The sequence below is a fragment of the Pseudoalteromonas luteoviolacea genome (assembly GCF_000814765.1).
Lineage (GTDB): Bacteria > Pseudomonadota > Gammaproteobacteria > Enterobacterales > Alteromonadaceae > Pseudoalteromonas > Pseudoalteromonas luteoviolacea_H.
Genome location: NZ_JWIC01000006.1, coordinates 113112 through 343797 on the forward strand (window position 1 = coordinate 113112; position 230686 = coordinate 343797).

Genomic DNA, 230686 nt, shown 5'->3' on the forward strand with positions numbered 1-230686 from the left:
AATTCGATCAAACCGTTGCTATAAAACTGCTCTATCCGGCATTAAATATGACAAAAGAAGCCATTGCCATATCGTCAGAGGCACAAAGTTTAGCCAAGCTCAATCATGGCAGTATTGCAAGAGTATTTACCATTGGTCAGCACCATAATTACTGTTACATGATTATGGACTTTATAAACGGCGAGTCATTAGACACTTTTTTTGCTGATAACGCGATTTCTTTAGATGACGCACTGGCGCTGTTTTTTAAGATATTGAACGCATTAGCGCATGCACATAAGCAAGGTGTCGTGCATGCAGATATTAAGCCGAGTAATATATTGGTTGATGCGGATAAACGCCCCGTACTGGTAGATTTTGGTATATCCAAGCATCTTGTCGATATGCCGGCTCTTGCAACGCCAGAGGTATTGGGGTTCACTCCAAGCTTTTCTAGCCCGGAGCAAATAAGCGGAGAGGCGCTGGGCGTGTCGAGTGATGTTTACTCTGTTGCGAAGATGTTTAACGCTTTGATGTTAGCAAGGTTTTCAGACGCAGAGTTAAGAGTTCGGCTGTTAAGCTTGGTATTGGAACAAGCATATTTAGAGGATGTGAAGGTAAGAACGCCGGATATTGATTCTTTGCAAAAAATGTTGAGAGCAGTGATGCACTTTCAAATACCAAAAGAAATTAATATATCTTTTTGGGATAAACTTAAGTGCACAGCTTTAAGGTACAAATATCGGCTTGTTAGCTTTTTGCTTGCTCTTCCAGTTTTATTTACAGTCTTAAATATTTTGTCCACTAAAAATGCTGAGCTGGTGCAACAAAAAAATGAGAATGACAAAGCAATAGACTACTTAGAGCGGTTATTTGACGCGCATGAAAATAATGGAGAGTTTTTTGATATATTGAATAATCCAAAAGCATCTAGCAATTTAGGCACTTTGCCTGAAGGTGAAGGTCATGTTCATCCAAAGCTATTTTCCGTGCATGTGTTTACCAATCATGGGGGGAAGATAGGCGAACCAATTGCGCTGAAAGTGGTCGGTGAGGGCAACCATGTATCAGACCTATCTTTTACGGTGACAGGACCTGGTTATGTTAGTGACGAAGGGGATTATCGTCATACATTCACTCAAGTAGGTATTCATACGGTCACAATAGAAGCACAAAAACATGGTCTGGGGTATGACAAATTGGTACTCAGGTTTGTGATCAGAGACGGGCATAGCTTACCAATTCAGTTTAAAGATGTGCCGCCAGCGCATCCTCACTATAGCAACATCCACTATCTCGCAATGCGCGGTGTGGTTATTGGCCGCCCTGATCAAGGTGGCGATGGACGGGTATTTCAGCCTCAGCAGATAGCTAAGCAAGCTGAGGCGCTATCGATATTATTTTTATCTGCCCATGAAAAAGGGGTTATTACGCTAGCCAAGACAAGTCGTTATTTCCGTAACTTGAGAGTCGTCAATGGCAAGGGAGGGGTTGAAGATTTTACTTGGGCGAATGCGTATTTAGAATATGGAAATAAAGCGGGGTTTATGCCATATCCAGAGCGGTTTGCCCCTAAAAAGCCCGTATCAAAAGAATGGTTTGCTATGATTGTGAGTGAGCTTTTGGCGCTCTATGATCCTGATGGGGTAGACAGCTTTTCACACCTTAATTTTAGTGATAGTGCAGAGTTTAACAGCATCCAAAGTGTAAGGTACGGGCAATTATGTGCTTTTTATCAGTTGTGTGATTTGAGTGGAAGTCAGTTTCAACCTAAAAGAGCGATGACAAGAGGTGAAGTTGCCAATGTAGGCGCTAAAATTTTACAAATGACAGTACGTTCCAACACGCCTATCAATTAACTTAAACCCCTGCTTATCAAGAACTTTTATGATTTCTTTGCGTTCAATTCTGTTGGCTCATTAAGTGCGAGCTACTTATCTGCACATTTCTTAAAAAAATTGAGAAAAAAAACGCGAAATTGCGTGCCTACTCTTCAAAAGAAAATTTACTTAGATTTACTCCTGCCACTGGATAGTGGAAAACATTCATAAATTAAAACGTCAATGGCCACAGCCATGTATATAAGGATTGATAAAATGAAAGTGTTGAACAGTCTGGTTATGATCGTCACTCTAGGAGCATCACTTGTTGCGGCAGCGCAGGATTATTCTTTTGCGGTATTAAAATCGGGTGTAAAGCAAGATTTGGAACAGTTAATTGATAACCCAAATAACTTTGTACGAGAAAGTGATCATGTTTTTGGGGGAAGTATGTTGTATCTCAAACATACATCAAGCACAGCGAATATTTTCAAGCAGTATGGTGTCGCAAATAACCATCAGCATGACAGCCGCTATATCAGTTCAGTCGCCGATTTAATCTCGGTTGGAGAGAGCTTTGATAGTTATTTTCAGTGTGTGCAATTTGTGCGTGCGTTGTCAAATGCAGGCCACACAAGTAAGTGGAAGTGGAGTGGTGCCAAATTGAATTCGAGCATGTACCTGAAGTGGCGAATTATCGCAAAATTTAAGTCAGATGGTACTTATTGGCAGCCTGGAGACAGTGGTGCACCAGGTCATGTCGCAATTGCACTGGGCTCAAACGCTAACGGTGTGTATGTTATCGACCAAAACTGGGAAGGAAATGGTTATTCAACATACGGAAAAGTGGCTGTACATTTAATTCCTTGGAGTGAAGCGAGCAAGTATTCCTTACTTACTATCCCTAAAGGTTAACTAGATTAAGTTTAAATCTCATTTTAGAGTGAGTGCTAGCAGCCCTATAGGGCTGCTTCTGGGTCGATATAGAAGAAATACATATCAACATATTATTACTTCGGTTGATATTTTGAATCCATGTTTAAATACATCGATAAGGCAGTCGTAACCATTGATATTCATCTAATCAATGTCAGAAGATAAGTTTATATTTTACAAAAGTTTGCATTTAAAGCTATGTGAAAATTGGTACACTGCGTATGCACAGTAACGGGTTGCTGAACCATCTATAAAAACGAATTAGAAAGCAGGTCGGCGATCACATCGATTTTTACATCAACAAAAGGAAGAGGTTTGAGCATTAAACCAAAACTGCTCATCGTTGAAGATGAGCCGAGCATTTTAAGAGGCTTGACGGACTTATTTGTATTTCATGGCTATGACGTAGACAGTGCGGTAGACGGAAAAGAAGGCTTAGATAAAGGACTTTGCGGTGATTATACCTGTATTTTGCTCGATGTTATGCTGCCTTCAATGAATGGCTTTGATATTTGCAATGCACTTCGAGCTCACTCTCGTACCCAACCAATTATGATGCTCACAGCAAAAAATGCAGAAGAAGACATCATTAATGCGCTGACCCTCGGTGCCGACGATTATGTATCCAAACCTTTTTCAACCTCAGAGCTGGTTTTGCGAGTCGGTGCGTTGGTTAGGCGCTCAGGCTGGACAGAAAAAGGTGATGTTATCTCGCTCAGTGAGCAAGTTTCCGTGTGCTTGCAGTCATTGACTGGAAGCTCTTATCAAAAAGAGATGAAGTATACCCGCAGAGAAGCGGAGATTTTGGCTTATTTGAACCGAAAAGGCGGTTTAGTGGCACGAGATGAATTGCTAAAAGATGTTTGGGGATACAAAGAAACCAAAGATATCGATACGCGCACGGTGGATATTCATATCGCTAAAATTCGTAAAAAAATAGAACTAGACCCAAAAACACCCAAGCATTTAATCACCCATAGAGGTGAAGGCTATCAGCTCTACACACTATAAGAATTACAAATGACTTTTATAAAAAATAAGCGCTTACTTAACTATTCTGAGCGTTTAAGACAATTAAGGATCTCGGCGGTTTTACTCTTATTATTGCTACTAATCCCTCTCTCTTTATTGTTTTGTGTCAGTTATCAGCAATCTGAAAAAAACCGCCTGTCTGAGTATCAAAAAGAAGCCAGTAATTTGGTTAGGATAGTAAATAGAAAGCTATTTCGGATGACCAGTGTTAGCAATCAAATTCCGGTAGATGCATTTAATTATTATCGCTATGTTCATAACCCTGTAACTAAGCAAACGCAAAAAGTCGTTTCACCACTAGCACAACTTGATGGTGCACGGAATATAGCTGGGCTTGTGGGGTATTTTCAGATTGATCATACAGGCCGTTTTAATTCTCCTATTTGGCCAAATGAAATTACAGTTGATGCGTTGTCTGATACATCTAACGAAATACGCACTTTGGAGGCGATCACGCGCCGCGAAATGGCGGTCTCGGTACATCACATAGTATTTCAATCGGAGTCGCTTAAGAGCATGCTGACATCCGGATTAGACCTTAACAGAAGCCAGTTTGATGTGAATTTTGACCTGCCTGAATATTTAATTTTTTATCGCGTCGCGGCTGTTTTGGAGCAGCCCGTCTTGCAAGGTTATGTGGTTAAACGTGACCCGTATTTGCACCCGCAAGTGATAGATATCCTAGAGAATAGACGATTTAATTTGCCCATTGCAGTTACATTGAAAGCTGTGGATGAGAGGGTACCCAGTGCATATTTTATATATTCACCTTCAGAGGGAGCACCCACAGTGATGCAACCTGAGGAACTAGGGAATAAGTATAGGCAACAAAAACTCTTCGAGGCTCAACTGCACTGGCCATACAAAAATTATGCGATATCAGTGAGCTCAGAGCCAATGCCATTAGCTGAAGCAACCATATTTAGTTTAATCTTTAATGGCATTTTATTAATTGCCATCGTATCGGCTTGTTATGGGTTTTATCGTTTTAGTGTTAAGCAGCTTGCCCTGTCAGAAGAGAAGGTTAATTTTATCTCATCGGTAAGTCATGAACTGAAAACACCGCTTACCTCCATTAAAATGTACTCAGAGATGCTTAAATCTGGCATGGTTACTTCGCCAGAACATCAAGGTGAATATTATGACTTTATTTGTGATGAAAGTGACAGATTAGCAAGGCTCATTGACAATATTTTGCAATTGTCTGCATTTGAACGCCAACAGCAAAGGGTGGCGCCAGACTATACTCCATTGTCGGTATTGCAAAACATCATTCATTCAAAAGTTTCGTCATTGACTGATAAATATGGTTTTAAACAGGTTCATAGTATGGCTCTTGCAGAGCCTGAGTCTGTTTTGGCATTTATTGAGCCTGACGCGTTTACGCAAGTGGTAATAAATATAACGGACAACGCCATAAAGTTTTTTGAATCTGCAAATATAAATGATCCTGCAAGAAAGAAAATTGACTTTATTTTTCAACCGCATCCAATAAACCAGAACAGGGTTCAATTAGAGATCCGAGATTACGGGAATGGTATAAGCAAAGAGCAAGAGGACAAAATATTTGAGCTCTTTTATCGAGGGAGCAGTGAACTCACACGAAATACCAAAGGGACGGGGATTGGTTTAGCACTTGTTCGAGAACTGGTTTTGTCGCAGCAAGGTGAGGTTCAAGTGCAAAGAAGGGACCCCGGTTTGGCTTTATTGGTGTCCTTTAGATTAAAACGCCGTGATGAGTAAAGCAAAAGCAATTGATAAGTTTTTCAGCTTCATATTCCATGTATTTAGTTAAGGATGTAAATGTTTTAGGCGAATTTTTAATTCCACCAAAGGTAAAGTCGCTGTAACAAACTGTAATAGTTTTCTTTTATACCTCGACTCACAATAAAGACATTGTATTAGCTTGAACAAAAGGAAGCATCGCAATGTTTTTAACTCAATGCCAAAAAAAGAAAATTGAGTCATTTGTTGATAAGGGCAATGTACTTTATCCAAATGACGACTTTAATAATCTAAAAAGTCAGTACAATCGATCACGTAGGGTATTTAATCGAAAATTTGATTTTGTACCAAGCGCGGTAGTTCAGGTGACCAGTACTGAGGAGGTTTCTGAGCTCATTGCGTATTTACAGAAAGAGGGGATCGATCTTACTGTTAAATCTGGTGGCCACGATCACGAAGGTGAATGTGTAGCCACCGGGAAAGTACTAATCGATTTTGAATGCATGAGCCAAGTCGACGTCAGTAAGAACAAATCATTAGTTAGAATCCAGCCTGGCGCAAAATTCGTTAGCATTAAAGAAGAGCTCGATAAACATAACCTTGGGATCCCGCATGGCACGTGTATGACGGTGGCGATTGCTGGTTACACTATGGGTGGTGGTTGGGGTCCTTGGACACGAAGATATGGCATGGGGTGTGAGCGACTCATTGGCGCCACCATTGTACTTGGTGATGGCTCCATTGAGTATCTTGGCCAAAGCGCAACTCATCACAATAAAGACCAATCTGCGCATAATAGCCAACTTTTAAGTGCCCTACGAGGCGGTGGTGGACTAAGTTATGGCATTGTCACTGAGTTTTTCTTTGAACCATTTGAGCTGCCAGAAATTGCACAAAGTTTTGTGATTAAAAGAGACACGTTACCTGCTCTGGAAAATATTAAAGCCACAACCATTATTGCCGCTTGGGAGCATCTAATTGCAAACGATAAAAATCACAACTTAATTGGTACTAACTTAAAAGTTGATGCCAAAGCGGTGGCTTGCGCATCTGAAATCAGTCAAGATGCTGTACTAGATTGGCAAATGAATGGACACTTTGGTGGCACCATTGAAGAGCGCGATGCGTTATTGGCTGCATGGGCAAAAATTGTTGGACTGACGGGAGGGCAATCTTCGCAATTGACTGCATCGAACTCTCTGTCGGAACTGTATAACAAGGTCAATGCAGATGCGCAAGTGCACTCAAGTGCCAGCAATGCAGGCGGTTATGCTCTGAACTTTGATAGCTGGGATCGCAGTACGGGTATAGAGCTTGAAACAGATGGACCTGCACCACATAAAATTACTTCAAGAATGCCAACATCGGGTTGGGATGAGCAAGGGCGAGAAGCGCTGGTTAAATCTCTACAGTCGACTTTGCTTTTTGACCAAAATAGTAAATCAACCGTGTCTGCGTATATTACGCTTGGCGCAATAAGTGGGCCGTATTACACAAATAAACTGAAAGCGCCGCTGAACGAAAGGGTGCCTTGCGCATTTCCTTACCAAGACCGACCTTTTACCATTCAATATCAAGCATGGTGGGACCAACCTGACAAGAATAAACCAGTGAGCAAAGAGCAAGAGATTGCCACGCGTTTTTATGAGAATAGAGCACAAGACTGGATTGAGTCGTGTCGCAGCTATGATATTCCACATACGTATGGGTCGTTCATCAGCTTTAAAGATGCCTCTGTTGAAACGAAAGACTACTTTGTCGATAAGTACGAAGAGTTGATCAACACTAAATTAGAATGTAGTAGAGACGATAAGTGTCTACTTAGAAGCCGTAAGACGATTATTTAAGGCCGTTTTATTTCCGGTTGAATTACAATCACGTCATCCATGCTTTGCGGTTGGCGTGATTAAAAAAGCAATGTTAACAAAGCCCGCTATAATACCTGCCATATTTAATTATTTATTAATCTAATCAGAAGCTTGTACTTTAATGCTTCGCGATATAAATTCGCAGCCTCATCGCTTATTTTATTTACTGAGAGAGACCGAAAAATGGAAAAACTGTTTTCATATGGCACATTGCAGTTAGAACATGTTCAAATTGAAACGTTTGGTCGCAAGCTAAAAGGCGCAAAAGACCAGCTTGTTGGCTATGTGCTATCCGAGGTTAAAATTACCGATGCTGAGGTGATTAAAACCAGTGGTAAAGATATCCACCCGATTTTGAAATACACAGGTAGCGCGTCAGATATTGTTGAGGGCACAGTGTTTGAAATCACAACAGAGGAGCTGATGCAGGCAGATGAGTACGAGGTAGATGAATACGTTAGGATAGCAGGGCAGTTTCAATCAGGTCAGCAAGCTTGGGCTTATGTGTGTGCGGCAACAGAATCTGCCAGAAGCTGATGCTGTTAAGTGTGTATCTCTTAAACCATTGAGCAGTATAAGTAGGTCGGTATTTTGCTATCTAGCGGCTTTATAGTCGCTATTCACTTTTGTAAGGGCGAACAAGGTATTGTTGGTCGATATACTGATAATAATAAAGTAATTAATACCAAAAATGCGGTAACGGATGCTCAATAGTGATTCTTCAATTCATCACTTTGCAATGTGAGTGATGATTGTGTGTAGGTATTACCTTCTTCTTTGAATAAATACATAATCAAGCCTTCCTCTAAGTAAAGTGAACCCATACTCCAAATGATAAAAGCTTTTGATTCACCTCCTAAATATTTAAAGCCGTAGGGTTTACCCCATGGATCGAGTGGTACATCTTTGAGCAAAGCTGGAGAGGTTTGAGAAAGTTCAAAGAAGTTTTGCAGTTGACTTATTTCTTTATTCAAGAGCTTATCATAGGCGACAACGGCGGTTCGAAGTAATAAGATATCTAACTCAACTTTTTCGATTAGTGGGTTAGATGTACAACGAATGAGGTTCACCATTGATGCGAATAAGCCTGCGCTGAATAATGACACGCCTAAGGCGTATATAAAGTACTTTTTCATTCTTTATTATCTGTTCATTAGTACGATATTGTTTTACTAAACAAAACCTTACCTGATATGAATGAACCCACACTTAATTACACCGTATTTGTCTTGGGCGGCTGTGAGATCTATAACTCTGATTTTATAGCTTACGCATATTGAGCGCGCCACTTGCTTGGGGTCGTGCCTAATTGCTTTTTAAACGCCATGTAAAAAGAGCTTTTATTATTAAAGCCGCTATCAAGGGCGATTTGAGTGATATTTTCCTTTTCGGTACTTTTTTTGAGTAGCTCACAAGCGAAGTTGATACGGTGCTCATTGAGCAATGTATAAAAGCTTATATTCATATGCTCATTTAACAGTTCTGAGGTTTGATGTTGAGTCAGTCCAAGCTGGTCTGCAAGCTGCGCAAGTGTCAATCGGTTGTCTAAAAATACTTGCTCTTTTTCTAGTAGCTGTTTGAGTTCATCAATGCAGCTTTGCGCAACCGAGGAGCTGAGCTGTAGTTGCTTTTCTGATATTGGCGTAATGACGGGTTCAGCTAGGTAAGTTTGCTGAATGCGATAAACAGCGGTGAAAGAACACGCCATTAAATAAATACAAACGCTGATGTTTAAAATCAGCCATAGAGGATAAGTCAGTGGTGAATTACTTAAAAATGCGATGGCAACACCCCCATTGAGCGCAATTACAAATATGACCCAGTACAGCAATAATTTACTGCTTTTTAGTGTGGTCATTTTGGCTGCTTTGTGGCTATGCCATATCGCTGTTACGTAGCTGAACATTAAACCAAAATAGATAACATACATAAGTGCAGTTTGAGTATGAAAGTCGGCGAGTTTGACAATGAGAAAAGCAAAAAAAGGCGTGCAATGTAGCAATATCGTATTGAGTTTGGGTATTGCGTCATATCGATAAAATAAATAAGTAAGGCCACAAAATAACATGATGCAGTTATTGGCTATCTGAGAAAGCAAAGGTGCATGAATATTAAACTTAATTTGAAGATAACTGGTAAATGGGATCAGCAACAAAACGCAATTTGCTAGAGTCAAAAATGGTAAACGGGTATGAAAGCTGCGCTCGTATCTCTGCATTTTGCCAGCACAAAACAAGGTTAATAAACACGAAACGAGATAAAACTCTTGTTGTAGTTCAAGCCACATAATCGATTTATCCTTAGTGAGCGTGACAATACACAATTTGAACTGTCAGTTTAGCTAAATTTACAAGTGTAATTATTTGATACATATGCTTATTAATTCAAAAAACTCCTCTTTTATCAAGGTGGAATCTTTTTTTTTGCAGCGCTTTAAAACTAAAAAGGTGATAAATACAACGACTAGGAGTCATCATGAAATCTATTCAAGCAGGTTTAGTTTTATTAGGTTCAGGGTTTTTCAGCTTTAATGCGAGCGCGGAGCCTTTAACAGCAGCACAAGTAGAGCAGGTCAAACAGAATGTGCTTACGTATATGAGTACTTGGAATATTCTGGAAGAGGGGGAGCGAGTGAGTAACTTGGAGCGCGCGACTAACCCAGGTTTTCGTTACCAAGACCCAACAACTGCCGGGTTTTTGGTTAACGATGCGCAAAGCGTCAGTAATTGGATCGGTGGATTTCAGGGGCAAATGCGTGACTTTGGACTTTGGCCTTTTGATGCCACTTTGGTGTCAAATGTTGAAATACATGGCAGTGTTGAAAGTACAAATATAAGATTTAATTGGCATATTTCAGCATTTGATGGTGCTGTCACCATAGCCGAAGGGGTTGATTATGGGACAGCATCAAACTTAAAGTTGGACTCTATCACTGGCTTTTTTGGCACGCTTTCACCACTTTGTCGCTCACCGCAATGGCAAGCTGGCAACACCTATGTGAGAGATAATCAAGTGACATTCAAGGGCGCAATTTATAAGGCGAGTTGGTGGACGCAAGACTCGCCAGAACAAGATGCGCAAGCTTGGGTTAAATTAACAGACTGCAGTGTGACACCGTAACGAATAGTTAGCAATCAACCAGAGTGGTTCGAAATGGACCCTCTTTTTTACCTTTCAGAAAATATTGAAACTTTATTTCTTGCCGCTAATATAAATAGGGTCTTGACTAAGAAATAAAGGATTATTTTATGCAGAATAAGCACTATCTTATCGATCGTTCCCTTCACTGGTTTGCCGCTTTTTTGATCCTATTTATTTTAATGAATATGGGCACGCAAATTCACAATATCGATTACCGTATAAAAGGTCAGGCACTACACCGTCAAGATGCGATTGAAACGCATGCAGTCATGGCGCTGGGGGTCTTTGGTTTAATTTTGGCACGGCTTGGCTGGGAAAAGTTGTTCGCAAACAGGCTTCCCCGTCAACCCATGCGCAATACATTCCATTTGGGATTAGTAAAAGGCGTACATGCATGTTTTTATTTAATATTATCAGGGTTGGTGATCACAGGGTTGGGTATGGCGATAAACGCCGAAGTGGTTATTCAATTATTTGGTATGCAACTTTCTGATGCGATTAGCAGTGACGGACGCTTTTATGCCAAGATGTTAGACATTCATTTAATGCTCATTGACACTCTGTGGTGGCTGATTGGTCTACACTTTTTGGGTGTGTTGTATGCTCGTAAGTAACTAGCTAAAGTGCAGGGACAATGATTGTCCCTGCAAGATATTTTTACTTGATGGTTTCTTTTAAGGCTGCAAGTAATAAGGCCACGTTTTGTTCATTGGCTGTGCTGCCCATTAAACCTATGCGCCATGTTTTCCCTGCAAGCTGGCCAAGTCCTGCACCGATCTCTAGGTTGTATTTACTTAATAAAGTTGATCTGACTTGCGTATCATCAACCCCATCCGGCACTAATACAGAATTGAGCTGAGGTAGGCGATGTGTTTCATCAACTAAAAACTCAATGCCGAGCTTTTCAAGGCCATGACGAAGCTGTTCATGTAACCTTTGGTGACGTAGCCATGTGTTTTCTAGCCCTTCTTGCTTGAGCATAAGTAAGGATTCATGTAGCGCATACAATGAGTTAATCGGGGCAGTATGATGGTAACTGCGTTTGCCTTCACCAGACCAATAATCCATCACCAAGGATTGATCTAAAAACCAACTTTGCACCTTGCTTTGACGAGATTTAAGTACGTCAACTGCTTTTTCACTGAAGCTGACAGGAGAGATCCCCGGTACGCATGATAGGCACTTTTGAGAGCCAGAGTAGATTGCATCAATACCCCACTCATCAACTCTAAGCTCGCTGCCGCCAAGAGAAGTGACAGCATCTACGATGCTTAGCGCGTTATATTGCTGTGCAATTTGGCATAAGCTTTTTGCATCACTGCGGGCACCGGTTGAGGTTTCTGCGTGCACAAACGCCAAAGCTTTTGCATCAGGGTTCGTTTTGAAGGCATCACTTACCTTGTCAATCGAGACTGGATGACCCCATTTATCTTCGACAACAATGGCTTGGGCACCTGCGCGTTCTATGTTTTCTTTTAAACGACCACCGAATACACCATTAATACACACAATGACTTTATCACCGGGCTCGATGAGATTCACAATACAGGCTTCCATTCCCGCAGAGCCTGGCGCAGATAGGGCAATAGTAAAGGCATTTTGTGTGTTAAATGCATATTGCAGGAGCTGTTTTATCTCGTCCATTAAGCCGATGAATTGCGGGTCTAAATGACCAATAGTTGGCCTAGATAGGGCGCCTAAAACTCTCGGAGATACATTAGAGGGACCTGGACCCATTAATATACGTGGTGTTGGGTTAAAAGACTCAAACATAAAAATTCCTGTTGTTAGCGTGTTAGTCGATTTAAACGATGAAGCGTTAAAAAAAGCGCTTGGATTTTATCGAAGTTTTATTGTGTGTTTATTGATACATATTATCCAGTGTTTAAAGAAAGTTTTATTTAATGATGGTTTCTGTTGAGCATGTCGTCTTTTGCCATTTGACGTACGTTAAATTCAAAAGACTGGCCAGTGCAACCAAGAATAAGCAGCCGCTCAAAACTGGAAACAATAAAAAGTCGATGTGTGTATTGCCAGCCATGATGATGACAAGCGGGGTAGCGCCTGCTGGCGGATGAACCACCTTGAATAGCTGCATTAAGGCAATTGCTAACCCAACACCAATGGCCATGAAGAGAAGGCTTGAGCCAAATAAAAATAACATAAACAAGCCGATGGCAGCTGAAAGGCAATGCCCGCCGATGACATTTTTTGGCCTTGATAACGGGGAGTGAGGAACCGCAAAGAGCAATACACATGTGGCGCCATATGGGGCCATTAAGAGCGGGTGATGCACCAACGAAGAGAGCATACCTAATCCCCAAATTCCCAAAAAACCACCAACAAAACCTTTTGTGATATCAGTTAATCTACTCATTTTATCTCTTTATATTAGCGCTGTAATTTTCAATGGTGTACAAGTCTGTACACTCCTTGTCAAAAAGAGTACAGACTTGTACACTTCCAGACAAGTAATTTTTTGGCAAAAAAAACATGGATATACAGCAGCATATTTTGGATGTGGCAGAAGACTTATTTAACCAGCATGGGTTTAACGTGGTTGGTGTTGATCTGATAAGAGATAAAGCCAAAGTGTCCAAAACCACCTTGTATCGTCGCTTTGGCGATAAGCTGGGATTAGTGGAGGCAGTGTTGCATAGGCGGCATGCGCGTTTTGAGCAAATGCTTGATGAGGTTATCAGTGCGCATGACTGTCCGAAGGATAAAATCTCAGCCATTCTAGATTGGCATTTTGATTGGTTTGAGTCGCCGCAGTTTAAGGGGTGCATGTTTATGCATGCCCAATCAGAATTTAAGTGCACAAAGCAAAAACCAAGTGAAATTGCCGTCGGTCATAAAGCGTGGCTGTTGTCTTTATTTATTCGTGCTCTGGGTGAAAATCAAGTTAATGCACAAGAACATGCCGAGATGCTACTGACTTTTTTTGAAGGCATGATAGTCCGCGCTGAGTTCGGTTGTATTTTGCATGATAAAGCGTTTTACAGATCGGCCTGTTTGAACTTACTACCATAGAAATAAATACATGTTTAGATAAATTGCTTTCTAAGCCAGTCAACAAAGATGTGTTGTTGTTGACTGTAGCGTACTTCTTGCGAGGACAAATAATATCCTAAATTTGAGGAAACAGGTTGGTGAGCTGAACAAGTTAATACGCCGTTTTGCTCAAGCATGCTAACTAAGCTGTGCGAGGCAAACACAAAGCCAGCGCCAGCAATGGCTTCTTGAATGCAATAGAGTTCTTGGTCATAAGTGATAAGCTCATACTGTTTATCGTTCATCTGGTTATGCCTTAACCATGCTGGCCAGGGGGCTTCAGGAAGTGATGGGTTTTTCCACTTGGGCATAAAAACAGGACTTTTATTTATGCCGTCAACGTTTGGATTGACATATAAATTAAATTGCTCAATCGAGAGGATTTGACGCTTTTCAACATGACTAATATCACCAAACCGAATGGTAATAGCCTGATTATCATGAATCAGATGTTCGCCGGTGATCACCGATATATCAATATCTGGGTTTAATTTCGCAAAGTCTCTTAAGGCTGGTATCAGCATTTGGGCTGCAAAGGATGAGGTGGTGTGTACCACAACACACTTGCTTTGCTCTACTAGCTGATGAAGCGCCCGCTCTATGGTGCTAAACCCAGAGCCAGTGGCTTTTGCCAAATCAGCCCCAGCTGTTGTCAGTGTGACTTCTCGTGTTTTTCTAATGAATAGTTCGATGCCCAAACGCGTTTCAAGGTTTTTAATATGATGAGACACGTTAGTTGCTGTGAGGTTTAGCTCGTCGGCTGCGAGTTTAAAACTGCTGTGACGTGCTGCTGCGTCAAAGACCTTAAGTGCCTGCATTGATACGTTGGTCATCGGTTACTCCAAAAACGAAAGTCATTTTAATTATACATGAATAAAACTTATTTATGACTGGGTTCTTTTCATTTGTCGTAACATGCCAAAAACAGCAAAATTGCAGCCATTGAACAGCAACAATAGGTATGCAACTCCATGTACTCAATACTCCATATAGACTCAAGTATCAGAAAGCGTATTAATGATAACCCGAGCCATGATTCAATCTCTAAACGTTTAGCCCACAGTTTTATTGAAAATTTAAAAGAAAGCTCATCCATAAAAGCATATCAGTACCGAGATGTGGGGATGAATCCACCGCCTTTTACTGATCAGGATTGGTTAGGTGCTGTATTTACACCACAGCAGAGCCGCAGTGAGCAACAACGTCAGAAGCTGGCAATATCAGATCAATTAATTCAAGAAGTGAAAGTGGCTGATATCATCGTGATATCTACCCCTATGTATAATTATGGGATGCCTGCGCAATTAAAAGCTTGGTTTGATCAAATTGTGAGGATCCATGAAACATTTAGCTTTGACTTACAACGAGGTGATTTTCCATTAGAGCCGATTTTGAGCGGGAAAACCTTGGTCCTTATCACTTCAAGTGGAGAGTTTGGCTTTGAAAAAGGGGGGGTAAGAGAGACGATGAATCATTTAGCGCCGCATATTAAAACCTTGTCCAAGTATTTAGGGTGTGAGCAAGTATTTGAGATTGCCTCTGAGTATCAAGAATTCGCGGACTTACGTCACCAAACCTCACTGGAAACAGCGCTTGTTGAAACTCGCACGCTAGCACGTAAGCTTGCTTGATTAATTTGTAACAGCAAAAAGCGATTTTTGCTGTTTATTCTCGTTCTGACTGTCTTTATGATTGGTGCATATTCATTAATTTGCCAAAAGGAGTATGGTTTGGCTGATCACTCTCAACACCCTTCAGTTACACAGATATGTAAACGTTATTTTTATGAACAAGGTTTACCTGAGCAGAAGCTTGAAAGTTGGCACTTTTGTGATAATGAGCACGATGCAAATACGTGTTTAGCTTTAGTGCTCGCCGGAGAGAAAAAAGCAACTTCACCATCTTTATGGTGGTATGAGGCAAATAATGAATCACTGCCTCAAGAAGGCGATCTAAATGTAGTAACAAACTTTTTAGGAGAGGCACGCTGTATTATAAAAACCACCAAAGTGACCATTACGCCGTTTAATCAAATTAGCGAAGCCTATGCGCATACAGAAGGTGAAGGAGATAAATCGCTTGCATATTGGAAGCGTGTTCACTGGGCTTATTATCATCGAGAGTTGGCTGATACTGATTTTGAACCTGAGCGAGATATGCCCATTGTGTGTGAGGAATTTGAAGTGGTTTTTGTTCAGGAGGCATCATGATCGAAGCGGTGATTTTTGACATGGATGGAACGTTAATTGATTCAGAGCCAATGTGGAAAGAAGCAGAAAAGCAAGTGTTTAGCAGTTTAGGCGTTGATATTAAAGAGGAATTGGCTGCTAAGACTGCATCGATGACGACAATTGCTGCTGCTGAGTTTTGGTACCGGACATCTCCTTGGGTTGGAGAGTCTATTTCACAAGTGGCGGATAACGTCGTTAATAAAGTATCTGAGCTCATTGTGCGACGAGGTGAAGCACTGCCTGGGGTACTTGATGCGTTGGCATTTTTAAGTGAAAAACAGATAAAGATTGGATTGGCAACTAACGCACCAAGTGTGCTGATCCCAGTCGTATTAAACAAACTAAACATTGCACATTATTTTTCAGTTTGTTGTTCATCAGAGTATGAAAAATCAGGCAAGCCCAGCCCTGATGTGTATTTAAATACAGCAGCTAAGCTTAACGTTGCGCCGCAAAATTGCCTCGCAGTGGAGGATTCCGCAACCGGACTTTGTGCTGCGGAAGCTGCAAATATGTGTACGCTAGTTGTGCCGCACATCGACGAGTACCATAGTGAAAAGTTTAACCACGCTGATTATAAACTGGAGAGCTTAAAAGCGCTTAAATCACTACATCTATTTGCAGAAAATCATTGTTAATTGCATAAAATGCGTTCAAATGCAGTTAAATAGGGTGTCTTACTTTGCAATTATTGCAAGCTATTACTAGCATCAAACTGTGGTGTAACGAAAATTATTTCGCTAAGGAAGACAATGAAGATTTTGATCGTAGATGATACTTACTTTATGAGAGAGCTAATTAGCGAAAGCTTGCAAGAGCGTGGTTTTAAAGAGTTGACCCAAGCGTCAAATGGCGAAGAGGCACTTCTGGCATTGTCGGATAAGAATTACGATTTAATTGTGACAGATTGGAACATGCCAAAAATTAATGGGGTAGAGCTGATCAAACGGATGAAGCAAAACCCCTCATGTCGAGATACAAAAGTGATTATGTTGACTGGAGATACGACGCCAGAAAAAATTCTCGAAATGAAAGCGCTGGGTGTCAATGGCTACATCTCAAAACCGTTTACGCCAGAACTGCTTACCGATTTGGTGCTCAAACTCGCTTAGTGATGTTCCCTCTACCCATCCATTCGATTCTACTTAGCCTATAAATCTACCTCAACTACTTGAAAAAATGCTAAAAGGCATAGACTATAAGTGCAGTTTATTAACTAACCTGAAATGGAAATTGAAATGACTAAAGTTTTGCATACAGAATCAGCGCCTGCGGCAATCGGCCCATATGTTCAAGGGGTTGACTTAGGAAACATGGTAATGACTTCTGGTCAGATACCAGTAAACCCAGCGACAGGTGAAGTACCTGAAGCCATTGCTGATCAAGCAAGACAATCACTTGAGAATGTTAAAGCTGTGGTTGAGTCTTCGGGCTTGAGTGTTGCAGATATTGTAAAGCTTACTGTATTCGTTAAAGACTTAAACGACTTTGGTACAGTTAACGAGGTGTATGGTAATTTCTTCGATGAGCATCAAGTTGCTAACTACCCAGCGCGTTCTTGTGTTGAGGTTGCACGCTTGCCAAAAGATGTAAACATCGAAATTGAAGCGATTGCAGTACGCAAATAGTGCTGATGCAATGGTTAAGAGGGGCTTAGGTTCCTCTTTAAGCTATAGAACTTTCTTAATTCATATACGAATAAAAAATCAGCAGCACAAATCATGCTTAAACTCATACCCTCTCTTGCAGAACATATTGATGCCTTCATCGAGATGGAGCAGTACAATGATACCGCGCAATTCATTCTCCCCTATACAAAAGCTCAACATCAAACTGAAATGCACAAGCAGGATGTCATTTACTTATCAATATTATCGCATAAGGTTTTATCCGGATTTATCATCTTAGCGCGACAAGCCAACAGAGAAGTTGAATTCAGGCGAATTGTGGTCGATAGCAAGTTTCGTGGAATTGGACAGCAAGCGATTGTACAAATGGAGCAGTACTGTATGACGCAGTTTGATACTCAAAGGATCTGGCTGGATGTGTTTGAGTCAAACCAGCGTGGGTTACATATCTATAATAAATTGGGTTATAAACAATTTAAAACCGCGCCTCATCAAGGGCAGTCTCTAATTTTGATGGAAAAGTACCTGTAGATAAAAACAGTTTTGACAAAAAATATAGGTACAGATATGCTGATAAAATGCACAAAATAATTAATCAGAATATTCGACACATTATCATCATTCCATAGGAATGGTGGGATTTGATCTGCACAGATTTTATCAAACCCGCCCAATACGGCGGGTTTTTTTATGCGGTATTGGGAGACAAATGATTAAGGAAAATAAATGAAAAAAGTCGCCGTATTTGGCAAGCCTGGTAGTGGCAAGTCGACCTTTAGTCAGTATTTAGCAAAGCAGGTAGGCTTACCTCTGCACCAATTAGATATCATGGTGTTTAATCAAGATGGCAGCCAACTCTCACAAACGCAGTTTGATGAGAGCCATGACAAAATTCTACGGCAGCCAAGCTGGATTTTAGAAGGGCTGGGTCCGTTGGGATCTTTCAAGCAGCGTCTAGCTCACGCTGATACACTTATTTATATCGACTTACCCTATTGGATCAGCTACTGGCTTGTGACAAAGCGCGCAATTAAGGGGTTATTTAAAACCCCAGAAGGGTGGCCAAAAGGGTGTTCGATAATACAAGGCACACGTCAGTCATATCATTACCTAAAACTATCTCGACAGTTTTGGAATGATGAGTTTGAACAGAACTTAAAACACATCGCCAGTGGTAAACAACTCTATATCGTGCGCTCATTGAATGAGCTTAGGTCGTTACAGCGTCAGTTAGTCAGCTAGCTTTTAAATAGATGAGCAATAGCCATTGCTCATCTTTATCACTCATCTTGCTCAAATGTGGCTTGCAATAAGGATTCTGTTTGAATCGCAATGTCTTTCATCTTGATGGCATATTGTTCTAGTGCTTTTTGCTCTGGTGTTTGAGCAACAAACTTTGAAACTGGGATGGGGTAACCTGCTTGATCCATCGCGATAAAGCTAATGATGCAGTGGTTGGTTTCAACCATGTGTTGTTTTTGCGGATCGCCACATCGAACCTGAATAAAAATTTGCATACTGGTTTTGCCGGTATGCGCTATTTTTGCAGACACCTCAACAATCTGACCCACTAAAATAGGTCTGTGAAAACGAACGCCAGCCACAGATACGGTTACACAGTATGCACCGCTCCAGCCAGCAGCACAGGCGTAACCAGCTTGATCTATCCACTTCATAACAACACCACCGTGTACTTTCCCACCAAAGTTGACATCGGTTGGTTCAGCTAAAAATCTGAAAATCACTTCTGATTGATTGGCCATGTGTACCTCATCATTTTTTGAGTATGAGGTAAGTATAGAAAAAAAGGGGCATTTCGCCCCTTGCAATTTAGGATATGTAAATAATTGGTTGGCTTTACATATTTGGGTAGTTGGGACCGCCTGCGCCTTCAGGGGTTACCCAAGTAATATTTTGGCTGGGATCTTTGATATCGCAGGTCTTACAGTGAATACAGTTTTGTGCATTGATGACAAACTGTTTCTCACCTTCTTCATTTTCATTCACTTCGTATACACCAGCAGGACAGTAGCGCTGTGCAGGCTCTGCGTACTGCTCAAGGTTCACTGAAATTGGGATCGAGCTATCTGCTAACTGCAAGTGACATGGCTGCACTTCTTCATGGTTCGTATTAGATAAAAACACTGAAGAGAGCTTGTCAAAGCTGAGTTTGCCATCTGGTTTTGGATAAGCGATTTCTGTTGCATCTTTTGCAAGCCTTAGAGATTCATAATCCTTGCTGATGTCTTTGATGGTAAACGGTAGAGCACCAGAGAAAAAGTTCTGATCAATCATGTTATACGCGCCGCCTAAGTATCGACCTAGCTTGTGCATGGCAGGGCCAAAATTACGAGATTGATATAACTCTTCGTGAAGCCAGCTGGCTTTAAACTTATCATCGAAGCTATGTAAATCTGCTTTCGCATCTTCTTGAGAGAGTGCTTCGATAATGGTGTCTGCACCAATGATCCCTGATTTCATAGCAGTGTGATTACCCTTGATCTTGGCAAAGTTCAAAGTTCCCGCATCACAACCGATCAATAAACCACCTGGGAAGTGCATTTTTGGTAAAGCATGTAAGCCACCTTTGGCAATGGCTCTAGCACCGTATGAAATACGCTCGCCGCCTTCAAGTGTTTGCTTAAAGACAGGGTGGTGTTTCATGCGTTGAAATTCATCAAAGGGGCTAAGATATGGGTTTTTGTAGTTTAGGTCGATAATGAGACCCACCACAACTTGGTTGTTTTCGGCATGATACATGAACGAGCCACCATGGGTCTCGCTATCAAGAGGCCAGCCCGTTCCATGCACGACAGTCCCTTCTTTGTGTTTTTCAGGGTCTATTTGCCAAATTTCTTTAAAGCCAATACCATAGTGCTGAGGTGTGGTATCTTTATCTAGCTCAAACTCTTTGATTAGCTGCTTACCAAGATGTCCTCGGCAACCTTCTGCAAATACTGTGTATTTGGCTCTAAGCTCCATACCTGGCATATATGTGTCTTTTGGTTGGCCATCTCTATCTAAGCCCATGTCACCTGTGACAATGCCTTTTACTTCTTTGTCTTCGATGATTAAAGAGTGGGCACTAAACCCTGGGAAGATCTCAACGCCAAGCTCTTCAGCTTGTTCCGCTAACCAACGACAGACATTACCCATTGAAACAATGTAGTTGCCGTCGTTTTTAAATGTTTTTGGCACCACCATGTGCGGCAGGTTGGTTGCGTTTTGCTCATCTTTGAATAGGTAGATTTCGTCTTCAGTGACTTTAGTGGTGACTGGTGCCCCTTTTTGTGCCCAATCAGGGATGAGTTCATCCAGTGCTTTGGTTTCGAATACCGCACCGGACAAAATATGCGCACCCACTTCAGAGCCTTTTTCTACCACACAGATCATGAGTTCTTGTTCTTTTTGCTGTGCTTGTTGAGCCAGTCGAATAGCGCATGATAGACCCGCAGGGCCCGCCCCTACTATGACGACATCAAATTCCATGGTTTCACGTTCGACCATTTTTACCTCGTATACATTGACGGTAGATTAACTTAAACTCGAGTTAAGTTTTTTTTACGTTAAGCTAAGGTTATTTTAGGTTGACGTTTACGTCAACAGGAAGTACGCTGGTTTCATCAAATTGTTTCATTGACGTACGCGTCAGCTATACAAATAACCAGATGATGGAGTAACCATGAAAGTACTTGTACCAATCAAACGCGTGATTGACTACAACGTCAAAGCGAGAGTCAAGGCAGATAACAGCGATGTTGATCTTACAAATGTAAAGATGGCCATGAACCCGTTTTGCGAAATCGCAGTAGAAGAAGCGATTAGATTAAAAGAAGCAGGTAGTGCAACTGAAGTAATTGCCGTATCTATCGGTGATAAAGCTTGCCAAGAGCAACTTCGTACTGCACTGGCACTTGGTGCTGACAAGGCAATCCACATCGAAACAGATGCAACACTAGAATCTCTTCATGTTGCTAAATTACTGGCTAAATTAGTAGAGCAAGAAAACCCTGAATTGGTCATTCTTGGTAAGCAGTCAATTGATGCAGATAACAACCAAACAGGACAAATGCTAGGTGCATTGACTAAACGTGGTCAAGGTACGTTTGCATCTAAACTAGTTATTGAAGGCTCAAATGCTGTGGTAACTCGTGAAGTTGACGGTGGCCTACAAACTGTCTCACTAGCGTTACCTGCGATTGTCACCACTGACCTTCGCTTAAACGAGCCTCGTTATGCAACACTGCCTAACATCATGAAAGCAAAGCGTAAGCCGCTAGATGTTATTGCAGCAGACTCATTGGGTGTAGATTTAACACCTCGTGTTGAGCTTGTAAGAGTCGATGAGCCTGCTAAGCGTGAAGCAGGTGTCATTGTAGAGAGCGTTGAAGAGCTAGTAACAAAACTTAAGACAGAAGCAAAGGTGATCTCATGAGCGTATTAGTTATTGCAGAACATGAAAATGGCGTATTGAAGCCAGAAACCGCCAAGGTGATCACAGCGGCTGTTAAGATTGGTGGTGATGTTGATGTATTAGTCGCTGGCAGCAATGTGGCTGCTGCGGCTGACTCTGTTGCTGGTATTGCTGGCGTCACGTCAGTGAAATTAGTAGATGATGCTAATTTTGAGCACCAATTAGCAGAGAACACCGCTGATTTAGTGGTTGAGTTGGCAGGTGGTTACAGCCATATCCTAGCGAGTGCTTCTACAACGGGTAAAAACATTTTGCCTCGTGTTGCAGCGCTACTGGATAAATCACAAATTTCTGAGATTATCGACGTAGTAGATGCAGATACCTTTAAGCGCCCAATTTATGCAGGTAACGCCATTGCGACGGTTAAATCACTTGAGTCACAAAAAGTTATCACAGTTCGTGCAAGTGCATTTGATGCTGCGGGCGAGCAGGGCCCTGTGTCTGTAGAGTCACTATCAAATGGCGCAGCGAACAGCCTAAGTCGTTTTGTTGGTGTTGAGCAAACTGAATCAGAGCGCCCAGAATTAACCGCTGCACCTGTGATTATCTCAGGTGGTCGCGGTATGCAAAATGGCGATAACTTTGCACTATTAAACGGTGTTGCAGATAAGCTAGGTGCAGCAATTGGTGCATCACGTGCTGCAGTTGATGCGGGCTTTGTACCAAATGATATGCAAGTCGGTCAGACAGGTAAGATTGTCGCGCCAGATCTGTATATTGCGGTGGGCATTAGCGGTGCCATTCAGCACCTTGCCGGTATGAAAGACTCAAAAGTCATTGTGGCCATCAACAAAGATCCAGAAGCACCGATTTTCCAAGTTGCTGACTATGGTCTAGTCGCTGACTTATTTGACGTATTACCTGAGCTAGAACAAGCTCTGTAACCTATTCTGGTTGTTGAAGCCGTGTGCATTATGCCGCGGCTTTTTTCATTTATTATGGTGAGTTATCAGGCTTAATTGTTATGCGCTAGCATGAAAGCCGAACTGATATACTTCAAGTTTGTTGATCATAGCTTCATAATTTCTGACCACATCTTGTGTTGCTGCGCCCTGACTTTGAACGGCGGATAAGTTTTCTTTTAATTGACCTATCACATCGAATTTTTCAGCTTTTGCTTGTGCAAGCGTGGTCCCGCCGAGTTCACCATCATGTTCAATTAAATTATATCGTCCAGTTAAAAATGCAACCTCGCCAAGGCTTAATATGCCTTGTTGATAAAGCGCCTCAGCGGCATTTGATTGCTCTTCTAATGTCATATTAGAAAAATCAAATTGCCTACTGCGTATATTATTATGAGTATCTGTTTGTGCACTATGGACTCTTGATTCAGTCACGGTTTGGCGGTTTTTTAAAGCTTGATGTCCAATTGGGGCTTGGGGAGAATTGGCTGTTATGTTGCTGATCATCTTTTATCCTTAAAATGTGATTGGGTGTATGAAATATAAGCAATAAACATTCCATGAGGCATTCATTGTGAATAGGCAATACTCGGGTACTGTCTAAGTATTTCGAAGCTCTGACGGTGTGACACCAAACCAACGTTTAAACGCGCGGCGAAAATTAGGTAAATCGTTAAATGCGAGTGCTTTTGCTACCTGTGCATTTGAGTAACCTTGTTGTTGAATACAAAACGCTGCCTGCTGACTAAGTACTCTGTCTTTTAAGCTACTGAATTGACTGTTATGTTGACGGAGTTTTCTTTTCATTGTGGCTTCGCTGACCATAAAGTGATCGGCAAGGTCTTCCAAACAGGCTTTAGGGTATTGAATCAAAAATGTTTCCGCATAGGATAGAAAACCCATTGATAAGCTGGGCTGCAAGCTTGTCAATTTACTCTGTAGAGCTGCCACAGCATCTCGCTGAGGAGTTTGCAGCGTTTTTTTGTCGATGATCATGGCACATGCACGATGTCCAAAAGATAACTTGCCGGTACGCAAAACGTGATAGTGCTCAATATAGGTTGGCATGGCGTAGGGCAGTTGAAATTGCACTTTCAGCTCGCTGAATCGCCAATTAATAAACCCACTAACAAGGCTGAGCCAAACTTCGAGCAAAAATTGATAGGTGCCGATGGAGGGCTCACTCACAGCTGGGTTGATGAGTAGGTGAATCGCTTGTCGTTCCCTAAACATCCGAACGCTAAAGTAGGGAAATAGGTCATTTTCTAGTTGTTTGCAGGCAATCAGCAAGGCTTTGAAATCAAAGCAATGAAACAAATACGAAGCATATTTTGCACACAGGCTATGTAACAGGTGCTGACCCAATACAAAGCTAATATCTTGGCTCAATTCATGTTTTGTAATATTTGTTATGATCTGCTCTAGTTCTTCATTACTAGAAAGGTGGCTTTGCGCTTTGAAATCCTTGTAAAATAGCTTGGTGCCTTTGAGCGCTTTATCTGGGTGGATACCGCGTTGCTTTGCGAGCTCAACCAGTGGCTCAAGCAGTTGATGGCTATTAAATCTAAGGTCACCGGTTTCAAAGTAAGGCATTAGCATGCCTGCTTATTGTATGTGAGTTGAGTCATCAGTTGTTCAAAGATTTGCTCACTTTGCATCGGAAGTGACACTTCAATACAAGCAAAATGCAAGGTAGTTGGGTTTAACTTTACGAGGTTTTTATCGTACTGATGATGCATTTTTGCAGCTGCACAGACCCTATTTGTGATATCTATGGCTGTACTGAGTTTAGTTGCGGGATATAAGACGACGAATTTATCTCCAGCGTAACGGCAGGTAAGATCACAGCCTCGAATATTTAAGGTTATCAATTGACCTGTGTCACGGAGCAGTAATTCACCTTTGGTGATGCCGTGTTCAAAGCAAAATCTGTTATAGGCTTTCAAGTCCAAAATGGCAACGCAGAACCGAGTACCATTATCGATGAGCTGTGAAATCTCTATATCTATTTGTTTTTCCATATAACGCGCACTGTAAAGACCAGTAACATAATCAGTAAAAGTGTGTTCTCTAAATTGTCGCTCTTTTCTTAATAACGTTAAGTTCAGATAAGCTTGCTCTTGATACCACCAATACATGGCAATGGTCATGACAATCATCCCTAATAGAGCGGGAAAGGCTTCGAGTGAACTGAGAGTTGGGTGTATATGGTTGAAAGAAAAGAACTCATCAAGGCAGTCTAAAAGTAATGAAATCAACATCAAAGTAAGCCCAAAGGCGAGTGCTGTGGTGACGCGTCCTCGTGGTCGGCTTAATAGGGTAGCAATGAGCCAAACGAGAGACATTACTGCAAGGCCTCCTTCGCCAATTGCATCAAGTACTTCTAACTGAGCGTAAGGTTTTAGTTCGCCAAATTGGATAGCGAATATGAGCGTGACTGCGACCGATAGAATCAGTAGTGTCCATAAATTAAGGTGCTTAATTGATGTAATTAATTGAGCCATAAATTGATGCCGAGCAAAAAGTTTATTGTTGTTATGTTATTGCTGTGAGTTTTCTTGAACAGGGTCAATTTAGCTCATTACTTTGACATTTTTTTTAATGTTATAGGCTTCAAAAATGAAAAGGGGGCTGAGTTGCTTATTATCAGCCAATTTTAGGGGGTGAAATTAGCTCAAAAGCATAGATTAAGGAGCTAAAAGCTAGTTAAATCAGCACCTTCAGCTATGAAGAGAAATAAATAATTCATATTGTACAGATATTGTTGCCGCGACTTTTAGGGTAATCACACAACACAATCTGTAAGAGATAAATATGAAACAATCACGACCGTTACCTTTTTCAAAGCCCTACCAAGCCATTGCGCTGATATTAGGTGTGTGTGCAACTGGTGCACATGCAAATACGTTGCAGGGGCAAGTAGGGGATATACAAAACAAAGCCTTTTTTGAAGGCGCGCATGTCAAAATTGTTGAACTAAATAAACACATCAGTACAAGTCGAGATGGGCGTTTTGTGTTCACTAAACTGCCAGCGGGGGAATACACGCTTGAAATCACCTACATGGGTGCTCAACCGTCCGTTCAAACAATAACAATCAATGACGAACAATTGACGCAAGTGGCTGTGAAGCTAAAACCTGTACAAGAGGGCTTAGACAATATCATTGTGGTTGGCCAGCGCGCTGGACAAGCTGGCGCATTTAATCGACAAAAAAATGCAGATGGAATCATGTCAGTGGTGAGTGCTGACAGCATTGGTCAACTTCCTGATCAAAATGCCGCAGAAGCGCTACAGCGCCTGCCTGGTATGTATATTCAGCGCGACCAAGGTGAAGGGCGTTTTGTTGGGATCCGCGGTATAGATCCAGGGTTGAATAATGTGTCGATTAATGGCGCTAATGTGCCTTCGCCAGAAGCTGGGGTACGAAGTGTCGCGATGGATGTGATCCCCAGTGAAATCATTCAAAGCTTAGAAGTAAGTAAAACTGTGACACCAGATATGGACGCCAGCGCGATTGGTGGCAGTATCAATGTCAAAAGCCTCAGTGCTTTTGACAGACAAGGTCAAAGTTATAGCTTGACTGCACAGGGCTCATATAACGAATTAGTCAGTGAATCCAGTCCTAAATTGTCAGCGAGTTTTAGCGATATTTTTGCGCTTTCCAGTGACACTCAGTTAGGTATTGCGACAGCCGTTTCATGGTTCGAACGCAAGTTTGGTTCCCATAATATGGAAACAGATGGGGGGTGGATGGCATTAGAGCAAGAAGAGGCCTCAACGGGAGAAGATGTTGCGTTTTATGGCGCCGAAGAAATAGAGCAACGTCACTATCAAGTGACTCGCGAGAGGCTGGGCGCAGCGCTTAATTTAGACCTTCACCATAATACATTCAATAAGTACTATTTGCGGACTTTATACAGTGAGTTTTCGGACGATGAGTATCGTTTACGTAACGAATATAAGTACGATAAAGGTAAGTACGTAGCCGCCGAGTCGAATTCAAATTCGGCGTATTTCACAGACACTGAAATGGACAGAGACACCAAAGATAGATATGAAGAGCAAAGTATTTTGTCATTGGTGGCGGGTGGTGAGCACATATTGCAAAGCTGGTTTGTGGAATACAACCTTGGCTATTCAAAATCGGATGAAATTGAGCCAGACCGATTAGATGTGGACTTTGCGGGAGAAGGTTTTGCATTGGGTTACGGCAGTCTAGGTGAAACGCCAACACTCGCTTACTCAGAAGATGCGCATGACTTAAGTAACTTTGCATTAGATGAAATTGTCAGTGAGCATAACCTGAGCGAAGATGAAGCGGTTAGTTTTAAGCTAGACGTGAGTAAAGATTTAATCGTAAAGGGGCATAATGCGCAGCTAAAAGCCGGTGTTAAATTCAGCGACCGTGAAAAACGCAACCTGGTGAATACGCGCGTCTATGATGATGGTTTTGATGACGTTACGGCAATGCAGTTTGCAGCAGGCAGTCCAGAGTTTGAGCTAGGTCAGTTTGGACCCGGATTATCGCGAAGTGGCATAAGAAGCTTCTTTGCACAGAATCAAGCGCACTTTACGCTTAATCAATTAGAAACCGACATTGAAAGTAAAGGTAAATCTTATACATCTGAAGAGCGTGTAGCGGCTGCCTATGTGATGGCGAGTATCGACATTAATGATTTAAATGTTATTGCTGGGCTGCGCTACGAAGATACAGACTATGAGACATCAGGTAGCCGTGTTGAGCTGCTTAAAAATGAGATAGAAGACAGTGAACAAGTTGCAATTACCCCATGGAATGTCAGCAAAAGCTACGACCACTTATTACCAAACCTGACTCTCAGGTATGCCTATTCGGATGAATTGATCACGCGTTTTGCCTACACACATACGATTGCAAGACCAAGCTTTGGTGATGCCGCTGCTTTTCAGTTATTGGAGAGCGAAACATCCAGTGATGACGACGGTATTCAAGTGGAGCGCAAAGGTGAAGTGGGCAACCCCAATTTAAATCCTTATGAATCGAGCAACCTTGATTTCTCAATTGAATATTACCCCGGCAAGATTGGCATGATGTCTGCGGGGCTGTTCCACAAAAATATCGATAATTTTATTGCTAAGCAGCAGGTACAAGATAATGGCAAGTGGGATGGCTTTGAAGAAGTTATTCAATCGGTAAATGGTGGCGAAGCTCAATTAAGTGGCATTGAGCTGGCGTATACGAAAAACTTTGATAATGGCCTGATGATTTCAGCTAATGGCACTTTTATTGATGCGGATGAGGGTCTGCCAAATCAGTCTGACACAGTGGCAAACCTGATGATTGGGTATGAAAATGACGAGATCAGTGCCCGCCTCAGTTCTAGCTACAAAAGTAAGTCGTACATTATGACTGAAAATGATGCGCGAGTGTATCAAGGCGCCCATAACCAAATAGACCTCAGTGTGAAGTATTTCATAGATGAGCAAACCCAGGTTTACTTTAATGCAGTCAACCTGAACGATGAGCCGTACTACGTGTATCACGGCGAGCAGCGTTATAACTATCAATATGAAAGTTATGGCCGCACCTATCAATTGGGTATCACCTTAAGTTCTTTCTAATTTTCTAAAAACAACAATGGCGCTGCTTGGGTAACCTTGCAGCGAAAATGTATGAAGTTATCTACCTCTTGCTTCGCAGTATCTGCGTTATTACTCAGTGGCTCATTTAATGTGGCTGCTCAAGATTCAATTTCGTTTTTGGCTTTTGGTGACGGGGGATATCACCCAGATTATCCAAAAACTAAGCATATTAAAAAGCCTAAAAACAAACAGCAATTTATAGAAGCCGAACGCGCCGACTGGTTAGAGGATCACAGGCCAATAGAGGAATTTAATCATGCGCCAATTTACGTTTATCCTGGCACAGAAATCGCGACAGAAGATACCGGTGCTGCGGCTGTGGGTAAAGCAATGGCGGCATTATGCGAGCGCAAAGCTTGCGAGTTTGGCATTCAGCTTGGGGATAACATCTACCCAGATGGTGCGGATGCGAATGATGGAAAAGATGACCAAAAGCGCATGAATGATTTAATATTAGGCCCCTTAAAGCCGCTATTTAAGAATAATAAAGAGCTGGTGGTTTACTCTGCGCTTGGCAATCATGATTGGAAAACATCGCGAAAGGGCGTAAAGCTACAAACGCAGTGGATGGCTAATCAACCTAACTTTCATATGGATAAACGCGGATACTATAGCTACAAAATGGGTGAGACAGGCAATGATGTAGAGTTTTTTGTGCTCGATACAAATATGCTGTTATCAGGGCAACATTATTATGAAATTCCACTGGCTAAAGATGGCAGTGAGCAAGGCCTTGCAACGGCACTGGCACACGGACATGCAGAAGTAGAGGACATAGAAATACATGAGTCGCCGGTCAATGGTGAAGACCATAAGCAACTTGCTTGGCTTGCAAAGGGACTCAAAACATCAACCGCAAAATGGAAGATTGTGTATGGACATCACATCTTGTGGTCTATTGGTGGAACTAAATATGATGAGGGCCATGTACTTAGAAGACTGATTTTACCTGAGTTATGTCAGTATGCTGATGCCTACATTGCAGGACATGAGCATGATCTTGAATTACTGACGGATGATTGCTCTCGTGTTATGCCGGGTAACAACAAGCCAAAACTTCCACTCATTATCAGTGGAGCAGCCTCAAAAATGCGTGGGACGCACACGCCATTTTCGCAGCAACAAGAAAAACGTTATCCAGAGTATGACTTAATTTGGGCCAAGAGCTTTATTTGGGGCTTTGCTCATATTGAACTCGATAATCGCAGTGATAGTTTAAATGTCAGCTTTTACACGACGCCACATGATAAGTCTGGCCAAGTGATCCCAGAAGCGAGCTTTTCGTTTAAACACCGCAGTAAGTAGCTTGTACTCTGTATTTTCTTGAAAGTTACTACTGTGAGTGTTCCACTGCAGTAGTGACAAACACATGGTGTTGCATGATTAGCCTGCATTTTAGATGTTTCTAATGGAAAGTGTCATCTTATTGTTGGGAAGTTTTTTGCACAATTGGATTGAAAAGTACCTGAATGTGATACGTGGGTATAAATGCAGTTGTAATTATTATGTAAACTTTCCGCGTGACAACAATCAAAAAAGGAATAAGGAAATGAAACTAACAAGTATAACATTGGCTGTGATTGCAACTTTGGGCGTGACGCTAGCGGACAATGCGCAAGCTGAAGCGGAAATAAACTCACCTGTGCGTGTCGCGATTGATCATTTAGGTGTGCCTTGGGTACATAAAGATGACTCAGCTGGGCTGTGGCGTGAAAAGCCATTGCCACATGGTCAAAAAGCCATAGCAACAGCGGGAGGCTATTTTCACTATCATTTTGGTACCGGACCTGATGATAAAGGGTATGCATATTATGAAGGCGCGACTTTTGCGGTAGGTGAACATGGCAACGCATATCGATACCAAAATTATGATTGGCAATCTGTCGTCGGTTGCTGGGGCGCGCAGGATGTAAGCTCATTTACAGTTGACCATGCATACTGCGTGAATGGCGATGGCACTTTGAAGAAGTTCAATGATGTCAGTGATAGTTTCGAAGGTTACTATGCCATTAGCAACGAAAAAATTAAAAAAATTGATGTTGCGCTAGGTGGTGTTATTTGGGCTATCACTGAAAGTGACAAATTGTTTAAGTTCGATGGTGTAAAGTGGGCGCAACAGAAAGTTGCCTGTGGCGATTTGTGCTCGCTTGTTGATATCGCAGTTGGTGGCGGCCAAGTGTTTGTAGTAGCCAGTGTTTATGGCAGCAACGATGGACCGCAGAGCGTATACACACTGAATAATGGCAACCTGGTTAAATTTGGCTCATTTTACAATATCGATGTCGATAGAGAAGGCGTCATATGGGCTATCTCAAACTATACACGCACACTATTTTTGAAACGCCCAGGCATGAGTGAGTTTGTTGAAGATGTCCAAATGAGCTATAAGGTGTCGACTAATATTGGTAGCTAACTGCCAATGTAAATGAAGAGGGGGTATAGGCCGCCTCTTCTGACTTAAAATAAATAACTTTTATTATTTATATGTAAAACTCTGCGCTTGTTAACCATTCATTCTATCTTCAGCCGCTTAGCAATATCTTACCGTTCTAGATTTACATCATTTTTCACATTTCATGGCTCATTTTAAGCTAATCAATATATGTGGAATGTCATAGATATATAAAATAAAACTAGGAAGTAACTCATGCTTAATAATTGGTATAAATCGACCTTATTCATTTCATCTTTTTGCTTTTGTTTCGGTAGTGCGCAGGCTGCAAACGAGACACCTGAACCTAATTTAAAATATGAATTTGCGCTTCAAGTTGGCACAGAGGCTTTGCATGAAGTCAAAATGACACTCAAAGATGAGCAGCCTGCGGATATTACCTACTACGACGAAAAGAATAGGCCAATTTATAGAGTTGTAATAAATGTAGATTATGAACAATCTATCAAACGGGGAAAAGAGAGCACCATTAAGCATTCTATTCAAAAGTATGAAAATAACGATTGGGTAGAGTTGTTTTCTCCAGAAATGACTTACTTGGTTGGATTACCAGGTAAATTAGAAATATATAATGAAGAGATGGTCAGAATGTCATTAAGTGGTGAGCTTGCTATCGCCGATAGTACACACCTTTGATGAGGAGTTGCTAAGCTTTATGAAAAATAGAGCTTAGTCATATCATTGATAAAAGAACAACATAAAAAGACAGAATAATATATTTTTCATTTTCCGTGTTTCAATATAGAACAGCATATAAGCTCGGGTGATGTTACCTTTGCAATTTAGCATGCCTATACGAAGGTAATTATTTATATTTCTACCTATTAAAAATTATAGATATCAGTATGTTGAGTTATTTTATAAATATATTTGTAACATATGCGCTTATCTTCTAGAATCTGAGCGGTTTTCTAACTGGGTAAAGCGTTCAAATAATTGCATGTTTGCCATCTTGCAAGGTTTTGGACAAAGGAGAGTAATGAAAAAAGCCATTTTTACTTTGGCCATTGGTGATAATCCAATGTACAAAGCTGCACTACATAGTTTTAAACTTTACGCACAAAAGGTGGGTGCAGATTTAATCGTATCGGATCAGTTGCACTATAAAATTGATATTGTTAACCCTAAGTTTAATGCCTCTCCTGCTTGGACCGAAAAGCTAAGAATTGGAGCGCTATTGAAAGAATATGACAGGGTACTTTATGTCGATTCTGACATTATCATTCAACCCGATGCGCAAGATATATTTGAATCACACCAAGACTTGGATACAACTTATTGGCTTAATGAAGGTTTATTAAAAGATCGCAGAGGTGATATTTCGCTTATTTGTGATTTGTTGGGCTCAGTAGAGTGGCCCTCAGAAAAGGGGATGTCTACTTATTATAATGCTGGAGTAATACTGACTTCTAAAGAAGCTGGGTTATTCTCAAAGACAAATCTAGAGGATTTGCAGCATCTATGTAATGAGATATCTTTTTATGAGCAAAGTTATTTTAATTACTGTTTGCATAAATATGGTTTTAAACATCAAGGAATTGATAAAACATTTAATCATATGGACATGTTCGGCAGTGAACGCTATCTAGAAGCCGACTTTATTCACTATGCCGGTAAAGGGTATGCAAAGACCAGTCGACGTCGAGATGTGCAATTCCTAAAGGACTTCTCTGTTATTTATGATGGAATATTACCTGCTGATGAAATCAAAAAGCTCAAAGATGAAGCATGGCAGGCCTATCTGAAGGTGATTTATAAGAAGTATCCTCTACCTAATATGTTGATAAAGTGCTTTGCAGAGCGTTTTATACCGCGCTAAAAAGGGAAGGTTAACAAGGAGGGGGAGTAAGAAAGTGCAGTAAAGTTTACTGCACTGAAACATTACAGACTAAGAAGTCTTTTTCTGACGGCTAACTAAACAATATGAACCGTCTTTTGTGCTGGTCATATAGCCAACAAAGTTTTCATCTCTTTTGTGAGAAAAAACATGTGTCTCGTCGTTTAATTTACCTTTAAATTGCCACTTTTTGAATACTTCCTCACGCACCACAATGCATGGGTTTTTAACAGCAAAGCTTTCTTTATAAGCCACTTCACAGTGTCCGCCACTGTGAGACATAGAAAAAGTGATATGGCTTTGTCTGTCTTTATATTCAAGTACACCCGTTACCAACAAAGTCTCAAGTTCATTTTTGTTAGTTTGGTTTGATACCAATAAACGATGCTTTTTTGAACCTATAATGTCACTGGCCATAGTCTTTAATTCGGTATGACAGTGTTCAACATTATATTTTTCAATGATCGTTTCAATCGAGTTTTTAGCAACGACCTGTGTACTCGCCATTAATAGGCCAGCTATGAATAATTGAGTTTTCATAGCATAAGCTCCTTAATTTGAGCTGCAAGTTCATTAGGCGTTGTTGTATGGCTCATAGCGGTAATTAAATCACCTTCTTTGTTTATGATGTAAAATCTTGATGCATGCGCCACAGAGTACTCCATGAACGACTCTTCAAGGTTTTCGTCATCATAATAAACGCCATATAATCCACCAACTTCTTTAGTTTGCGCAGCGCTGCCAGTCAAACCGGTAATACGCTCGTGAAAGTAGTCGGTATATTCCTTTAAATCTTCTACTGTATCACGCGCAGGGTCTACTGTTACAAGTAAGCCCTGCACCTGATCAAATCCCTGCTTCTCTAGTCGCATAAATGCATTTGTCATTACTGCGAGAGAGTTAGGGCATACCTCTGCACAAGACAGATAGCCGAAGTACATGACAACGACCTGGCCTTTATAATCAGAGAGCGAAACAGGTCCGGCATAGCTTTGCAGCGTAAAATCACCACCCAATTCATCGAATGATTTTCTTGTTTCGTTAAAGTCTTTTGTGGTTGTTGATAAATAAAACCAAATGAGTCCAATGATACCAAGAAAAGACGTAATCCAATGTAAGTGAGCGGCTTTAAACTGCTTCATAACTCTACCTTGCTGTTACATAAGTGGTTGGGTCAATGTGAGCAAAATCAACAGACATCAGGACACTCATAGAAGTAATGGCAACCAGCGATAAGATAAATACGCGCTTTGCCCAAGTATGATTGTCCATACGGTGGAAGTCGAAAATTGTGCTCAATAGCCAGATCAAACCAATGATAAACGTAAGTGTCGCGAAAATAGCACCGACATAGTTTAACGTGAATAGCGAAAGTGCAAGTACAGTAAAGGCAACAATAAAGCCAATCATGTGTTTTCTAGCAACTTCAACACCACTGACGATTGGTAAAACTGGAATATTTGCGTCTTTGTAATCTTTGAATCGGTAAATAGCAATCGCATAAGAATGCGGGATCTGCCAAATACAAAAAATTGCTAAGATAACAGCTGCGCCAATATCAAATTGACCGTTAACAGCACAGTACCCCATAACAGGAGGACATGCGCCAGAAATACTGCCTACAAACGTACCGTAGATCGATTTTCTTTTATAATAAAGCGTGTAAAGGCCAACGTACACGACGAAGCCAAGCACACCAAAATAAAAGCTCATCATGGATGCATACAGTGCCAATGAGGCAAAACCTATGCAACCCAAGAGGGTTGCATAAGCCAAAGCTTTGTTAACCGAAATCGACTCTAAAAGTGGCTTTCGGTACTTTGTGCGTGACATCAACTGGTCGATGTCACGGTCAATCACATTATTAAAAACGCAACCAGAGGCGATGATACAAACTGTACCCACTATCATTGCTGTAAATGTAACGAAATCAATATTACCTTTGGCTGCGAGCACATAGCCCGCAACCGCAGTGATTAAGTTACCAAAGATAATGCCTGGTTTTGTAATTAACAGGTAACTTCTTAACATTTTAATGTCCCATGAGCATGTTGTGATTTAGGTGCTCCATAATCCAAATGGAGCCAATCACAACTATGGCCACTGTCAACACAATAAACGCGGCTGAAGTAGTGTTCCATATTTGCTCAGAAGATGAGTTCATGTGTAAGAAAAATACAAGTTGTACAAATAGCTGTGCAATAGCTGTAACTAGGATGATCCCAAGCGTGATAGCAGGAGATGCCATATCGTACATTACAACTAAAAACGGAATAGCAGTTAGTACTAGAGATAGAAGTAAACCTATCGTGTACTCTTTAACGCTACCGTGAGATGCACCGCCAGTGCCATGTTCATTATTAGTGTGGCCCATTACATCACTCCTACTAAGTACACAACGCTAAATACACAGATCCAGATGATGTCTAGGAAGTGCCAGAATAAGCTTAGGCAAGATAGTCTTACCAAGTTATCTTCACTAAATCCGTCACGCTTGAAGTGAACGAATAGAACAAGCATCCAGATGATACCACCGAATACGTGCAAACCGTGTGTTGCTACTAGTGCATAGAATGCAGACCAGTAACCACTTGTTTGCGGCGTAGCACCAAGTGTACTGAAGTGCCAGAACTCATACATTTCTAAGCCAAGGAAACCAAGGCCTAGAAGTAATGTGATGACCAACCAAGTGATCATGCCTTTCATCTTGCGCTGGTTGGCTTGAAGCATTGCCATACCAAACGTAAAACTACTGAATAGTAGGAACGCAGTACCAACTGCAACTAGATTAAGGTCAAATAACTCTTTTGGTGTTGGGCCGCCTGCGAAGCCGCCACTTAGTACTGCATATGTTGCAAACAAAGTTGCGAACAAAATACAGTCACTCATGATATATATCCAGAATCCGAATATAGTATCACCACCGGTATCATGATGCTCATGATCATCGTGATGATCGTGAGCGTCGTTTGCGATTACGTGATCGTTTGACATGATTTAAAACTTTCCTCTACTTGCCTTTATTAGCTGCGTGTTCTGCAACAGCTGCCAAGTGCTTTGACTCGATTTCTTCAACTTGATCTACTGGTACGTAGTAGTCTTTGTTGCGATCAAATGAGTACGCAATCCAAGAAGCTACGATACCGATGAAGCTAGCGATAACCATCCACCAGATGTGCCATACGAAACCGAAACCTAAAGATAGTGAGAATGCACTGATCACAAATCCAGCCCATGTATTTGAAGGCATGTGGATCTTTGAGTACTTCTCAGGCTTTTGGTAAGCAATGCCATGCTCTTTCTTGTAATGATGCTCATCACGGTCATGGATTTTAGGCAGCTTAGCAAAGTTGTAGAATGGAGGCGGTGACGAAGTAGCCCACTCAAGAGTACGACCATCCCACGGATCACCAGTTACGTCCATATTTTGCTTACGGTCTCTGAAGCTCACGTAGCCCATGTAGAACTGAACAGCGATACCAGCAGCAACGATGAATGCACCAACCATTGCAACGATCAGTAGTGGCGTCCACTCAGGGTTGTCATAGTAGTTAAGACGACGAGTCATACCGTTGAAACCAAGGATGTATAGCGGCATGAATGCAACGAAGAAACCGATTGTCCATAGTGCACAAGAAAGCTTGTTAAGTTTCTCGTTCAGCATCCAACCAGTTGCTTTTGGCCACCAGTAAGTAAGACCTGCGAAGTAACCAAATACTGCACCACCAATGATTACATTGTGGAAGTGTGCAATTAGGAACAAGCTGTTGTGTAGTACGAAGTCAGCAGCAGGTACTGCCAGCATTACACCTGTCATACCACCGATTGTGAATGTGAATAGGAAACTACATGTCCACCACATAGAAGCTGTGAACTCAACACGGCCTTTGTACATAGTGAATAGCCAGTTGAAGATCTTAACACCGGTGGGGACGGCTATGATCATGGTGGCAATACCGAAGAAGGCATTTACACTTGAGCCTGCACCCATGGTGAAGAAGTGGTGTAGCCATACAACCATTGCTAGAACCATGATTACGGCAGTTGCCCATACAAGTGATGTATAACCGAACAGACGCTTACGAGAGAATGTAGCTGCAATTTCAGAGAAAATACCAAATGCAGGTAGAATCAGAATGTAAACTTCTGGGTGACCCCATGCCCAAATGAGGTTTACATACATCATTTGGTTACCACCAAGGTCATTAGTGAAGAAGTTTGTACCTAGGTATCTATCTAGCGTTAGAAGCGTGATAGTTACAGTAAGGATAGGGAACGACAGAATGATTAGTACGTTTGCACATAGAGAAGTCCATGTGAATACAGGCATTTGCATAAGCTTCATGCCAGGCGCACGCATTCTGATGATAGTAACGAAGAAGTTAACACCCGTTAGTAGAGTACCAATACCTGAGATCTGTAGTGCCCAGAGCCAATAATCGACCCCGACCCAGGGACTGTATTCAATACCTGATAACGGCGGATATGCTAACCAACCAGTTGCAGCAAACTCACCAACGAATAGTGAAATGTTAACTAGTAATGCACCAACCACGAATAACCAGAAGCTCAAAGAGTTCAGGAATGGGAATGCAACGTCACGCGCACCGATTTGTAGAGGTACAACAATGTTCATCAAGCCAACAACTAAAGGCATGGCTACGAAGAAAATCATGATTACACCGTGAGCAGTAAAGATCTGGTCATAGTGTTCAGGAGGTAGATAGCCTGCTCCCACGCTGTCAGCGGTTGCTAACGCTTGGTGAGTACGCATCATAATTGCATCCGCAAAACCACGGATCAGCATCACAATCGCTGCGATGATGTACATAATACCTATTTTTTTGTGATCCACTGAAGTGAACCATTCTTCCCAAAGGTATTTCCACTTACCCATTTTGGTAATAAGTGCGAATAGGAAGATACCGCCAAGTATTGCACAGATCATAACTGGCAAAATAACAGGGTCATGAACAGGAATAGAATCCCAGGTCAGTTTACCCGTGAGCGGATCCGGATCTGTGATTATGGTAGCTTTACTTGCCATTTTGAACCCCAGTGTATTTCTCTATGGTTTTCTTAAAGTGCAGAGGGTCGACATCCGAGTAGTAAACTACAGGATGGTCTTTTGATTTCTCGCTAAGCGCTTTGTAAGTAGGTTCGTCTAGCACATACTCTGATGCTTTTACTTTGTTAACCCAAGCATCGAAGCCAGCTTGATCTACAGAGTGAGTTTTGAACTTCATGCCTGAGAAACCAAAACCACTGTAGTTGGCAGACATACCGCGGAAGGTACCTTCTTTAGATGCCATCAGGTTAAGTCTATTTTCCATACCAGCCATCGCATAAATCTGACTACCCAAACGCGGAATGAAGAATGAGTTCATCACTGTATCTGAAGTGATAAGGAACTCTACCGGCGTATTTACTGGGATTGAGATTTCGTTGACGGTTGCAATTTGCTGCTCTGGATAGATGAATAGCCATTTCCAGTCCATTGCCACTACTTGAATAGTCAATGTGTCTTTGTCTTTACCTAGCGGCTTACGCGGGTCTAGAGTGTGAGACGTGACATATGTGAAATATGCAAGTGCTGCGATGATCATACAAGGCACAATCCAAACAACAAGTTCGATTTTTGTTGAGTGTTCCCACGACGGCTTGTACTCAGCTTTTTTATTGCTAGTACGATACTTGTACGGGAAGTAAATAGACATAAATAATACAGGGATTATTACAATAAGTAATAAAGCCACAGAGATTATAATCAGGTCTTTCGCCTGCTCACCAATTGGACCCGCAGGGTCAAAAAGCGCAAGCTCACAACCTGTTAGAAGAAACGCCATCGTAAAAATCATTACGAGTGACAAGGACTTTTTCAGCATATTCAACCTACTTGATATCGCGGGTAATTACCCCATTACCTGCCTGAATAAATTAACGAGATTAATGCAATTGAGAACTGTTTCCATTTACACCCCTCTCGGAGGAGAATGTTATAGGGAATACAGTTAAAATTCAAGATTGACTTGACCTACATCAATACGTTCTAAATTCAAATTTAGATGTTTTTTGAGCGATTTATGTCTAGACTTCGTATTGACACCGTCAAAAATAATTCTGGAGCGTGCGATATGAAAAGACTATTTTATTCCACTGATAGCTTGGATGATGCAGAAATGATTTCGGACGAAGTACATCAGTTAGGCATTGATGATCACCATTTTTACGTACTATCTCGGGATGAAAGCGGGATTAAAACGCATCATTTGCACGGCTCTACTCAGATAGAGAAAACGCAAATTTTGTCTGCAAGAAAGCGCGCTTTTTTGCTCGCAGGGGCGACCGCTTTAGCGTTGCTCACATTTATGTATTTTTTTACCGATTTAACCAATAAATTTCTATTACAAGCACTTGCCGCAAGTATTATTGGGGGCTTTGTGGTTATGTTCATTGTAAAACTCGCTGGCAAATCATTCGATGAATATTTTCAATTACTCGTCAATGAGCACTTAGATGCCGGTGACGTAATCATTATTATCGACGTTGAGCGGTCTCAAACACATAAGGTTGAAACCCAACTCGAAGGTCACCCAAAAGCACAATTTTTAGCTGACAGCTCGAATTTAGCATCGCCAATACCAGATTGACCTCACAGAGTCTCGGTAAAAATAGTGGTGATAAACTTTGGAGAATGAAAAAGTTATCACCACTCGTAGCATCAACTTTTGGTTGCAACTTATGCTGCAGAGCTCACTTCCTTGTTAGCTTCTTCGTCCTTGACTGCCTTTAGTTTAGGCAGCGGGTTTCTTGAACCAACCGCTTCTTCGATAGAATTAAAGCCATCGGCCTTCAACAATTTGACAAGCCCACGATTGATCTCGCTAATATTTTGTGGGCCGTCAAATATGAGTGTTGAAATCATATGCAAGATGCTTGCACCAGACGTTATTTTTTCATAAGCATCTTTGGCTGTGAACACGCCACCCACGCCAATGATTGTCAGTTTTCCGCGAGTTCTTCTATAAACGTGTCTTATCACGTTGGTAGAAATACGCTGAAGTGGCAGGCCACTCATAGCGCCTTTGTGGAAAGGCAGCTCTTCTTTGACATATTCTTGGTTGAACTTTGGCTTTGCTAGGTTAGTTAATACAACACCGTCCATTTTATGCTCAACACACGCATCAACAATGATGTTAATTTCATCTAAAGTCATGTCTGCCGCAAGTTTGACGTAGATAGGGCGGCCTTCAACTCTGTGCTTGTTTACCGCGACAAGTAATGCGTCTAGATTGTCTTTGTCAACAAATGGTTCGCCATCTTGCGTATTCGGGCAGCTGATGTTGATGGTGTAGTAATCTCCAATATCTTTGAATAGTTCCATTGTTTTGGTGTAGTCTTCGATAGAGTCTTGCAGATCAAACTCCGGCGTTATATTCGATTTAGCAGCGTTTATCCCGACTTTTAATTTACCAAAATTCACCCCTTTTAATCGTGATGAAATTTTTTCAGCGCCTTGATTATTCAGACCATACCAAACGAGAATTGATTTTGACTTGACCATTCTAAATAAGCGCTTGCCCGGGTTTCCTGGGCAAACTTCACCAGTAAATGAACCAAGTTCAGCTAAGCCAAATCCAATCGATGGGTAAATCTTGGTTAATTCACCATCTTTGTCAAAGCCTGCGGATAAACCTATCGGGTTTCTATATTTAATACCATCAACTTCAATCTTCAGGCTACGATGCCCGTAGTTGAAGAAAAAAGAAGTGAGCCAGCGGGTTAGAAAGTTTGAGCCCAGTATCACTCCGACGCGTTTAAACATGTAGTGAGCATCTTCTGGGTCCATCAGGAATATCAGCGGACGGACCGCTCTGTATAGTAGCTTTAAGACAAAGTTACGAATGCCGATGATAAGGCGCATTTTCAACCTCCAAATTTGTCATCGATTGTTGTTGTTGGGTGCTGTTTTACGAGCACATCAGGTAACTCATGTTTTTAGCTTATGATCATTAAATAATAATAGCAATAAGAATTGTTATCATTTACAGTTGTGGTATTCAAATTGGAGGTGCTGATGAAAAAGTGGATGTTAAAGCTACTGGGAACAGGTGTTACTAAGCCAATTGTACGAAGTGTTGTCGAGCCAATTTGGCAAAGTACAGGTGAAGTTTTTTATTTATTGAATACTTTGCAATTACGTTATAAATCTTGCTACGGGATGGTGAGTATTGATGCGTTTGATATCAATTTATTTATGAAAAACGCATCTGATCCATTAGAGGAACTTGTGCACGAGTTTGGCGAAGAGTTTACGTTCTCTGTTTGCGCTGTGGGATGGGAAAGACTGGGCAATCAAACCCGGGTTAAGGCCATTGATAACGCCGCCGTATTTAGATTTAACAAGTCATTAGATTCACCTACGCAGGTACTCTTTCAGCATCAGTTTTGTGCATCTGATGAGGTCAATAAAAAGGACGTTAATCTTGCTTTAACTCGGGGCGTATTTAAATATTATAATGTCCAAATTGATGAGTTTATTAATCAATTGAAAGAAGCAAATAAAAGAATTAATCATGACAGAGCAAAGTGTCATGGTATAACGGGAGAAAATTTTAATAAAAATGTCTTCGACAGAGTGTCTATGGCTTAAATAGGTGTAGAGGCGTGATTGTCTTACCAACCACGCCTCTATATTTAGTTTATTGATCGTCGTAGGTTGCGATTTCTTGTTCTATTACAACAAGTTCCACACCGGCCATTTCAAACATATCTCTAGTCTCTTGTGCTGCATGGTAACGCTTTTTTGCAACGACTTTTGAAATCCCACAACTGATGATTAACATCGCGCATACACGACATGGTTCCATAGTGCAGTACAATGTTGCGCCATCTAATGGTACGCCATAGCGAGCGGCTTGGCAGATTGCGTTTTGTTCTGCATGAATTGTACGTACACAGTGTTGTCTTGTGGTGCCATCGCTATCGGTGACTTGTTTCATCAGGTGACCGACATCATCACAGTGTGGCAAACCAGAGGGCGAACCCACATAACCTGTTGATATTATTCTTTTATCTTTAACTATAATACAGCCTGATTTACCTCTATCACAGGTGGCTCTTTGTCCAACACTGTCAACTAAATCAATGAAGTATTCGTCCCAATCTGGTCTCATTGCTTGTACCTTCAATACTACTTACATGTCAATAGTATACTCAGTATCTATCTCAATTCGAAGCTTATCTTGGTAACAGATGGGTTTTTAAAACGGCTAAAACGTAAATGATTAATATAAAAATGATATTGTCAGTGTATCTATTTGTTTTTTAATTTATTATAAAATATAGGTTTAATATTTATATTTAGGGTGCTGTATGAAAAATAAATATTTATTGTTTGCTGCTTATTCCAGTTTTCTGGCCGCATTTTTACATCTCGGTTGCATTATATTTGGCGCACCTTGGTATCGATTTTTTGGGGCGGGAGAGCACATGGCTAAGATGGCTGAGGCGGGTAAACTGGAGCCTACGTTGACAACTTTGGTCATTGCTTCTGCATTAAGTGTATGGGGTATTTTTGCGCTATCTGGTGCTGGCGTTGTACGTCGATTACCTTTCTTAAGAACGGTTATCTTTATGGTTGCATTAGTCTTTATTGGGCGTGGGGTTGCTTTCCCGTTTATTATGCCTTTGTTTCCTGAAAACTCATTCACGTTTTGGCTGGTGAGTTCTTTAATATGTTTGTCAATCGGTATGAGCTATGCATTGGGCGGGTGGCAACTACACAAACAGCAGACCAACTCATAACCCTCATTTTGTCAATATATATAAATTAATATTCATGTATTTTATATTACATATGTTCTGAATGTATCCATAATTTCCTCCTATATTTCAATTTGGCACTAAACTTGATGCTCTATGCTGTTAGCAGGTTTTGCTAGCAGTATCTCAGGTTACCTCGTTATTAAGCAGGTAAATGCGAGCTTATCAACAGAATGAATCTAACTAAAATTGTGCAAAATGCACCAAAAGGGGGCAATAATGAACTTCTATGAAGTTAATTTCGATGGACTTGTCGGGCCATCACATAATTACGCAGGCCTGTCATATGGAAATGTCGCTTCAAAAGCCAATGCAAAAAAATTCTCTAATCCTAAACAGGCGGCATTGCAAGGACTCGACAAAATGTATGCTTTAGCACAACTGGGTTTACATCAAGGGGTGTTGGCACCAAATGCTCGCCCAGATTTAAAAACGCTGCGTGCATTGGGGTTTAGTGGTTCTGATGGTGAAGTCATTGCTAAAGCTGCAAAAGTAGAACCTCAATTACTTAAAGCATGTTATTCAGCGTCGTCGATGTGGACTGCAAATGCGGCAACGGTTACACCAAGCTGCGATGCTCAGGATAAAAAGGTCCACTTTACACCCGCAAATTTGAACAATAAATTACACCGCGCCATTGAGGTAGAGACAACTTCACGCATTTTACAACAAGTTTTTAAAGATGAAGGATATTTCGTTCATCATCAACCGTTGCCACAGCACCCTCTTTTTGGTGATGAAGGGGCGGCAAACCATACGCGTTTGGCAGACTCATATAATCACTCCGGTTTAGCTCTGTTTGTCTATGGACAAGATAACCAAAGCGACATCAGACCATCTAAATTTCCAGCTAGACAAACGCGTCAGGCAAGTGAAGCAATAGCTCGTAGTCATATGATAAAACCCGAAAACTGCTTGTTTATTCAGCAAAATCCGGATGTGATAGATGCAGGGGTATTTCATAATGATGTGATAGCGATAGGGAATGAGAATGTCTTTTTATTTCATGAACAGGCGTTTTATGATCAACAAACTTCGGTTAAAAAAATTCGAGAAGCTTATAAGGGCAGTCGGCCCCTGCACTTAATCGAAGTATCTAGTAATGATGTCAGTGTCGAGCAGGCGGTGCAAAGTTATATTTTTAATAGTCAACTGGTGAGTTTGCCGAGCGGAGGAATGGCGCTGATCGCTCCAAGCGAATGTCAAAAAATTAATGAAGTTGAAACGTATTTGAGTGCGCTCAAGCAGGCCAGTAACCCAGTTAATGATGTTATTTATCTTGACGTTAAGCAAAGTATGCAAAATGGAGGTGGACCCGCTTGTTTACGGTTACGTGTGGTTTTATCTGAGCTTGAACTCAAAGCCGCGAATCAAGCTTGTTTGTTGGATGAGCAACTTTATTTAAGGTTATCTGCGTGGATAAACAAGCATTATCGCGACCAGTTGAGTGAGTACGATTTAGCAGATCATACGTTATTGTTAGAGAGTTACTCGGCCTTAGATGAACTAACACAGATCTTACAACTTGGATCCGTGTATGACTTTCAAAGAGGCTAGAAATCCAGTGAACCTCCTTGTTGCATAAAGGGGGTCTGCCATTCAAGTGAGGGCTACTTATTGTGGGTGGCCTAAAAAGTATCGAGTGAATTTGGCCGATTTCAAGCTTATACGGCCTCTGTTCCCCATGTTTAGTCTCTTTAATAGCGCCTTTAAAATCTAATATCGGTCATTTATCACCTTGCTGGCATTTGGGCATTCTCATCTCGCGACCTTGAGATTTATATTCTTTGCCTTGCCCAATAGTTGTCTAAATTGCACTGTTTTAAATCAATTGAAAATGTACCCAAAATCAAAAGTGAATTTTTAACATCGTTGATTATACTTTGCTTATCTCTATCTAGGCATGTTTAGTGTTCTAGTTGCTAGCGGGTCTTGAATTAGGATTAAGCGGTCTTGCTTGAAGTAGGTAGTGATGAACATACGATAACCAATGATAGGTGATTAGCTATGTCACTAGTACTTCGATGCGCACAGTACGTATTTATAACCCTTGCCAGCTTGGTTAGCTCAATATGCTTGGCACTGGACAGTTCATCTCAATCTGATGAGAGCTTGAAAAAAATTCTCAACGAAATTAATGCTCACTTAATTCAAAAAAACTACCGGTCAGCATATCAAAAAGCGGAAGCGGAAATTGATGAGTGGGCTGGCGAGCCGAATTTTGATTTTCTTTATGCGCAAGCCGCGTTAGAGCACGCTAAATATGATGAAGCTATTTTCGCGCTGGAACGAGTGCTAGTTAGCTGGCCTGAGCACATTCCCAGTCATTATTTGCTGGGACTAACGTATGCGAAACAAAAAAACTATAGTCAAGCCAGTGGCGTTTTTTCAAATTTGTTAAATGCGCAGTTAAGCCCGGCAATGCGTGAGCGGATAAGTCGGGCGTTAGACGCGGTTGAGCGAAATACGCAAAAGCTTGAACAGTCATTTAGCCACGCAATCTCGCTTGCACTGGGCCATGACTCCAATGTGAATAGCGGTGCACTGGATGACAGAATAGTCATAGGTGGGTTGCCTCTCACACTAGGTCAGAGCAGTTTGAAAACATCAGACAACTTCATGCGGTTTAAATATCGCTTTCGGGGTAGTTGGCAGCAAACACAATATCAAGGCTGGAAACTGGACGTTAACTTCTCCGATCAACGCCATAAAGACGCCGACCAGTACGATAGATACCAAGGGTCAATCAGGTTTGGCTATGAGCATAAAAAAGAGAGTTTAACGTTGTCAACTGGTGGCCAGTTTGGAGTTTTAACGCTCGACGATAATACCTACCAACAAGATATTGGCTTGTATGGATCTGTTCAATACAACATAACTCCCCAATATTTCACTGCGTTAAGCAGTTTTGTTTTTTCTCAAAACAATGTTCAAGACCGGAATCTCGATAGTCGTATTTACACCATTCAAGGCTCCGCAGGATATTCTTCTGCATTATGGCTGCTGAGAATGGATATGGGTTACACCTGGCAGCCTGCAAGGTATGAAGAGGGTGAACATTACGGTCGGGACTATAACTTTATCTCGGGTTCGGTTAGCCATAAAACCGGTGAAAAGGGGTTGCTGAGCTTTAAAGCGCAATACAGGGATATTGAGCATCGTGCAGATCATCCTCTTTTCTTATCGACAAGAAATGAAGAGCTCGTGATCTTGAATTTAAATTGGCGATACAAATGGAGCCAAGCGTTGAGTATTGATTTATCAGCTTCTTATTATGACAAACATAGCTCAATTACCTTATATAGCTACGATAGAACAGAATGGTTCACGGGAGTCCGTTATGAATTCTAATTTTAAGTTGATTGCTACCTTTACCCTTGTATCAACTGCAATGGCTTTAGCGTTGACTTTGCCATTTTGCGCTGTTGCTGACCAAGCCGGTAAAACTATCATGTCTCGTGGTAACGTTATTGCCACTGATACCAGCAATGAATCGAACAGAGCCTTGAAAAGGCGTAGCCCGATATATGATGTCGATGTTGTCAATACGGGCGAATCAAGTCAGGCCCAACTTAGAATGCAGGACGGCGCACTGATTGCGCTCAAAGCTCAGACTCAATTGAAGATTGAAGAATATAATCTGGGTGGTGCTGAAGGAGGCTCTGTGGTGATGGAGCTTATTTCGGGTGGGCTGCGTACTATCACAGGTGAAATAAAAGGTGATAAGAGCAACTATAAACTGAAAACACCCGTTGGCAGTATCGGGATCCGTGGCACACATTATGAAGTCGAGTGGAAAAATAACGAACTATTCTTGGCTGTTTGGGATGGGACCATTGAAGTGGATATGAGTAATGCGACAGGAGCTGAAGGGCCCGTATTACTGGGTAAAGGCGGAGATTTTTCTTTTGCAAAAGTGAGTGAAAGTGGCGCCGTTACATCATTACTCAAACCACCTTCAGAACTGTCTTCTCTGTCTTCCTCAGTCAGTGAATCTGCACAGTCAAATGACACAGAAGAGCAAGGTACTACGGTTGCGAGTGCGGAATTAGACCCAACTGAACAGCCCACACCGATATTAGAAGGGAGTTTTTCTCAAGTGGCCAATGATGTATCACAAAATGAGTACATCAATGAGCAAGAGTTAGATAGTTTGGGAACTGAAGATATTAGCGAGTTGATTTCCGAGCGAACGGGAAGTACCGCTTACACAGTACTTGAAAGCATAGACGCCAGCTCAAGTCTTGGCGCTGTCACGGCCATTAATATGCAAATGACGGTTAATTTTGACAGAGGAACTGTTGAGCAAGGTGCTTTGTCCTTTCAAGATTCTGGTGGTGAGTGGTTTGCAGCATTTAATGGCTTGATCACGACCGAAGGCATGGATCTCGGTGTTAATTTTGCCTCTCATGGTAATAACCTAGCTGATGGGACCATTCAAAGTCGATTTATAGATGGACTTGATAAGCTAAGTGGTAATTTTAATTTAAGAGAAATAGACAATCCGAGTGTTTCTGCTCGAGGCGACTTTCTCTTAGGTCAGCCTTAGGAGAAACATGATGAACCTAAGCGTAATATTACGTAGTCTTATCGCACTCACATTCGCAGTCGCGATGGCAGGTTGTGGTGGTGGAGGCGATAGCGAACCACTTCAACAAGCTGGTAATACCTCTGGGGCAGTTGAACTGCCCAACAACTCAAGTTCAAACACGTCTTCGAATGCACCTGTCGTCGTAGATTTTTCTTATCAGCCCAAATTTAGGCATGCACGATTAGGGGCCACGCAAGTAGTAGATGAGTTGATGATTAACGGGACAGGCGATCTGACTCACCCACAAGGAGAGGTTACTGAGCGTGGTAATATCACAGTTGCCGTTGATAATATTGAAGATCCTGACGGTATTGGCCGTGTTTTGTTGGGCTTTGATAATGCTGAACAGGCGATAGAATTATGTAGTGAAAACTGTGTCTCTCCGTTCAAATTTACTCAAACTGGTGTCAATCCATATGATTTCGGTCAGTCTAGAGGCACCGTCAACCTGCAGGTATGGGTTGAGGATCTGAATGGTAACCTGAGTGTGGTGGCCATAAAGCAGTTTAATTGGCAGCCGCAAAGTGTGGTGGTGGAGCCTGCGCAAAGACAAGAAGATGGCTCTGTCGAAATTAATTGGCAGCCGCTTGAAAGTGCACTGAGATATAATGTTTATCTCTCAGAGGAACCGATTAACAGCCGATCTGCAATCAATGCGATCCCTGCGAATAATCGATTTGTTGCATTATCAAATACTTCTCAGTCATTTTCAGGTTTAGAGCCTAAAAAGCATTACTATGTTTTAGTTACGGGTATTGATGGCAGTGGTGAAAGTGCATTCAGCGAATCAATATTACTCCCTGCGACCGAACAAACTCCACCGATTGCTAATAATGACGACTTTACTGGTTTACAGTTTGAATCGATTTCGGGCAATGTTTTAACTAATGACTTAGACTTGGGCTTTGGACCCATCGAGGTTGTGAGCAACCTGGTCACGGCACCATCCAGTGGTACAGTTAATATTTCTGCAAATGGTAACTTTACATACACCCCGAGTGATAGCTTTTTTGGTACTGACAGCTTTGTATATCAAATTCAAAACTCACAAGGTGCGACAGCTCAGGCGACTGTGACTTTACAAATAGAAGCTGTAAGAATCTCAATATTGACACTTAACAACACTTACAGGGTTGAGAAAAACACAGAGTTAGCTGTCTCTGGCAGAGGGGTACTAGTCAATGATGTGCATTTATTAAATCAATCGCTGCAAATTGATACCCAGCCAGAGCGAAATGTAACCAATGGTGTTTTGACGCTTAACGCTGAAGGCAGCTTCACGTATGTACCGAATAGTGAATTTATAGGTGAAGACTCATTTGTATACCGGGTACGCAGTAACGAGGGTGAGGTGCAACTGGCTGAAGTCTTTATCTCTGTGCAAGATGACGTTACTAGTATTCCGCCTGTTGCGGTTAATGATGCGTTTGAGACGAGTGAAGACTTCATTTTATCTGTCAGCTCGCCTGGCATTTTAGAAAATGATACTGATGAAACGCTTAGTTCTGTGTCAATTAGTATAGAGACGACGACAATCAGCGGTTCGTTGGAGTTGACTGAAGAGGGAGGTTTTAGATATGTCCCTAATGCTGACTTTGCAGGTCAAGATTACTTCATATATACCATAACCAATGAAGCTGGTTTGAGTGCAAGTGCATTTGGTGTTATCAACGTTGTGAGTGTGAATGACCCACCCATGGCCATGGATGATTCTATTGAAGTTGCACAGGGTCAGCCAACAGCAATAAATGTCACAAGCAATGACAGTGATAAAGATGGTGAACTCGTTTTATCGACATTAGAAATCGTGATGCAGCCCATGCATGGCAGCGTCACTTTTGATTCAAGTACAGGGCAATTTATATATCAAAGCGATGCCAATTACCGTGGCTCTGATTATTTTGTTTACACGGTAGATGATAATGAAGGTGCAAAATCAAACGAGGCGTTTGTTCAAATCTTTGTTACAGGGGAGAATACCGCACCAATGGCGGTGAATGATACTGCCAGCACTTCCCAAGATGTCCCTGTAGATATTGATGTACTCGCGAATGATTCAGACTCAGATGGCACATTGGTGTTTGATTCGATTGAAATCACAACGAACCCCTCCAATGGGCAAGTGACTTTAAATGCGAGCGACAGTGTGTTGGTTTATACCCCAAGTTCAGGGTTTTCTGGTACAGATTCATTCCAATACCGTGTACAAGACAATGAAAACCAGTTTTCTAATATTGCCTCTGTTACTGTGACAGTGCAAGCTGTCAATCAGGCACCTGTCGCAAACGCAGATAGTGCACAGGTTGAAATTGGTACGTCAGTGACTGTTGCAGTGCTAGAAAATGATACCGACTCAGATGGTACAATTGATGCGAGTACGGTAGAGGTTATTGCAAATCCAAGCAAAGGTACGGTTAATATTGGGTCTGCCGGAGAGATTTTGTACATGCACACAGGTACGGCGGTTGGCACAGATAGTTTCTCATACCGCGTTAGAGATAATGTTGGTGCACTCTCTAATATCGCACTTGTTTCTATAAATATTGTTGAACCAGATACCACGCCAATTGCCAATGCAGATGCAGCGTCACTTGATAAGAACACGTCTGTAATGATAGATGTGCTCACTAATGATGACGCCAAAGGGCAAATATTAAATTTATCAAGTATTGAGATAATTAGCGCTGTCGCCCATGGTTCAACTTTTATTGACTCTTCTACAGGCTACATTAGTTACATTCCTGTGACTAACTTTGTTGGCACTGATGGCTTTACGTATCAAGTTATGAATAACTTAGGTGAGACATCGAATGTGGCAACTGTGACCATCACAGTGTTACCAAAAAATTATCCACCGACGGTATCACCCAATTCAGCAAACATTGATACCGACGTGTCTAATGGCGACCTTGTATTGCAGGTAAGCGCATCTGATCCGGATGGTGATAACATCAGCTATACATTGAGTGGCACAAACGCCAGTCTATTTTCAATCGCAAGTAATGGCCAAGTGACGGTTGCTAATGCGAGCCAAATCAGTAGCAATGGTGAAGCGGTTTATACGCTTACTGTTGAAGTATGTGACGACATCTCTCCTGCTTTGTGTGCGTCGGCACAAATAACGATTAATGTGAGTGTTGCGCAAACAACGTATGTTGCAAACAAACTCACTACGTTTGGCTCAGATGGTGAAAAGGTGGTGAGACTTCGCGCGTCAATGGAGTCTCATGAAGCCGGCCAATCTTTATTGCTCAGTGATGGTACTTTGCTGGTTGTTGGTGGAGTAGGGTATTGGAATGAAACCCTAGTTAGAAATATCCATCGTGCATCGATAACCAAAGTGCTGCCTGATGGACATCCTGATACAAGCTTTGCTAGCCAGGGGGTATTTACCAGTTATTTTGGGATTGAAGTTGCTGATCAGCCACAAAATATAGTCGCGAAGGCTGTTGCTGTAGACAGCAGTAATCGCATTTACGTTGCAGGATATGCTGATTTTGGTGCAACAGAAGCACAAGAATTATTAATATTTAGGCTGACAGCTTCGGGTGTGCACGATACATCTTATGGTGCAGGCTCAGGTTATACAAAATTGCCGCTCACAACCGGTGGACGAGTAACGCCGATATCTATTTCGGTAGATGATGCTCAGATTGTCACTGTGCTAAGTAATGTTGCGGTGGGTGAAAATACCAGTATCAAGCTTACTCGAGTTGATACCACTGGGAACATAACATCGTCACTGGATATTGCGCCTAGCTCTTCTCAATACGCTGACGGTATGATCGATTTGGGCAGTAACTTACTGGTCTTTGGCGAAGTTATGTCAGAGGCGGGAAATAAAGACCTGTTATTTGTAAGAGTGATAGAGGAAACCTTAGCAATTGACACCAGCTTCCAGTCAGCTGGATTCTTACAAATTGATATTGATAGCGCGGCTTTTGACAATCAAGTACATGATGTTATTCAGTTGAGTGATGGCAAGCTGCTGCTAACCGGAGACTCTTACCTGTCTGGTGGTAGTGATAAATCGGTATTTGTAATGCGATTGAACAGCGACGGCTCAATGGATACCTCATTCAATTCTACCGGTTATATTTTATATGAGCTCAATCAGCTACCCGCATCCGGCATTGATGGACAGGACTTTTCAGTATGGAATGCTTATGGCTTTGGCTTGTATGCGGATGATACACATTACTATGTAGGGATTGGCCGAGGGCAATTCAGCACGTCTTCTAACGCAGTACAGCTATTTAGAACAGACTTAAACGGTGTTATAGATACAAGTTGGTTACCTGAGTCTGGTGGGCCTACAGCCTATAGACAATTTTTGTTGGCCCCAGTTGATTGGCATCGTACTAGTCAGGGACTCTTTGTTTATGGTTATCAGTATCGCTCTGTAGGAAATAACTTTTTCTATTCTCAATGGATGGGTGAGTTTACGCTCAGCGCAGCTTTAAACGGCAACTTTGGTTCAGCAGGCGAAGTCAATTTAGATACAGGGGATGCAAACGAGTCCTTTACTGAGGGGCTAAGCGTTCAGTCTTCATCGAGTCAATTGCTTCTGACAGGGAATGCATCGACTTGGCAAAACAGCGAAGTGCCTTATGTCTACAAATTAGATAATACAGGTAAGGGAGTGGCTAGTTTTGGTAATCTTGGCAAAATGCAGCTCGCGCTGAGTACTTCAGTCACGACCACCACTGCTGTAGAAGCGTTGGCAGGCAACATCTTACTGGCAGGCAATCAGACGGTTGATCAAGCGGTTATTGTGAACGTCAAAAATGATGGCCAGCAAGACTTTGACTTCATACCTGGCAGTAGTGCAACTGCTATTGGTATTTCCGCCTCTGCTTATGGAGGCACGGGCAGTACAATTGAAGTAACTAAGTTGTATACATTACCGACCACAGATTTTATCGCATTTGCGAAAATTAATGACGGCTGCATTGACCAGAGCCATGCATTTTTCTATTCGAGTGTTGGTTTGATGTTAGGGCATTTCCAATACCCTGTTCCCAGTGAAGTTTCTTGCGGTACTACGGCTAGAGGGATTGATTTTATACACCCTGTGTCAGCGACTGAATTAGTGGGTATTGGCACTGATGAACAAGTATTTAGTGAACCTCGTGTGATTTTAGCTAAATCTAATTTAACAGGTGATCTAGATACATCGTTTGGAACTGCAGGAGTATCGGCTTTAGACATTGGACTGGTATCTGGCGAAACGATGGACTTAAAGGGCTCGTTTGTTGATTCGCAAGGGAAGTTTGTCATATTCGGTACGGGTGGCAGCAAAAACTTTGTGTTGAGAGTGAATACTGATGGCTCTATTGACAGTTCATTTGGTTCAGGCGGTGTATTGATATTTGAACAGTTAGGTACAACTGCAGTTGTGGTTAAACAAGGTTGGGTGCAAAGCACTGGGGAGTTAGTCTTATTCCTTCAAGAATCAAGCGGTCAAGGCATTTACATCGCTCGGGTTAAACTGGCGGATGATGCTGGCACCTTCGATACGACGTTTAACTCTGTTGGTTATCAAAACTTCTCAGTCTCCATGACAGGACAGCTTTCCTCTGCTATTAGTTTGAATAATGGTGATAGTTTTGTACTTGTTTTACAACAGGATGAGCCGAAGGTCATCGTGCTGCAAGCAGGCATTATTGAGATAGCTGACTAGCGAGGTTGATATAGAATGCAGTTAAAATTCTACGGTGTGAGGGGCTCTATCCCCACACCGGGGCCAGACACAGTCGAATATGGTGGTAATACAGTGTGTGTATCACTGCAAAGTCAGAACGGTACACACATCATCTTAGATTCTGGCACTGGTATAAGGCTCCTTGGTGATGAGCTCATAAAAGATACTCGAGAAATTTATATTTTACTCAGCCATAATCATTGGGACCATATTCAAGGCTTTCCATTCTTTGTGCCTGCATATATGCCAAATAGGAAGATAACAATTGTGCCCGGTGTAACTGAATCACAGGCGCCTGATGCGATTTTGAGGCAAATGGATGGTAGCTACTTTCCAGTGCAATATGCTGATTTACCCTCAATTGTGAAAGTTTTACCACAACATAATGATACCTGGCACTATCAAGATATTTATATTGAACGTATGGCGATGAACCACCCAGGTGGAGGGAGTGCTTATCGCTTAACCGTTGATGGAGTCAAAATTGTTTATGCCATTGATAATGAATTGTACCCACCGAATGACCCTGTTACGAGCTTTGATGAGTGGGTGGAGTTTGTAGCAGAAGTTGACTATTTAATCCACGATGGGCAGTTTATTCCCAGTGATTACCCATTAAAAATGGGATGGGGGCATTCTCAAATAAAAGATGCTTTGGCTTTAGCGGTACAAGGGAAAGTAAAAAACTTAGTGATTATTAGCCATGATCCGGCTAGAACTGATAAAGACTTGAACCAAATTGCAATAGACATTGGTCAAAAAGGGTTCAATTTCAATACTATAATTGCGCACGAAGGTTTAGTGATTAAATGAACCTTGCCAAACACTTCAAGCTTTACCGGCTTCAGTGGGCGACAGGTAGTGTTATTACTTTTTTATTTATTTTACTTCATATGCTCGCGTTATCGCCTGCAGCACCTTATGGACAAGTGTTGAAACGATTTGAGGGGCTAGCTTATGATGTGAGACTCAAAGAATCACTGCCTTGGCAACAAAGGTCATTTTTACCCATTGTAATCGTTGATATTGATGAGCAAAGCTTGATTGAAATAGGTCGCTTCCCTTGGAGCCGCCACGTAATGGGGAAATTGCAAGACCAACTCGTTGCTGCAGGCGTATCTGTTGTTGCATATGATGTCTTATTTTCTGAGCCTGAACTAAATCCAGCTATGCAAGTGGCTTCACACTTGGGTGCAACAGATCCACAGACTAACGAAATTCTACGTTCGATTGCCCCAAATATTGATGCCGATATCGCTTTTTCTAAAACACTGGATGCAACAGATACGGTTTTGGGTATGTTGTTTGAGCATCAACAGGATATTTTGGTCGGCAAGCTTCCTGACCCTATTTTCGCCAGTGAGATTTCCCCTGATAATTTACCTATTCCAGATTTTTCTGGCCATGTCGCGAACGTAAAAGTGTTGCAGGAAAATAGCCCAGGAACTGGTTTTATAAATAGTGCACCGGATGGTGACGGGTTTGTACGATATTCAATGCTAATGATTAAACACGATAAAGAGGCTTACCCTGCGCTGGCTTTAGAAGCGGCTAGGTTGTATACCTTAGCAGATACCGTAGAGATAGTCGCCAAGCCTTTTGGTGATGGTCATAGCGTACAGGGAATAAAATTAGGCACTACGCTTATTCCGACAGATGACTATGGCCGCGTTGCAATACCTTTTAGAGGCCCTGCCTTTAGTTTCCCTTATATTTCGGCCATTGATGTGATCAATGGCAATATAGATAAAAGCTTGTTTGATCAGGCCATTGTGTTTGTGGGTACATCCGCGGTTGGTCATGCTGATTTGCGAACCACACCGGTAGGGGTGCAATACCCGGGTGTAGAAGTTCATGCAAATGTATTAGAGGGATTAGTGTTTCCTGAGTTGTTGCCTTCTCGCCCTGATTGGATCGATGGCGCGGTCGTTGTCTTACTTGTCATATTGGGACTAGCAATGTCTATTGTACTTCCACTGCTGGGGGTTTTGGGTATGACGTTGCTAGCTTTGTTTGTCACATCATGTTTTATCTTTTTTAGTTTTTATGCATGGGTTGTTTGGCGGCTAGACTTCCCGCAAATCGCGATATTAGGCTTAACCATTTCGCAAACGACAATCTTGGGTAGCCTTGGTTTTGTGCGAGAGCATAAAGAGCGCGTACAAATTAAATCTATATTTGACCAATATGTACCGCCTGCACATATTGCTTCGATGTTAGAACAACCTGATCAGGCTTCTATGGAAGGTGAGAAGCGTGTAATGACCGTGCTATTTGCTGATATACGAGAGTTTACAAGCATCTCTGAGTCACTTGATGCCGGGAGGTTAAAGGCATATTTAAACCAATACTTTTCTCCCATCACAAAAATTATTTTCGAGTACCAAGGCACCATTGATAAATATGTCGGTGATATGGTGATGGCTTTTTGGAATGCCCCGTTGCTTGTTGATGAACATCCAGAGCTTGCTGTTAAGTGTGCTATGCAAATGCAGCGTCAAGTCGATGATTTGCAAGCGCAGATGATAGAGCAAGGTTTCCCACCCTTTGCTATCGGTATTGGTCTAAATACTGGAGACATGAATGTGGGGGATATGGGCTCCGAATATCGAAGAGCATACACAGTGCTTGGTGATGCGGTGAATTTAGGATCGCGCCTTGAGGGATTAACAAAATTTTATGGGGTGGGGGTACTGGTCAGTGAGATGACTTATGAGCAATGTTCGGATATTGTTTTTCGACCAATTGACAAAGTAAAGGTAAAAGGGAAAAACCTCGCGGTGACTATTTTTGAGCCTATTGCACTTAAAAATGAGGTAACAGAGGCCCAGCATGAGGAGCTTAAAGCACATAAAATAGCTTGGGAGTTGTATTTATCGCAATCTTGGCAGGAAGCTTTGCCAGCTTTTACTAAACTAATAGAGTTACAGCCACAAAGAAAAATTTATCAACTTCTTTGTGAAAGAGTGCGTGAAATGCAATCTCATCCTCCCGGAGAAAACTGGGATGGAAGTTATACGCACAAGTCGAAATAGTATGGGTGTAAAGGGCCATGGATCTGTCAATTCGTAGCACAGTAGCTGAAGAAGACATCATTGAGAGCCAAGTTGCATTAAAGCATTTGCTTAAGCTTGCGATTGAGCTTTCATCAGAACATGATACTGACAGGCTATTAGAGCATATTTTAGAGTCAGCAATTGCGTTGAGTAATGCTGAAGGCGGTACAATTTATTCGGTCTCAGAAGATGCGCAGCTCAAGTTTGCAACGTTGATTAACGAGCCACTTGGGTTACACATGGGAGGGACATCAGGCAAAGAGATACCATTTCCCGCAATCCCCATATATTTAGAAGATGGCTCGCCCAACGAAAGTGCTTTAGTAGCGCTCGCCGCAGCAAAAAAAGATGTGATCAGAATTGATGATGTTTATGATTGCACTGATTATGATTTATCTGCTGCCAGAGCTATGGATAAGAAAACAGGGTATCACACCCAATCTGTGTTAACGGTACCTATGGCGAATCATGAACGGGACTTAAATGGCGTTTTACAGCTGATAAACCCTCGCTGTAAGGACAAAGTGGTGAGGTTTTCGTCTGATCTCGTTGAGTTGATATGTTCAATGAGCTCATTGGCTGCGGTGGCTTTGACCAATAGACAGCTGATTGATGATATGGAAACATTATTTCAAGCGTTTACTAGGTTAATTGCTAAAGCAATCGATGAAAAGTCTCCTTATACAGGAGGGCATTGCCGAAGAGTGCCAGAGCTAACCATGATGATAGCCAGTGCGGTCCATGAGGCAAAGACAGGGCCAATGGCTGACTTTAAAATGACAGCGGCGGATAGGCATGAGCTTTCTCTTGCAGGTTGGTTACATGACTGCGGTAAGATTGCCATCCCTGAATATGTGATGGATAAGGCTACTAAACTTCATTCAGTATACGATCGAATTGAATTGGTCATTGCTAAAATTGAAATAGCAAAAAGAGACGTAGAACTAGAATACACCAAGCGGATAATGAAAGCTGAGGCTTTGGATCAGCAACAAATCGTCAAGACACTGAAAATGGAGTTACAGCAGGCTTTGGATAAATTAGAAGATGAGTGTGCATTCTTAGCTCGGACTAATATCGGTGGCGAATTCATGAAAGAAGCTGATCAGCAGCGGGTTCAGAGCTTGGCTGACAATTACAACGTTGTGATTGATGGCTTAGCGCAACCACTGTTATCTCAAGAAGAAGTCTATAATTTAAGTATTGCAAGAGGCACACTTACCACAGAAGAGCGGTTGGTGATTAATAAACATATGGATATCACGCTGGAAATGCTTGAGGCGTTACCATTTCCTAAGCACTTACGAAGAGTCCCTGAATTTGCTGGGGGGCATCATGAAAAAATGGATGGGACTGGGTATCCAAAGGGCCTAACCAGAGAGCAAATGTCTGTACCGGCACGGATCATGGCGATAGCGGATATATTTGAAGCGTTAACCGCTGCTGATAGGCCATATAAAGATGCGAAGCCGCTCAGTGAATGCTTGTTTATTATGGGTAAGATGAAGTTGGGTGATCACATTGATCCAGACTTGTTCGATGTGTTTGTCAGCTCAGGTGTGTATTTAGATTATGCAAATCAGTATTTAAAGCCCGAACAAATAGATGAAATAGACACGGACAAAATCCCCGGATATAACAAGCCATAGGCGAATTAGTTAACGCGCCAAGGCGGGTTTAAACGGTTTTCTCCAGCCCAATAAAGCTTGATTTTGTTATTGGATGGGTCAAGGAGTATGGCTTCTTTCCAGAGATACCTTTCCATCGTTGGTAACTGTTCAAATTGAATGCCTTTTGCAATAAGCTGTTCCACCCATTCATCCAGTTCTTTGTGTTCAAAATATATCACAGCGCCATTTTTAAACGCTCCCGTTTCCAGTGATAGAGAAAATGAACTCCCGCCTGTTGGACATGCAAAGCGAGCATAATGCGGCGTATCAACAATGAGTTTGAAACCAAGGGCCTGATAAAATTCAACGGCCTTTGGCATATTATTTACTGGTAGTGTGACTTGATTTAAGTTCATGATCGTTATCAGATGCTAGGTTGTTGTATAACCATAATTTCAGAAGGTGGTTGATTTGTAAACGATAAAGTCTAACCCGCGTTAAAGTCGGTGTTCGTTCTCTGGGCCATATTGTGCAATATGCTCAATAAGTTCTGGAAAAAAGCACAAAAATGACGCTTCAAGTTGTTCAAGATTGTCAGCAATTTCAACCTCAATTCCGCTAAATTCGTTTTTAAACCGTACCCTTTTTACAATATTACTAAGTGCCTGCTGAGTGCCAATGAGGGTGCAATATTGCTCAAACCAGTCATTGGTAATTAGGTTTTTAATCACATGTTGCATAGGTAAGTGCATCATAGGCAGTTGTTGATTGAGAAGCTGGTAACTATGCACTTTAAACTCATGAAATGAAGTCGGACTAAATTGGGTCCAGTGTTTTATAAGTAGGTGGTCATAGAGAACATCCAGTGCAATACCAGAGAATCGCCGGCGTTTGTGGCTAAATAGAGATTTAGACTGTTTAACAAGAGGATGAAAATCGGTAAATTTATCGACTAATACATGGTTGTCTAGTGCATTTTTCATACTAGGCGACAGCGTTGCGGTATCTATTCCGCGTTGGAAGTCACCAAGCAAATTACCGTGATATGATTGAGCAGTTTCCTTTGCGAGAAATAAATGGGCTAGATAATTCAAACTTCACCTGTAGGTTGCTATTTCATTCTAAATTTTGCTTTGCTGATATTTTATATGAGGCTTTTATAAAAATAAGCAATAAGTATGCGCTGGTAAAACCGCTTTTAATTTTCCGTTACCGAAGCGCAGTAACCTAGATAAATTTTATATGAATGGCGGTCATTATTTGCTTTGTTCTGCTAATCTTAATGATATGACTCATAGTTAAAGAAGACCATTGATGCTTGATATACTGAACTTTGATAACGAGGTACAGTTATGATTGCATATGGATTTTTGCCTTTTTCAGCTTACGTTATTTCAGACTTTATATTTTTCCATCGTAATCGTTCTATCAGTTTTGATGTGCTTGTCAGGCAAGTTCGATTTACAGGCGTTGAAGCATTAGGGCTGGTGGTACTTATCGCCATGTTGATCGGTGCGTTAATCATAGTTCAAGGCTACCCATTACTAGCGGCCATTGGGCAGGGAAATTGGATTTACGATATCTTAATTTCGACGATAGTGCGAGATTTGGGGCCGTTTATTGTTTGCTTTATTGTGTTAGCGCGCTCTGGCACGGCTATCACAACGGAGCTCGGTAACATGGTAGTTAGTAAAGAAATTGATGCGCTAATCGCAATGGGAGTGTCACCCATTTCTTATCTCGTTGCACCACGCGTTTTGGGGATGATAGTGTCTTTGGTTTTGCTGATGAGCTACTTTGTCGCATGTGGTATTTTTGGCGGATACTTAGTCAGCAATGCTTTTCAGTCAATACCAGTCAGTACTTTTTTTGCAAAGCTTGTCAGTGAGTTACACTGGTTTGATATCGTCATCATGTTGTTAAAAGTCGCATTTTCTGGCCTTTTTATTAGTCTCATTGCAAGTTATCACGGGCTGACAGTCAATCGGGCTATCACTGAAGTGCCGCAGCGAAATATTAAAGCGGTTGGCAGAGGGCTCATTTCAATTTGTTTGATTCATGTTTCACTCACTTTACTATACGTGATAATAACAGGGCGGTGATAATGCAAATTGAGTTTAAAAACATCTCCCACTCTGTAAAAAATAAAACCATTTTTAATGATTTAAATGCACGTGTAAGTAGTGGACGGTGCTTGGTTGTTTCAGGTCGCTCTGGGTGTGGCAAAACATTATTCTTCAGTATTGCAAGCGACATTATTCGACCGGATAGTGGCCAAGTTTTGGTTGATGGACGTGATGTAAACACATTGAATGCAAAAGATTACTCGGATTTTAGACGCGATGTGGGCGTGGTATTTCAATTGTCAGGGCTAATTTCTAACCTGACTTTAGAAGAGAATTTGATGTTGCCTTTAAATCGTCATTACAAAGAATTGGATAAATCTGAAAAATATCACCGGATCAATACTCTGGCTGAGGAGTTTGCATTACAGCACTACTTACCGCAGCGTACAGAGATGCTGTCCTCGGGACAAGCTTCATTAGCGGGCCTTGCTCGTGCTCTTTTACTCAAACCACGCGCGGTGATTTGGGATGCCCCGATGGCAGAGATTGATGAGCAGTGGGGAGAGTATGTACTTAAGTTGTTAGTGCAATTAAAGGCTCAGGGGACGACATTAATTTTGTGCTCCAATCGCAAAGAAGTCATTGAAACGTTGGCTGATGAGCAGTTAGAACTGAATGAACTGTTCTGCTTTTCGGAGTTTTAACTGATGCAGCACAGCGTAAAAAAAACGAATAATATCGTCTTGCTTTTTGGTGTGGCAGGCATCTTTATGTTGTTAATCATGACTGCGATGATCCTAGTGAACAACCATACTTTCGCTGACAAAACCTATTATAAAACGATATTACAAGATGCAAGTGGGTTAAGTGCCTTACCCGCTATTTATTTTAAAGGCCTAAAAGTGGGTCGAATAGATGGATTCAGGTTGGATCATGAATCTAATTTAATTGAAGTTGAGCTATGGGTATTTAGGGAGTATCAAAACAAAGTTGTAAAGTATGCGGTACTGGCTGGTGAACAACATCCAATTTTTGATGATGTCACGACTTTTGAGCTTATTCTACCAGATCCCAGTAGCGTGAAAGAATACGTTGAGCTAGCGCCAGACAGCTACATTCCTCATATCAATAGTGAGCTTGGTAAAAGCTATGTCAATAAAGGCCTGATTGCACAAAAAGGGGATGATATTGAAAGTATCTTGGGCAGTATCAACCAGCTACTGCAAAACTTTCAAAAAGAAGATAACCCAGAGGCGGGAGCAATATTTAGAGTCTTAGATCGTGTGGCTAAAATTAGTGATAATTTGATGGTGGTGAGTGAAGAAGTCAAAGGTAGCGATTTGCTACCTGACGCTGAGCGTACGCTGGCGCAAAGTCAGCAGGTATTAGAGCAAATGCCAAAAGTACTGGAACAAATCAATACAACTTTACGCACTACTGAGCGGCTGATGGGACAAGCTGGTTCTACATTAAACAACTATGCAGAGCCAGCAAAGATAATTGGTGATGTCACTGATAGGCAATTACCCATTGTCTTAAATAATTTAAATGAGAGTCTTACTGTCATGCAGATTATGCTCAAAGATGTTCACAGTGAGAGGGAGCAATTCGCCATAGCGATTCATAGCATGCAACAAGTATTGGATAAAATGGATAAGACCTTACAGGCGTTAAATAATCATCCAATGTTAAAAGGTGGTATAGAGAAGCAGCCTCAGACCACGGGAGTGGAAATGCATGATTAAACAGACATGTACCGTGATGTTCGTTATGTTTTCACTCATAAATATTGGGTGTTCAAGTGCACCCGAAAAGCAATATCGTGTTACCAAATATTTGGAACTAGCAAGTACGTGGATGGCCCGTGGGGATAGAAAGCGTCAAGAAGAAAAGCTCGCTCTCGCTTTGAGTAATTATCAAACAAGTTACAAATACGCGAACATGCGAAATGATTTGACACTGATGGGCATTCTACACCTTAAACAAGCGACCATTTATATAAACCAAAACCGGTTTGAACAAGCGCTAGTTTCTATCGATAAAGCAAAAGCGCTTCATCAATATGAGGGGGCTGATATTGTATTACCCATTCGGTCAGTCGAAGCGAAGTTTACAAATGCACTTGGTAAGGCCACTTTAGCTAAAAACATGGTCAATGAGTTAAGTGTTGAATATAAAAATGACATCGAGAAGCATATATATTATCGCTGGTTAGGCTGGTTGTATTCTGGAGAAAATTCACGGGATTGGGAGAGGGTAGACAGTGATTTGAATACACTTCAGCAGCTTAAATCGAGCGGCACGTTAAATAACATCGAAATACTCTCTTTCGCCATTTATTACAATGCAAAATGGCGTGTGCAAGAACAAGATAGACAAGCTCGGTCTGCAATCGACATGGCGCTAGCACATTTTTCTGAACTTGAGCTAACTAACCGGATTAAAGCGTGCTACTTACTGGCTGTACAGTGGTACGAAGCAAACGATGATAAAGATAAAGCTATGTATTTTTCCATGCGCTTAAAAGAAATCTCTACAAATATGCCATTTTGACAAGATTTATACATCTTCAATTAAATGCATTTCACTTCGGTTTCTACCATTATTTTTTGCTTGATAGAGCGCTTTATCTGCTTGTAGTTGTGTTGCTTCAAACGCCGCTTTGGAGACTGTTTCAGTATTGGCAATTCCAGCACTTAGGGTCACGTTGTTTAATTGAGGGTTTAGTTGCTCTAAACTTGCAGAGAATGCAGCTCTGACCTTTTCTGCAAGTTGCATCGTGTGAGCAGGAGAGGTGTCAAATAAGACAATGCAAAACTCTTCTCCGCCCCAACGAGTGACGAGATCAGAAGCGCGCACAGACGATTTTAACTTTTTGCCAACGTGTGCAAGTATCTGGTCGCCAGTTTGATGACCAAATTCATCATTGATGTATTTAAAATGATCAACGTCAAGCATAATGACACTCAGTGAACGACACTTGCGTTGGGACAAAGGCATGATGCTATCTAAACATTTAGATAGGCCTCTGCGATTGAGCAAATCTGTCAGTTCATCGTGATGCGCAGCATATTCTAGTTTGCGAACAAAGCGGCCTACACTGAGTAGCATTAGAAGAGGGACTCCTGCGACGATGCCGATTAACGCAACGACCCAAGTATATCCTCCAACCCAGCTGAACTGTTCGCCAATACTTGGCAGTGCACCAAAAGCACCATACAGGGTGTAGAAGAAGCTTAATATAAGCTCCAATAGAACAACAGACACCGTTATTGTGACGGCTATATACTCGTTTCTGTCATGTTTTGCATACTGCCATAGAACCCAGCCATAATTTGCTCTAACTAGCAGTAGCCAGACACCAATCACGAGTAGACGCAGCGACCTATCCGGTATAAGCAAAGTAAAAACCAATGACAAGATCAGGACTGGGAAGATGAGCAGGTATATTTTTTGTTTAGAGGGTGGTTTGTGGACAAAATGCCAAGCACCGATTAACCAAAATGCATGCCCTAGGATCAGGCAAGTGTTAAAAGTGATGACCATGATATACCTTGGCATGCCTTGCATAGAGAGCTGAGATAAATAGGCAATGGATAATATGCCGAGTGCAATTGCCCAATATCTAGTTCCTTCAATTGTTTGGCTCATTTTTGTGATAGCACTGAGGACAATTGCGCCGGTAATCGAAGCGAAAAAAAGGGAGAGCATTAAAGTTAAATCATGAACTTGCACTAATTACAGTGTCCTTTTTTGATTATTCTAGAGTGGTTCTCAATTAACATCTTACATGCAGCTTCATGCATAGCTTACGTAAATCTTAGCAAACGTTTTGACTTTTGCATTAATTCGCGCGGTTACGTAGATGCTTTAAGGCTAAATGAGAGGGGTATTCTATAGTAATACATGACATATTTTCTGAGGAAGAAATATGAACAATGCACTTAATCAATTATTTGTCTATGGCTCTTTGGCACCGGGGTGTGCAAACGAGCATGTTTTGAGCCCCTTGGATGGTGATTTTGAAACAGGCTGGGTGAAAGGCAAGCTTTACGAGCAAGGTTGGGGGGCTGCTATGGGATACCCAGGTATTGAGCTGGATGCTCATGGTGAATGGGTGAAGGGCCTACTGTTTTACTCCGTACAACTTGCAGATTATTTGTCGGTGTTAGATGGATTTGAGGGCTCTGAGTATAAAAGGGAAATATGTGAGGTAAAAAAAGCATCTGGAGAGATGTGTTTTGCATATATTTATACGTTAGTAAAACAGGCTTAATACGAGTAAAAATGTAGTGGTATACCTACATTCATTGCTAGGTGAGTTTTGTTATTTATAAAATACAAAGTCAATATTTATGATGAAAAAAGCTTGGTTATTTCTTTTATTCTTTAATAGTTATGCATTGGCTGCGCCTATCCGGATTGTCGTGAACGATTGGACGAGCCAACAGATCTTAGCCAATATTGCCGAACAAATATTTATCAGGCTTGGTTATGAGGTGGAGCTAATAGAGGTCACTGTTGATATGCAGTGGTTTTTATTGAAGACCGATAGAGCCGACTTACAATTAGAAGTGTGGCAGGGCACGATGGAAGATAAATTTACACAATTGCACCGAGCTGGCGCGATTGTGGACCTTGGGAACTATTCAATTGTGACCCGAGAAGATTGGTGGTATCCACTCTATGTCAAGGATATGTGCCCAGGTCTGCCTGATTGGAGAGCGCTTAGAACGTGCGATAGGGTGTTTGCAAGGATTGGTTCAAAAGGAAAGGGGGTCTATGTTTCAGGGCCATGGGAAAAGCCGGATAGGGCACGGATTAAAGCATTAGGTTTGAATTTTATAGTTAAACAGGTGGATAACGGAGAAGCAATTTGGCAAGAGCTGAAAGAGGCAATTGCTGATAAGCGCCCGGTGTTGGTATTCAACTGGACACCTAACTGGGTTGGATCTGTTTACCCTGGTGAGTTTGTCGAGTTCCCAGCACATTCCGCAGCGTGTGAGCAAGACAAGCAATGGGGTGTGAATTCAAAGCTAGCATATGATTGTGGTAATCCAAAAGCGGGTTGGCTCAAAAAGGTGTCTAGCAATCGCTTTGTTAAATTGTTTCCTTGTTTAGTTGAAGGGATCAAACAGTTTGATTTAAATAAAGAGGAGATAGAAGCGCTCTCCGCCCAAGTTGATGTATATGGGCGGACAGTAAAGCAGATCGCACAGAGCTGGGTCAAAGTAAATAGGTCTCGTTGGACCTTACTCTTTATGCAATGTAAAGCGACAAAGAATCAATCTACTTCGTCGTAGACTGTCTAACAATCAGTTTTGGTGGTAGGAGTGTGTCTACTATTTGCTCACCTCTAATAAGAGAGAGTAAATTAGAAACTAGCATTTGACCTGCCAAAGTCGTGTTTTGTTGAATTGTGGTCAGTGAGGGCGTAATGTAATTTGCCGCAGCGATATTATCAAATCCAATGACATTCACGTCTTCTGGGATCTTTAAACCCGCTTCTTTTAACGCTTTGATTGCACCAATAGCTATCAGGTCGCTTGCGGCAAATAGGGCATCAAACTTAACATTGTTGGCCAAAAGGGAGCGTGTAGCATGGTAGCCTGAATCCTCTGTGGAGATTGCATTGGCAATACTTCGTTCGCCTAAAGGGATATTGTGTTGTTCTAATGTGTTTTGAAAACCTTTAAATCGAGTTAAAAACTCTGGGCTATGTTCGGATGCATCGCCGATGAAAACGCAGTGTTTTCTTCCATTTTCTATCAGGTGCTGGGCAGCAAGTTGGCCACCGCCGTAGTTATCACAACTGACGGTTAAATCTTGTCGACCTTCGACTTTGGCACCCCAACATACAAACTTGGTATCTTGTGCGAGTAAATTCTGAAGACGCTCTTGGTAATCCATATAATCACCATAGCCTAGTAAAATAATGCCATCTGCCCGGTGGCTGTCTTCGTATTCTGCCCGCCAGTCTTGGCTGATAGATTGAAAAGAAACAAGCAGGTCATAGCCTTCTTTCGCACATGCTCGGGTAATGCTACCTAGCATATTTAAGAAAAACGGGTTGATTTGAGACTCGTCACCTGTCGGGTCTTCAAATAACAATATTGCCAGAGTAGCACTTTGCTGAGTGCGTAAATTGCTGGCATTTTTATCTACTTTGTAATTAAGCTTTTTAGCTACTTCCCACACTTTCCTGCGGGTTTCCTCGTTGACAAGAGGGCTATTACGCAGTGCCCTTGACACTGTGGATTGCGAGACACCTGCAAAATGCGCAATGTCAAAGGAAGTCGCTTTACCTTTTGTTTTCATGTTCAAAATTAGTTTAATTGCGTCGTGAACATTGTCTTTGATTATTTTTTTTTTGCAACCAATTTCATAAAAGGCGTAAATTTTTATTGATGTACTTTGACACCGGTGTCATAATGTCGATGTTTTATCATTTTGTTGTCAAAACGTATTTGGCTGCCCTAAATTGGGGCAGCTCTTTTTTCAGCCTGCGTGCAAAGTTTCGGCTGATTATGATTTGGGATAACAACTGGGGTAACCCCCAATAGGTGTTTGGAACACCGCAACAACAGAGAAAAACAGCATGAGCCAGACAACACTTAACAGTTTTAATGGTCATGACCGTGCCTTCGAGCCGATTATCGTTGCCGATATTGGTGGTACAAATGCTCGATTTGCCGTCGTGACAGAATACGATTTAGACTCTAACCAGTTTACAATTGCCCATCAACTCACTTTTCCAAGTGCAGAGTTTCAGTCTTTTGAATCAGCTTTATCAGCTTTCCTCGATTCACTCACTATTTCAAAACCTTCCAGAGCATGCTTTGCAGTCGCCGGGCCAATTAAAGGTCATCAGGTATTTTTAACCAATTTAGGCTGGAATTTTAATACTCAAGAAGTACAGACTCAGTTTGGTTTTGAGCAGTGTGCGGTCATAAATGATTTTGCCGCATTTGCTTATGCTGCGCCTTACTTGAAAAAAGAAGACAATATACAAATCAAGGCAGGACAAGCTGCACCGGGTGCTAACATCGCTGTAATGGGTCCTGGTACGGGCTTTGGCGCCGCTTGTCATGTGAGTGATATACACAGTAGTTCAGTATTGAGCTGTGAAGCTGGCCATATAAGTTTGGCTGCGGTGACTGAGTTAGATAGACAATTGTTGCATGTTTTAAAAGAAAGTATTGGGCATGTGTCTGTTGAAACTGTGTTTTCTGGCCCAGGGCTTGCCAGATTATATAAAGCTATGGCTCAAGTAAAAGGTGTGCAAGCTGAAGATTTAAATGCTGCACAGATAAGCGCGAGAGCGCAAGAGTGTGAAGTATGTGATGCAACGCTGAATCAATTTTGTGATTGGGTTGGCAGTGTTGCAGGTGATCTTGCGTTAACCTTCGGGGCGTTAGGTGGCGTGTTTATTGGCGGTGGAATTTTACCCCGCATGACCGAACGACTAATGTCTAGTCGATTTGTTGAAAGGTTTACAGAAAAAGGGATAATGTCTCAGTACGCTGGGCAAATTCCAGTAACTTTAGTTGTGCAGGATAATATTCCTTTAATTGGTGCGGCGGCGTGTCTTCACAGCCGTCACCAATTTTCGTAAATTGGAATAAATATGAAAAAAGTAACCATTAACAGCGTAGCTGAGTATGCTGGAGTCTCGAAAAAAACGGTCTCTAGGGTACTTAATAATGAACCGAATGTAAGTCCAGCTACGCGTGAAAAGGTACTCCAAGTTTTTAAAGAGTTGGACTATAAGCCGAACCCGATTGCACGTGGATTAGCGCGAAATAAAAGCTTTATTATTGGCTGTTTATATGACAATCCAAGTAAAAGTTATATTACTCGGGTACAAAGCGGCGCGTTAGAGGCGTGTCATAAATTTAATTACAACTTGCTGATTCACCCCTGTGAACTCAGAGGTGAGGAATTGATCCACAACGTTGATCAATTATTGACGACTTCTAGGCTAGATGGACTGGTCTTGACTCCGCCTTTTTCCGATTCTCAAGAGTTAATTGACTTTTTGAAAACGCAAAATGTGCCTTTTGCTCGCGTTGCGTCGGCTTTAGAAGATGAATCATCTATCTCAGTTAGCAGTAATGACGAGCAAGGTGCTTACGAGTTAACAGAGCATTTAATTTCACTCGGTCATAAAGATATCGCATTTATTAAAGGTCACAGAGACCATAGTGCGACGGAAAAACGCTTTAGTGGCTATCAGAATGCATTGCTGAACCATGGTATAGAATTTAAAGAAAGCTTAGTCGCGCAGGGTAACTTCAGTTACCACTCAGGTGCTGATAGTGCGAAAGAGATTTTAGACATAGAGCCTATGCCAACAGCGGTATTTGCATCAAATGATTACATGGCGGCAGCCGTGCTGAAGTTAGCGACTCAAAGGAAGCTTAGGGTGCCTGAAGATATTTCTATTGCGGGTTTTGACAATGCACCGATCGCCAGACATATATGGCCTGGCTTAACGACAATTGCGCAGCCAGTTGAAGAAATGACGCGTCAAGCAGTGGAACAACTTATATTACAAATATCTGATCCTTCAACAGAAGTTTATCAAAAAGTACTTGAAGCCAAGCTCATTACCAGAGAGTCTACCGCTGCCAAGTAACCCATTTACAATTACATCTACTTGTTCAAAGCCCAATCCCTAGCGATTGGGCTTTTTTTGTCCATAATTTAAGTATGGACCTAATTTAATCTAAATTTAATGTTCAATGGGTTGACACCGGTGTCATAAGTGTGAGTTAATACAGTGACACCGGTGTCAGGTTGAGGTGAGAGACAACCTGCCAGCGTACCTTTGAACGGGTAAATCAAAGCTGCTCAGTACATGTGAGATGTGCTGAGCCTTTTTCCTCTAAACATGCAGAGAGGCGGATTATGTTGCATCCTCGAATTCAAGAAGTTACTGAAAGAGTCGTTAAACGCAGCCAGACAACTCGTAGTGCCTACCTTAAGCGTATACAAGAAGCAAAAAAACAAACGCGCGTAAGAGCTGGACTTGGGTGTGGTAACTTAGCACACGTAATGGCTGCTTGTTCAAGCAGCGATAAAGCAAGATTGAAAGCTGATGAACAGCCAAACCTAGCGATTATTAATTCCTATAATGACATGCTTTCTGCACATGTTCCTTATTTAGAGTTCCCAGATTTAATTAAGAAGATAGCAACCCAATACGATGCAACAGCTCAAGTGGCTGGTGGTGTACCGGCTATGTGTGATGGTGTTACTCAGGGTCGCGATGGTATGGAGCTATCTTTGTTCTCACGTGATGTTATTGCGATGTCTACTGCAGTGGCCTTGTCACACGATGTATTTGACGGTGTTTTCTGTTTAGGTGTATGCGACAAGATTGTCCCTGGACTGCTTATCGGTTCACTTTCTTTCGGTCATTTACCAATCTTTTTCTTACCAGCCGGTCCAATGGAATCAGGCATTCCAAATAAAGAAAAAGCGCGCGTTCGCCAGAGCTTTGCACAAGGTCTTGTAAGCCGTGAAGAGTTATTAGAAGCGGAAAGTGCATCATATCACAGTGCGGGTACTTGTACTTTCTATGGCACCGCAAACTCAAATCAGATGTTGATGGAGATCATGGGTCTTCATTTACCAGGTAGTTCATTCATCAACCCTTATACTGAGTTGCGAGATGGCTTAACGGCAAGTGCTGTTAAAATGATGCTCGAACAACTAATTGAAACTAAATCAGCAAACCCAATCGGTGAGATTGTTGATGAAAAGACCGTTATCAATGGGTTAGTTGGTTTACTTGCAACAGGTGGTTCTACTAACCACGCAATACACCTTGTTGCAATGGCGAAAGCCGCTGGCGTACAGATCACATGGAAAGACATGGCTGAGCTGTCGGAAGTAGTGCCATTGCTAACGCGCATTTATCCAAATGGTTCTGCGGATGTAAACCACTTCCAAGCAGCTGGTGGTATGGGCTTCTTAATGCGCGAACTGCGCGATGCGGGTTATTTGCATAATGATGTTAAAACCATTGTTGGTGAAGGCCTAGACGACTACACCAAAGAGCCTGTTTTAGATGTTGATACCAATGTGATCATGACCAACAGTGAAGGGCCAAGCAAAGTGAAATGGGTACCATGCCCTGAAAAATCTTTGGATGAAGATGTGCTTAGACCTGTATCAAATCCATTTAACAAGCAGGGTGGATTGCAGCTATTAACAGGTAACTTGGGTAAAGCGGTAATTAAAGTGTCAGCTGTTGCCGAGAAACACCAGTTTGTTTCTGCACCTGCAAAAGTATTTAGTTCACAAGCATCTCTTCAAGATGCGTTTGCCAATGGCGAACTTAACCAAGACTTTATTGCTGTGATTAAAGAGCAAGGTCCTAAAGCCAAAGGCATGCCTGAGTTACATAAGTTGACGCCAGTAATGGCAACCTTGCAAGACCAGGGGTATAAAGTTGCGATTGTAACAGATGGTCGTATGTCAGGTGCGTCAGGTAAAGTACCAGCGGCTATTCACCTAGCGCCAGAAGCCGTTGAAGGCGGCATCATCGCGAAGATCCGCGAAGGTGACATGATCACGCTTGATGCGCCAAATGGTGATTTAATTTTACATGTGTCAGATGAAGAACTCGCAGAGCGCGAATTAGAATTAACACAACCAGAACTCACATTTGGTACTGGCCGAGAGCTATTCACCGGGTTTAGAAACATGGTGAGCAGTGCGGACTTGGGTGCTAGCGCCTTTGGTATCGATGAATAACAACATTGGGGATGGGGTAAATATGAAAATACAAGAGATCTTATCGGCAGCGCCCGTAGTACCGGTAATTGTCATAGAAGAATTAGAAGATGCAATTCCGTTGGCGCGTGCTTTATACAATGGTGGTCTGCGTGCACTTGAAGTAACGCTTAGAACGCCTGTTGCAGCTGAAGCGGTAAAACAAATTAAAGAAGCGTTACCAGAAGCTTATGTTGGCACAGGCACTGTTGTCGACAAGGCTTCTTTCGAAGCGTCAGTTAATGCGGGCGCAGACTTTATGGTAAGCCCTGGTGTGAGCTCAGAATTACTAGAACTTGCTAAAAGCACTGATATTCCATTTTTACCGGGTGCAGCTACACCCAGTGAAGCAATGGAACTTGCCTCGCATGGCTTTAAGTTTTTGAAGTTTTTCCCAGCAGAAGCTGCTGGTGGTGCACCCATGCTTAAATCAATTGGTGGACCTCTTCCGCAAGTGACATTTTGCCCTACGGGTGGAATATCACTTGAAAGCGCGCCTAAATACTTGGCGTTAAACAATGTAATTTGTGTTGGCGGTACTTGGATGTTGGATAAATCGCTAATTGCAAATAAAGACTGGCAAGCCATCGAAGCGCTTGCAAAACAAGCAAGTGAAGTTAAATAATTAGGGGAATGTAATCATGATCAACATCGCAATTAATGGCTATGGCCGCATCGGTCGCAACGTACTACGCGCACTTTACGAATCAGGTCAAAATGACCAAATCAAGATTGTTGCCATCAATGATCTTGCTCCAGCAGAAACAAACGCACACTTAACTCAATTCGATTCAGTACATGGTCGTTTTAATGAAAAATTGACACTTGCTGGTAATACACTCGTTATCGGTAATGATGAAATTACGCTAACGCAAGAGCGTGATCCTGCAAATCTTCCTTGGAAAGCATTAAATGTTGATATCGTACTAGAGTGTACCGGTATTTTCACATCTCGTGAGGCTGCGGCTAAGCACATCGAGGCGGGTGCGAAAAAAGTAATTGTTTCTGCGCCTGGTACAGATTTAGATGCGACTGTTGTTCACGGCGTTAATAGCGATGTGTTAAATGAAAACAGCAACATTATCTCAAATGCATCATGTACAACTAACTGTCTTGCGCCAGTTGCAAAAGCGCTAAACGATGTCATTGGTATAGAGCAGGGTAGCATGACAACGATTCATGCATTCACAAATGACCAAAACTTATGTGATGTGTATCACAAAGATTTATACCGTGCTCGTAGTGCAACACAGTCAATGATCCCAACTAAAACAGGTGCGGCAAAAGCGGTTGGCCTAGTATTGCCTGAGCTTGCTGGTAAACTTGACGGTATGGCTGTACGTGTTCCTACAGTAAACGTGTCTTTAGTTGATTTAACTTTTGTTGCTAAGCGTGAAACAACTACTGAAGAAGTGAACGAAATTGTTAAAGCTGCTGCAGAAGGTGCGATGGCGGGTGTGCTTGAATACAATACGTTGCCACTTGTTTCAATCGACTTTAACCACAACCCTGCGTCATCAGTATTCGATGCAACGCAAACAAAAGCAGAGGGTAAACTGGTTAAAGTGATGGCTTGGTATGACAATGAGTGGGGTTTCTCAAACCGCATGATTGACCAAGTTAAAGCGTTAGGTGCATTCTTATAATTTATAATTGCAACTAAGTATTAAAATGAAGCCCTGCAAAATGTGCGGGGCTTTTTTATGCGTGTTGTTCTACCATGCCACTTATTTTGGATGATTACACGAATTATGTGAGTGGTTTTTATACAATCTTTTGATTATCTTCATGCTCTTTTGAGATAGGGTACAAAACCTCTAATCAATTGGTATAAGTGACTTGAGTATCAACGCGCAATATGAAAAAATTCCAACCAATTAAAATACAGTAAACTCAGAATCGAGGAACATAATATGCGCATTATCCTTTTAGGCGCGCCTGGTGCTGGTAAAGGCACTCAAGCTCAATTTCTTATGGAAAAATTTGGTATCCCTCAAATCTCTACTGGCGACATGCTTCGCGCTGCTATCAGCGAAGGCACACCGTTAGGTTTAGAGGCGAAAAAAGTGATGGATGCCGGTCAACTAGTTTCTGATGAAATCATCATTGGTTTAGTTAAAGAGCGTATCGCAAAGCCTGATTGTGAGAAAGGTTTCCTATTAGATGGCTTCCCACGCACAATTCCTCAAGCTGACGCAATGAAAGAAAATGCAATCAATATTGATCATGTTATCGAGTTTGATGTTGCTGATGAAATCATCGTAGAGCGCATGGGCGGTCGTCGTGTACACCCTGGTTCTGGCCGTGTTTACCACGTTGTATACAACCCACCTAAGGTTGAGGGCAAAGACGATGAAACGGGTGAAGATCTAATTATCCGTGCTGATGATACAGAAGAAACGGTGCGCAAGCGTCTAGGTATTTATCACGACCAAACAAGACCGCTTGTTGACTACTACAACAAAGAAGCTGACGCAGGTAATACTAAGTACCACAAGCTAGACGGCACACAAGCTGTTGACGCCGTAAGTCAGCAATTAGGCGAACTACTTGGTTAATTTTAAAATTAATTAAGCGCACAGACCCAGTTACTTTGTGACTGGGTTTTTTTGTTTTAAATTTTGTAAATTTGTGAGTTTAAAAAGAAAAGGCGCCTGAAAATCAAGCGCTAAATAATCCAAGGGGGAGTTCAAATGTCAAACAAATATGTTTAGACAGGTATATTTAACGCTATTCATATTACTGATTTATGACAATACAATATTGTTTTCTTCAATATTCTTTAAGTTCAATTCACTTGCACAGCAGGGCTTACTAAACCAATACCCTTGAAACTCAGTGATGCCAAGTCGGCTTAAACGGTCGAAGTCTTTTTGCGTTTCAACCCCTTCGGCAAGTAAAGATATCTGCATGTTTTCACATATTGTCTTGAGGCCAAGTAGAAGCGAACGCTGCTTTTTAAGGTCCGTTATGTCTGTCAGTAGGCTTCTATCAAGCTTTAAGCGTTGTATCGGGCATTCCAGAACTCGCGCAATATTTGAATAACCAGTGCCAAAATCATCGATACTTAAGATAAACCCTAATTCATCCAATTGATCCATTACGTGATTATGGTCATCTGCAAAGCTATATTCGGTCAGTTCTAACTCAATTGAGCTTGGCGCAATGTCATACTTGCCAGTGATATGTTGTATTTGAGAAATAAAAAGGGGATCTTCTATATCTCTGGAGCTAATATTTATGGCAATTGGAACATTGATGTGAGGATTAGCGGTCAAAAATTGACAGACTCGATCTAACATGGTTCTGGTTACATGACTTACAAGGCCAAATTCTTCTGCAATAGGAATAAATTGTGATGGTGGTACCCAACCCAGCAAACTATTGTGCCACCTTGCAAGCGCTTCATAACCAATGATGCTTTTATTGATATCGTGCTTGCTTTGTAAATACAGTTTTAGTTCACCTAACTCGATAGATTTCTCCAGTAAGAGTGCCATTTCATGTCTGGCTAATGTTTGTCTGCGTGTGAGCTGATCAAATACGGTAATTATTTGATTAGGCGCCCTCAATTCACAGGCTTGTAATGCACTTTTAAGGAGTCGTTCAGCGATGTAGCCATGCTCTGGGTATGTCGCAATACCGATGGCATATTTCGAGTGGAATTGATGCTGGCCCAGCTTTATCCAAAAATCTAGCTTTTTATGCCAGCGGCTTGCAATATCCTTAAGCGGGCCTTTAGCCTCGACTAAAATCGCGATGCGGCCTGCACCGATATATGCGATTTGGTCTAACAGCTCAGCATCTTGCTCTACAATCTGGTTGATACGTGCATAAAGCGTTCGGTGTTGTTCGCCATCAATCATATAATCAAGAACGTGCTTATTTAAATTGTCTGCGATTAGCAAGGCGAAAGGTTTGCCCCTATCGATATGCGCTTGGAGTTGCTCAAGAAGCCACGTTTTATTTGGCAAATTGGTTGCTTTATCAAAGTACTTTGCTTGCTGATGTGCAACGTCAAGCGTTAACAAGTCTTGCTGAAGCTGTTGTTGATCAGAAACATCTTGAAGATACCAGGCTTTGATCTCATTAGAGTGCAGTTCTTGCGCTGCAACCTCAATACACTTGTCCTCAACAGTAAATGTTTTTGAGACTGAGTCTAAGAGTTCGTTGTCGTATGATAAATACTCAATATTATCAGGTGTTATACGCTTGAGAGACAGTGGTAAAGGGAGTGTTTGAATACTCAACAACCTTTTAGCTTTGTCATTGGCCTCCACAATATTGAAGTCTTGATCTACCAAAATGATGGCGCTGAATGACTTTTGAAAAAAACGTTGATAAATCTGTTTTTGCGACTCTAACAAGGTATTGTTTTCGAGCATATGCTTGTTTAAGCGACTAGCCGCCAAGCTTGTGCGCCAAACTGCCAAAGGAATACAACAGTTAAGGAAGAAAAATAGCAGCAGTTGTATGTGTAAAACGGCGTCAACTAACATTCTTTGCTCAGCGGGGACGATAGCAATATTAATGTTTTTTAATATAAGAACGAAAGGGATGATATTTAATATTGCGTAAAAGGTAGCCGTTTTTTTGCCAACTAGAATTAATGCGATGATAGGTGTGATATAGACAAATATGGAACCTAGGTGCGCTAATTGTAGGTTGGGGATAAAGAGTTTAATCATCACACCAGCTGTTGCGATGCATATAAGTAGTAAGTGAGCAGTTATAGAGAAGGAGCGACTGCTAAATAAAAGTAAAGCAGCTAACGTAATCGTGAACCCTGAAGTCAATGCAATGACATAGTTTAAGTTATAGTCGATAGCTGCAGGCAAGCTGTTAAGGAAAATACCAAGGCATAACACAAGCCCCGTGGTTAAAATAATACGAAGGGCACTAAGACGCCATGTCGGGACGTTTACACGTGGTTTTTGTTCTTCTTCAAGTAAGAAAAATCTGCTTAATGTGCTCAAAACTAAATATTTCGTATTATTATTTTGAACAATACTAAGGTCTTACTGTACACAATTCAATGACAAATCAACAAAATAAAGACTTAAATCAATTTGATAACGTTGTCATTTTTGGGTTACCTTGACGACAATGTAATGTTTTGTCTGTTTTTTAGTCTTCCCTGTTAATTTATTGATCTGTTGTTAATCTTTTTGGTTTAACTTTTCATTCTTTAAATTGGTATCGGGTTGGATGAGAAATGAGCAAAAGAAACGGGATCTACTGATTAAACATGAAAAAGGCGGTAGTATAGGTGTATTACATAAGAGCATAAAAATTTGAGTAAGTGATAATGAGCAAAGGGTTCATGTTAGTCTGTGATGGCAGCAATGGTGCAGGAAAGACGACAGTTATTAAAGGTATTGAAGCGTATTTAACTTCAAAAGGGTATGAAGTTGTTTTAACTCGTGAACCTGGTGGTACAGACATCGGTGAAAAGATCCGGGAAGTTATTTTAGATCCGAACACACCGCAAATGACCGATCTAACGGAGTTGATGTTGTTTGGTGCGGCAAGAGCTCAGCATATCGAAGAAAAAATCAAACCAGCGATAGAGTCGGGCAAAGTAGTGATTTCTGACCGCTTCGATGCCGCCACTTTTAGCTTTCAGCATTATGCTCGAGGCATTGATCTCCATACGATTGAGACAATTAACAACCTTGCATTAAATGGCTTTAAACCAGATCTCAATATAATTCTAGACCTTGATCCTGAACTGGGTCTGCAGCGAGTGCAGCAAAGAGGAGAAGGGTTAGATCGACTTGAGGTTGAGAAACTCGATTTTCTTAATCGAGCACGTGAAGGTTATCTTATCCAGGCAAAAGCTGCGCCGGAATCATTTGCTGTCATTGATGCCAGTTATTCTCAAGAGGAAGTGCTTAAGCGATGCATTGAGGTTGTAGATGAGCTTATGGTGCGTTAAATATGATGTATTTTTGTAATATAGGCGTCGCATAATGTACCCTTGGATTGATTTGGTACGTAAACAACTACAAGACAGCTTCGAGCGAAATCGTTTTCATCATGCTCAATTAATTCATGGGTTAATTGGCGTCGGGAAAAGTGAATTGGTTCGTAAACTGAGCGAAGATTTATTGTGTATTCGTAGTGCTGAAGTGCTTTCAAGTTGCGGGCAATGTAAGAGTTGCTTGTTGTTACGTGCACAAAATCACCCTGACTTACTTTATTTGGCTGGCGATACGGGCAGTATTGGTGTTGATGAGGTACGTGCATTAAATGACTTTGTTTTTCACTCTGCTCAGCAGGGAGGAAATAAGGTTGTCGTTATTGAGCAAATAGAAAAAATGACAGAGTCAGCAGCGAACGCATTGTTAAAAACGTTGGAGGAGCCAGCCTCTAAACGTTATATTTTGATGACTTGTAACGATTTATCTAAGGTTAAAGCAACCGTATTGAGTCGATGTAATCAAGTGCGAGTTGCAGTTAAAAATAAAACCGAGTCGCAACAATGGCTAGTATCTAAAGGCATAACGAGCCAAGAATACCTTTGGGCTGAGACGTTTTCAGAGCAGCCATTACTGCTAGAGGCTTGGGCTAACCAAGGGCTAATATCTGATGTTGATGAATTGTGGAAAGTCGCTCATGATATTACAAGCGTTGTTGATATAAATACGTTAGAGAGTACACTATCGAAAGACGTTAGCTTACATGCTGTTTTTACACGCTTTTTAATTGAGGTGTTCAAGCAGCAGCTGGCTGTCGGGCAAATAAACTTTGTGCAGTTTCATAATTGCACCCAAAAGATGGAAAAATACATGTCCGATCACCACAAGATTTTAGGTATAAATAAAACTCTTAGCTTGTCTAATTTGGTGTTTGGACTTCAGTGCGTATTGAAACAGGATTGATATCATGCAAGAACTATTAGTTGATATTGAAGACAATGATGAGTTGTATCGAAGCTACATGCCGTATTTAAAGAATGGTGGCCTTTTTGTTAAAACAAACAGTAGGTTTGATATGGGGACTCCGGTCTCAATGAGAGTGATGCTACCTGACGCACTTGAAGAGGAGGAGGTGACTGGCAAAGTTGTTTGGATCACTCCCCAAGGTGCTCAAAATTCCAATCCCCCGGGCATTGGCGTAAGTTTCGATGCTGAATTTGAATTAATAAACGATAAGATAGTTAAAATGCTGGGTACAGCACTGAACTTAGACAAACCAACCTATACGATGTAAGAAGTAGTAATGATTGTAGATTCACACTGTCACCTTGACCGTTTAGATTTCGGCAAGTTAAATATTGAATTGCCTGAAGTATTGCAGGCAGCCCGCGACAGGCAAGTAGAGCACTTTTTATGTGTAAGTGTAACGCTGGACCAATTCCCAAATATGCTAAAGGTTATTGAGCCTTTTAATGATGTTTCAGCTTCATGCGGTGTGCATCCACTTAATCAAGAGGATGCTCTGAATAAAGCGCAACTGTTAAAACTAGCGCAGCACCCTCGGGTTGTTGCGATTGGTGAAACAGGGTTAGATTACTATTACTCAAAAGACACGCATCAAGTGCAACAAGATAGCTTTGTTGGTCATATTGAAGTTGCCAATGAATTAAAAAAGCCGCTGATCATTCATACAAGAGATGCCAGAAAAGACACCATCGATATTATGAAGTCAAACAATGCTCAGGATTGTGGTGGTGTACTACATTGTTTCACTGAAGATTGGAATATGGCCAAGCAAGCCATAGATATGGGTTTTTACATTTCTATTTCAGGCATAGCAACGTTTAAAAACGCGCGAGAGTTACAAGATGTTGTGAAAAAGCTGCCTTTGGATAGGTTATTAATAGAAACTGATTCTCCTTATTTGGCACCTGTACCTCACAGAGGCAAGACGAATCAACCAGCCTATGTACAAGATGTCGCTTATTTTGTTGCAGACCTTAAAGGCCTTTCATATAAAGAACTTGCGCGCGCGACGACAGATAACTTTTATCAGCTTTTTAATCTAGCAAGTCGTAGTAATGGCAGTTAACCAAGTTAACCTACCTACCTTTTTAAGCGGGCCGGTGGCCCGCAGAGCTGAATCAAACCAGATAAGCTTTCAATTTTTGACCACCCAAAAAGTTCGCTTGAGGGTTGAGTTTAGTGGATATCAGACGCAATCTGAGCAAACTGACATACAGCTGGGTGAGTCTCTGTTTCTCGTTTTACTTAATGTAAAGCCACTCGACGTTGCATTTGCCACAGATATTGAACTGCCTTATCAAGTGTTTAGTGACAATAGCCCGATTGATATGACGGGGTTCAGTTACCAAGGCAATACGGCTTTGGTTGTGCCAAAAGTACTTTCAAACGTTTTGCATGGCTCTTGCCGAAACCCACATCATCCGAGTAAGGATAGCCTCGCTGAAGCGGATGCTTATATGGCTCGCAGCTACAAAAATAGTCATGATAGGGCGGGTTTACTGATATTGTCAGGCGATCAGGTTTATGCCGATGATGTTGCGGGTCCAATGCTGGTTGCAGTGCATCAATTGATCGATGTGTTGGGGATTTATAAAGAAGCGTCGCTGAGTCTTTCATTACCGCAAACGCTGGACCAGCAGCTTTATAGCAGAGACTTGCATCTGCCAAAAGAGCCTTGGAATAATAGAAGTAAATTCTCTATTGGCTACTGGCTGCGTAAAGATGAGCCACATTTTTCAAGTGTGAAGGCTGCCAATCACCTCATTACAATTGAAGAATTTATTGCTTTTTATGTTTTAAACTTTAGCGCGCAAGCTTGGCAACTTGTATCTCCTTTTGAATTTGACACCAGTACGCTGAATAACAAGCAAGTTACATGCTTTGAAGCTGAGTCTAGAGCATTGCAGGACTTTATTTCTACTCTACCAAAAGTGGAAAGGTTGATGGCGAATGTATCTACACTGATGATGTTTGATGATCACGATGTGACAGATGACTGGAACCTAACCCCTCGATGGGAACAGAATATTGCCAATTCAGCCGTGAGTAAGCGCATAATTAACAACGGACTGATTAGCTATTGGCTGTTTCAAGGGCTCGGAAATGATGCTCAGCAAGCGTCGGGGAGTTTACTGGCAAGTTTCCATCACGCTTTGCATAAACAAACATGGGACTTTAAGCACTTTGATAAAGAGATCGCGCGTTTTGGTCAGTGGCATTATTGCTTAGATACAACGCCAAAAGTGGTTGTGATCGACACCAGAACACATAGGTGGCGAAGTGAACAAGATTTTGATGAGCCTAGTGGACTGTTGGACTGGGAAAGTTTAATGGAGCTCCAAGATGTACTTGTTAATCATGAAAGCGTGTTGTTGGTTAGCCCAGCTCCGGTGTTCGGAGTTAAGATAATTGAGACTATTCAATCAATTTTTAACTCTTGTGGTGATCCTTTAGTTGTTGATGTAGAAAATTGGATGGCTCACGAAGGTGCCGCCAGAAAGCTCATCAATATTTTTAAACGAGAAGACACACCAAAAGAGACGATTATTTTATCCGGTGATGTACATTATTCATTTTGTTTTTCTGTGCAAGCAAGGTTTGGTCGACATCATAACCGCATTTGGCAACTCACTGCATCTGGGATAAAAAATGAGTTTCCCAAAGGCTTATTAGCGATTTTAGAGAAGCTAGATATTGCATTATTCGCTCCATGGAGCCCGTTTAATTTATTCACAAAGCGTTGGCAACTTGCTGTTTCAAAACATAAATCCGATTATGAAAATGGTCGCTATCTAGTGTCTGATTCTGCAATTAGTTTGGTCAACATGGAAAATGGTAAGCTCAAAGGTTACACCCTTTTACACGGAACTGGAGAAGTCACTCAGTTTGATTTGAACTAAACCACACAGAGTTAAGCGCGATACGTAGCTTTTGCTATAGTTACCTTTAACTATAGAGACTTAAGTGGTATTTATGCTAGTGACCCTGCGCTTATGTGTAATCGCTTTGATCAGTAAAACAGCATGTATAGCCATTTGCGTTATGCTGTTTCTGCTCAGTTTCAGCATGTCTATTGCGAGCCCTGTTTTTACCGATACGTCTCAGGTTATGAGGCGGTTCGACTATGAATCAGGCTTGAGTCAAGTGACGATCATGGCACTGACTGAGGATCAGCTAGGCTACATTTGGATTGGCACTCAAGCGGGGCTCAATCGTTTTGATGGCCATGAATTCAAACAATTCACCAGTAAACAACAAAATGCGTCAGAGTTAGCGGGATCGTTTGTGACTGGACTATGCCACAGCGGCGAAACCGTGTGGATAGCCACCAGTACAGGGTTGAGCGCATATCACACCGTGACTGGGCGGTTTCAGAGCTTTTTGAAAGACAACTATCAAGCGATTACCTCAGATAGAGTCAAAACCCTAAACTGCATTGGTAACTTTATATCTGTTACAACAGAAAACCACGAGTTTTATCTGATTGATAAAAGTACGTTTGAAGTTCAATCATTTAATTTACAAGGGCGCTTTCCAAGCCATGCAATAGCGTACAACAACCAAGTTTACTACATAACCGAAAGTGGTTTTATGGTTTATCACATGCAGTCTGACAGGAACGCCGTATTGCTAGCGGGTGAGTTCAAGTATATGGCGCTGCGTGGTGAAAGGGTATTTTTAATCACAAAAGATAACAAACTACTGAGTTATGATACTTTGTACGAGCGAACTCTGTGGGAAATAGAAGTTGGCACGGGGATGGGACTAGAGCTAAATAACCTCCACATTTCAACTGACCGGTTGTTTGTAGGCAGTAATTATGGCGTATATTTGTATGACTTAAGTGGCAATCTTAAGAAGCATTGGTTCAAGCATGAGGGCCAAGGGTTAGGTCTGCAAGACAACAGCATTATGTCTGTATTGGTTGATAGTAATCATGACTTGTGGTTCGGTACTGAAACTGGCGGGTTACACTTTATTAGCCAGCTCAGTGAGAACTTTGGTCATGTAAGTGAATATAACTACCCACATAGTCCATTACCTGAGCCCGACATTAGGAACTTTGCGCTTGATCGCTTTGATCGACTTTGGCTTGCAACGTCCTCCGGTTTGTACTTTTTTGATAGAACCGGGTTTAAACAAGCACATCATGTTTTTCCCGAACTGTCCGTCGTTGAGAACGCATTCATAACCAAGCTATTTATTCGTGATGAATATATGTGGATTGCGACTCGCGGATTAGGTGTTTATCGGTTTAAGTTAAAAGGGGGCGAATTACTCAATATTATTCCTGATGTTGGGAAAGGACCTGAATTAAGTTTTAACGATATTATTGAGTTTCAGGGGAGAGTGTTAGTTAGCTCTCGCACCATGGGATTATTATTTTTTAATGAGTCTACGAGTAAACTAGAGCCATTCCTAGCCATGGATAATGCACCCAGCCATGTTTCATCATTACTTGTTCAAGGCAATTCGCTCATATTCGGTAGTATTGGTGATGGCCTTTTTAAATATGAAGATGGTAAGTTATCACAGTTAACGATAGCTGACTCTTTGGCTTCTGATATTGTGTTTATGCTCCAAGAAGACAGTTTTGGGCGTATTTGGGCTGGCAGTGAAACTGGGCTTTCTGTCATTGATAGTACTTTCTCAGTTGTTAAAGTCATTAAAAAAGCCGATGGGTTGGCCAACAGTGCAATTTGGGCGCTTTTGTTTGATAAACAGGACCACGTGTGGTTTGGCACGAGTGGTGGGCTATCCAGAATCAGCATTCATGATTTTAAAATTGATAACTTCTTACCGGTTGATGGTGTTCAGGGCAATGAGTTTAATTATAATGCGAGCTGGCTAGCGCCAGATGGGCGCGTGTTCATTGGTGGCTCTAATGGGTTTAATCAATTTCACCCAGAGCAAATTACAATATCCCCAATAATTAGGCCCCTTTTAACCTCTAATATTGAGCTGTTAGGAAGAACGTTACACCCATCTACTCACAGTGAGTTAAAACTCGCTCCTGAACTGACCACTTTTCTTGAATTAGAATATGATCAAGATATTGTGTCTTTGCATTATTCTAGTTTGGATTATGGCTCTGAAGGATTAAGGTTTTTTTATCGAATTGTCGGGCTCAGTGAGCAGTGGTTAAAACTTGCCGATGGGGTTAGACAAATTAATTTGTTGAAGCTAAGTCCTGGTAGTTATCAAGTACAAGCCTATACCATTAATCGCTTCAATCAAACATCTCCAATCCATCACTTTGATATTCAAATTAACGCTCCATGGTGGTGGAGTAAGTATACTAAAGCGATTTATTTTTTAATCGCCTCCATGTTACTTGTATTTTGGTTTAGGTTAAGGCAAAAGCGTTTTCAGCAAGTCGTTAACGATAATAAAATCATGAATGAGCTGCAAGAACGGCTAGAGCTTTCTTTGTGGGCCAGCCAAGATGAAATGTGGGATTGGCATATCGATACCGATAAGATTTATCGTCACAGTGTAAAGCCTAGGATTGAATATGGCCATTGTCAGGCTGAGATGTCTGTCCATGATGCTGTGCAATTTATACATCCAAAAGATTACATTGGGTGGGAAGAAAAACTGGAGGCATGTTTAGAGGGGGAGCAGGATACTTATGAAATTGCCATTAGAGTAAAAACAATTGATGAAAAGTGGACGTGGGTGCTCGAGCGAGGCAAGGTGGTCAGCAGAGATAGCCATGGAAAAGTGAAGCGGTTGGCGGGGTCGCTAAAGGATATTGCAGAGCTCAAAGCACATCAAAATGCCTTGCAGTTGCTGAATGAAGATTTGGAAATAAAAGTTGCGGTTCGTACCGATGAACTTTACCAAAAAAACCAAAAATTAGAACAAGCCATGATTGAGCTTAAACGGACTCAACAAGAGCTCATTGAAAGTGAGAAAATGGCCTCCTTGGGTAATGTTGTTGCTGGGATCGCACATGAAATCAACACACCATTGGGGATTTCTATTACCGCTATTTCATATAATCAGGAAAGCCTTAAGCAAGTATCAACTAAATTGCAAAATCAGACACTGAAGCAATCAGATTTAGAGCAGTCTATCGAGGAGCAGCAGGAAGGCTACTTACTGATGAGCCGAAATTTGGATCGGGCAAAGGAGCTTATCAGTAACTTTAAACAGGTCGCAGTCGATCATTCAAGTGAAGTTCAAAGGGAAATAAACGTTAAGTGTTATGTAGAGGATGTCTTCAAGTCTTTGAGCCCATTAGCCAATGGCAAGCAAATTATATTAGAAATTGATGGGGATGAGAGTATTGATGTGGATACTTATCCGGGCGCTTTGTATCAAATACTAACAAACTTATATAACAACTCGATATTGCATGGCTTTGAGGGAGCAGATCAAGGCAGTGTAAGTGTGATAGTTCAGAAGCTTGAAGGGCTTTGGACGTTAACTTATAAAGATGATGGGGTAGGGATGGGAGAGAGCAGTTTACAAACTATGTTTGACCCATTCGTTACGACTAAGCGTAGTCAAGGGGGGTGTGGTTTAGGTATGCACATTGTCTATAATTTGGTTACGCAATTACTGAAAGGCGAGATATCAGCATGGTCAAAGCCAGGCAAAGGGCTCGAAGTGAAATTGAAAGTACCTATTCGGCAAGTGAACGAGCGTAAATAAACATAATAGACCAGCGCTCATTAAACTTAATGTAAAACCAGTCTAATTTTATATGGGTTAAATGCACTACTTTACTGTAATGAAAATATCGTGGTCGATATTATCTTGTTGTATATTCCAATACTCTAATAGCTGTGTGGTGCCACCCGTATTTCGACAAATTATTTGCGTCGCAATTCTGCCTGTTCTGGCATCATAATAAATAGCTTCATCAAATGAAATTATGTCATCAGTGAATCCATCATTGTGCCATGGTTGTAATTGTAGCGGAGAGTCACTTTCAATACTTGAAGCGATACAAAAGCCAGCTGGCTCGCTATTGTCAATATTAAGGGTTGCACGATATCGGACATCTTGATAAAAACCTGGATAAAGGTGATCGCCGTCAAGCCAATGCTTTGCATCTAGTTGACTCTTTAGTTTGATTTTGGGCGCAGGTGCAATGTGATGCCGTATATGTTCAGTTGAACCATTTTCATTAGTGCAACGAAGTTCAACGTACTTTTCTTTATTTTCATACCCTTTTGGTATTTGGCCAGTAAGAATTTTGCCTTGAATTTCCATTTCTGTTAGTAAACGATGATCATTGAGCGTGTAAACGGCCGCAGATTGACAAGGTATATTGCTCGTGGGGTTGGGAGTGTATATGCGAACATCATATGCAGAACTAGATTGCGTTACCATAACGTTTATGGAGGCTTGGCTATAGTATGTTACTCTGCCAGGTGTTCCATCGGTATCATGAATCACTGTACCAGCAACGGCGGTTGTATGGATGACTATCGCGATAGGTAGCACTGATTTTATTCTCATTATAATTTCCTTTTTACATGTTATTAAAAATTACTTTATCGCGAGATGTGTTTTAGTTAAAGCATTATTAGATAGGGTATTTATGATTGCTTTTTAATTGTTTTATGTTTGGAAATAATTGGACTGTAAGAACGTGATAACCTAATTTGGGTATACCCTGATACTTTTATAAAGAGCTAAGTAACAAATAATTCGGGAAATACTAAAGTACTATAAAGAAGCAGGATAATAACGAAGGGAATATTATAAATAATACCCAAGAGGAATAGATTCTAGTTTTTAAATACAGGGCATGGGTGTCATTACCATGCCCCAATGTTAGGTATGAGGTTACATTACGCGCATACCTGGCTCAGAACCATCATCTGGGTTCAAGATATATATTTCTTTGCCACCAGGACCTGCTGCAAGCACCATACCTTCAGACATGCCGAAGCGCATCTTACGAGGCTTAAGATTAGCAACCATGACGGTCAACTTGCCTTCAATGTCTTCTGGTGCATAAGCGGACTTGATGCCTGCAAATACTTGGCGAGTTTCACCACCTAAATCTAACGTTAGTTTAAGTAGCTTCTCCGCGCCTTCAACATGCTCAGCTTTGGCGATTTTAGCTACTCGTAAATCAACCTTAGCAAAGTCATTGAATTCAATTTCGTCTGCGATTGGTTCTTTAGCCAGCGGGCTGTTAGGGTCTAAAGCCGGCTTAGCGGGCTCTAAGCTTTCTTTAGAAGCATCTACCATTGCATTTACTTTATCCAAATCTACACGCTGCATTAGTGCTTTAAATTTATTAATTTCATGGCCTACTAATGGCTGAGAAACTGTTTCCCACGTTAGTTCAGTCGCAAGGAACTGCTCAACATTTGCACTCATGCCCGGTAAGACTGGTTTCAAGTAAGTCAGGATAATCTTGAACATATTCAAGCCAAGCGAGCACACCTGATGCGCGCGCTCTTGAGTCGTTTCGTCTTTGATTAATACCCAAGGCGCTTCCGCGTCAATGAATTGGTTTGCTTTGTCTGCAAGTGTCATGATTTCACGGATGGCACGACTATATTCACGATTCTCAAAATGTGTCGCAATGGTATCCGAAACTGCGCTGAACTCTGCTAGTAGTGCTTCGTCCATGATTTCATTGCTTAACTTACCTGCGAACTTTTTAGTGATAAAACCAGCACAACGGCTAGCAATATTTACTACTTTACCAACTAGATCTGAATTTACACGCTGTGCAAAATCTTCAAGATTTAAATCTAAGTCTGTAATACCGCTGTTGAGCTTAGCAGCATAGTAATAGCGAAGATATTCTGGGTCTAAATGCTCAAGGTAGGTACGAGCTTTAATGAATGTACCTTTTGACTTAGACATTTTAGCGCCATTTACCGTTACGAAACCGTGTGCGAATACATTGGTCGGTTTCCTAAACTCAGCACCTTCAAGCATTGCTGGCCAAAATAGGCTGTGGAAGTAGATAATATCTTTACCGATAAAATGATACAGTTCTGCGTCAGAGTCTTTACCCCAAAACGCATCAAAGTCGATGCCACTTTTATCACATAGGTTTTTAAAACTCGCCATGTAACCAATTGGCGCATCTAACCATACATAGAAGTACTTACCAGGCGCACCAGGGATCTCAAAACCAAAATAAGGTGCATCACGGCTAATATCCCACTGTTGTAAGCCTTCAGCAAACCATTCTTCTAGTTTGTTAGCCATTTCAGCTTGCAAACTGCCAGAGTGAAGCCATTCTTTAAGCATGCCTTCAAAAGCAGGCAGGTCAAAGAAAAAGTGCTCAGAGTCTTTCAAAATAGGAGTCGCACCAGACATCGCAGAGCGAGGGTCCTTTAGCTCTGTTGGGCTGTAAGTGGCACCACAGGCATCACAACTGTCGCCATTTTGATCAACTGCATCACATGTAGGGCAAGTACCAGTTACAAATCTATCAGGTAAAAAGATGTTTTTTTCTGGGTCGAAAAGCTGCGAAATAGTGCGCTTTTTGATGTGGCCTTTGTCGTTTAAGCGAGTATAGATTAACTCACTAAGTGCTTTATTTTCATCACTATGGGTGCTGTGGTAGTTGTCAAAAACAATATTGAAATCAGCAAAGTCACGTTGTCTTTCGATACTTACGTTTTTGACCATTTCTTCAGGCGTGATCCCTTGCTTCTGGGCGTTTAACATGATCGGCGTACCGTGCGCATCATCTGCACATACGTAGTAAGCCTCATGACCACGCATTTTTTGAAAGCGAGACCAAATATCAGTCTGAATGTATTCAAGTAGGTGCCCTAAATGTGTTGGGCCATTTGCATATGGTAATGCACTTGTAATGAGAATTTTTCTCTTTGTCATAGTTTTCCCATGGTTAATTAGCCGTTATGGCTAACGCCAGCGTAAACTTTGCACTCAATTTGACGGTGAAATTGAGAACAATTTTTTTGTCTAACTGGATTATGCCCTAATAACGCGATTTTGACTGGTCTTAATTTATCGAATGTTACATAATTCCTGCGTTCTTTTCATCACCTGATGGCGTTTTATTTGTATGTTTGGCATCAAGAAGTTTTTTAGTAAAGAAGATCCAACTGAAACTGAGATTGTGATGCGATTAAATGGGTATCGCAGTGCTATTTTTCCTATGGGTATTTTAACGGAGTGGATAATATCTGTTAAAAAGGATACATCTGATTACAAAGTTGAAATTGAGTTGCCTTTTGCAGCCTGTACCCAGAGCAAACAGCTTGAACAATACCTGTTTACGCATCACATTAAAGATGTTCATATCTCGATCAAAACCAATATACCTGATACGTATAAATTTAAAAAAATCAAACATATTATTCTAGTCGCATCAGGGAAGGGAGGGGTAGGTAAATCAACGACGGCGGTGAATTTGGCGCTTGCATTGAAAGAGGAAGGTGCTAAGGTCGGTTTGCTTGATGCAGATATTTATGGACCTTCAATTCCATCACTATTAGGGTTAGTCGGTGAGCAGCCAAGTGCAAAGGATGATAAGACGCTTAATCCAATGCAGAAGTATGGACTAAATACGATGTCGATTGGATATTTGGTACCTGCTGAAAATGCGACTGTTTGGCGAGGCCCTATGGCGTCTCAAGCACTCAACCAGTTGTTAAATGAGACTGATTGGGGAGAACTTGATTATCTCATCGTAGATATGCCACCGGGTACGGGTGACATCCAACTCACGATGACGCAAAAGTTACCAGCGAGCGGCGCGGTTATCATAACAACGCCTCAAGATCTTGCGTTGGCAGATGCACAAAAAGGTATTGCCATGTTTTCTCAGGTGAACTTACCGATTATTGGTTTGATTGAAAATATGAGTTATTTTAACTGCCAGCACTGTGGTGAGAAAAATGCGTTGTTTGGTAGCGATGGTGGCAGTGAGTTGGCTGCGCGTCATGGCGTCCCTTTATTGGCTGAAATCCCGTTGGATATTCATATTAGAGAGGGATCGGAAAAAGGTGATAACATTATTAAGCAAGGCAATAGTATTGCTGACCATTACATCTATAGTGCGCAACTAATTAGTAGTATGCTGAATCTTCAATCATCGCAGTCGGCAGGCGTGGAAATTATTTTTACCGATGATTAAACGTCGCTTTTAGAACATATTGCGCACTTTATTTCTTACAAATACTGGCAAATGTGCTCTCAGCCTACATACTTATCTATGAAGTTTTAGGGTACCTAGCTGATCTGTGTTAGGTAGGCATGATTGTGATAGTCCTCATGGATAGCCGATCAAAATCACTTACTCAAGGAGGTGGGTATGTGGTTGTATATAAAGAAGTTAATTTTATTTATTTGGCTTATTGTTGTCGGGCAGTGTGCGCTTGCGTCACAACAAAGTACGGTTAAACAGTTTACTGATACATCAAATCAATTGACGGTTGACACGGTTATAGACAGAAAACTCAGCTTTGACACTGCGAACGAGGGTGTTAAATTTGTCAAGGGAGAAACGCTTTGGGTAAAAGTCACCAGTTCAAGCATTGCAAGTGATGAATTGGTTGTCATTACTAGCTCGATAGAAGGGACCTTGAAACTATATCAAGTTGCTGATGGTAAGGTGACAGAATATAAATTCGTATCACCAGAAGTGGCGCATTTAGCACCCAATGCGCATATATTACCGTCAATCACCCTGGTCGACGATGCCAGAAATTACGATATTTATATTCAGGTTCAGGCAAAGTATAGTGGCATGCTCTCTCTGTCAGTTATGTCTACAGAAGAGTATGGGAAAGCACTAAACAGACGGCTGTTTGTGATAGGGGTGAGCAGTGGTATTCATTACTTTATCACGTTATTTGTTTTTTTAATGGCGGCAAGCCAATCTAGAAAGGGCCTTGCTGCTTTAACCGCTTATTTTGTTTGCGTTAGTATTCAAAGCGGTGTGTCTACCGGGGCTAACAATCTTGTTTTTCCAAGTGAGGTCGCAAGTTATTTTGCCCTTTACCAGAGCCAAATATATTTACTATCTCTCATTTTCGCTGTGTTGTTTCTCAATTATTTTATGGTGGTTAAACGCGCAGAACCTGCATTTGCTCGCTTGGTGAGCGTTTCTATTTGGATTTTAGGATTGCTCATAGTACTGGTTGCTCCTTTAAAGGCCCAGCACTCTCTCGTGTTTAACTTCCTCGGAAGCCTAGTGTGTGGTGCTGTTTATTTTCTTGTGTTGGCGAACCAGTTTAAGCTGCACAAAAGTGAAGTACTCGCGATTGTGATTACTTGGTTACCTGTATTTGCGTTCAAAGCCTATGTATTTGTTAATCAATTTGGTATTTATTTACCCATAGACACATCGATATTAAACCACGTATTAATCACTACACACATCATTTTGCTCGCTTCTTTTTTATATTGGCATGACAAGAATAAGAAAAAACAGCTGCTCTTTTATGCAACACATGACAAGGATACTGGTGCACCAAACCGTTATATGCTGCAGCAAAGTTTAGAGTCTTTGGGGAAAAAGAATAAAGATCATACCTTATTGTTATTTAGACCTTTGGTATTACAAACCATTCGGTTAAATATGGGATGGAGTTACGCCAATGCGCACCTAAAAAAGTTACTCAATAAAGTGAGTGAACAGCTTAACACATACGGGAATGCAGTGATTGCAGGGCACGATAGTTTGCATACTTCAATATACCGATTGGATGACTCCTTGTTTGCAATTATTTTGATGGGTAAATTTGAGCTGAGCCAAGTAGAGCAGTTTGTTTGTGTGTTATCGGCCAGTTTTGAAGAAGGGGTAGATTTTGGAGGTGATTTGCTAGTTGATCAATTGGAAATTGGTGTAGCAAGTAATCCTATTCATGCAACAAATTCAGATTCTTTGATCCAGTGTGCAATGCAAGCAATGGCTTCAAAGCCAGCGGGAACAAATAAATGGCAATTATTTGATTTTGGCAACTCCATTGTGTCTCAAAGGCGTATAAAAATTGCGTCGGCTTTGAAAGTGGCCATTGAGCGTGAGCAACTGAGTCTATATTTACAGCCGCAATTACACTTAGGCACGGGCCGAGTATATGGATCAGAAGCGTTACTTCGATGGCATCATCCAGAATTGGGAGTTGTACCGCCGAGCGAGTTTATCCCGATCGCCGAGTCTTCAGGCATTGTATATGAGCTAACAGAGTGGGTCATTGAAACTGGCCTAAAACAACAGGCGGAGATTATCAAGTTATTACCGTCCCATACTTTATCACTTAACATCTCAGGAAAAGATGTTGGTCGTAAAGAACTGACGGTGCAACTCATTGAACTGGTGAATCAGTATGCATTGGCGCCATCACAAATTGTATTGGAAGTGACGGAGTCAGCAACCGTTGAAAATGAAAATATACTGTTTGATACTTTGGCTGATTATCGCAGCATCGGATTGCGCGTTGCCATTGATGATTTTGGTACAGGGTACTCATCCTTGGCCTATTTGAGCCAACTGGGCTTTGATAAACTTAAAATTGACAAGCGTTTTGTTATGGATGTAGAAAGTTCGAAAACCAATCAGACCATTTGTAAGGCAACATGCGATATGGCTCACAGCTTAGGCTCTGTTGTTGTTGCTGAGGGGATTGAGAGTGAGGGGAGCTATCGACAGCTACAGAGTTATCACTGTGATATTGGGCAAGGCTATTTTATATCAAGACCTTTACCATTTGAGCAATATAAAGCATGGCTTCAAAGAATGATCGATGTCGAAGATGTTATTCACTATTTGACGTCCTAGTCTTTGCGCTTATTTACGGTGTTTTTTCTATACAAGCCGCGATAATTCGGCCAAGCGTCATAAAATCAATGGGCTTGGGGAGTATGTCATGCATGCCAGCAGCTGCAAAGTGCTTTTGACTGAGTTCGTCTGTATTGGCTGTCATGGCAATAATTTGACAATGCTCTGCTACTAGCCCTTTGTCTAAAATGGTGCTAGTGGCGGTCAGCCCGTCCATAACAGGCATTATGCTATCCATAAAAATAATGTCGTATGTGCTTTGCTCGCATTGTTGAATTGCTAATTTACCATTGGGAGCAATATCAGGAATGATATTAAACTTGCTTAAAAAAGCGCTGATGACCTTTTGATTAATATCGTTATCTTCAACAACTAAGACCGCTAATTTTGAGGCATCAAACTCTTTAGTGGATGGTAGGGTCTTAGCTTTAGGCTCTGGTGCACTGGTTAATGGGATACACACCTTAAACTGGCTACCGTGTTTTAATATGCTGTGTACTTCGATGGTGCCTTGCATCAGCTCGATGAGCTCTTTCACAATGGACATACCAAGACCGGTCCCTCCAAAATGGCTACCAACCTCGTTTTCACCTTGTTTGAATGGGTCGAATAAATGTTTGATACTGGTAGACGACATGCCTATACCTGTGTCATTGACTTCAATGAATAAATCTATATCTGGTTGCCGTTCTTTTGCATATGCTCTTAATTCAACGCCACCGCAGTCGGTAAATTTTATGGCATTACTGATCAGGTTGGTGATGATCTGATTCAGCCTAACAGGGTCACATTTGACCCAACATTGTGGCGGTAAGTCGATGCTATATGAAAATTCAATGTTTTTTTTGTCGGCTAACTGTTTTGATAACTCGACGACATCGTAAATAATACGCGTGATGTTACTTTGATGATAAGCCAGAGAGAGGCCTTTCTGGGAAATTTTAGAAAAATCTAATATCTCATTGACTAAGCTAGTTAATACCTCTGTACTGCGCAGTGCCAATTGTATATTTTCGGTCACTTTTCCTTGCTCAGGTTCATCCATTGCGTTTAAGAGCAATCCATTAATTCCATTTAATGGTGTTCTCATTTCATGACTTATTTTTGCGAGTAATAAACTTCTTTCATTTAAAAGTGTCTCAGCTTCTAGCTTCTGATTTTTCAACTTTTCTCTCAGTTGAACATCTTTGGTGATATCTTGGAGTGAGCCGATTAGGTTAATGCATCCACCGTCTTTAGATTCAACTTCGCCATGGCATGAAAGCCATATTTTGCGCTTATCCTTTGTGGTTGCTGGAAACTCTAATTCCCACGATTCACCGTCATTTTTGGCATGAGATATGGCGTGTAAAAACTTTTGTTGATATAACTCATTGTCAATAAATTTCACCCATTCAGAGAGGGAAGGGGTCGTATTTAAGTCTATACCATGAAGCTTCTTTGTTTCATCGCTCCAAAATACTTGCTGATTGGACATATTAACCCTCCAACTCCCGATGGCGGCAACTTGTTCAACCTTTTTTAGCGTCTTGTAATTGTCTTTTAACCTAACCTCTGACTCAATTCTAGCCAGTTCGAAGCCTAGCCACTGTGCAAATAATTCAACATAATCAATGTGCTCAGCTGTAAAAGGTTGACTAACTTTAGCGGCAGAAAAGTTGATTGTACCAAACGTTCGGTTAGCAACGCGAATAGGCGCGCCAATATAAGATTCTAACTGAAACTGCGTATAGCAGGGGTGCTTTGAGATGTCGCTATTACCAGCATGGTGAAATGACAGCGCTTTGTTGGCTTTAAGCGTATGAACACAGTATGTGCCTTGTAAGTCAAATTTGCACTGTGGAGTAAGCTCTGCGTTGTCTGACTCAACATATAAGATAGTGTAGGTTGCATCAGTAACCTCACTGACAATGGCTATCTCCAGATCAAAGATTTCAAGCCCAAATTTAAGTAATAACTGAATTTTCTCTGTTGTACTTATGTTTTGCTGTGACACGATGTTATGGAATCGTCTTAAAAAGCTCACTAGCATAAATCCTTTTATTGGGCCGCCGGTCAGTAACCACAGTGACATGAGTTAAGTATAGAACGGTGATACTATATTAAAAAATATAGATTGCAATTACATATTTTATTTTTAACGGGCGTATTAATTGCTTTCATTATGCAAAGCTTTACCTAGTATTTGGAAATAATAGCTAATGTTTTGTGCTATTTTTACTTGTTCTTCGGCAAGTGGGAATCCGCCAGCAGACTCTAATTTTGACTGAATGACATCTGAGACAAGAAATTCATTTTGAATACTGTGGTCGTGCGCAATATAGCATTCGAAAGCGCGTGCAGTGAGCTCTTGAGGTAAGCTGTAATATAAATGCTGCGCTCGTTTATCCAATGCGATTGCGCGTTCAAAAAACGCGCTTGGTTTAGTACCGTCTTCTGTGAGTAATATTGTTTTATAGACTTCGTTAAGCAATTGGTTAAGCGGGTGTGATAAGTTTGGAGAAGATGTTAGCCATAAAGAAGAGGCAAAATCACTGGCTTTGCTTTGTTGGAACAGGTGTTTACAAATGTAGTGGTCAAATGCGTGCCACCATTCGTGTGCGAGTGCGCCGCCACCAGCATTTTTAGCTAAGGCTAGAGTGCGTTTTGCGGGTGCATAATGTGCTTGAACACCTTTTTGACCACCACTACCGAAAGCTAAGTTTAATGTGCCTCGCAGCCCCATTGCTTTTGGTGGTAATGATAATATTTGAGCAAGATCTGCCAGTGCATCATAAATCAAGTTTGCGGCAATGTGCTGCTCTTGTTGAGAAACCCAATTCCCAAGAACAATGGTCTTAAAGCCAAAAGTTGACTTCAACTCATCAAAACAAACTTGATCACCAAACCGGTAATCAGGACCAAGGCGTTTAAACTGCCGATGTAATCTAGTTGTCTTCACTCAGGTATCGCTTTTTTACATCGTCAGGCATGAACTTTGTTTGCTCGTGGATCATGCCTGCAAGTAAATGATGTAACGGTTCTATTTGTAAGTTTTCATAACATGCTAAGAAGTAGGCACAAGCTTCTAACGTTGAGAGACTGTACGATTGTTCAGCTTTTCTAATTGAGTAGTTATTTTCAGGCCGCTGTGAGAACGTAATTTTGTTGAGGTTATTAAGCCATGGGTTTAACAAGGCTATTTTATTGGCTTTTTTCCAAGTGCCGTCCAATACGAAGAGCACTTCTACAGGCTTTGATTTTGATGAGATTGACTCAACATTAATGGCATTTGGAGCTGGATATAAAAGCCCGCAATTATATGTTCTAGCAATTTCTTGAGGCACTTTAAAATCCGAAGGACTTTCGCCTACGTATACTTCTATAGCAGACAATTGCAAGTTTAAAAGCCGAACAGTGTTTTTCGCAACGGTTACTTCGCTAGGATGTTGTAATACTATAATCCTAGTTTGATTACTCAATTTTGGGCTTGTCACATAACTACACACGCATGTTTTAGTTGAAAAGTGACAAATATCGCAAGTACTTCTTTTCATAGAGGCTTTTAACAGGTTTAATTGGTATATATATTAACATAATTTAGAGTTGGCTTTGCTCTTGTTGATACTCTTAACTAGCATATAGGTATAAAACAGTATACGGGCAATAGACAATAAAGGACTTTTATGGAAACTAAAATTGATGAAACTTGTTTGGAAAACATGCAAGCGCTATTGGGCGAACAGTTTAGCGACACGTTGGAGTTTTGCCTCAGCGAATTTGATAGGTTAGCAAATGAAGTGAGGGCAACCATTGATAATGACTTGGAAGCTGCAACGAGAAATGCGCATAGCTTAAAGTCTAATGCCGCCCAGTTCGGTGCTATGAGCCTTGCCGATGTGTCGAGAAGTATAGAGATGGCATTAGTGGAGGGCAATGTTGATTATGCTAAAACACAGGTGAGTGTGTTATGTAGCGAAGTTGATGCTTCAAAGGCTTTGTTACAGCGTTGGTTAACTTCAACAAAAGTTTAGTTATACAAAATCCATTGTCATGCTTTAGTGACCTAAGGTAAACAGTCAAATATTCTGTCAACGCAGTATTCAGGTATGTGCCGTTGATATTCCCCAAATGATACTTTCATATTCCCTCATTCATGGTTATGCTAGGCTAGGAATGAGGGAGAAAAGAATGAATAAAATAAGTAAAAGCAATAAATTAAATGGGGTTTGCTACGATATTCGCGGGCCGGTTTTGTCTCAAGCACAGAAAATGGAAGACGAGGGCGTAAAAGTACTCAAGCTGAACATTGGAAATCCTGCCGCATTCGGTTTTGATATGCCTGAGGATATGCACAGAGACATTATCAGAAACTTGCGTCTGGGTCAGGGATATTGTGATTCAAAGGGGTTATATTCTGCGCGCGTAGCCGTTTATCAATACTATCAACAAAAAAACTTTCCAAATATTAGTGTCGACAATACCTTTATTGGCAATGGAGTGAGTGAGCTCATTCAAATGGTTACTCAAGCACTACTCAATGATGGTGATGAGGTGCTCATTCCTGCACCTGATTACCCGCTGTGGACTGCATCCGTTAAGCTCTCTGGTGGTGTTCCTGTACATTATATGTGTGATGAGTGTGCGGATTGGTTCCCTGATATTGCGGATATTAAAGATAAAATTAACAGCAAAACTAAAGCACTTGTGTTGATTAACCCAAATAACCCAACAGGTGCAGTCTACAGCAAAGCGTTGTTAGAGGCGCTTATCGAGGTTGCGAGAGAGCATAACTTGCTTATCTTGAGTGATGAAATTTACGAGAAAGTCCTGTTTGATGGTACCGAGCACTTCTCCATAGGATCCTTGTGTGATGACTTACCAGTGATCACCTTCAATGGGTTGGCAAAAACTTACCGAGCTGCCGGCCTGAGAATGGGGTGGATGGTTGCCAGTGGCAAGGTCTCAGCAATGCGAGATTTACTTGAAGGACTAAACATGTTGGCATCAATGCGCTTATGTGCAAACGTGCCTGCTCAATTCGCAATACAACAAGCGCTCGGCGGAGTGCAGTCGATAGATGATTTGTTATTGCCAGGTGGACGTTTATACGAACAGCGTAATATTGCATGGGAAGGTTTAAATGATATTCAAGGCATATCTTGCGTAAAACCTAAAGGGGCATTATATGCATTTGCCAAGATCGACACTAAGCATTTTAATGTGAAAAATGATGAGCTGATGGTTCTGGACTTACTCAGAGAAGAAAAAATTCTACTCGTACATGGTCGCGCATTTAACTGGCCATCACCAGATCACTTTAGGCTGGTATTTTTGCCTCATAAAGATGAACTTGAACCTGCGCTGCAATCTATGCAACGCTTTTTTGACCATTACCGACAGTAAACATATTGATTGGAAATTATTACCGATTTAATTAGTTTTTTGCGATATTAGTAACATATTGACTATATAGCCTTGGTAGGTCTGCTAATATCGCTTCTTTACCGAGTATATCCTGTTTTGCGATGGCATCGTGTATTGTGTTGGGTGTAACATATTTCGTCATCATGTTCGCAGTTTTGATATGGCTAATATGCCAAGGCTCAGCGGCAACACCGCCTCGATATTTATCATACGGTTTAAAAAAGCCGAATTCAGATAATGAAGATTCGAGCCAGCAAGAAAATTCATAAAATGGCCCACCAGATTGATATTCCCATGGTTCAAGTTGAAGCGATTGATCCGGATTGAGGAAATTACTGGCATAGACGTCTAAATCACTCCCAAAATGATGACGGCTAGTAGCAGGCAAAGCGGAAAAAAGCATAATGGCATCAACAATTGCCTCATCGCTTAAAGTATCAATGTTAACCGCTTGATTGTTGTGGTCGAAAATAGGGCGTTGGCCACTAAACTTCGCATTCCAAATATGAGCTTGTCGATGAAAATCTCGGTGAGCAGACGCGATTGCAAATTCAAATCCTGCGCTGCGTGCTGCGCTGCTAAGCGCATCTAAATCATCAACAATTTGTGCGTGTACCAGATTGCTCTGGTACTCGACAAGATGTGTGGTATCTAAACCTAAAGCTTGCTGTATAACGCAGGTCATTATGCCTTCACCAGCAGCTTTTCAAGAATGGATTCATAAATGAGTGCTAAATCATCGAGCGATTTGGCACAGACTTGCTCATCTACCTGATGAATAGTTTTGTTTACAGGTCCAAGTTCAATGACCTTACAGCCTGTCTGCGCGATGAAACGCCCGTCAGATGTACCACCCGTTGTTTCAGGAGTCGAATCAATACGAGTGACTTCCTTGATTGCTTCTAAAGTTACGTTAAGAAGCTCTCCAGGCTCAGTTAAGAAGGGGAGGCCATTTACTGTCCAGTTAAGGTCATAATCAAGCTTATGTGCTTTTAAAATGTCGTTGACGCCCTGTTGCAGTTGTTCAACGGTTGACTCAGTACTGAATCTAAAATTGAACTGCACGTCGACAGTACCAGGTATCACGTTCCCTGCGCCTGTGCCGCCATGGATATTTGAAATCTGAAAGCTGGTTGCTGGGAAAAAGTCGTTGCCTTTATCCCATTCCTTAGTGCTTAACTCAGTAAGTGCTGGAGCCACATCATGAATTGGGTTCTTTGCAAGGTGAGGGTAGGCAACATGCCCTTGAATACCTTTAACGGTTAAATGCCCTGTTAAAGAGCCTCGACGACCGTTTTTGACCACGTCTCCTAATGTATCCCTAGAAGAAGGCTCACCAACCAGACACATATCGATTTTTTCATTACGCGCCTCAAGTAAGTCGACAACCTTAGTGGTGCCGTTAATGAATGGACCTTCCTCATCTGAAGTGATTAAAAAGCTGATAGAGCCGTCATGATCTGGGTGTTTTGCAACAAAACGTTCAGTGGCAACGACCATCGCAGCCAAAGAGCCTTTCATGTCAGCTGCGCCCCTTCCGTGCAGAATGCCATTTTCAACGAGGCCTGCAAAAGGAGGATGGCGCCAGTCTTTTTCGTTGCCAACAGGCACCACGTCAGTATGTCCTGCAAAACAAAAATGAGGCCCTTGATCACCTTTTCTTGCCCATGTATTGAGCGTATCAATAAAAAAGTGCTCTTCAATCTTGAAGCCTAGCTTTTCTAAACGGCTGTTAATTAAGCTCTGACACCCAGCATCCTCTGGTGTGACTGAAGGGCGTTGGATGAGTGCGGAGGCGAGTTCAACAACATCGCTTAGAGGGGGTTGGCTCATTTGAAAATCTCTTGATATTGTGCAGCTTTAAAACCGATATGCAGATCCGAGTTCACTTTTAAAATCGGACGTTTAATCATTGCTGGTGCGTCCAGCATGTGTTGTTTGGCAGAGGCTTCATTTAAGCTTTGCTTTTGCTCATCGCTCAGAGCTCGATAAGTCGTCCCTCGCTTGTTTAACACGGTTTCCCAACCTAATTTCTCAACAAAGTGATCAAGCAGTTCAGATGTCAATCCATCTTTGCGGTAATCGTGAAAATCGAACTCAATATTTTGCTCTTGGAGAAACTTTTTGGCTTTTTTAATCGTGTCACAATTTGGAATACCGTATAAAACTATACTCATAATTTACTAGCTCTCGATAATGTAATTAGCGGTTCTTTACCCGCATTCACTTGATTTAACGGATAATAACATGGCCCTAGCTTATCTGCATTGAGAATTAACAATGTACCAGTGATGGGCAAATCTTGAGGTACATCAAAATAGCAAAGAATATCACCGGTGATGATATGTTTCTGACCAACGCTATGTTTTATTAAGTTTTCCATCTTTCGGTATTCACTTGGGATGTGCAAGTGAAGAAGTAGCTGAAGCCCTGATTCTGCTCGTATCACAAATTCACAGCCTTGCTGACTGACTTTGATCACTTTTCCATTACATGGTGACATCATCAATGCTTGGTTCATTTTGACACAGACACCACTGCCAATCATCCCAGTTGAAAACAAGGGTAAAGGGTGGTGAGTTAATGGGAAAACTTTACCAGTAAATGGACTCGCAATATGTAAAAGGGGGTTTGCTATTTGTGTTATAGGTGCGTAATTAATGGGTTTAGAAAATATCATTAAACAAAAAGGTAACCGTCTTTTCTGAGCGCTTGAATGGCGTTATTAAGCTGCTGCTCTTTCACTAAAATATAATCTGTGTCGTATGTAGAAATAGAGAAAATAGAAACGTTTGCGCTGGCAAGTACACCAGAAATATTTGACATAATTCCTGTCAATGAAAAACCAAGTGGGCCAATGATCTCAATCGCTCTCCAATATGGTTCAGCCGCGAAGCTTTCTAATTTGATATCAGATGGGCATACGATAGACAATTCTTCCGTTGTTTTTGCAATGAAAAAGATATCAGATTGCAATACATTTGCAGGAATTGCAGCATCGTTATCGAGGCTGTGAATTGTAAAGTCTTGTTGTAGTATTTGTAGCGTTTGTTTGGACATACTTGCGCTCTAACTGCATCGACTCTTTCATAGTATAGGCAAGCAAAAAGAAAATAAACCCTTTTATTCAGGGAGTAGAGATTTCTACTCCCTTGATAGCTTTAAAAAAGGCTTGTTATGGGCGTTGGCCTGCTTGGATAGCAGTTAAAGCAATCGTGTAAACGATGTCATCGACGAGGGCTCCACGGCTCAGGTCGTTAACCGGCTTACGCATCCCTTGCAACATAGGACCGATACTGATCAAGTCAGCGCTTCGTTGTACCGCTTTGTAGGTTGTATTACCTGTATTAAGGTCAGGGAAAACAAACACAGTGGCTTTACCAGCGACTTTACTGTTTGGCGCTTTTTTACGGGCTACGTTTTCCATAATCGCAGCATCATACTGTAGTGGACCATCGATATCCAAATCAGGACGTTTTTGCTGTGCAAGTTTTGTCGCTTCTCGCACTTTGTCTACGTCTGCACCTTGTCCAGAAGTACCTGTACTATAACTGATCATTGCGACTTTGGGCTCAATACCGAACGCAGCAGCTGAGTCCGCTGATTGAATCGCGATATCAGCAAGTTGCTCGGCGGTAGGGTCAGGGTTAATCGCACAATCACCATAAACCAATACTTGATCAGGCAATAGCATAAAGAATACCGAGCTGACTAAAGAAGAATCTGGTGCCGTCTTGATGAGCTGCAGTGGCGGGCGGATCGTATTCGCAGTGGTGTTTACTGCCCCAGATACTAAGCCATCCACTTCATTTTCTGCAAGCATCATAGTCCCTAGTACTACGTTGTCTTGCAGCTGTTCAGCAGCCACAACTTCGGTAAGTCCTTTGTTCTTACGCAGTTCAACCATAGGTGCTATGTACTTATCGACGGCTTCATTAGGATCAACAATGGTGATGTTTTCGTTTAGTATCACGCCTTGCTGTGCTGCAATACGTTGTATTTCGTCATGGTCACCTAATAAAACGGTTTTGGCGATACCTCGTTCTCCGCAGATAGCGGCGGCTTTGATTGTGCGTGGTTCATTGCCCTCTGGCAGTACGATGGTTTTGTTGGCTCTACGAGCTAGATCCGTCAACATAAATCTAAATGCTGGAGGTGACAGTTTTCTGGTGCGAGCAACACCTTGCGATAAGCTATCTAGCCAGTCAGGGTCAATGTGATCCGCGTTGTGCTGTTTCACTTTATCGATTCGCTGTTCGTCATCTGCAGGCACTTCCATATTGAAGTTGTGCAGCAGTAGAGATGTTCTCCAAGTATCGGCTTCAGTTGCAAGAATGGGTAGGCCCGTATTCATAGCTTGCTCGCACAGTTCCATAATTCTTGGTTCTGGCTTAAAGCCGCCGGTAAGTAAAATTGCCCCTAGTTTTGTACCATTCATTGCAGAGAGGCACGCAGCGACCAAGATGTCTGAGCGATCGCCCGGTGTTACCAATAACGCACCCGGCGTAAAGTGATTTAGAATATTGGATACTGTCCGCGCACAAAATGTAACGCGGCGCAGACGCCTATGTGCCATATCCCCTTCATTAATGACTTCAGCTTGCAGGTATTCACTCAGGTCTCTCACTCGAGGTGCTACAAGGTCGAAATCCCAAGGGATGGCGCCCAACAACATAAACGGATGTTTGCGGAAAATTGGCAGTGATGCCAAACGGTTCATCTCGTTTTCTAGTTGCTCAGGCTCATGCTGGTCTACCAAGTCGGCGCGAGCACGTCCGTCTTCATCAAGAGGCGCATTAACTTTGTTAAAAATACAGCCCAACACTCTTGCATGATCAATACCACCATAGTTACCAGAAGCGATTTCAAGTCGGTCTTCAAGTTGATCATTCGTGTCGTTACCTGGTGTTAATACGAATACAATATCAGCGCCCAAGGTTTGCGCAATTTCTCGGTTTACACGGCCGGCGTATGGTTGTTTTCGAGTTGGCACCATGCCTTCAATAATGGCCACTTCATCGTCTTGAACACTGCTTTCAAAGCGCTCAACGATTTCTTCTAAAAGGTCATCACCTTTTCCATCTCCAATCATTTGTTCTGCATAGTGCAGTTCAAATGGGGTAGGAGGGGCAATTGAAGATCCTTGCTTGATAATTAACGTCGACTTCTCCGGGCCCACATCAGCATTACGAGGCTGTGCAATAGGTTTGAAAAAGTTAACTTTTACAGCTTTTTGCTCTAGAGCACGCACTAAACCGACAGAAACCGATGTTAAACCAACCCCAGTTGAGATTGGGATAAGCATTATTCTACGACCCATATTTATTGCTCCCCAGCAAGCATGGCTGCATCTTGCGCGATGACAAGCTCTTCGTTGGTTGGAATAACCATCGCAATAGGGTTAGAAGAGTCCTCAGTGATTACACCTTCGCTGCCAAATCTGGCTGCCAAATTTCGTTCATTGTTTAACTCGAAGCCCAAGAAGCTTAATTGGTTAACAACACTTGCGCGGATCACATCAGAGTTCTCACCAATGCCACCTGTAAATACCAATGCATCAATCCCGCCAAGAGGTACAGCGAAACTGGCGATTTGTTTGGCGAGTCTGAAGCAGAAAATATCTAGAGCCAGTTGTGCTTTTTCATGTCCGTCAGCTGCACTTTCTTCAATAGTACGGCAGTCATTTGATAGTTCACTGATCCCTAGCAGGCCACTTTTTTTGTTTAATAGAGTATCTATTTGTGAAGCAGAGTAACCAAGTTGATTAACGAGGTAGGCAAATAATCCAGGGTCTATATCACCGCTGCGAGTGCCCATTACAAGGCCCTCTAATGGGGTTAATCCCATACTGGTATCGACAGATTTTCCATCTTTTACAGCACAGACAGAGCAGCCGTTACCAAGGTGCGCGGTAACAATTTTAGAAGATTTGTTTGTTAAGCCTAATTGTTCGATGGCCTGGGCCGATACGTAGAAGTGGCTAGTACCATGGAATCCATAGCGTCTGACGCTGTGCTTTTCATATAGCGAGTAGGGTAGCGCATATAAAAATGCAGTTGGTTCCATTGACTGGTGGAAAGCAGTGTCGAAAACAGCAACCTGAGGTAAAGTTGCAAACGCGTCGCTGGCAGCTTCTATGCCAAGCAAGTTTGCAGGGTTATGTAAAGGCGCAAGTGTCGCTGTTTGCTTGATAGCATCTAGCACTGTGTCGTTGATCAGTGCTGATTTAGTGAAGTGTTCGCCACCGTGAACAACGCGATGGCCAACAGCAACTAATTGCTGGTCAAGCTTAAGTGATTTAACAAGATCGACCAGTTCATTGATAGCGACTTCGTGGGCATCACCACTGGATAGAGAAATAATGTGCTTTTGGCCATTAAATTTATATTTAATTTGAGGTGAAGACTCACCTAAACGTTCCGCTAAGCCGGATAAATGCTCTTTTGCAGAGCTTGAATCTATGATTGCAAATTTGAGGCTAGAGCTGCCACAATTGAGGACCAAAACATGCGACGATGACATAATGACTTTCCGTTTTGACAATAAGAGTAATTGCGTATTAAGCTAAATGGTGAAGTTCATTCAGCATTACACTTAATACTAAGGTATAATTGACATGAATGACGTAATTTTACCTTATTTTTTTAAGAAAAGTTAGCACCTAGGAGTTATGATGCAGAAAAGTCTTATTTCACAAGTGCAACTGGGCCGTCAATATGCTAAAGAATGGCCAATGCGTAAGGAACTTGCGCCTCTATTCCCTGAGTTTAGAGTGATTAAGGCTACGGAACTCGCTTTGCAAACCATGCCAATGTTGGCGCTTTTTACTGTTTTTTTTCAAACCAGTCTATTAGGTATGGAGTTTTTACCTCAGTCGATTGCGATTGCTTTGTTTTTTCTTACATTACCTGTGCAGGGGCTATTGTGGCTAGGTAAGCGTTGTGACACGTCTTTAACCCCTGCTTTGTCTTCTTGGTATAGAGAGCTTTACCAAAAAATGGTGGCTAACGGGTATCAAGGCGATATGTGTACAGGAAAGCCAACTTATCGAGCGCTTGCAAAGTTACTCCGAGATATGTTTGATAAAATGGACAAAGCGTTTACCAAAGAAAATTTATAACTAAACCATGCACACCTTAGGGTGTGCTAACTTAAGGCAATCTTATATACTTTTTCCTCAGCGAGACTAGCAGAAGCAAGGGGGTAAACCAACCCAGTGTACCCCCTGAGCTCGATTCAGCTGCTGATGTTTGCACTCGGTTGGATGGATCTGCAGGTGCAACTGGATCTGAAGGATTCTCGTTGTTTGGCGCTACATTCAACTCAAAAGTATCTTGTGCAACCATTACATCATCATAATATGCTTTCACACTCACAGCGTGCGTGCCAACCTCATCAAACGTAAAGTCAACCTCTTGCCCTGTATGGAATAAACCGCCTGGAAATTCCCATTGGTAGTCTAATGAGAGGTCGTAATCTGATGAGAGTAAGACCCTTGCGTTACTTGTTTTTCCTACCTCAATCATGTCTGGTAAAGCCAAGCTAATAGATTTAATTGCAGGGGAAATGGCGTTGACTTCATACTGCTGACTATAACTCAGCTTTTCATTGATAAAGGCTGTGAGTGAAACGGTATAAATTCCAGGTGTGTTATATTCATGTGTCGGATTTTCTTCGGTGCTTGTGGTCCCATCTCCAAAATCCCATGAATAAGTAGTTTCTTGAGCTACAAGCAGGTATGGTATGCAATACATCAAACTTGCTATACATGTATTCCTTTTAATCGACATAAGTTAAATCCTTCACCTTTAACCTCTCATAAATTGACTTTCAAATATAGAGCAGAACTTTATTTGCAAGTCAAAAACGTTATTAATCTAATACACTTAAATAAAATTTTAAATACATACTTTAATATTATGAAATTGTTTATATATTATCCTGATCCCAATTTTTAATCTGGATTAATAGTCTTTTTTTGGTTATTTTTTATTAGTTTTATTTGAGTGAAATAACATCAGAAAGGAGTCTCAGTGTCTAACTTACGACTAGTTGTTGCCTTAATTGCTTGCCAGACCTTCACGTATAATGCGAAGGCAAAAGAGCAATTATCCTTTGTTCATCAAGCTAACAGCTTAAAATTGTCAGGCTTAGAGTATAAATTAAATAAAGTTAAGGAAGCCGATAGTGCAACTCGTTTTGAGCACTATGAGTTATATTGGCAAGGTGTTCGGGTATATAACAGTACTTTGGTTTTTCAAAATACGATGGTTGGTGATTTACGACTCATTTCTGGAAATACCAAGTTAACTACCCAGCTAGCATCGGATAAATTATATGCAACGAGAGTAGAAAGTAAGTTTACGTTTTCAGATGAAGCAGTTACTCAACACGTATATCAGCATTATCCATCAACTTTAGATATTATTAGCACCGAACGCTTAGTTGTCCGAGAAGAAAATCTAGCCTCTCACTTTGTTTATCGAGTTGAGGTGAAGTCAAAGCAGCATAATCGTCAGTTTTTAATTTTGGATGGTCAAACACTTGAGCAGTTAGGTTCGTCGGCAAGTCATTACGCATTTGATGGGCATCATGATCAAAGCTATCACGCAGTCGCAACGACCACCGGTAATTATAAGTTAGGCTTAAATTGTCACCAAGCACCAAATATGACAACGCAAAAGTGTCAAAATACGGCGCTACCAATGGAGCACCCGCTGACACGAAAACACTTTCCTCATTATCCAAGTGTAAGTAATGTTTATTTTAGAGGCGAAGCATCTAACGCGTTTGACGAGTTTAGTGGCTATCCAATGGTTGTAAAGCTTGAAAACAACCGGTGCATTTTTAAGAATAATTGGGTTGAAACATATCAAGGCAGTGCCTTAGAGCCATATTCTTATGCATGCCCTAATGGAGCAGTGGAAAGCCATGGCATTGATGGCGACCCTTATTTTTATTACTTCTTGAAAGGTGCATTTAAAGCCGTTAACGATGGGCACTTTTTCGGTGGTGTGGCTGCGCAAACTTTACACTGGCATTTTAACGCACTCTTTCCAAACCAACAAAACCGCTGCGATACAAAAGCGGGTTATTGCCTAAATACAATTAAACAGCGCATTGACGCTGGTAACCTGTATCAAAGTAGTTGGGATGGTGAGTTTACGAACTATGCTGGTGGCACCATAGGCAGCCCATTCCCTCATGGGAGTTCTTTAGACATTGTTGCACACGAAATAGGGCATGCAATTTTAGAGTGGAACACAGGCAATATTCTTTCAGATTTAAATTTTGGCGGTGAATTAGCTGAGCTTCGCGCGAAACGCAGCGCTTTACATGAGAGTTTTGCTGATATTACAGCCATTGCAGTGAAAGATTATTATGCGCGTCATTTGCAAGCGGAACCATCAGATTCTAACTGGATACAGACTGCTATTTTCTCTGAACTGTACCACTATGATAATAAGTTTTGGGCTATCGGTTATGATAGCAGACTTGCGAATTCTTTTTTGCGCCATGCATCTATGCCTAGATTAGACGGCATAAGTATGGATGACTATCGAGATTATGAACAAACAAGGGGATCCCACCAGCGCGCTGGAGCACTCAATAAATTGTTTTATTTAATTTCCACTAGCGACGGTTGGGATGTACAACGTGCGTATAGACTGGTTTTAAAAGCGATGACAGGGTGTTTTCCTGCCAATGCTGGTATGTATGAGGCGTCACAGTGTCTAATTGCCACAGCCGATGAGTATGATAAACAACATATCACTCATCTTGCTGAGCAGGTTGGCTTTGTTGCGGCTTTAGAGGCCGATAACCAACTTGAAGTAATTGTAAAGCGTATGTACGGAGAAGCACTGTTTGATATTAGCGACTCGAGAATATCGCAAGATAATATTGCTCAGTTAGCGGTGAAGCTGGATGATAAGCCATTTCTTTCATGGACACCGCAAAGTGCTGAGTTGTGGGAGGATGTAAAGTCTATACGTCATACTTTTGGGGCTGGAGAGTATGCATTATCATGGCATGTTGAGCTTAACGATGGTTCCGAATTAACATCAAAACGGCTACTGAGTCTATTTGAATCGCCATTATGTAAAGCAGGCCAAACTACTGAACGTTTTATATCTGAGCTGTCTTTCAATGGTCAAAAAAGTGAAATTAAAGCAGGGACCAGTGACATCATAATGACCGATCCTGTATATATGCAATCACCTATTAAAATAGACATGTTTAAACTTGATGGCTACTCAACCATTGCTGCCTATTTAGATACGGATAGAAATGGCTATTTTGATGCGGATAGTGAAAAGTTGATCAATCAGAATGACTTTGAGGGTACCGTTGTTTATGACCTTAGCCAATTCCAAAACTTAGAGGCTGGCCCAAGTGTCGTGAGATTTGTGTTATCTGCACAACAAGAAACATCGAGCTGTACAGGTTTAAATGAATCACAAGTCATAGATGTACATATTACCTTAAGTGGAGGTGAGTATGTTGCACCTAGCATTGATTTCGGTTTTAAACAAAAAAATAGCGACCTACATTTATCGGTTAAGCAACAGTTTAGCAATGCCTACACATTTAAATGGATTTTTGATCAGGAGGAAGTCGTGACTTCTGATTATCATATTGTTAAATCACTGCACCAGACATCACAGGTTACCTTAGTATTACTTCGAGACGGTGTGGAAGTTAATCGCCTGTCTAAAACGGTGAATGTTACGCCTGAGCCTGAGTTTAGTATTAACTGCCAACAAAACGGTACTGAATGTAAGTTATCAGTAGAAGGTGAGTTACCGAGTAATATTGCTAGGTTTGCGTGGCGAGTAGATGAACAGCACTACACGAGCAGCAATCGCTATTTAGTATATGACTTCGGTACGGCGGGGCTTAAAAATGTGACTGTATCCCTTATTTTACAGGGGTCCTCGGTCATATTTGAAAAATCACAGTCTATCGAGTTAAAAGAGGTTGTTAATTTTGAGGTTAACGTACAACAAGAAAACGCTGACTTTATTTTGAATATTTCTCAAACGCTTCCTATGGGTTACTCATTGGTTTGGGTTGTAAACGGTATTGAATACCCGCACAGTTCGGCGGGCATTAAACTAGTCGGATTAGCACCTGACGATAGCGTCAGTTACATTTTGAAAAAAGATGGGGAAACGATATTGGAGAAGCCGCTAACTATAATTCATGTTAGCGATCCTAATTTGAAGGTTAGTTACCAGGGTGCTGGTTTAAAGCTCAATTTTTTGGCAGAGCATCAGTCAAATGCAAAGGAATTAAAGTACATTTGGGACTTTGGTGATGGCACTGTTAAAGAAACTGATACACAGCAAATGAATTATAGTTATTCTGAACCAGGTGAATATGAAGCCAGTGTCACTCTGGTGGTAGAGGGGCGCGCCAGGTTTATAGCTCAAACATTCGTGAACGTTTTATCAATTACTCCAGACATCACTATCAATGTCAGCCAGCATAACCAAATGCTCTCTTTGAGTGCTTCCGGTGAGATAAATGATAAGATGACGTTTCAATGGTTGATAAACAATGAGATCAAGTTTGGGCGCACTATCGATTATCAATTTCCTGACAAAACACAGGTAACGAGCATCAAACTCAATGTATATCAAAATAATCAAGAAGTGATAGAGATCATTGAAGACATTCAAGTGGTTGAAAATATGAATTTAGACTTTGAATGGTCTCAAAGTGATGGGGATAACCCCCTTAAGTTTAGTTTTTCTGTAAGGAAAGAGTAGGTTTGAAATGGAAATGGCCCATGGCTGTATGTGCAAGGGCCATTTAGTGCATCATTCGGTGACTTTTTTGTATTGGGTAATTAAAAAAGAAAAGGTCACGTTATGAGCCTCACTCTGTGCTAATTCATTGTAATGAGAGTCTTTGAATTTCCAAGCAAATGGGGTCATTTTAATTAAATGCTCCACAATATCAGACGCCACGGATTGATTATCTTCGACTAGAGTTTGCTCTACGACCTCAAACCCTTCAGGACACTCTGGTGCTTCGTGTAAACGAACATCATCATAGATCTTTTGCTTTAGTTCAAACAGGTGTTTTGGGCCAGGGCCTACGACAATCAAGGTGCCATCTGGCTGTAAAAGGCGTGCGGATTCTTGTGTAAAGACAGGAGCAAAAATACTCAACACAACATCAGCGTATTCACTTTTAAAAGGTGCATCTTTACTAGAGGCGACGCTAAAGTGTGGCTTATTATATCTCTTAGCTGCATATTTGATCGCAGGTTTACTAATGTCTAATCCATAGACTGCGGTCGAGTCTGTGATAGCCGCCGCGATAGCTTGGGTATAAAACCCTTCGCCGCAGCCAAGGTCTATCACAACTTTTGGGGTTTTGGATGCGACTAATCTGGCCAGTGATTGTTGTAAAAAAGCGTAGTGATTAGTTGCAAAAAAGGCGCGTCGAGCTTGCACCATATCTAAATTGTCACCGGGTTGCTTTGAGCGCTTAAACTGCACTGGAAGTAAGTTTATATAGCCTTCTTTTGCAAAGTCGAATTGATGACGATTTATGCAGCCCAGTGTATTGTTTGTTTTTGATAGTGGTTCTGAGCATATGGGGCAACGGTAATCTAATGTCATCTATCTAAATATTCCTGATCATAAAAGGTCCTAACCCAGTTAGGCCGGTAGGTGATCATCAGTGTAATTGCCATGCCATTTAACATGGCTTCTGGAAACCACATGATCACTGAGTAAAACATATAATTGTATTGCAGTGTCTGCCAGTCGTATAGACCTACTGACCAATAATAGACACCGGTGAGCAGTATTTTACAGGCTGCGACAATACCTGCGCAAATAAATGCACATCCAAATATATAAATAAAGAAGTGCCTCGGTAAATACTGATAACAAAGTAGAAAAATTGCGTAACTGATATAAACAGGAATAATGCCGGTTAAAAACCAAAAAGTGAAAAATTCAATTTGGGTCGAAGTGAAGATGAAGTGTAATAACGAGGCAAGCAACGTGCTTATTAGGGATAACCGCCAGCCTAGCACTAAAGTGACCGCGGTAATGGCCAAAATATGGATGTCTAAAAATGGCAAAATACCTGCCTGAATCTGCCATAAAATGGCCATAACCAGCGCACAGCAAAATACGCCAGTTTGTCTTTGTGGAGTTTTGAGAAGTGCAAAAAATTGCACTTTATCAAAACTCACTGCAAATGCGAGCAATGAAAACAACATAATTGCCATTGGCTGTTACCTGTCATTGCAAGGAGTTGCTATCTGTTGTGCTTAGATATCGAAAGTGGCCCAAATTGGTGCGTGATCAGACGGCTTTTCGATGCCTCTGAGCTCATAATCTATATCACTTTCGGTACAGGTCGCCATTAAGCTTTCTGTAGCAAGCACGACATCGATACGTAATCCTCGGTTATCATTAAATCCTTTTGAGCGATAGTCAAACCACGAGTATTTGTCTTGTGCGTCTGGTGTTAATTCTCTAAAGGTGTCTTTTAATCCCCAATCCATCAGTGTTTTAAGCCATTCACGTTCTTCTGGCTGGAATGAGCATTTGCCGGTTTTTAACCAGCGCTTCATATTGGCATCGCCAATACCGATATCACTGTCAGTAGGTGAGATATTGATATCGCCCATAACCACAAGATTAGCCTCTGCAGATTCATGAGTATTGAGGTGGGTCATTAAATCTTTATAAAATTGGCGTTTATATGGAAACTTAGTCTCGTGGCTGATGTTGTCACCTTGCGGGAAATAGCCATTCATGACTGTGACTTCTTTACCATTATCACTCTCGAATACGCCAGAAATCATACGCTTTTGAGCTTCTTCAGTATCTGTTGCAAACCCTTTAAGGATAGCCTTTGCAGGCTTTTTAGATAACAGAGCCACACCGTAATGTGCTTTTTGACCGTGAAAGTAAACGTTATAACCCATTGATTCGACGTCTTCGATAGGAAACGCCTCATCATGCACTTTGATTTCTTGTAAGCCGATGACGTCAGGCTGATGTTTGTCGATAAGTGCTTGTAGTTGGTGCAGCCTAGCTCTAAGGCCATTGATATTGAAAGAGATAATTTTCATGTATAAAAGTCATAGGTAAATAAAAATGAGTGTAACACTTTTGCTGATGAGATAGGTGAAAAGTTTACTTATGAAGGCTTCTGAATTGTTAAATTTTTTTACCATTCTCGCCAGTTAAAGCGACATGTTTATGAAGTTGTTAATTGATCATTAAATAGTCAAAAAAGTTTATTTTTATCATTTACAGACATTTTTTTGATTATATAATGCGCAGCAATTCGTTCTTTTGAGGTAGATTATGTTTAAGTCTTTCACTATTGCTGCACTTGTTTCTCTTACGTCAACTGGTGTATTTGCATCTGAAGTTCAGAGTTTTAAAGCAAGCGATGCATCTGTAATTTCTAAAGTATGTGAGGTTGCTGCAAACCAAGGTCTAAGTGCTGCAAGAAAAGAGGGAGCACAACACGGTGTGTTTATCTCTCGCTTCTCTGAAACGGTAAAATGTAACGGTGAAGATATTCGTACATTTGCTAAATCTCAAAATGAAATGCAAATAGTGAAACAAACGACCCAGTCAAAGTTGGTGGCAAAAAACACATCAATAGCAACTGAATTGTGTTTAAAGGCGGCTAAAGAAGGCTTAGACAGTTTGAAAACATATCGCGGTCAAGCTAGAAGCTTAAAGTGTAATAATCTACCAGTTAAGCAATTTGTTCAACAGGTTAACAAAACAGCTATGTAATTAGTTGCTTAATAAAATTACAAACCCAGCATTATTGCTGGGTTTTTTTATGTCTTTATTTTGACTGTATCATCTCAAGTTTAAACCTTGTCCATTGGTTTATTTTTTGTAAATTAAACGCCTCTTAAATGTGTTTTTATTGTTTTTTCTATGTGTTATAAATGTTGTCGAGATGTTTTTTTATAACACTACGGAGAAGAAAGATAATGAAAAAGGGGATTACGCTAATAGCATCTGCGGTCGGTATTGCATTGCTTGGGGGGGCAAGTCCAACATTTGCAAATGACGCAGAGGTTGAGCGAATTGAAGTAACTGGCTCACATATTAAACGCTCTGATTTGGAAGGCCCTTCGCCAATCCAAACGATTTCTGCAGGCGACCTAGCAGCAACTGGATCTACAGATCTTATCGGTGCCTTACAAAAGTTGCCTGTCGCTGGTGCAGGTACATTCAGTACACAAGGTAACTCAAGTGATGATACTGCAAATGGCGGGTCAAGCGTTGCTTTAAGAGGCTTAGGTGCTTCGTCTACTTTGGTATTGATCAATGGTCGTCGCGTTGCAGTGAGTCCATTTGCGAAAGATATTGAAACATCTTTTGTCGATTTAAATACGATTCCAGTTTCATCTGTTAAGCGAATTGATGTCTTGAAAGACGGTGCGTCAGCAACTTATGGCTCTGATGCAGTTGCCGGTGTTATCAATATTATTTTACGAGATGATATTGATGGATTTGAAGTTGCAGGCAAAATATCAGATACCGCCGATGGTGGTGCAAAAGAGGAAAACTTTACGCTTTTATGGGGTAGCTCGACAGATAAAGGACACCATAACTTTTCACTGGATTATTTCAAACGTGGCGATGTATTTTATGCGGATAGAGACTATGCATCTACGGCAGATCAACGATTCAGAGGTGGAAATAACGCACTGAGCTCTTCTGGTATACCAGGCAGTATTGAAATAGTAAGGTCTGCCGTTACTGATGCTCAATGGGAAGCGTTGCCTGTAACCCGTGTTGAAGATGATGGCACAAAAGTAAGACAAACCTTGTTTGCTGATGTATGGGGTTCAGATACATGCCCTGAAAATATGATTATTGGTGATATTTGTCGTTACGACTATGCACCGCATATGACCCTTATTCCGTCTACAGAGCGCATCAGCTTTAACTACAATGGCGTGCAAGAAATCACTGATAGTATAGAAGGTTTTGCTGAATTTTCTGCGCAGCATACGTCAACGTTTATTCAAGGCGCGGCCAGTCCGAGTTTTACTGAATTATTTATGTCAGGTGATAATCCTAATCACCCGCTTGCAGATCAGCCTGATCACTTCCTGCATGGCGTAGATATTTCTATGCGACGACGCACAGTTGATATTGGCAATCGTAAAAAAGACGTCGATTCTGAATACTACCGAGCAGTTATGGGGATGCGTGGTGAGTTTAAAGAATGGGATTGGGAGTTTGCCTATTCTGCTATCCGTTCGAGTGCCGTTGAAAAAGGCTTTGATGGCTTTCCAAACAAAATTAGAGCACAAGCTGAGATAGATAATGGTAATTGGAATCCATTTGAACCTAGCCAGAATGCACAAGAAACACTAGACAGAATAGAAACAACGACGACGCGTTATGGTGCATCGACTATGCAATCTTTTGATGCGACCATTTCCGGTGAGTTATTTGAGTTTGGGGATGGCTATGTCGCGGCTGCATTTGGTTTAGAGCACCGGTATGAAAAAATTGAAGATAACCCAGACAGTCAGTACTTAAATGGTGAAATTTTCGGTACTGAAGCGACACAAGCAAATGGTGATCGTGATAATACGGCTTTGTTTGCTGAATTTAATGTGCCAGCTACTGAAACTTTAGAACTACAACTTGCATTACGTTATGAAGATTACAGTGATTTTGGTAATACGACGGACCCTAAAGTCGCATTTCGTTGGACGCCTCTTGAGGAAATTGTCGTACGTGGCTCATGGGGTACCGCATTCAGAGCGCCTTCATTGGTGCAACTACACCTAGGTAAAACAGAAGAATCTCCAAGCGTCATTGACCGCGAGCGCTGTAAAATCACAAAAGATCCTTTAGATTGTGAACCATTTGAGTATACAGCTGATGTGGCAGGTAATAAAAACTTGCAACCTGAAGAGTCTACTAACTACAACTTGGGTGTGATCTGGCAGGCATCAGATGAATTTAGTATCGGTTTAGACTATTGGAATTATGATCAAGATAATCTAATCAAGAAAATTGGTGCGCAAGAGATAGTGGATTGTTGTGGTGATGACACAAGTTTAGTCACTAGGGATCCAAGCACTGGAAGCACGCCGGGTCGTATCCGTCGAATTAATGATACGTTCGTCAATATTGGTGGCAGAAAAACTGACGGTATTGATATTGATCTAGAGTATAGGTTGCAAACCCAAGACATGGGTGAGTTTAAATTTGGCTACAACGTTACATACGTGCTTAATTACGATGAAGAGTTATTAAAAACAGATGATAACGGTAATCAGATCACAGTCATAGAAGATGAAAATGGAGAGTATCAACATCCAGATTTACGTTGGAATGCGCGAGTTGATTGGGCATTAGATGATTGGGTCGCTAACTTCAGCGTCAATTATATAGACTCATATAATGACTTAGCAGATAGTGACGGCAACAAATTTGAAATCGACTCTTGGACAACCATAGATACAAGTGTCACGTATATTGGTTACGAGCAGTTAACCGTGACAGTAGGTGCCTCTAACCTAACTAATGAAGAAGCGCCTTTTGCACCATCTGAATCTATGGGCGTAGATAATAAAACCCATAGCGTGCTTGGACGTCAGGCCTACTTAAAGTTCGCTTATAAGTTCTAAACCCAGTAAATTGTCAATTATCAGGCCCTGCATCGTAGGGCCTTTTTTATTTTTAAACGTCACTGATGTTTTAAAAGCACGCTTCTCCTCACTCATTCTTCAATAAATTGCGTATCGATTCTATTATTTAGAATAATAATTGAAGGAGTTCTGTCTATGCACTCAAGAAAATTTATTATCACAGGTGTCGTTCAAGGGGTTGGTTTTAGATATCACACTAAGATTAAAGCTGGCTCTTTAGGGTTAACGGGATTTGCCAAAAATTTACCGGATAGAAGTGTGGAAGTGGTCGTGACAGGTCAGGAAGAGGACATCATAGCACTTGAGGCATGGTTAAAAAAAGGGCCTGTTATGGCAAAGGTCGCATCAATAAGTAAAGAAAGCATCGATGAGGTCATGTCAGATGGCTTTGAAATACTCTGAAAAGCGCCTATTTTTGGGAATTACAGATGAATACATGTGTAAAGTAAAGCTTACGTATTTGAAATGTACGCAAAAAAGGGCGAATTTTGACATAAAAAAAGAGGCTAATAAGCCTCTTTTTTCAAATAAAGTGAGTAATTAACGCTCACCTTGGTCCTGATAATCGCGTGCAGTGTAGCCAGTGTAAAGCTGACGAGGGCGACCGATTTTGTGACCAGCTTGAGAAAGCATTTCATTCCAATGTGAAATCCAGCCAACTGTACGAGACATAGCGAAGATTACAGTGAACATGCTTGTTGGAATACCAATTGCTTTAAGAATGATACCAGAGTAGAAATCTACATTCGGGTAAAGCTTCTTCTCGATGAAGTATGGGTCTTCTAGTGCAATTTGCTCTAGCTTCATTGCTACGTCAAGAAGTGGGTCTTGAATATTCAATTCTTTAAGTACTTCGTGACACGTTTGACGCATTACTGTCGCGCGTGGGTCAAAGTTTTTGTAAACACGGTGTCCGAAGCCCATAAGACGGAACGGATCGTTCTTGTCTTTTGCTTTTGCCACGTACTCGTCGATACGGTCTACAGAGCCGATCTCTTCAAGCATAGTTAGACAAGCTTCGTTTGCACCACCGTGCGCAGGACCCCAAAGTGATGCAATACCAGCAGCGATACACGCATAAGGGTTAGCACCTGAAGAACCAGCTAGACGAACTGTCGAAGTCGAAGCATTTTGTTCGTGGTCAGCGTGAAGCATGAAAATACGGTCCATTGCTTTTGCTAGCACTGGGCTTACTTTGTACTCTTCAGCTGGAACAGAGAACATCATGTGCAAGAAGTTTTCTGCATAGCTAAGATCGTTACGAGGATATACGAAAGGTTGGCCTACGTTATATTTGTATGCCATTGCAGCGATAGTTGGTAGTTTAGCAACTAGTTTTGTTGCACAACGCATACGCTGTTCTGAGTCTGAAATATCTAAATCATCGTGGTAGAAAGATGATAGTGCGCCTACTACACCACATAGCATTGCCATTGGGTGTGAATCAACACGGAAGCCTTGGAAGAAAGCAGCAATCTTCTCATGCATCATAGTGTTACGAGTGATCTCGTCAGAGAACGTGTGTAGTTGCTCTGCGTTTGGTAGTTCACCGTTAAGAAGTAAGTAGCAAAGTTCGATGTAGTTTGAGTGCTCTGCTAATTGTTCGATCGGGTAGCCGCGGTGAAGAAGTACACCTTTTGCACCATCAATGTAAGTAATAGATGATTCACAAGAGCCAGTCGACATGAAACCAGGGTCATATGTGAAGAAGCCGTGAGCACCTAAAGTACGAACGTCGATAACGTCTTGGCCAGCTGTACCAGAGTGGATCGGTAGTTCGATTGGGTCGTGCCCATCGATATGGACTGTGGCTTTCTTATCTGCCATCTATCTTATCTCCTATGAAATAACAACATTCTGATTGTTATGTTGTGATACTAATGTTAAGCAAATTCAGATCATTGTAACTTATAAATGGGGTGAAAAGTCAATTTTTCTAAGAATTATGCAAAAATGTATAATAAGTATTCTAACTAGATTAAATATTATACCATTGGCTAATTCGCAAGCGTACGAAACTAAACAAGAATTGTAAAAACACGCACAGCCTTATATACTGTCAACGGTTTTATACCGTGTCGTCTGTGGGTAAACCTATTTTTACATCGAAGTTTTACAGGCAAGTGATCTTTTAAGTGTTTAAACAGGTTTATCTAGAGTGTGCCATTTGTGCATGTCGTGCAAGTGGGTTGATAAAAACAAGTAGATGAAGCTCTTATCGAGCAAAGATGGGCAAGTAACTGTGAAAAAGCAAAGACCTGTAAATCTAGATCTTACGACTATATCTATGCCAGCAACGGCAAAGGCGTCGATCTTACATCGTGTCACTGGTGTCGCGTTGTTCTTCGCGCTGACATTTGTCATTTGGGCGTGGTCTGAATCTCTCTCTTCTCCTGAAGGTTTTGAATTTGTAAAAGAGCTTATGACTGGCTTTGTTGCAAAATTCATTGCGTGGGGCACCTTGGCTGTGTTGTCTTACCACATCATTGGCGGTATCCGTCACATGATTCAAGACATGGGCCACTGGGAAGAGTTAGAGTCGGGCAATGCAAGTGCTAAAATTGCAATCGCCATTTGGGTAATCGTTGCGATTCTTGGTGGAGTGTGGATATGGTCTTAAATCAAGCAACTCTGAAACGTGATGGTGTACAAGATTATGTATCACTTCGCGCAACAGCATTAATTATTGCAGCATACGCTGTATTTATCGTGGGCTACTTAGCGTTAACTCCTGAATTAACGTATGAAGCATGGACTGGGTTGTTCGACAACTTAGCTATGAAAGCTGCAACTATTATTACACTAGTTTGTATAATGGTTCATACTCGTATTGGTCTTTGGCAAGTTCTTACTGACTACGTCAAGTGTTCAACAATGCGTTCAGTTTTAGGCTTTGTATTAAATCTAATGGCACTAGCATATGTTGCTGTTGGTTTGTTTGTTCTGTGGGGTGTTTAAGTGAAATATAATGTCCGTGAATTTGATGCTGTAGTTGTTGGAGCCGGCGGTGCGGGTATGCGTGCTGCACTTGCTATTTCTGAGTCAGGCAAGACATGTGCTCTTATCTCTAAAGTATTCCCAACTCGTTCTCACACAGTATCTGCGCAAGGTGGTATTACGGTAGCACTTGGCAACTCTCATGAAGATAACTGGGAATGGCACATGTACGATACTGTTAAAGGTTCTGATTATATCGGTGACCAAGACGCTATCGAATATATGACTAAAACGGGTCCTGAAGCTATTACTGAATTAGAAAACATGGGCTTACCATTTTCTCGTTTTGAAAATGGCCGTGTTTATCAGCGTCCTTTTGGTGGTCAGTCAAAGCATTTTGGCGGCGAGCAGGCTGCACGTACAGCAGCAGCTGCTGACCGTACTGGTCACGCACTTCTTCATTGCCTATACCAACAAAACGTTAAAAATAAAACAAACGTTTTCTCTGAGTGGTATGCCCTTGACCTAGTTAAAAATGACAAAGGCGACGTTGTTGGTGTTACAGCGATTGAGATCGAGACTGGTGAAGTTGTTTACTTCAAGTCTAAAGCTGTTGTACTTGCAACTGGTGGTGCTGGTCGTATCTATGCATCAACAACAAATGCACACATTAACACTGGTGACGGTGTTGGTATGGCAGTACGCGCTGGCATCGGCATGCAAGACATGGAGATGTGGCAGTTCCACCCGACAGGCATCGCAGGTGCTGGTACGCTAGTAACAGAAGGTTGTCGTGGTGAAGGTGGTTACCTTCTGAATAAAGATGGCGAACGTTTCATGGAACGTTATGCCCCTAATGCTAAAGACCTTGCTGGTCGTGACGTTGTTGCACGTGCAATGATGACTGAGATCCGCGAAGGTCGTGGTTGTGAAGGCCCATGGGGTATTCACATTAAGCTGAAACTTGACCACTTAGGTGAAGAGATGCTTAACCTTCGTCTACCAGGCGTTTGTGACCTATCAAAAACATTCGCACACGTAGACCCAGCTAAAGAGCCAATTCCAGTAATCCCAACATGTCACTACATGATGGGTGGTGTACCTACAAATGTAAACGGTCAAGTTCTTGACGTAGACAACAACGGTAATGAACGTATCGTTGAAGGTCTATTCGCAGTAGGTGAGATTGCTTGTGTATCAGTACATGGTGCAAACCGTCTAGGTGGTAACTCGCTACTTGACTTAGTTGTATTCGGTCGTGCAGCAGGTAACTTCCTAGGTTCTTACTTGAAAGACTTTGAGTCAACTGGTGAAGCGTCTAAAGACGATGTTGATGCAGCGTTTGCTCGTTACAATCGTTGGGAAACTTCTGAAGTTGGTAAGGGTGAAGACCCAGTTCAAATCAAGAAAGATCTGCAAGAGTGTATGCAGCTTAACTTCTCGGTATTCCGTGAAGGTGATGCAATGGCTGATGGCCTTAAGCAGCTTAAAGAAATCCGTGAACGTCTTCAGTATGCGCGTCTTGATGACAAGTCAACTGAATTCAACACGCAACGTATTGAGTGTCTTGAACTAGATAACTTGATGGAAACAGCATACTCAACAGCAGTTGCTGCTAACTTCCGTACGGAAAGCCGTGGTGCGCACTCAAGATTTGACTTCCCAGAGCGTGATGACGAGAACTGGCTATGCCACTCAATGTATCACCCAGAAAGTGAGTCAATGACAAAGCGTGATGTTAACTTTGCGCCGACTACGCGTGAAGCATTCCCACCTAAAGCTCGTACGTACTAGGAGTTAGACGATGGCAACAGCAACTTTAGAATTATCTGTTTATCGTTACAACCCAGATGTTGATACTGCACCTCGTATGCAGGAATACAAACTTGAGGTTGAAGAAGGTCGTGACATGATGGTGCTTGACGCACTACTTATGTTAAAAGAGCAGGACTCAACACTTTCTTTCCGTCGTTCATGTCGTGAAGGTGTTTGTGGTTCTGATGGTCTAAACATGAATGGTAAAAATGGCCTTGCATGTATTACTCCATTGTCTGCTCTACAAAAGAATGGCAAAGGTAAAATTATCGTACGTCCACTTCCTGGCTTGCCAGTAATTCGTGACTTGGTAATTGACATGAGTCAGTTCTACACTCAATACGAGAAAGTAAAACCTTACTTGATCAATGATAAGCCAACTGGCGGTGAAGAGCGTCTTCAATCTGTTGAAGACCGTGAAAAGCTAGATGGTCTTTATGAGTGTATTTTATGTGCATGTTGTTCTACTTCATGCCCATCATTCTGGTGGAACCCAGATAAATTTATCGGTCCTGCGGGCCTTCTTCATGCGTATCGCTTCTTGGCAGATAGCCGCGATACAGCAACTGAAGAGCGTTTAGCTGGTCTTGATGACGCGTTCAGCGTATTCCGTTGTCACAGTATCATGAACTGTGTTAGCGTTTGTCCGAAAGGTTTGAATCCAACCAAAGCGATTGGACACATTAAATCTATGCTATTAAACCGTTCGGTTTAAAGCATATTATTATCTTAAGATGGCATGCTGAGCATGCCATCTTGTTTTCGTTTAAGTTTAAGTTTCTGCGCTAGAGAAAAGGGCTAATAAATGCACGAAGGTGTGATGAAAGCATGGCTGGAATCTTCTCACTTATACGGCGGTAACGTTGCATATGTAGAAGATTTATATGAGGCGTATCTTGATGATGCGGCTTCAGTGCCAGAAGAATGGCGAGAAGTGTTTGATCAACTGCCTAAAGTAGAAGGTGTTGATGTTGATATTAAACATTCCGATGTAAGAGCACAATTTGCTGAGCTTGCTAAGAACAAACACAGAGAAGTAGTAGTTTCTGCAGAAGGTGCGGCAGATGCAAAACAAGTGCGTGTGTTGCAGCTTATTAATGCATTTAGATTTAGGGGCCACCAAAATGCCAATCTAGACCCGTTGGGTTTATGGCAACGTGACCGAGTGAGAGAACTCGAGTTGGCTTACCACGATTTAGATGATGTGGATCACGATAAAGAATTCAACGTTGGCTCTTTTGCCTGTGGCAAAGAGACAATGAAATTAAAAGACTTGTACGCTGCGTTAAAGTCTACCTACTGTGGTTCAGTTGGTGCAGAGTACATGCACATCACATCAACCGAAGAAAAGCGCTGGTTACAACAACGCTTAGAAGCCGGTTTCTCTAAGCCTCAATTTAGCAAAGAAAACAAACTACGCTTATTGCAAGGTTTAATCGCTGCAGATGGTCTTGAAAAATATCTTGGTGCTAAGTTCCCAGGTGCAAAACGTTTCTCACTAGAAGGTGGCGATGCACTTGTACCAATGCTGAAAGAGCTGGTACACAGAGCTGGTGAAAGTGGCCAAGAAGAAGTTGTTATCGGTATGGCTCACCGTGGTCGTCTTAACGTATTAGTTAACGTCCTTGGTAAGAACCCTCAAGAGTTATTCGATGAATTTGCTGGTAAATATGGCGAGTCTGCAGGTTCTGGTGATGTTAAATATCACATGGGCTTCTCTTCTGATTTCGCGACACAAGGCGGCGATGTTCACATGGCATTGGCCTTTAACCCGTCTCACTTAGAAATCGTTAACCCAGTGGTAATGGGCTCGGTAAGAGCACGTCTTGACCGTTTAGATTGCGCAAGTGGCTCTAAAGCACTACCAATCACCATCCATGGTGACTCGGCAATTGCAGGCCAAGGTGTTGTACAAGAGACATTTAACTTATCAAAGACACGTGCATACGGTGTTGGTGGTACTGTTCGTATCGTTGTAAACAACCAAGTTGGTTTTACAACATCTAAACCAGAAGATACGCGTTCAACAGAATACTGTACTGACATAGCTAAGATGGTTCAGGCACCAATCTTCCACGTAAACTCTGACGATCCTGAAGCAGTTGCATTCGTAACACAAATTGCGCTTGATTTCCGTAACAAGTTTAAGCGTGATGTGGTTATTGATTTAGTGTGTTACCGTCGCCACGGTCACAATGAAGCTGATGAGCCAAATGCAACTCAGCCTCTAATGTATCAAAAGATCAAAAAGCACCCAGTACCGCGTCAGTTATATTCTGACAAGCTTGTCGCTGAAGGGGTATTGTCAGCACAAGAAGCAAAACAGCTTGCTGATGACTATCGAAACGGCTTAGACAATGGTGTATGTGTGGTTTCTGAAATCCAACCAGAAACGAAGCATTCATCAGAGTGGTCGAAATACGTTGGTCATGACTGGGATACGCCTTATGAGACGCAAGTTTCTGTTGATAAGCTTAAAGAGCTTGGTGAAAAGGTTGCTAGCTACCCAGAAGATCACAAAGCACAGTCTCGTGTTAAGAAAATATACGATGACCGTAAAGCGATGGCTAAAGGTGATAAGCCTCTCGATTGGGGTATGGCTGAGACACTTGCATACGCGACTATGGTTGATCAAGGCACTGACATTCGTCTAACTGGTCAGGACTCTGGCCGTGGTACTTTCTTCCACCGCCACGCTGTTGTTCATAACCAAAACGATGCGTCTACTTACTTACCATTGCAAAACATCAGGCCAGAGCAGGGTACTTTTGAGGTTTATGACTCAGTACTTTCTGAAGAAGCTGTTTTAGCATTCGAATATGGATACGCAACTGCAGAGCCTACTTCACTGGTTCTTTGGGAAGCACAATTTGGTGACTTCGCGAACGGTGCACAGGTTGTATTTGACCAATTCTTAAGTTCGGGTGAGCAGAAGTGGGGCCGTTTGTGTGGCTTGACTCTATTGCTTCCACACGGTTACGAGGGTCAAGGTCCAGAGCACAGTTCTTCACGTATGGAGCGTTACCTTCAGCTTTGTGCTGACCACAACATGCAAGTATGTGTACCAACTACGCCAGCGCAGGTTTATGCAATGTTACGCCGTCAATCAGTACGTCCTTTACGTCGTCCATTGATTGTAATGACACCAAAATCATTGCTTCGTCACCCATTAGCAGTCTCTAGTCTTGAAGAACTGTCTGATGGTGTTTTCCACAATATGATCGATGAAATCGATGAGATTAAGCCGGAAAACGTAGAGCGTGTTGTATTCTGTAGTGGTAAGGTTTACTACGAACTACTTCAAGAGCGTCGTAAGCTTGAACTAAACAATATTGCTATTGTACGTGTTGAACAGTTATATCCATTCCCTCATAAAGAGATGGATGAGATCATGGCTCGTTACCAGCATGTTAAAGACTTCGTATGGTGTCAGGAAGAGCCACAGAACCAAGGTGCTTGGTACTGTTCTCAACACCATTTCTGGGAAGCAATCCCAGCAGGTGCAAACCTAACATATGCTGGCCGTAAGGCATCAGCTGCACCGGCATGTGGATATATGTCTACCCACACTAAAGAACAAAACGCGTTGATTGCTGACGCATTAACAATTAAAAAATAAGGAATAAGAGATGACAACCGAAATTAAGGTGCCTGTTCTTCCTGAGTCAGTTGCAGACGCGACCGTTGCGACATGGCATGTAAGCGTTGGTGATACGGTAAGCCGTGACCAAAACCTAGTTGACATCGAAACGGATAAAGTCGTTTTAGAAGTTGTCGCACCTGAAGATGGTGTAATTGTTGCTATCTCTGAAGAAGAAGGCGCGACAGTATTAGGTGAGCAAGTAATTGCACAAATCGGTGCTGCGGGTGCGGCACCAACTCAATCAAATGAACAACCAGCAGCGCCAGCGGCAGCGGCGCCAGCAGCAGAAGGTAAAGAAGTGGACATTAAAGTACCAGTACTTCCAGAGTCAGTAGCAGACGCTACAATCGCAACTTGGCACGTTCAACCAGGTGAGGCAGTAAGCCGTGATCAAAACCTAGTTGACATCGAAACAGACAAAGTTGTTTTAGAAGTTGTTGCACCTGAAGACGGTGTAATGGGTGAACACTTGCACGCTGAAGGCGATACAGTACTTGGTGAGCAGGTTATTGGTAAGCTTTCTGCAGGTGGTGCACCAGCTGCAGCGTCAGCAACTTCTGACGCAGCGCCAGCAACGTCTGACGAAAACGCTGATGTGCTTACGCCTTCAGTTCGTCGCTTGATTGCAGAAAAAGGCCTAGACGCTTCTCAGATCAAAGGCTCTGGTAAAGGTGGTCGCATCACCAAAGAAGATGTTGACGCATTCCTTAAAGCGCCAGCAGCTAAGCCAGCATCAGCACCAGCTAAAGCAGCTGCGGCAGCGCCAGCAGCACCAGTAGGTGATCGTACGCAGAAGCGTGTTCCAATGACACGTCTTCGTAAGACAATTGCTAACCGTCTTCTTGAAGCAAAGAATTCAACAGCAATGCTTACTACGTTCAACGAAGTAAACATGAAGCCAATCATGGACCTTCGTAAGCAGTACAAAGATGTATTTGAAGAGCGTCACGGTATTCGTCTTGGTTTCATGTCTTTCTACGTGAAAGCAGTAACAGAAGCACTTAAGCGTTTCCCTGAAGTAAATGCATCAATCGACGGTGATGATATCGTTTATCACAACTACTTCGACATCAGCATCGCTGTTTCTACACCTCGTGGTCTAGTAACACCAGTACTTCGTGACTGTGACAAGCTATCTGTTGCTGAAATCGAAAAAGGTATCCGTGAGCTAGCGCTTAAAGGTCGTGATGGTAAACTAACAGTTGATGATATGACTGGTGGTAACTTCACAATCACAAACGGTGGTGTATTCGGTTCACTACTTTCTACGCCTATCATCAACCTACCTCAGTCTTCAATTCTTGGTATGCACAAGATCCAAGAGCGTCCAATGGCTGTAAACGGTAAGGTAGAAATTCTACCTATGATGTACCTAGCGCTTTCTTATGACCACCGTCAAATCGATGGTAAAGAATCAGTTGGTTTCCTAGTAACAATCAAAGAATTATTAGAAGATCCAACACGTCTACTTCTAGACGTTTAATCAAAAGATTAAATCTTAAGCTGTATGCGTGCAATTAAGCAACATACAGCTTTTTTTTTGCGCCTTTGGTCTAACTGGGGTTTTATTAAAACGCCGTGGGATCTATACTATGTGCGCAATTTGGGATAGCTGATTATTTGCATAAATATTCAGCATTTTTAGTATAAAAAATTGGATAAAGCATCATGAATTTGCATGAGTATCAGGCAAAACAACTTTTTGCCGAATATGGTTTACCTGTGTCTGAGGGTTACGCTTGTGACACTCCTCAGGAAGCAGTTGAAGCTGCTGGTAAAATTGGTGGCGACAAGTGGGTCGTTAAATGTCAAGTACACGCGGGTGGCCGTGGTAAAGCTGGCGGTGTTAAGCTAGCTGATAGCAAAGACGAGATCCGCGCATTTGCTGAAAACTGGTTAGGTAAAAACCTAGTAACTTACCAGACTGACGAAAAAGGTCAGCCTGTTGCTAAGATCCTAGTTGAAAGCTGCACTGATATTGCAAATGAGCTATACCTTGGTGCTGTTGTTGACCGTGCTTCACGTAAAATCGTGTTCATGGCTTCAACTGAAGGTGGTGTTGAAATCGAGCAAGTTGCTGAAGAAACGCCAGAACTAATTCACAAAGCTGAAATCGATCCACTAGTAGGCCCTCAGGCATACCAAGGTCGTGAGCTAGGCTTCAAGCTTGGTCTTAACCCAGCACAGATCAAACAGTTCACAAAGATCTTCCTAGGTCTTGCGAACATGTTCATCGATCACGATTTCGCACTTCTAGAGATCAACCCTCTAGTAATCACTGACGAAAACAACCTACATTGCCTAGACGGCAAGATTGGTGTTGATGGCAACGCGCTATTCCGTCAGCCTAAGATCCGTGAATTCCACGATCCTTCACAAGAAGATGCACGTGAAGCTCACGCTGCAAGCTTCGAGTTAAACTACGTTGCTCTAGACGGTAACGTTGGTTGTATGGTTAACGGTGCAGGCCTAGCGATGGGTACAATGGACATCGTAAACCTACACGGCGGTAAGCCAGCTAACTTCCTAGACGTTGGTGGCGGCGCGACTAAAGAGCGTGTATCTGAAGCATTCAAGATCATCCTTTCAGATGACAACGTGAAAGCAGTGCTAGTTAACATCTTCGGTGGTATCGTTCGTTGTGACATGATCGCTGAAGGTATCATTGGTGCAGTTAAAGAAGTTGGTGTAAGCGTACCTGTAGTTGTACGTCTTGAAGGTACTAACGCTGAAGCTGGCCGTGAAGTACTAGCTAACTCTGGTCTTGACATCATCGCTGCTGAATCACTAACTGATGCTGCAGAGAAAGTAGTTGCTGCTGCGGAGGGCAAATAATGTCTGTACTAATTAATAAAGATACTAAAGTAATCTGTCAGGGTTTCACTGGTGGTCAGGGTACTTTCCACTCAGAACAAGCTATCCAGTACGGTACGCAAATGGTTGGTGGTGTTTCACCTGGTAAAGGTGGTCAAACTCACCTTGGTCTTCCAGTATTCAACACTGTACGTGAAGCTGTAGAAGCAACTGGCGCAACTGCGACAGTAATCTACGTACCAGCTGCATTCTGTAAAGACGCTATCTTAGAAGCTATCGACGGTGGCATTAAGCTAATCGTTTGTATCACTGAAGGCATCCCTACACTAGATATGGTTGATGTTAAAGTGAAGCTAGAAGAAACGGGCGTTCGTATGATCGGTCCTAACTGCCCAGGTGTTATCACTCCGGGTGAGTGTAAGATTGGTATCATGCCTGGTCACATCCACTTACCTGGTAAAGTAGGTATCGTATCTCGTTCAGGTACTCTTACTTACGAAGCAGTTAAGCAAACTACTGACGCTGGTTTCGGTCAATCAACTTGTGTTGGTATCGGTGGTGACCCAATCCCAGGTACTAACTTCATCGACGTACTAGAAATGTTCCAGAACGATCCTAAGACTGAAGCAATCGTAATGATTGGTGAGATCGGTGGTACAGCAGAAGAAGAAGCTGCAGAGTACATCAAACACAACGTGACTAAGCCAGTGGTTTCTTACATTGCTGGTGTTACTGCTCCTCCGGGCAAGCGTATGGGTCACGCTGGTGCAATCATCTCAGGCGGTAAAGGTACTGCTGATGAGAAGTTCGCAGCTCTAGAAGAAGCAGGCGTTAAGACTGTTCGTTCTCTAGCTGAGATCGGTTCTGCACTTAAAGAAAAAGCTGGTTGGTAATCATTTACCATTCAGGTAAAAAGGCTCCTTAGGGAGCCTTTTTTGTTTTTATTGTTCAGTCCTAAATAGCGTTCATACTTTTCAAACTGAATTTGGAGAGCGTAATATAATCACTAGCTAAGCAAACTCTGCACGATGATTATTTAGCAATTAAATGAGTCTTAGAAGAACCGTTAAAAGGCGAGCCAATCTACGACTCGTCATAAGTTGCGATTAAACCCAATTGACATTGATCCCACCTAATATCTAGAGGTGGATCTCGTTACACAAAACGAGGAGCGCACTATCACTTAATTACGCTAATAACCTTTAATGGATTATTCAAAAGCTTAAGCTTATCTGCGCGGCCGTTACTTGGTGTCTTTCATCTCTTATTACTAGTTTTTATTTTAAACTAAGACCTAATTTATCTTTTACAGTTAGTTGTAATTAAATGTGCTTGAAGTGACACTATATTCCCTGTTATAAACGTCAACTCGATGCCATTTAATATAGGTAACACTATGTCTAAGAAGGACTTTGTTAGTCATTTACTGACAGAATGCGATGTCATGATCCGCTACGCTTCAGGCGAAGGAAAGACCATGCCAAGCTATATCCCGAACACAGTTTATCAATTACAAAATAAGCAAGAGGTGAGAGAGGGAGATAGCTATAGCTTAATGTTAGAGCACGAGTTAACTGCCCTGACGAAGTGCCATAAAGAGTTATCTTTACTGGTTTATCCAGCTAAGCCATTGACGCTTGCTATTATGGATAAGGAGTCCACTTCGGTGAGTTGGTTAAGGTTTTTAGGGCCTGTTAAGTTAGTTCGACATATGTCATTGTTGGCGCTTTTCTTTTTAATTTCTATTATTTCTCTGTCTATATCACCTGAAGTCAATCAGAAAACAATTAATGAAGGTTTATTTAACTCAGAAGGCAGGGTGCTCTTACTGAATCAGTTATTTTTACTCTGCTGCGCGGGGCTAGGAGCAACATTTGCTTGTTTGCATAAATCTCGAAATTTTATTCGATTATGCAATTACGATCCCAAGTTTGATTCTACTTATTGGTCTATGGTGATTATGGGCTTTATGGCGGGATTGATGATTGCGGAGCTGATCCCAACCCAAGAGATAACTCAAAATCACTCTTCTTTGGGTGACTTTCATAAGCCACTTGCTGCATTACTCGGCGGTTTTTCTGCAGATGTGATATACAGCGTGTTGAGTCGATTAGTTGAAGTAGTTAACCAGCTGATGGGCAGCACAGATCAGAAAACCAAAGATAAAGTAAAAAGTGGGCTAACTCGAGCTGATCTCGCTGAGCAATTACAGCAGCAAAATAAAGATATCAAAGACACTATCTCACAAAGCCAACGATTAAATCAGCAGCTCATGTCTACAATTACACAAGAGAGCCAACCTTCGTTATACAGTCAAGCACCATCGCCTCAACCTCCTCAGCAGAGGAGTACGGAGACGTTAAAATCGACTCAAGACACGATAAAAACATCTGCTAGCAAATCTAAACCGGCTTTAATAGATCCTTAGTATCTATAACAGCCAATGAGCTTTCTTATGGATATAAAGCCCGTAATTATTGTACATTTCGTAATAAAGGATTACATTTAAAGCGAGAGATAAAATACGGGCTTTTATATTTGCAACTATTCATTTTTTTCGCAGTTTCTTTACTATTCACGTGTTCTGCATTCGGGGTTTCAAAAAAGCAGCTTTTGGAGTACGAAGCTGCAGCTTCAACATCGCCATCAACGCTGCTTTCGACTCAAGTACCACCAGAGCCGACAGATGAAGTCTTATGGCTCACATTGAAAGCACGCGCCGCTTTTTTTAGAGGGGATATTGAAACGGCTGAGGCTGTTTATGATTCGGCAAAAGTGCAAGTTCAAGCATCTCCTTTAAAGCTATCGTCTGGATATTGGTTCTTGTATCGTGCTTTTTTTTCCATAGAGCAGGGAGAGTTAGATAAGGCAAAGCAATATATCAAACAAGCTAGGTTGTGCTTTACACAAAATAAAGCAACCGATTTTCTGATCCGAACCTATGCAATGGAGGCGATTATTTCTGTTTGGCGTGAGGAATACAGTTTTGCGCTCAAATCACTTCAATCAGCTCAAGCGCTGCTCACGCGGAGCGAAAATAAGTCCGATCCCATTACGAGAATGATGGTGTATGATAGCTCCACAGCCTACTATTCGACGCTAAAGTTTTATGTTAAAGCGTTGGGTTATGCACATCAGGCACAGGATTTGGCTCAGCAGTCTCACAATTTGTTGGACGGTCTCCCTATTAAGTATAATTTGTGCTTAACGTTGTTACGTGCTCAACTCATTGAAAAAGCCCAGCAGTGTTACCAGAAAATGTATAACGTCTCTGAGTTACATAACTTGCCTAGATACGAGTTTTGGGCCTTATCTGGGCTCGGTAAAATAGCGCTCTCAAATAAAAATTTTACGGATGCGATTAAATATCTGCAAGCTGCTCGACAAACACAACATAACGCCATTATTAATCCTGCTCACATCATTGTGTTACATAATAATTTAGCCTTTGCGTTTGCTCAGATGAAGTTATTCGATCAAGCGTTAGAGCAAATCGCGTTATCTAAGCAGGTGTTAAAGTCGTATAATAGTACGCTTAATAATCGCTATACTCGACAAACTTTAAAAATTGAAGCCGATGTTTATCAATCTAAACAAGATTTGCCGCAAACAATTTCCACGCTACGCACCTACATTCGCTTGCTTGAAGAAAGTGAACTAAAAATTCAAAGCAAACCTGAACACAAAGCAGTTGTATTCGAGCAACCAATCAGATCAGCGCGCCAAATTAACACGGCCGCTGAAGACGAAGTTGTCAAAGCGCTAATGCATGCTCGCATTATCATAGCGCTGCTTATTGTTATTTTGTTCGTTGTGATTGTTTACTTTAGGCGTTCCAAACACCATTTAGCGCAGTCTTTGAACTATAAAGATACTGTGACAGGGCTATATAACAGGCGGTATTTTATTGAGCAGTTTGAGGGGATCTCAAAGAAGAATCTCGACTATGCTATGGCGCTTATTGAGATCAGTCCTGAACAAAGTGAGGCCATGACTGTCTCTGATATGGATGCTAAGTCAATTAAATTTGCAGCGCAGCAGCTATCAATGCAGTTTAGGGATGATGGCGATCTTGTATGTCGAGTGAGTGGGCAAGAATTTGTCATTTTGTGTGAAGGGATGAAAAAGCCAGTTTTACAAAAACGATTAGCGGTATTACAGCATGTATTTGCCACACAGGAAAATGTGACAACACTGCAAATGTCAGGGGCGCTGATATGCTCTGAGGAAGGGGACTTTGGTAATATCTTTGCTGAATTAGAGAGTCGTTTAATCCATGTTAAACGTACTGCAAAAGGGCAGGTGGTTGCATTTTGACCACCCGCTTTAGACTGCCTAATGAGATTAGTAAGTATAACTAATATGCTGGAAGAACCGCATTGTCACATCCTGTTTCTCAGGGTTTATAGGTAGCTGGGTAATAAATCGTCGAACCATAGTTTCTACATTATTCATAAATTTACCATAGCCAGCATCTTTGTTATCCGCATCACTGGCCACGATGACAAAATGCATGACATCACATAAATGTTGTGCGTCCCAAATTGTATGGGTTTGACCATCTGCTAAAGATGTATCAAAGCTTAGCTTTTGTAGCTCTCTATTGTGTGCCGACTTATCAATTTGACTGTTTCTAATGATTGGCATTCTACCATCAGCGACAAACCCAACATGAGAAAGCTGTAGCTGAGTACAGGTCGTCAATAGTTTGTCTTCAATATGTCGGTAAAACCCAGAATAATCCCCTGGTCTCAATAAGTGTTGATATTCAGTTTTTATCGCTCTGGTGATAGGTACTGAAAAAGTAACATAAGTGATTTCACTGTGTGCCTCTGGCAGTGAGCAGTTTCTTGCCTGGTATCTGGGATATAAGCTTCTTAACTTATAGCCATATGTTTCTCGGTGTCCTTTTATTTTCGAGAATATATCGTATGTAAGGTGTTGATGGTCCCTTACTTTAAAGCGCATGTTCTCTTTTTCGTATTGTGTTTGTAAGGCATCTAATGTGCGCTTTACTTTGCTGTGAAATGCTGCTGCATTTGCTCTTAATTCATCACCCGTTGCTAAAAATAATAAACGGATCTTTCTCGCTTTGTGGCCCTCGTCTTGATAAATTTTATGGGCTTCATGGTATTTGGGGTTGTAAAAAAACAGTATTTGTTTATCTGTTTGTAAGCTATATGCTTCTTCATGATATCGGACAACAGGCAACTTGTCGTTCACGATAAGCTGAACGTTATAGAGTTCATATTCATCACACAGTGCAAATAACTTTCTCGCAAGCCTTTGATATGCACTTTCTAAGTCATCAAAGTGGCTGTAAAACGAGTCATCAGGTTTAAACTCAGCCAGAATGTAGTGGTTATTGCGAGCATTAGTTGGAATATAGACGCGATGTAAATTCAATGATGCCATTTTTAATCCTTAACGATACACCTAATTTGACTTCATATTATTGAAATTACGTGACGATTTTATTGCGCTGGAACAAAAGTTGTCACAAAACTTGAGTTAGTTCTGGTAATAATTTGTAGGCGATTAATCATGTTTGTGCTGCTAATTAGGATAACAGATTAGACAAGTAAATGATTCTCGTTTAAAGTTTTTGTGTGTTAAACAGGAACTTAATAAATGAACCTATTACCTTTGAGTGATCGAGCACTCAACTTTTTAGCTTTAGCCGAAGCAAATAATAAAAATGCTAATTCTTGCGACCTTGTCATTTTAGAAGGCCATTATGGCATGGACGAGTTGTCTAACTGTGTGGATAAAATTGCAAGCTTACACCCAATAATGCAAAGTCGTATTGTCAGAAAAGGACTCAAGTATTTTTGGCTGTATGATGAGACGCTTTACCCTGAAAAGTCACAACTGGATTGGACCGATCGCTTTCTAGACGTCAAGCAATGGCATGTCGCATTGCGACAGTACGCGATTGACAACCCAGTTGATCCATACGTTGGATCGCCAGTTCAATTTGTTTGTATCCGGTTTAAACAGTACAGCGCATTGATATTTCTTTCCTCACATACGGCCTCAGATGCACGTAGCGGCTACATTTTATTTGAACAGTTACATTCACTGTTACTTAACCAGCCTATTTCGAGTATCGATAATAGCTTTTGTGAAGAGCATATGCTTTTTGATAAGGTTGGTACAAAAGCATTGTTTCATGCTGGTATTAGATTGGCCATTGATTTATTTAAATCGAAAACAAAGATTGAGATTGCAGACTCAGCGTGTTGGCGTGTTGATTATCATGACTTCGGTTTGGACGCGACTAAAGCACTGAAAATTTGGTCTAAACGGCATCAGGTTTCCGTGAATGTCGCGCTTAATTATGTCTTAAATAAAGCACTAAATAATGGTCAAAAATACACTGTACTTGAAACTATTTCGCTTAGGGGAATAGCTAAAAAGGATCTTGCTGGCTCATATAATAATTTAATTATGCCATTCGGTTCAGAGATCGGAGGCGAAAGTTGTTGGATTAAGGCGTACCAGGCGCGTTTGCAAGAGTTGAAACTTGAAGGGTATAAGGTGCATCAAGCCGAGCAGAGGATTCAGTCTTACTCAATAAATCTAGTACCAAAATGTGCGCTTAAATTACTTGTTGAGAGTTATAAAAGATTGTTTCTCAATGGTAATGTGATCTTATCCAACCTAGGTAAATTGGAATTTAACTTAAGCTATATTGGCTCTTTTAAGATTATTGATGTGTATAACTTTAGTGTACCATTGCCGCCTGCTGGTCTGGCGTTAGTTGCAAGTACATACCAAGGGCGACTGCGTATCTCATATGCTCATAGGGGTGAGGTAGAGTTGTTGATCACACCAGCTATTGAACGTGAGATAGCGGCGCTGAACACTTAAATGTCAAAAGCGCTTCACATATAGTGTTACTTTGGATATGAGTAAGCGCTCCCACAATTGGATTAGGTATTCTATCCAACCTCAATCTAAATGCCGATTTTATTGTAAAGTTTTATCATTACAACGCGCTTTGCTTCTCATTTGAAATACTGAGTGTTAAACAGAATAGGGTTATACATCAATTAAACAATGGTTTATATATTGTATTAATTTTGTTTTCACATAAATGGTAATAGCGCGTCTTTCCTCCGATATAAATTTTTTTATTGGAGAAATGATGTTACATACAGGGGAGTTGGTTGCCTTAAAACAACGGCAACTAAAAGGACATAGTGAATTTTGGAAAGTTTGGCTTGAAAACAAAGATAAATTATTAAGTTGTTGTCATCGGTGGTTAAGAAATGACAGCGACAAGGTAGAAGATGTACTGGCACAAACCTGTGAAAAGGCATTTAGAGCATACAATCGTGCTGATTATACTATCGAGAATGAATTCGCATGGTTATGTCGCATCGCTCACAATCTCTGCATGGACGAACATCGCGCTAAAGCAAAACACCAAGATATTGTTAATCATGTATCTGAATTACCGGACCATTTTTTCTTCGCAGATAATCAATCTACTTCACTAGAAAGCGATCATTGGAATTCTAGCTTGTATACACGGTTAGTAAATGAGATCTCTATTTTGCCAAGGGATTTACGTCTTGTGATGCAATATAAATTTATATATGAAATGGATTACCCTGAAATCGCCAGGCGCCTTCAATTATCACTAGAAAATGTTAGAAAACGTGTGCAGCTCGCGAGAAGGCAGCTGACAAGTCTAAAAGAAGAATATAAGAGATATAGCTAACGGACTTTTGATAGTCTGGTGGCGTATAAATTTTTTAATTTAAATATTTAACCGAAAAGCTCAATAAATAAATTCACAAATATCTCAGTCTTACGTTTATACCTTGATAGGTTTTTGAACATAAGCCCAACCTGTAAAGTGGCCTTATTATGTAAGGTCACTTTTTTCAAACTATTAAAAATTTAATTTTCACAAAAAATAACTATTTCCGTCTGCTTGGTACTAAACCAGCAATAGGAAATTGACAAGTTTTTATTGCTATAGCTAAAAACTAACTGCCGTTTAAGTTACTTCATACTGGGGGTGATGTGGCGGAGCGTATCTGGGATTTGTGATGACAACAATAAGAAACTGGTATGTAGTTTACACCAAACCGAATACGGAAAAAAAATTCGCGGAGCAGGTTTCACTTATAAAGAGTGGCTGTGAGGTTTTTTTACCATTAGTAGTCGAGAAAAAACAGTGGAGCGACCGAATTAAATCAATAGCGAAACCGTTATTTAAATCTTATGTATTTGTTTATGTCGATGATTTTGAATATCACCATGTAAAGCGATTGAGTGGCTTCGTTGACTTTATTAAATTTAACGGTAAGCCCAGCATGGTGAGTAATGCAGAAATTGTAAAAATTAAAACGGTGATGTCGTCAGGTTACCAGTGCGAACCAGTACCCACTCGATTTGCCGTTGGGAGTGCTGTAGAAATCACTGTGGGTGCCCTTAAAGGCTACCAAGGAAAACTTGTTGAGCGCAAAAATGACGCCGTATTTGTTATCGAGATTGAAGGACTGGAGCAAAGCTTGATGATATCTGTGCCTTCAGATTTTTTGCTTTCTAAGGAGGTGTCATGACTCACTGTGTGTCTCGTCAAAGCCTTGAAGCATTGAAGGTACAATTGATTTGCCATGTAGGACTTACTGTTAAACCGGTGAGAAACAGCAACGGAGCACTTGTTGTTGGCATCGGCAGGCAAATAGAGCAGGTAGGTATTAGCGAGCAAGAGGCAGAATATATGCTTGAAAACGATATTGCCTATTTAGCTCGAACTCTGTCAGTAGAGGTACCAATTTTTAATCGATTGAGTGAGTCTAGAAAACTGGTCCTGCTTAATATGGCGTTTAGCATTGGTATCGATGGCTTAAAAGGGTTAAAAAAGCTACTAGCGGCCTTGTGTGTTGAGGACTTTTCATTAGCTGCGCATGAAGTTTGGCACTGCGGCTGGGTAGATCCGTGTTGTGATAGAGCTATGGAGCTCGCCATTCAAATGAAACATGGGTGATAAAATGGTAATGCGTGACGACTCAGCAAAACAATTTAAAGCCGAAAAGCAGTTATCATTGCGCTTTTTCCAGGTTGGTATCGCTTTAGCAAATGATGATGACAATATACAGGAACGATTAAGTCAACTTGACGACGCATTAAATACGCTGGTTAACACCCCTAGATTTAAGTATGTTGAAGGGCGTTTTTCTCTCACATCACATGAAACTAGGTTGATTGCTCTTGTTTATATTCAAACTCTTGAGCCGGATATTTTGATGCCTTACATCGGTCTTAGCTGGTATGAGCAAGGGCCAATGTTAAGTCTCGATAAGTTGCTTTTTCTTTGCCAGCGGGGGTCTAAACGAGAGTTAATTTCGCAAGATGTATTGTGTGGCCAAGTATTCGATTGGCATTTATTACAATGCTCTGAAAAAAAGTTGCTGACTGAAAGTGCCAGTTTACATACAGAGCTCAGGCAGTTTTTGCATACCGGTCAAGTCACTTTGAGTAATGAACACCTTGTAAAGCTGGGCTCGTCTACGGTTCAGGATGAGGCTTTTACATCGTGTTTTAATCCTAAAATTGACTTAAGCGATTCGCAGTTATTTGAACTTGATACACCTGACCCTCGGATGGCTCAGTGGTACACAGAGCAACTTGCTTTGTTATCAGGGGCGGATTTTGGTTATTTTTTAGATGAGCAAGCGCAAGATCTGACCTTGTCAGAAATCGTACTGTCGTTGGTTGGGTTAATATTAAATGCGAACTCCAAATGCGTGTTTATATTTATTGAAAAACTTCATGCTACATATGCTTGTGCACTGCGAAAAATGCTGGAGTGTGGACAGGGTGCTCAAACCCGGTTGTATTTTTTTACTTTAAAGGCCCCAAACACGCATCGAGATACAAGCTTGTTTCATGTGATTGAGTGTCAACCGCCTTCACATAAGTCGTTAGTAAGCGCCTGGCTGAAATTGTCTTTAGAGCCTGATGAAGCAAAAGCACGGTGTATCGCCACGAGGTACCCGGTACCAATTTATCGTATGTCAGGGTTAGCGCAAACCGCTAAAGTTACCCCCCAGAATAACGCTGATTTTTGGCGTGAATTACAGCAGCAGTGTTTGGAAGAGCTAAATAAAGGACCTGAAGAACTAGCGAAACTTTCTGAACCAAGGTTCAAGTTGTCTGACATGGTGTTGTCTCCAGCAGTACACAGTCAACTCTATGAATTAGTCGGCCGAATTGATAGACAAGCCGAATTACAATCCTTACTTCAGCGCTTTACACCAGGTTGCAAGGCCATTTTTTGGGGCCGCCCTGGTACAGGTAAGTCAATGGCTGCTGAAGCTATTGCAGGTGAACTACAGCTTCCTTTATATGTCGTTAATTTAGCTAATATTGCCAGTAAATGGATTGGTGAAACTGAAAAGCACCTAGCGAAGCTATTCGACCAAGCTCAAAAACACAATGCAGTGTTGATGTTTGATGAGGCGGATGCTGTGTTTGCAAAACGTAGTGCTGTTGAATCCAGTCAGGACAAAAATGCCAACATGGGGGTCAGTTACCTCTTACAGAAAATGGAGCACTACAGTGGGTTATTACTGTTAAGCACCAACTTAAAATCAAACTTAGATGACGCGTTTTTGAGGCGTTTTCATAATGTGATTGAGTTTACTATGCCTTCAGCTCAGCAGCGGGAAGAGATATGGCAGCGTATGTTGAGCGGTATTTCAAACGATGCGTTGACCAAATCTATTGGCAGTTTGGCGCACAGGTTTGAGCTAAGTGCAGCACAAATTATCAATATTACAGAGTCAGCGTTACTTCAACGTTTGATAGAACAGCATAGCTGTATTGACCCGGAATCATTAGCCAGAGCGCTCAAAAGAGAGCTTGCGAAACAGCATGAAGGGTTTATGGCACAGCATGAAATTAAAGCTTGGTTGCAAGGAAATTAAGATGGACCCAAAAATAGTTTATAACACTCAACAAGCACTGAAGACGTTTTTGACTGAGCGGATTCTGTCTATGAGCAAAGGCGGAGATACTGAGTTAGAAGGGGATATTGCATTGAGTTTTGTCGCGCCCGACAAGACTTTTTATGACAAACAGGTAAGTGATGAGCCGACAGTAAACTGCTATCTAATTGGTGTAGCAGAGGACACGACACGCAGACAAAGTGAGCCACCGAGAAGCTATCTAAATACAGCTCAGACTCATAGAGTGCATTATAAAGAGCCTCGATTTGTATCATTAACTTATATGCTGACGGTCTGGAGTAAAGCGGAAATGGGAAGTGCTGAGTTAGAGCATATGGTGTTGAGTTACTTACTGTGTGGTTTAGGGGCTTATGACTTTTTGCCAGAAGACATTCTTACGATGTATGGCGTGGAAGATAAGCCTTATGGCATTCGAACGCAGTTGTTCGGTAATGAACATAGCGAAAAAGTAAGTGGGCATGTCTGGCAGGCATTAGGATCCACACCCAAGCCTACACTGTTGCTGTCTTTGTCAGTACCTGTGCCAGTATTCACGCCAGATATATTACCGATTGTTCAAGATATTGAAACGAAAATGGATAACAAATCGGTTTAATCCAAGCTTGGTTTACCCGCAATATTTTCTTGCTACTGAACTTCCTCCCTTCCAGTAGCAAGTCCCCTTAATACACGACTAATTATCAAAGGTTAACTATGAAACATTCAGAACTGAATACGGAGTTACGCGGCTATTTTGAAAATGGAGACATTCCTACACAAGAGGAATTTCGTAAACTCATAGATGCGGCAACGGACAATACGACGACATTTAGCTTACTGGCCCATTTATTCGGTACTACAGTAGATTGCGCAATCAGTGAGTCCAACCTTGACTTGCAATCAGATTTGACTGAAATTTTATCACCATACTCACTAGTACCTGGTGAGCGAGTGATCATATATCTTCAGCAAGACGAGACTCAAAATGGTGTCTACATTTACGATGCATCTTCGGTAGAAAGATCCGCGACGTTGACCAAGCAAACCATTAATGAATATGAAGGCATGTTAATTAAGGCAAATAGGTCATTGGATAACAGTGCCAGCTACTTTCACTATGTCATGCTGAACGAAACCAGTCAAAACTTGAATTGGTACAAAGTTGAAAACTTTGACGTACCTGAGTATTACTCAGAACATATTCAAAACGCCCGCTTTCCTGTTGAAGTTGATTTAACTCAGCAAGGAGACACGACAAATAGTAAGTTGACTGCAGACTATTTGGTTGGGGATGGTGAAGGCATCACAAATCTGAATAATGCACACCTGCCAGCTCATATCGATTTAACACAAGTGGCAAGTGATTCAAGTATCACTGCAAAAAGTATAACCGGACATGGCGGCTCGTTGACCGATTTAGATGCAGGGCAATTGACCGTTGGGCAAGTGCCGCCTCAAAGATTAAATTTCGCCGATACAAATGATTTAAAATCTGGCGGCACGGATAAAATACTCAGTGCAGATCACGGTCAGTGGTTAAATCAAAAAGTAGAGTCGCTGGGTGTGTATACATTCAATGAAGTGACGATCACTTGCGCTGAAACGTCGGTTAATATTGATGTCTCGCAACCACTTAATACTCTGGATGATATTGCACTTCAGGCAGGCGATCTGATTTTATTAACCGCACAAGAAGATCCATCAGAAAATCAAATTTGGCAAGTTCAATTAGATAAATCTTTGGCGTTGCCTGCTGCGGCCATTTCATTATATCAGGGTCTTGCTATATGTATCTCAGCAGGTACTTCCCATCAACATAAAGTATTTGTATTGACGTCTCAATTTACCAATGACTCTGGTAAAAGTGAAAATCACTGGCAAGACTCGTTGCAGGTTGCACTTGTTGGCGATGGTTTAAAAGCACGCAACAACCAAATTTCTGTCGATGTTGCGACCCCAGCTGATATCGAGGCGGGTTTGGCTGATAAATTATTGGATGCTGCGCAATTTAAAACGCAGCAATCTTCCGGCTCGGATGCTTTAAAAGCAGATTACAACACTAAAATTACGGTTCAAAAGGAGCGTATTGACAGTATTTTAGAAGCCAGTGATGCCGATGCTGACTCGTTTAAAGAAATTGTTGATCTCATCAACTCTGTCGACACAGAGTCGGATCAAGCTTTTGCCAATTACGTTTTAACAAATGATGCCCGAAGCGCTCAGATAGAAACAGAGTTAGCGAATGAGTCTAATACGAGAAGCCAACAAGTTGCTACGTTACAGAATGCTTTGCAGCAAGAAGTTACCGACCGAACTGCGGACTCAACAAATCGTTATACTAAAACAGAGTCAGATCAACGCTTTTTGAAATCGGTCAATACTCAGTTAGTAGGTTCTGTCGACATTACCCAAGCGACATTCTCGGGCGATATGGCTGTCACAGGAGCGATAACAGCAACAGGAGACGTTACTGCATTCTCTGATGCTCGCCTGAAATCCAATATCAAACCGATTGAAAATGCGTTGGCTGCGATTCACAAACTGGAAGGTGTTACATTTGAACGAGCAGATGTTAATACTGGTAGACGTTATACCGGACTGATCGCACAAAATGTTGAGCAAGTCATACCCGAAGCTGTCTATGAGCAAGATGAATATATGTCTGTGGCTTATGGGAATTTAGTGGGGTTGTTAGTTGAAAGCATAAAAGAGCTCAATGAGAAAGTGGTGGGCCTTGAGCAAAAAATAGTGAAATTTGAGTCTAACTAAGGGGAGTGAAGCATAATGACTTTACAAACAAGTGGACCAATATCACTTAAAGATATCGGTGATGAATACCGTGATGCTCAGCCTTATGAGCTTGGTTTTTATAGTGAGCACGTCACAAAAGTACCGGGAGACACGATTGCAATTAGCGAGTTTTATGGAAAATCTGCGCAAACGATACGCCTAGAGGTGAAAACCTTTGAAGTTTATACGCAGCGCACGGCAATCATTCCGATTGCTAATATCCTCGAAGGGAGCTTTGATGAATATAGCAACGGGCAAGATCCAGTGCGATTGATAGCCGTACATACCCCTCTGTTTGGCACAGTGCGTATAGAGGGAGCTAACATTGAGTTTACTTCAAATAGTGGGATCGGGAGCGCGGCAGGTTTTAATTATGTGGTAGAAAATAGTATTGGGATCCGAAAAACACACTTCGTCACAATGTCAGTCGTTGCTGTTCCACCTATCGTGTGTAACCCTGATACGTTCAGTTTGCAGCAGGGTGAGTCTGTATTTATCAGTAAGCAGCAACTCATTGCCAATGATGAAGATGGTTCTGGTACTGGCTTGTCATTAATCGGTGTATCGAGTGCGCAGGGCGGAACTGTATCTCTGAGTGGCGATACAATTACCTTTCTGTCTACGGGTCTTGCAGAACAACCTGCGCAATTTAACTATAAAGTGCGTAACGGCCATGGTGTTGAGCAAACGGGTGTCGTCTACATCAATATCACGCCATTGCCTGAGCTTGAATCATATATATACCGTACTCAACAACAAGCGGATCAAGCTCGACAAGATTACAGACCTCCGACGGTACAAGATATATTCAACAATTGGGCGAGATTTAACGGCAATGAGTACTACTTAAATAAACAAGACGCTGAAGCTCGCAATAGTGCTAACGCAAAAGCCTGGTTTTACCAAGCTTCTACAGATAGTGTCGTGATGCCACTTAATGTTTCACCTTCAAACGGGTTTGTATCCGCAGAAAAAGTCGATAACTATACACTAGAAGCGACGTTATCCTCTGATAGTACTGACAATGATACCATTGGTGTGGTTGCCGCATTTGTCAGAGAAGGAAACATAAATTATGTACTCACTATTGTGTTGAATACAGGTGGTACTCCTCCCAACGCGACAGGGTGTGGTGTATATTTTGGTTATGCTGGGGTGGGCTCTGGGTCTGATAAGCTTTTAGGGCAGTATAATATTGGAACCGGTGGTAGTTGGAGCAATAAACGGGTTCGTGTAAAGGTTCAGCGTCAAGGCGATATTTTTAAATTCTATGTGACCCCTTGGAATCAAACTGGCAGCTTTCAGTCGGCTAGTGAAATTGTGGTTGATTTAAATAATGATACTGATTTGCACCGCTTCAAGGGAAAGCAATCCTATGGCTACATCACTTACTCTCAGCCTAATTCAACTTATCTTGACATCGATTTACGGGGCGGCTTAGATGTATCAAAACTATATGACGCACAAAATAACGATGTTTGGGAATATATAGGCAGTGCTTGGCAAAGCGTGTCGGGCAGTATTCAAAGTCACCTTGGCTACGTTCGAAAAGTATATAACCCGCAAAGTAAAGAACGCTTCTTAATATCTCAAAGTGTAGTTACTTATTTAGGTAACTTAGTAGAAAACAGTTTGTGGGATACAACCAAAATATTAGATGAAAGGCAATATATAGTTGCCGAGCAAACGTTATCACAACATGGTGCACCTGCCGGTCGACGCATGTTAGCACTATATACAAAGGGCAAAGAGGAAAAAAATTACCTTAAAGATAAGCCGAGTGTTTCATCTATCTCTGCCCATACCCACCACAATAGCAACCCGGGTTTTAATAACATTGGTAGTCGTAACTGGTTTACTGATAATCAAATTGATTTAGCGATTACCGATTTTGTTGGAGGTACTGTGGTATTCGAAGGTGGAGTCGTTGGCATTATCACAAGCATAGGTAATGACAATGGCACCAGTGCGTTTGTGCACTATCAAGTGGCAGATTATCGTCTTTTTGAATATATCCCTTAAGTTTCATTTTTAACTCATCACAGGTACTTCACCATTACGCCGTCCAGTTAGGACTGTTCCCGATAGCTAATTCGATTTTCTAACCCGTTGCGTGTGTATGTACACGCAACATTTATCAAGGAGGCCTTATGGCTCAAAAAACGCTCTCTGGTATTCTCGCAGCGATTGATGCTGAACAAATTGCAGTGAATATGACAGCAACGAAATCACTTTATCGTTATACCGGTATTATTGACCGTGTGAATAGCGCTAAAAAAGATGCGAATGTCGATTTGTCGACAGCAAACAATGACAACTATTTAACCAACACGTTGAATCTTGCCGATGGCGACAAGATTTTGCTTACCAAGCAATCTACTCCTTCTCAAAATGGTGTGTATCAACGAATTGCTGACACACTTAACAAAGTGACGTATCCAAACATTGAGCTAGGTAACTTAGTTGAGTTACTTGGTACACCGCCGACTTCATCTACTGTGTTTTATAAATTGATGGAAGGCGATCAGTGGAGTGAAGTCACCTTAAGTGACGGCGCGATCGCAGTTTAATTATGAACTGGTCAAGCGATGTGCTTGGCCAGTTATTTACGAGGGATTATGAATATGGCTGAAGGGTACGTCAATGTTAATCAATTACTAGATAGATTTATGAGGCACCAACGACATATAGAACGATTTGTTGGGTTCATTGGCGTCTTAGATGTGGTTTTCAATACTGATCAGAATATACATTTACCTCTACCACCAAGTTATTGGCAAATGTATGTATTACTCACAGCACAAAGAGATAAAACAGAGAATGGCATATATGTGATAAGTGAATCTGGTCTATGGCAACGTGCAGCTATTGAGCTGGAGCTAGGTAACATAGTATCAGTAAATACAGCACATAATGAGAGCGCTGAAAGTTACTTTAAAGTTACTGAAATATCTCATACCGGCCAGGTTTGGCAAGCACTTCACCTTCCTAAAAATGAGATCAGCACTGCAAGCGATCTTAAACTTTCTTAACCTCATGCAAGGAGTTTAAATGGCAATGCAGCTTCGAAAAACGCTTAAATCTTTTTTTAAGCGCGGCGCAAAGCCGACAGAGTCACAGTTTGCCCAATGGCTAGATGCATGTTTATTGCAAGGTGAAGATGGTATTGAAAAGCGCAGCACGGGCCTAGAAATCACTCAAAACTTGAAGATCAGTGGCAGTTTAATTGTGGAGGGCACACTTTGGCTTGCTGAACACACACAGACGACATCGCTAAAAACAAAAGCAACCCAGACAAATGGGGTGCCAAGTGGGGCAGTTTTTCTATACCACGGTCATTCACTACCACTAGGTTACGGGTTATGCGATGGTAAAGATGGAAGACCACTGCTAAATGCCCCGCCAGGTGGAGCTATCCAACTTCACTATATAATTAAACTGCCGTGACGTTAACAAACCAAAAAACAGGGCATATACATGACAGAAGAAGCACGCGAAAAAAAGCTTAATGAGGTGTTTAATGGCGTCGGTTATGCGCAATTAAAGCCAGTACCCAAAGCGACTTTTTTGACTGAACAACAAAAACAAAAGTGTGTATTTAACAAAGCGCCAGAGGCTGATATCTGGTCAGCACAAGACCCGTCACCACAAAACGATTGCTGGCATAATCAAGCTTGGATCGCCCTTTATTTTGATCTGCTTGTAGCTTGGCTACACGACATTAAAGGCAATAATCTGTTAAACCAGTCTGAGCCAATATATTTATTGTGCCTTGGAGAGGCGCGTTACGCTTTTGGTTTGGCGTTAATGAATAAACTTTTGGAAGAGGGACCACAGCAAGGCTTGGAAGAATTCAATGTGTGTTTGTTGTTGATGGAAACAGATAAAACGGCACAGGCACAGCTCTTGTGCCACCCCGATTTCAGCCATTATCATCAGATTGGAAAAGCACACATACTAGATTGGAGTATCTTTTCAGAACAACCGTTACCGCATCAAGATATTGACGAAACGATGCTTGCATTCGGCGAAAATCCAGCATTTATGATAGCTCATGGTGTGCTTTCTAAGTTGCCACAGGCGATATATCACACACACTACCAAGACCTTTACCGAGCTGAGATAGCAACTACAGCAAATATCGGTCCCAGCAACAGTGCTGCAAGCACTGAAGCGGCTAATAACCAAGAGCTGCCGCTGCTTTGGCGTATGAAAGCGCACTCACCCTCGGATAAAGCAGAGGATGAAATTCGACTTGCATATCAGTGGTGCAAGACGAGTATTGATCTTGAAGTCGGGCACGGCGACTTAGCTTTGCCATTTGACGACATATTGAGAAAAGAGTTGGCAAGCGGGGGCTGTAAACCTATCGCGCTTCCAATCAATGCGGTACAAGTATGTATGCGTTTAGAGCAGACTTTTGATAAAGGGGTATGTCATTTAATTAGCGATCATTTGACGCCAGAGCTCGGGCTTAATCTACCCACAGTGATTACACAAACTGGGGTGGAGTTACCTTTAGATTTGAAGGCATTAAGTTATGTGAGTTCGGCTGTAACCCATACCCAAATAAAAAAACACGAAGGCACAGAGATGGCGACGTGTATGAGGTTAGGCCATCAAAACCCAGAGGAATTTATTTACACGCAGCATATATTTGAGAAAGCCTGCTCTGAGCATTTACCCAGTTGCCAGGTAAATATCTATGAAAGCTTAAAAAGCTGCACTCAGAGCTTAACAGAGGCGCAAATGTTAGCGTATGTTAGACTCTGTCAATATGACCCGAATATGTTGCAGATTTTCCTCCCACAATTGCTAAAGCAGGGGGTGTCTGTTGAAAATCGTATACAGTGGTGCGGTGTACTCTCTCAAGTTTGGCAAAATCACATTGTTGACTGTAGACAAGAGTCTTTCGCTTTTGCACTAGGATTGTTGGCCATTGATCTTAGCCATTGGGGATTAGCGAAAAACTGTATGCTGGCTTGTATGGAAGTTAATGGGCCTAGTACAGCATATTTACATAATTTGGCACTGGTGGCTTGGGCTACTGGAGAGCAAGAAGTGGCGAGTCAAAGCGCAGAATTGGCACTTGATTTCAGCCCTGAAGATGCGCAAGTAAAGCAGCTTAATATCGATATTGCTACTTATCAGCAGCAAACTAACCAACTATCTTGGTTTGATAAAGGACTTCGGTGCACTCGATGCGACGTGTCAGGGCTCAGAATTTTACCACTTGGGGCGCATCAGTTAGGTGAGTTTTATATTCAGTATCGACAAGATGATATTGCCGAACGCCTGCGTGGTTTGAAAATTGAACAGTTTAATCAATTACAAGCAGTTTGGCCGACTTGGCTTGAAGAGGGGCTGCGTGGTGAAAAGGCGCATTTTGCACTCGTTCATGAGTCTTTTGGTTTTGTGGGGGCAATTGTTGTGGATTTTTATCCGCTGCCAGATGCGATTGACAATCAAAATTCGCAACGTCATGCACACTTATCATTTTGGGTGGGGTGCGATTACCAGCATCGTGGTTTTGGAAAAATAGGGGTTAGCTTGGCAGTAGCCACATTAAAACAGCGCTCGCTCAAACTGAATATTTCCCATATTAAGACCTCTGCTTGGGTACATAACATGGCCTCTCGGCACATTTTAACGCAAGTTGGATTTAACGCGTTGGAAGAGGCCATAGGCGAAGGGCTGAGCAAGAAGTATTTTATCAATTAGCACTTGTGAATTAGAAAGTGAAGCAAGCACTCATTTTAAGCTGCTTCGAGTCGATCTAGACAATACATTTTCATTGGTAAGCACCCATGCTTAAAGTCAATGAGCACAATACCCTCCGTTTTATTTATTCAGAAAAGCCTTATTCAGCAGAGCTCAAATATTCGTAAACTACTAAAGGACCGCGCACTATGATGTCAGATATGGACGCCTCATACTTGCTTGATAGCGAAGAGCAGAAGCAAAGAAACAAAGCTCGTCGTCAAAAAAGAAATCGAACGGAAGAAGCGCCTTCTCGTTTTCGAGAACGCAGCCCAATTCGGCAGCCAAAGCATAACCTATCTCGGCAAAACTCAGATATGAGTATGCAAGAAGAAGATATTGAGACAATTGTGCTGGATGATTTAGATTACAGTGAGTCGATTTCCGAAGATGAGTATGACAACTTTATTCCTATATTAGACCAGTACTCGACTGATTTGACGTCGACTGAGAGAGTTGAACAAGCAGTTGAAGTCATAGGTAGCAGCTATTTTGATGTGTTGATGGATGAAGAGCAAGTTTATGATGTCGCACAACGGTACTATCAAGTGGTTGGCGCGAGGCTTAGCCACATTTACAAACTGCTTCTGCCAGAGAGCAAGGATGTTGACTTTGCGTTCAAAGCCATCAATCAAGTGGCTCAAAAAGACATGCCTGGAGTTAACTTAATTCAAAACTTTGCTTATCAATACAACCCGTATTTAATAGGGACTTCATTCTCAATTAACCCAGCATGGAATATTGCCATACCTGCTGGTGGCAGCGAAGAAAGGGTACGTGAGACTGCTGGTTCTGATTCGATAAATGATACAAAAATTAAGTTTTTTGCAGCCAAAGATTTTAAGTATAAAAATGCATCCGGTGCTGATGTAACGATTAGTAATATCGTTGGTGATAAAGTTGAGGCTCGATTATCTCGTCTAGCCCCCAGAGGCGAGTCTGCTGAAGTCAATGCCGATCAAAGCGATTTGATGAAGAATAAGCTTGTTTACAATAACAACGGGAATAATGCCAATGAAAAAGGCTGGATCCGTGGCCACCTTCTCAACGACAATTTAGGCGGCTCAGCATTGAAATTTAATTTGTATCCTATTACAGGATCTGCGAATAAAGAGCATCACGCTCGAGTTGAATCTCATGTAAAAAACCTCGTTGAAGCCGGTTATGTTGTTGAATATAAAGTAGAAGTAGTACCAACAGTCCCCGCACCTCATCAAACAGAAACCGCCCCTGGGTACAAGAGCGGAGCTGCGCCTAAGGCTAATTTAGTATGCGAGGTAAAAGTCTTAAGTGATATCAGTACGGATGCTGTGAGTAGTTACCACCCTGAAGGGTCGTTTTCAGTGACCATCACGTCTGAATACAAAACCAAACATGCCTCTACAGGAGATGTGTCGACTTTAAAGGCATTTACAAACAAAGCGGTTAAAAGCAAAGACAACACGGTTGACAGCAAGGCATATATGCGACCTTGGACAACGAGAAAAGGGCTTACTAAGCCGCTGGGTCTTGCACATAAAGATGATAAACACATTCGAGATAAAGACTATAAAGATTGGACAGATAAGCAAAAAAATAGCAAGTTTTGGACATGGGACCAGACACGAATTGATGCGCTTAAAGCGGCACTAAAAGGCTAAGTTAACTCTCACTGATATTAGAAATACACGCTTCACACATGCATTTGCGCTTCTACTCAACACCTCTTCTAAGTTTCTATTCTCTACATAAGCAACAATAGGAAATTATTGAAATGCAACAACAAGAACAGGAGCAAGCTCCTACCTTTCAAAGTTATCCCACGCGCACTGCGTTATCAGTGAGCAATGCATTAGACTCTGATTCTGTGAGTGTCGATCTACTCTCATCGGGCGTTGATGTTGCAAAGCGGTATGCCTCACAAGTGGTTTGGGATCATTTTAATGGCGATGCAACAGCTAAGCTGATTATCTCAAGTGTATTTAATTATGCGGTGACATCATTAAAGTCCTTGAACCCATGGGTGACGGCAATCTCACAAGCACTTTTACTTTTGGCAAAAGTTCCGCCTGGTGTTGTTTCCGCCGTTTTATGGGCCATTGGAAAAATCTGGCTTTGGGCTGCAAATAAATTTTATAACGGTGGTTGGATAGCCGCTGCGTGGGGAGATATTGATGAGCCATATATTTATCAATGGTTAAAAAAAGGCAGTGATGCACATGGGGCATTACGGGCACTCGTGGATGATTTAAAAGCTTGGGTTAAGTATATTCAAGATAAGCTTGCCAGTAGCGTTGCACGTTTAATTGGTGTCTCGGATTCAAGTAGTGAAGATGAGCAAAGCGATGAGCAACAAACGGATCAAGATGCACAAACATCACCTAATATAGTTGATAATAAGTTCATTTCGTTGGGGATAAACCAACCTGAATTATTGGACTGGGAAGAGGGGGCAAGTAAGCCCAAGCGCGCTGGACTACATGGTACGGGTGTTGCCAAGGTCAATCTGCTTGGTCAGCAATTTGGTGGTGATATAGATGTAAAATTACCATTTGGCAGTGGCTGGGAAGTGGCTGTATCTCCGGTTTTTGCAAGCCAACAAGGGGTGGGTTTTAGTGGTTATATTGAAGCGCATCAAGTATTGGGCGATGAGCTGACCATTAATGAAGAAGGCCTTGCTCGTTTTAAAGCAAGCATTGTTGGGCTAAACATTGCGAACAAGCGGGTTTACTCCGATTTAATGTCACTTGATTACAATAAGCAGCAAAAAGAAGTTCATTTTGCAGGTGATGCACATGTGCCGCTTTGGGATAAAAAGAAACTGGATGGTGAGTTTGATTTAAAATTGGATACTGCAGGTAAATTCAAATCAGGCAGGACCAAAATCTCTTCTAAAGATACATTCGAAGTAATCCCCAAGTTTTTGTCTATCAGCAACCCGAGTGGTGAAGTAGAAGTTAAAGAGGATGCTTCACCAGAGTTTGAGGTGAGTACTGACGCTGCGCTTTACGGCTTACCCGCTGGTGTGAAAGCATCAATTACGCAAGCAAAAGTGATGTATCACGATGAGCAATTAGGCGGTGAGGTTGAGCAGGCTGATGTGGAGATCCCAATTAGCAAACACACTACAATGACGCTGGCCATGACGAAGGCTAAGTTTACAAAAGATGCAATTGAAGCTGAAAATGCTTTTATGGATCTCGATCATGATAATGCCAAAGTGCTTAATGAAACGGCCATTGTCGAGTCAGACTTTTTCTCTGGAAACTTCGATTTTGGAAAAGTGTTTGAGCTTAAGCAGTTGAAAGTCCACCAAGGGTTAAACGCGCTTAAATTTGCTGGTGGTAAATTCTCCTACGAGAAGGATAGCAACAATGGTTTACAGTTACTTAGAGCACGTATTTTAGGCCTTGAGGCTTACTATAATAGAAAAGATCGTGAAGGTGGGATCACTGGAGAATGGCACAAAGGGATTGATTTTCCGGCTTTCTCTTTGGACTTTCCCGTTGCGGCTGGTGTTGCAGGAGTTGGAGTTGATATTACCGGGGGGTTTGAGTTTGGTGCGAGCATCGGCGCTAAGCTTAAAAATGAAGAGCAGCATAACACAGAGACACAAATGCTTTTCTCTGTGAATGGTGCAGCTTCGGCCAGTGCCAAAGCTAAAGCGAGAATTGAGGCTGGTGCTTTTGTGGGGGTCCCTTATCTTGCAAAGGTTCAAGGTGGTGTATTTGGTGAGATCCGAGGTGGTGTTGAAGGTAAGGTTGAAACAGAAGGGCGTTTGAAATACACGCGTGGCAAAGGCGGTGATAGCTTTGGTCAATTTGCCATTGATAGTGATTATCCAATGGAGGCGAGCTTTAGCCTAACCGGCTCATTAGAAGCGGAAGTAGGTGCATCGATAAAAGCCAAAGTACTGACATTTGAAAAAGAAATTGCGTCGGTATCTATTGGTGATTGGACACTGGGTGAGTATACGCTTAATGGTAAAATCAAAAAAGATCCTAATGGGAAAGGGTATATCGTTGAGCGCTCTAAAGGGGAGTTTACCGAAGGCAAACCAAAACCTGCCGAGGTAACTAAGGAGGCACTCCCAGTAGATAAGTGGGTTAATCAGTTAGAAAAAGATCATACTCATATTGAATACACCGAAGATGAAGCCAAAAGAAAGTTACCTGAGGTTGCACGTAAAACGGTATATAGTCACCTGAGTCCAATGCAAAAAGAGGATGTAAGTGAGCGATATACTCATTTGCTCAAGTTGATATCGCAGCAAAATAAGTTCACTGAAATTTATCGAGAAACCAAAGCTGATAGGGATAAGTTACCGACCAGTGGCACTTATATTTGGACCTCTAAAGTTTGGAATGAAGCGGTACAGCGCAAGAGTTTCTGGATTTTTGAAATGAGTAAGAGTAAAGCAAAAGTGGCGGATAAGCTGGATAAATATCACAAAACGCACTCTATTTTAGAGCGGAGACTGTTACTTGCAAAGCTAGAAGAGATAGCCTCGGACTATCGCAAAAACCGCTCGAAAAACGCAGAAAATAAAGAAGCTGCCGGGGAGTTTTTAGAGAGTATTGAAAAAGAAAGGCTCATTTTAATGTAATGATCTGTTAGTCAGAAACTAACTTGTTCTGATAATTGAAAAAATGACAATGAGTGTAATAAGGCGTAATAGATATTGGCTAGTGAGTTCTTTATGTTGCTAGTTAGATTTGAGTGGCTGTGAGTTCATAACTGCTCGTATCGATACAACATGTAAAAGGAACATTGATCCATGCCAAAGCCTAATTGGCGATACACACACGCGGTCAGAGATGGCCCTTCGCTCTTTGATTCAATAAAAGCAGCCTGATGGCTGCTTTTTTTATAACCCCAAAAAAGAGGTTTACTTTTAATTTAATATATTTTTATAGCTGCATTTTTGGTTTGGACACGTTTTTATCAGCTCATCCTTACAGTGCGGTTTAATACTAACTAGGTGGTTGGGCATATAGTAGTCCATTGTTAAAAAATTAGTTATACCTTTTTGCCCACCGTTTTTTATTTCAAAGTATAAACCTTTTGGGTTTCCACCAATATATTTGTGAGCCCAATTTGGTACACTTAATATTAAGCTCCCTGTAAAGTTAATATTCCCTGTAGATTGTCTATATTTGCCATAATCGTAAGACTTATCAATTAGAGTAAAGCGATAGCCATCATCAATTAAGTTGCTACTCGGAGGTAAGATACGGGTCTCGACGTCTTTTGAAAGTGCTTGCTTAGAAATTGAAAATGGAGAAAAGCAATTTTCTAAAATTACATTTTCACTAAAAAAATAGCAGCCTTGTAGTGCGATTAGGCAGAAAGTTAGAATAGTTATTCTTGCAAGTTTATTCATATTTAATTCTTATTTTAACTGAATTTGGTTAAGAGGTTTTAGGCTGTCTGGTTGTTCTTTAATTAAATGTGGGTTTAATTTTTAACTAATTAATTATATACAAGAAAGTTAATTTTTACTTTATCTTTTCTTAAATTTAAGCAAAGGCGAAAATGGAGAAGTTGTGGAGCGTATTTTCCCAACCCAATTATACCTTGTTTGGTTCAATTAATTCCGCTTGCTTAAATCGAGTGATTTAATATGTAATCACGGCAGCAGCTCGGTTAAATTTGTACTTACTACATCTTATTATGTTCTCATTAATGTGGCAGTAGGTATGTAAACGACTTAAGATCCTGACAAACATGAGCTTGCATTCTATTTTTGTCTCTAAATAAAATACAAACGAGTTGCATTTCGTGTACAATTCGAAAAATTTTTTTAGTTATGAACTTCATGAAAGTAAACCAATTGACAGTTGCCCCTATTTTGGCTTCGATATTTGCGCTGGCAGGATGCGGTGGGTCTTCAAGTGATCCACAAGACAATAATCCTGTTGTAACAAAGCCAGATGCACAGCCAACTCTGACATTAAATGTTAAAAAGCGCACAGAGTGCGGTTTGGTTGCTTACCCTAATGCGAGTATTGTATTTCACGACGACAACGGTCAAGTTGTTGCGTCACATTCGAGTGATAGTAGCGGGTATTTTAGTCAGCAAATTCCCGCAGGCGCTAAACATGCCTCTATTATTGGCATGGAGAATAACGGTGGCTTTGAAAATTTTCGAAAAATATATACCAAGTTAGATATTTCTTCAGGCGCTGATTTTACGACAATCGAATTTCAGGACCTGTCTGCTTATTGTAAATGTAAAGAAATAGACGTTGATCTGAGTGCACTTAAAGTAACACATAGCAGGTTTCGTGTTTCAAGATCTAACGGTGGTGATATACAAGACTATCAAGATGTTGTTAAGGTCTGTGGAAATGACGAAAAGGTATATTATACTATCGACCAACCTGGCTATGGTTCTAGCCTACTAGCGGTAATTGATTTGCCCGAAGGTGTAAATACAATCACAGTAAATGGCAGTGACTTTGTGCACCACAGTGCAGATTTATCTACGTCACAATTTGAGCAAAAATCGAAAGTCTATTTGAGTGCTGTTGATAAGATAGGCAATCACTTTTTTCAAGATTTTGATTTTTCAGTTGAAGGTGGTGTCAATCTGAAAATGTACCCAACAGGGTTTGCTGAACATGAACTCAGTAACTACCAGAGTATATTGTTCCATTATGAGGGGCTCCCTGTCGCTATATCAAATGGCGTGACACTGCGCTTTGATAAAGTAGACCAAATTGGCGAATTGACGTTTCCAATTGCATCTACTGAGCTGGCACAGCAATTAACTGTGGCTATTTCTTCTCTAGAGCAGGGGGATGCAGTAAGTTATGACTTTACTGGGTTAGATACACGTATTCAGAGCGCAGCATGGGAATTTAGTTTTGATACGAGCAAGTACCCAATAAAATGGCACGTCTCTGGTGCTTTGGTTTCTGAACTACCGAGTTTTAGTTTTGGTGATGAGACCTTTTTGCCTGCGCAGAATAGACCCGACCATTCTCGTGTAATGTTGTCTGGCTTTGATGGGGCACCAGCAAGCCTTTCTGAATATCGACGTTATGTTTATCAGCGCCCTGATAAAAAAGCGCTTGGCCACCGTGTATTTATTTCCGTATCCACGTTTAACCATTCTCAACTTTAAGATATCAAAACAAATGGCAGCTAATTTAAGCTGCCATTTTCAAATCGTTTCTCGTCACTACTTACTTAACGATAAGTTGGTCTTCATAAGTGTAGATACCGTTTGGATCTGTTAAGTTGAATACTTTAACAGCCATCGTTTTACCAGCAGCATTTTCACACTGAACAATTTGGTAAAGAACAGGTTGTGCAGTGTCATTGCTGTACACTTTGTCTTGCGTGAATACATCTGAATGGAAAGTATTCGAAGTATCACTACCGTGGAATAGGCCTAGAGATAGACCACGGTTAGCAACTGTGTAGCAGTATGACTGGCTCTTATTCTGGTTGTTCACATTAAGCGTGCTCTTAACACGGAATGCTGAATGGTAACCAAATGAATATGGCTGGTTTACGAACTCACCTGCAGGCTCAACTGTAATGTCCCAATTTACAATAGGCGCACCAGGTACGTTTACCAGAACGTTATACCAAGTATTGTCTGCATCATAGCAGCTTAAGTGAAGTGTTTTGTTGTGTGTTAATTTGTCTTCTGCAATTGCGTTAGTCACACCGATTGTTGCTGCATTTGCGTTAGACGCATTTGCTTGAACACCAACATTTACAACATGGCTGCTGTCAACGTTTGAATATAGGTTACCATTATCACAACGAGCGCCGTCGCGAAGTTCAATGTCAGCTGAGAAGTTGTGCGCAAACTCACTGGTGATCACTACGCGGCTTACTGGGCCGTGTGAGTAAACAGTGTGGCGGTCATAGCCATTTGTATCAGCAACGTTGATAGGCGCAGCAACGGCACTTACTGTGGTTAATAAAGCAGCTGCAAGTGTACCTAATTTAAACATTTTCATTTTTTTTCCTTTGGTCGTTCTTTAATTCAGTTGTTTATTACTTGTTAGTTTTAGTGAGTTATCACTTGGGCCCAAAGTGTTAACGAGATGCAAAGTATCAAACAAAATGAACATCAGCAAATTGGTGATATGTAAAAGTTAAATTGTAGGGGTTAAGAATTTATATGTATATAAATCAATGTTTTGATGGTTTTTTCAAGTGGTTTAATTAATTAGTTAATTTGATTGAATATGTAATTCATAAGCTTCAATTAGCTTTACTGATGACTTCATTTTTTAAAAATAATCAACCATTTTAATTTAATGTAAATTATTGTGCTTTTCTAAAGTGCAATAATTAGTCTGGCCAGACAAAGGAATAAATATTTTCTATATTTTTATGAAGTGACTTAAAGCTCATCCAAGAGAGAAACTTATTGAATGGTTTTTACCGCATCTTGTAACTTTTTATCTGACCATTTCTCTGGTTTGCTTGGTGGCTTTCCAAAAGTCAGCGTTGTACCTAACCCAGGGGGTGATATGGTGACGCGGCCGTATTCATTTTCAACAACAAGCGGGTGTTCACTGTCTAGCAAAATAACATCGATTGTGTCTTCGCTATATAAATTGCCTCCCCAAAAGTCAGTGCCTCTGATCCCAATAGAGCCCATCGGTGTTTTAATTTTAAAATCGGGATTGGTAACCTGAGTGATTTGACCTGTCACGACTCTGAATGCGCCTTGTATAAATTCAAAGTGCGCTTCAGAGACTGTTTCATGTTCAAATTGATCGACAATAAATTGAGTATGTTCACCCAGTGACAAAATCGTACCATCAGAAAACCTAAATTGTGCTCGGGCATTTTTTCCTGTTTTTAGTATGTCTGCGCGATAGATAGGGGACTTACGGCTCAAACTGCGCTCAACCGAACCCGATGTGGCCAAGACTTGCTCTTTAGCAAGCATGACCTTAGCGACTTGCGCATCAGCTAAGCTGGCGCTTGAAAAAAGTATAAAACTTAAAAGTTGAATTTTCATTGCATGTGGCCGTGTGTTTTCTTTAAAAGTAGAAGCTCAGTGGCAGGGTGTCGACTTTATCTAGCCATTACTTTAACGAATTGTTCACAAAGCTCAGTCTAGTACGTCGGGTTATCGATCTAATTTGAAAGGGTAAAAAATTCGTGCAGGTGAGAGCAACTTCCGTTTATAACTGTGAGCCTTTGGCAATCATGCGCACTGGCTCCTTGCATTGGGCGACAATGCAGCTAAATAAGGCACCTTATTTCACAAAATCGTTATTAAGACAGCTGAGCCATTTCTTTTTACCAGAATCTAATACACAAAAGCGTGTAATTAAGGTCCTCAGCAGTGACAAAGCAGGTGTATTCAGTTTGGGGGGAGACTTAGGTAGCTTAGCAAATTGTGTGTCTGAGCAAGATGGCGTTTGGCTCAAAGACTATGCGTTTACTTATATGACGCTTTTGCAGCGAATTTTACACGGCGCGAAACACAATGTGACCAGTATCGCATTGATACAAGGTCGTGCTTACGGTACAGGTATGGAAGTTGCCTTATGTACGGATTGTGTTGTAGCGGAGGAAGGTGCAGTCTTTATGTATCCTTCTACGCTGTTTAATCATGGCCTAGAGCACCTTTTAATTGCGAAGTTGCAGCACAAAACATCGCGTAGTGCCTTGATGGAAGTCATGTATTCAGATAAGCGATTTAGTGCCAAAGAGCTGTATGAGCTCGGCTTGATTGATGTGTTAGTCAATGTCGGTGAAGGGGAGAATAAGGTCAGAAGTCTGGTCGCTCGAGCGCAAGCTTGTGGTATTGGACATTCGGTTTTACAGAATTACCGCTATCAGAAAAGTATAAATACATTCAATCAGTTAAATAGTGTTGCCGAGACTTGGGTAAAAAACACGATTAAAGTGGATGCCATGCAACAAAAATATTTACGCCGATTGGCACGCAAGCAATATTAGATAGCAATAATCATGGCGAAGAGGGCCGCTTTACGCGCAGGGAAGGGGAAGGCGGCCCTATATTATAGACAGTTTAATATTTATTCTGCGCTGTGCTTACGGTGTTTTTTGATGGCTTTTGCAATACGCTTAGCCGCGCGTTGCATGGTTTTCCTATTCGGGTGCAATCCGTCATCCATGGGCTCAAACCCTTTCCAGATATCCAAAAAAATGGCATTGGGCACTTCAGCTCGGAGACGGTTTAGCCTGAGTTCAGAAAATGTCTCGTAATTTTCTTTACTGATTATCCAAGGCCAGTTGAATCGGCTTCGTAATGTTTCCCAATCTATGGCGTCATAGGCCGGTGCTTTTGAAAATATGGGAGTGATCCCAGCATCTAATGCACGATTAGCGACACTGACAAATGTATCAATGTACGAGTTCATTTGCTCAATGGTACATTCCGATGTGTCTGCCATCGGAATACCGAATGCATCAGGGTGGTTACAATCATTACCGCGAATAATAACGATATACTCTGCAGAGACTTCACCGGAAAATGAAGTTACTCTGCTTAAAGCCTTGGTAAATAGCTTTTCATATCCTTCCCAGCCTGGGCCCACACATTCTGGTCCCGGAAAGCAAGTGAGCCTGTCAAATGTTGTCGCACCAGCTTGGCCTTCGTTTATCAGATGCCCAGATAGTCGAGGCTCTCTGATCAAGGCATTACCCAGTGATAAGTACTTCCCTGAATTGATTGCTATACCATTTAATGGCGCTTCAAGGTTATCGAAATAAGGCATTTTTGCATTCGCGAATGAAGCACCAATTAACAGCAGTGGTGGCTCTTCAGATTTTGGAGCAGCATGTACGTGCGAAGTGAGCAATAAGCTTGTACTGAACAGAATGGTTTTTAACGTATTTGACGTCAACATAAAGGTCCTTTTGGCTGAAAATCGAACACTTCTAAGTTATGGGATGGAATTCAAACTGTAATTAGGACTTTGGTCGATTATCAAAAAGTATGGTCGCTAGTCTTACTTCGCAACGGATAAGTCCATTGCGAAAATAAAATTCACAACTTAGGCTCAGCGCCGTTGTATCTAGAGTCGCCCAAAGGCGTTCATCTCCATCAGCTTTTGAGTAGTGACTTTGTGAGGAGTAAAAGCATAAAAACTCTAAAGCACACCCGTTTATCGCATTGCGCTAGGTATCAATAATGATAAAAATTCTCAATGAAAGTACCGTTTTTAACTTGTTGCTAGATAAAGGCGTCTTGGTTGTTCCAACCGCAGGCCCTTTAGAAGTGGCTTCCAAAGGACTAATTTGCCAAGGGGAGATAGCCGTTCAAGATGACATAGAAAAATTCTTGACCAAGAAAGTTAATATGTCGCCTTATATTAATGGTGCCTATGCGGCCGGTGGAGCGGTCACATTCAGTGCAATTAACGATATTGTTTTATCCGAAGTGACATTTAAAGGCGGCGCGCCAATTGTGCTTAAGGGTGATATTGTGTGCGCATTGAGCGTGATCCCCGCACTTAATCCGCAGGGAGTACCGGATCCTGGCCCTCCGACTGAACTTACGGTCAAATATGAACCGACCCAGCCGATTGTTATTTCAAAATAAAAAGTCAATTTACTGCACTTTTTTCATTTTATACACATACTTAAATGCCCATTTATAGAGGGGATGAAAGGAAATCTCATGAATAATGTTAAGTTGTCTCGTTTTCTCAGCATAACTTTGCTGATATGTATGCCGGTGGGGTGTTACAAAGAGGGGGTGATAAGAGGCAGTAATGAACTCTTAATAAATGGCAGTTTGCTCAAAGGCACAATGGCTTATGCCTCTATTATTATTTCTGATGCAAAACATGCAACCATTTGGCAAGGCCAAAGTGATGAATTTGGGTCATTTGACAGTCAGTTCAGTGTGAGCGAAAACAGCGTTTTTTACATTGAGGTCAAAGCAATAGAAGACACAACAATGGTTTGTGATGCAGTTGAGTGCTTTGATAGCGATGGTGGCTTAATTGCTAACTATCAAGAAGTCGTCACAGCCCCTGAGCTTGCTCATTTACAGCTTAATTATATGGCTTCGTCCAATAATTTAATTGGCTCTGTGCAAGTAAATGCTTTAACGAGTTTGGTGTATGGCCAAATCAATAATAAATTAAACCAAGGCACAAGCCTAGGCGAGTTTGACTCGATTGCTCAGCAAGCCAGTCAAGTGGTTTTGACGGCACTTAATTTGCCTGATCAGCAGCGTAATATACTGGCTACTGAGCTAACGCCTGTTAACCAACTCAGTACTGAGCAAGAACAGACTCTGTTGCTATTGAGTTTAGTCAATGCGGCGGTAGCCGAAAATACCGCACAATTAGCTCCGCTTATCACAGCAATTAAGCAATTTAGCACCCAGCCAGAAGATGCAGCGAACCGAGATAAGTTATCAGCGTTAAAAACGGCACTGATGGCAAGCTCCGTTAAGTTAGCGCAAAGTGGATTAGTGAAAAATATCCCAGACGACATCAATCGCAGGTTACATGAGGCACAAACCCAACCGATCAATTTTGATTTATTAAAAGCTGAAAATATAAAGCTACAAGCAGACATTCAGGCTGTGAATGTAACGGGGGTGACCGGTGGAAATGGGTAATAAAAAGCCACCACGTGATGTAAAAACACCATCGACTGTCTTCGCCTTGCTTAGCATGTTGCTGATGAGTATGGGCTTGAGTGCTCAGCCTCTTGTTTTGCTTAAAGAAAAGCGCTCAACCAGTATGCCTTGGCATAAAAAGGTCAACTACTTTGGTAATATCTCGGCATACAATCAATCGATTTCTTTGCGCAGAGAGCCTGTTAACCAAGCAATAAGTCGTGATGTTTTCACTGGGGATTCCAATACGCTTGAAGGACGCTTCAGTGCGGGTGGCAAGTTGTTTTCGAGTGGATCTATTTATGCGGAGCTAACGTTAGATCATACCAAGCTTAAAGGCCAAATAAGCCGTGTTGGCGAAGCGCAATTTATTGACTCAGTGAATTATCGGCGACATAAATCTAGGCTCGAACTATTTTACGAATATGACTTATCCCATGGGTACGCATTCGGGGTTGATGTGTATGCAGGTGCTGAACAATACCAGCATCAACAAAGTCGCTTTAAGGATAAAGAGTTAGGTGGTGCTATTTTATTGAGTCATCAACAGCGTTTTGAAAATGCAAAAGTGGATCTAGATTATGTACTAAGCTTTCGAGAGTTGAATTTTGAGAGTGAGTCGTTAGACGACACAAGTCAGGTTTATCATTCTCTACTTATTGAGTACGGGTATCAATTTTCGCATTTTCTAACCTTGTATGTGGGTGGCCGGCACTCTGTCTTTCCAAACTATATTGAGCGGAGCTACTGGGGAAGTCAATCACAACAGGCGTTAGTGTCAGAGGCTGAATACCGTCTTGATGCAAGTACATTGATCACAGTCAAATTCGAAAAGTTATGGCTGAGTAATAGCGGACACACACATACACTCTCGGCACAATATGAATATAAGTTTGGTGGAAAAAATACCAAGCGTCGTAAGCGGAAGTATAAAACCCCTAATCTGTTAATAAGGTAATTAACGCGTCAAAGGAAATCATATTGGAAAGGAAAGTAAACCTTAAAATCGCCTGTTTTGGCGGGGCAGGTATTGGCCTTTTGTTCGGTGTAATTATGGGCACAAGTGTGACGCCGACAGTGACAATGTTACTCGGTGCATTGACGGCAGTACTGGCTGCTATTTTGGGACTGAATGATCGTCACTTTAATGATGCTAAGGCGCTGCGTATTGGTGCTTTTGGGGTTGCCTGTGTTGTTGGGGCGTACATGGGGATTTATGTACGTGCCCACAATGTATTTACGCCTTCGTTGTTGGAACTTAAAGCACAATACTTAGCAGCAGGTTACACACATCAGCAAGCTCTACAACTTTTGACCTTAAAAGAGTTTGGCATGACACTAGAGCATGTCAGTAGCGCTGAGGGCGCATCATCCAGCGGATCCTTTCACTTTTCAGAGCACGCAAACTTGTTATCTAGCCAGCATAATAGCGTGCTATTCAGTGCCAGTGTATCTGTGACGGGTTGCGAAGAGTTAAGATATACAGATCGTAGCCTTGAGCTGGAAGAGGTGATTAATAATTTTACCCTCACTGGCGATGAGTGGGCGACTCTGAGTGAGTCGATAGTGCGACAAGTGGAGCCGGGCGACCAAAAGTCTATTTTATTGGCGGTACGGGATACGGTTTGTGGTGAACTCGGCGATGAAAAACCTTGCTTAGATGATAGGGAGCTTGCAAACATAACTGAGTTTGATGAAGCCCAACATATATTGTCGCAAGCTTGGCATCAAACCTTGCAACAGTTAAATGAACAAAGACTATCAGAGGTGAATAAGCTCCATGCGCTGAAGTTCGTTCATGAAATGGTCTGTCCAGTCAAGCAGGGTTGATAGTATGACAAAGTCACTGTTTTTGCTGTCACTGTTGTTGACGTTTTTTTCCGTTAAATATGCCTTTGCCAGTTTAGAGCCTGATGTTCTGAGCAAGAGTACAGTCAGAATCGTTGTCAAAAAACCGAACAATGCAATGGGAGTCGCTTCTGGGTTTTTGTGGCAAAAAAACCATTGGGTCGTGACGTCTTTGCACGTGATGGACCCGCACCCACGCAGTAAAATTATCATAGATTTTGGGAAGAAAAGACGCCTTGCGAAGGTGTCTCGTGTTTTCCCTGAAGCAGATTTAGTGTTACTTGAGGTCGTTAACCCACCAAAAGGGTGGCGCCCTTTAAATCAAATTAAGCAAGCGAAGCCAGAGTATCGAGAGCATGTGACTGCATTGGGCTTTCACCATGGCGCGCTGGCAATGAGTACACGTGAATTATTGAAAGGGTACGCAAAGCCAGAAGTATTAAAGCAGTTTTTACCACCTTATGCCGTCGATACGCTAGCAAAAACCAATATACCCGATGTGGAGTTTCCTATTTACTACTTGGACGGTAGTCTTTTACCTGGTTTTTCAGGTGCCCCAGTATTTGATAGCCAGGGCAGGTTGGTAGGTATAGGGAACGGCGGATTAGAAAATGGCGCCGCTAATGTCAGTTGGGTGATCCCAGCAACCAATTTAGCTAAGCTGGTTAATTCTAAGTTGAGGGTATTACCCGAAGGATTAAAAAGCACTTCTGAGCTGTTCACGCTAGATAAAGTGACAAAAGCTCAAAGACAGCCGAAGCACAGACAGCGAAACATGGTGCAATTACCCCGTTTATCAAATTTGTTTGTAACTAAAGCGCATGCTGGTTCTGAATTAGACACGGACAATGAGTTGTTGCCACCATTATACTCGGTAAAATATCAGGGCTTTGAATTTGTTAAAGTGAAATCGCGCACGCTCGCTGAACTGACTTTAAGTAGTGCCACACCCAATGAATTTAATCAGGTTGACCAATTATTTAAATCAGTTTATGGCAATTTTATCCTCGATATATCTTCGTTGAGTTTCGATATTTATAGTGATGCTTTTTACGGAATTAATATTGCGGTACCCAGAGGGGCCGAGTTATACGTTGATGCCCAAGGCTACCTATTGGCCAGAAGTGCAACTTTATGTCGGCTTTGCTTTTACGAACTGCAGTATCATGCAAGGATGCTTGATGAAAAGCAGCAAGCAACCTTAAATCAGTCACCTCATAGGTTCTTCGAGCAAAAGGCGTTGGAACATTGGGAAGCGCTTAATGAGGAAGGTGAATATGTAGAATACACAGACTACAGAAACATAACGGCCTATGGAGGCAACCGATTTGTTTTAAATGCGCTTTTTGCAAATTTCAGTGAACCACTCATCGACAGTTATGAACTTAATTATGTGTCTATCGCGACCAACAGAGACAGTTGGTTACAGGCGCAAGCCATTAATAACCGCTTTGACAGAGAATATCTTGATCTACTTGCTAGTCAAGCACAGCTGAATTGTCATCAAGTGAATTTGTCAATCACTCAAATTGACTTATGCGAGTCACTGCATAGTGCCTACGCACTACTTATGAGCGTATATTTAACTGGTTTTTCAAATCGTTTCTATTCAATTTAGTCGTTTTCGCATTTCATATCATGATTACACCGACTTTACCCTATCTCGTCTGTAAAGCGCTCTTGGGGCGGGTTAATTCACAGAGAAATATTCAGTCAAAAATACTATAAATCAATAAATTAAAAAATATTCATTTTAATTTTCACACCCTCTAGGCCATGGCGTCATAGCAGTACAAATTAATTAATACATACACATCAGTTGGGACTGATGTGGCGGAGCCGTGCAAAGGCTCTTCGATTTCAGAGGCACAAAGGAAAGGGTGGGTTTGTTCCCATTGATTTGCCACCTGAACTGTTATGACCGAACAGCTTTGTGCCTCTTTTCCCACAAAATTCTTGCCTAATCGGCTCTTTAGAATGTAATTATCAACGTAAGGAAAAACTATGCCTCAATATAAAACCCCAGACGTCTACGTCCAAGAGAAGTCAACTCTGCCTCCGTCAGTTGCAGAAGTGGCTACTGCTATCCCTGCTTTCATCGGTTATACAACAAAGCTCGATGATGCTGGTAATGTTGCTTACCTTAATTCACCAACTCGTATTACGAGCATGGTTGAATTTGAAGCTGTATTTGGTGGCGCATATCAAGAGAGCTTTAAAGTTGCGCCTAAGTCAACTGGTGGCTTCAATGTCACGTCAGATGGCACAATGCTTGCGGATGCATATTTCTTTTTACACCAAGCAGTGAGTCACTTCTTTGCCAATGGTGGCGGTGCGTGTTATGTGGTAAGTATCGGTGCGCCAGACGCAGGACTTCTTTCAGCAGATCCAGTGACTGGTGAAATAAACCTGCTAGCTGAGCAAGCAGCAAAGTTCACAGCGGCTATCACATTACTAAACAAAATAGATGAAGTCACACTTATCTCTTGTCCAGAAGCCATTGGCCTGAGCACTGTTAAGCATTATGAAGTGCAAAATAAGGCGCTTGTTCATGCTGAAAAAAGAATGGATCGCTTTGCACTGGTTGACGTTCAAATGCAAGCGGATGCAGACAGCATTGACCCAATCGCGGATGATTCAAAAGCATTGAGAGCGGGCGCTACATTGGGCCTTAAATATGGTGCAGCTTACTACCCATATTTAACAACAACAATGGCACGTGCATATGACGCGAAGAAAGTAGTTGTTAATACTCCACTAACAGCGCAAGCTTGGTGGCCAAAAGCGAACACACATGAACTGGTTTGTGTGGGTGACGACGGCACTTGGGCTGCAATTGGCCAAGATTACCTTTATAACCCTGCAGGGGCGAACGACCCAACGGATGCTGAATATGACCCATCAGGTAATCGTTACTTAGTGCCAGAAACGGTATTTGCAACAGACGGTAGTAAATATTATCGCCTTACTGATGGTGAGCAAGTTGATCTAGCAGACGGTGAAGTAACAGCGACACCAGGCGGCTCTGCAATTACTATCTCAGATGATTTCGAATTAACTGACATCATGCTTCCTCAGCTGCAGCTTGCTGCAATCGGTGACCCGGCTTACCCATTCTCATCAGCAGATGTGTATAACCAAGTAAAAGCAGAACTTGGTAAAAACTACCTTGATTTACCACCTTCACCAGCAATCGCGGGTGTGATGGCTAAAACAGATAAAGATCGTGGTGTTTGGAAAGCGCCAGCGAATGCTGCACTTGCACAAGTATTAATGCCTAAACTGGCGATTGATAATGCAGATCAAGAAAACCTCAACGTAGATGCGACTTCTGGTAAGTCTATCAATGCTATCCGTACATTCGTCGGTAAAGGAACGCTTGTTTGGGGTGCTCGTACGCTAGCGGGTAACGATAACGAGTGGCGTTATGTGTCTGTACGTCGCCTATTTAACATGGTTGAAGAGTCTGTACAAAAAGCAACGCACTTCGCAGTATTTGAGCCTAACACGCCATTCACATGGCTAAAACTTAAAACCATGATTGAAAGTTATCTAGAAGGGCTTTGGCGCTCAGGTGCTTTCTTTGGTGAAACACCAGAGCAAGCATTTTTCGTCAACGTTGGCCTTGGTCAAACAATGACTGAAGATGACATCAACAATGGCTTAATGAACATTGAAATTGGCCTTGCGGCAGTGCGCCCAGCTGAATTCATCGTTCTAACATTCTCTCATAAGAGCCTTGAAGGTTAATTCTTGCGCCTAAAGGCAATTAGCTAATTAAACATTGCTATTTGGCGCTGAACCATGGCGTCAAATAGATATTTATTTTTCCTACAGCACAGCTGTAAATACCGAATTTTTGGAGTTATTACATGGCTACTACTAAAGCAGATATCGCAGCAGAATATCCAATTCCCGTCTATCGATTTGTTGTCAGTTTCGGCGAAGAGAGCATTCCATTTTCAGAAGTATCTGGTCTAGACATCGGCGTTGAAACAATTACGTATAAAGATGGCTATGGCAAAAAACACATGCCTGGGCAACCAACAGACGTCAACATTACTTTGAAGCGTGGTCTGGTTAAACAGAAGAGCCAATTCTACGATTGGATCTCATCTATCAGCTTGAACTTAGTTGATAAAAAAGACATCACAATTTCATTGACCAATGAAGACAGGTCTCAGCCATTGGTAACATGGAAAGTGATTAATGCATTTCCTAAAAAACTGACCGCTCCGAGTATCAATGGTGGCTCTAACGAGGCCAGTGTTGAGTCTTTAGAGATGATGGCAGATGACATCAAGATTGAGTTCCATTAATTTTTAACTCTCTTTTAGGGCACGAAAGTGCCCGCTTAGGTGGCTAATATGTTTCAAGACCCTAGAACTCCCATGGTCGGGTATCGATTTTTAGTTGGTATTGTGGCCGCAGGCATTCCTAATCCCATTGATATTCTGTTTAAAGAAGTCAGTGGTCTAAAAATGAACCGCAGTATCGACTATACCAATAACCGCGTCAGCATTGCGAATCAAAAACAAGCGAAAACACTCACTTTAAAGCGTGGCGTTTTTCAAGGTGGCAGTCCTTTGATGTTGCAAAATCTCGTATTTGGGGATGCTTGGAATACCTACTTGGTTAAAAATCAGATTTTGATCACTACCTTAGATGATAACTACTTACCATCGCAAGCTTGGCTTGTGCAAGATGCATTTTTAGAAAGCTGGGAATGGGAGGGGATTGATGCGAGTAGAAATGATGTGCTTATTGAGTCTCTTAGTTTTAGTTATCGCGATTTGGTGGCTGTGCCTATTCCAGGTGTGCCAGTGTAAGGAGCTCAATAGATGGAAGTTAAGTGTAACAATGTTCGAGTTAAAGCACGGATCCATGCTGACGAACCTGCCCAATCAACGGTGGAAAACTCTGCCAGTGTGTCCGGCAACGAGGCGCAGCAATCACCACAGTCTGAGTATTATAGCAACACAGTAAGCTGGTCCGAATTGCAAGACTTATTACACCAATTAGAGTCAGATTTAAAACGACATATTGAGTTTAGATTTGCACGTCAAGGTAAGGAAAAGAGGCCCTAATTATGAATAAAGCAGACGGCATTAACGCAAGTGGCTTACCACTATGTAAAGTGACTTTTTATAAAAAAATTGAGCGTGGCGATGGCAATAAATTAGGTGAGTTAACGCTTCCATATGATCCTAAATCACTCAATGTCACTCATCAAAATTGTTTAAAAGACTCAAAGGCCATTGGCTCGGAAAGCGGCTCTGCACGTTATCAAAAATCACCCCCGTCCGTTTTAACGATTACGTTTTTACTTGATAACACGATTATTGAAACCCCCTCTCAATATGCAATGACCATGAGCGGTGAAACGTCAACGGAAGACAGTATTCAGGAAATGCTAAAATATGGCCTTGCGGTACAAGGGGAAACGCACTTGCCTGCGTTCGTCACTATTATGCCCTTGAATATGGTCCTTAATCATGGTGCCGATGGCGGTTTTCATGGCATGTTCAGCGATATTAATGTCATTACTGAGTTGGTTAACTCCAAAGGTAATCGAGTCAAAGCTCAGGTTGTTTGTAATATCTCTGAGTGTCTATCGAGCAAAGAAATTAAACTCAGAACAGGTAAAAGCTCGCCAGATCTCACGCACGAATTACAATTTTTAGATGGGGACAGTTTGGTTTCGAAAGTTACTTCCATATACGGGAAAGCAAACTATGTTCATCAAGTAGCGAGTGTAAATAGATTGCCCTCGCTCCGAGGCGCTGAAGTGGGTGACTATATTACCTACCCACCATTGGAGCGATGATATGGATATTCGTTATACGATATTAGTTGATGGTAGCGAGAAGAAACTGGAAGTCGGTGTACGTGAAGTCGTCACCCATCGTGGGCTAAACCAGGTTTCTGAGTTGTCAATTGTATTCGAAGATGGCGATATGGCTGAGGAAAGCTTTAAACTGGATTTGAATAAAGATTTTCAGCCCGGTAAGTCCATCGAAGTCAAAGCCGGTTTTGGTGACGATGCGCAAATGACATTATTTGTTGGTGTCATTACAGGAGGCAAAGTTGGTTATTGTAGTGAGCCCTATATTACCGTATTCGCTAAAGGTGAAGCCAATAAGCTCTGTCAGTCCCAAATAAGTAAGCTCTACAAGCCAGACTCTACTGACACCGACATTATCAATGATTTGCTCAAACCCTGTGGCGGTAAAAAAACCGTCGCGGACAGTAAAATAAAACACTATCAATATCTCATGGTTGAGAAAAAACCGTGGGAAGTGATCATGAATCGCATCCTGACCAATGGGTTTGCGCTTTATGAAGAAGAAGGGATCAACATCGTTGATTTGACAACGCACAAACCGGCGGCAACAGAGTTTAATGTGGCGATGGATGGGTGTACTGAATTTGAGCTTTGTATGGACAATAGCTCATATGCGCAAAAAGTTGACCACAGTGCATGGGATATTAAAACCCAAGCCATGTTACTTGAAAACTATGACTCGGGTGAGAAAAAAGAGGGCGCGACCGCAGATATCGTCATCAAATCACAAGCGCCCATTGACAAAGTCGAGTTGGCTGCCAAGGCCAAAGCCGAGCAAGTATATCGTTTATTAGATACGAGCCAAGGCCGTATTCAAGTTGATATGTCTGAAGCCACCGCTTTGCATACACTGAAACTACTCGATGCAATCAAAGTATCGGGAGCTGGGGAAAGCAACAAAGCGGACTACATGGTGACAGAAATTCACCATCATTTAAGTAACCAAGGCTGGTTCTGTGAATTTACTCTGGGTTTATCTTTAACGAAAAGTGGCTGGTCTAAATGGACTGAATTGCCAGCTACGCCAATGCTGGTTGCTACCGTTGCGCCGTTTAAAGACGATAAAGAAAAATTACATCGCATACCCATCACTTTAAATACATTAACCACGGAGCCTATTTGGGCAAGGCTTTTGACTACTTATGTTGGCAAGGAAGAAGGGTTATTTTTACCCCCTAACCCAGACACTGAGGTGCTGGTGGACTTTATCGGGGGGGATGCCAGACATCCTGTGATTGTTGGGGCATGTCACAACCCAGTGGCCATTCCTCCTTTGGGTGGATACAAACAGGAATATGATGTTCGAGGGTTGCTGTTTAAAGAACAAGCCACCGCGCTGAAGTTCACCTTTAAAAAACCACACATCATCATGGAAGGAAGTAAAGACCACTCAATCTCGTTAGGCGAAAGCTCAGGTTATGCTTTATCTCAAAAAGACAAGGCGGGTATGACTGCTAAAACGGATGTGGTGATTAAAACACCTGATGATAGTCAGATAAAAATGGACAGTAAAATTACCATTGAAAGTGCAAAAGTGGTGGTTGCCACAGACAAGATGGAAATAGGATAACGAGGAGGTAGCTATGAACAATTCATTTCTGGGTAGAGGGTGGGGATTCCCACCACAGTTTACCAGCCCGGATTCAGGGCCTGATATGGAAGACGGAGAGACATTGGTTAAACAGGCCATTTCTATTGCGCTCAATACACTCAAAGGCGAGCGGCCTTATTGGAGCGAGCTGGGTTCCGGTTTATCTAATTTTGTTTTTGAGGATGTCAGTGAGTCCGCACTGGTCACGCTTAAGCAAGAAGTTTCTGCGGTGCTTTTAAACTATGAGCCGAGAATTATCCTTGAGGATATTTCGTTTGATATGTCAGATGTGTACGAAGGTGCCTTATTAATAGAGCTCACTTATTTGATCCGCAAAACCAATAGCCGCAGCAATATGGTGTTTCCGTTTTATCTCGCCGAGCAGTCTGTTTAAACCCGCGTTTCAAACATTTGGTATCACCCACAGAATCACCCATTTCGACCTTGCTCGCCAAGCAATATGCAGACCCGCACCGCTTATCCTTTTACCAAGGTTAAATTGACCTAGTAGTGCATAGGTATGCTCATTAATAACATTAATAAGGTAATCTCATGACTTTTAAGTCTCGTAGTCAATCACTTATCTCTGGCAACGGTAAAGGGTTAAGTCAAACCGCACGACAGATCCCCGAGCTTTCCAGTGATTTTTTCAGTATAGAACCGCGTACGATTGAGCAATGGCTGTCTTACTTGTCTTCTGTCGCGCAACACACCCAATTTATTGGTCAAGCAACGTGGCAGCCAGTACAAACTTGGTACAAAGTGTTACCTGAGCCAGGTAAGTTTGCCGCACTGGCCAAATTAATTCTGGTAGGAAGCGGCGATGAACTTACGACCCGATTGGCGAGCCGACCAGACCTGTCTTTACTACTTACATTTGTTGACCTGTTACAGCATACCCAACAGCAGTTTAACGATTTTGTTCAACGCCACCTTGACCATTATTATCGCGATGTATTGGGCTTTGAGTTGCAAAGTGCAACGCCTGATTCAGCCCATGTTTTAATCGAACTAAACGAGGTCGAGTCGCTGACGCTGCAACCTGGCACTCAGTTTGATGGCGGCAAAGATGACAACGGCGAAGAGCGAATTTACCAATTGGCTGAACCCAGTGCGATAAATCGTGCAGTGGTAGAGACGGTGACAACGGTGAACAAAGCGCACTTTGCAAGTGGCGTGAAGATCTGTCGCAATGTCTTACTGGATACTGAATTGGGGATTGAGCTTGAAAGTAGTGCAATGACATTTGGCGATAAACAAATGTCAGAAACTCAATTACCGGTAGAGATTGGCTTTAAAGTTGCTTCTCAGGATCTCTTTTTGAGTAGTGGTAAACGCATTATCTCACTGCGTTTTTCTACCGATGAATTTGGCGAAACGCCCATTGATTTATCACTTTGGATTGAGAGCTTTGATATTTGGTTAAGTACCGAAGAAGAAGCGGTGCTGTTAAGCTCAGAACAGCTTAGCCTCAATGGTGAGAATGAACTGGTGATTCATGTTGATGAGCTATTTGCGCCCATTGCCCCTGTCGCTGATTTAATGATTGGCAAAGACATGGTGCTCCCTTATATCGCCTTTGTGTTAAAGCAGTCAAAATACGACGCGCTGTATGCATTGGATCTTAATGAAAGAGTGGAAGCACTGGCAAACTTAGCTGTCAGCGAAATTCAAGAAGTACGAATGGCGGTGACCGTACTTGGTGCAAGTGGCTTGGTTGCCAATAATGGTACTGGCTTTTTAGATACCACTAAGCCCTTTGAACCATTTGGTTTTACCCCTCAGCTGGCAGAGAAGTTCGAATTCACGCACCCTGAGCTGTTAAGTAAAAGAGTGACAAGGGCAAGTATTGAATTTAATTGGGTGGGTAGACCGGCAGATTTTGACGCGCATTACCAAACTTATATGGACTATCAGAGTGCAATGACACCACCAACTGAGTCTGTTCAACTTGCGAGTGAGGCTTGGCCAAGAAACCAAGTATTGATATCGCAATCGGACGTGACTTATAGCAGTGAGCAGAGCAAATTGGTTGCGGACTTATTTTATAACGACTTGGTATGGCAAGCGTCTGATAATGAATTGACACCCGATGAGCGCACGTTGATAGTGCAAGACAACACCGGTCAATTACCTGATGTTGTGAATAATATCGCGACTAACCGTTTGGTTTTTACTTACGATGACGACAATGGTGATGTGGATTATCTGTCTTTGCCATTCAATTTGACCCAAGCCAAATTATGGCCCAAATGGTACACTTTGGCTTTATCCAATCAAGATTTTGGTCACCCGCAATATACTAAGGTATCTGAGTATTATGCGTTTCAAAATAGTATTAAGTTAGCAAATTGGAATCCTGCGGATGGTGATTTTATGCCAACGCAGGTACCAGAGCCGTATACCCCATTATTAGACTCAGTCAAATTACATTATCGAACGCAAAGTATTTCTCGGGCGCAAAGGGCTGCCATAGGTAACTCTATATGGATAGAACATATTTCACCTATTGGCAGACAGCTGCAAATATTGGAGCAGCAAAATACGCTTCATTTAATGCCGAAAATAGACGATTTGGGTTACTTGTATCTAGCTATTGGAGATCTTCCAACACCTGGCCAATGCAGCGTACTGTTTCAACTAGAAGCGGTTGATGGCTACAATTTTTCCGAGCCTCCGCAGTTTAAGTGGGAATACTACAATCAAGGGCAATGGCACCTCTTTAGTCGAGAAGACTCTCAAGGCAGCGGTGAAGAAGGGCGAATATTACAAGACAATACCTATGACTTGCTAGATTCGGGGATCATTATTTTCTCTTTACCTGAATTTGATTTAGCGGATCAGTTTAATCAAGACGGTAAGATCTGGATAAGAGCCGTCATTGATTCAGAGGTACTGCAAGATGGCTATGTCAACCCTATCTATTCAAAACTAAAAGGCGTCTATGCTCAGGCCGTCCAAATTACGCTTAGTTCAGCTGAACATGCTCAATCTCATTATTTAAAACCGTTGGCAGCTGGGAGCATTAGTAAATTAACTGTGACGGACCCTTTAATCGCGTCGATTGAACAGCCATTTGATAGCTTTGGTGCCAAGGTCAAAGAAGATGATAGTCGCTTATATCGGCGTGTCAGTGAGCGCTTAAGGCACAGAGATAGGCTTCAAACGGGGTGGGATTATGAGCATTTTACGTTGCAGACTTTCCCTGAATTACACTCTGTGAATGCCTATCAAAATGCTGATGGTGTAAACATCACTGTCATTCCGCTTAACCATGATGTGAATATTTTACAACCCAAAGTACCTCGTTACTTGATGCGTAAAATACAGGATGAAGTGACAGCCCGCTGTGCGCCATATCTCAATGTTAAAGTTGAAGATCCAACATATATTGAAGTGCAGCTAGAAATCATCATTCAGATTGACCCAAGATTTGATATTCAGACCACCGTAGTTGAACTAAACGACTTAATTGTGGATACCTTAACCCCATGGAACAAACCGGATGCTGAGTTATCGCAAACCATCTATTTGGCGGATGTAGCACAGGCGTTAGAAGCCCATCAAGCGGTCAACATGGTACAGGTGATCCGAGGTAAACGTATGGATGATCTGATCAGGCAATACTCTCAAATTTCGCCTAATGAAAGCCGCGAAATTTTAGTTCCGACACGCAATCATAAAATCTCTTTAACGAATGTAGATGGTGACGTATTTGAAGGGATTGGAAAATGGAAAATTCAGCATAATTTTGTTGTGCAATAAGCTACTTACATTTAAAGCGACGCCAAATTAATAAACCGTTTCACAATCTTGAAGGTTTGGCGTCATCTCCCATATCGACTTACTTTCCAAAGGAAAATCATGGAAACCAACGCACTGAAAATTGCTTCAGATGCTGTGCTAAACCCTGGGCAAGATCTAGATGGTTTGCGAGCACAGGGGATAGCACAGCTACAAAAGCTCGCACCCGATACATGGAGCGACCACAATGTATTTGATCCAGGCATTACCTTGCTTGAAGTATTGGCTTATGTGCTATCGGATTTAAGCTATAAACTCAATTATACCGTTGAGGATCTTATCGCGGTTGAGCCTGGTGAGTCTCTCGCACCGACGCAGTTTTTAAACTTGGAGCAAGTGATGTTTAGCCATTGCGTTACGCTTGCTGACTATAGGCGTTTGTTGCTTGATATCACAGAGATAAAGAACATTACGATTTCTGTTCGCGATGAACGCGCGACTGGCGCGACAATTTTTGATGTGATTGTTTTGACTTCACCATCGGCACAGGCATCACAAGATAGCTTGCGAGAAAAAATCCATCACACGTTTTCCGCAGCTCGTTGTATAACGCATCAACTGGGTAAGATTGAATTTTATCAGTCTGTACCTGTGCAATTGGGTATGCATTTGGTACTCAAAGATGCGCAAGACATTGTACACGTGATGGCCGATATTTTGAGTAAAGTCGCACTTGAAATATCGCCTAATTTAACCCGTTACACTAGTCAGGAATTATTGGATAAAGGGATGTATGTAGAGGATATCTACGTAGGTCCATCTTTAAGTAATGGCTTCATTTTAGACGAAGATTTAGAGAGCACACCGGTTAAGAAGCACCTCTATAGCTCCGATATTTTAGATGCACTGCGAGTTCACCCGAATATTGAACAGATTGAAGAGTTTAGATTTATCGTAGATCAAGGTGCTCAGCCAGGTTATGAATACTGGCAAGTTGAAGTTCAAGACTTAGACCCTAGTTCAGTAAACTTGGCACCTGAGTTAGGATTTTTGAGTACACAATTCTTTGATGCTATTTCTTTAGTCATTGAAGGTCAAAGTTATGTACTTGATGAAGATGAAATTGCGTCCATTAGGTATGCAATCGGCGAGCGCATCGTTGAACACACATCAGGGCTCGCCGAGCAAGTAAATCAAGAGTCACATCGATTCTTACCTTTGAGTCAATACCGTTCACTGCAGCATGAATTGCCACAAGTTTATGCGCTGACAGAGCAGTCTTTAAACCGAGATATCGACTCTGATCAAAAAGCACAATTATTACAATTTAAAGGGTATTTACACTTGTTTGATCAAATATTGGCTGATCAGCACAAGCAACTGGATGTTTTACCTCATATTTTGGCTTTGCCTCAATATACGCATTTCGAGCGGTTAGGGCAGATTATGGATCGAATGTTGTCCAGCGAAGCGCTTTCGCAAGGGCAACTTGATGAGTTTTGGCACAGAGTCAAAGCTTTACCGCACACGCAATTGAGTCAGGCGGTCACAGGCATTAGTGGCGTTAATCACCTAGTAAAATTGGCATTAGACGCGTATCAACAACAAGGTTTACAGCAGCAATTAGAAAGTGACTTTTCAGTAGCTCAGTTAACGCGCTTGAACGACAGTATCGCGCATTTGCTGGCACGTTTTGCCATTAAACTTCCGAATGCAAACCTGCTGAAATATCGCGAAGTATTTGGTTTTTATGTCAATGTGATTGGTGCCTGCCAGAATGATCCGAGCGAACATGAGGATCTATTATTACGTCTAGTATTACTGCGCCAGTACATTGATAAGTGTCGATTACTCAATGAGATTGGCGCTTTGGGAGAAAATCGTTGTCGCGGTTTTGATTATTTATCGAAAGAACCAAAAACAGCGCATACTGCGAGCCTGAGTCGCTTAGTGATGCGCAGCCTTGGTTTTTCGCACCATGGCCAGATGCCGCTAGCGACCCATAACAGAGAGAGCTTTTATTTATTGGAAAGCGATCTACTGGGGAATGACTCGTCGGGCAATTTATATTGTGTCTTACCTAACTGGACGACTCGTTTACAAAATAACGCGTTTAGAGCGTTAGTGGAAAGTCAAATAGGCAAGTTTAAGCCTTTGCACCTGTCTGCTCAATGTGTCTGGTTGACGCGAGAGCAGATGAGTTTATTTGAACGCTTATATTTTGGTTGGTTGAATTTTTACGGTCAGGCACAACGTGAAAGGTTTGCAGAAGGCCAAGCTCATATTGCCAGTGTCGCAGCAGATATCGGCGGTTTGTTGGAAACTGTGCTGGTATCTGAGCCAGGTACCATGATTGAAAACATCATTAATTACGTGCTGGCTAAGCCTCAAGGTATGGAAGTACTCGAAGCGTATCTTGTGCAGATATTGTCTGAGTATGCATATGAACCTTTGCCTAATGAAATTGAAATTGATGAGCAAAGTTATGCGCAAGTACGCAGCGCGGTTGCGCAAATTATCAATGAACACAGTGCGCTTTACCCTGATGGGTTTAGCGAAGATCAAGTATTGTATTTAGCCACACAGTTGTGTATCGACCACATTTGTACACCTAATGCATTTGCACAATCAAGCAATACTCGGTTTACGGTTGGATACTCTCCACTCCCTTTTCTTAAACCAATATTACCTGTGTCTTTTTCACAAATTAACTCAAATACCGCGGTGGTTTCGAAATTTATCGTGGCGACCAGCGTGCCAAATCGCATAGATCCTGAAGGAAACGAAGAATGAACAAAGTCAGTGACCAAGAAGTGTTAGTCGAATGTGACCAAACATCTATAGTAACTAAGCGCAGCCGCGCAGAATTAATTGAAAAGTTTGATGATCTCAAAACGCCGACAGGGGATGATTTTGAATCTCTTATTCGCTCAGGCTTTAATCAAATAGACGACCCGATCGCAGTAGAGAGAGTCGGAGAAACTCAAGAAATAGCGGTTACATCGCCTCTCACAGTCAATCCAGATGGTGAGACACCGCGTTTACGCGTGGATACTGATGCCGTCAAAATTGATCACGAACTGGTTGTTTGTGATGGTGATAGCGAAATGCAGGTGCTCAGTGCCGATGCGCAAAGCGTTTCTGTGTATGACAAAGTCAAAGTATTACCTGACGCAGAAGAGGTTTTACGCGTCTCTGGCAGCGCAAAGTTAACGGAGGGCTTAAAGTCACAAACGGCGGATATTAATCAGCACTTAAGAGCGGGCGCGTTATCTGTCAGTAAAGGCACTATCCAGACATTGGAAGCGGGCTTAGATGATGATGATAATCCAAAAATTACCGCTTATGGTGATGTTGAAGTGAACGCAGATGTTGCCGTTGAAGGTCATATCCAAGCTGACTCAATCTCTATTGTGAATGATGCCAGTGTGAGCGGTAATACATCAACTCAGATGCTATCGGTCGCAGAGCGTACCATGTTACTCGGTGAGCTCAGTGCGCAAAATGCCATCTTTACAGAGCATGTAGAAGCGCCGATGTTAGGTGTTGGCCTAGATGAAAATAGCACCTTGGCGAAATTGCATATTGGCAAACGTTCATCAGACACGAGCGATCTACTCCGAGTGGATGATTTAAACCAAGATAACACGCCTTTTATTATCAACCCAGAAGGTAAAGTGGGGGTGGGTACAAGTGTGCCTAAAGCGCGCTTCCATGTTGCGGATTCGGTATTAGTTGGACAAGATAAAGACCACCCTCACATCTCGCTAAATGAAGACGGGCGCGCGCACTTTTCTGGGACTGTGAGCATAGAACAAGCAGCAGACATTACGGGCGATTTGAACGTAGAAAGTGATGCGTATGTCAACGGCAAGCTGTCGGTGGGAGCGCAAACACCGAATGCAAAAGTGGATATTCAGGCTGGCAACGGTGACTTACTGAATATTGGTGATGGTAGTCGTAATTTGGTGAAAGTCACGAATATGCCACTAGCGGGTGAACAGTCGATCAATATGTTTGCACATACATACATTTCAGATGATTTGACTGCTGCTGGACAAGTCAATGCGGAGACTGTGCAGGTTACAGATACCTTAACAGCGGGGAGTACGGTGCTTGATGCGCTGTCGGTTAGTCAAGATGCCCAAGTTAGCGGTCAAACACGTACGCGCCAGCTTCAAGTCGGCGAAACGCCTAGCACACCGGTACAAACAGATGCAGGCGCACTTATTAATACCACCCTCGATGTCACTGCACATGCTACGTTTAAATCATTGCATGCGAGTGAGGAGATTTCGACCGATACCTTAGTAAAAGCAACCGATGGTGTAGTGAGGCATAATCTCACTGTGGGTGAGCAGGTAGGCAACCATGAAGCGACGTTGACGGTGAAAAGTACAGCCACAAATCACCCGTCTTTGCTAGTTGCTGATAAAGAAGGTAATCCATTACTGCGTATTGATAATGACCAAGCAGTGATGGGTAGTACAGGCCAAGCTCAATCTTTGACGGTTAAAGGGGATATCACAACGCCTGATCTAGACGTTTCTCATGAGGCGACTATTTACCAGGCGGACTTTAGTGAACATGTGGTGATTGCATCTAACACGGTTCAAAGTGATTGGACAACCAACGCAAAATTGGCTGTGCTAGCCCACAACGGCCAACCACAAAGTGTGGATGTCAGCTTTTTTGACGGCTTAAACACAACGTCAGTCATCAATGCAACGGGCAAGCAAATTGGTTTGTTCCAAAATAACCCGCAGCAGAGCTTACATGTCGGTGAATCTGCATTGTTTGATAAAGATATCACGGCCCTTAAAGGCGTTTACGTTGCCAGTGAGAACAGTGAATTTGGTGGTTTCAGTGCGACCTTGATACAAACTCAAGTGGGTACTGAGCAGAAGTCCGCAGATTTGCACGTGTATGGTAATACACATTTATTTGATGAGTTTACCATTGTTGAAAACGAGCACATCGCAGTCAATTTTGCGAATAGCCAATTTGAGCTCACTCAATTATCAGAAAACCCCGTATTTAGAATCACTAATCAAGCACAAGATGCGGAAATATTGGCAGCTGCAGGCCAGCTTGCTATTAATCAAATGATCCCAGAAGGTGGCGTTAATTTTGCGGTTACTGGTTTGGCTGATATTACGGGCCAACTCACTATTAGAGATAATGGGATTGCGTTAACAGTAGACGGAAAATCTAAGTTGATGGGTCATGCAGAGTTGAAAAACGGACTGCATGTGAGTGTGACTAACAACTCAGGAGATGTACAGCGCGCTGCTCTGACAGTATCTGGAGAATCAATACTAGAGGGTGAACTACATACAACGGGTGACGTGCAGTTTGATGCTAATCACACGGTAGATGGTAATAGCGAAATCAAGTCTAACTTGGCAGTGAGACGCAATGCTCAAGTTGGGGAGAACTTAACAGTATCTGGCGAGCATTATGCTGGTGGTAGTGTCGAAATTGAGGGCACTGAAGGTCGCGATGCGTTGACCGTAAATAATGATGCTAGTTTTAGAGCCGATGCGACTATCTCGGGAAATTTGTCCTTAGCACCATATCAAGCGACTGCGCGAGTGCATATCTGTGAAACGGATCAACAAGCACTTCGTATAGATGACCCAAGTGGTAAGGCACAGTTGGTGTTTAGCCATGGCAATTTAGGATTGGGTGTAGAGCGCCCAGATTACATTTTAGATGTAGGGGAAGATGCCTGTTTTAGAAGGGATTTGACTGTTAATGGTCGCGTCGAAATAGATGATAGTCTACACGTCAATGAGTATGCCAGCTTCAGAAGTAATGTGAACATTTATGGCACTTCAGAATTTCAGGGTGAAACCAGAATTGGCCTGGCTATGCACGCGCAAGATGAAGACGCATCTACAATACGCCGTAACGCCCAGTTTAGTGTCGAGCAAAACCACTTTGAGTATGGCTTAGCCGTTTATCACAAAGGGGTTAACCCAATTGTATTTCAAGATGGCAAAGTGGGGATCCGCAATGCACAACCGGAAGCTGAGCTGGATATTTTAGGTGATATTAAGGTCGAAGGTGATATTGAGCTCAATGGGGTATTGCGTGGTACCGGCCAACTTGAGTGTTTAGATGGCGCGAAGATTTTAGGTGATGTGGAGCTGCGCTCTGACTTGACCGTATACGATGATGCCTTATTTAAAGATACTGTCACAATTGAGGGCCTAACAACCATAGAGCGCAAACTAAATCTTCTGGCTGACGCCGACTTTGCTAAAAGCTTGCACCTAGGTGAGGAGCTGACAGTAAGGGGTAATGCATTCTTTAAAGAAGCGGTTCACTTTGATAAAGATACAACGGTACGTGGCAGCTTAGTCGTTGAAGGCTTAGATGCGGCAAATCAGGTCGTGTTTAAACCGCATGTAGATATTCATAGTCATTTAGCCGTGCAAGGTGAAACAAACTTTGGTAACGACACGCATGTTAAAGGTGATTCGTATATCAGTGGTGCCGTAAATGCTGCATGCTTAGCGGTAGAACACAGTGTTAAAGTGGGCATTTCACATAATGACAGCGCGATGGTGTCAGTTAATACCAGTGAAGGGGAAGCTGCGCTAGATGTGGCTGTGCGCGGTAATTCAGAGCTGATTGTTGATGGCAATGCGAATGTTGGTATTGGCTGTAAAGCACCTGAGCACAAGTTAGATATCCGTGGCGATGCACGCGTATCGGACTCGTTGACTGTGACTGGTGAGTTGGTCCTCGAGAGTAAGCTTAACCTACAACAGGGGGCTGAAATTGTGGGTGATTGTGCTGTTCAAGGCCAGATTGCACCACAGCAACTTCAATTACCACAAGGGCCGCAGATTGACGCAATATCGTCAGACTGTGAACTGGGCGGTGAGATGGCGTCAGATCATGTACTTGCCACTCAAGCTGCTGTTAAAGCCTATGTGGATGAACATGCATGGCGCTTTGGACGCGGTAAGAAGGTTGTTGCGATCCATAATCAAGAAGAGTTTGACGAGATATTTGCGAGAGATTGCTTGAATAATATGACGATCTTATTATTCCCACACAATGGTCATCGCCAGGTTTCTAGAGCCTATAAACTGAAAAATGCCGTTGAAGTCGGTTCAAACTTGAGCATTGTAGGTTTTAATGAGCGTGAAACACGCATTGTCAAAGCACATGCAGGATGTCGCTTCTTGATCCGTGGTGACAGAGACGCGATGGTTAAACATGTTGAAATGCACGGCTTCACATTTGATGGTGCAATCCACGAAGTGTCCAGAGAGCTCAGTGCTTATGAAGGAAACGGCGGTGCATTTAACTTACGCTACGCCGATCAAATACAACTTAATTGTGTGATTGAGAACCATGCAGTCAGTGGTGATGGTGGAGCGATTTATGGCGAAGATGTGACTAACATCACCGCGAACAATATCCGCAATTGTCGAGCAGGCCGTCAAGGTGGGGCGGCTTATGGCTTGAGATATGCCAATATTCAAGCACACAATTGCCAAGCCGAACGCGGAGGTGCTGTTGCACATTGTGATGACAGTGAAGTAGTTGCAATCAATAATACTGCACAGCTACATGGTGGCGGCGCTTATAAATGTCAAAACTTGATCTGTAAAGGGTTCTGGAGACGTAATACGGCACAGCAAGGTGACGGAGACCATATCTTTAGCATGGGCTGCTATCACCTCGAAGAGCAAGAAGAACACCATGGTGATTTCTTGTGGCATGCGCTGTATTTAGACAAGCCTATGAATCACTCTCGCTTCTTTTGGCGTAACGACCACGTTTAACCATGAAGCTAGCAATAGGTCAAATAGGGGCTGAATTAGAAGCCCCTGCACACTTAGTGAGTTTAGGTCAGCACAGTATTGCTGACCTAGAGTCACTGTTTAAAAACTGGTTGTATAAGGAAATAAATAAACTTGAATTAGACTGGCCAATCGCGGAGTCAGGTATCGCGCCTGTGACTTTGGAAGATATTGAAATAGAGCTACCAGATATTGACCTAAATGCGTTAGCACGTGACCCAAGTAATTATTTTAATAGGGTGTTTAGTCCTGCCTTTTATACTGCGGTTGAGCAGCAATTAATTAAGTACTTGAGTGGCGCTCAAAAACAGAATTACCTTTTGGCGCCGCTGATGTTGAACGATGTGTTAAAACGTGCAAAAAGCGAGCAGAGTGCGCATATTTGGCAAAGAGTATTGGCGGCTTGTTGGCATAGTTTACAGCACCAGCCAGCGTTATTTTTGATGGTGCTCAACAGTGCAGAATGGCCAAGTATGCGAAGGCGGTTTGTCGAGGCGATATATCAAGATCCTGATTACCTTGCCGCGTCATTTTCTGTTATTAGCGATGGATTCATTTCTAGAAGCTCTGAGGCATTTTTGTCCAAGTTGTCACTACCTGAGTGCATTGAGCTATGGCAGGATATCGAAACACTTCGGATCATACATGCATCAGATTTGAATACTCGCCAGCACAGTTTATCGCTCGTGTTAAAAAGCTTTCAAATGTCTGTAGCGCAGCCAGAGTTTTCAGAGCTAATAAGAAGGTGTGTGGTCAGTGGAATAAAAAACAACAATATATCTCTTCGCTATTTATCAACTTGGTTCACGGTTAAAGCTTCGACTGAATTGACCCGTTCTGACTGTCAGGCATTAGTGCAGCTGATTGATAAAGCAAAGGTTAAGGAAAGGGCTGTGGCAAGTGTTCGTGCACTGATAACCCCTTATCAGCCTAGCGGATTAGCTAAACTGTTGGATGATTATAGTCCTGTTGGAGAGCAACAAACGACAGTTAACCAAACGCGTCAAAAAGAGGCTTCATATTTGCTTGCTCAGCTGCAGGGGCAGCTTGGTAGTGGTTGCAGAAAAACTATCCGAGCCTTAGAAGGGTTACTTAAGCTTATTGATACACATGTTACTGCCGGTGAATTGCCTTTTTATAGTCAAGTGCTGTGGCGTGAGTTTGTTGCTCAGCACGATATTGAGCAGCGCTTACCAGCATCTGTGCTGACCCCTTTGAAACACCTGTTGAAATCACAGCTCGGTACGGAGCAAGTCTTGTTGTCTAAGCGCCGAGCTGTTAATTATGCACTGGCATTGATCGCTCGTGAATACAGATGGATAAAACGTAAAAAAGTAATTGAATCTAGGCCGGTATATGCTCGTCGTTTATATGCGGTGTTGTGCCAAATCAAAAATATACCTTGGCAATATATCGACCAATTTAAGAGTATGTTCGGACCTTCAATTCATGCAATCAGTGACTTTACATTTGCTGTGGCGTTACCGAGCTATGAAAAACTGCTTCAACAGGTTGAACGCTGGTTAGATAATGAATACATACTGGGTAAGCACAGTGCCATCCGTATCAGCGAAGGTTCAGTGGCTAATCATTTGCTCCTAAAAGACGATACTTCAAACTTAATAGAGCGGCGTGAAAAAAACACTCATAAGCTTGAAGACGGGTCTGAAGTTACAACACCGTTGTCTCTCACTAGCGTAAGTGAATTTGACTCTTCACTGCGAATTGTGTGTGGAAGCACATCTGAAAAATATTTGGAGCAGGTAGAGGCTGCACAGCTCAGATTAACGTTGTTGGCGGTAGCTCCACGATTAAATGACAGTAAAAGATTGATATTGAACACCGAATTGAAAGGTGCAAGATTAGAAAAGTTAAAGTCGCTGCTCAGAAAATATGCTTCAGATTTGAGTTCAACGACGGTTTTGGCAACGCAAAATATCAATCAGTGTTACGACGGTGTTTATACACACACTGCTAAAAGCTTGTCTTCAATTGCAAGTTTGCTCTCTGTTTGTGAACAGCTTAGTCAAGACCTTGAACAGGCGATTTATCAGATCCGTGACGTTCAAAAATTACAAAGTGAGTTAGCTGATAAAATGCAGTCACAAGCTCAAGAGCAGCAGCAAGCACTGAGTGAGTCGCAGCACAGTTTAAGTAGTAAAAATAAATCAAGTAACAGTGGAACGGTACCAGAAGTAGCTCGTCAGTCGCTGTCTAAATCTTCAAGTCTTGAATTGGCCAGAATGTTGAGCATCGCCTCTCAATTATTACGATACTGTGATGCACTTAAGCACACTATCAAAGTCAATCAAGCGAGTATCCAGCTACACGATAATCATGAACTGCTTGTGTATATGGTGATATACCTGCGCAGTTGGCAAAAAGTGTGTTCGATCCATTGTCTATCACTAAGTACACCGTCATTAAATGAGATTTTGAATAGTGCAATTGTCAAACTGAATACTGTGCGGGAGGAGAGCTATCAGCTAAACCCTTATTTGAAAACGCAAGCACAGAAAGGGCAAATGTGGTGGCTAGAGTTGTTAGATGTATCACTGGTACCTGATAGTCACTTTGCAAAAGATGACTCAGGAAGTTTAGTAAATGTACACCATGATGGCCTGTCAGATGTGTATTTGAACGCAGGAAGTCATCAGCAAGTTCACCAAACAAGTTCTGAACAAAACTTTATTACTATACATGACATCAGTGAATATGTTGAAGCTCGAACTTTTACCGATGTGACTCGATTATTAACTCATTATGAGGAACGGCTTCAAGCAACTAAAAAACAAAAGGGCGCCTTGCTTGGGGAGGTGACTTCGGATGATGATGCTGTGGTTGCATTGAACTGCGCAGAGCTGGGTCAAAGCACCAATAGTTCGGTGTCTGCAATACGCACAGATATGAGCAATAAACCAGACCTTAAAGTGGTTGAAAAGGGAATATCACACTCAGTCGTAAAAGAGATGTCGCAGCGGCTACAAGAACAGCGTCGGGTCGAACGTATTTCTGCATGCCTGTCAAAACAGGTACGTAGGTATCAAAATAACCTGAAACATTCTGGTATTGAGCCTTTAAAAGCGCACAGTGAACACATGTTAAATGAGCTACGACATCAATATCAGCAATCAACAGAGAGTCTTATTAGTGACGACGCCGGTGTGGTGCTGCTGTGGCCATTTTTAGAAATTTTATTCACTAAGTTAGAGTTACTTATTACAGCTGAAAGCGGTCAGATCACGTTTGCGGATTTAGCTGCTCAACAAAAAGCGCATGCTTTATTGTGTCAACTGGCTGGGATTGAGGCAAATAGCGCAGAAACGTATGTGATTAATGCCTTGCTAGGCCTAGAACTTGACCATGAGTTTGATGAAGAGACGCTTGTTATAGATAGCGAAGCACAAGATGAATTACACACCCTCATTAAAGCTGCGATAAACCGCTGGGAAGCGCTCAAAGATATGCCCATCGATGCATTTAGACACATGTTCTTGCAGAGGAGGGGAGAAGTAAAGCTCACTGCCAATGGTGTGAGTATTGTTGTCGAGAACAAACCTCAAGATGTACTACTTATGAAACTACCTTGGGGCCTAGGGATAGTGCAATTACCTTGGTTAGACACCGATCTTATTAACATCGAGTGGGATTACGGCTTTTAGCATAGCGTTCACAAGCCATGACCTTAAATTCACAATAAAACTTAAAATGAAAGCGCATCTTTTGACGTGGTGCGCTTCAACGCCCAAAACCAATTATCAAATGGACTCGCAAACTCTGAGCCAGTCCCAATTCAATATGGAGAAGTGTATGCCTGTAAATAATCATTCAAACCTACGCGCCTTAATCGAGGAACATCAGGTGCGCCAACAGCAGTATCAAGTTGCGGAAAATAAAGTACAAGCTTATTTGGAGTATAATCGTCGGTATTTGCTCCAACATTTGAATAACTTATTTACAAGCAGGGTATTACCACATCTAGAGTTAGTAAAATCGTTACTCATTGAACAAGGGTATACCGCAGATATCGAGATAGAAAAACAGACGTTATATGAAGAAAGTTCAGCGATTGAAGTGATCACGCAAGTATCTTTATTATTCTCAGGTAATCAAGACGATCAAGATATTGGTTTAACGCAAAATAGATTGTTGATTTTTACAAGGCCGAACCATGCGTTTATATATGCAAAATATATTACAGATCTTGTTACCAGCCAGACTCAGCCTCTATTTTTTGCTGATGATTATTACTATCAAAATATACCGACTGCGGATATGCAGTTTCCACATCTACCCTTTCCGCCCAATTTTGAGGACCACAGTGAATTTAAGTCCATGGCATCGGATTTTCTAAGCCTGGTTTTTTTACAGATCAGAGGGAAGTTAAGCTAATAAAAGGTCAAATACACGTCTTGGTTTTTTGTCACAAAACTCATCTGTTTGCGTCGGTGTTTAAATATGCTAAGGAGAGTCACAGTGGCAAATTATCAAGAGGCATTTCAATATGCGTTTTCTAACACGAGCGAAACGCGTCAAAGTTTATATTGTAATTCAGACCCATTGATTTACTGGCAAAGTCTGTATAACCATGGGTTTAGTGAAAAGGAGGTTGAACGAATATTTGAACATATTTATGCATTTGAACTTTGGTCAGAGCTCAAAGGTGAGGAAATCCAGAATCAACAAGCCGCAGGGTTACTGTTATTAATTAATGCTCAAGGCTACCTCTCAGTTATGCTCAGTGAAATGCAAAACTACTTTAATATTAATTTAAGTAGCCAAATGTGTGAGTGTACTTTAAATCAGATAAACACATTACCTGAAAACAAACTCATCGAGTGGCTCATCGCAGGAGTTGATTATTTCTCGCTCATTGAAAATAGGCGATTAGAAAACATGATTCTTGCTGCTAAAACTTGAATTATGGGTTTATTACCCAATATAGGTAGTCATTTATACTACTAGTTTAAGCAATGAACTAGAACAATTAAGGAAAGCACTATGACAATACAACAGCCGAAAGTTGGCCAATTTACCTTTGAACAAGAAGGGCAAGAAGGTGGGCGTTACCATAGTCGCGTGTTACATGTGCCTTCAAAGTATTCTGGCCTGACAATTGGCCGAGGATTTGACCTCAAACATCGCAGCTCAAAACAAATACTCAAATCGCTCAGCGAAGCTGGCGTTGCCTTTGAGGATGCAGAAGTTTTGGCAAAAGCTTCAGGCTTATATGGGTCACAGGCACAGCAGTTTATAAAGACTCATGGTCTTGAAGGCTTTGAAGTGAGCCCAAAGGAGCAAGTGATTTTATTCGAGCAAACCTACGAAGTCATGTCAAAAGACGTCAAGAGAATATGTGATAAAGCTGATTGTGTTGAAGTCTATGGGCCCGTGGACTGGGAAAACCTTCACCCCAAGATCAAGGAAATTTTGATTGATTTACGCTACCGAGGGGATTACACCCCAGCAACGCGCAGACGAATTCAGCGCTATGTAGTACAAAATGACCTTGAGGCGTTTAGTAAAGAGATGTCTGATAGAGAGCTGTGGAATACAGTGCCAAGTGAACGATTTAAGCAGCGTTTGGCCTATTTGACTACAACTTAAAAAGCTGCTTCGGCAGCTTTTTACAATTAGGATCGATTTTGAATGTCGCGCTTTAAAGCGAGTGAAAGTATGCAAAAAGTGACCATTTCTATTGTTATCTTTGTAGCAGGGTTAATAGCTACTTTTTTAGTACAATATTTAACAGAGCTTAATCGACCGATTCTGGCGGATTTCTCAATTGTGTCTCAAGCTGCGCCGGTCATTGTATAAGAAATACCGTGCAACAAGCGACGAAATTGCTCTGAAAGAATTCAATTTACGATTAAGAATGTCCCTTTTACTGTCAATGAATATTTTCCATTTTATAGACAGGTTAAGCAAGGGTTACCCAATGGCAGAGTACGAGTCTGGTATGACGCTTCAAATAATAATAAAATAGTAAATATCACTCAAAATAGACGCGTCATTGCACCATTTGAAAAGCTAGTGCATGTACAAGGGTATGTTAGTAGTATTGCGGCTTTAATACCTTTTGGCTTAGTCATCTTTTTTCTAATGGCTTGGTGGAGACCGAGTGGCAAATAAGTTCAATGCGCTCGGTTTTACACACAAATAGCTTGGCACTTTTTAGCGTTAAGCGCTCAAGCTATGTAAGTTCGCAGTAAAACTAACCACCTATGTCGTTGGCTGACACACTATTTATACGGTGATCTTCAATAAAGTTAATCATGCCGGGGCGTTTGTAGTGCAGTGTCCTAGATTCATTTGAAATCGCCCAAATGGTGTTATCTCTATCAACCTCGATATTATAAAAATCTCCGAATTTTTCTAATTTCGAGCCATTTAATTGGTAGACTTGTTGCTCGCCTAAGGTATTTTTAACGATATGAGCCGTGAGGTATATTTGGCCAGCGCCGACGGCGATATCTTTAAAGGAACACGCTCTAGGGCAGACAACCTCTACTTGTGACCAGTGATCGCCTCTGCGCACATAAACTCCATTGTCTTGTGTGAGTGCCCAAACATCTCCTTGTCGATTGACATCCACTTTGGTGATTTTTTTGCCGTCAATGCCATAACTCCCACCAAAATTACCATTGTTAAGATTGAAGCGTTTCAAATCACCACTGGCATTAACACAATAAGCGTATTTAGGGCTGTGAGATGATACATCCCTCGCATCCCAACATCCAAAAATGTGTTGCCATGCATCGTTTTGATATCTAAATATCATGCCATATTCGCCTACTGCGAATGTGGCCTCTTCATCGAAGGCATAACCTGGACTGTTGCCACTTTCATGGCGATAGTGAAAATAACCACCGGAAGCGGCTACAGCCTTTTGATAATAGGGCAGTGGAATTGCTTGCCATGTTCCAACATTATCGTCTTTGTGAAGATAGGGGGTCCCTTGTTGGTCTATCATAACTCGAATGGCCGAATTTTCATGACCTTGAGCATAGACGAATGAAGAGCTTATGGTGGCCGTTAATCCTAAAATACTCAATATTTTCGTTGTATTTTGCATTTAGTTTTCCTTTACATGCTGTATATGTCCAAAAAAGTGTAAGCATATTCAAGAAAAATAAGATGTACTAAAATAGCAAAAAGTAATACTTTTGAATCTTATTTTATTTTCTATACATTTAGAAGTTAATGAATTTGTATGGATTTTTATCGGGGAGCTCATCGTTATTGAGCTCTATAAAATGATGTTATGGCAGTATTATTTCATTTAACGCATCAAGGGTGTGGCGGATTTCGCAATAAAATAAGTTTAGTGGTATGTCGTATAAAGATAAATGTACACGCCAATTGGTGCTTTATTCTCGGGTTCAGAAAGCGTCCAACTGAGTGGACAACTCTGCCACGTGTGCCTTTTTTTTCTCTCCCATAACGGGTATGAAGATACTTTAGTCTTAGCCGCCGCGAGTTTGTAATGGCAAACCTTATAGCTAGCGTTCTGAACTTTTTTCTCTGAGCTGTGCGCAATGGCGTTAAAAGACACACTCAAACCTAGTGAGAGTGCCAACATACTTTTCATCATCATATCTCCTTGATTACCTCTAATTGACTTAACTGCCCAACCTATTTCCATTTAAGTTGGATTAGACCCTATAAATAAAACACATTATGAATGAAAAGTGAACAAAAAATTGTATGCTTTATTTTTAATTGTGGCATAAGGCGATTTTGCGCTTTTTCTAGTTTTAATAAGCGGAGCTTGTTGTCTAGAGGTGTTTGCTTGTGCCAATGAGGAAAAAATGAAACAAACCGTCTGTGATGGGTGAACCTCATTAGTGAATAAGCTTGATACACTGTGGTATGTGTAAATTGGGAGTTATCATTTTGGTTTTTTGAAGACGTTAATGGCGTGAGTTGCAAAGTGAGTTAGCGCGGTGTCATTCTTTTAAAATTATTTTGATATTTGTTATCGCATGATGCCCACTTGAAAAACCGCTTGGAAGGAACAACTAATGAAGTTGTATGTAAATTGTGCAGCATACAAAAAACATTAAATAAATCGACTTTAAGGGTCGATAAGCGCTGTAAGTTACCTGATTAATTTGTAATAATGCGTCAGTTAACAAGCTACAAATTCAGAGGAAAGACCTCCTATGGCGGATACAGAGAATCGCCCAACAAACTTCATCAGAAATATCATTGACGGAGATCTGGCAAGTGGCAAACACGCATCGACACATACGCGTTTCCCGCCAGAGCCGAATGGTTTTTTACACATTGGCCATGCAAAGTCTATCTGCCTAAATTTTGGCATTGCTCAGGACTATAAAGGTCTTTGTAATTTACGTTTCGACGATACTAACCCAGAAAAAGAAGACATCGATTACGTAAACTCAATTCAAGAAGATGTTAAATGGCTAGGCTTTGAATGGGATGGTGAAATTTGCTATTCATCAAACTATTTCGACAAATTGTACAGCTATGCTGTAGAGCTGATCGAAAAGGGCCTCGCATATGTCTGCTTCTTGTCTCCCGAACAAGCACGTGAATATCGTGGTACACTGACTGAGCCTGGTAAAAATAGCCCACACAGAGATACCTCACCTGAAGAGAACTTAGCACTTTTCGAAAAAATGAAAAACGGCGAGTTTAAAGAAGGCGAGTGTGTGTTGCGAGCAAAAATCGACATGGCAAGCTCGTTTATGGTACTTCGTGATCCGATTATTTACCGTATACGCTTTGTTCATCACCATCAGACTGGTGACAAGTGGTGCATTTATCCAATGTATGACTTCACGCACTGTATTTCAGATGCGCTAGAAGGGATCACGCATTCATTGTGTACGCTTGAATTCCAAGACAACCGTCGTTTATACGATTGGGTACTTGAGAACATCAGCATTGAGTGTCAACCGCAGCAGATTGAGTTTTCTCGTTTAAACCTAGAATATACCGTGATGTCCAAGCGTAAGCTTAATGACTTAGTCGTGAACGGTCAGGTAGAAGGCTGGGATGATCCGCGTATGCCTACCATTGCGGGCCTACGTCGTCGTGGTTACACACCGGCATCTATTCGTGAATTCTGTAAGCGTATTGGTATTACAAAGCAAGATAACATGGTTGAAATGGGGATGCTTGAAGCATGTATCCGTGATGACCTAAATGAAAATGCACCACGTGCGATGGCTGTTTTAGATCCAGTTAAAATTGTTATCGAAAATTATGATGCAGACCAAGTGGAGATGTTATCTGCTCCAAATCACCCAACATTAGAAATGGGTGAGCGTGAATTGCCATTTACTCGTGAAATTTTCATTGAACGTGAAGACTTCCGCGTTGAAGCGAACAAAAAGTTTAAGCGTTTAGTGTTGGGTAAAGAAGTGCGTTTACGTAATGCTTATGTGATCAAAGCGGAGCGCATTGAAGAAGATGATGCAGGCAATATTACAACTATTTATTGTACATATGATGCCGACACGCTTGGTAAAAACCCAGCAGATGGCCGTAAAGTTAAAGGCGTAATTCATTGGGTTTCAGCGTCACATTGCATCGAAGCGGAAGTACGTCAGTATGACCGTCTATTCAATGTACCAAACCCAGCTGCCGCAGAAGATTTTGCAACTACGCTAAACCCAGATTCATTGGTTGTGATTGCAAATGCTAAACTTGAGCCCTCACTTGCCAAAGCGAATGCTGAACAAGGTTTTCAGTTTGAACGCCTAGGCTATTACAGCCGAGACAATAAGTCTGAAGCTTTGACGTTTAACCAAACGGTGGGTCTTCGTGACTCATGGGCAAAAATTGAAAAAGCGTAAAGCAGTTTAATTTAACGCTATTATTTATGAAAAAAGGTCGACATTTGTCGGCCTTTTTTTCAATATATTCATCAAATTAGTTTTATTAAGTCGCGCCGTGAGCAAACAGTCAATTCACAATTTCTACATTAATGAACAGCAATCGATATATTTGCTATCTCACCATGACGCAAAAAAACACCGTCAATGGCTAAACATTTGTAAAAAGCAATTGTCGTTGCTTGGGTATCAAGATGTTGAACTTATAGGCTCTGGTGCCTTTGGGTTTGTATTTGCAGGTGTTGAAGACAGTGGCGCGCAGTGGGTATTCAAATTTTCTCGTATCACGCTGGCGCAGAGCGTAAGAGATCGGCTTGAAGATGAAGCTTATATGTTATCTCAAATTAATAATCCTATGGTGCCAGAGTTTTTTGCATTTGAACGTGTGAAAAAACAGGGAATATTAATGATGGCTCGAGCCCAAGGTGAAGACCTTGAGCAAATTTCGTTAAAACAAGGGCGGCTAAAGCCACATGTCTTGGTTCATTTAGCCCTGAAGTTACGCAATGTTTTGTTAGACTTGAGAGAACGAAAAAATGGTATGTCCTTACAGCCTGTGGTTCATGGGGACATAAAACCTTCAAATATTGTTTGGGATCAGCAATCTGATGCGTTCTCTTTGGTTGATTGGGGTAGCTCTGTTTATGCTCAAATAGACGTACATGGTGAGCCTGTCGCCAGTAATATCATGGATTTAATGTCCTCTGATATCGCCAGTACGAATGCTCGAATGGGGGATGTGTATTTTATTGGTGATGAACAAATGTCGGGTTCACGGTCTTCTCCGCGCTTTGATGAGCAAGGCGTTGCTTCGACTATCTATGCGCTGGCAAGCGCACAATCATGTCGCTTTGGTGCGCAAGTAATTCCAGCAACCAGCTTGGGATTGCCCGTGGAGTTTTCAAGAGTTATTGATGGTATGTTGAGTAAAGATAAAGTGGTCCGCGATGCAGCAGGTGATTATTTTATGCGTAATATGCCTGCGATGGCCAAAGTATACTTGCCTGATATTGACTCACCTCAACTCAAAGCGGATATACCATTTTGGACTTCTTCACAAACTGATTTGCCAGATACTGTCGTTTATAGTTCAAGAAAACAGTTCTTACGTCGTGCCGATCATAATCAACAATTACTGGATGTAAATGATGCACAGCTAGATAGGTATTATAAAGAGTTCCTATTTGATACGGGGGACACTGAAAAAGCATTTTTAGCTTCTATTAGTCGATTAGCTAAATATCCGGTTGTAGGGGGACTGAGCTTTCATTGGCAGCAAGCGTCTTTATTTGTTGAGTCCAGTTTGATGCTGCATGATGATAGTTTACAAAGTGCGTTTACAGATGCAGTCAACGCCACGGTTATGCTGGCGCAGGGGATTGAGCAAAAAGGTCTTTTTAAGTGTTGTTTATTTGATGCGAGGCAAACAATTCAATTAGAACGAGACGAAACAGGTGCTTATATCTTTGAGCAGCTTCCTGAGTTGCAGTATACAGTGAGCCATGTGGCTGCGTCAGAGGTGACGCGACCTCATTCTTATTTTGAAGATGGTAAAGACCCTGATGAGCAACTGCAATTGCCTAAGCAAATTATCCAGTGTGTATTTGAGCTAAATAAAATTCACCACACAGGCTGTATTATTTTTGAGTCACTGAGTGACCGATTGAAAATTCACTACTATTATCGATTGCTTGATGCTGAGCAAGAGGTCGCCTTTGCAGCGCTTTTAAAGGAGATTATTCAATACACAGTGAGTATTCAAGACTATGGTGTAGCAGGGTTTATGAAGCTGCCTTACAAAAATACCCGAGAATTTGAATTGTGTCCTAAGCAACCGGATAACTACTTTCCAAAAAATCCAAAGTCGTAGAGTGGGAATGCGAGTGTTAAGAGCCTTTAAATAAATAGTAAAAATTGAACTGGTATATGACGAATTGTCAATTGAAATTTGGCTGAGTATGTAGCAACCTTTTAAGAAATAGGAGGGAGCTATGGATAAAGTAAAAAGACAGGAGATCTTAACCTTGAGTTGGGGGATCCACGATGAAGTTGAGCAAGCAATCGTCCATCACACTGCCGTTGAAGGAGATGATGATTGGTCTGAGAAGCAAAGATTATTGATAGCCGATATGTCTTTGCATTTGCTGCAAACAGCGCTTAAACCTGAACCAATGTGTCATGAAAAACTCAAAAATAATTTGAATGCTATTTTAACTTTATCGAATGATTTTGTAGGTGAGGTTGATCTGAAACAGGTTGCTGATGCACTTTACAGCATCGAAAAGGCGTGAAAATAAGCGCACGATTTAAGCGTTTTTTATACAAATCCCAAAGAAAAAAGCCAGCAAATTTGCTGGCTTAATCATAACAAACTAGAAGCAGTTTGCTATTAAGATTCGTCAGATTCAGTAAATCTTCTACACTCATCTTCGTCAACACACTCACCATAAAGGTAAAGAGAGTGGTTCGTCAGCTTAATGCCATTGCTGGTCGCAATTTCTACTTGACGAGTTTCAATCACTTCATCTTCGAATTCGATAACTTTGCCACACTTCAAACACACTAAGTGGTCATGGTGAGTGCTACCTGATAATTCAAAAACTGACTTGCCGCCTTCAAAATGGTGACGTGTCACAATACCGGCATCATCAAATTGGTTCAGTACACGATATACCGTAGCCAAGCCAATTTCTTCGCCCTTGTCGAGCAAAATTTTATAAACATCTTCTGCGCTGATATGTTGATTTTCAGGAGATTGCAAAATCTCTAGAATTTTAATACGCGGTAAGGTGACTTTTAAGCCCGCCTTTTTAAGCTCTAAGTTGTGATCAGTCATTTAATCTGTCTCAATCTATTATCTTTTTACTTCAATTCTTAAGAATAAGCACGACCATTTTCTTAAGAATAACGTGCACGGGCAACAAGTCAAAGCTTGTTTTATTAATTCAATGAATTAATCTTCTAATTCGCTTAAACACATTTCGTCATATACCTGTGCACACCAAGCTTTAATACGCTGCTCAGTAAGCTCTGGTTGACGGTCTTCATCGATACCTAAACCAACAAAGTGGTTGTCATCAACAAGTGCTTTTGATGCTTCGAATTCGTAGCCTTCAGTTGGCCAGTGGCCAACAACAATTGCACCGCGCTCTGCTACGATGTCGTTTACCATGCCCATCGCATCTAAGAAGTATTCAGCATAGTCTTCTTGGTCACCACAACCAAAGATAGCGACTAGCTTGCCTTCAAAGTTAATTTCTTCAAGCTCTGGGAAAAAGTCATCCCAGTCACATTGCGCTTCACCGTAGTACCAAGTAGGGATACCAAATAGAATAAGATCAAACTCTTCGATGTCTGCTTTGCTACTTTTAGCGATGTCTTTTACATCGATTAGTTTTTTACCTAGCTCTTTTTGGATCTGTTTAGCAACGTGTTCGGTGTTACCCGTATCACTGCCGAAAAAAATACCTACGCTTGCCATTAATTACTTACCTTTATCTATTAATCGCTAATTTCTCTTGCAAAATGGTTTCTATAAGTGCACTACGGCTAATATTTTGCTCTTCGGCCATATCACTTAACGCTTGGTAAAGTTCCGAAGACACTTTGAACTCTACGCGTTTTAAACCTCTTGCTCTATCTCTTTTAATTTGATTACGCTTGTTGATCTTTAGCTGCATCTCCCTGGGTAAGGGATTTGTTTTGGGCCGACCAGGGCGTTTTTCGTTTTCAAATAAGTCGATAGTTGTTCTATCTAATTCAGACTTGGCCATTAACCAACACCCGCACCTTGCCAAAACACTTGTATCACACCTTTGGCTATGAAACCTGAACAACCTAAAAACAACACCAGCCAAACGATGTATCGACCAAATTTAGGCACATCACCTTTCTTTAGAACGTCCTGTATGGCCATTCCAATAAGAAAGAATATACATGCGAGCGCAAAGTAAAAACCAAGAGTTTCAAACTCATTTATGTATTGACTGATCATCTTTGCACTACTAAAACCTTAAACGGCGGCTACTATAGCATACCTAACTACAATAAATTAAGTTTCGCTATACAAAAATCTCCGACAATTATTGAATAAAATCAATAATTGAACGATTGACTGCTTCAGGCTTTTCAGCGTGTAGCCAATGCCCAGCACCTTGAATGACTTTTGCTCGGGCTTTTGTAAATGCGCCCACGATGGCATTTTTGTGCTCTGGCAAAATGTAGTCGGAGTTATTACCTTTGATAAATAGCGTATCACACAAACAGGTACGAGGTGTATCTATGTTGGCGATAATCTTAGAATAATTTTTTTCAATTACGGATAAATTGAATCGCCACTCAAGCTTTCCTGAGTCATTTTTTGCCAAGCTTTTCAACAAAAACTGTCTGACGCCAAGTTCATCTATATGTTCAGCCATAACCTTATCAGCTTCACTACGGCTATTTGGTTCATGGAGAGAGACTTGATTTAATGCGGCAATAATAGAGTCATGCCTCGGGTGGTAGGCCACAGGTGCTATGTCGAGTACGACCAGCTTAGTCACTTTTTGTTCGTCGAGCATAGCGACTTGCATGGCTACCTTACCGCCCATAGAGTGCCCAACAAGTGTGACACTTTCTAAACCTAAGTGGTCAATTAGGTTGATGATGTCTTGTGCCATGAACTGGTAGTCCATATCGTCGCTTTTAAAAGAACGTCCATGGTTGCGCAGATCCACATTGATAACATTAAAGTTAGCTTCTAGTGCTCTGGCGATGACATTGAGATTTTCTAACGAACCAAAAAGGCCATGAATTAAGAACACTGTTTTGGCGCTTTTTTGGTCTAAACCACTTTGTTTAAAATTGAGTAACATACTACCTCCAAGTTTGCGACGCTATTCTGCCAGTCTTAATTCAAAATTCAAAGCCGTAGAGGAAGAAGAAAAATTTAGATATAATCCCCCCAAATGCAGTATATGTATAAAATGACAGGACAAGCATGAAAACAATAGAAATAGATGACGAGCTATATCAGTACATTGCAAGCAATACGCAAAGTATTGGTGAGAGCGCCTCACAGATCCTGCGTCGTTTACTAGAGTTAGAGCCAGTTCAGGGCGCTTCGGTCGCTGTAAAAGTCGAAGAAAAACAAGTTGAGCCAGTTCAAGCTCAGAGTAAAGTTGAAGATAAAGTAGAGCCAGTACGAGAATCAGCGAATGTATTTAACATTCTAAATAAAGAAGAGCTTGCTATGCAAAAAGGTGTAGTTGGGCGATTTTTGTTTATTTTGGCTGCATTTCATCGCACTCACAAAGCGCAATTTAATAAAGTGCTCGAAATAAAAGGGCGAGACCGGATTTACTTTGCAACAAGTAAAGAAGCGTTGCTTGAAAGCGGGAGCAGTATGAACCCAAAAAATATCACTGACAGTGAGTATTGGGTCATGACGAATTCAAACACCACGCGTAAAAAGATGATGTTGCACGAGGTAGCTTTGATTTTAGGCTACACTCAGCAGCAGGCAGAAACAGTTCGAGACTACCTATAAGGAAATGTGATGGCAAACCATCCAAACGCAGGCAAAAAAGCTCCTAAATCACAGCTCGCAAATATTCCGAAGCTGGTGTCAGCTTATTATTTGAATGAGCCAGATCTTGAAACAAATCCAGAACATTGTGTGGCATTTGGTACATCTGGCCATCGTGGTTGTTCATATAACGTCAAGTTTAATGAGTCACATATTTTAGCGATTACACAAGCTATTTGTGATTACCGTAAGGCCAATAATATTTTTGGTCCTCTATATTTAGGTAAAGACACGCATGCCTTGTCTGAAGCTGCTTTTAACTCAGCTATTGAGGTCCTGGTCGCTAACGAAGTGCAAGTTATAACTCAGGACAATGATGACTTTACACCGACACCAGTGATAAGCCATGCGATTGTATGTCATAATCGAACTCACCCAAATGAACTAGCAGATGGCATTGTCGTGACACCGTCGCACAATCCACCCGAAGATGGTGGCTTTAAATACAACCCACCAAATGGTGGCCCTGCAGATACAGATGTAACAAATTGGATTGAGCAACGTGCAAATCAGTTATTGCGTGAAGATTTGGTCGAAGTTCAATTGTTCCCTTATGCAAAAGCTAAGCGTTCAGGTTTTATTAAATACGAAGATTTAATCACGCCTTATGTGGAAGATTTGGCAAATGTGATTGATTTAGAAGCCATCGCAAAAGCTGGCGTTTCTATCGGTATTGACCCATTGGGTGGTTCAGGTATTAACTTTTGGCCTGTGATCGCGGAGAAATTTGGACTCAATATGACGGTCGTAAACGATGAAGTGGACCCGCGATTTGCATTCATGCCTCTTGATAAAGATGGCAAAATTAGAATGGATTGCTCGTCACCGTTTGCAATGGCAAATTTAATTGAAATCAAAGACGATTTTGATATTGGTATTGGTAACGATCCTGACTATGACCGACACGGTATTGTCACAAAAGATGGCTTAATGAATCCGAATCACTTTTTAGCGGTTGCCATTGATTATTTATTGAAACACCGAGATTGGGCAAAAGACATCAAAGTTGGTAAAACACTAGTATCAAGCGGCATGATTGATAAGGTTGTGCAAAGTCATGGCAATGAAGTATATGAAGTCCCAGTGGGCTTCAAATGGTTTGTTGAAGGCTTAAGTGATAAGTGGCTTGCTTTTGGTGGTGAAGAGAGTGCCGGCGCATCATTTTTGAGAAAAAATGGTGATGTTTGGAACACTGATAAGGATGGCTTTATCCTTGGTTTACTTGCCGCTGAAATTTTAGCTGTCACAGGTAAAACACCCTCTGAGCGATACAAAGAGCTTGAACAAGAGTTTGGTGCGCCAAGTTATAAACGAATTGATGCACCAGCAAATGATGCGCAAAAGGCCAGACTTAAAGCACTCAGTGTAGATGATGTGAAAGCGACAACGCTTGCAGGTGATGAAATTACCGATATTCTGACGCATGCACCAGGTAATGGCGCAGCGATTGGCGGCTTGAAAGTAGTGACTGCTTCTGGTTGGTTCGCAGCGAGACCGTCTGGCACAGAAGATATTTACAAAATTTATTTAGAATCTTTCAAAGGCGAAGCGCACCTCGCTGAGCTTGAAAGTGCAGCGAAAGCACTAGTAGATAGTGTGATCAGCTAAAATATCAAATATTAAAGGCCATGTTTCATGGCCTTTTTCTTTTTTACATCTCTCATAAGGTGACAGTATGTACCTTGATACATTAAAAGCAACAGGGGACTTTTTAACCATAACTCGTGAAAATGAGTTTGAATTAGCACCGAGCCAATTTACATTGGAAAACGGTACTGAGGTTAAAGTAATAGATACCGGTGTAATTCAATTTACTCCAGCGTGTGAAACACAAAAAGATTTTGTGTTTTCGAGCGCTGTTCACGGCAACGAAACCGCGCCAATCGAAATTTGCGATGAGCTTATCCAGAAAATCATTACGGGTAAACTTGAGCTTAAGCAACGTGTTTTGTTTATTTATGGCAATCCAAAATCAATTAACATTGGCAAGCGATTTGTAGACGAAAACTTAAATCGTCTTTTTAATGGTGCTCACGAAAACAAGACGGATAACCCGGAGCAGGTACGCGCGGCAAATTTAGAAAACTATGTGCGTGAGTTCTTCACGAGTGTAGAAACAGGTCGATATCGTGCGCATTATGATCTGCACACGGCTATTCGAGGGTCTAAAAACGAGAAATTTGCGGTTTATCCTTTTTTACATGGTAAACCTTGGAAAAAGTCACAATTGCAGTTTTTATTATCTTGCGGTGTGAATACTGTTCTGATGATGCGCGCAGCCGCAACTACGTTCAGTTATTTTTCATCAAAGCAGTTTGAAGCAGATGCATTTACCATTGAGCTTGGTCAGGTTAAACCGTTTGGTGAAAATAACATGGCAAGCTTCGAAGCGACAAAGCAGACACTTAGTGCATTAATTAGCCAAGATGAAGTTGAATATAAAGAATTCGATGCAAGAGACTTTGAGCTATTCACTGTACATAGAACGATTAACCGAACGTGTGAAGTGTTTTCATTTCCATTCCCTGATTCTGCGGTGAACTTTACAGGATTCGCTAAAGGCGAGCTACTGGCAACAGATGGAGACACGGAGATTTTTGCTGAAGTAGAAGGCGAAGCTATTATCTTCCCAAATGCCAAAGTTGCCCTCGGCCAACGTGCATTATTAACCGTGATCCCTATGGAAGTGAACGAAAACTTCATTTAACCCACTGAAATAAAAGTTTTTTTGTAACCGTATCGAAATCTTTCCAGAATAAAAATGCAAATTATCGGTTATTCATCTAGGATTAGTTGAATAACCGTTTACGTTAACGTAAAGTGGCAAAAGCTTTAATTTAAGTAATTTGCATTTACCGCACTAATTATTCAAAACTCAACACGCGGGCTTTTATGTCAATGCTATTGACTGCAAGTATTGCAAATTGGCGATGACAACAAGAGAAGGTAGGTTATGACTAACCCCAATAACATATCGTTAAACATAAGCCATGCACTCGAATTTATCGACGGCCATGCGCTTAACATCCCAACATTGAAAATTTTAAGTGAGCAAGGCGAGATCTTGGATGGCGCAACGTTGCCTGAGTTAGATAAAGAAACTGCACTTAAAATTTATAGCACGATGAGATTTATCCGTTTGTTGGATGAACGTATGCAAGCCGCTCAGCGCCAAGGCCGTATTAGTTTCTATATGCAGTGTCTAGGTGAAGAAGCCGCGATCACGGCGAGTGCTGCTGCGTTAAAGCAAGATGATATGATCATGGCTCAGTATCGTGAGCAAGCCGCATTGCATTATCGTGGCTTTACACTAGAACAATTCATGAACCAGCTTTTCTCAAATGAAAAAGACTTGGGTAAGGGCCGTCAAATGCCGGTGCATTATGGCTCTAACGAACTACATTATCTGACAATTTCTTCCCCACTTGGCACTCAAATTCCACAAGCTACCGGTTATGCATATGGCCAAAAGCTCAAACATATTGATAAAGAGTCTGGTGAATTAAATTCTGAAATCGACAATGTGACTATTTGTTACTTTGGTGAAGGCGCAGCATCTGAAGGTGACTTCCATGCGGGCCTTAACATGGCTGCTGTGCATAAAGCCCCGGTTATCTTCTTTGCCCGTAATAACGGTTATGCCATCTCGACACCTGCGGATGAGCAGTTCAAAGGTGATGGTATTGCGGCACGTGGTGTTGGTTATGGAATTAAAACGATCCGTGTAGATGGCGCTGATACATTAGCTGTGTATGAAGCGACTAGAAAAGCGCGTGAAATTGCGGTGACAACAGGTGAGCCAGTGTTAATTGAATCAATTGCCTATCGCCTAGGTGCTCATTCTACGTCTGATGACCCATCAGGATACCGTACTAAAGATGAAGAGGCAGAATTTAAGAATAACTGCCCAGTTGCTAGATTCAAAGCATGGCTACTGAAACAAAACTGGTTGGATGAAAAAGAAGACGAAGCAATTAAAGACAAAATCCGCGAAGAGATTTTGGCTGCGTTAAAAGTTGCTGAAAAGGTACAAAAACCTGCGTTAGAAGAACTTGTTTCTGATGTGTATGACACGCCAATCCCCGCGCTACAAAAGCAATACGAAGAGTTAAAAGAGCATATCAAACAATATCCAGATGCCTATCCAATTACAGCAGGGAGAATCAAATAATGGCTAAAATGAATATGTTACACGCCATTAATTCGGCGCTTGATATTAGTATGGCAGAGCACCCTCAGGCTTGTATCTTCGGTGAGGATGTGGGTTATTTTGGCGGTGTATTCCGAGCAACATCTGGGTTGCAAGAAAAATATGGTAAGCACCGTGTATTTAATACACCACTCACAGAGCAAGGTATTCTTGGTTTTGCCAATGGTCTTGCAGCATTTGGTGCACCAGCATTAGCTGAAATTCAGTTTGCGGATTATATCTTCCCTGCATTTGACCAAATCGTAAATGAGTCAGCGAAATTCCGTTATCGCTCTGGTAACGAGTTTAATGTGGGTAATTTGACTATTCGTACGCCTTACGGTGGTGGTATTGCCGGTGGTTTGTATCACTCGCAATCTCCTGAAGCGTATTTTGCTCACACACCAGGTTTGAAATTGGTGGTGCCGCGTAACCCTTACCAAGCAAAAGGCTTATTGAGAGCCTGTATCAAAGATGATAACCCTGTTATTTTCTTTGAACCTAAACGCTTATATCGTGCATCAGTTGGTGAAGTACCAGAAGAAGATTATACAATCGAAATTGGTACAGCGGAAGTTGTTAAAGAGGGCTCAGACATCACTGTACTCGCTTGGGGTGCGCAAATGGAGATCATTGAACAGGCCGCAGTGAAAGCAGAAGAAGCTGGTATCAGCTGTGAAATTATCGACCTTCGCTCAATTTTGCCTTGGGATGCCGACACACTGATTAAATCTGTAACGAAGACGGGTCGCTTAGTGATCAGTCATGAAGCGCCAATTACAAATGGCTTTGGTGCTGAAATTGCGGCGACCATTCAAAAAGAGTGTTTCTTGCATTTAGAATCACCTATTGAACGTGTTTGTGGTTTAGATACGCCATATCCTTTAGCACTTGAAAAAGAATATGTACCAGATGCTTTAAAAGTGTTTGAAGCAATTAAGAAGTCAGTGGAATTTTAAGGATAAGTCATGTCTAAAGAGTTTATTTTACCAGATATCGGCGAAGGCATTGTTGAGTGTGAAGTTGTAGAATGGCTAGTTGCTGTTGGTGACACAGTAAAAGAAGACCAGCCAATCTGTGACGTGATGACAGACAAAGCGTTGGTACAAATTCCAGCTGTACATGATGGTGTGATCACTCAGTTACATTACCAAAAAGGTGATATTGCAAAGGTGCATGAGCCTTTATTTGCAATGAATGTAGAAGGCGAAGCGCCAGCACAAGAAGAAGCTGTGGCGGCGCCTGCATCTCAAGCACAATCTGCTGCGACGCAAGGTGAGCATTTAGAAGACTTTATTCTCCCAGATATTGGTGAAGGTATTGTTGAATGTGAAATTGTTGAGTGGTTAGTAACTGAAGGTGAGTCAATCAAAGAAGACCAAGCGGTTTGTGATGTGATGACGGACAAAGCGCTTGTTCAAATTCCAGCTAAGTATGATGGTGTAGTGGAAAAGCTGTATTACCAAAAAGGGGATATAGCACAAGTACATAGTCCATTGTTCCAAGTACGCTTAGCGCACTCTAATGGTACTCAAGCGGCACCGGCTAAATCAGTTGAAGAAGAGCTTGCAATCCACAAGCCGCAACCTGTGCCATCTTCAACGTCTTCTCCTGCTGTGACACAGCCTGTCATTAACGGTAAAGCGGTCGCTTCACCTGCAGTAAGACGACGTGCACGTGAAATGGATATTGATATCCGTCAAGTGCCAGGCAGTGGCAAAAATGGTCGTGTCTATAAAGAAGATCTTGAAAAGTTCCTGAGCGCGGGCACGAGTCTTGCCGCACCAGTTGTTAGTGAAGTGGCTCCTCAGCCTACGACAAATACAGTGAGCACTGTGACGGGTGGCGCAAGGGTTGAGCCAATTCGTGGCATGAAAGCTGCCATGGCGAAGCAAATGGTTGCTTCTGTGTCTACAATTCCTCACTTTACATACAGTGATGAAATTGACTTAACAGAACTCATTGCATTGCGACTCTCTTTAAAAGAGCAATACGCTAAGCAAGGTATTAAACTTACGATGATGCCTTTCTTTATCAAAGCGTTGTCTTTGGCAATTAAAGAGTTCCCAATCTTAAACTCGCAAGTCAACGATGAATGTACAGAACTTACATATTTTGACGATCATAACATTGGTATGGCTGTTGATAGTAAGTTAGGTCTTTTAGTGCCAAATATAAAAGGCTGTCAAAACAAGTCTATTGTTGATGTTGCTGAGGCAGTAACTAAGTTAACTGATGCAGCAAGGGAAGGGCGTGTATCACCAGATGATCTGAAAGGTGGTACTATTTCAATTTCGAACATAGGTGCGATTGGCGGGACGACTGCGACACCAATTATAAACAAGCCTGAGGTCGCTATTGTGGCACTTGGCAAGTTACAACACCTACCACGCTTTGATGCTGATGGTAACGTTGTTTCACGCTCGATCATGCAAGTAAGTTGGTCTGGAGACCACCGAGTTATTGATGGCGGAACGATTGCGCGTTTCAATAATCTTTGGAAATCTTACTTAGAGGAGCCTGCAAAAATGATGATGGCGATGCGCTAAACCATTTTTGTAAAGGTCCTTTACACGCCCCAAAAGTGCAAGCTTTTGGGGTTTTTTATATTTGAGTTAAATTTTTTTTCATTGTATTTTGTTTATCTACACAGATATGTTCCAACCTTGTTTAAAAATCCGTATAATTCACCCCTCAAAATTTTTACTCGTAGCAATTAAAAAAGCCATCCGTTTTAGGCTTGAGAAGTCGTGATGAATCAAAAAGACGATAGAAAAGAAGTACTTGAATTTAATAAGTTGCAGAAAAAACTGCGCAGAAATGTTGGTAACGCAATAAAAGATTACAACATGATCGAAGAAGGTGATGTTGTGATGGCTTGTATCAGTGGTGGTAAAGACTCTTTTGCAATGCTCGATATATTGCTGAACCTGCAAAAAGCCGCACCGATTAAATTTGAAGTTATCGCAGTCAACTTAGATCAGAAGCAACCGGGTTTTCCAGAGCATATTCTGCCTGACTACTTCGAGAGCTTAAATATTCCTTATTATATCGTTGATAAAGATACATACTCAGTTGTTCGTGAAAAAGTGCCTGAGGGTAAAACTACTTGTGGCCTGTGCTCTCGCCTGAGACGTGGCACATTATACTCTTTTGCAGAGAAAATTGGCGCTACTAAATTAGCGTTAGGGCATCATATGGATGATATTGTTGAGACTATGTTCTTGAACATGTTCCATGGCTCTCGATTGAAAGCGATGCCGCCAAAACTAAGGTCAGATGATGGCCGCAATGTTGTGATCCGTCCACTGACTTACTGCCGAGAAAAAGACTTAATCAAATACGCAGAGCATAAAGACTTCCCGATCATTCCTTGTAACTTGTGTGGTTCACAGGAGAATTTGCAAAGACAAAACATTAAAGCAATGCTTGTTGACTGGGATAAGAAAACCCCAGGTCGCGTTGATAGTATTTTTAAATCACTTCAAAATGTTAGTCCAAGCCAGTTGGCAGATACAAACTTATTTGACTTTGAAAATTTACCAATTGATAGAGAAAATGAGCGTGATGAGTATCAGTTCAGCGAAGCGACAGTTTCATCTACCAATATCGACGAATCACTATTTATTGATGTCACAAATATCTAAATGATATTTTACCAAGTATCGCGGTCAGCGATACTTGGTGTTGTTCTATCCTGCTTCCTTATTTTTCATTAGCCTACTGAGCTTTATTTCTAGATAACTTGGCAACCACTTTTGCATAACTGTTTTAAATTCTTGGCTGTTAACCACGGTATTAGCAACAGCATCAATTTCATTAATGATTTCTCTTCCAAGTTCATTATCAGTACAGCCAACATACCCATGTACTATCGGGTCAACGTCTTCAAGGATGAGTTGCACTACTTCTTTGGTATTTGTTTGTTTGTGAAGGTAGAAATGTTCGCTAGGGTAACCAATGACCGCATCTACACGGCCTTTTTTGAGCATGTATGTCAAGCTTTCAAGTGCATCTTGACCAGGTCGAATAACGACCTGATTTTTTGGAATTGAAGTAATCGCTTGGTCCAATACCCTGCCATATGAACGTTGCATAACAACACCAAGCACCAGCTTGTTTTCTTCTATGAAGGGCTTTAATTGGATTTTAGCGGTGTCTTTCACTCCGAGTGCTTGAAGTGTTTTAGTCGTCGTTGCGATGGTCGGGGACAAACCAATGGTGGTATAGTTTTCGCTGAAACGTATAAACTTTTGGCGCTGGGGGGTTTTGTATAATGAAAGCATACAAAACGTATTGCGTTTGTCACTGAGTGCTCGAATAGCACGACTGGCTGGAAAGTACACTTTATTATTTTCATAGGCAGGCAAATATTGGTGAAACAAGTCAATGATTAATTCATCTCTGCCAGTGCCTTCATCTGCATCATTTATCATGTAGTAGGGTGGGAAGTCAGTGATAATCCAGTCGATGCTTTTGCATTCTGCCATACTGGATAACAATATTAATAATAGCAATGCTTTGCGCACACTTATACCTCTTCTAATTGTCACTCTTAAAGCTTAGCAAAGAACGTTGAATTGCCAACGTATAAAGCAGTAAATAAATTAAATTCTTTGTTTAATAATTGTAATTCATTTTACAATTTATTTCTTTTTGCTACATTGAAAGACGAACACCAGCCTTTAAGCGAATAAAGTGTTGGCCAATGTGGTTTAACAGGGATTGGTCTTTTATTTGAAATTAAAAGTGTTTTAAAAGTCGTGCTTGGTATAGTATGCAAGGTTGGCGAGTTAAGTTAATTTCAATAACAAGAGAAAACTATGAATACGCTTATCGTCAGTGATATTTTTGGGCAAACTAAGTGCTTAGAAAACTTCGCCAATGAACTAGACGGCAATACTGCTATTTGTTCCCCCTATCCCTTTAGACAAGGGCATTTAAATCGGGATGAAGAGACTGCTTACAAGCAGTTTATGGACTCCGTAGGACATGATAAATATTTCCAAAAGGTCGTTGAGGCGATTTCTGATAAACAGCCTGACTTGGTTATTGGGTTTTCAGCAGGCGCAGTTGCTAGTTGGAGAGCGCTTGGGGCAATGCCAATTAAGAGCACGACTAAGCTAATCGCATTTTATCCAGGCCAGATCAGAAACCACTTACAGCTGCAACCTAGATGTGATGTGGACATTTATTTCCCTTATCAAGAAAAGCACTTTGACGTTACACCTGTAATACAACATTTATCAGGCGTACCGGGGGTTAAATGTTACCGAACACGTTATGAACACGGTTTTATGAATTCACTGTCAGCCCAATTTAATGCCGCAGCTTTGCAACATTTTACTGCACTATGCCAGTGTAACATTGATGAAGCAATTAAGTTGAAATTAGCCAACCGAAGGATAAAAAGTGGACTAGAATTGACTATGTAAATCATAATGAAAAGGAGTTATGTATGTCAGATCAGCCTCGTATTCCTTATAGACACTTTCCCGGTAACCCAATTGCTAAACCGCCATGCAGAATGCTTAACGCTATGATGTATGGCTTTTTTGTTAAAGGAGAATTGGATACCATCCAAAATTACGTTGACTCGACACTTAATAGCGTGCCCAGTGAGTCTATCGCCTTTAGAGCCTTATCATCGTATTGCCTCTTAACCTTTACTGATATTGAAAATATTGCGTCTAAAGTGCCGCCGTTTAGTAATTACGGCTACATGCAAGAGACAGATATTATTGTATGGCTTCCCATTGCTCAGATCAGTAAGCAAGAAAATAAAATGACCCATTTGTATTGGTATCCGGCTTTTATAACGGTTAACAATATTAATGCGTTAGTTAATGGGCGTGAAACTTGGGGCTACAACAAATACCTGTGTCAGTATCAAATGCCCGACAATCAGCATAGAGCGGACCATTTTTCATTGAGTTTAGAGACGTTTCAGCCATTTGAAGCGGATAAAAAGATGGCGTGGTATGAGCTACTGTCTATTGATCGCGTAGCAGATGATGATACCTGGTTTGAAGAGGCCATTGAGATTGGTAAAGAAGTTGCTGAACTGATTCATGGCAGCGTCCATGACTTAGGAGTCAGTATAGACTTTTTCAAACAGCTATTTAGTGGGTTTACTAATCCCCAGCTTGCGCAAATATTGTTTAAACAATTCCCTGATGGCTATGCCGAAAACAGTGTATATAGCGCTGTCGTTCATTCTCCTTCTACAGTGAAAAAGGTGCATAAACTCGGTTTTTTAAAAGACGAGTATAAAGTGACTTTTAACCAAGTAGACGCATTTCCATTGGAAGAAATGTTTGGGATTAAGGTGGGTGAGCAGTTCGCCAAATTACCTTACTTTTTATGTATGGATTTTGATCAAGACGGGGCGAAAGAGATCGTCACGGCTGATTTATAACTTGAGTAAGGAAATCACATGACTAAAGAGCGTATTGCTATCTTAGGTGGTGGTGTGTCCGCGATGACGGCCGCTGTTTACTTAACTGAAAAAGAGAATTGGCAAGACCTATATGATATAACGGTGTATCAGTTAGGTTGGAGGTTAGGAGGAAAGGGGGCGAGCGGAAGAAACCCTTATTTTGGTGAACGCATTGAAGAGCACGGATTGCATGTATGGTTTGGTGCATATGTTAACTCATTTCGTGCAATCGAGACGGTATATGACAAGTTAAATAGGCCTTCTACTGTACCAATCCATACATGGCAACAAGCGTTAAAACCACATAGCTTTGTTGTCTTACAGGAGTATATCGATAATCAATGGGAAACATGGCCTGTCGACTTTCCTATTATTGATGGGAACCCTGCCGATGGCACGCTAGATTTACATTTTTGGCAGTTAATTGAGTTAGTAGTTGCATGGTTGCACAAATGGATAGACGAGTTGGAAGAAGCCATTGAAACCGCCAATAAAAAGACACAATTGCAAACAACCAAACAACGGGATCGGAGCTTATTACAACATTTAGCAGGAGAAATTTCTGACGCGTTTGATACTGTTGAAGACTCTGTAAAGTCTTTTTTTGATAGTGCCGTCGACGAAGCTCAGGACATCTTATCAACTCCAAAACTGCTAATTTCGCAGCTACATGATCTCATGAGCTTGCGTGCTAACGATAAAAAGCTCTCAAATTCGAAAGATAGACTCGTTACTTGGTATATTGTTAGAAAGCTTAAGCGTTGGCTTCGCTCAGAGGCGTTAGAGCTGATTGATGATAACCCTGCAGTAAGACGCGCATATATCTGTGCAGATCTCGCTATTGCAATGACAGTTGGCATGATAAGGGATCGGGTGCATGCGAATGGTTTTGGGGTTCTGAATAAGTATGATTTTAAATTTTGGTTAGCTAGGAATGGGGCAGATAAGGAATATGCAGTAGAGTCGGCACCTGTGCGCGGATTTTATGATCTCGTTTTTGGTTTTGTTGATGGAGACTTTAAAGAAGGTGACGTTGAAGCAGGAGTCGCTTCGTTAGCAATGCTTCGGATTATGCTGTGTTATAAAGGTGGCGTTATGTGGAAGATGCAAGCGGGCATGGGCGACATAATCTTCTCACCAATATATGAGCTACTCAGTCAGCGGGGCGTACAATTCGAATTTTTCAATCAAGTCGAGTCTCTTAAGCCGGGACAAGATGAAAATGGAGATTATGTCGTCGATGAGATTGAAATCATTGAGCAGGTAGAGCTTAAAAATGGTGAATATCAGCCTTTTGTTGATGTTAAAGGTTTGCCTTGCTGGCCTTCCCAGCCAAACTTAGATCAAATTGTGGATGAACAAGCTGATCTTATTAGACAACACAAGGTGAACTTAGAGTCATTTTGGACTGATTGGCCAAGTATCTATGAGCAGCACTATCAAAAGCCCCTGCCGAGAAAGACCCTGAAAAGAATGCGAGATTTTGACAAAGTTGTATTTGGCATTTCTGTGGGTTCACTTGAGCACTTATGTCCAGAGTTATTGGCATTGGATTATAGTTTTGAGCAGCAAAGTCGCAAAGTAAAAACGGTGGCAACACAGGCGTTTCAGGTTTGGTTGAACAAAACAGATGAACAGCTTGGTTTTAACTACACACCAGCAAGTGAAGAGCGGCCCATATTGAGTGCTTTTTCTCAGCCTTTTGATACATGGGCTGCCATGTCGAATTTATTGGGCGTAGAAGATTGGCCTTCATCTGGTCCATGTAATATTGCATATTTTTGTAGTGCCTTTACTTGTGATTATTACCCACCTGCGTCTGAGCATTCGTTTCCTATTGAACAGACCGCTAAAGTTAAAGTGAACTCACTTAATAAACTTAACCGTGAAATGAAACCTTTATGGCCTAATGCCTATAACGACGCAGATGAATTCGACTGGCGTGTTGTGTATGATCCTGTCGCCGCGCCAACAGAAGAAAGGTTTGATTCACAATATTGGCGCGTTAACGTTGATCCTAGTGAGCGATATGTTCTCTCAGTCACTGGAAGTAGTGCTTTCAGATTATCGACTGATGGAACCGTGTTTAAAAACTTATTTATAACAGGTGATTGGATCAAAACGGGTGTTAATGCAGGCTGTGTAGAAGCGGCTGTTATGGCCGGTATGCAAACCTCACGTGCTATTTGCGGTTTACCAGAAGAAATTAGTGGCGAAAATGGCTTTGAGCCGGATGGTACTTAATAGATAATATTAGGTAAGTAACAGAAAAGACCTGCAATTTTATTGGAGGTCTTTTCTTTTGGACTATACTCAGTAGTGCAAAATGAATACTGCAAACACAATCGAGAACGGACATGTTTAAACTCTCTGCCATTTCAATATCTATATTTCCAATAATGTTTAGTCCAATTCTATCATATGCTGCTGATGACTCCATGGAGGTCATCGAGGTGTATGCACAGAAACGAAAGCAAAACATTGAGGATGTAAGTGTTTCTATTTCTACTATCGGGGCTAACCGTATTGCTCGGCAAGGTATTAAAGATGCGACTGAGCTTGGGCATTTTGTTGCAAACTTAAAGGTCAGCCAAAATGCTGCTGAAGGGACGCCACCAGCTATTAACATACGAGGTGTTGGCTTGTTGGATTACAACACTGCAAACACGTCTCCAGTTGCTATGTATGTCGACGGACTCTCAGTAGGATCTGCAAACAATCAAATAGCGAACTTATTTGATATCGAACAAGTGGAGGTCTTAAAAGGCCCACAAGGCACTCTATTTGGCCGAAATAGCACCGGTGGTGCACTTTTAGTGAGAACTAAACGACCTGATGACGGTAATTACGGCTATGTTAAGCTCGGTGCTGGCACAGATGATTGGTATAGGGCACAAGGTGCTTACAATGCGACAATAAATGATGAGAGTGCGGTCAGGTTTGCGTTCAATCATACAGACTATGAATATACGAGTTACAACTTACTTGAGACCTCTCCAGAAGCTGGGCTGACACAAAGCGATTTAAGACTCAGTTATTTGGGGGAGTGGGATAAGTGGAGTGCTTTTGTTAAAGGGTATTATGGTCATTGGGATGGTATCGTGCAACCGGTTGGCAGTATTGGTGTTTTTAAAGATCCAAACCCTGATAGCCCTGTACTTTGTTCTCCTAGAGAGGCGGGTAGCTTAGGGTGCGTTGATAATTTCGGTTTCAATGATGGAAGTGATGATTTTTGGGCGGTGCGCGTTAATAATGATTCGCCGCATTTGAGTATTTATAAGGGGTGGGGGCTTGAACTTCAATGGGAAGTGCAAGAAGGGTCCTACTTGACCTATATAAATGGGTTTAATCGGTTAGATAGAGATCATGCATTTAACTGTGACGGTAGTCCTGCGAGATTGTGTGAAGGGGAGTTGGGTTTAAAAAGTGAGCTTGTTACCAATGAACTTAGGTATCAAGGCCAATTTGATGATGATTATTGGACTGTGGGCTTATTTCACCTTGAAGAGCGTATATACCAGAACAACCACAATGATATCTTAAGAGATTTACGTGGGGTATTAGCCCCAGAGCTGACAACCACGTTTTTTTATGACAATGAGATTGTAACTAAGACAATTGCATTGTTTTCTCAATATGAATGGCGTTTAAGTGAACAGCATATGATCACATTCGGTGCGCGCTATTCGGACGAATCCGTCAAATATGATTCAATATCAAGATTGAATTTTATTACTACTCCAGGTGAGCTCGACGGCACTATTATTCCGTTTTATACGGCAAATGGCGAGGTAAAAGACGACAGAGTATCAGGCAAACTTGCATGGAATTATTCCCCAAATGATGATCTACTCATTTATTATTCACTGGCAAATGGCACAAAAAGTGGGGGATATAACGGTGGTTTGCTGTCATCACCAGAACAGGCTGAATTTGCAGATTATGAACCCGAAGAATTGATAGCACATGAAGCTGGGTTTAAATTGTCCAACGACGATGTTTACTTATTATCTGGCGCTATTTTTTACTACGACTATAAAGAACAGCAAGTGTTCATGAATCAGGCTTCATCAACGCCGAATGCACCGCCGCTTCAGCTGCTAGAAAATGTCGGCAAGTCAACAATCTATGGCGCTGAGTTAGAGTTAGAGTATCTAATAAGTAATCATTTATCGTCACGATTGGCGATAGGGTATATTCCCGAGGCTAATTTTGAAGAGTTTATAGACCCAGTCGGTGTTGCGCTCACGGATAATCGCTTACCTTTTACATCAGAGTGGAATATAGCAGCAGAACTCGCATATACATATCCATTATATGAAGGCGAATTAAGTTCAGTAGTGGGTGTTGATTATCAGTCAGAGTACTACTTTGATCAAAATCAAAACCCGTACGCAATGCAGTCAGGTTACGCTTTATGGCGAGCAAATATTACGTATCAGTATAAGCAATGGCAATTAGGCGTATGGGGTAAAAACCTTTTCGACAAAGAGTATAGCCATTTAAAATTTGATTTAAGGTCGTTTCTTGGCATGTTGGAAGACTTTAAAGGAGAAGGACAGAGAATTGGCGTTGATATTACGTATAACTTTTAGTGTTGTATTAGCATACAAATAGGGTTTTTAGGTCAATAATGCATCTAATTAGATTAACTTTCAGCTTTATTGTGTTGTGTTTGTCGCTTTCTGTGAGCGCGCAACAATACGTATATGATGGTATAGAGACGGGTGTTAATTTACATGACAAGGGATTGGTCCTTGCTGCAAAAGACGACACTCGGTTCCCCGTTTCATTTGATGAAGTTGAAAGTTGGGCTAGTCAATTAACTTCTCAAAAAGAGCGTGCACTGTTTTCTGGTCGATACTGGCTTGTTACCAAAATCAAAAACATTTCTGACTATGAGCAGTTAGTCTTGTACCCATACAACACGGTATTATCTAATATAGAAACAAGAATATACTCCCCAACGGATGTTAAGCGGTATTATTCAGGTGGTATGGTGCAGAATGAATTTGCTTTTCATTATGGCAATACCATCGAGCTGATGCCAAATAAAGACTACTACGTAGTCACTCTATTTGAGAGTGATTATTTCTATACACCAATTAAACTTGAACTTGTACCAATAAAAGATTTTAAAGAGCAGGTCATCATTGATAATTTAATTATGATCATCTGCTTTAGCGTTGGGATAGTTTTGGGCTTATACAACCTGCTTATCTATATTGGCTCTAAAGATTTAACACACCTTTACTACGCAATTTTCGCAGCAACCATGGTTTTTGCATGGAGCCATTTTTTTCATATCTCTGACCAGCTTTTTGGGTTTTATTCGGCGCACTTACACTGGCTTGGCTTTACGTTGTCACCAATCAGTAATGCACTGTTTTACAATTGCTTACTTAAACTTAAAGAGAAGCACCCTAATTTATCTTCAGCATCTATTTGGGTTGGTGTGATTGCTGCAATTGGTACTCCATTTAGTATTTTATTTCCGGGCTTTGGTTTTTTATGGGCAACATTATCGACTGGTGTGGCTTTATGCCTAGGTTTGTATATCGGGATTCTACGGATCTCTGAAGGGTTTAAGCCTGCTAGGTACTTTATACTTGCCTATGTCTGTATGGCTGTACCAAATATGATTGGTAACTTTACTAACCTTGGGTTGCTGCCTCCTATCGCCGTTAATTTGTATTTAATTGGGTTGGTTGGGGTAGCGCTAGATGCTATGTTTTTAGCTTTTGCTGTTGCTGATAAGGTGAGGTTAACCAGCGAAGAAAATATAGAACTCAATAAAAACTTAGAAGCGAAAGTTTTGAAACGTACTTATGAACTTGAACAGCTCGCTTCTGAACTTCGTGATGCAAGTGAAGCCAAAAGTCGCTTCTTAGCTAATATGAGTCACGAGATAAGGACGCCAATGACTTCGATTATTGGGTATGCGGATGGGATAATATTAGGTGATATAAAGCCACATGAACGCAACCATGCGATCACGGTGATACTGCAAAACTCTCGTCATGTACTCGGCCTTATAAATGATATTCTTGACATGTCCAAAATTGAGGCAAATCGGCTTGAGGTAGAATTAATAGAAGCTAATCTGTTTCAGTCAATTGCCCATGTTGAGTCATTGCTTGGCAAGCAAATACGTGACAAAGGACTTGAGTTTGACTTGAACTATCAGTTCCCTCTGCCTGATTATGTCGTAATTGATCCAACTAGGCTACGCCAAATATTACTAAACCTAACATCAAATGCATTGAAATTTACTTCTGTGGGTAAAATCTCCATAGAAGTCAGCTGTAAGGATGACAGACTATATATTAGCGTTAAAGATACGGGTATTGGTATGACGACTGAAGAGCAAAAAGAGCTATTCAGTGCATTTTACCAAGCTGACTCTTCCACCACGCGTAAATATGGTGGAACAGGTCTTGGCTTGAATATTTCAAAAAGTTTAGCGCAAAAGTTAGATGGTGATATCGAAGTTGAAAGTGAAGTTGGCTCGGGTACATCTTTTACCTTGTCACTTAGCTTATTTACCACTGAGCGTACTAAGTGGGTAAACTCTTTTGAAGAAATACATCATCAACATGAAACTTACGTTGAATCAGATTCTGAGCTAGATGCAGAAGTGTTGAAGGGCGAAGTACTACTTGCTGAAGATCATAGTGATAATTGTAGACTAATCACCAGAATTCTAGAGCGGATGGGACTGAGTGTGACTGCGGTCCAAAACGGCCAATTAGCAGTGCAAGCAGTGTTAGACAATGAGTTTGATTTGATCTTGATGGATATTCAAATGCCAGTAATGGATGGAGAGCAGGCGTTTAATTTTATCCAAGCAACAGGTTGTACGGCGCCAGTGATCGCATTGACAGCAAATACAATGAGCCATGAGGTTGAAAGATATATAAAACTTGGGTTTACAGACCATTTGGCAAAGCCAATCGATAGGGCACAATTTGCGAAGAAAATCTCTCACTATTTAAATATCACCGTAGAAGATGATTTAAACTTACCAGATGAAGAGTTCAAGCAATTGAAAATGCAGTATATTGATGGTTTGCATGAACAGTTAGTGCAACTTCAGAATCAGCTCAAATATAAGGACTTTGAGGGGCTAGCACGTTCGATCCATGCTCTAAAAGGTACCTCAGCAATGTTCGACTGTCATGATATTTACCAAACTGTTTCACAGATTGATGCCTTGCTAAAGCAAGACAATTTACAAGATGTTGAAAAAGTGCTGTCAAGACTATTTGACTTGATTAACAAAGTGATAGACGAATCTGATTGCGGCGAAGCAGTATAGTTATTTAGCATGCAACTTGAATAATCCGCGTTTGAGCTTCAAACAATCAAAACTTTATAATCACGAAAAAGAACTAAAATGAAATAAGGAAAGGTTATGAAGTATTTATCGATATTATGTGCGTTAGTCAGCCCTCTTACCTTAGCAAATCCACTCGTGGGTACTTGGGAGTTTGTCAGTGGAGAATATGCCACTAAAGAGGGACGTGTTAAGGCTTCGGCACCTCAAGTCACTTCGACTAAAATCATTAATAAAACCCACTTTAGTTATATCACTAGCAGCGATAATAAGTTTCATTATGCTGGGGGGGGCACATATGTACTCAAAGATAATCATTTTATTGAAACGGTCACACTGGGTAATGTAGAAAGTTTGATAGGTAGGGAAATGGCGTTCACTTATGAGGTGAAGGGTGATCTTTGGCATCATAAGCTTGTTGAGGATGGCAAATTCGTTGAATACGAGGTTTGGAAGCGCGTTAAATAAGTGCGTTCGCTTCATTAAGTAACACATTTAGATAAAACGATTGTTTCAATTATGGGTTAGGATCAGGCTGGAAGGCCTGACTTCGCTCTTCATAGCTCGCCTTTGAACGAGGTGCTCTCCAAAAAAGTTCACTTATTGATGTAAGAAATTGTATAAAGCATGTTCTTATGAACTAACATTTAAGAATATTGGAAAGTGTCGTTAATTCTTTGCGTTAGGGATTTTCTTTAACTAATTATCATTTTTTATGAATAATTATTCTCATTTACTGGTTTAAATCTCATTCTAAAGTGGGTGGTTTTTGAACAGTAACTGACAAGTGTTAACACTCGTCGTTTTGTCCAATTGTATTTTTTCGCATAAGTTATTTGTACAGGTTAGGCAAAGAAGGTATGCAATTATGAAATCTTACATTCCACTTATTATGGCTTCTCTAGTAATGGGGTGCTCATCATCTGAAAGCGACAATTCAAGCCAATTGAATACTGAAGCACAGCAAGATACATCATCTCAACAATCTGATGCTAGTCAGGCTAGCAGTACAGATACGAGTAATAGCACCGACTCAGATGTGAATAATGATTCATCTAGCTCTGATGATTCAACGGATCAAGGCAGTGGTGAAACCAACGATGGCACTGCAAATAGAGGAATATACTTCCCTCAGTCTTTGGCTGTGGCCTCGCCATTTTCTGATAGCAGTGATGAGCAAGATAGGCAATATACATATAGAGCGCTTGAGTCTAGAGGTCCTGCTTCACCCACCTATTTTTGGGCAACTAGGAGAATTAATGCACTGCTAAGTGGTGAAACACCGCTTCGTGACGTATTCAGAGTAGGTTCTTTTTATAGAAACAGCACGAATGCAGATTGTTTTGGCCCGCAAGTGAGTTATCAAGGACACCCTGATGCATCCAGCTCCGCAACCAGTGCAGGTACATTGCCCACAGGGGATTTGGGCTTATGGCTAGCGAGCGCAAGCAATGGTAATGCGTGTGCTGTTGCGCAGACAAATGCGCAATTGCGGGCTGTCAGAGAGCGCTCAAGAATGGCACTGATGACTCTAGCGAGCTTGGTGTCTGCTGCGATTGACGATGGAACTGGCTTACCTACAGAGGGCAGTTCAATTGACCTAACCTCACAAATGAATAGCAAAGGGCTGGCAGATATAAGCTTCAATAGTGCAACAATAGAGCTTGCATCAGGTGTATGGCAATACAGTGTAAGTTTAGCTTACACGGTCTCTGGCTCAAATTATGACATTACTATGTCAATGATGCATACTCCCGGCTCTGATGTCGTGAACTATACCGGTTTACTCAACTTTACTGTAGAGGGGGAGGTTGGTGTGTCTGGCATCGAGTTTCCTGGAGGAAATTGCAGTCAGAATGAGCGTACTTTAGTTGGCTCTCTGGCTTATGAACGCAGTGGGGAGCAGATGTCTCTGCAGTCTAGATCGGCGACGCATTGTGGTCATAGTGTTGCGAATGAATTTAATAGCGACCAGCAAGTGGATGTGGGCAACAAATATCATAGTATTGATAACCCTGATGGTTGGAGCGAAAATTTTGCGATATTTGGTGCTAACTTTAATTTGATTAGCCTAGCAGGTGATTATGCTTATGTATGGCAAGCGGGCGTCAATGATTCTAATAGCCGTATATTAAACATCGGGTTTAATGATGCTTCTCTGGAAAATGGTGAGGCTCATTTTGGCTATGGGACGGATATTGATGAAACAAATGGGTTGGTCCAAGGCTTTATTTGTAATTGGGCTGGACCTGGGAACAATCATAATCTTCAAGATTTTACCCAAAGGCAGTTTTTTGAATTCGACTCTTCAACAAATGTGTATTTAGGCACTGAACATCGCGCAAATATTGAATATGCACCGACAAATTCATGTGGGTATGACGGTATGGGTACGTTTGTATTTGATATTGATGCAAGCGGTGTTTTAGGCGATATCGCCAGTGAGTCTGCTTCTGAAGTGTTCAACACTGATCTTTGGTCACCTACAGATCCAAGCCTGACGGTTGCGGAATCAGTATTAGCAAGAGGGTTATCAGTGCCTGTAGTGCCATTTTCTTGGCCGAGTAATGAGTGACAAATAAAAAGAGAAGGCAATGCCTTCTCTTTTAAATACATTTAGCTGGTTTAGGCAGTCCCGCAATTTTAGTAGCTTGTTTCGCAGGGCCTTTAGGAAAAAGCTTATATAAATAAATGCTTTTTCCTTTATCCTCGCCAAGCTTCTTTGCGATTGCCTTGACTAACATTCTAATGGCAGGGCTTGTGCCATACTCTTCATAAAAACCGCGAACAAATCGAATAACTTCCCAGTGCGCATCTGTCAATGTAATATTTTCTTGAGATGCAATAACTGGTGCTACACTCTCTTCCCAATCTAAATGGTTTAAGAGATAGCCCTCTTTATCTGTTTCAATTGTTTTGTTGTTTACTTCTAACATAGTTACCACGTTGTTGATTTATCACTGTTTGCAATAAGGTCGACCCAACTCAAATCATCTATCAATGTAATTGAATCAAGAGGTAAAACGCCTCGTGCTAAGGCGCATGTCTCCAGCATGAAAAGCGGGGCAGGGCAATTTACCAAAAAGTTTGATTGATCATAGCAGGCATCTTGTTGAAGCAAGATTTTATCGTCATGACCAATTAAACCCATATCAAAATTATGATAGTAGCTTCTTGGTTTAGAGAAGATATGTACTATTGAACTCATAACTTAACCACATGATCTTGTTGTTGAAGCAAAGCTTGTTGCTGTTGAATATTGACTGTATCGGCATCAATCATAAGCGCTTCTGCCGACATCGAAAACTCCACAAGGGCGTTTTCACAAACGAAAATACGGTCAACTTCATAAATTTCTAATGTTTTTAGCTGTTTTAAAAAATCTTTAATACCGAGTTGACTGGGATGTTGAGCTGCTTTTAAGGCAAGTACTGATGCGCCTTTAAATAACCAACTGACTTCTTGATCAACAGCTGCAAAAATCAGAGCCATATCTAAACTATCTCGAAGAATTTGCGCATCAAATGGCGCAGAGTCACAAACAACTAATATTTTTTTTGTCATTTGAATTGCACCCACTTATCTGATTTACAGGTTTCCATGGCAAACTCAGCGAGTCCTGCGACGGTGAACAAACCTGTATTAGATGTGTCAAGGCCACGTTTCTCTGCAGCTGTAACACATAATTTTAAAGGGATCCCCAGATCATGAAGTGTTTGCCACACCGTGCTTACTTGCAACTCATCACTGGCAAGAGCGAAGTGCTGATTGGCATGCAGTACCGCATCTTGGTATAAAAAAATACACTTTATAGCGTGCTTTTGCTGAATCACAGCATGTGCGAAGCGCTCTAAACATTGTAAAGCGTCATGGTCAGCAGGACCAAAGTGTACGGAAATAATAAATTGGCTCAAAGAAAACCTATAAAAAAAGCCCCTAATGGGGCTTATTTTATCAGAATGATAAGATTAGTCATCACTTGACATAACGCCTAATAGCATCAGTAGCGAAGTGAATAAGTTGTAGATAGCAACAAACAAACCAACAGTCGCTAGGACATAGTTAGTTTCGCCACCATTAACGATTCGGCTTGTTTCAAACAAAATCATTGCTGACATAAGTAGTACGAATACAGCATTAATAGCAATAAATACAATTGGACTACCGATGAAGATATTTACGATTGAAATACCAACAGTTACTAAAATACCAATTGTTAGGAAACCACCCATGAAAGAAAAATCTTTCTTAGTTGTCAATGCATAAGCTGATAAGCCAAAGAAAATCAATGCTGTTGAGCCAAGTGCTTGAGCAATCAGCAACCCGCCATTAGGTAGGTTTAAGTACGAGTTAAGCATTGGACCTAATCCAAAGCCTAGAATACCGGTGAATAAGAACACCAAGCCAATTGCTGAAGAAGAGTTAGCCTTCTTCTGGATAACAAAGATGAGACCCATAGCAACAAGAGAACAGACAAGGCCAGTAAATCTAGGCAATGCCATAGTCATTGAAATTGCAGCAGTTAAGGCACTGAATGCCAAAGTCATTGCTAAAAGAAAGTAAGTGCTCTTAAGCACTTTATTTGTTTCAGTCGTTGACATTACTGCTTTTTCAGTAGTGTACGAATGATTGAACGCCATATTATAGCTCCTTAATAGAAACACGATGTTCCGATAAATAAACTTTCCAAAGATTACCAAGAGTTACATAGTTGAGCAAACCTTTCTCGAATAGTAGACCATTTTTTGAGGTAAATAGTTCAAAGATAACAAAACATTGATAAAAAAATCGTCAGGTTAGCTGGAATTGTCGGCAAACGAGTCGAAATTTAGTCAAACGATAAAAAAAGCAAAAAAAAAGCTTCACATTCTAAAAAGGTTTCCCTATTATTCGCCCCGCTGCGGAGAGATGGCTGAGTGGTTGAAAGCACCGGTCTTGAAAACCGGCATACGTTAATAGCGTATCTAGGGTTCAAATCCCTATCTCTCCGCCACTAATTTCTATGCTTTGCATAGGCAAGTTTCGGAGAGATGGCTGAGTGGTTGAAAGCACCGGTCTTGAAAACCGGCATACGTTAATAGCGTATCTAGGGTTCAAATCCCTATCTCTCCGCCACTACAATAAACATCGTGCACAGATTGGTAAGACACGCTGTTTTATAAATTCGGAGAGATGGCTGAGTGGTTGAAAGCACCGGTCTTGAAAACCGGCATACGTTAATAGCGTATCTAGGGTTCAAATCCCTATCTCTCCGCCACTACAATAAACATCGTGTTAAATATTAAGACGCTGTTTTATAAATTTGGAGAGATGGCTGAGTGGTTGAAAGCACCGGTCTTGAAAACCGGCATACGTTAATAGCGTATCTAGGGTTCAAATCCCTATCTCTCCGCCATATTTAGCCCAAGCTAGTACATAGCTTGGGCTTTTTTATTTAATTTACACTACGTTTTTTATAAAACCTTACAGCTGGAATGAGACTAAAGTCGCATTGATGCGATAGGGCTAAAGCCAAAGACTTAATTATTGACATAGTTTTGTAAGGTATTTGAAATGAAAAAAGTGGCAACCGCAATTGGGATCTCAATGTTTTCACCTTTGATAGTTGGTACTATCTTAGGTGCTTACTTTTACATTGTGACTGGTCAAGGGCAGGTGTTTTTGCAGTTGTTAACCACGGCTATATCCAATGCGCATATTGTGGGTATTGTTATGGCTCTGTGTGTGCTACCGACATACTTGTTTTTGTATAAACGCGATAAGTTATCGTATGCAGCGCTTACTACCGCAGCGATGTTAGGCGGCGCGGTGTTTACATTCTTTTTTTCTATCTCCGGTGGGCCGATACTTATCGCAAACGCGGTTATGTGCGCACTGGCATCTGCGCTTTTTTTATACAGCTTGCGTCGCCCGCAATAAAGCGGTTGCATGTAAAATGAACAGTTTAACTTGTAATGAAGACAAATTGGGACTTTTTGCGCGTAAAAGGTTTCATTTGTTTTCATGAAAGAGTACCTTTACTGTTTATATGTAAGAATGTTCAGTATCAACAATGCAAAAGCAAAAATTTTATGAACTGTTGAATCAACAGGCAAAGGGATTAATTGATGGTGAGCACAACCATGTTGCTAACATGGCTAACTTGAGTGCTTTGCTATTTACCAATATGGAAGACATTAACTGGTCCGGTTTTTATTTAATGGACGGTGACAATGAACTTGTATTAGGCCCATTTCAGGGCAATCCAGCTTGTATTCGTATTCCTGTCGGTAAAGGCGTCTGTGGAACAGCTGTTTCTGAAGCAAAGACACAGCTTGTTGAAGATGTGCACGCATTTGAAGGTCATATAGCGTGTGATGCAGCGTCTAATTCTGAAATTGTGATACCTGTATATAAGCAAGGTAAAATATTTGCGGTACTGGATATCGATAGCCCTAGTTTGGCAAGGTTTGATGAACAAGATAAACTGGGCTTAGAAGCGCTGGTTAAAAGCTTCGAGGAAACACTTTAAAATGAAAGATATGCTTAATGTACAAGACTACTTATTTTCTAATTTCGATGTTGGAGATTGGGAAGGTGATGAAGAGCAAGTAGCTGAAACGCTCAATGAGCTGATTCATTTCGCTTGGGAAAAGTTACCTGAGGATCTTGGAAGTGAGCAAATTGATCAAATTATTAATGGTATTTGGGAACATCTGCGCGGTGATATGGCATTAATTGATACCGAGCTGGATGAACTCTTAGACTGGGTTACACACTATATTAATTCATCACTAGATGAAGATATTTAAATAGGTTTAGACATGGAAACCACAAACAAGCTAAAAGATATTAACGAGGTATTGGAGTTTTTATACTCAGAATTTCCTCAGTGTTTTAAACAAAAGGACGGTATAAAGCCACTAAAAGTCGGCATCTTCAAAGACATCGCTGAGAAGATTGAAGGCTCTGAAAAAGTAAGTAAAACGCAAGTTAGACAAGCTCTAAGAAAGTACACTTCAAGCTGGCGCTATTTAGAAGCTGTCACTAAAAATGAATTCCGTGTTGATTTGGAAGGTGGTCAAGCTGAAAAGGTTGAGCAAGAGCATGTAGAACATGCGCAAAAAGCGCTAGAAGAAAGTCGTGCGAAAATGGCAAAACGTAAGAAGCCACAAAGACCTCGCAATGATGGTGACACAAAATCTTACAAATCAAAAGGGCAAGGCCAACCACGCCATGCTAATAAAAAGCCTAGAGTTAATAAGAAGCCTGAGCAACAACAGCAGCGCAGAAGTTCAGGAAAAGTTGAACCTCTTCCAGCAAATGAGGTCAAGGTAAATAACAAAGTTAAAGTTAAACTTGGCCAAGCGCTCGTAAATGCAACAATTACTGAGGTCAATAAAGACGAAGTACATGTTGAACTTGTAACGGGTATGCAGGTTAAGACAAAGGCTGAAAGCCTATTTATTCTATAAAAGGAGTAGTGTATGAGTAGAAATTTACCACTCATTGGGGCCGTTGCATTATTTGTTGCAAACACATGTTTTGCGGCAACTAGCGTTGTAACAGAAAAAGATATTCCAGTGCTTAAACCTGAATTACAGCACGCAACTGCTACGAAGAGAGTGACAAGTAAATTTACTCGTGACCACTACAAACGTTTTAAGCTCAACGAGACCTTGTCTGAAGAAATATTTGATAGATATGTAGAGACGTTAGATTACAACAAGTCTGTTTTTCTTCAGTCGGACGTTGACGCTTTTAAACAACATAGAGCAAAGTTCGATGAAGCGCTGATGAGCGGTAAGTTGGACTTTGCTTTTGAAATGTTCAATACCAGCCTGCAAAGGCGATTCGAGCGTTTTCAATATGCCATTTCTTTATTAAATACAGAAATGAAGTTTGACACACCAGATGCTTTCTATTACGACCGAGAAGATGCTGCGTTTGCAAAAAACCAAGCTGAACTCGATGAGTTTTGGCGTCAAAGAGTCAAGTCTGATGCACTCCGTTTGAAGCTTACAGGTAAAGACTGGGAAGGCATAAAAGAGATTTTAACTAAGCGCTATAAAAATGCTCAAAAGCGGTTAGTACAAACAAATAGCGAAGATGCGTATCAAATTGTCATGAATGCATACGCTAGAAGTATTGAAGCGCATACTTCTTATTTATCACCACGCCGTGCTGAGCAATTTAAGATGGACATGGACCTTGAGTTGGAAGGTATTGGTGCAGTTTTAAGTTACGACGAAGATTACACAGTTATCCGAAGCTTGGTGCCGGGTGGACCCGCTGATAAAACTGAAAAAATTAAAGCAGACGATAAGATCATCGGTGTCGCACAAGACGGTAAAGAGTTTGTTGATGTAATTGGTTGGCGCTTAGATGATGTGGTCGATCTTATCAAGGGACCAAAAGGCACCAAGGTAAGGCTTCAATACTTAAAAGGTAGCGATTCTCACGGTACGCCAAAGGTCGTGGAAATTGTTCGTGATAAAATTCGCCTTGAAGATCGTGCAGCAAAGTCGTCGGTATTCGAAGCCCAATACTCGGACTTAACAAGTAAAATAGGTGTAATTGAAATACCTAGCTTTTACAACAACTTATCTGAAGACGTATTGAAAGAGATTAATGCGCTTAAAGCTGAAAAAGTAGATGGTCTTATTATTGATCTTAGACAAAATGGCGGTGGTTCGCTCTATGAGGCCAAAAAGCTATCAGGTTTGTTTATAGATAAAGGGCCAATTGTACAAATTCATACCGCTAAAAATCGTATTGATGTACAAAAAGATCAAGACGGCAAAACCTATTACAATGGACCTTTGACTGTTTTAGTTGATCGTTACAGTGCTTCGGCATCAGAAATATTTGCTGCCGCAATGCAAGATTATGGAAGAGCGGTTGTTGTTGGAGAGCAAACCTTTGGTAAAGGAACGGTTCAACAGCACAGAGGCTTGAGAAGAACATATGACTTATTTGAAAACCCACTTGGCAGCATTACTTACACAATAGCGAAATTTTATCGCATCAATGGTGGCAGTACACAGAATAAAGGTGTGATCCCTGATATTTTATTACCTTCCTTCATTGAGCCGGAAGAGTGGGGTGAAAGCCAAGAAGATAACGCGCTGCCATGGGACAGTATCGCTAGAGCGCAGTACAACACAATTGACGACTTATCGTCTGTGATAAGCCACCTCAATACCAAACATAGCAAACGTATTGCTTCGGAGCCTGAATTTGCTTATGTTTACAGCGATATTAAGCGTTATAAAGAACAAGAGAGTGAAACGTCAATTTCCTTGGTTGAAGCTGAGCGTGAAAAAGAGCGTGAGGAAAGAGATCAAAGAGCACTTGTACGCACAAACGAGAGATTGAAGCGTTTAGGGTTAGAAGCCATTGAGAATTTGGACGATGTGCCAGAGGTCATCTCTGATCTAGACCCGTATCTAGAGGAAACAGCCCTCATTACTCAGGATATGATTAACTTCGGCAGACTTGTTAAAAATGAAATTTAGTGTTTGCTAGTACACATGTATAGACTGGAAAAAAGGCGCGATAGCGCCTTTTTTCGTTACTCCTGTCAGCAAATTTGTTATTATCGTCAGCCGCAACAAGACAACATAGACTATGTTTATCAATCCGTCTTGATAATTGGAACAGCTTATTGGGCCAAACTGATACTGGATAACTGTTTTAATAGGGAATTGAATTTGTTAGGTAAGACAAGAAAAAATTATCAAACCGGATTGGTAAAAGAGTATTAATACTCGGTCAAATAATAATACGCACTAAAATGAGTGCGAGGGGTACATTAATTTGAAACAACCAAAAACAGCATCGTCATGGGATGCTTTTATACCAATTATCGTGTTAGTGAGTCTATTGGGAGCAGCTGTCTATCTGTATGGTGATAGTTCTTCATCAGGTCCAAATCAAATAGCATTGTTGTTTGCGACCTTTACCGCAGCGTTAATCGGCTTAAAAAACGGCTTTACTTGGAAAACTCTTGAAGAAGCGATGATTAAGGGTATCACGATCTCTTTAGGTGCGATTTTGATCTTACTCATGGTTGGTGCGCTAATAGGGACGTGGTTGTTATCCGGAACGGTGCCAACACTGATTTATTACGGTTTACAAATCATTAATCCAGCTTGGTTCTACGCAGCGAGCTGTTTAATTTGTGGTATTGTGGCTATGAGTATCGGCAGTTCATGGACTACGGCGGCGACCATTGGTGTTGCTCTACTGGGCGTTGCGAATGGTTTAGGGCTTGATCCCGTAGTGACGGCCGGAGCGGTCATTTCAGGCGCTTATTTTGGTGACAAGTTAAGTCCTCTATCAGAAACAACTAATTTAGCACCTGCGGTGGCAGGAAGTGATTTATTTGATCACATACAGCACATGCTATGGACAACCGTACCGAGCTTTGTCATTGCCCTTATCATTTTTATTATCATGGGTTTCAATGCAGATGTTGCGAGTGATGCGAGTAAAATAGATGCGATAAGCACCATTTTACAAGATAACTTCAATATCAATATTTTTATGTTAGTACCTTTGATTATTTTACTCGGCCTGGCGATTAAAAAAATGCCGGCGTTCCCTGCAATCTCGATTGGAGCTGTAGTCGGTGCTATTTGGGCATTATTATTCCAAGGAGACTTGATCGCGAGTCAAATAGATGCCTCTCAAGGTGAACTCGTTGGGCAGTTTAAGCTGGTTTGGGCTACATTTTTTGATGGGTTTAGCGTGCAAACTGGTGATGCAAAAATGGATGACCTTCTCAGTGGTGGCGGCATGTCAAGTATGTTGACGACGACATGGCTGATTATGACGGCGTTGATGTTCGGTGCCATTATGGAAAAAACGGGTTTGCTAGAAGTGTTTGTTCGCAGTATTCTTCGCATCGCAAAGAGCACAGGGTCGCTAATAGCTTCTACAATTGCTACGTGTTTTGGCACCAACTTGGTTGCTGCGGATCAATATATCGCAATCGTTGTTCCGGGTAGAATGTTCAAAGAGGAATATAAAAAACGAGGTCTCCAAAGTGTGAATTTATCTAGAACACTTGAGGATGGCGGGACTATTACAAGTCCATTAATTCCGTGGAATACATGCGGCGCTTACATGCAAAGCGTACTTCTAATTAATCCACTAGATTATGCGGTATATGCATTTTTCAACTTGATAAACCCACTTTTAGCGATAGTTTATGGCTACCTTGGTGTAAAAGTTTTAAAACTTAAGCCTAGAGACCAAGAATGAGTATAAGGCCCCACATGGTTGGGGCCTTTTTATTGTTTAAACAGTGAGATAACTCATCTATTCTTATTTGCAAGCTACATTTCCCTAATTTAATATTATAAAATCCTGTCTAATAGAAACATGTGCTTGCACGCGCGTTTATTTAAACGTATTTAGACATTAGCATTTCATAGGCCGCACAGATTGCTCATTAGTTGGTATCTACCTTAATTGATCATCTTGTGCGATGAAGGAACTTAAATGACTCAGAAACCACAAGCTAAATTATTAGCAAATTATCAACCTCCCAGTCACCAGGTTGAGCACATCGATTTAGTTTTTGATTTGTCACCTCAACATACGCGTGTTACAGCGAAATACAATTTAACAGCCAATAATGAGCAGTCTTATATTGAGTTAGATGGTGTTGACTTAAAACTTATTACATTAAAAGTCGACGGCCAAGTGCACACTGATTATACGCAGTTAGTTGATGGTATTAAGATTAATTCAGTGCCCAAGTCATTTGCTTTAGAAATTGAAACCGAAATTGCACCTGAACTAAATACATCGTTAGAAGGACTCTATTTGTCTGATGGAGCTTACTGTACGCAATGTGAGGCAGAAGGATTTAGGAAAATAACTTATTTCTTCGACAGACCTGATGTTTTGGCGACATATAAAGTCACCGTGATTGGAGATAAAGAGTTTCCTTTTCTGCTCTCTAATGGTAACCAGGTAGATGCGGGTGAACTAGAGGAAGGACGTCACTTTGTCACATGGGAAGACCCATACAAAAAGCCTTCGTATTTATTTGCATTGGTTGCAGGAGATTTTGACAAACTAGAAGACAAGTTTGTAACCAAAAGTGGTAGAGAAGTAAAGTTACAGATATTTGTCGATAAAGGGAATTTATCTAAAGCACCACATGCAATGACGTCATTGCAAAAATCAATGAAATGGGATGAAGAACGTTTTAATCTCGAGTATGACTTAGATATTTATATGATCGTGGCCGTTGACTTTTTTAATATGGGCGCAATGGAAAATAAAGGTCTAAACATATTCAATAGTGCTTGTGTGCTTGCCAATCAAGAAACTGCAACTGATAGAGATTATCACGTTATTGAGTCAATTGTAGGCCACGAATATTTCCATAACTGGACTGGTAATCGTGTAACTTGCCGAGATTGGTTTCAATTAAGTTTAAAAGAAGGGTTAACGGTTTTTCGGGATCAAGAGTTCAGCAGTGATTTAGGGTCTCGAGCACTGAATCGAATTGATGCGGTTAATGCAATGAGAACCCATCAGTTTGCTGAGGATGCTGGACCAATGGCGCACCCAATCCGGCCTGAAGAAGTGATCGAAATGAATAACTTCTATACCGTGACAGTGTATAACAAAGGCGCTGAAGTGATCCGTATGATGCATACACTGCTTGGGGAGCAAGGTTTCCAAAAGGGGATGCAGCTATATTTTGAACGTCATGATGGCCAAGCTGTGACATGCGATGATTTTGTCAATGCGATGGCTGATGCAACACAAACAGATTTAAACCAGTTTAAGTTATGGTACCGCCAATTTGGAACACCTACTTTACATATTGAAACGTATTATGACGCTGAAGCTAGAACTTACCAGCTTGATATTAAACAAACTCACGCTACGAATGACCCAATCAGTGAACCTCTTCACGTGCCTGTTGCTGTTGAACTGCTTGATGAACAGGGTCAACCAATTGTACTTGAAGGCGTAAAGTTAAAGCACGGTCGAGTGCTTGAATTAACCGAGGAAGCGCACAGGTTTGTATTCAATAACGTAGAGTCAGAGCCGACGCCTGTCTTGTTAGAAGACTTTTCCGCACCTTGTTTATTAGAATATCGTTATTCTTTGGCCCAGCTTAGCCATATTGCTAAGTATGCGACTAGCTACTACGCAAGATGGGAGGCTATGCAAATATTGTTTACTCAGCAAATACGTACTTACGTAAACACGGAAGCTCAAAATGGCAATATGTTCAGCGAGCTGTCTTCGGTGCTTGTGAGTTTATTTGAAAATAAGCCAGATGATCTCGCAATTTTGGCTGAGTATATTTCGGTTCCAAATTTTGACACATTATCAGGCGGCTACGATGTAGTGCCTGTGGATGCCTTGTGTCGTGCGATTAAGCATTTAGAATTACAAATAGCGCAATTACTAGAAACTTATCTAATCGCGTTTTATACAGATACTAAAGACAGCGGCGGGTTGAGCGCAGAAGATGTGGCTATTCGCGCATTACGTAACAAAAGCTTGTATTACCTTGCATTAACTCAGGTCAATGTATCTGATTGGCTGCGCGAGCAGGCTTCCTCATCAAATATGACAACCAAACTTGGTGCGCTCAATAGTGCATTGAATGCTCAGCACGCACTTTCAGATGCAATGATGCAAGAGTTTGATGTGCAGTGGAATCATGATTTATTAGTGATGGATAAATGGTTTGCGCTGCAGGCGACGAGTCCAACGGATAAATGTATCGATGTTGTTCTTTCCCTATACGGTCACCCTTGTTTTGATAAATCTAATCCGAATAGGGTAAGGGCTTTGGTTGGTACTTTTACAAGGTCAAACCCACAGCAGTTCCATAGGCCGGATGGCAAAGGCTACGAACTGTTAGGTGACTTGATTGCAGAGCTCAATGAACTTAATCCACAAAACGCCTCACGTATTATAACGCCGTTGTTGTCGTTTAAACGTTTTGATGAAAATAGGCAATCAAAAATGCGTGCCCAGCTTGAGCGATTGGCTGCAATTTCGAACTTAAGCGATGATCTATATGAGAAAATTGATAGAGCATTAAACTGATACATGCAAGAATATTACTTTTTTTTAAGACTTACTCACGAACAGTGCCTTGCTTACTACGAAGGGGACGTTGAATTCATTCAGGTTGTGGAAGATGGTGGAAAACGGATCCGTTTTCCCGCAGCTCACATCAGAAGATTCGTGTCCAGTATTGGGGTGAGTGGTCGTTTTCGATTACAGCTTGACGATAGTAATAAATTTATCACACTTGAAAAGGTGGCTTAACTGCCAAAAAGGCTTTGTGAGATAAAGTATTTTTGTTAATTCGGTTTGTTTTAAACTTAAATTACGTGTTATAACTATTCTGGTAAGACGTCTTACCAAGGTTAAAAGACGGGCTAAAAAGTTAAAAATGCATCGAACGAACGCGTAAAATTTGTAATTTTCGATTTTCGCTTCTATCGTTACGACAACAAAAAACAATAACTTGATTAGATTTACCCGCCAGAGGGGGGAGAAATAATGATAAAAAAAGCGCGCTTTACTAAGAACAAGATCATGCTTGGACTTGGAGCAGCCATTTTTGGAACTGTTGGCATGCATGCGCAAGCTGCTAATTTCCAAGTCGGTGATTTTGAGATAACGTTTGATTCGACGTTCTCATATGGACAAAGTATTCGAGTAGAAGATCGAGACTTTGGAATTATCGGTAAGAGTAACCACCCAAGATTTAATTGGACTGGATACAATGCGTCTACTGGCAATACTTTGTATTCTTCTTCTCAGGTGTGGAGCCAAGAGGGTGCATACTCAAATAATGGTGATGCGGGTAACTTAAATTTTGACTCCGGCGATACTTTTTCTCAGCTGCTAAAAGGCACGCACGAATTCGCAATTACAAAGGACAACTACGGTTTCTTCTCTCGCTTTATGTATTTTTATGATTTCGCGATGGAAGATGGTGACTTTGCATATAGCAACCCTGTTTCTGGCCAAAAAGTAGACCCATGCGCTGATGACGATACAAAAGAGCAGGTGTGCTCCGATGCAAGATTGCTAGATGCATTTGTTTGGGCTGACTTCGATTTAAATGACGGCAACAATCCGCTGTCTATTCGTTTAGGCCAGCAAGTGATCAACTGGGGTGAGAGCACACTTATCTCTCACGGGATCAACGTTAATCCAGTTGATATTGATCGTTTGAAAGCACCAGGTTCCGAACTTAAAGAAGCTTTCATCCCTGTAGGTATGCTTTGGGCATCATTGGGAATAACGGAAAATATCACTTTAGAAGCCTTCTATCAGTATCAATGGCATGAGACTCGTCTTCCTGCAACTGGTAGCTACTTCTCTACTAACGATTTCGCATCGGCGAATGGTTATGCACAAAATGTTCAGCTTGGTTTTACATCAAACCCTGATATTGATCTACACCATTTAACGAATGCTTTAAACTCACTTCAAGCGAACTGGGTTGGCGCGCTTGCGGCTCAAGGCTTAGATGTTACCGACCAGAACGTGTTAGGTAGCCCTGAAGCATTGCAAATGTTGTCGTCCATGTATCTTGCTTATCCAACACGTGTTGCACTCAAAGGTAAGGGTGACGCGGGTAAAACGGATGCTGACGACAGTGGCCAATTCGGTATTCGTTTAGGTATGTTTGTGCCTGAGCTGAATGATACTGAGATTGCGCTTTATCATATCAACTACCACAGTCGTCGACCGTTGATTTCTGGTAAGGCATCAGACTTCACCACTGGCGCAATTATGCAGGACCTTGCTTATATTCAAACGAATGAGATCACTGAAGACAATATCACTAACTTGAATGCGTTTACTCAAGCTGTGATTGTGTACCCTGAAGACATCAAACTATACGGTTTGAGTTTCAATACTGCGATAGGTGAGACTGCGTTCTCAGGTGAGTTTGCTTACCGCCAAGACGAGCCATTACAGATTGATGACGTTGAGTTGCTGTATGCGGGCATGGTAGAGCAACTAGCTGCTGCAGGCATTCGTGAAGATTTCGAAGGTTTTTCTCAGTTAAGCCAAGGCAATGATGTTTCGTACGTTCAGCCTGGTGAAGTTGCACAGGGTTTTGTACTAAAAGATACGATGCAGCTTCAATTTACCGCGACGCATTTATTCGGCCCATCATTGGGCGCGGACAGCTGGGCGGTTGTTGGTGAAGTCGGTGCTGTTACAATCAAAGATATGCCTTCTTATGACGAGTTACGTCTAAACGTCGCGGGTACTGGACGAAGTGGGACAATTGAAGGCATTGAAGGTCGTAACTACGACTTGATCCATCAAGCTGTATCTAATGGCCCTGAAGTGAATCCGTTCCCTACGGCATCTTCGTGGGGTTACCGCCTAATTGCTAAAGGTGAATACAATAACTTGTTCTCTGGTGTGAACTTCTCACCGCGTATTGTTTTTTCTCATGATGTAAACGGCACAACGCCTGATCCTATGTTCTTATTCGTAGAAGATAGAAAGTCTATGGGTGTAAACCTTAACTTTAGCTATCAGAATGCGTGGTCATTTGATTTAGGTTACAACACTTTCTGGGGTGGTGGCGCAACAAACACATTCTCTGATCGTGATTTTGTATCATTTAATATTAAGTATTCAATTTAAGGGCTTTCGATATGTTTAGAAAACCTACACTATTAGCAGCATCAATAATGACAATAATGGCTGCACCAATCTCTTTCGCTAAAATGACACCTGAAGAAGTCGCGCGTCTAGGTAAAGATTTGTCACCAATCGGCGCTGAGATAGCAGGCAATGCAGATGGATCCATTCCAGCATGGACTGGTGGTATTACTAAGCCGCCTGCGAATTTCAAACCAGGTATGCACCATCCGGATCCTTATGCAGATGATAAAATCTTGTTTACCATCGATAAGAGCAATCTTGATAAGTACAAAGATAATTTGAGCCCAGGCCAAATTGCACTGTTTGAGACATACCCAGACACATTCAAAATGAATGTCTATCAAACGCGACGTAGTGCGGCTTATCCTCAGTTTGTTTATGATGCAACTAAAAAGTATGCGTCTACAGCAGAGCTGATTGAAGGCGGCAACGGGATTAAAAATACAGCGATTGGTATTCCGTTCCCAATTCCAGAAAATGGCTTAGAAGCGATTTGGAACCACTTATTAAGATATCGTGGCTTGTCTATCGCACGTAACGGTGGTCAGGCGATGCCAACCGCTTCTGGTTCATATAACATTATCGGCTTTGATGAAAAACTACTTGTAAAGTACTCGGATCCAAGTGCAACGCCAGAAGAGCTACAAAAGTCTAATGTTTTATTTAAGTTCAAGCAGAAAGTAACTGAGCCTGCTCGCTTAGCGGGTACAGCACTACTTGTGCACGAAACAATGGACCAAATTTTAACACCACGACAAGCATGGACGTATAACACAGGTCAACGCCGAGTTCGTCGTGCACCTAACGTTGCCTACGATGCTCCGGGAACTGCGTCTGATAGCTTACGTACAACAGATGACTTTGATATGTTCAATGGTTCTCCTAACCGTTATAACTGGACATTAAAAGGTAAAAAAGAGATGTACATTCCGTACAACAGCTATAAATTACATAGCGACTCTTTGAAGTATGAAGATATTTTGAAAGCCGGTCATATTAACCCAGAGCACGTTCGCTATGAAAAGCACCGTGTATGGGTTGTTGAAGCGAACCTTAAAGAAGGCACACGTCATATTTATAAAAAGCGAGTTTTCTTCATTGATGAAGATAGCTGGCAAATTCATGTAGCGGACTTATATGACAACCGTGACCAAATGTACCGCGTTGCGATGGCACATGGTATTAACTATTACGACGTACCGACACATTGGAGTACACTAGACGTATACCACGACTTAAACTCTCGTCGTTATCTAGCAATCGGCCTAGACAACGAAGAGAAAATGTATGACTTTACACAGTCATTCCAAGACAATGAGTTTACTCAAAGTGCACTTCGTCGAGAGGGAAGACGTTAATATAACGTCTTTCGGGATCAATTAATTTGGTCTTTCTACACTCTATTAAAACTGGACATCAATATGTCCAGTTTTATCCCCCCAGTCATTCACGACATTTTTATTTGAGTATTCATAATGATTAAGAAGTTAATTGCAACCTCGATTGCAGTGTTCGTTATGCAAAGTGAAGCTATTGGCAGCGCCTCAGAAGCGTTGAGAGTTGCACACCCAGAGAAAACCTTGCTAACTGATATCACCAATAGCGGAAAGAAACTTGTTGCCGTAGGGAAGCATGGGACAATAGTGTACAGTGATGATGGTTCAAGTTGGGAGCAAGCGCATGTACCAATCCAATCTCTTTTAACTGCGGTGGAATTTGCATCGGCAAAAAGAGGCTGGGCGTGTGGTCATGACGCTTCGATTTTAAATACCACCGACGGTGGCGTCTCTTGGCAAATCCAACAGTACTTGCCTGATATAGAAAAACCTTGTTTAGATATTGAGTTTGTAGATGATAAGCAAGGTTTCGCAATTGGTGCATATGGCATGATGTATCAAACACAAGATGGCGGTAAAAGCTGGACTAAACGCTTTTTAAATGAGTTTGTGCACCCTGATGACGTTGAGTATTTAGCTGAACTAAAGCAAGACGATCCGCAGGCGTATGAAGAAGAAACGCAATTTATTTTACCTCACTTCAATCGAATGCTGATTGATGGCAACGATATTTTTCTTGTTGGTGAGATGGGTCTATTTGCGGTAAGCCGTGATTTAGGCACAACATGGACAAGAATTGACGAATTTTATTCAGGCTCACTGTTTGCTATAAACAAAAACAAAAAAGAACAGCTTATTGCAGCAGGCTTACGTGGCAACACATTTATTTCTGATAGTAAAGACGTCTCTTTTTCACCTGTAAATGTGGAAAAAGCCGCGACGATTAACAGTATTGTTTCAACTGATACTGCACAAATTATGTTGGCGAACAGCGGTTTCGTTTTTACTGTAGAGGG

Annotated in this window: 193 protein-coding genes and 4 tRNA genes (2 of these 197 only partly in view); 138 read left to right on the forward strand and 59 right to left on the reverse strand. The window is 41.6% G+C overall.

Translation table 11 applies throughout. The annotated features are described in order from the left end of the window. The 6 genes from JF50_RS11990 to JF50_RS12015 all read left to right on the forward strand — a co-directional run. Nucleotides 1-1838 carry the 3' portion of a serine/threonine protein kinase gene (locus tag JF50_RS11990; protein ID WP_039609709.1) on the forward strand. It extends 331 nt beyond the left edge of the window, so the window shows 1838 of its 2169 coding nt (coding positions 332-2169); its start codon lies off the left edge, out of view; its stop codon occupies nt 1836-1838. Between the two features lie 237 nt (nt 1839-2075). Continuing rightward, nucleotides 2076-2714, forward strand: coding sequence for a BPSL0067 family protein (locus tag JF50_RS11995; protein WP_039609710.1), 639 nt, complete (start codon nt 2076-2078; stop codon nt 2712-2714). A 336-nt stretch (nt 2715-3050) separates the two neighbouring features. Further along, nucleotides 3051-3746 (forward strand): response regulator transcription factor, encoded by a 696-nt coding sequence (locus JF50_RS12000; RefSeq protein ID WP_039609711.1) that lies wholly within the window; start codon nt 3051-3053, stop codon nt 3744-3746. A 9-nt stretch (nt 3747-3755) separates the two neighbouring features. Further along, entirely contained in the window at nt 3756-5510 is a 1755-nt protein-coding gene (locus tag JF50_RS12005) for a sensor histidine kinase (protein ID WP_039609712.1), read from the forward strand. A gap of 185 nt (nt 5511-5695) precedes the next feature. After that, a complete protein-coding gene (locus tag JF50_RS12010; protein WP_039609713.1) occupies nt 5696-7339 on the forward strand; it encodes an FAD-binding oxidoreductase in 1644 nt (547 codons plus the stop codon). A 204-nt stretch (nt 7340-7543) separates the two neighbouring features. After that, nucleotides 7544-7897 (forward strand): gamma-glutamylcyclotransferase family protein, encoded by a 354-nt coding sequence (locus tag JF50_RS12015; RefSeq protein ID WP_039609714.1) that lies wholly within the window; start codon nt 7544-7546, stop codon nt 7895-7897. A gap of 170 nt (nt 7898-8067) precedes the next feature. Here the strand turns inward: JF50_RS12015 and JF50_RS12020 are convergent, their stop codons facing one another. After that, the gene (locus tag JF50_RS12020; RefSeq protein ID WP_039609715.1) at nt 8068-8496 is read right to left on the reverse strand and encodes a type II secretion system protein GspG; all 429 of its coding nucleotides are present in this window, start codon (nt 8494-8496) and stop codon (nt 8068-8070) included. Between the two features lie 131 nt (nt 8497-8627). Then, nucleotides 8628-9647 carry a helix-turn-helix domain-containing protein gene (locus tag JF50_RS12025; protein WP_039609716.1) on the reverse strand — a complete coding sequence of 340 codons (1020 nt, stop codon included), beginning with the start codon at nt 9645-9647 and terminating at the stop codon, nt 8628-8630. A gap of 188 nt (nt 9648-9835) precedes the next feature. Between JF50_RS12025 and JF50_RS12030 the strand changes: the two genes are divergently transcribed. Continuing rightward, a complete protein-coding gene (locus JF50_RS12030) occupies nt 9836-10480 on the forward strand; it encodes a hypothetical protein (RefSeq protein WP_039609717.1) in 645 nt (214 codons plus the stop codon). Nucleotides 10481-10608: 128 nt separating this feature from the next. Beyond that, nucleotides 10609-11115 carry a cytochrome b/b6 domain-containing protein gene (locus tag JF50_RS12035; protein ID WP_039609718.1) on the forward strand — a complete coding sequence of 169 codons (507 nt, stop codon included), beginning with the start codon at nt 10609-10611 and terminating at the stop codon, nt 11113-11115. A gap of 43 nt (nt 11116-11158) precedes the next feature. Here JF50_RS12035 and JF50_RS12040 read toward each other — a convergent pair whose 3' ends face one another. Both JF50_RS12040 and JF50_RS12045 read right to left on the reverse strand, forming a co-directional pair. Continuing rightward, the gene (locus tag JF50_RS12040) at nt 11159-12274 is read right to left on the reverse strand and encodes a pyridoxal-phosphate-dependent aminotransferase family protein (RefSeq protein WP_039609719.1); all 1116 of its coding nucleotides are present in this window, start codon (nt 12272-12274) and stop codon (nt 11159-11161) included. 124 nt (nt 12275-12398) lie between these two features. After that, nucleotides 12399-12878: an HPP family protein gene (locus JF50_RS12045; RefSeq protein ID WP_052262268.1), complete on the reverse strand. Its 480-nt coding sequence runs from the start codon at nt 12876-12878 to the stop codon at nt 12399-12401. 116 nt (nt 12879-12994) lie between these two features. On the opposite strand from JF50_RS12045, the gene JF50_RS12050 reads away from it, so the two are divergent. Next, complete coding sequence (locus tag JF50_RS12050; RefSeq protein ID WP_039609720.1) at nt 12995-13534, forward strand: TetR/AcrR family transcriptional regulator; 540 nt, start codon at nt 12995-12997, stop codon at nt 13532-13534. A gap of 14 nt (nt 13535-13548) precedes the next feature. Here the strand turns inward: JF50_RS12050 and JF50_RS12055 are convergent, their stop codons facing one another. Next, nucleotides 13549-14388, reverse strand: a complete 840-nt coding sequence (locus tag JF50_RS12055; protein ID WP_039609721.1) for a LysR family transcriptional regulator — start codon at nt 14386-14388, stop codon at nt 13549-13551. Nucleotides 14389-14526: 138 nt separating this feature from the next. Here JF50_RS12055 and JF50_RS12060 point away from each other — a divergent pair, with 138 nt between their 5' ends. The 7 genes from JF50_RS12060 (at nt 14527) to JF50_RS12090 (ending at nt 18656) form a co-directional block, all read left to right on the forward strand. After that, nucleotides 14527-15186, forward strand: coding sequence for an FMN-dependent NADH-azoreductase (locus JF50_RS12060; RefSeq protein WP_039609722.1), 660 nt, complete (start codon nt 14527-14529; stop codon nt 15184-15186). A gap of 99 nt (nt 15187-15285) precedes the next feature. After that, nucleotides 15286-15765, forward strand: a complete 480-nt coding sequence (locus JF50_RS12065) for an ASCH domain-containing protein (RefSeq protein WP_039610141.1) — start codon at nt 15286-15288, stop codon at nt 15763-15765. Further along, on the forward strand, nt 15762-16424 hold the full coding sequence (gene hxpB, locus JF50_RS12070) for a hexitol phosphatase HxpB (RefSeq protein ID WP_039609723.1): 663 nt from the start codon (nt 15762-15764) through the stop codon (nt 16422-16424). The genes JF50_RS12065 and hxpB overlap by 4 nt, the downstream gene beginning before the upstream one ends. A gap of 114 nt (nt 16425-16538) precedes the next feature. After that, the gene (locus tag JF50_RS12075; protein ID WP_039609724.1) at nt 16539-16898 is read left to right on the forward strand and encodes a response regulator; all 360 of its coding nucleotides are present in this window, start codon (nt 16539-16541) and stop codon (nt 16896-16898) included. Nucleotides 16899-17024: 126 nt separating this feature from the next. Next, nucleotides 17025-17414, forward strand: coding sequence for a Rid family detoxifying hydrolase (locus tag JF50_RS12080; protein WP_039609725.1), 390 nt, complete (start codon nt 17025-17027; stop codon nt 17412-17414). 93 nt (nt 17415-17507) lie between these two features. Continuing rightward, nucleotides 17508-17945 (forward strand): GNAT family N-acetyltransferase, encoded by a 438-nt coding sequence (locus JF50_RS12085; RefSeq protein ID WP_039609726.1) that lies wholly within the window; start codon nt 17508-17510, stop codon nt 17943-17945. A 195-nt stretch (nt 17946-18140) separates the two neighbouring features. Further along, on the forward strand, nt 18141-18656 hold the full coding sequence (locus tag JF50_RS12090) for an adenylate kinase (protein ID WP_039609727.1): 516 nt from the start codon (nt 18141-18143) through the stop codon (nt 18654-18656). Nucleotides 18657-18694: 38 nt separating this feature from the next. On the opposite strand, the gene JF50_RS12095 is transcribed toward JF50_RS12090, so the two are convergent. Beyond that, nucleotides 18695-19177 (reverse strand): acyl-CoA thioesterase, encoded by a 483-nt coding sequence (locus JF50_RS12095; protein ID WP_039609728.1) that lies wholly within the window; start codon nt 19175-19177, stop codon nt 18695-18697. A gap of 94 nt (nt 19178-19271) precedes the next feature. Then, entirely contained in the window at nt 19272-20921 is a 1650-nt protein-coding gene (locus JF50_RS12100) for an electron transfer flavoprotein-ubiquinone oxidoreductase (protein ID WP_039609729.1), read from the reverse strand. 175 nt (nt 20922-21096) lie between these two features. Here JF50_RS12100 and JF50_RS12105 point away from each other — a divergent pair, with 175 nt between their 5' ends. Both JF50_RS12105 and JF50_RS12110 read left to right on the forward strand, forming a co-directional pair. Beyond that, nucleotides 21097-21849 carry an electron transfer flavoprotein subunit beta/FixA family protein gene (locus JF50_RS12105; RefSeq protein WP_039609730.1) on the forward strand — a complete coding sequence of 251 codons (753 nt, stop codon included), beginning with the start codon at nt 21097-21099 and terminating at the stop codon, nt 21847-21849. Beyond that, the gene (locus JF50_RS12110; protein ID WP_039609731.1) at nt 21846-22772 is read left to right on the forward strand and encodes an electron transfer flavoprotein subunit alpha/FixB family protein; all 927 of its coding nucleotides are present in this window, start codon (nt 21846-21848) and stop codon (nt 22770-22772) included. Before JF50_RS12105 ends, JF50_RS12110 begins: the two co-directional genes overlap by 4 nt. A gap of 78 nt (nt 22773-22850) precedes the next feature. On the opposite strand, the gene JF50_RS12115 is transcribed toward JF50_RS12110, so the two are convergent. The 3 genes from JF50_RS12115 to JF50_RS12125 all read right to left on the reverse strand — a co-directional run bounded on the left by JF50_RS12115 (nt 22851) and on the right by JF50_RS12125 (nt 25294). Further along, nucleotides 22851-23297 (reverse strand): hypothetical protein, encoded by a 447-nt coding sequence (locus JF50_RS12115; protein ID WP_039609732.1) that lies wholly within the window; start codon nt 23295-23297, stop codon nt 22851-22853. 93 nt (nt 23298-23390) lie between these two features. Then, nucleotides 23391-24383: a helix-turn-helix transcriptional regulator gene (locus JF50_RS12120; protein ID WP_039609733.1), complete on the reverse strand. Its 993-nt coding sequence runs from the start codon at nt 24381-24383 to the stop codon at nt 23391-23393. Beyond that, nucleotides 24383-25294 (reverse strand): GGDEF domain-containing protein, encoded by a 912-nt coding sequence (locus JF50_RS12125; protein ID WP_052262269.1) that lies wholly within the window; start codon nt 25292-25294, stop codon nt 24383-24385. The genes JF50_RS12120 and JF50_RS12125 overlap by 1 nt, the downstream gene beginning before the upstream one ends. Before the next feature lie 310 nt (nt 25295-25604). Here JF50_RS12125 and JF50_RS12130 point away from each other — a divergent pair, with 310 nt between their 5' ends. The 5 genes from JF50_RS12130 (at nt 25605) to JF50_RS12150 (ending at nt 32686) form a co-directional block, all read left to right on the forward strand. Continuing rightward, the gene (locus JF50_RS12130) at nt 25605-28394 is read left to right on the forward strand and encodes a TonB-dependent receptor (RefSeq protein WP_039609734.1); all 2790 of its coding nucleotides are present in this window, start codon (nt 25605-25607) and stop codon (nt 28392-28394) included. Between the two features lie 51 nt (nt 28395-28445). Then, a complete protein-coding gene (locus JF50_RS12135; RefSeq protein ID WP_039609735.1) occupies nt 28446-29720 on the forward strand; it encodes a metallophosphoesterase in 1275 nt (424 codons plus the stop codon). Between the two features lie 244 nt (nt 29721-29964). Continuing rightward, nucleotides 29965-30828: a hypothetical protein gene (locus JF50_RS12140; protein ID WP_039609736.1), complete on the forward strand. Its 864-nt coding sequence runs from the start codon at nt 29965-29967 to the stop codon at nt 30826-30828. A 234-nt stretch (nt 30829-31062) separates the two neighbouring features. Further along, entirely contained in the window at nt 31063-31503 is a 441-nt protein-coding gene (locus JF50_RS12145) for a hypothetical protein (RefSeq protein ID WP_039609737.1), read from the forward strand. A 343-nt stretch (nt 31504-31846) separates the two neighbouring features. Further along, nucleotides 31847-32686: a glycosyl transferase gene (locus JF50_RS12150; protein ID WP_039609738.1), complete on the forward strand. Its 840-nt coding sequence runs from the start codon at nt 31847-31849 to the stop codon at nt 32684-32686. Between the two features lie 69 nt (nt 32687-32755). On the opposite strand, the gene JF50_RS12155 is transcribed toward JF50_RS12150, so the two are convergent. Genes JF50_RS12155 through cyoA form a run of 7 tightly spaced genes read right to left on the reverse strand, consistent with a single transcriptional unit; the run spans nt 32756 to nt 38550 of the window. Next, nucleotides 32756-33244, reverse strand: a complete 489-nt coding sequence (locus JF50_RS12155) for a hypothetical protein (protein WP_039609739.1) — start codon at nt 33242-33244, stop codon at nt 32756-32758. Continuing rightward, entirely contained in the window at nt 33241-33846 is a 606-nt protein-coding gene (locus JF50_RS12160) for an SCO family protein (protein ID WP_046356168.1), read from the reverse strand. Before JF50_RS12160 ends, JF50_RS12155 begins: the two co-directional genes overlap by 4 nt. Before the next feature lie 4 nt (nt 33847-33850). Then, a complete protein-coding gene (cyoE, locus tag JF50_RS12165) occupies nt 33851-34735 on the reverse strand; it encodes a heme o synthase (protein WP_039609740.1) in 885 nt (294 codons plus the stop codon). Nucleotide 34736: 1 nt separating this feature from the next. Continuing rightward, entirely contained in the window at nt 34737-35078 is a 342-nt protein-coding gene (gene cyoD / locus JF50_RS12170; RefSeq protein WP_039609741.1) for a cytochrome o ubiquinol oxidase subunit IV, read from the reverse strand. Continuing rightward, entirely contained in the window at nt 35078-35698 is a 621-nt protein-coding gene (gene cyoC / locus JF50_RS12175; protein WP_039609742.1) for a cytochrome o ubiquinol oxidase subunit III, read from the reverse strand. Before cyoC ends, cyoD begins: the two co-directional genes overlap by 1 nt. Nucleotides 35699-35714: 16 nt before the next feature. Beyond that, nucleotides 35715-37751 carry a cytochrome o ubiquinol oxidase subunit I gene (gene cyoB, locus JF50_RS12180; protein WP_052262270.1) on the reverse strand — a complete coding sequence of 679 codons (2037 nt, stop codon included), beginning with the start codon at nt 37749-37751 and terminating at the stop codon, nt 35715-35717. Beyond that, complete coding sequence (cyoA, locus tag JF50_RS12185; RefSeq protein WP_230851852.1) at nt 37741-38550, reverse strand: ubiquinol oxidase subunit II; 810 nt, start codon at nt 38548-38550, stop codon at nt 37741-37743. Before cyoA ends, cyoB begins: the two co-directional genes overlap by 11 nt. A gap of 288 nt (nt 38551-38838) precedes the next feature. On the opposite strand from cyoA, the gene JF50_RS12190 reads away from it, so the two are divergent. Further along, the gene (locus JF50_RS12190; RefSeq protein ID WP_039610145.1) at nt 38839-39354 is read left to right on the forward strand and encodes a hypothetical protein; all 516 of its coding nucleotides are present in this window, start codon (nt 38839-38841) and stop codon (nt 39352-39354) included. An 89-nt stretch (nt 39355-39443) separates the two neighbouring features. Here the strand turns inward: JF50_RS12190 and JF50_RS12195 are convergent, their stop codons facing one another. Then, entirely contained in the window at nt 39444-40628 is a 1185-nt protein-coding gene (locus tag JF50_RS12195; RefSeq protein ID WP_039609744.1) for a quinone-dependent dihydroorotate dehydrogenase, read from the reverse strand. Between the two features lie 153 nt (nt 40629-40781). Here JF50_RS12195 and JF50_RS12200 point away from each other — a divergent pair, with 153 nt between their 5' ends. Then, entirely contained in the window at nt 40782-41357 is a 576-nt protein-coding gene (locus tag JF50_RS12200; RefSeq protein WP_039609745.1) for a hypothetical protein, read from the forward strand. 49 nt (nt 41358-41406) lie between these two features. Here JF50_RS12200 and JF50_RS12205 read toward each other — a convergent pair whose 3' ends face one another. Next, nucleotides 41407-41880, reverse strand: a complete 474-nt coding sequence (locus tag JF50_RS12205; protein WP_039609746.1) for a deoxycytidylate deaminase — start codon at nt 41878-41880, stop codon at nt 41407-41409. 199 nt (nt 41881-42079) lie between these two features. Here JF50_RS12205 and JF50_RS12210 point away from each other — a divergent pair, with 199 nt between their 5' ends. From JF50_RS12210 to JF50_RS12245, 8 genes are all read left to right on the forward strand, one after another. Further along, complete coding sequence (locus tag JF50_RS12210; protein ID WP_039609747.1) at nt 42080-42511, forward strand: hypothetical protein; 432 nt, start codon at nt 42080-42082, stop codon at nt 42509-42511. A gap of 237 nt (nt 42512-42748) precedes the next feature. Further along, a complete protein-coding gene (gene astB, locus JF50_RS12215) occupies nt 42749-44086 on the forward strand; it encodes an N-succinylarginine dihydrolase (protein ID WP_039609748.1) in 1338 nt (445 codons plus the stop codon). Between the two features lie 450 nt (nt 44087-44536). After that, nucleotides 44537-45880, forward strand: coding sequence for a surface lipoprotein assembly modifier (locus JF50_RS12220; RefSeq protein ID WP_039609749.1), 1344 nt, complete (start codon nt 44537-44539; stop codon nt 45878-45880). Continuing rightward, nucleotides 45870-47078: a FecR family protein gene (locus tag JF50_RS12225; RefSeq protein ID WP_052262271.1), complete on the forward strand. Its 1209-nt coding sequence runs from the start codon at nt 45870-45872 to the stop codon at nt 47076-47078. The genes JF50_RS12220 and JF50_RS12225 overlap by 11 nt, the downstream gene beginning before the upstream one ends. Before the next feature lie 7 nt (nt 47079-47085). Then, complete coding sequence (locus JF50_RS12230; RefSeq protein ID WP_080760227.1) at nt 47086-52803, forward strand: Ig-like domain-containing protein; 5718 nt, start codon at nt 47086-47088, stop codon at nt 52801-52803. A 15-nt stretch (nt 52804-52818) separates the two neighbouring features. Continuing rightward, nucleotides 52819-53637, forward strand: a complete 819-nt coding sequence (locus tag JF50_RS12235; RefSeq protein ID WP_039609751.1) for an MBL fold metallo-hydrolase — start codon at nt 52819-52821, stop codon at nt 53635-53637. Further along, nucleotides 53634-55859, forward strand: a complete 2226-nt coding sequence (locus JF50_RS12240) for a CHASE2 domain-containing protein (RefSeq protein ID WP_052262272.1) — start codon at nt 53634-53636, stop codon at nt 55857-55859. The genes JF50_RS12235 and JF50_RS12240 overlap by 4 nt, the downstream gene beginning before the upstream one ends. 17 nt (nt 55860-55876) lie before the next feature. Beyond that, on the forward strand, nt 55877-57529 hold the full coding sequence (locus JF50_RS12245) for an HD domain-containing phosphohydrolase (RefSeq protein WP_039609752.1): 1653 nt from the start codon (nt 55877-55879) through the stop codon (nt 57527-57529). 5 nt (nt 57530-57534) lie between these two features. Here the strand turns inward: JF50_RS12245 and JF50_RS12250 are convergent, their stop codons facing one another. Further along, complete coding sequence (locus JF50_RS12250; RefSeq protein WP_039609753.1) at nt 57535-57906, reverse strand: VOC family protein; 372 nt, start codon at nt 57904-57906, stop codon at nt 57535-57537. Between the two features lie 81 nt (nt 57907-57987). After that, nucleotides 57988-58584 (reverse strand): ACP phosphodiesterase, encoded by a 597-nt coding sequence (locus JF50_RS12255; RefSeq protein ID WP_039609754.1) that lies wholly within the window; start codon nt 58582-58584, stop codon nt 57988-57990. A gap of 258 nt (nt 58585-58842) precedes the next feature. Here JF50_RS12255 and JF50_RS12260 point away from each other — a divergent pair, with 258 nt between their 5' ends. The 4 genes from JF50_RS12260 to JF50_RS12275 are packed head-to-tail and all read left to right on the forward strand — an operon-like array spanning nt 58843 to nt 62109. Beyond that, the gene (locus JF50_RS12260; protein WP_052262273.1) at nt 58843-59592 is read left to right on the forward strand and encodes an ABC transporter permease; all 750 of its coding nucleotides are present in this window, start codon (nt 58843-58845) and stop codon (nt 59590-59592) included. A 2-nt stretch (nt 59593-59594) separates the two neighbouring features. After that, a complete protein-coding gene (locus JF50_RS12265) occupies nt 59595-60260 on the forward strand; it encodes an ATP-binding cassette domain-containing protein (RefSeq protein ID WP_039609755.1) in 666 nt (221 codons plus the stop codon). A 3-nt stretch (nt 60261-60263) separates the two neighbouring features. Then, the gene (locus tag JF50_RS12270; protein WP_039609756.1) at nt 60264-61301 is read left to right on the forward strand and encodes an MlaD family protein; all 1038 of its coding nucleotides are present in this window, start codon (nt 60264-60266) and stop codon (nt 61299-61301) included. After that, nucleotides 61294-62109, forward strand: a complete 816-nt coding sequence (locus JF50_RS12275) for a hypothetical protein (RefSeq protein ID WP_039609757.1) — start codon at nt 61294-61296, stop codon at nt 62107-62109. The genes JF50_RS12270 and JF50_RS12275 overlap by 8 nt, the downstream gene beginning before the upstream one ends. 6 nt (nt 62110-62115) lie before the next feature. Here the strand turns inward: JF50_RS12275 and JF50_RS12280 are convergent, their stop codons facing one another. Then, on the reverse strand, nt 62116-63207 hold the full coding sequence (locus tag JF50_RS12280) for a GGDEF domain-containing protein (protein ID WP_160290472.1): 1092 nt from the start codon (nt 63205-63207) through the stop codon (nt 62116-62118). Nucleotides 63208-63487: 280 nt separating this feature from the next. Between JF50_RS12280 and JF50_RS12285 the strand changes: the two genes are divergently transcribed. Together JF50_RS12285 and JF50_RS12290 are read left to right on the forward strand one after the other, a co-directional pair. Beyond that, nucleotides 63488-63832, forward strand: coding sequence for a gamma-glutamylcyclotransferase family protein (locus tag JF50_RS12285; protein WP_039609759.1), 345 nt, complete (start codon nt 63488-63490; stop codon nt 63830-63832). Nucleotides 63833-63911: 79 nt separating this feature from the next. Continuing rightward, a complete protein-coding gene (locus JF50_RS12290; RefSeq protein ID WP_052262274.1) occupies nt 63912-64859 on the forward strand; it encodes an ABC transporter substrate-binding protein in 948 nt (315 codons plus the stop codon). Here JF50_RS12290 and JF50_RS12295 read toward each other — a convergent pair. Beyond that, nucleotides 64846-65874, reverse strand: coding sequence for a LacI family DNA-binding transcriptional regulator (locus tag JF50_RS12295; RefSeq protein ID WP_039609760.1), 1029 nt, complete (start codon nt 65872-65874; stop codon nt 64846-64848). The genes JF50_RS12290 and JF50_RS12295 overlap by 14 nt on opposite strands. Nucleotides 65875-66154: 280 nt before the next feature. Here JF50_RS12295 and glk point away from each other — a divergent pair, with 280 nt between their 5' ends. From glk to adk, 6 genes are all read left to right on the forward strand, one after another. Further along, the gene (glk, locus tag JF50_RS12300; protein WP_039609761.1) at nt 66155-67171 is read left to right on the forward strand and encodes a glucokinase; all 1017 of its coding nucleotides are present in this window, start codon (nt 66155-66157) and stop codon (nt 67169-67171) included. Between the two features lie 12 nt (nt 67172-67183). Continuing rightward, a complete protein-coding gene (locus JF50_RS12305) occupies nt 67184-68194 on the forward strand; it encodes a LacI family DNA-binding transcriptional regulator (RefSeq protein ID WP_039609762.1) in 1011 nt (336 codons plus the stop codon). A 272-nt stretch (nt 68195-68466) separates the two neighbouring features. Next, on the forward strand, nt 68467-70320 hold the full coding sequence (gene edd, locus JF50_RS12310) for a phosphogluconate dehydratase (RefSeq protein WP_039609763.1): 1854 nt from the start codon (nt 68467-68469) through the stop codon (nt 70318-70320). A 22-nt stretch (nt 70321-70342) separates the two neighbouring features. Continuing rightward, nucleotides 70343-70963, forward strand: a complete 621-nt coding sequence (locus tag JF50_RS12315; protein WP_039610150.1) for a bifunctional 4-hydroxy-2-oxoglutarate aldolase/2-dehydro-3-deoxy-phosphogluconate aldolase — start codon at nt 70343-70345, stop codon at nt 70961-70963. Nucleotides 70964-70979: 16 nt separating this feature from the next. Continuing rightward, nucleotides 70980-71984 (forward strand): type I glyceraldehyde-3-phosphate dehydrogenase, encoded by a 1005-nt coding sequence (gap, locus tag JF50_RS12320; protein WP_039609764.1) that lies wholly within the window; start codon nt 70980-70982, stop codon nt 71982-71984. A gap of 267 nt (nt 71985-72251) precedes the next feature. After that, complete coding sequence (gene adk / locus JF50_RS12325; protein ID WP_039609765.1) at nt 72252-72896, forward strand: adenylate kinase; 645 nt, start codon at nt 72252-72254, stop codon at nt 72894-72896. A gap of 189 nt (nt 72897-73085) precedes the next feature. Here adk and JF50_RS12330 read toward each other — a convergent pair whose 3' ends face one another. Beyond that, entirely contained in the window at nt 73086-75314 is a 2229-nt protein-coding gene (locus tag JF50_RS12330) for a GGDEF domain-containing phosphodiesterase (RefSeq protein ID WP_039609766.1), read from the reverse strand. 332 nt (nt 75315-75646) lie between these two features. On the opposite strand from JF50_RS12330, the gene tmk reads away from it, so the two are divergent. The 6 genes from tmk (at nt 75647) to JF50_RS12360 (ending at nt 83945) form a co-directional block, all read left to right on the forward strand. Beyond that, the gene (gene tmk / locus JF50_RS12335) at nt 75647-76276 is read left to right on the forward strand and encodes a dTMP kinase (RefSeq protein WP_039609767.1); all 630 of its coding nucleotides are present in this window, start codon (nt 75647-75649) and stop codon (nt 76274-76276) included. A gap of 34 nt (nt 76277-76310) precedes the next feature. After that, nucleotides 76311-77222: a DNA polymerase III subunit delta' gene (holB, locus tag JF50_RS12340; protein ID WP_052262275.1), complete on the forward strand. Its 912-nt coding sequence runs from the start codon at nt 76311-76313 to the stop codon at nt 77220-77222. A 4-nt stretch (nt 77223-77226) separates the two neighbouring features. Next, nucleotides 77227-77553 (forward strand): PilZ domain-containing protein, encoded by a 327-nt coding sequence (locus JF50_RS12345; protein ID WP_039609768.1) that lies wholly within the window; start codon nt 77227-77229, stop codon nt 77551-77553. A gap of 9 nt (nt 77554-77562) precedes the next feature. Further along, nucleotides 77563-78351 (forward strand): TatD family hydrolase, encoded by a 789-nt coding sequence (locus JF50_RS12350; protein WP_039609769.1) that lies wholly within the window; start codon nt 77563-77565, stop codon nt 78349-78351. After that, nucleotides 78341-80185: a metallophosphatase gene (locus tag JF50_RS12355; protein WP_039609770.1), complete on the forward strand. Its 1845-nt coding sequence runs from the start codon at nt 78341-78343 to the stop codon at nt 80183-80185. Before JF50_RS12350 ends, JF50_RS12355 begins: the two co-directional genes overlap by 11 nt. A 73-nt stretch (nt 80186-80258) precedes the next feature. Continuing rightward, nucleotides 80259-83945 carry a two-component regulator propeller domain-containing protein gene (locus tag JF50_RS12360; protein ID WP_080760228.1) on the forward strand — a complete coding sequence of 1229 codons (3687 nt, stop codon included), beginning with the start codon at nt 80259-80261 and terminating at the stop codon, nt 83943-83945. A gap of 66 nt (nt 83946-84011) precedes the next feature. On the opposite strand, the gene JF50_RS12365 is transcribed toward JF50_RS12360, so the two are convergent. Further along, nucleotides 84012-84758: a hypothetical protein gene (locus tag JF50_RS12365; RefSeq protein ID WP_039609771.1), complete on the reverse strand. Its 747-nt coding sequence runs from the start codon at nt 84756-84758 to the stop codon at nt 84012-84014. 330 nt (nt 84759-85088) lie between these two features. After that, on the reverse strand, nt 85089-87113 hold the full coding sequence (metG, locus tag JF50_RS12370) for a methionine--tRNA ligase (protein WP_039609772.1): 2025 nt from the start codon (nt 87111-87113) through the stop codon (nt 85089-85091). 193 nt (nt 87114-87306) lie between these two features. Here metG and apbC point away from each other — a divergent pair, with 193 nt between their 5' ends. Both apbC and JF50_RS12380 read left to right on the forward strand, forming a co-directional pair. After that, nucleotides 87307-88380 carry an iron-sulfur cluster carrier protein ApbC gene (apbC, locus tag JF50_RS12375; protein ID WP_039609773.1) on the forward strand — a complete coding sequence of 358 codons (1074 nt, stop codon included), beginning with the start codon at nt 87307-87309 and terminating at the stop codon, nt 88378-88380. Nucleotides 88381-88557: 177 nt separating this feature from the next. Continuing rightward, the gene (locus JF50_RS12380; protein ID WP_052262276.1) at nt 88558-91026 is read left to right on the forward strand and encodes a putative bifunctional diguanylate cyclase/phosphodiesterase; all 2469 of its coding nucleotides are present in this window, start codon (nt 88558-88560) and stop codon (nt 91024-91026) included. Between the two features lie 13 nt (nt 91027-91039). Here JF50_RS12380 and JF50_RS12385 read toward each other — a convergent pair whose 3' ends face one another. The 3 genes from JF50_RS12385 to JF50_RS12395 form a co-directional block, all read right to left on the reverse strand. Beyond that, nucleotides 91040-93052, reverse strand: a complete 2013-nt coding sequence (locus JF50_RS12385; RefSeq protein WP_039610154.1) for a GAF domain-containing hybrid sensor histidine kinase/response regulator — start codon at nt 93050-93052, stop codon at nt 91040-91042. Between the two features lie 123 nt (nt 93053-93175). Next, nucleotides 93176-93967: a CLCA_X family protein gene (locus JF50_RS12390; protein WP_039609774.1), complete on the reverse strand. Its 792-nt coding sequence runs from the start codon at nt 93965-93967 to the stop codon at nt 93176-93178. Next, on the reverse strand, nt 93954-94562 hold the full coding sequence (locus JF50_RS12395; protein ID WP_039609775.1) for a tRNA-uridine aminocarboxypropyltransferase: 609 nt from the start codon (nt 94560-94562) through the stop codon (nt 93954-93956). The genes JF50_RS12390 and JF50_RS12395 overlap by 14 nt, the downstream gene beginning before the upstream one ends. Nucleotides 94563-94691: 129 nt before the next feature. Here JF50_RS12395 and JF50_RS12400 point away from each other — a divergent pair, with 129 nt between their 5' ends. After that, a complete protein-coding gene (locus JF50_RS12400) occupies nt 94692-95039 on the forward strand; it encodes an Hpt domain-containing protein (RefSeq protein ID WP_039609776.1) in 348 nt (115 codons plus the stop codon). Between the two features lie 157 nt (nt 95040-95196). Next, nucleotides 95197-96411: a pyridoxal phosphate-dependent aminotransferase gene (locus tag JF50_RS12405; protein WP_039609777.1), complete on the forward strand. Its 1215-nt coding sequence runs from the start codon at nt 95197-95199 to the stop codon at nt 96409-96411. Between the two features lie 31 nt (nt 96412-96442). On the opposite strand, the gene JF50_RS12410 is transcribed toward JF50_RS12405, so the two are convergent. The 7 genes from JF50_RS12410 to JF50_RS12440 all read right to left on the reverse strand — a co-directional run bounded on the left by JF50_RS12410 (nt 96443) and on the right by JF50_RS12440 (nt 102954). After that, nucleotides 96443-97117 (reverse strand): M15 family metallopeptidase, encoded by a 675-nt coding sequence (locus JF50_RS12410; protein ID WP_039609778.1) that lies wholly within the window; start codon nt 97115-97117, stop codon nt 96443-96445. Beyond that, complete coding sequence (dapE, locus tag JF50_RS12415; RefSeq protein ID WP_039609779.1) at nt 97117-98265, reverse strand: succinyl-diaminopimelate desuccinylase; 1149 nt, start codon at nt 98263-98265, stop codon at nt 97117-97119. The genes JF50_RS12410 and dapE overlap by 1 nt, the downstream gene beginning before the upstream one ends. Then, entirely contained in the window at nt 98262-98609 is a 348-nt protein-coding gene (locus JF50_RS12420; protein WP_039609780.1) for an ArsC family reductase, read from the reverse strand. The genes dapE and JF50_RS12420 overlap by 4 nt, the downstream gene beginning before the upstream one ends. Next, nucleotides 98606-99112, reverse strand: coding sequence for a PTS glucose transporter subunit IIA (locus JF50_RS12425; RefSeq protein WP_039609781.1), 507 nt, complete (start codon nt 99110-99112; stop codon nt 98606-98608). Before JF50_RS12425 ends, JF50_RS12420 begins: the two co-directional genes overlap by 4 nt. Continuing rightward, on the reverse strand, nt 99112-99492 hold the full coding sequence (locus JF50_RS12430) for an ACT domain-containing protein (RefSeq protein ID WP_039609782.1): 381 nt from the start codon (nt 99490-99492) through the stop codon (nt 99112-99114). The genes JF50_RS12425 and JF50_RS12430 overlap by 1 nt, the downstream gene beginning before the upstream one ends. A 115-nt stretch (nt 99493-99607) precedes the next feature. Next, entirely contained in the window at nt 99608-101752 is a 2145-nt protein-coding gene (gene pta, locus JF50_RS12435; RefSeq protein WP_039609783.1) for a phosphate acetyltransferase, read from the reverse strand. Between the two features lie 2 nt (nt 101753-101754). Continuing rightward, complete coding sequence (locus tag JF50_RS12440; RefSeq protein ID WP_039609784.1) at nt 101755-102954, reverse strand: acetate kinase; 1200 nt, start codon at nt 102952-102954, stop codon at nt 101755-101757. A 151-nt stretch (nt 102955-103105) separates the two neighbouring features. Between JF50_RS12440 and yfbV the strand changes: the two genes are divergently transcribed. Continuing rightward, a complete protein-coding gene (gene yfbV / locus JF50_RS12445; RefSeq protein WP_039609785.1) occupies nt 103106-103552 on the forward strand; it encodes a terminus macrodomain insulation protein YfbV in 447 nt (148 codons plus the stop codon). A 31-nt stretch (nt 103553-103583) separates the two neighbouring features. On the opposite strand, the gene JF50_RS12450 is transcribed toward yfbV, so the two are convergent. Next, the gene (locus JF50_RS12450) at nt 103584-104222 is read right to left on the reverse strand and encodes a PKD domain-containing protein (protein WP_080760230.1); all 639 of its coding nucleotides are present in this window, start codon (nt 104220-104222) and stop codon (nt 103584-103586) included. Between the two features lie 243 nt (nt 104223-104465). On the opposite strand from JF50_RS12450, the gene JF50_RS12455 reads away from it, so the two are divergent. Continuing rightward, nucleotides 104466-108206: a PKD domain-containing protein gene (locus JF50_RS12455; protein ID WP_039609787.1), complete on the forward strand. Its 3741-nt coding sequence runs from the start codon at nt 104466-104468 to the stop codon at nt 108204-108206. A 51-nt stretch (nt 108207-108257) separates the two neighbouring features. Here JF50_RS12455 and rlmA read toward each other — a convergent pair whose 3' ends face one another. The 3 genes from rlmA to xthA are packed head-to-tail and all read right to left on the reverse strand — an operon-like array spanning nt 108258 to nt 110539. Then, nucleotides 108258-109067, reverse strand: a complete 810-nt coding sequence (rlmA, locus tag JF50_RS12460; RefSeq protein WP_039609788.1) for a 23S rRNA (guanine(745)-N(1))-methyltransferase — start codon at nt 109065-109067, stop codon at nt 108258-108260. Next, entirely contained in the window at nt 109064-109687 is a 624-nt protein-coding gene (locus JF50_RS12465; protein ID WP_235423424.1) for a hypothetical protein, read from the reverse strand. Before JF50_RS12465 ends, rlmA begins: the two co-directional genes overlap by 4 nt. Nucleotides 109688-109729: 42 nt before the next feature. Then, the gene (gene xthA, locus JF50_RS12470) at nt 109730-110539 is read right to left on the reverse strand and encodes an exodeoxyribonuclease III (RefSeq protein WP_039609789.1); all 810 of its coding nucleotides are present in this window, start codon (nt 110537-110539) and stop codon (nt 109730-109732) included. Between the two features lie 238 nt (nt 110540-110777). On the opposite strand from xthA, the gene JF50_RS12475 reads away from it, so the two are divergent. From JF50_RS12475 to yccX, 3 genes are all read left to right on the forward strand, one after another. Then, nucleotides 110778-111221 (forward strand): hypothetical protein, encoded by a 444-nt coding sequence (locus tag JF50_RS12475; protein ID WP_039609790.1) that lies wholly within the window; start codon nt 110778-110780, stop codon nt 111219-111221. A gap of 206 nt (nt 111222-111427) precedes the next feature. Beyond that, nucleotides 111428-114094, forward strand: coding sequence for a TonB-dependent receptor plug domain-containing protein (locus JF50_RS12480; protein ID WP_039609791.1), 2667 nt, complete (start codon nt 111428-111430; stop codon nt 114092-114094). Between the two features lie 156 nt (nt 114095-114250). Next, the gene (yccX, locus tag JF50_RS12485; RefSeq protein WP_039609792.1) at nt 114251-114517 is read left to right on the forward strand and encodes an acylphosphatase; all 267 of its coding nucleotides are present in this window, start codon (nt 114251-114253) and stop codon (nt 114515-114517) included. 138 nt (nt 114518-114655) lie between these two features. Here yccX and JF50_RS12490 read toward each other — a convergent pair whose 3' ends face one another. Further along, nucleotides 114656-115942 carry a citrate synthase gene (locus JF50_RS12490; protein ID WP_039609793.1) on the reverse strand — a complete coding sequence of 429 codons (1287 nt, stop codon included), beginning with the start codon at nt 115940-115942 and terminating at the stop codon, nt 114656-114658. 415 nt (nt 115943-116357) lie between these two features. Here JF50_RS12490 and sdhC point away from each other — a divergent pair, with 415 nt between their 5' ends. The 10 genes from sdhC (at nt 116358) to JF50_RS12540 (ending at nt 129641) form a co-directional block, all read left to right on the forward strand. Continuing rightward, complete coding sequence (gene sdhC / locus JF50_RS12495; protein ID WP_145925080.1) at nt 116358-116735, forward strand: succinate dehydrogenase, cytochrome b556 subunit; 378 nt, start codon at nt 116358-116360, stop codon at nt 116733-116735. Further along, nucleotides 116726-117073, forward strand: coding sequence for a succinate dehydrogenase, hydrophobic membrane anchor protein (gene sdhD / locus JF50_RS12500; RefSeq protein ID WP_039609795.1), 348 nt, complete (start codon nt 116726-116728; stop codon nt 117071-117073). The genes sdhC and sdhD overlap by 10 nt, the downstream gene beginning before the upstream one ends. After that, nucleotides 117074-118846, forward strand: a complete 1773-nt coding sequence (sdhA, locus tag JF50_RS12505) for a succinate dehydrogenase flavoprotein subunit (RefSeq protein WP_039609796.1) — start codon at nt 117074-117076, stop codon at nt 118844-118846. 10 nt (nt 118847-118856) lie between these two features. After that, nucleotides 118857-119582 (forward strand): succinate dehydrogenase iron-sulfur subunit, encoded by a 726-nt coding sequence (locus tag JF50_RS12510; RefSeq protein WP_039609797.1) that lies wholly within the window; start codon nt 118857-118859, stop codon nt 119580-119582. 90 nt (nt 119583-119672) lie between these two features. Then, complete coding sequence (sucA, locus tag JF50_RS12515) at nt 119673-122486, forward strand: 2-oxoglutarate dehydrogenase E1 component (RefSeq protein WP_039609798.1); 2814 nt, start codon at nt 119673-119675, stop codon at nt 122484-122486. Nucleotides 122487-122496: 10 nt separating this feature from the next. Next, nucleotides 122497-123993, forward strand: a complete 1497-nt coding sequence (odhB, locus tag JF50_RS12520; RefSeq protein WP_039609799.1) for a 2-oxoglutarate dehydrogenase complex dihydrolipoyllysine-residue succinyltransferase — start codon at nt 122497-122499, stop codon at nt 123991-123993. 185 nt (nt 123994-124178) lie between these two features. After that, nucleotides 124179-125345, forward strand: coding sequence for an ADP-forming succinate--CoA ligase subunit beta (gene sucC / locus JF50_RS12525; protein ID WP_023399327.1), 1167 nt, complete (start codon nt 124179-124181; stop codon nt 125343-125345). Next, nucleotides 125345-126217 carry a succinate--CoA ligase subunit alpha gene (gene sucD, locus JF50_RS12530; RefSeq protein ID WP_023399328.1) on the forward strand — a complete coding sequence of 291 codons (873 nt, stop codon included), beginning with the start codon at nt 125345-125347 and terminating at the stop codon, nt 126215-126217. Before sucC ends, sucD begins: the two co-directional genes overlap by 1 nt. A gap of 503 nt (nt 126218-126720) precedes the next feature. Further along, nucleotides 126721-127752: a hypothetical protein gene (locus tag JF50_RS26080; RefSeq protein ID WP_152614537.1), complete on the forward strand. Its 1032-nt coding sequence runs from the start codon at nt 126721-126723 to the stop codon at nt 127750-127752. Nucleotides 127753-127937: 185 nt separating this feature from the next. Further along, entirely contained in the window at nt 127938-129641 is a 1704-nt protein-coding gene (locus JF50_RS12540) for a GGDEF domain-containing protein (RefSeq protein ID WP_152614538.1), read from the forward strand. A 27-nt stretch (nt 129642-129668) separates the two neighbouring features. On the opposite strand, the gene JF50_RS12545 is transcribed toward JF50_RS12540, so the two are convergent. Next, nucleotides 129669-130739 (reverse strand): DUF3083 family protein, encoded by a 1071-nt coding sequence (locus JF50_RS12545; protein WP_039609801.1) that lies wholly within the window; start codon nt 130737-130739, stop codon nt 129669-129671. A gap of 216 nt (nt 130740-130955) precedes the next feature. Here JF50_RS12545 and JF50_RS12550 point away from each other — a divergent pair, with 216 nt between their 5' ends. The 14 genes from JF50_RS12550 to JF50_RS12615 all read left to right on the forward strand — a co-directional run bounded on the left by JF50_RS12550 (nt 130956) and on the right by JF50_RS12615 (nt 149429). Beyond that, the gene (locus tag JF50_RS12550; protein WP_039609802.1) at nt 130956-132197 is read left to right on the forward strand and encodes a hypothetical protein; all 1242 of its coding nucleotides are present in this window, start codon (nt 130956-130958) and stop codon (nt 132195-132197) included. A 274-nt stretch (nt 132198-132471) separates the two neighbouring features. Then, on the forward strand, nt 132472-133053 hold the full coding sequence (locus JF50_RS12555) for an RNA polymerase sigma factor (protein ID WP_235423425.1): 582 nt from the start codon (nt 132472-132474) through the stop codon (nt 133051-133053). Between the two features lie 334 nt (nt 133054-133387). Next, nucleotides 133388-133903 carry a UpxY family transcription antiterminator gene (locus tag JF50_RS12560; protein WP_039609803.1) on the forward strand — a complete coding sequence of 172 codons (516 nt, stop codon included), beginning with the start codon at nt 133388-133390 and terminating at the stop codon, nt 133901-133903. Continuing rightward, entirely contained in the window at nt 133900-134331 is a 432-nt protein-coding gene (locus JF50_RS12565) for a hypothetical protein (RefSeq protein ID WP_039609804.1), read from the forward strand. Before JF50_RS12560 ends, JF50_RS12565 begins: the two co-directional genes overlap by 4 nt. A gap of 4 nt (nt 134332-134335) precedes the next feature. After that, entirely contained in the window at nt 134336-136273 is a 1938-nt protein-coding gene (locus JF50_RS12570; RefSeq protein WP_039610158.1) for an ATP-binding protein, read from the forward strand. Nucleotide 136274: 1 nt separating this feature from the next. Beyond that, nucleotides 136275-136910 carry a Pvc16 family protein gene (locus tag JF50_RS12575; protein WP_039609805.1) on the forward strand — a complete coding sequence of 212 codons (636 nt, stop codon included), beginning with the start codon at nt 136275-136277 and terminating at the stop codon, nt 136908-136910. Between the two features lie 98 nt (nt 136911-137008). Then, nucleotides 137009-139063, forward strand: coding sequence for a tail fiber domain-containing protein (locus JF50_RS26085; RefSeq protein WP_052262279.1), 2055 nt, complete (start codon nt 137009-137011; stop codon nt 139061-139063). Nucleotides 139064-139078: 15 nt separating this feature from the next. Continuing rightward, complete coding sequence (locus tag JF50_RS12585) at nt 139079-141106, forward strand: Ig-like domain-containing protein (protein ID WP_039609806.1); 2028 nt, start codon at nt 139079-139081, stop codon at nt 141104-141106. A 128-nt stretch (nt 141107-141234) separates the two neighbouring features. Next, the gene (locus JF50_RS12590) at nt 141235-141654 is read left to right on the forward strand and encodes a hypothetical protein (protein ID WP_039609807.1); all 420 of its coding nucleotides are present in this window, start codon (nt 141235-141237) and stop codon (nt 141652-141654) included. Between the two features lie 54 nt (nt 141655-141708). Continuing rightward, nucleotides 141709-142116: a hypothetical protein gene (locus JF50_RS12595; protein ID WP_039609808.1), complete on the forward strand. Its 408-nt coding sequence runs from the start codon at nt 141709-141711 to the stop codon at nt 142114-142116. Nucleotides 142117-142135: 19 nt separating this feature from the next. Continuing rightward, a complete protein-coding gene (locus JF50_RS12600) occupies nt 142136-142531 on the forward strand; it encodes a hypothetical protein (RefSeq protein ID WP_039609809.1) in 396 nt (131 codons plus the stop codon). A gap of 30 nt (nt 142532-142561) precedes the next feature. Next, nucleotides 142562-144805: a GNAT family N-acetyltransferase gene (locus JF50_RS12605; protein WP_039609810.1), complete on the forward strand. Its 2244-nt coding sequence runs from the start codon at nt 142562-142564 to the stop codon at nt 144803-144805. Between the two features lie 188 nt (nt 144806-144993). Continuing rightward, nucleotides 144994-146484: a DNA/RNA non-specific endonuclease gene (locus JF50_RS12610; RefSeq protein WP_039609811.1), complete on the forward strand. Its 1491-nt coding sequence runs from the start codon at nt 144994-144996 to the stop codon at nt 146482-146484. Nucleotides 146485-146597: 113 nt separating this feature from the next. Beyond that, the gene (locus JF50_RS12615; protein ID WP_039609812.1) at nt 146598-149429 is read left to right on the forward strand and encodes a hypothetical protein; all 2832 of its coding nucleotides are present in this window, start codon (nt 146598-146600) and stop codon (nt 149427-149429) included. Between the two features lie 288 nt (nt 149430-149717). Here JF50_RS12615 and JF50_RS12620 read toward each other — a convergent pair whose 3' ends face one another. After that, nucleotides 149718-150206, reverse strand: coding sequence for a hypothetical protein (locus tag JF50_RS12620; RefSeq protein ID WP_039609813.1), 489 nt, complete (start codon nt 150204-150206; stop codon nt 149718-149720). Nucleotides 150207-150641: 435 nt separating this feature from the next. On the opposite strand from JF50_RS12620, the gene JF50_RS12625 reads away from it, so the two are divergent. Next, entirely contained in the window at nt 150642-151952 is a 1311-nt protein-coding gene (locus JF50_RS12625; protein ID WP_039609814.1) for a hypothetical protein, read from the forward strand. 61 nt (nt 151953-152013) lie between these two features. Here the strand turns inward: JF50_RS12625 and JF50_RS12630 are convergent, their stop codons facing one another. Continuing rightward, nucleotides 152014-152802 carry a hypothetical protein gene (locus tag JF50_RS12630; protein WP_039609815.1) on the reverse strand — a complete coding sequence of 263 codons (789 nt, stop codon included), beginning with the start codon at nt 152800-152802 and terminating at the stop codon, nt 152014-152016. 413 nt (nt 152803-153215) lie between these two features. Beyond that, nucleotides 153216-153818: a FecR family protein gene (locus tag JF50_RS12635; RefSeq protein WP_039609816.1), complete on the reverse strand. Its 603-nt coding sequence runs from the start codon at nt 153816-153818 to the stop codon at nt 153216-153218. A 221-nt stretch (nt 153819-154039) separates the two neighbouring features. Between JF50_RS12635 and JF50_RS12640 the strand changes: the two genes are divergently transcribed. Further along, nucleotides 154040-154768 (forward strand): enoyl-CoA hydratase-related protein, encoded by a 729-nt coding sequence (locus JF50_RS12640; RefSeq protein WP_160290473.1) that lies wholly within the window; start codon nt 154040-154042, stop codon nt 154766-154768. A gap of 80 nt (nt 154769-154848) precedes the next feature. Here JF50_RS12640 and JF50_RS12645 read toward each other — a convergent pair whose 3' ends face one another. After that, nucleotides 154849-155682, reverse strand: coding sequence for an SGNH/GDSL hydrolase family protein (locus JF50_RS12645; RefSeq protein ID WP_039609818.1), 834 nt, complete (start codon nt 155680-155682; stop codon nt 154849-154851). 284 nt (nt 155683-155966) lie between these two features. On the opposite strand from JF50_RS12645, the gene JF50_RS12650 reads away from it, so the two are divergent. From JF50_RS12650 to JF50_RS27165, 20 genes are all read left to right on the forward strand, one after another. Beyond that, complete coding sequence (locus JF50_RS12650) at nt 155967-156377, forward strand: hypothetical protein (RefSeq protein WP_039609819.1); 411 nt, start codon at nt 155967-155969, stop codon at nt 156375-156377. Between the two features lie 78 nt (nt 156378-156455). After that, entirely contained in the window at nt 156456-157409 is a 954-nt protein-coding gene (locus JF50_RS12655; RefSeq protein ID WP_039609820.1) for a hypothetical protein, read from the forward strand. Next, complete coding sequence (locus JF50_RS12660; protein ID WP_039609821.1) at nt 157402-158367, forward strand: hypothetical protein; 966 nt, start codon at nt 157402-157404, stop codon at nt 158365-158367. Before JF50_RS12655 ends, JF50_RS12660 begins: the two co-directional genes overlap by 8 nt. A gap of 23 nt (nt 158368-158390) precedes the next feature. Beyond that, nucleotides 158391-159239: a hypothetical protein gene (locus JF50_RS12665; protein WP_039609822.1), complete on the forward strand. Its 849-nt coding sequence runs from the start codon at nt 158391-158393 to the stop codon at nt 159237-159239. A 4-nt stretch (nt 159240-159243) separates the two neighbouring features. Continuing rightward, nucleotides 159244-160875: a S1 family peptidase gene (locus tag JF50_RS12670; protein ID WP_039609823.1), complete on the forward strand. Its 1632-nt coding sequence runs from the start codon at nt 159244-159246 to the stop codon at nt 160873-160875. Nucleotides 160876-161261: 386 nt separating this feature from the next. Next, nucleotides 161262-163007, forward strand: a complete 1746-nt coding sequence (locus tag JF50_RS12675; RefSeq protein ID WP_039609824.1) for a phage tail sheath family protein — start codon at nt 161262-161264, stop codon at nt 163005-163007. A gap of 122 nt (nt 163008-163129) precedes the next feature. Continuing rightward, entirely contained in the window at nt 163130-163576 is a 447-nt protein-coding gene (locus tag JF50_RS12680; RefSeq protein WP_039609825.1) for a phage tail protein, read from the forward strand. A 48-nt stretch (nt 163577-163624) separates the two neighbouring features. Then, entirely contained in the window at nt 163625-164086 is a 462-nt protein-coding gene (locus JF50_RS12685; protein WP_039609826.1) for a phage tail protein, read from the forward strand. 12 nt (nt 164087-164098) lie between these two features. Next, entirely contained in the window at nt 164099-164344 is a 246-nt protein-coding gene (locus JF50_RS12690) for a hypothetical protein (protein WP_039609827.1), read from the forward strand. A 2-nt stretch (nt 164345-164346) separates the two neighbouring features. Continuing rightward, nucleotides 164347-165084 (forward strand): hypothetical protein, encoded by a 738-nt coding sequence (locus JF50_RS12695; protein ID WP_039609828.1) that lies wholly within the window; start codon nt 164347-164349, stop codon nt 165082-165084. 1 nt (nt 165085) lies between these two features. Further along, a complete protein-coding gene (locus JF50_RS12700) occupies nt 165086-166672 on the forward strand; it encodes a phage baseplate assembly protein V (RefSeq protein ID WP_052262280.1) in 1587 nt (528 codons plus the stop codon). A gap of 13 nt (nt 166673-166685) precedes the next feature. After that, complete coding sequence (locus JF50_RS12705; RefSeq protein ID WP_039609829.1) at nt 166686-167087, forward strand: GPW/gp25 family protein; 402 nt, start codon at nt 166686-166688, stop codon at nt 167085-167087. 158 nt (nt 167088-167245) lie between these two features. Next, the gene (locus JF50_RS12710; protein WP_039609830.1) at nt 167246-170458 is read left to right on the forward strand and encodes a hypothetical protein; all 3213 of its coding nucleotides are present in this window, start codon (nt 167246-167248) and stop codon (nt 170456-170458) included. 99 nt (nt 170459-170557) lie between these two features. Continuing rightward, nucleotides 170558-173230, forward strand: coding sequence for a hypothetical protein (locus JF50_RS12715; RefSeq protein ID WP_039609831.1), 2673 nt, complete (start codon nt 170558-170560; stop codon nt 173228-173230). Then, complete coding sequence (locus JF50_RS12720; RefSeq protein ID WP_039609832.1) at nt 173227-178242, forward strand: hypothetical protein; 5016 nt, start codon at nt 173227-173229, stop codon at nt 178240-178242. The genes JF50_RS12715 and JF50_RS12720 overlap by 4 nt, the downstream gene beginning before the upstream one ends. Before the next feature lie 2 nt (nt 178243-178244). Next, nucleotides 178245-181922 (forward strand): contractile injection system tape measure protein, encoded by a 3678-nt coding sequence (locus JF50_RS12725; protein WP_039609833.1) that lies wholly within the window; start codon nt 178245-178247, stop codon nt 181920-181922. Between the two features lie 148 nt (nt 181923-182070). Then, entirely contained in the window at nt 182071-182652 is a 582-nt protein-coding gene (locus JF50_RS12730) for a hypothetical protein (protein WP_039609834.1), read from the forward strand. An 84-nt stretch (nt 182653-182736) separates the two neighbouring features. After that, entirely contained in the window at nt 182737-183180 is a 444-nt protein-coding gene (locus tag JF50_RS12735) for a hypothetical protein (protein WP_039609835.1), read from the forward strand. An 81-nt stretch (nt 183181-183261) separates the two neighbouring features. Continuing rightward, nucleotides 183262-183867 carry a hypothetical protein gene (locus JF50_RS12740; RefSeq protein WP_052262281.1) on the forward strand — a complete coding sequence of 202 codons (606 nt, stop codon included), beginning with the start codon at nt 183262-183264 and terminating at the stop codon, nt 183865-183867. Between the two features lie 42 nt (nt 183868-183909). Then, nucleotides 183910-184077 carry a hypothetical protein gene (locus JF50_RS27165; RefSeq protein WP_160290474.1) on the forward strand — a complete coding sequence of 56 codons (168 nt, stop codon included), beginning with the start codon at nt 183910-183912 and terminating at the stop codon, nt 184075-184077. 397 nt (nt 184078-184474) lie between these two features. Here the strand turns inward: JF50_RS27165 and JF50_RS12745 are convergent, their stop codons facing one another. Beyond that, on the reverse strand, nt 184475-185335 hold the full coding sequence (locus JF50_RS12745; protein WP_039609836.1) for a hypothetical protein: 861 nt from the start codon (nt 185333-185335) through the stop codon (nt 184475-184477). A 249-nt stretch (nt 185336-185584) separates the two neighbouring features. Continuing rightward, nucleotides 185585-185857, reverse strand: a complete 273-nt coding sequence (locus tag JF50_RS12750; protein WP_152614539.1) for a hypothetical protein — start codon at nt 185855-185857, stop codon at nt 185585-185587. A 568-nt stretch (nt 185858-186425) separates the two neighbouring features. Here JF50_RS12750 and glnS point away from each other — a divergent pair. The 3 genes from glnS to JF50_RS12765 all read left to right on the forward strand — a co-directional run bounded on the left by glnS (nt 186426) and on the right by JF50_RS12765 (nt 190417). After that, nucleotides 186426-188087, forward strand: coding sequence for a glutamine--tRNA ligase (glnS, locus tag JF50_RS12755; protein WP_039609838.1), 1662 nt, complete (start codon nt 186426-186428; stop codon nt 188085-188087). Between the two features lie 97 nt (nt 188088-188184). Then, the gene (locus tag JF50_RS12760; protein WP_039609839.1) at nt 188185-189996 is read left to right on the forward strand and encodes a protein kinase domain-containing protein; all 1812 of its coding nucleotides are present in this window, start codon (nt 188185-188187) and stop codon (nt 189994-189996) included. 121 nt (nt 189997-190117) lie between these two features. Further along, the gene (locus tag JF50_RS12765; RefSeq protein ID WP_039609840.1) at nt 190118-190417 is read left to right on the forward strand and encodes a hypothetical protein; all 300 of its coding nucleotides are present in this window, start codon (nt 190118-190120) and stop codon (nt 190415-190417) included. 98 nt (nt 190418-190515) lie between these two features. Here the strand turns inward: JF50_RS12765 and fur are convergent, their stop codons facing one another. The 5 genes from fur to JF50_RS12790 form a co-directional block, all read right to left on the reverse strand. Next, on the reverse strand, nt 190516-190962 hold the full coding sequence (gene fur / locus JF50_RS12770; protein ID WP_039609841.1) for a ferric iron uptake transcriptional regulator: 447 nt from the start codon (nt 190960-190962) through the stop codon (nt 190516-190518). A gap of 117 nt (nt 190963-191079) precedes the next feature. Continuing rightward, the gene (gene fldA / locus JF50_RS12775) at nt 191080-191607 is read right to left on the reverse strand and encodes a flavodoxin FldA (RefSeq protein WP_039609842.1); all 528 of its coding nucleotides are present in this window, start codon (nt 191605-191607) and stop codon (nt 191080-191082) included. A 13-nt stretch (nt 191608-191620) separates the two neighbouring features. Further along, nucleotides 191621-191899 carry a LexA regulated protein gene (gene ybfE / locus JF50_RS12780; protein WP_023399385.1) on the reverse strand — a complete coding sequence of 93 codons (279 nt, stop codon included), beginning with the start codon at nt 191897-191899 and terminating at the stop codon, nt 191621-191623. Then, the gene (locus tag JF50_RS12785) at nt 191899-192120 is read right to left on the reverse strand and encodes a DUF2788 domain-containing protein (protein ID WP_023399386.1); all 222 of its coding nucleotides are present in this window, start codon (nt 192118-192120) and stop codon (nt 191899-191901) included. The genes ybfE and JF50_RS12785 overlap by 1 nt, the downstream gene beginning before the upstream one ends. 88 nt (nt 192121-192208) lie before the next feature. Beyond that, a complete protein-coding gene (locus JF50_RS12790; RefSeq protein ID WP_039609843.1) occupies nt 192209-192982 on the reverse strand; it encodes an alpha/beta fold hydrolase in 774 nt (257 codons plus the stop codon). Between the two features lie 125 nt (nt 192983-193107). Here JF50_RS12790 and seqA point away from each other — a divergent pair, with 125 nt between their 5' ends. The 7 genes from seqA to ttcA all read left to right on the forward strand — a co-directional run bounded on the left by seqA (nt 193108) and on the right by ttcA (nt 201531). Next, nucleotides 193108-193656, forward strand: a complete 549-nt coding sequence (gene seqA / locus JF50_RS12795) for a replication initiation negative regulator SeqA (protein ID WP_039609844.1) — start codon at nt 193108-193110, stop codon at nt 193654-193656. A 9-nt stretch (nt 193657-193665) separates the two neighbouring features. After that, nucleotides 193666-195303, forward strand: coding sequence for a phosphoglucomutase (alpha-D-glucose-1,6-bisphosphate-dependent) (gene pgm / locus JF50_RS12800; RefSeq protein WP_039609845.1), 1638 nt, complete (start codon nt 193666-193668; stop codon nt 195301-195303). A gap of 67 nt (nt 195304-195370) precedes the next feature. Next, a complete protein-coding gene (astE, locus tag JF50_RS12805) occupies nt 195371-196402 on the forward strand; it encodes a succinylglutamate desuccinylase (RefSeq protein WP_039609846.1) in 1032 nt (343 codons plus the stop codon). A 246-nt stretch (nt 196403-196648) separates the two neighbouring features. Further along, nucleotides 196649-197866: a thiamine pyrophosphate-dependent dehydrogenase E1 component subunit alpha gene (locus JF50_RS12810; protein ID WP_039609847.1), complete on the forward strand. Its 1218-nt coding sequence runs from the start codon at nt 196649-196651 to the stop codon at nt 197864-197866. Beyond that, entirely contained in the window at nt 197866-198843 is a 978-nt protein-coding gene (locus JF50_RS12815; protein WP_039609848.1) for an alpha-ketoacid dehydrogenase subunit beta, read from the forward strand. Before JF50_RS12810 ends, JF50_RS12815 begins: the two co-directional genes overlap by 1 nt. 9 nt (nt 198844-198852) lie before the next feature. Continuing rightward, a complete protein-coding gene (locus tag JF50_RS12820) occupies nt 198853-200433 on the forward strand; it encodes a dihydrolipoyllysine-residue acetyltransferase (RefSeq protein ID WP_039609849.1) in 1581 nt (526 codons plus the stop codon). A gap of 204 nt (nt 200434-200637) precedes the next feature. Next, complete coding sequence (gene ttcA / locus JF50_RS12825) at nt 200638-201531, forward strand: tRNA 2-thiocytidine(32) synthetase TtcA (protein ID WP_039609850.1); 894 nt, start codon at nt 200638-200640, stop codon at nt 201529-201531. A gap of 45 nt (nt 201532-201576) precedes the next feature. On the opposite strand, the gene JF50_RS12830 is transcribed toward ttcA, so the two are convergent. Beyond that, nucleotides 201577-202413, reverse strand: coding sequence for a transporter substrate-binding domain-containing protein (locus tag JF50_RS12830; RefSeq protein WP_039609851.1), 837 nt, complete (start codon nt 202411-202413; stop codon nt 201577-201579). Between the two features lie 294 nt (nt 202414-202707). On the opposite strand from JF50_RS12830, the gene JF50_RS12835 reads away from it, so the two are divergent. From JF50_RS12835 to JF50_RS12865, 7 genes are all read left to right on the forward strand, one after another. Next, nucleotides 202708-203319: a hypothetical protein gene (locus tag JF50_RS12835; RefSeq protein ID WP_052262282.1), complete on the forward strand. Its 612-nt coding sequence runs from the start codon at nt 202708-202710 to the stop codon at nt 203317-203319. A 23-nt stretch (nt 203320-203342) separates the two neighbouring features. Further along, a complete protein-coding gene (locus JF50_RS12840) occupies nt 203343-204302 on the forward strand; it encodes a hypothetical protein (RefSeq protein WP_039609852.1) in 960 nt (319 codons plus the stop codon). A gap of 18 nt (nt 204303-204320) precedes the next feature. Next, complete coding sequence (locus JF50_RS12845) at nt 204321-206567, forward strand: NAD(P)-binding protein (protein ID WP_039609853.1); 2247 nt, start codon at nt 204321-204323, stop codon at nt 206565-206567. Nucleotides 206568-206680: 113 nt separating this feature from the next. After that, nucleotides 206681-208918: a TonB-dependent receptor gene (locus JF50_RS12850; protein ID WP_039609854.1), complete on the forward strand. Its 2238-nt coding sequence runs from the start codon at nt 206681-206683 to the stop codon at nt 208916-208918. A gap of 38 nt (nt 208919-208956) precedes the next feature. Next, the gene (locus tag JF50_RS12855) at nt 208957-211641 is read left to right on the forward strand and encodes an ATP-binding protein (RefSeq protein ID WP_039609855.1); all 2685 of its coding nucleotides are present in this window, start codon (nt 208957-208959) and stop codon (nt 211639-211641) included. Nucleotides 211642-211737: 96 nt separating this feature from the next. Beyond that, nucleotides 211738-212127 (forward strand): hypothetical protein, encoded by a 390-nt coding sequence (locus JF50_RS12860; protein WP_039609856.1) that lies wholly within the window; start codon nt 211738-211740, stop codon nt 212125-212127. 400 nt (nt 212128-212527) lie between these two features. Beyond that, on the forward strand, nt 212528-214234 hold the full coding sequence (locus tag JF50_RS12865) for a hypothetical protein (RefSeq protein ID WP_039609857.1): 1707 nt from the start codon (nt 212528-212530) through the stop codon (nt 214232-214234). 31 nt (nt 214235-214265) lie between these two features. Here JF50_RS12865 and JF50_RS12870 read toward each other — a convergent pair whose 3' ends face one another. From JF50_RS12870 to JF50_RS12890, 5 genes are read right to left on the reverse strand one after another with little or no spacing between them, the layout of a single operon-like run. Beyond that, nucleotides 214266-214595 (reverse strand): TusE/DsrC/DsvC family sulfur relay protein, encoded by a 330-nt coding sequence (locus JF50_RS12870; protein ID WP_039609858.1) that lies wholly within the window; start codon nt 214593-214595, stop codon nt 214266-214268. A gap of 2 nt (nt 214596-214597) precedes the next feature. Beyond that, nucleotides 214598-214867, reverse strand: coding sequence for a hypothetical protein (locus JF50_RS12875; protein WP_052262283.1), 270 nt, complete (start codon nt 214865-214867; stop codon nt 214598-214600). Then, a complete protein-coding gene (locus tag JF50_RS12880) occupies nt 214864-215223 on the reverse strand; it encodes a DsrE family protein (protein WP_039609859.1) in 360 nt (119 codons plus the stop codon). Before JF50_RS12880 ends, JF50_RS12875 begins: the two co-directional genes overlap by 4 nt. After that, nucleotides 215220-215573, reverse strand: coding sequence for a sulfurtransferase complex subunit TusD (gene tusD, locus JF50_RS12885; protein ID WP_039609860.1), 354 nt, complete (start codon nt 215571-215573; stop codon nt 215220-215222). Before tusD ends, JF50_RS12880 begins: the two co-directional genes overlap by 4 nt. Before the next feature lie 54 nt (nt 215574-215627). Continuing rightward, a complete protein-coding gene (locus tag JF50_RS12890) occupies nt 215628-216299 on the reverse strand; it encodes a Bax inhibitor-1/YccA family protein (RefSeq protein ID WP_039609861.1) in 672 nt (223 codons plus the stop codon). 262 nt (nt 216300-216561) lie between these two features. On the opposite strand from JF50_RS12890, the gene JF50_RS12895 reads away from it, so the two are divergent. The 15 genes from JF50_RS12895 to JF50_RS12965 form a co-directional block, all read left to right on the forward strand. After that, nucleotides 216562-216652 (forward strand) — tRNA-Ser (locus JF50_RS12895). A 31-nt stretch (nt 216653-216683) separates the two neighbouring features. Next, a tRNA-Ser gene (locus JF50_RS12900) sits at nt 216684-216774 on the forward strand. 51 nt (nt 216775-216825) lie between these two features. Then, nucleotides 216826-216916, forward strand: a tRNA-Ser gene (locus JF50_RS12905). Between the two features lie 47 nt (nt 216917-216963). Further along, a tRNA-Ser gene (locus JF50_RS12910) sits at nt 216964-217054 on the forward strand. A 158-nt stretch (nt 217055-217212) separates the two neighbouring features. Beyond that, nucleotides 217213-217578, forward strand: a complete 366-nt coding sequence (locus JF50_RS12915) for a hypothetical protein (protein WP_039609862.1) — start codon at nt 217213-217215, stop codon at nt 217576-217578. Nucleotides 217579-217711: 133 nt separating this feature from the next. After that, nucleotides 217712-218170 carry a GAF domain-containing protein gene (locus JF50_RS12920; RefSeq protein ID WP_039609863.1) on the forward strand — a complete coding sequence of 153 codons (459 nt, stop codon included), beginning with the start codon at nt 217712-217714 and terminating at the stop codon, nt 218168-218170. A gap of 1 nt (nt 218171) precedes the next feature. Continuing rightward, complete coding sequence (locus JF50_RS12925) at nt 218172-218450, forward strand: hypothetical protein (protein ID WP_039609864.1); 279 nt, start codon at nt 218172-218174, stop codon at nt 218448-218450. Nucleotides 218451-218462: 12 nt separating this feature from the next. Further along, nucleotides 218463-219113, forward strand: coding sequence for an RNA chaperone ProQ (gene proQ / locus JF50_RS12930; RefSeq protein ID WP_039609865.1), 651 nt, complete (start codon nt 218463-218465; stop codon nt 219111-219113). A 12-nt stretch (nt 219114-219125) separates the two neighbouring features. Next, entirely contained in the window at nt 219126-221156 is a 2031-nt protein-coding gene (gene prc / locus JF50_RS12935) for a carboxy terminal-processing peptidase (RefSeq protein WP_039609866.1), read from the forward strand. A 301-nt stretch (nt 221157-221457) separates the two neighbouring features. Beyond that, on the forward strand, nt 221458-222906 hold the full coding sequence (gene nhaC, locus JF50_RS12940; RefSeq protein ID WP_039609867.1) for a Na+/H+ antiporter NhaC: 1449 nt from the start codon (nt 221458-221460) through the stop codon (nt 222904-222906). 240 nt (nt 222907-223146) lie between these two features. Further along, nucleotides 223147-225732 (forward strand): aminopeptidase N, encoded by a 2586-nt coding sequence (pepN, locus tag JF50_RS12945; RefSeq protein WP_039609868.1) that lies wholly within the window; start codon nt 223147-223149, stop codon nt 225730-225732. Between the two features lie 3 nt (nt 225733-225735). After that, the gene (locus JF50_RS12950; RefSeq protein WP_039609869.1) at nt 225736-225957 is read left to right on the forward strand and encodes a DUF2835 family protein; all 222 of its coding nucleotides are present in this window, start codon (nt 225736-225738) and stop codon (nt 225955-225957) included. A gap of 237 nt (nt 225958-226194) precedes the next feature. Continuing rightward, nucleotides 226195-228312, forward strand: coding sequence for a DUF1302 domain-containing protein (locus tag JF50_RS12955; protein WP_039609870.1), 2118 nt, complete (start codon nt 226195-226197; stop codon nt 228310-228312). Nucleotides 228313-228323: 11 nt separating this feature from the next. After that, on the forward strand, nt 228324-229691 hold the full coding sequence (locus tag JF50_RS12960; protein ID WP_039609871.1) for a DUF1329 domain-containing protein: 1368 nt from the start codon (nt 228324-228326) through the stop codon (nt 229689-229691). 117 nt (nt 229692-229808) lie between these two features. Next, a protein-coding gene (locus tag JF50_RS12965; RefSeq protein WP_039609872.1) for a YCF48-related protein crosses the window boundary here: on the forward strand, nt 229809-230686 show its 5' portion. It continues 121 nt past the right edge of the window; the window shows 878 of its 999 coding nt (coding positions 1-878); its start codon is at nt 229809-229811; its stop codon lies off the right edge, out of view.

Excerpts from the sequence above, each read along its gene's own strand:
- seqA (WP_039609844.1), top strand. The coding sequence starts at position 193,108 with ATGAAAACAATAGAAATAGATGACGAGCTATATCAGTACATTGCAAGC.
- JF50_RS12835 (WP_052262282.1), top strand. The coding sequence starts at position 202,708 with ATGAATACGCTTATCGTCAGTGATATTTTTGGGCAAACTAAGTGCTTA.
- JF50_RS12695 (WP_039609828.1), top strand. The coding sequence starts at position 164,347 with ATGAATAAAGCAGACGGCATTAACGCAAGTGGCTTACCACTATGTAAA.
- JF50_RS12275 (WP_039609757.1), top strand. The coding sequence starts at position 61,294 with ATGATTAAACAGACATGTACCGTGATGTTCGTTATGTTTTCACTCATA.
- JF50_RS12105 (WP_039609730.1), top strand. The coding sequence starts at position 21,097 with ATGAAAGTACTTGTACCAATCAAACGCGTGATTGACTACAACGTCAAA.
- tmk (WP_039609767.1), top strand. The coding sequence starts at position 75,647 with ATGAGCAAAGGGTTCATGTTAGTCTGTGATGGCAGCAATGGTGCAGGA.
- JF50_RS12265 (WP_039609755.1), top strand. The coding sequence starts at position 59,595 with ATGCAAATTGAGTTTAAAAACATCTCCCACTCTGTAAAAAATAAAACC.
- JF50_RS12685 (WP_039609826.1), top strand. The coding sequence starts at position 163,625 with ATGTTTCAAGACCCTAGAACTCCCATGGTCGGGTATCGATTTTTAGTT.
- JF50_RS12850 (WP_039609854.1), top strand. The coding sequence starts at position 206,681 with ATGTTTAAACTCTCTGCCATTTCAATATCTATATTTCCAATAATGTTT.
- JF50_RS12345 (WP_039609768.1), top strand. The coding sequence starts at position 77,227 with ATGCAAGAACTATTAGTTGATATTGAAGACAATGATGAGTTGTATCGA.
- JF50_RS12475 (WP_039609790.1), top strand. The coding sequence starts at position 110,778 with ATGTTTAAGTCTTTCACTATTGCTGCACTTGTTTCTCTTACGTCAACT.
- JF50_RS12635 (WP_039609816.1), bottom strand. The coding sequence starts at position 153,818 with ATGAAAATTCAACTTTTAAGTTTTATACTTTTTTCAAGCGCCAGCTTA.
- JF50_RS12080 (WP_039609725.1), top strand. The coding sequence starts at position 17,025 with ATGACTAAAGTTTTGCATACAGAATCAGCGCCTGCGGCAATCGGCCCA.
- JF50_RS12855 (WP_039609855.1), top strand. The coding sequence starts at position 208,957 with ATGCATCTAATTAGATTAACTTTCAGCTTTATTGTGTTGTGTTTGTCG.
- sdhD (WP_039609795.1), top strand. The coding sequence starts at position 116,726 with ATGGTCTTAAATCAAGCAACTCTGAAACGTGATGGTGTACAAGATTAT.
- JF50_RS12130 (WP_039609734.1), top strand. The coding sequence starts at position 25,605 with ATGAAACAATCACGACCGTTACCTTTTTCAAAGCCCTACCAAGCCATT.
- JF50_RS12145 (WP_039609737.1), top strand. The coding sequence starts at position 31,063 with ATGCTTAATAATTGGTATAAATCGACCTTATTCATTTCATCTTTTTGC.
- JF50_RS12160 (WP_046356168.1), bottom strand. The coding sequence starts at position 33,846 with ATGAAGCAGTTTAAAGCCGCTCACTTACATTGGATTACGTCTTTTCTT.
- JF50_RS12250 (WP_039609753.1), bottom strand. The coding sequence starts at position 57,906 with ATGAACTTAAATCAAGTCACACTACCAGTAAATAATATGCCAAAGGCC.
- JF50_RS12195 (WP_039609744.1), bottom strand. The coding sequence starts at position 40,628 with ATGCGCCTTATCATCGGCATTCGTAACTTTGTCTTAAAGCTACTATAC.
- JF50_RS12890 (WP_039609861.1), bottom strand. The coding sequence starts at position 216,299 with ATGGCGTTCAATCATTCGTACACTACTGAAAAAGCAGTAATGTCAACG.
- JF50_RS12355 (WP_039609770.1), top strand. The coding sequence starts at position 78,341 with ATGGCAGTTAACCAAGTTAACCTACCTACCTTTTTAAGCGGGCCGGTG.
- JF50_RS12750 (WP_152614539.1), bottom strand. The coding sequence starts at position 185,857 with ATGATGATGAAAAGTATGTTGGCACTCTCACTAGGTTTGAGTGTGTCT.
- JF50_RS12600 (WP_039609809.1), top strand. The coding sequence starts at position 142,136 with ATGGCAATGCAGCTTCGAAAAACGCTTAAATCTTTTTTTAAGCGCGGC.
- JF50_RS12240 (WP_052262272.1), top strand. The coding sequence starts at position 53,634 with ATGAACCTTGCCAAACACTTCAAGCTTTACCGGCTTCAGTGGGCGACA.
- prc (WP_039609866.1), top strand. The coding sequence starts at position 219,126 with ATGAGTAGAAATTTACCACTCATTGGGGCCGTTGCATTATTTGTTGCA.
- edd (WP_039609763.1), top strand. The coding sequence starts at position 68,467 with ATGTTGCATCCTCGAATTCAAGAAGTTACTGAAAGAGTCGTTAAACGC.
- astE (WP_039609846.1), top strand. The coding sequence starts at position 195,371 with ATGTACCTTGATACATTAAAAGCAACAGGGGACTTTTTAACCATAACT.
- JF50_RS12420 (WP_039609780.1), bottom strand. The coding sequence starts at position 98,609 with ATGAGTATAGTTTTATACGGTATTCCAAATTGTGACACGATTAAAAAA.
- JF50_RS12440 (WP_039609784.1), bottom strand. The coding sequence starts at position 102,954 with ATGTCATCGTCGCATGTTTTGGTCCTCAATTGTGGCAGCTCTAGCCTC.
- JF50_RS12020 (WP_039609715.1), bottom strand. The coding sequence starts at position 8,496 with ATGAAAAAGTACTTTATATACGCCTTAGGCGTGTCATTATTCAGCGCA.
- cyoE (WP_039609740.1), bottom strand. The coding sequence starts at position 34,735 with ATGTTAAGAAGTTACCTGTTAATTACAAAACCAGGCATTATCTTTGGT.
- JF50_RS12155 (WP_039609739.1), bottom strand. The coding sequence starts at position 33,244 with ATGAAAACTCAATTATTCATAGCTGGCCTATTAATGGCGAGTACACAG.
- JF50_RS12395 (WP_039609775.1), bottom strand. The coding sequence starts at position 94,562 with ATGAAAAGAAGTACTTGCGATATTTGTCACTTTTCAACTAAAACATGC.
- gap (WP_039609764.1), top strand. The coding sequence starts at position 70,980 with ATGATCAACATCGCAATTAATGGCTATGGCCGCATCGGTCGCAACGTA.
- JF50_RS12715 (WP_039609831.1), top strand. The coding sequence starts at position 170,558 with ATGGAAACCAACGCACTGAAAATTGCTTCAGATGCTGTGCTAAACCCT.
- JF50_RS12305 (WP_039609762.1), top strand. The coding sequence starts at position 67,184 with ATGAAAAAAGTAACCATTAACAGCGTAGCTGAGTATGCTGGAGTCTCG.
- pepN (WP_039609868.1), top strand. The coding sequence starts at position 223,147 with ATGACTCAGAAACCACAAGCTAAATTATTAGCAAATTATCAACCTCCC.
- adk (WP_039609765.1), top strand. The coding sequence starts at position 72,252 with ATGCGCATTATCCTTTTAGGCGCGCCTGGTGCTGGTAAAGGCACTCAA.
- JF50_RS12120 (WP_039609733.1), bottom strand. The coding sequence starts at position 24,383 with ATGCCTTACTTTGAAACCGGTGACCTTAGATTTAATAGCCATCAACTG.
- JF50_RS12550 (WP_039609802.1), top strand. The coding sequence starts at position 130,956 with ATGAACCTATTACCTTTGAGTGATCGAGCACTCAACTTTTTAGCTTTA.
- JF50_RS12675 (WP_039609824.1), top strand. The coding sequence starts at position 161,262 with ATGCCTCAATATAAAACCCCAGACGTCTACGTCCAAGAGAAGTCAACT.
- JF50_RS12680 (WP_039609825.1), top strand. The coding sequence starts at position 163,130 with ATGGCTACTACTAAAGCAGATATCGCAGCAGAATATCCAATTCCCGTC.
- xthA (WP_039609789.1), bottom strand. The coding sequence starts at position 110,539 with ATGAAAATTATCTCTTTCAATATCAATGGCCTTAGAGCTAGGCTGCAC.
- JF50_RS12725 (WP_039609833.1), top strand. The coding sequence starts at position 178,245 with ATGAAGCTAGCAATAGGTCAAATAGGGGCTGAATTAGAAGCCCCTGCA.
- JF50_RS12055 (WP_039609721.1), bottom strand. The coding sequence starts at position 14,388 with ATGACCAACGTATCAATGCAGGCACTTAAGGTCTTTGACGCAGCAGCA.
- JF50_RS12075 (WP_039609724.1), top strand. The coding sequence starts at position 16,539 with ATGAAGATTTTGATCGTAGATGATACTTACTTTATGAGAGAGCTAATT.
- sucA (WP_039609798.1), top strand. The coding sequence starts at position 119,673 with ATGCACGAAGGTGTGATGAAAGCATGGCTGGAATCTTCTCACTTATAC.
- fldA (WP_039609842.1), bottom strand. The coding sequence starts at position 191,607 with ATGGCAAGCGTAGGTATTTTTTTCGGCAGTGATACGGGTAACACCGAA.
- rlmA (WP_039609788.1), bottom strand. The coding sequence starts at position 109,067 with ATGACATTAGATTACCGTTGCCCCATATGCTCAGAACCACTATCAAAA.
- JF50_RS12150 (WP_039609738.1), top strand. The coding sequence starts at position 31,847 with ATGAAAAAAGCCATTTTTACTTTGGCCATTGGTGATAATCCAATGTAC.
- JF50_RS12700 (WP_052262280.1), top strand. The coding sequence starts at position 165,086 with ATGGATATTCGTTATACGATATTAGTTGATGGTAGCGAGAAGAAACTG.
- yccX (WP_039609792.1), top strand. The coding sequence starts at position 114,251 with ATGCACTCAAGAAAATTTATTATCACAGGTGTCGTTCAAGGGGTTGGT.
- pta (WP_039609783.1), bottom strand. The coding sequence starts at position 101,752 with ATGGGTCGTAGAATAATGCTTATCCCAATCTCAACTGGGGTTGGTTTA.
- astB (WP_039609748.1), top strand. The coding sequence starts at position 42,749 with ATGAACTTCTATGAAGTTAATTTCGATGGACTTGTCGGGCCATCACAT.
- JF50_RS12815 (WP_039609848.1), top strand. The coding sequence starts at position 197,866 with ATGGCTAAAATGAATATGTTACACGCCATTAATTCGGCGCTTGATATT.
- JF50_RS12110 (WP_039609731.1), top strand. The coding sequence starts at position 21,846 with ATGAGCGTATTAGTTATTGCAGAACATGAAAATGGCGTATTGAAGCCA.
- dapE (WP_039609779.1), bottom strand. The coding sequence starts at position 98,265 with ATGAGCCAACCCCCTCTAAGCGATGTTGTTGAACTCGCCTCCGCACTC.
- JF50_RS12270 (WP_039609756.1), top strand. The coding sequence starts at position 60,264 with ATGCAGCACAGCGTAAAAAAAACGAATAATATCGTCTTGCTTTTTGGT.
- JF50_RS11995 (WP_039609710.1), top strand. The coding sequence starts at position 2,076 with ATGAAAGTGTTGAACAGTCTGGTTATGATCGTCACTCTAGGAGCATCA.
- JF50_RS27165 (WP_160290474.1), top strand. The coding sequence starts at position 183,910 with ATGTCGCGCTTTAAAGCGAGTGAAAGTATGCAAAAAGTGACCATTTCT.
- JF50_RS12365 (WP_039609771.1), bottom strand. The coding sequence starts at position 84,758 with ATGAGAATAAAATCAGTGCTACCTATCGCGATAGTCATCCATACAACC.
- JF50_RS12655 (WP_039609820.1), top strand. The coding sequence starts at position 156,456 with ATGAATAATGTTAAGTTGTCTCGTTTTCTCAGCATAACTTTGCTGATA.
- sucC (WP_023399327.1), top strand. The coding sequence starts at position 124,179 with ATGAATTTGCATGAGTATCAGGCAAAACAACTTTTTGCCGAATATGGT.
- JF50_RS12480 (WP_039609791.1), top strand. The coding sequence starts at position 111,428 with ATGAAAAAGGGGATTACGCTAATAGCATCTGCGGTCGGTATTGCATTG.
- JF50_RS12650 (WP_039609819.1), top strand. The coding sequence starts at position 155,967 with ATGATAAAAATTCTCAATGAAAGTACCGTTTTTAACTTGTTGCTAGAT.
- JF50_RS12410 (WP_039609778.1), bottom strand. The coding sequence starts at position 97,117 with ATGACCTGCGTTATACAGCAAGCTTTAGGTTTAGATACCACACATCTT.
- JF50_RS12010 (WP_039609713.1), top strand. The coding sequence starts at position 5,696 with ATGTTTTTAACTCAATGCCAAAAAAAGAAAATTGAGTCATTTGTTGAT.
- JF50_RS12705 (WP_039609829.1), top strand. The coding sequence starts at position 166,686 with ATGAACAATTCATTTCTGGGTAGAGGGTGGGGATTCCCACCACAGTTT.
- JF50_RS12765 (WP_039609840.1), top strand. The coding sequence starts at position 190,118 with ATGGATAAAGTAAAAAGACAGGAGATCTTAACCTTGAGTTGGGGGATC.
- JF50_RS12260 (WP_052262273.1), top strand. The coding sequence starts at position 58,843 with ATGATTGCATATGGATTTTTGCCTTTTTCAGCTTACGTTATTTCAGAC.
- JF50_RS12360 (WP_080760228.1), top strand. The coding sequence starts at position 80,259 with ATGCTAGTGACCCTGCGCTTATGTGTAATCGCTTTGATCAGTAAAACA.
- JF50_RS12575 (WP_039609805.1), top strand. The coding sequence starts at position 136,275 with ATGGACCCAAAAATAGTTTATAACACTCAACAAGCACTGAAGACGTTT.
- JF50_RS12290 (WP_052262274.1), top strand. The coding sequence starts at position 63,912 with ATGATGAAAAAAGCTTGGTTATTTCTTTTATTCTTTAATAGTTATGCA.
- JF50_RS12730 (WP_039609834.1), top strand. The coding sequence starts at position 182,071 with ATGCCTGTAAATAATCATTCAAACCTACGCGCCTTAATCGAGGAACAT.
- JF50_RS12115 (WP_039609732.1), bottom strand. The coding sequence starts at position 23,297 with ATGATCAGCAACATAACAGCCAATTCTCCCCAAGCCCCAATTGGACAT.
- JF50_RS12670 (WP_039609823.1), top strand. The coding sequence starts at position 159,244 with ATGACAAAGTCACTGTTTTTGCTGTCACTGTTGTTGACGTTTTTTTCC.
- JF50_RS12235 (WP_039609751.1), top strand. The coding sequence starts at position 52,819 with ATGCAGTTAAAATTCTACGGTGTGAGGGGCTCTATCCCCACACCGGGG.
- JF50_RS12745 (WP_039609836.1), bottom strand. The coding sequence starts at position 185,335 with ATGCAAAATACAACGAAAATATTGAGTATTTTAGGATTAACGGCCACC.
- fur (WP_039609841.1), bottom strand. The coding sequence starts at position 190,962 with ATGACTGATCACAACTTAGAGCTTAAAAAGGCGGGCTTAAAAGTCACC.
- JF50_RS12720 (WP_039609832.1), top strand. The coding sequence starts at position 173,227 with ATGAACAAAGTCAGTGACCAAGAAGTGTTAGTCGAATGTGACCAAACA.
- JF50_RS12295 (WP_039609760.1), bottom strand. The coding sequence starts at position 65,874 with ATGAAAACAAAAGGTAAAGCGACTTCCTTTGACATTGCGCATTTTGCA.
- JF50_RS12205 (WP_039609746.1), bottom strand. The coding sequence starts at position 41,880 with ATGAGACCAGATTGGGACGAATACTTCATTGATTTAGTTGACAGTGTT.
- JF50_RS12920 (WP_039609863.1), top strand. The coding sequence starts at position 217,712 with ATGCAAAAGCAAAAATTTTATGAACTGTTGAATCAACAGGCAAAGGGA.
- JF50_RS12015 (WP_039609714.1), top strand. The coding sequence starts at position 7,544 with ATGGAAAAACTGTTTTCATATGGCACATTGCAGTTAGAACATGTTCAA.
- JF50_RS12560 (WP_039609803.1), top strand. The coding sequence starts at position 133,388 with ATGACAACAATAAGAAACTGGTATGTAGTTTACACCAAACCGAATACG.
- JF50_RS12100 (WP_039609729.1), bottom strand. The coding sequence starts at position 20,921 with ATGGTCGAACGTGAAACCATGGAATTTGATGTCGTCATAGTAGGGGCG.
- JF50_RS12035 (WP_039609718.1), top strand. The coding sequence starts at position 10,609 with ATGCAGAATAAGCACTATCTTATCGATCGTTCCCTTCACTGGTTTGCC.
- pgm (WP_039609845.1), top strand. The coding sequence starts at position 193,666 with ATGGCAAACCATCCAAACGCAGGCAAAAAAGCTCCTAAATCACAGCTC.
- JF50_RS12585 (WP_039609806.1), top strand. The coding sequence starts at position 139,079 with ATGACTTTACAAACAAGTGGACCAATATCACTTAAAGATATCGGTGAT.
- JF50_RS12030 (WP_039609717.1), top strand. The coding sequence starts at position 9,836 with ATGAAATCTATTCAAGCAGGTTTAGTTTTATTAGGTTCAGGGTTTTTC.
- JF50_RS12565 (WP_039609804.1), top strand. The coding sequence starts at position 133,900 with ATGACTCACTGTGTGTCTCGTCAAAGCCTTGAAGCATTGAAGGTACAA.
- JF50_RS12690 (WP_039609827.1), top strand. The coding sequence starts at position 164,099 with ATGGAAGTTAAGTGTAACAATGTTCGAGTTAAAGCACGGATCCATGCT.
- JF50_RS12925 (WP_039609864.1), top strand. The coding sequence starts at position 218,172 with ATGAAAGATATGCTTAATGTACAAGACTACTTATTTTCTAATTTCGAT.
- ttcA (WP_039609850.1), top strand. The coding sequence starts at position 200,638 with ATGAATCAAAAAGACGATAGAAAAGAAGTACTTGAATTTAATAAGTTG.
- JF50_RS12510 (WP_039609797.1), top strand. The coding sequence starts at position 118,857 with ATGGCAACAGCAACTTTAGAATTATCTGTTTATCGTTACAACCCAGAT.
- JF50_RS12610 (WP_039609811.1), top strand. The coding sequence starts at position 144,994 with ATGATGTCAGATATGGACGCCTCATACTTGCTTGATAGCGAAGAGCAG.
- JF50_RS12555 (WP_235423425.1), top strand. The coding sequence starts at position 132,472 with ATGATGTTACATACAGGGGAGTTGGTTGCCTTAAAACAACGGCAACTA.
- odhB (WP_039609799.1), top strand. The coding sequence starts at position 122,497 with ATGACAACCGAAATTAAGGTGCCTGTTCTTCCTGAGTCAGTTGCAGAC.
- ybfE (WP_023399385.1), bottom strand. The coding sequence starts at position 191,899 with ATGGCCAAGTCTGAATTAGATAGAACAACTATCGACTTATTTGAAAAC.
- JF50_RS12810 (WP_039609847.1), top strand. The coding sequence starts at position 196,649 with ATGACTAACCCCAATAACATATCGTTAAACATAAGCCATGCACTCGAA.
- cyoC (WP_039609742.1), bottom strand. The coding sequence starts at position 35,698 with ATGTCAAACGATCACGTAATCGCAAACGACGCTCACGATCATCACGAT.
- JF50_RS12620 (WP_039609813.1), bottom strand. The coding sequence starts at position 150,206 with ATGAATAAACTTGCAAGAATAACTATTCTAACTTTCTGCCTAATCGCA.
- JF50_RS12845 (WP_039609853.1), top strand. The coding sequence starts at position 204,321 with ATGACTAAAGAGCGTATTGCTATCTTAGGTGGTGGTGTGTCCGCGATG.
- JF50_RS12060 (WP_039609722.1), top strand. The coding sequence starts at position 14,527 with ATGTACTCAATACTCCATATAGACTCAAGTATCAGAAAGCGTATTAAT.
- yfbV (WP_039609785.1), top strand. The coding sequence starts at position 103,106 with ATGCAGAAAAGTCTTATTTCACAAGTGCAACTGGGCCGTCAATATGCT.
- holB (WP_052262275.1), top strand. The coding sequence starts at position 76,311 with ATGTACCCTTGGATTGATTTGGTACGTAAACAACTACAAGACAGCTTC.
- JF50_RS12950 (WP_039609869.1), top strand. The coding sequence starts at position 225,736 with ATGCAAGAATATTACTTTTTTTTAAGACTTACTCACGAACAGTGCCTT.
- JF50_RS12615 (WP_039609812.1), top strand. The coding sequence starts at position 146,598 with ATGCAACAACAAGAACAGGAGCAAGCTCCTACCTTTCAAAGTTATCCC.
- JF50_RS12640 (WP_160290473.1), top strand. The coding sequence starts at position 154,040 with ATGCAGCTAAATAAGGCACCTTATTTCACAAAATCGTTATTAAGACAG.
- JF50_RS12625 (WP_039609814.1), top strand. The coding sequence starts at position 150,642 with ATGAAAGTAAACCAATTGACAGTTGCCCCTATTTTGGCTTCGATATTT.
- cyoB (WP_052262270.1), bottom strand. The coding sequence starts at position 37,751 with ATGGCAAGTAAAGCTACCATAATCACAGATCCGGATCCGCTCACGGGT.
- JF50_RS12710 (WP_039609830.1), top strand. The coding sequence starts at position 167,246 with ATGACTTTTAAGTCTCGTAGTCAATCACTTATCTCTGGCAACGGTAAA.
- JF50_RS12400 (WP_039609776.1), top strand. The coding sequence starts at position 94,692 with ATGGAAACTAAAATTGATGAAACTTGTTTGGAAAACATGCAAGCGCTA.
- JF50_RS12660 (WP_039609821.1), top strand. The coding sequence starts at position 157,402 with ATGGGTAATAAAAAGCCACCACGTGATGTAAAAACACCATCGACTGTC.
- cyoA (WP_230851852.1), bottom strand. The coding sequence starts at position 38,550 with ATGGCGTTTCTTCTAACAGGTTGTGAGCTTGCGCTTTTTGACCCTGCG.
- JF50_RS12380 (WP_052262276.1), top strand. The coding sequence starts at position 88,558 with ATGTGGTTGTATATAAAGAAGTTAATTTTATTTATTTGGCTTATTGTT.
- proQ (WP_039609865.1), top strand. The coding sequence starts at position 218,463 with ATGGAAACCACAAACAAGCTAAAAGATATTAACGAGGTATTGGAGTTT.
- JF50_RS12790 (WP_039609843.1), bottom strand. The coding sequence starts at position 192,982 with ATGTTACTCAATTTTAAACAAAGTGGTTTAGACCAAAAAAGCGCCAAA.
- JF50_RS12605 (WP_039609810.1), top strand. The coding sequence starts at position 142,562 with ATGACAGAAGAAGCACGCGAAAAAAAGCTTAATGAGGTGTTTAATGGC.
- JF50_RS12135 (WP_039609735.1), top strand. The coding sequence starts at position 28,446 with ATGAAGTTATCTACCTCTTGCTTCGCAGTATCTGCGTTATTACTCAGT.
- JF50_RS12915 (WP_039609862.1), top strand. The coding sequence starts at position 217,213 with ATGAAAAAAGTGGCAACCGCAATTGGGATCTCAATGTTTTCACCTTTG.
- JF50_RS12085 (WP_039609726.1), top strand. The coding sequence starts at position 17,508 with ATGCTTAAACTCATACCCTCTCTTGCAGAACATATTGATGCCTTCATC.
- JF50_RS12245 (WP_039609752.1), top strand. The coding sequence starts at position 55,877 with ATGGATCTGTCAATTCGTAGCACAGTAGCTGAAGAAGACATCATTGAG.
- JF50_RS12860 (WP_039609856.1), top strand. The coding sequence starts at position 211,738 with ATGAAGTATTTATCGATATTATGTGCGTTAGTCAGCCCTCTTACCTTA.
- JF50_RS12210 (WP_039609747.1), top strand. The coding sequence starts at position 42,080 with ATGAAAAATAAATATTTATTGTTTGCTGCTTATTCCAGTTTTCTGGCC.
- apbC (WP_039609773.1), top strand. The coding sequence starts at position 87,307 with ATGTTTGGCATCAAGAAGTTTTTTAGTAAAGAAGATCCAACTGAAACT.
- JF50_RS12200 (WP_039609745.1), top strand. The coding sequence starts at position 40,782 with ATGAAAAAGTGGATGTTAAAGCTACTGGGAACAGGTGTTACTAAGCCA.
- JF50_RS12865 (WP_039609857.1), top strand. The coding sequence starts at position 212,528 with ATGAAATCTTACATTCCACTTATTATGGCTTCTCTAGTAATGGGGTGC.
- JF50_RS12230 (WP_080760227.1), top strand. The coding sequence starts at position 47,086 with ATGATGAACCTAAGCGTAATATTACGTAGTCTTATCGCACTCACATTC.
- JF50_RS12955 (WP_039609870.1), top strand. The coding sequence starts at position 226,195 with ATGATAAAAAAAGCGCGCTTTACTAAGAACAAGATCATGCTTGGACTT.
- JF50_RS12490 (WP_039609793.1), bottom strand. The coding sequence starts at position 115,942 with ATGGCAGATAAGAAAGCCACAGTCCATATCGATGGGCACGACCCAATC.
- JF50_RS12315 (WP_039610150.1), top strand. The coding sequence starts at position 70,343 with ATGAAAATACAAGAGATCTTATCGGCAGCGCCCGTAGTACCGGTAATT.
- JF50_RS12220 (WP_039609749.1), top strand. The coding sequence starts at position 44,537 with ATGTCACTAGTACTTCGATGCGCACAGTACGTATTTATAACCCTTGCC.
- JF50_RS12740 (WP_052262281.1), top strand. The coding sequence starts at position 183,262 with ATGACAATACAACAGCCGAAAGTTGGCCAATTTACCTTTGAACAAGAA.
- JF50_RS26080 (WP_152614537.1), top strand. The coding sequence starts at position 126,721 with ATGTCTAAGAAGGACTTTGTTAGTCATTTACTGACAGAATGCGATGTC.
- sucD (WP_023399328.1), top strand. The coding sequence starts at position 125,345 with ATGTCTGTACTAATTAATAAAGATACTAAAGTAATCTGTCAGGGTTTC.
- JF50_RS12880 (WP_039609859.1), bottom strand. The coding sequence starts at position 215,223 with ATGACAAAAAAAATATTAGTTGTTTGTGACTCTGCGCCATTTGATGCG.
- JF50_RS12125 (WP_052262269.1), bottom strand. The coding sequence starts at position 25,294 with ATGGCTCAATTAATTACATCAATTAAGCACCTTAATTTATGGACACTA.
- JF50_RS12465 (WP_235423424.1), bottom strand. The coding sequence starts at position 109,687 with ATGGCAATTATGTTGTTTTCATTGCTCGCATTTGCAGTGAGTTTTGAT.
- JF50_RS12590 (WP_039609807.1), top strand. The coding sequence starts at position 141,235 with ATGGCTCAAAAAACGCTCTCTGGTATTCTCGCAGCGATTGATGCTGAA.
- JF50_RS12025 (WP_039609716.1), bottom strand. The coding sequence starts at position 9,647 with ATGTGGCTTGAACTACAACAAGAGTTTTATCTCGTTTCGTGTTTATTA.
- glnS (WP_039609838.1), top strand. The coding sequence starts at position 186,426 with ATGGCGGATACAGAGAATCGCCCAACAAACTTCATCAGAAATATCATT.
- JF50_RS12545 (WP_039609801.1), bottom strand. The coding sequence starts at position 130,739 with ATGGCATCATTGAATTTACATCGCGTCTATATTCCAACTAATGCTCGC.
- JF50_RS12285 (WP_039609759.1), top strand. The coding sequence starts at position 63,488 with ATGAACAATGCACTTAATCAATTATTTGTCTATGGCTCTTTGGCACCG.
- hxpB (WP_039609723.1), top strand. The coding sequence starts at position 15,762 with ATGATCGAAGCGGTGATTTTTGACATGGATGGAACGTTAATTGATTCA.
- JF50_RS12645 (WP_039609818.1), bottom strand. The coding sequence starts at position 155,682 with ATGTTGACGTCAAATACGTTAAAAACCATTCTGTTCAGTACAAGCTTA.
- JF50_RS12870 (WP_039609858.1), bottom strand. The coding sequence starts at position 214,595 with ATGTTAGAAGTAAACAACAAAACAATTGAAACAGATAAAGAGGGCTAT.
- JF50_RS12045 (WP_052262268.1), bottom strand. The coding sequence starts at position 12,878 with ATGAGTAGATTAACTGATATCACAAAAGGTTTTGTTGGTGGTTTTTTG.
- JF50_RS12350 (WP_039609769.1), top strand. The coding sequence starts at position 77,563 with ATGATTGTAGATTCACACTGTCACCTTGACCGTTTAGATTTCGGCAAG.
- JF50_RS12630 (WP_039609815.1), bottom strand. The coding sequence starts at position 152,802 with ATGAAAATGTTTAAATTAGGTACACTTGCAGCTGCTTTATTAACCACA.
- JF50_RS12785 (WP_023399386.1), bottom strand. The coding sequence starts at position 192,120 with ATGATCAGTCAATACATAAATGAGTTTGAAACTCTTGGTTTTTACTTT.
- JF50_RS12425 (WP_039609781.1), bottom strand. The coding sequence starts at position 99,112 with ATGATATTTTCTAAACCCATTAATTACGCACCTATAACACAAATAGCA.
- JF50_RS12875 (WP_052262283.1), bottom strand. The coding sequence starts at position 214,867 with ATGAGTTCAATAGTACATATCTTCTCTAAACCAAGAAGCTACTATCAT.
- metG (WP_039609772.1), bottom strand. The coding sequence starts at position 87,113 with ATGACAAAGAGAAAAATTCTCATTACAAGTGCATTACCATATGCAAAT.
- JF50_RS12280 (WP_160290472.1), bottom strand. The coding sequence starts at position 63,207 with ATGAGCCAAACAATTGAAGGAACTAGATATTGGGCAATTGCACTCGGC.
- JF50_RS12450 (WP_080760230.1), bottom strand. The coding sequence starts at position 104,222 with ATGTCGATTAAAAGGAATACATGTATAGCAAGTTTGATGTATTGCATA.
- JF50_RS12960 (WP_039609871.1), top strand. The coding sequence starts at position 228,324 with ATGTTTAGAAAACCTACACTATTAGCAGCATCAATAATGACAATAATG.
- JF50_RS12090 (WP_039609727.1), top strand. The coding sequence starts at position 18,141 with ATGAAAAAAGTCGCCGTATTTGGCAAGCCTGGTAGTGGCAAGTCGACC.
- JF50_RS12095 (WP_039609728.1), bottom strand. The coding sequence starts at position 19,177 with ATGGCCAATCAATCAGAAGTGATTTTCAGATTTTTAGCTGAACCAACC.
- glk (WP_039609761.1), top strand. The coding sequence starts at position 66,155 with ATGAGCCAGACAACACTTAACAGTTTTAATGGTCATGACCGTGCCTTC.
- JF50_RS12430 (WP_039609782.1), bottom strand. The coding sequence starts at position 99,492 with ATGTCCAAACAAACGCTACAAATACTACAACAAGACTTTACAATTCAC.
- JF50_RS26085 (WP_052262279.1), top strand. The coding sequence starts at position 137,009 with ATGAAACATTCAGAACTGAATACGGAGTTACGCGGCTATTTTGAAAAT.
- cyoD (WP_039609741.1), bottom strand. The coding sequence starts at position 35,078 with ATGGGCCACACTAATAATGAACATGGCACTGGCGGTGCATCTCACGGT.
- JF50_RS12190 (WP_039610145.1), top strand. The coding sequence starts at position 38,839 with ATGAAAAGACTATTTTATTCCACTGATAGCTTGGATGATGCAGAAATG.
- JF50_RS12225 (WP_052262271.1), top strand. The coding sequence starts at position 45,870 with ATGAATTCTAATTTTAAGTTGATTGCTACCTTTACCCTTGTATCAACT.
- JF50_RS12405 (WP_039609777.1), top strand. The coding sequence starts at position 95,197 with ATGAATAAAATAAGTAAAAGCAATAAATTAAATGGGGTTTGCTACGAT.
- JF50_RS12570 (WP_039610158.1), top strand. The coding sequence starts at position 134,336 with ATGGTAATGCGTGACGACTCAGCAAAACAATTTAAAGCCGAAAAGCAG.
- JF50_RS12040 (WP_039609719.1), bottom strand. The coding sequence starts at position 12,274 with ATGTTTGAGTCTTTTAACCCAACACCACGTATATTAATGGGTCCAGGT.
- JF50_RS12005 (WP_039609712.1), top strand. The coding sequence starts at position 3,756 with ATGACTTTTATAAAAAATAAGCGCTTACTTAACTATTCTGAGCGTTTA.
- JF50_RS12050 (WP_039609720.1), top strand. The coding sequence starts at position 12,995 with ATGGATATACAGCAGCATATTTTGGATGTGGCAGAAGACTTATTTAAC.
- JF50_RS12840 (WP_039609852.1), top strand. The coding sequence starts at position 203,343 with ATGTCAGATCAGCCTCGTATTCCTTATAGACACTTTCCCGGTAACCCA.
- JF50_RS12820 (WP_039609849.1), top strand. The coding sequence starts at position 198,853 with ATGTCTAAAGAGTTTATTTTACCAGATATCGGCGAAGGCATTGTTGAG.
- JF50_RS12595 (WP_039609808.1), top strand. The coding sequence starts at position 141,709 with ATGGCTGAAGGGTACGTCAATGTTAATCAATTACTAGATAGATTTATG.
- JF50_RS12140 (WP_039609736.1), top strand. The coding sequence starts at position 29,965 with ATGAAACTAACAAGTATAACATTGGCTGTGATTGCAACTTTGGGCGTG.